This window comes from Streptococcus pneumoniae, assembly GCF_001457635.1.
Classification (GTDB): Bacteria; Bacillota; Bacilli; order Lactobacillales; family Streptococcaceae; genus Streptococcus; species Streptococcus pneumoniae.
Genome location: NZ_LN831051.1, coordinates 1,323,593 through 1,554,278, shown reverse-complemented (window position 1 = coordinate 1,554,278; position 230,686 = coordinate 1,323,593). Strand labels below are relative to the sequence as shown.

The 230,686-nt window shown below is 39.2% G+C and carries 193 protein-coding genes, 2 tRNA genes, 24 pseudogenes and 2 other annotated features (2 of these 221 cut by a window edge); of the genes and pseudogenes, 47 read left to right on the top strand and 172 right to left on the bottom strand.

Features of this window, described 5'->3' with window-relative positions:
* Together lpdA and AT689_RS08235 are read left to right on the top strand one after the other, a co-directional pair.
* Positions 1 to 1,291, top strand: partial view of a dihydrolipoyl dehydrogenase gene (gene lpdA, locus AT689_RS08240; protein ID WP_001162938.1) — the 3' portion only. It extends 413 nt beyond the left edge of the window; 1,291 of the gene's 1,704 nt are visible here — the last part of the coding sequence; the start codon falls outside the window, past its left edge; its stop codon occupies positions 1,289 to 1,291.
* Positions 1,292 to 1,354: 63 nt separating this feature from the next.
* On the top strand, positions 1,355 to 2,344 hold the full coding sequence (locus tag AT689_RS08235) for a lipoate--protein ligase (protein WP_000873993.1): 990 nt from the start codon (positions 1,355 to 1,357) through the stop codon (positions 2,342 to 2,344).
* A 72-nt stretch (positions 2,345 to 2,416) separates the two neighbouring features.
* Here the strand turns inward: AT689_RS08235 and xerS are convergent, their stop codons facing one another.
* Both xerS and AT689_RS08225 read right to left on the bottom strand, forming a co-directional pair.
* On the bottom strand, positions 2,417 to 3,487 hold the full coding sequence (xerS, locus tag AT689_RS08230; RefSeq protein ID WP_000817878.1) for a tyrosine recombinase XerS: 1,071 nt from the start codon (positions 3,485 to 3,487) through the stop codon (positions 2,417 to 2,419).
* A 462-nt stretch (positions 3,488 to 3,949) separates the two neighbouring features.
* Positions 3,950 to 4,768: a hypothetical protein gene (locus tag AT689_RS08225; RefSeq protein WP_000674054.1), complete on the bottom strand. Its 819-nt coding sequence runs from the start codon at positions 4,766 to 4,768 to the stop codon at positions 3,950 to 3,952.
* 141 nt (positions 4,769 to 4,909) lie between these two features.
* On the opposite strand from AT689_RS08225, the gene AT689_RS08220 reads away from it, so the two are divergent.
* Complete coding sequence (locus AT689_RS08220; RefSeq protein ID WP_000491151.1) at positions 4,910 to 5,599, top strand: XRE family transcriptional regulator; 690 nt, start codon at positions 4,910 to 4,912, stop codon at positions 5,597 to 5,599.
* 118 nt (positions 5,600 to 5,717) lie between these two features.
* Positions 5,718 to 7,034 carry a DNA cytosine methyltransferase gene (locus tag AT689_RS08215; protein WP_001145974.1) on the top strand — a complete coding sequence of 439 codons (1,317 nt, stop codon included), beginning with the start codon at positions 5,718 to 5,720 and terminating at the stop codon, positions 7,032 to 7,034.
* 74 nt (positions 7,035 to 7,108) lie between these two features.
* Here AT689_RS08215 and AT689_RS08210 read toward each other — a convergent pair whose 3' ends face one another.
* Entirely contained in the window at positions 7,109 to 7,465 is a 357-nt protein-coding gene (locus AT689_RS08210; RefSeq protein ID WP_000964255.1) for a hypothetical protein, read from the bottom strand.
* A 144-nt stretch (positions 7,466 to 7,609) separates the two neighbouring features.
* Between AT689_RS08210 and AT689_RS08205 the strand changes: the two genes are divergently transcribed.
* A complete protein-coding gene (locus AT689_RS08205; protein ID WP_000431196.1) occupies positions 7,610 to 8,506 on the top strand; it encodes a hypothetical protein in 897 nt (298 codons plus the stop codon).
* 708 nt (positions 8,507 to 9,214) lie between these two features.
* On the opposite strand, the gene AT689_RS08195 is transcribed toward AT689_RS08205, so the two are convergent.
* The 9 genes and pseudogenes from AT689_RS08195 to AT689_RS12585 all read right to left on the bottom strand — a co-directional run.
* Entirely contained in the window at positions 9,215 to 10,765 is a 1,551-nt protein-coding gene (locus tag AT689_RS08195) for a ClC family H(+)/Cl(-) exchange transporter (protein ID WP_000392561.1), read from the bottom strand.
* 15 nt (positions 10,766 to 10,780) lie between these two features.
* Positions 10,781 to 11,560, bottom strand: a complete 780-nt coding sequence (locus tag AT689_RS08190) for a ribonuclease HII (RefSeq protein ID WP_000201102.1) — start codon at positions 11,558 to 11,560, stop codon at positions 10,781 to 10,783.
* Entirely contained in the window at positions 11,547 to 12,398 is an 852-nt protein-coding gene (gene ylqF, locus AT689_RS08185) for a ribosome biogenesis GTPase YlqF (protein ID WP_000201306.1), read from the bottom strand. The genes AT689_RS08190 and ylqF overlap by 14 nt, the downstream gene beginning before the upstream one ends.
* Before the next feature lie 253 nt (positions 12,399 to 12,651).
* Complete coding sequence (zmpD, locus tag AT689_RS08180; RefSeq protein WP_000054799.1) at positions 12,652 to 18,069, bottom strand: zinc metalloprotease D; 5,418 nt, start codon at positions 18,067 to 18,069, stop codon at positions 12,652 to 12,654.
* Between the two features lie 43 nt (positions 18,070 to 18,112).
* Positions 18,113 to 24,592, bottom strand: a complete 6,480-nt coding sequence (gene zmpA / locus AT689_RS08175) for a zinc metalloprotease A (protein ID WP_000417162.1) — start codon at positions 24,590 to 24,592, stop codon at positions 18,113 to 18,115.
* A 208-nt stretch (positions 24,593 to 24,800) separates the two neighbouring features.
* Entirely contained in the window at positions 24,801 to 25,979 is a 1,179-nt protein-coding gene (locus AT689_RS08170; protein ID WP_000174775.1) for a hypothetical protein, read from the bottom strand.
* A gap of 169 nt (positions 25,980 to 26,148) precedes the next feature.
* Positions 26,149 to 29,799: a helicase-exonuclease AddAB subunit AddA gene (addA, locus tag AT689_RS08165; protein ID WP_000767230.1), complete on the bottom strand. Its 3,651-nt coding sequence runs from the start codon at positions 29,797 to 29,799 to the stop codon at positions 26,149 to 26,151.
* Positions 29,796 to 33,071, bottom strand: coding sequence for an ATP-dependent nuclease subunit B (gene rexB, locus AT689_RS08160; protein WP_000772340.1), 3,276 nt, complete (start codon positions 33,069 to 33,071; stop codon positions 29,796 to 29,798). The genes addA and rexB overlap by 4 nt, the downstream gene beginning before the upstream one ends.
* A 199-nt stretch (positions 33,072 to 33,270) precedes the next feature.
* A pseudogene (locus tag AT689_RS12585) lies at positions 33,271 to 33,426 on the bottom strand (diacylglycerol/lipid kinase family protein); the annotation flags it as partial.
* Positions 33,427 to 33,596: 170 nt separating this feature from the next.
* Between AT689_RS12585 and AT689_RS12575 the strand changes: the two are divergent.
* Both AT689_RS12575 and AT689_RS08150 read left to right on the top strand, forming a co-directional pair.
* A pseudogene (locus tag AT689_RS12575) lies at positions 33,597 to 34,430 on the top strand (IS630 transposase-related protein).
* Positions 34,330 to 34,776, top strand: a complete 447-nt coding sequence (locus AT689_RS08150; protein WP_044811956.1) for a tyrosine-type recombinase/integrase — start codon at positions 34,330 to 34,332, stop codon at positions 34,774 to 34,776. Before AT689_RS12575 ends, AT689_RS08150 begins: the two are co-directional and overlap by 101 nt.
* A gap of 137 nt (positions 34,777 to 34,913) precedes the next feature.
* Here AT689_RS08150 and eno read toward each other — a convergent pair whose 3' ends face one another.
* On the bottom strand, positions 34,914 to 36,218 hold the full coding sequence (eno, locus tag AT689_RS08145) for a surface-displayed alpha-enolase (protein ID WP_000022813.1): 1,305 nt from the start codon (positions 36,216 to 36,218) through the stop codon (positions 34,914 to 34,916).
* A 163-nt stretch (positions 36,219 to 36,381) separates the two neighbouring features.
* On the opposite strand from eno, the gene AT689_RS08140 reads away from it, so the two are divergent.
* Positions 36,382 to 36,828, top strand: coding sequence for a YueI family protein (locus AT689_RS08140; protein ID WP_000131079.1), 447 nt, complete (start codon positions 36,382 to 36,384; stop codon positions 36,826 to 36,828).
* On the opposite strand, the gene AT689_RS08135 is transcribed toward AT689_RS08140, so the two are convergent.
* From AT689_RS08135 to AT689_RS08055, 15 genes and pseudogenes are all read right to left on the bottom strand, one after another.
* Positions 36,825 to 37,940, bottom strand: a complete 1,116-nt coding sequence (locus tag AT689_RS08135; RefSeq protein WP_000706434.1) for a glycerate kinase — start codon at positions 37,938 to 37,940, stop codon at positions 36,825 to 36,827. The genes AT689_RS08140 and AT689_RS08135 overlap by 4 nt on opposite strands.
* A gap of 113 nt (positions 37,941 to 38,053) precedes the next feature.
* Positions 38,054 to 38,278: an HAD family hydrolase gene (locus AT689_RS12925; protein WP_001844778.1), complete on the bottom strand. Its 225-nt coding sequence runs from the start codon at positions 38,276 to 38,278 to the stop codon at positions 38,054 to 38,056.
* Positions 38,223 to 38,594, bottom strand: a complete 372-nt coding sequence (locus tag AT689_RS12920; protein WP_001809343.1) for an HAD-IB family phosphatase — start codon at positions 38,592 to 38,594, stop codon at positions 38,223 to 38,225. Before AT689_RS12920 ends, AT689_RS12925 begins: the two co-directional genes overlap by 56 nt.
* 58 nt (positions 38,595 to 38,652) lie before the next feature.
* Positions 38,653 to 40,086 (bottom strand): glycogen synthase GlgA, encoded by a 1,434-nt coding sequence (glgA, locus tag AT689_RS08120; RefSeq protein WP_000697313.1) that lies wholly within the window; start codon positions 40,084 to 40,086, stop codon positions 38,653 to 38,655.
* Positions 40,083 to 41,221, bottom strand: a pseudogene (gene glgD, locus AT689_RS08115) (glucose-1-phosphate adenylyltransferase subunit GlgD). Before glgD ends, glgA begins: the two are co-directional and overlap by 4 nt.
* Positions 41,211 to 42,353, bottom strand: a complete 1,143-nt coding sequence (locus AT689_RS08110) for a glucose-1-phosphate adenylyltransferase (protein ID WP_000787276.1) — start codon at positions 42,351 to 42,353, stop codon at positions 41,211 to 41,213. Before AT689_RS08110 ends, glgD begins: the two are co-directional and overlap by 11 nt.
* Positions 42,343 to 44,271, bottom strand: a complete 1,929-nt coding sequence (gene glgB / locus AT689_RS08105; protein ID WP_000370249.1) for a 1,4-alpha-glucan branching protein GlgB — start codon at positions 44,269 to 44,271, stop codon at positions 42,343 to 42,345. Before glgB ends, AT689_RS08110 begins: the two co-directional genes overlap by 11 nt.
* 482 nt (positions 44,272 to 44,753) lie before the next feature.
* The gene (locus tag AT689_RS08100; RefSeq protein WP_000199369.1) at positions 44,754 to 46,178 is read right to left on the bottom strand and encodes an NADP-dependent glyceraldehyde-3-phosphate dehydrogenase; all 1,425 of its coding nucleotides are present in this window, start codon (positions 46,176 to 46,178) and stop codon (positions 44,754 to 44,756) included.
* 543 nt (positions 46,179 to 46,721) lie between these two features.
* Positions 46,722 to 49,001 (bottom strand): type I pullulanase, encoded by a 2,280-nt coding sequence (gene pulA / locus AT689_RS08085; protein WP_000283061.1) that lies wholly within the window; start codon positions 48,999 to 49,001, stop codon positions 46,722 to 46,724.
* 111 nt (positions 49,002 to 49,112) lie between these two features.
* The gene (gene ligA, locus AT689_RS08080) at positions 49,113 to 51,071 is read right to left on the bottom strand and encodes an NAD-dependent DNA ligase LigA (RefSeq protein WP_001042590.1); all 1,959 of its coding nucleotides are present in this window, start codon (positions 51,069 to 51,071) and stop codon (positions 49,113 to 49,115) included.
* Positions 51,072 to 51,163: 92 nt separating this feature from the next.
* Positions 51,164 to 52,342: an MFS transporter gene (locus AT689_RS08075; protein WP_001083035.1), complete on the bottom strand. Its 1,179-nt coding sequence runs from the start codon at positions 52,340 to 52,342 to the stop codon at positions 51,164 to 51,166.
* Positions 52,343 to 52,421: 79 nt separating this feature from the next.
* Entirely contained in the window at positions 52,422 to 53,285 is an 864-nt protein-coding gene (locus AT689_RS08070; protein ID WP_000400554.1) for an Rgg family transcriptional regulator, read from the bottom strand.
* Positions 53,286 to 53,287: 2 nt separating this feature from the next.
* Positions 53,288 to 55,189 (bottom strand): ABC-F family ATP-binding cassette domain-containing protein, encoded by a 1,902-nt coding sequence (locus tag AT689_RS08065; RefSeq protein WP_000584891.1) that lies wholly within the window; start codon positions 55,187 to 55,189, stop codon positions 53,288 to 53,290.
* A 426-nt stretch (positions 55,190 to 55,615) separates the two neighbouring features.
* Positions 55,616 to 55,891 (bottom strand): HU family DNA-binding protein, encoded by a 276-nt coding sequence (locus AT689_RS08060; protein WP_001284639.1) that lies wholly within the window; start codon positions 55,889 to 55,891, stop codon positions 55,616 to 55,618.
* Between the two features lie 106 nt (positions 55,892 to 55,997).
* Positions 55,998 to 56,837 (bottom strand): DegV family protein, encoded by an 840-nt coding sequence (locus tag AT689_RS08055; protein WP_000161392.1) that lies wholly within the window; start codon positions 56,835 to 56,837, stop codon positions 55,998 to 56,000.
* A gap of 141 nt (positions 56,838 to 56,978) precedes the next feature.
* Between AT689_RS08055 and AT689_RS08050 the strand changes: the two genes are divergently transcribed.
* Complete coding sequence (locus tag AT689_RS08050; RefSeq protein ID WP_000592059.1) at positions 56,979 to 57,827, top strand: YitT family protein; 849 nt, start codon at positions 56,979 to 56,981, stop codon at positions 57,825 to 57,827.
* Positions 57,828 to 57,919: 92 nt separating this feature from the next.
* On the opposite strand, the gene AT689_RS08045 is transcribed toward AT689_RS08050, so the two are convergent.
* The gene (locus AT689_RS08045) at positions 57,920 to 58,837 is read right to left on the bottom strand and encodes a bifunctional riboflavin kinase/FAD synthetase (RefSeq protein ID WP_000587444.1); all 918 of its coding nucleotides are present in this window, start codon (positions 58,835 to 58,837) and stop codon (positions 57,920 to 57,922) included.
* A gap of 469 nt (positions 58,838 to 59,306) precedes the next feature.
* Here AT689_RS08045 and AT689_RS12565 point away from each other — a divergent pair.
* Positions 59,307 to 59,464 (top strand): annotated as a pseudogene (locus AT689_RS12565) (TIGR03943 family putative permease subunit); the annotation flags it as partial.
* Between the two features lie 325 nt (positions 59,465 to 59,789).
* Here the strand turns inward: AT689_RS12565 and rpmA are convergent.
* From rpmA to AT689_RS08020, 4 genes are all read right to left on the bottom strand, one after another.
* A complete protein-coding gene (rpmA, locus tag AT689_RS08035) occupies positions 59,790 to 60,083 on the bottom strand; it encodes a 50S ribosomal protein L27 (protein WP_000916509.1) in 294 nt (97 codons plus the stop codon).
* A gap of 16 nt (positions 60,084 to 60,099) precedes the next feature.
* On the bottom strand, positions 60,100 to 60,444 hold the full coding sequence (locus AT689_RS08030; RefSeq protein WP_000613691.1) for a ribosomal-processing cysteine protease Prp: 345 nt from the start codon (positions 60,442 to 60,444) through the stop codon (positions 60,100 to 60,102).
* 15 nt (positions 60,445 to 60,459) lie between these two features.
* Complete coding sequence (rplU, locus tag AT689_RS08025; protein ID WP_000109138.1) at positions 60,460 to 60,774, bottom strand: 50S ribosomal protein L21; 315 nt, start codon at positions 60,772 to 60,774, stop codon at positions 60,460 to 60,462.
* Positions 60,775 to 60,809: 35 nt separating this feature from the next.
* Positions 60,810 to 60,897: a sequence feature (ribosomal protein L21 leader region), on the bottom strand.
* 94 nt (positions 60,898 to 60,991) lie between these two features.
* Positions 60,992 to 61,591 carry a YoaK family protein gene (locus AT689_RS08020; protein WP_078065408.1) on the bottom strand — a complete coding sequence of 200 codons (600 nt, stop codon included), beginning with the start codon at positions 61,589 to 61,591 and terminating at the stop codon, positions 60,992 to 60,994.
* Positions 61,592 to 62,060: 469 nt separating this feature from the next.
* Between AT689_RS08020 and AT689_RS08015 the strand changes: the two genes are divergently transcribed.
* Together AT689_RS08015 and AT689_RS11905 are read left to right on the top strand one after the other, a co-directional pair.
* Complete coding sequence (locus tag AT689_RS08015) at positions 62,061 to 62,360, top strand: YbaB/EbfC family nucleoid-associated protein (protein ID WP_000981526.1); 300 nt, start codon at positions 62,061 to 62,063, stop codon at positions 62,358 to 62,360.
* Positions 62,361 to 62,578: 218 nt separating this feature from the next.
* Positions 62,579 to 63,656, top strand: a pseudogene (locus AT689_RS11905) (transposase).
* A 315-nt stretch (positions 63,657 to 63,971) separates the two neighbouring features.
* Here the strand turns inward: AT689_RS11905 and pta are convergent.
* From pta to AT689_RS07980, 4 genes are read right to left on the bottom strand one after another with little or no spacing between them, the layout of a single operon-like run.
* Positions 63,972 to 64,946 carry a phosphate acetyltransferase gene (pta, locus tag AT689_RS07995; RefSeq protein ID WP_000451584.1) on the bottom strand — a complete coding sequence of 325 codons (975 nt, stop codon included), beginning with the start codon at positions 64,944 to 64,946 and terminating at the stop codon, positions 63,972 to 63,974.
* 43 nt (positions 64,947 to 64,989) lie between these two features.
* Entirely contained in the window at positions 64,990 to 65,886 is an 897-nt protein-coding gene (locus tag AT689_RS07990; RefSeq protein ID WP_001210010.1) for an RluA family pseudouridine synthase, read from the bottom strand.
* On the bottom strand, positions 65,883 to 66,701 hold the full coding sequence (locus tag AT689_RS07985) for an NAD kinase (protein ID WP_000799053.1): 819 nt from the start codon (positions 66,699 to 66,701) through the stop codon (positions 65,883 to 65,885). The genes AT689_RS07990 and AT689_RS07985 overlap by 4 nt, the downstream gene beginning before the upstream one ends.
* Positions 66,685 to 67,356, bottom strand: a complete 672-nt coding sequence (locus AT689_RS07980; protein WP_000171676.1) for a GTP pyrophosphokinase — start codon at positions 67,354 to 67,356, stop codon at positions 66,685 to 66,687. The genes AT689_RS07985 and AT689_RS07980 overlap by 17 nt, the downstream gene beginning before the upstream one ends.
* A 127-nt stretch (positions 67,357 to 67,483) precedes the next feature.
* Here AT689_RS07980 and AT689_RS07975 point away from each other — a divergent pair, with 127 nt between their 5' ends.
* The 7 genes from AT689_RS07975 to AT689_RS07945 all read left to right on the top strand — a co-directional run bounded on the left by AT689_RS07975 (position 67,484) and on the right by AT689_RS07945 (position 72,256).
* Positions 67,484 to 68,053, top strand: a complete 570-nt coding sequence (locus AT689_RS07975) for a CYTH domain-containing protein (protein WP_000681286.1) — start codon at positions 67,484 to 67,486, stop codon at positions 68,051 to 68,053.
* A 112-nt stretch (positions 68,054 to 68,165) separates the two neighbouring features.
* Positions 68,166 to 69,125 (top strand): ribose-phosphate diphosphokinase, encoded by a 960-nt coding sequence (locus AT689_RS07970; RefSeq protein WP_001283813.1) that lies wholly within the window; start codon positions 68,166 to 68,168, stop codon positions 69,123 to 69,125.
* A gap of 9 nt (positions 69,126 to 69,134) precedes the next feature.
* Positions 69,135 to 70,250: a cysteine desulfurase family protein gene (locus AT689_RS07965; protein WP_000639668.1), complete on the top strand. Its 1,116-nt coding sequence runs from the start codon at positions 69,135 to 69,137 to the stop codon at positions 70,248 to 70,250.
* A 4-nt stretch (positions 70,251 to 70,254) separates the two neighbouring features.
* Positions 70,255 to 70,602, top strand: a complete 348-nt coding sequence (locus tag AT689_RS07960; RefSeq protein ID WP_000863512.1) for a DUF1831 domain-containing protein — start codon at positions 70,255 to 70,257, stop codon at positions 70,600 to 70,602.
* A gap of 7 nt (positions 70,603 to 70,609) precedes the next feature.
* A complete protein-coding gene (locus tag AT689_RS07955; protein ID WP_000462488.1) occupies positions 70,610 to 70,825 on the top strand; it encodes a DUF4649 family protein in 216 nt (71 codons plus the stop codon).
* Between the two features lie 82 nt (positions 70,826 to 70,907).
* Positions 70,908 to 71,549: a redox-sensing transcriptional repressor Rex gene (locus tag AT689_RS07950; RefSeq protein WP_000653403.1), complete on the top strand. Its 642-nt coding sequence runs from the start codon at positions 70,908 to 70,910 to the stop codon at positions 71,547 to 71,549.
* Between the two features lie 17 nt (positions 71,550 to 71,566).
* The gene (locus AT689_RS07945; RefSeq protein ID WP_000743330.1) at positions 71,567 to 72,256 is read left to right on the top strand and encodes a gamma-glutamyl-gamma-aminobutyrate hydrolase family protein; all 690 of its coding nucleotides are present in this window, start codon (positions 71,567 to 71,569) and stop codon (positions 72,254 to 72,256) included.
* On the opposite strand, the gene radC is transcribed toward AT689_RS07945, so the two are convergent.
* The 5 genes and pseudogenes from radC to AT689_RS07915 all read right to left on the bottom strand — a co-directional run bounded on the left by radC (position 72,253) and on the right by AT689_RS07915 (position 77,088).
* Positions 72,253 to 72,933 (bottom strand): RadC family protein, encoded by a 681-nt coding sequence (gene radC, locus AT689_RS07940; protein WP_000286922.1) that lies wholly within the window; start codon positions 72,931 to 72,933, stop codon positions 72,253 to 72,255. The genes AT689_RS07945 and radC overlap by 4 nt on opposite strands.
* 42 nt (positions 72,934 to 72,975) lie before the next feature.
* Positions 72,976 to 75,267 carry a DNA helicase PcrA gene (pcrA, locus tag AT689_RS07935; protein WP_000992877.1) on the bottom strand — a complete coding sequence of 764 codons (2,292 nt, stop codon included), beginning with the start codon at positions 75,265 to 75,267 and terminating at the stop codon, positions 72,976 to 72,978.
* Between the two features lie 191 nt (positions 75,268 to 75,458).
* Positions 75,459 to 76,264, bottom strand: a pseudogene (locus AT689_RS11900) (IS5 family transposase).
* 19 nt (positions 76,265 to 76,283) lie between these two features.
* The gene (locus tag AT689_RS07920) at positions 76,284 to 76,574 is read right to left on the bottom strand and encodes a PTS sugar transporter subunit IIB (RefSeq protein ID WP_000590558.1); all 291 of its coding nucleotides are present in this window, start codon (positions 76,572 to 76,574) and stop codon (positions 76,284 to 76,286) included.
* 37 nt (positions 76,575 to 76,611) lie between these two features.
* Positions 76,612 to 77,088, bottom strand: a pseudogene (locus tag AT689_RS07915) (PTS sugar transporter subunit IIA).
* A 178-nt stretch (positions 77,089 to 77,266) separates the two neighbouring features.
* Here AT689_RS07915 and AT689_RS13505 point away from each other — a divergent pair.
* Positions 77,267 to 77,419 carry a hypothetical protein gene (locus tag AT689_RS13505; protein WP_000693359.1) on the top strand — a complete coding sequence of 51 codons (153 nt, stop codon included), beginning with the start codon at positions 77,267 to 77,269 and terminating at the stop codon, positions 77,417 to 77,419.
* 80 nt (positions 77,420 to 77,499) lie between these two features.
* Here AT689_RS13505 and lepA read toward each other — a convergent pair whose 3' ends face one another.
* The 16 genes and pseudogenes from lepA to gyrA form a co-directional block, all read right to left on the bottom strand.
* Complete coding sequence (gene lepA / locus AT689_RS07905) at positions 77,500 to 79,323, bottom strand: translation elongation factor 4 (protein ID WP_001047204.1); 1,824 nt, start codon at positions 79,321 to 79,323, stop codon at positions 77,500 to 77,502.
* Positions 79,324 to 79,401: 78 nt separating this feature from the next.
* The gene (locus tag AT689_RS07900) at positions 79,402 to 80,130 is read right to left on the bottom strand and encodes a metallophosphoesterase family protein (RefSeq protein WP_000133339.1); all 729 of its coding nucleotides are present in this window, start codon (positions 80,128 to 80,130) and stop codon (positions 79,402 to 79,404) included.
* 1 nt (position 80,131) lies between these two features.
* On the bottom strand, positions 80,132 to 81,799 hold the full coding sequence (gene recN, locus AT689_RS07895) for a DNA repair protein RecN (protein ID WP_000923572.1): 1,668 nt from the start codon (positions 81,797 to 81,799) through the stop codon (positions 80,132 to 80,134).
* Positions 81,800 to 81,805: 6 nt separating this feature from the next.
* Positions 81,806 to 82,237 carry an arginine repressor gene (locus tag AT689_RS07890; RefSeq protein WP_001034417.1) on the bottom strand — a complete coding sequence of 144 codons (432 nt, stop codon included), beginning with the start codon at positions 82,235 to 82,237 and terminating at the stop codon, positions 81,806 to 81,808.
* The gene (locus AT689_RS07885; RefSeq protein ID WP_001041079.1) at positions 82,230 to 83,045 is read right to left on the bottom strand and encodes a TlyA family RNA methyltransferase; all 816 of its coding nucleotides are present in this window, start codon (positions 83,043 to 83,045) and stop codon (positions 82,230 to 82,232) included. The genes AT689_RS07890 and AT689_RS07885 overlap by 8 nt, the downstream gene beginning before the upstream one ends.
* Positions 83,038 to 83,913: a polyprenyl synthetase family protein gene (locus AT689_RS07880; RefSeq protein ID WP_000743809.1), complete on the bottom strand. Its 876-nt coding sequence runs from the start codon at positions 83,911 to 83,913 to the stop codon at positions 83,038 to 83,040. The genes AT689_RS07885 and AT689_RS07880 overlap by 8 nt, the downstream gene beginning before the upstream one ends.
* Positions 83,910 to 84,122: an exodeoxyribonuclease VII small subunit gene (locus tag AT689_RS07875; protein WP_000043230.1), complete on the bottom strand. Its 213-nt coding sequence runs from the start codon at positions 84,120 to 84,122 to the stop codon at positions 83,910 to 83,912. The genes AT689_RS07880 and AT689_RS07875 overlap by 4 nt, the downstream gene beginning before the upstream one ends.
* Complete coding sequence (gene xseA, locus AT689_RS07870) at positions 84,100 to 85,440, bottom strand: exodeoxyribonuclease VII large subunit (protein WP_000417464.1); 1,341 nt, start codon at positions 85,438 to 85,440, stop codon at positions 84,100 to 84,102. The genes AT689_RS07875 and xseA overlap by 23 nt, the downstream gene beginning before the upstream one ends.
* A 127-nt stretch (positions 85,441 to 85,567) precedes the next feature.
* Entirely contained in the window at positions 85,568 to 86,206 is a 639-nt protein-coding gene (gene udk, locus AT689_RS07865) for a uridine kinase (protein ID WP_001181378.1), read from the bottom strand.
* Positions 86,207 to 86,313: 107 nt separating this feature from the next.
* Complete coding sequence (locus AT689_RS07860) at positions 86,314 to 86,616, bottom strand: bacteriocin immunity protein (protein ID WP_000985093.1); 303 nt, start codon at positions 86,614 to 86,616, stop codon at positions 86,314 to 86,316.
* 240 nt (positions 86,617 to 86,856) lie between these two features.
* A complete protein-coding gene (gene truB, locus AT689_RS07850) occupies positions 86,857 to 87,735 on the bottom strand; it encodes a tRNA pseudouridine(55) synthase TruB (RefSeq protein WP_001013233.1) in 879 nt (292 codons plus the stop codon).
* Between the two features lie 9 nt (positions 87,736 to 87,744).
* On the bottom strand, positions 87,745 to 89,019 hold the full coding sequence (locus AT689_RS07845; RefSeq protein WP_001002635.1) for a DUF2130 domain-containing protein: 1,275 nt from the start codon (positions 89,017 to 89,019) through the stop codon (positions 87,745 to 87,747).
* Between the two features lie 95 nt (positions 89,020 to 89,114).
* A pseudogene (locus tag AT689_RS07840) lies at positions 89,115 to 90,374 on the bottom strand (O-acetylhomoserine aminocarboxypropyltransferase/cysteine synthase family protein).
* Positions 90,375 to 90,521: 147 nt separating this feature from the next.
* Complete coding sequence (locus AT689_RS07835; protein WP_000254796.1) at positions 90,522 to 91,319, bottom strand: formate/nitrite transporter family protein; 798 nt, start codon at positions 91,317 to 91,319, stop codon at positions 90,522 to 90,524.
* A gap of 243 nt (positions 91,320 to 91,562) precedes the next feature.
* Entirely contained in the window at positions 91,563 to 92,306 is a 744-nt protein-coding gene (gene srtA / locus AT689_RS07830) for a sortase SrtA (protein WP_000078846.1), read from the bottom strand.
* A complete protein-coding gene (gene gyrA, locus AT689_RS07825; RefSeq protein ID WP_001152988.1) occupies positions 92,306 to 94,774 on the bottom strand; it encodes a DNA gyrase subunit A in 2,469 nt (822 codons plus the stop codon). Before gyrA ends, srtA begins: the two co-directional genes overlap by 1 nt.
* 193 nt (positions 94,775 to 94,967) lie before the next feature.
* On the opposite strand from gyrA, the gene AT689_RS07820 reads away from it, so the two are divergent.
* Positions 94,968 to 95,954: an L-lactate dehydrogenase gene (locus tag AT689_RS07820; protein WP_000204727.1), complete on the top strand. Its 987-nt coding sequence runs from the start codon at positions 94,968 to 94,970 to the stop codon at positions 95,952 to 95,954.
* A gap of 289 nt (positions 95,955 to 96,243) precedes the next feature.
* Here AT689_RS07820 and AT689_RS07815 read toward each other — a convergent pair whose 3' ends face one another.
* The 7 genes from AT689_RS07815 to mutY form a co-directional block, all read right to left on the bottom strand.
* A complete protein-coding gene (locus AT689_RS07815; protein ID WP_000725952.1) occupies positions 96,244 to 96,987 on the bottom strand; it encodes a potassium channel family protein in 744 nt (247 codons plus the stop codon).
* A gap of 46 nt (positions 96,988 to 97,033) precedes the next feature.
* Positions 97,034 to 97,288 carry a type II toxin-antitoxin system RelE family toxin gene (locus AT689_RS07810; RefSeq protein WP_001823540.1) on the bottom strand — a complete coding sequence of 85 codons (255 nt, stop codon included), beginning with the start codon at positions 97,286 to 97,288 and terminating at the stop codon, positions 97,034 to 97,036.
* Position 97,289: 1 nt separating this feature from the next.
* Positions 97,290 to 97,532, bottom strand: coding sequence for a type II toxin-antitoxin system RelB family antitoxin (gene relB, locus AT689_RS07805; protein WP_012677101.1), 243 nt, complete (start codon positions 97,530 to 97,532; stop codon positions 97,290 to 97,292).
* A 90-nt stretch (positions 97,533 to 97,622) separates the two neighbouring features.
* Positions 97,623 to 98,432, bottom strand: a complete 810-nt coding sequence (locus AT689_RS07800) for an MBL fold metallo-hydrolase (protein ID WP_001289496.1) — start codon at positions 98,430 to 98,432, stop codon at positions 97,623 to 97,625.
* A gap of 1 nt (position 98,433) precedes the next feature.
* Positions 98,434 to 99,783 (bottom strand): cell wall metabolism sensor histidine kinase VicK, encoded by a 1,350-nt coding sequence (gene vicK / locus AT689_RS07795; protein WP_000886210.1) that lies wholly within the window; start codon positions 99,781 to 99,783, stop codon positions 98,434 to 98,436.
* Positions 99,776 to 100,480: a response regulator YycF gene (gene yycF / locus AT689_RS07790; protein ID WP_000722076.1), complete on the bottom strand. Its 705-nt coding sequence runs from the start codon at positions 100,478 to 100,480 to the stop codon at positions 99,776 to 99,778. Before yycF ends, vicK begins: the two co-directional genes overlap by 8 nt.
* A gap of 55 nt (positions 100,481 to 100,535) precedes the next feature.
* Entirely contained in the window at positions 100,536 to 101,711 is a 1,176-nt protein-coding gene (mutY, locus tag AT689_RS07785) for an A/G-specific adenine glycosylase (protein WP_000886147.1), read from the bottom strand.
* Positions 101,712 to 101,807: 96 nt separating this feature from the next.
* Between mutY and AT689_RS13500 the strand changes: the two genes are divergently transcribed.
* Positions 101,808 to 101,933: a hypothetical protein gene (locus AT689_RS13500; RefSeq protein WP_001818232.1), complete on the top strand. Its 126-nt coding sequence runs from the start codon at positions 101,808 to 101,810 to the stop codon at positions 101,931 to 101,933.
* A gap of 105 nt (positions 101,934 to 102,038) precedes the next feature.
* Here AT689_RS13500 and AT689_RS07780 read toward each other — a convergent pair whose 3' ends face one another.
* The gene (locus AT689_RS07780) at positions 102,039 to 103,709 is read right to left on the bottom strand and encodes a formate--tetrahydrofolate ligase (protein ID WP_000845290.1); all 1,671 of its coding nucleotides are present in this window, start codon (positions 103,707 to 103,709) and stop codon (positions 102,039 to 102,041) included.
* A 229-nt stretch (positions 103,710 to 103,938) separates the two neighbouring features.
* On the opposite strand from AT689_RS07780, the gene coaB reads away from it, so the two are divergent.
* From coaB to AT689_RS07755, 5 genes are all read left to right on the top strand, one after another.
* On the top strand, positions 103,939 to 104,628 hold the full coding sequence (coaB, locus tag AT689_RS07775; protein ID WP_000699503.1) for a phosphopantothenate--cysteine ligase: 690 nt from the start codon (positions 103,939 to 103,941) through the stop codon (positions 104,626 to 104,628).
* Positions 104,629 to 104,639: 11 nt separating this feature from the next.
* Positions 104,640 to 105,191, top strand: a complete 552-nt coding sequence (coaC, locus tag AT689_RS07770) for a phosphopantothenoylcysteine decarboxylase (protein ID WP_001284130.1) — start codon at positions 104,640 to 104,642, stop codon at positions 105,189 to 105,191.
* Positions 105,175 to 105,738, top strand: coding sequence for an ECF transporter S component (locus AT689_RS07765; RefSeq protein WP_000747408.1), 564 nt, complete (start codon positions 105,175 to 105,177; stop codon positions 105,736 to 105,738). Before coaC ends, AT689_RS07765 begins: the two co-directional genes overlap by 17 nt.
* Before the next feature lie 337 nt (positions 105,739 to 106,075).
* Positions 106,076 to 106,603: an ECF transporter S component gene (locus tag AT689_RS07760; RefSeq protein ID WP_001097402.1), complete on the top strand. Its 528-nt coding sequence runs from the start codon at positions 106,076 to 106,078 to the stop codon at positions 106,601 to 106,603.
* An 11-nt stretch (positions 106,604 to 106,614) separates the two neighbouring features.
* Entirely contained in the window at positions 106,615 to 107,130 is a 516-nt protein-coding gene (locus tag AT689_RS07755; RefSeq protein ID WP_000159176.1) for a transcription repressor NadR, read from the top strand.
* Here AT689_RS07755 and AT689_RS07750 read toward each other — a convergent pair.
* From AT689_RS07750 to AT689_RS07730, 5 genes and pseudogenes are all read right to left on the bottom strand, one after another.
* Complete coding sequence (locus AT689_RS07750) at positions 107,127 to 107,594, bottom strand: 8-oxo-dGTP diphosphatase (RefSeq protein ID WP_000091534.1); 468 nt, start codon at positions 107,592 to 107,594, stop codon at positions 107,127 to 107,129. The genes AT689_RS07755 and AT689_RS07750 overlap by 4 nt on opposite strands.
* 73 nt (positions 107,595 to 107,667) lie before the next feature.
* The gene (locus AT689_RS07745) at positions 107,668 to 108,156 is read right to left on the bottom strand and encodes a GNAT family N-acetyltransferase (RefSeq protein ID WP_000216018.1); all 489 of its coding nucleotides are present in this window, start codon (positions 108,154 to 108,156) and stop codon (positions 107,668 to 107,670) included.
* Positions 108,122 to 108,678: pseudogene (locus AT689_RS07740) on the bottom strand (GNAT family N-acetyltransferase). The gene AT689_RS07745 and the pseudogene AT689_RS07740 overlap by 35 nt, the downstream one beginning before the upstream one ends.
* A gap of 9 nt (positions 108,679 to 108,687) precedes the next feature.
* Positions 108,688 to 110,676 carry an excinuclease ABC subunit UvrB gene (gene uvrB, locus AT689_RS07735; protein WP_000607040.1) on the bottom strand — a complete coding sequence of 663 codons (1,989 nt, stop codon included), beginning with the start codon at positions 110,674 to 110,676 and terminating at the stop codon, positions 108,688 to 108,690.
* A gap of 76 nt (positions 110,677 to 110,752) precedes the next feature.
* Complete coding sequence (locus AT689_RS07730; protein WP_000792121.1) at positions 110,753 to 111,706, bottom strand: CPBP family intramembrane glutamic endopeptidase; 954 nt, start codon at positions 111,704 to 111,706, stop codon at positions 110,753 to 110,755.
* Between the two features lie 172 nt (positions 111,707 to 111,878).
* Here AT689_RS07730 and AT689_RS07725 point away from each other — a divergent pair, with 172 nt between their 5' ends.
* The 3 genes from AT689_RS07725 (at position 111,879) to zwf (ending at position 116,420) form a co-directional block, all read left to right on the top strand.
* Positions 111,879 to 114,044, top strand: a complete 2,166-nt coding sequence (locus AT689_RS07725) for an ABC transporter substrate-binding protein/permease (RefSeq protein WP_000726254.1) — start codon at positions 111,879 to 111,881, stop codon at positions 114,042 to 114,044.
* Complete coding sequence (locus tag AT689_RS07720) at positions 114,044 to 114,784, top strand: amino acid ABC transporter ATP-binding protein (RefSeq protein ID WP_001096313.1); 741 nt, start codon at positions 114,044 to 114,046, stop codon at positions 114,782 to 114,784. Before AT689_RS07725 ends, AT689_RS07720 begins: the two co-directional genes overlap by 1 nt.
* Positions 114,785 to 114,932: 148 nt before the next feature.
* On the top strand, positions 114,933 to 116,420 hold the full coding sequence (gene zwf / locus AT689_RS07715; RefSeq protein WP_000096142.1) for a glucose-6-phosphate dehydrogenase: 1,488 nt from the start codon (positions 114,933 to 114,935) through the stop codon (positions 116,418 to 116,420).
* A 45-nt stretch (positions 116,421 to 116,465) separates the two neighbouring features.
* Here zwf and ftsY read toward each other — a convergent pair whose 3' ends face one another.
* The 19 genes and pseudogenes from ftsY to AT689_RS07610 all read right to left on the bottom strand — a co-directional run bounded on the left by ftsY (position 116,466) and on the right by AT689_RS07610 (position 137,224).
* On the bottom strand, positions 116,466 to 117,743 hold the full coding sequence (gene ftsY / locus AT689_RS07710; RefSeq protein ID WP_000522328.1) for a signal recognition particle-docking protein FtsY: 1,278 nt from the start codon (positions 117,741 to 117,743) through the stop codon (positions 116,466 to 116,468).
* 3 nt (positions 117,744 to 117,746) lie between these two features.
* Positions 117,747 to 118,565: a Cof-type HAD-IIB family hydrolase gene (locus AT689_RS07705; protein WP_000763440.1), complete on the bottom strand. Its 819-nt coding sequence runs from the start codon at positions 118,563 to 118,565 to the stop codon at positions 117,747 to 117,749.
* Entirely contained in the window at positions 118,565 to 119,359 is a 795-nt protein-coding gene (locus AT689_RS07700; RefSeq protein WP_000153045.1) for a Cof-type HAD-IIB family hydrolase, read from the bottom strand. Before AT689_RS07700 ends, AT689_RS07705 begins: the two co-directional genes overlap by 1 nt.
* On the bottom strand, positions 119,356 to 122,895 hold the full coding sequence (smc, locus tag AT689_RS07695; RefSeq protein WP_000280937.1) for a chromosome segregation protein SMC: 3,540 nt from the start codon (positions 122,893 to 122,895) through the stop codon (positions 119,356 to 119,358). The genes AT689_RS07700 and smc overlap by 4 nt, the downstream gene beginning before the upstream one ends.
* Positions 122,886 to 123,584 (bottom strand): ribonuclease III, encoded by a 699-nt coding sequence (rnc, locus tag AT689_RS07690; protein WP_000661496.1) that lies wholly within the window; start codon positions 123,582 to 123,584, stop codon positions 122,886 to 122,888. The genes smc and rnc overlap by 10 nt, the downstream gene beginning before the upstream one ends.
* 182 nt (positions 123,585 to 123,766) lie before the next feature.
* Positions 123,767 to 123,838: transfer RNA gene (locus AT689_RS07685), tRNA-Arg, on the bottom strand.
* A 63-nt stretch (positions 123,839 to 123,901) separates the two neighbouring features.
* The gene (locus tag AT689_RS07680; protein WP_000931157.1) at positions 123,902 to 124,888 is read right to left on the bottom strand and encodes a GMP reductase; all 987 of its coding nucleotides are present in this window, start codon (positions 124,886 to 124,888) and stop codon (positions 123,902 to 123,904) included.
* 174 nt (positions 124,889 to 125,062) lie between these two features.
* Entirely contained in the window at positions 125,063 to 126,379 is a 1,317-nt protein-coding gene (locus AT689_RS07675; protein ID WP_001223064.1) for an McrC family protein, read from the bottom strand.
* Complete coding sequence (locus tag AT689_RS07670) at positions 126,366 to 128,297, bottom strand: McrB family protein (RefSeq protein WP_001042425.1); 1,932 nt, start codon at positions 128,295 to 128,297, stop codon at positions 126,366 to 126,368. The genes AT689_RS07675 and AT689_RS07670 overlap by 14 nt, the downstream gene beginning before the upstream one ends.
* Before the next feature lie 162 nt (positions 128,298 to 128,459).
* A pseudogene (locus tag AT689_RS13495) lies at positions 128,460 to 129,084 on the bottom strand (Sua5/YciO/YrdC/YwlC family protein).
* 161 nt (positions 129,085 to 129,245) lie between these two features.
* Positions 129,246 to 129,605, bottom strand: coding sequence for a 3-isopropylmalate dehydratase small subunit (gene leuD / locus AT689_RS07655; protein WP_000929146.1), 360 nt, complete (start codon positions 129,603 to 129,605; stop codon positions 129,246 to 129,248).
* Positions 129,606 to 129,608: 3 nt separating this feature from the next.
* Positions 129,609 to 129,878, bottom strand: a complete 270-nt coding sequence (locus AT689_RS07650) for a DUF1294 domain-containing protein (RefSeq protein ID WP_000762431.1) — start codon at positions 129,876 to 129,878, stop codon at positions 129,609 to 129,611.
* A complete protein-coding gene (gene leuB / locus AT689_RS07645) occupies positions 129,875 to 130,912 on the bottom strand; it encodes a 3-isopropylmalate dehydrogenase (protein ID WP_001074716.1) in 1,038 nt (345 codons plus the stop codon). Before leuB ends, AT689_RS07650 begins: the two co-directional genes overlap by 4 nt.
* 11 nt (positions 130,913 to 130,923) lie before the next feature.
* Positions 130,924 to 131,973 (bottom strand): annotated as a pseudogene (locus AT689_RS13710) (alpha-isopropylmalate synthase regulatory domain-containing protein); the annotation flags it as partial.
* Between the two features lie 63 nt (positions 131,974 to 132,036).
* Positions 132,037 to 132,693, bottom strand: a pseudogene (locus tag AT689_RS07630) (MmcQ/YjbR family DNA-binding protein).
* Positions 132,694 to 132,736: 43 nt separating this feature from the next.
* A complete protein-coding gene (locus AT689_RS07625; RefSeq protein ID WP_000638783.1) occupies positions 132,737 to 133,369 on the bottom strand; it encodes a copper homeostasis protein CutC in 633 nt (210 codons plus the stop codon).
* A gap of 92 nt (positions 133,370 to 133,461) precedes the next feature.
* Positions 133,462 to 133,821 carry a YbaN family protein gene (locus tag AT689_RS07620; RefSeq protein ID WP_001237223.1) on the bottom strand — a complete coding sequence of 120 codons (360 nt, stop codon included), beginning with the start codon at positions 133,819 to 133,821 and terminating at the stop codon, positions 133,462 to 133,464.
* 105 nt (positions 133,822 to 133,926) lie between these two features.
* Entirely contained in the window at positions 133,927 to 136,014 is a 2,088-nt protein-coding gene (gene topA, locus AT689_RS07615) for a type I DNA topoisomerase (RefSeq protein WP_000179632.1), read from the bottom strand.
* Positions 136,015 to 136,180: 166 nt separating this feature from the next.
* The gene (locus AT689_RS07610; protein ID WP_001812883.1) at positions 136,181 to 137,224 is read right to left on the bottom strand and encodes a TIGR00341 family protein; all 1,044 of its coding nucleotides are present in this window, start codon (positions 137,222 to 137,224) and stop codon (positions 136,181 to 136,183) included.
* A 576-nt stretch (positions 137,225 to 137,800) separates the two neighbouring features.
* Between AT689_RS07610 and AT689_RS13490 the strand changes: the two genes are divergently transcribed.
* Positions 137,801 to 137,923, top strand: a complete 123-nt coding sequence (locus AT689_RS13490) for a hypothetical protein (RefSeq protein ID WP_001814242.1) — start codon at positions 137,801 to 137,803, stop codon at positions 137,921 to 137,923.
* Between the two features lie 182 nt (positions 137,924 to 138,105).
* Here AT689_RS13490 and dprA read toward each other — a convergent pair whose 3' ends face one another.
* The 6 genes from dprA to AT689_RS07580 all read right to left on the bottom strand — a co-directional run bounded on the left by dprA (position 138,106) and on the right by AT689_RS07580 (position 143,229).
* On the bottom strand, positions 138,106 to 138,954 hold the full coding sequence (dprA, locus tag AT689_RS07605; protein WP_000705301.1) for a DNA-processing protein DprA: 849 nt from the start codon (positions 138,952 to 138,954) through the stop codon (positions 138,106 to 138,108).
* An 85-nt stretch (positions 138,955 to 139,039) separates the two neighbouring features.
* A complete protein-coding gene (locus tag AT689_RS07600; RefSeq protein WP_000643970.1) occupies positions 139,040 to 139,729 on the bottom strand; it encodes a sugar phosphate nucleotidyltransferase in 690 nt (229 codons plus the stop codon).
* An 11-nt stretch (positions 139,730 to 139,740) separates the two neighbouring features.
* On the bottom strand, positions 139,741 to 140,619 hold the full coding sequence (locus tag AT689_RS07595) for a DMT family transporter (protein ID WP_000837618.1): 879 nt from the start codon (positions 140,617 to 140,619) through the stop codon (positions 139,741 to 139,743).
* Entirely contained in the window at positions 140,609 to 141,478 is an 870-nt protein-coding gene (gene licA, locus AT689_RS07590; RefSeq protein ID WP_000411198.1) for a choline kinase LicA, read from the bottom strand. The genes AT689_RS07595 and licA overlap by 11 nt, the downstream gene beginning before the upstream one ends.
* Positions 141,479 to 141,494: 16 nt before the next feature.
* A complete protein-coding gene (locus AT689_RS07585) occupies positions 141,495 to 142,517 on the bottom strand; it encodes a ribitol-5-phosphate dehydrogenase (protein ID WP_000609887.1) in 1,023 nt (340 codons plus the stop codon).
* Positions 142,518 to 142,521: 4 nt separating this feature from the next.
* Positions 142,522 to 143,229 carry an IspD/TarI family cytidylyltransferase gene (locus AT689_RS07580; RefSeq protein ID WP_000638527.1) on the bottom strand — a complete coding sequence of 236 codons (708 nt, stop codon included), beginning with the start codon at positions 143,227 to 143,229 and terminating at the stop codon, positions 142,522 to 142,524.
* A gap of 335 nt (positions 143,230 to 143,564) precedes the next feature.
* On the opposite strand from AT689_RS07580, the gene tacF reads away from it, so the two are divergent.
* The 3 genes and pseudogenes from tacF to AT689_RS07565 all read left to right on the top strand — a co-directional run bounded on the left by tacF (position 143,565) and on the right by AT689_RS07565 (position 146,675).
* Positions 143,565 to 145,052 carry a type IV teichoic acid flippase TacF gene (tacF, locus tag AT689_RS07575; RefSeq protein ID WP_000835904.1) on the top strand — a complete coding sequence of 496 codons (1,488 nt, stop codon included), beginning with the start codon at positions 143,565 to 143,567 and terminating at the stop codon, positions 145,050 to 145,052.
* Between the two features lie 9 nt (positions 145,053 to 145,061).
* Entirely contained in the window at positions 145,062 to 145,865 is an 804-nt protein-coding gene (locus AT689_RS07570; RefSeq protein WP_000812003.1) for a LicD family protein, read from the top strand.
* A gap of 1 nt (position 145,866) precedes the next feature.
* Positions 145,867 to 146,675: pseudogene (locus AT689_RS07565) on the top strand (LicD family protein).
* Positions 146,676 to 146,949: 274 nt separating this feature from the next.
* On the opposite strand, the gene carB reads toward AT689_RS07565, so the two are convergent.
* The 6 genes from carB to AT689_RS07535 all read right to left on the bottom strand — a co-directional run bounded on the left by carB (position 146,950) and on the right by AT689_RS07535 (position 154,413).
* Positions 146,950 to 150,126 (bottom strand): carbamoyl-phosphate synthase large subunit, encoded by a 3,177-nt coding sequence (gene carB / locus AT689_RS07560; RefSeq protein WP_001844622.1) that lies wholly within the window; start codon positions 150,124 to 150,126, stop codon positions 146,950 to 146,952.
* A gap of 312 nt (positions 150,127 to 150,438) precedes the next feature.
* Complete coding sequence (locus tag AT689_RS07555; protein WP_000166701.1) at positions 150,439 to 151,518, bottom strand: carbamoyl phosphate synthase small subunit; 1,080 nt, start codon at positions 151,516 to 151,518, stop codon at positions 150,439 to 150,441.
* A gap of 49 nt (positions 151,519 to 151,567) precedes the next feature.
* Positions 151,568 to 152,491 (bottom strand): aspartate carbamoyltransferase catalytic subunit, encoded by a 924-nt coding sequence (locus tag AT689_RS07550; protein WP_001293845.1) that lies wholly within the window; start codon positions 152,489 to 152,491, stop codon positions 151,568 to 151,570.
* An 18-nt stretch (positions 152,492 to 152,509) separates the two neighbouring features.
* Positions 152,510 to 153,031, bottom strand: a complete 522-nt coding sequence (gene pyrR, locus AT689_RS07545) for a bifunctional pyr operon transcriptional regulator/uracil phosphoribosyltransferase PyrR (protein WP_000850024.1) — start codon at positions 153,029 to 153,031, stop codon at positions 152,510 to 152,512.
* 210 nt (positions 153,032 to 153,241) lie between these two features.
* Positions 153,242 to 153,871 carry an endonuclease III gene (nth, locus tag AT689_RS07540; RefSeq protein WP_000244451.1) on the bottom strand — a complete coding sequence of 210 codons (630 nt, stop codon included), beginning with the start codon at positions 153,869 to 153,871 and terminating at the stop codon, positions 153,242 to 153,244.
* Positions 153,871 to 154,413 (bottom strand): YceD family protein, encoded by a 543-nt coding sequence (locus tag AT689_RS07535; protein WP_000773235.1) that lies wholly within the window; start codon positions 154,411 to 154,413, stop codon positions 153,871 to 153,873. Before AT689_RS07535 ends, nth begins: the two co-directional genes overlap by 1 nt.
* A gap of 121 nt (positions 154,414 to 154,534) precedes the next feature.
* Here AT689_RS07535 and AT689_RS13705 point away from each other — a divergent pair.
* Positions 154,535 to 154,899: pseudogene (locus AT689_RS13705) on the top strand (helicase BlpT).
* 238 nt (positions 154,900 to 155,137) lie between these two features.
* On the top strand, positions 155,138 to 156,697 hold the full coding sequence (locus AT689_RS07530; RefSeq protein WP_029710210.1) for an ATP-binding cassette domain-containing protein: 1,560 nt from the start codon (positions 155,138 to 155,140) through the stop codon (positions 156,695 to 156,697).
* Between the two features lie 43 nt (positions 156,698 to 156,740).
* On the opposite strand, the gene htpX is transcribed toward AT689_RS07530, so the two are convergent.
* Positions 156,741 to 157,640, bottom strand: a complete 900-nt coding sequence (gene htpX / locus AT689_RS07525; protein ID WP_000895723.1) for a zinc metalloprotease HtpX — start codon at positions 157,638 to 157,640, stop codon at positions 156,741 to 156,743.
* Between the two features lies 1 nt (position 157,641).
* A complete protein-coding gene (locus AT689_RS07520; RefSeq protein ID WP_000219847.1) occupies positions 157,642 to 158,202 on the bottom strand; it encodes a LemA family protein in 561 nt (186 codons plus the stop codon).
* Positions 158,203 to 158,295: 93 nt separating this feature from the next.
* Here AT689_RS07520 and rsmG point away from each other — a divergent pair, with 93 nt between their 5' ends.
* Positions 158,296 to 159,009, top strand: coding sequence for a 16S rRNA (guanine(527)-N(7))-methyltransferase RsmG (rsmG, locus tag AT689_RS07515; RefSeq protein WP_000802934.1), 714 nt, complete (start codon positions 158,296 to 158,298; stop codon positions 159,007 to 159,009).
* Between the two features lie 302 nt (positions 159,010 to 159,311).
* Positions 159,312 to 160,595: a uracil-xanthine permease family protein gene (locus AT689_RS07510; RefSeq protein WP_000808288.1), complete on the top strand. Its 1,284-nt coding sequence runs from the start codon at positions 159,312 to 159,314 to the stop codon at positions 160,593 to 160,595.
* A gap of 194 nt (positions 160,596 to 160,789) precedes the next feature.
* On the opposite strand, the gene ffh is transcribed toward AT689_RS07510, so the two are convergent.
* The 3 genes from ffh to AT689_RS07495 all read right to left on the bottom strand — a co-directional run bounded on the left by ffh (position 160,790) and on the right by AT689_RS07495 (position 163,173).
* A complete protein-coding gene (ffh, locus tag AT689_RS07505) occupies positions 160,790 to 162,361 on the bottom strand; it encodes a signal recognition particle protein (RefSeq protein ID WP_000863631.1) in 1,572 nt (523 codons plus the stop codon).
* An 11-nt stretch (positions 162,362 to 162,372) separates the two neighbouring features.
* Positions 162,373 to 162,705 (bottom strand): putative DNA-binding protein, encoded by a 333-nt coding sequence (locus AT689_RS07500; protein WP_000402071.1) that lies wholly within the window; start codon positions 162,703 to 162,705, stop codon positions 162,373 to 162,375.
* Between the two features lie 90 nt (positions 162,706 to 162,795).
* Positions 162,796 to 163,173 carry a DUF1934 domain-containing protein gene (locus AT689_RS07495; RefSeq protein ID WP_001814693.1) on the bottom strand — a complete coding sequence of 126 codons (378 nt, stop codon included), beginning with the start codon at positions 163,171 to 163,173 and terminating at the stop codon, positions 162,796 to 162,798.
* Between the two features lie 71 nt (positions 163,174 to 163,244).
* Here AT689_RS07495 and AT689_RS07490 point away from each other — a divergent pair, with 71 nt between their 5' ends.
* From AT689_RS07490 to AT689_RS07480, 3 genes are read left to right on the top strand one after another with little or no spacing between them, the layout of a single operon-like run.
* The gene (locus tag AT689_RS07490; RefSeq protein ID WP_001003469.1) at positions 163,245 to 164,549 is read left to right on the top strand and encodes an HD domain-containing protein; all 1,305 of its coding nucleotides are present in this window, start codon (positions 163,245 to 163,247) and stop codon (positions 164,547 to 164,549) included.
* Between the two features lie 12 nt (positions 164,550 to 164,561).
* Entirely contained in the window at positions 164,562 to 165,368 is an 807-nt protein-coding gene (gene yidA, locus AT689_RS07485; RefSeq protein WP_000023524.1) for a sugar-phosphatase, read from the top strand.
* Between the two features lie 42 nt (positions 165,369 to 165,410).
* The gene (locus tag AT689_RS07480; RefSeq protein WP_001009007.1) at positions 165,411 to 166,409 is read left to right on the top strand and encodes an SAP domain-containing protein; all 999 of its coding nucleotides are present in this window, start codon (positions 165,411 to 165,413) and stop codon (positions 166,407 to 166,409) included.
* A gap of 165 nt (positions 166,410 to 166,574) precedes the next feature.
* Here AT689_RS07480 and AT689_RS07475 read toward each other — a convergent pair.
* From AT689_RS07475 to AT689_RS07450, 6 genes are all read right to left on the bottom strand, one after another.
* Positions 166,575 to 166,646, bottom strand: a tRNA-Arg gene (locus AT689_RS07475).
* A gap of 41 nt (positions 166,647 to 166,687) precedes the next feature.
* Positions 166,688 to 167,035, bottom strand: a complete 348-nt coding sequence (rplS, locus tag AT689_RS07470) for a 50S ribosomal protein L19 (protein WP_001068669.1) — start codon at positions 167,033 to 167,035, stop codon at positions 166,688 to 166,690.
* A gap of 118 nt (positions 167,036 to 167,153) precedes the next feature.
* Positions 167,154 to 167,483 (bottom strand): fluoride efflux transporter CrcB, encoded by a 330-nt coding sequence (gene crcB / locus AT689_RS07465; RefSeq protein WP_000237418.1) that lies wholly within the window; start codon positions 167,481 to 167,483, stop codon positions 167,154 to 167,156.
* Positions 167,477 to 167,851 carry a fluoride efflux transporter CrcB gene (gene crcB, locus AT689_RS07460; RefSeq protein ID WP_000712098.1) on the bottom strand — a complete coding sequence of 125 codons (375 nt, stop codon included), beginning with the start codon at positions 167,849 to 167,851 and terminating at the stop codon, positions 167,477 to 167,479. Before crcB (AT689_RS07460) ends, crcB (AT689_RS07465) begins: the two co-directional genes overlap by 7 nt.
* Positions 167,848 to 168,114, bottom strand: coding sequence for a chorismate mutase (locus tag AT689_RS07455; protein WP_000362438.1), 267 nt, complete (start codon positions 168,112 to 168,114; stop codon positions 167,848 to 167,850). Before AT689_RS07455 ends, crcB (AT689_RS07460) begins: the two co-directional genes overlap by 4 nt.
* A 115-nt stretch (positions 168,115 to 168,229) precedes the next feature.
* Positions 168,230 to 168,673 carry a flavodoxin gene (locus tag AT689_RS07450; protein WP_001162129.1) on the bottom strand — a complete coding sequence of 148 codons (444 nt, stop codon included), beginning with the start codon at positions 168,671 to 168,673 and terminating at the stop codon, positions 168,230 to 168,232.
* Positions 168,674 to 168,776: 103 nt separating this feature from the next.
* Here AT689_RS07450 and AT689_RS07445 point away from each other — a divergent pair, with 103 nt between their 5' ends.
* Together AT689_RS07445 and AT689_RS07440 are read left to right on the top strand one after the other, a co-directional pair.
* Positions 168,777 to 169,712 (top strand): DHH family phosphoesterase, encoded by a 936-nt coding sequence (locus AT689_RS07445; RefSeq protein WP_000401777.1) that lies wholly within the window; start codon positions 168,777 to 168,779, stop codon positions 169,710 to 169,712.
* Positions 169,713 to 169,807: 95 nt separating this feature from the next.
* Positions 169,808 to 170,050 (top strand): type B 50S ribosomal protein L31, encoded by a 243-nt coding sequence (locus AT689_RS07440; RefSeq protein ID WP_000710764.1) that lies wholly within the window; start codon positions 169,808 to 169,810, stop codon positions 170,048 to 170,050.
* A gap of 56 nt (positions 170,051 to 170,106) precedes the next feature.
* Here the strand turns inward: AT689_RS07440 and AT689_RS07435 are convergent, their stop codons facing one another.
* The 3 genes and pseudogenes from AT689_RS07435 to AT689_RS11875 form a co-directional block, all read right to left on the bottom strand.
* Positions 170,107 to 170,685, bottom strand: a complete 579-nt coding sequence (locus AT689_RS07435) for a hypothetical protein (protein WP_000252109.1) — start codon at positions 170,683 to 170,685, stop codon at positions 170,107 to 170,109.
* Positions 170,660 to 171,672: pseudogene (locus AT689_RS07430) on the bottom strand (Dyp-type peroxidase); the annotation flags it as partial. The gene AT689_RS07435 and the pseudogene AT689_RS07430, both read right to left, overlap by 26 nt.
* Positions 171,642 to 172,133: pseudogene (locus tag AT689_RS11875) on the bottom strand (winged helix-turn-helix domain-containing protein); the annotation flags it as partial. The pseudogenes AT689_RS11875 and AT689_RS07430, both read right to left, overlap by 31 nt.
* A gap of 529 nt (positions 172,134 to 172,662) precedes the next feature.
* Between AT689_RS11875 and gdhA the strand changes: the two are divergent.
* On the top strand, positions 172,663 to 174,009 hold the full coding sequence (gene gdhA / locus AT689_RS07420; protein ID WP_000199558.1) for an NADP-specific glutamate dehydrogenase: 1,347 nt from the start codon (positions 172,663 to 172,665) through the stop codon (positions 174,007 to 174,009).
* Positions 174,010 to 174,504: 495 nt separating this feature from the next.
* Here gdhA and AT689_RS07415 read toward each other — a convergent pair whose 3' ends face one another.
* From AT689_RS07415 to AT689_RS07405, 4 genes and pseudogenes are all read right to left on the bottom strand, one after another.
* Positions 174,505 to 174,675 (bottom strand): hypothetical protein, encoded by a 171-nt coding sequence (locus AT689_RS07415; protein ID WP_000711943.1) that lies wholly within the window; start codon positions 174,673 to 174,675, stop codon positions 174,505 to 174,507.
* Positions 174,676 to 174,687: 12 nt separating this feature from the next.
* Positions 174,688 to 175,329 carry an ATP-binding cassette domain-containing protein gene (locus tag AT689_RS07410; protein WP_000151483.1) on the bottom strand — a complete coding sequence of 214 codons (642 nt, stop codon included), beginning with the start codon at positions 175,327 to 175,329 and terminating at the stop codon, positions 174,688 to 174,690.
* 124 nt (positions 175,330 to 175,453) lie between these two features.
* Positions 175,454 to 175,641: pseudogene (locus tag AT689_RS13700) on the bottom strand (hypothetical protein).
* A 286-nt stretch (positions 175,642 to 175,927) separates the two neighbouring features.
* Positions 175,928 to 177,274 (bottom strand): IS1380-like element ISSpn5 family transposase, encoded by a 1,347-nt coding sequence (locus tag AT689_RS07405; protein ID WP_001847041.1) that lies wholly within the window; start codon positions 177,272 to 177,274, stop codon positions 175,928 to 175,930.
* A 164-nt stretch (positions 177,275 to 177,438) separates the two neighbouring features.
* Here AT689_RS07405 and AT689_RS07400 point away from each other — a divergent pair.
* A pseudogene (locus AT689_RS07400) lies at positions 177,439 to 177,906 on the top strand (transposase); the annotation flags it as partial.
* A 149-nt stretch (positions 177,907 to 178,055) separates the two neighbouring features.
* Here the strand turns inward: AT689_RS07400 and AT689_RS07395 are convergent.
* The 12 genes and pseudogenes from AT689_RS07395 to AT689_RS07340 all read right to left on the bottom strand — a co-directional run.
* Positions 178,056 to 178,250, bottom strand: a pseudogene (locus AT689_RS07395) (ROK family protein); the annotation flags it as partial.
* Positions 178,251 to 178,276: 26 nt separating this feature from the next.
* The gene (locus AT689_RS07390) at positions 178,277 to 179,194 is read right to left on the bottom strand and encodes a dihydrodipicolinate synthase family protein (protein ID WP_001281505.1); all 918 of its coding nucleotides are present in this window, start codon (positions 179,192 to 179,194) and stop codon (positions 178,277 to 178,279) included.
* Between the two features lie 31 nt (positions 179,195 to 179,225).
* Entirely contained in the window at positions 179,226 to 179,633 is a 408-nt protein-coding gene (locus AT689_RS07385) for a cytidine deaminase (RefSeq protein ID WP_000216069.1), read from the bottom strand.
* 287 nt (positions 179,634 to 179,920) lie between these two features.
* The gene (locus AT689_RS07380) at positions 179,921 to 180,409 is read right to left on the bottom strand and encodes a phosphatidylglycerophosphatase A family protein (protein ID WP_000872894.1); all 489 of its coding nucleotides are present in this window, start codon (positions 180,407 to 180,409) and stop codon (positions 179,921 to 179,923) included.
* A 4-nt stretch (positions 180,410 to 180,413) separates the two neighbouring features.
* Positions 180,414 to 181,823, bottom strand: a complete 1,410-nt coding sequence (locus AT689_RS07375) for a hypothetical protein (RefSeq protein WP_000773462.1) — start codon at positions 181,821 to 181,823, stop codon at positions 180,414 to 180,416.
* A 9-nt stretch (positions 181,824 to 181,832) separates the two neighbouring features.
* Positions 181,833 to 183,815 (bottom strand): dipeptide ABC transporter ATP-binding protein, encoded by a 1,983-nt coding sequence (locus AT689_RS11855; RefSeq protein WP_001077264.1) that lies wholly within the window; start codon positions 183,813 to 183,815, stop codon positions 181,833 to 181,835.
* 12 nt (positions 183,816 to 183,827) lie between these two features.
* Positions 183,828 to 184,679 (bottom strand): ABC transporter permease, encoded by an 852-nt coding sequence (locus tag AT689_RS07365; RefSeq protein ID WP_000803875.1) that lies wholly within the window; start codon positions 184,677 to 184,679, stop codon positions 183,828 to 183,830.
* A gap of 16 nt (positions 184,680 to 184,695) precedes the next feature.
* A complete protein-coding gene (locus tag AT689_RS07360; protein ID WP_000759971.1) occupies positions 184,696 to 185,646 on the bottom strand; it encodes an ABC transporter permease in 951 nt (316 codons plus the stop codon).
* A gap of 108 nt (positions 185,647 to 185,754) precedes the next feature.
* Positions 185,755 to 187,383 carry an ABC transporter substrate-binding protein gene (locus tag AT689_RS07355; RefSeq protein ID WP_000724918.1) on the bottom strand — a complete coding sequence of 543 codons (1,629 nt, stop codon included), beginning with the start codon at positions 187,381 to 187,383 and terminating at the stop codon, positions 185,755 to 185,757.
* 81 nt (positions 187,384 to 187,464) lie between these two features.
* On the bottom strand, positions 187,465 to 188,388 hold the full coding sequence (locus tag AT689_RS07350; protein WP_000687304.1) for a cyclically-permuted mutarotase family protein: 924 nt from the start codon (positions 188,386 to 188,388) through the stop codon (positions 187,465 to 187,467).
* A gap of 23 nt (positions 188,389 to 188,411) precedes the next feature.
* Entirely contained in the window at positions 188,412 to 189,110 is a 699-nt protein-coding gene (locus tag AT689_RS07345; protein ID WP_000078389.1) for an N-acetylmannosamine-6-phosphate 2-epimerase, read from the bottom strand.
* Between the two features lie 46 nt (positions 189,111 to 189,156).
* A pseudogene (locus tag AT689_RS07340) lies at positions 189,157 to 189,420 on the bottom strand (transposase family protein); the annotation flags it as partial.
* Here AT689_RS07340 and AT689_RS12550 point away from each other — a divergent pair.
* Positions 189,419 to 189,706 (top strand): annotated as a pseudogene (locus AT689_RS12550) (transposase); the annotation flags it as partial. The pseudogenes AT689_RS07340 and AT689_RS12550 sit on opposite strands and share 2 nt — an antisense overlap.
* 299 nt (positions 189,707 to 190,005) lie before the next feature.
* Here AT689_RS12550 and AT689_RS07335 read toward each other — a convergent pair.
* From AT689_RS07335 to AT689_RS07150, 39 genes and pseudogenes are all read right to left on the bottom strand, one after another.
* Positions 190,006 to 190,224, bottom strand: a pseudogene (locus AT689_RS07335) (hypothetical protein); the annotation flags it as partial.
* 282 nt (positions 190,225 to 190,506) lie between these two features.
* Positions 190,507 to 191,343: a nucleotidyl transferase AbiEii/AbiGii toxin family protein gene (locus tag AT689_RS07330; protein WP_000492398.1), complete on the bottom strand. Its 837-nt coding sequence runs from the start codon at positions 191,341 to 191,343 to the stop codon at positions 190,507 to 190,509.
* On the bottom strand, positions 191,343 to 191,933 hold the full coding sequence (locus tag AT689_RS07325; protein WP_000227921.1) for a type IV toxin-antitoxin system AbiEi family antitoxin domain-containing protein: 591 nt from the start codon (positions 191,931 to 191,933) through the stop codon (positions 191,343 to 191,345). The genes AT689_RS07330 and AT689_RS07325 overlap by 1 nt, the downstream gene beginning before the upstream one ends.
* Before the next feature lie 129 nt (positions 191,934 to 192,062).
* On the bottom strand, positions 192,063 to 192,650 hold the full coding sequence (locus AT689_RS07320; protein ID WP_000821304.1) for a CPBP family intramembrane glutamic endopeptidase: 588 nt from the start codon (positions 192,648 to 192,650) through the stop codon (positions 192,063 to 192,065).
* Between the two features lie 2 nt (positions 192,651 to 192,652).
* Positions 192,653 to 192,886: a hypothetical protein gene (locus AT689_RS07315; RefSeq protein WP_000840771.1), complete on the bottom strand. Its 234-nt coding sequence runs from the start codon at positions 192,884 to 192,886 to the stop codon at positions 192,653 to 192,655.
* 12 nt (positions 192,887 to 192,898) lie between these two features.
* Complete coding sequence (locus tag AT689_RS07310; RefSeq protein ID WP_000566535.1) at positions 192,899 to 193,279, bottom strand: thioredoxin domain-containing protein; 381 nt, start codon at positions 193,277 to 193,279, stop codon at positions 192,899 to 192,901.
* The gene (locus tag AT689_RS07305) at positions 193,272 to 193,721 is read right to left on the bottom strand and encodes a hypothetical protein (protein ID WP_000645890.1); all 450 of its coding nucleotides are present in this window, start codon (positions 193,719 to 193,721) and stop codon (positions 193,272 to 193,274) included. The genes AT689_RS07310 and AT689_RS07305 overlap by 8 nt, the downstream gene beginning before the upstream one ends.
* Positions 193,705 to 195,104: pseudogene (gene dcm, locus AT689_RS07295) on the bottom strand (DNA (cytosine-5-)-methyltransferase). Before dcm ends, AT689_RS07305 begins: the two are co-directional and overlap by 17 nt.
* 98 nt (positions 195,105 to 195,202) lie before the next feature.
* Positions 195,203 to 195,973 (bottom strand): annotated as a pseudogene (locus AT689_RS07290) (replication initiator protein A).
* Positions 195,970 to 196,143, bottom strand: a complete 174-nt coding sequence (locus AT689_RS12545) for a hypothetical protein (RefSeq protein WP_001169729.1) — start codon at positions 196,141 to 196,143, stop codon at positions 195,970 to 195,972. The pseudogene AT689_RS07290 and the gene AT689_RS12545 overlap by 4 nt, the downstream one beginning before the upstream one ends.
* Before the next feature lie 186 nt (positions 196,144 to 196,329).
* Complete coding sequence (rplL, locus tag AT689_RS07285) at positions 196,330 to 196,698, bottom strand: 50S ribosomal protein L7/L12 (RefSeq protein WP_001196960.1); 369 nt, start codon at positions 196,696 to 196,698, stop codon at positions 196,330 to 196,332.
* A gap of 75 nt (positions 196,699 to 196,773) precedes the next feature.
* On the bottom strand, positions 196,774 to 197,274 hold the full coding sequence (rplJ, locus tag AT689_RS07280; RefSeq protein ID WP_001287278.1) for a 50S ribosomal protein L10: 501 nt from the start codon (positions 197,272 to 197,274) through the stop codon (positions 196,774 to 196,776).
* Positions 197,275 to 197,312: 38 nt separating this feature from the next.
* Positions 197,313 to 197,448 (bottom strand) — a sequence feature (ribosomal protein L10 leader region).
* Positions 197,449 to 197,523: 75 nt separating this feature from the next.
* Positions 197,524 to 198,783 carry a TRZ/ATZ family protein gene (locus AT689_RS07275; RefSeq protein ID WP_000862488.1) on the bottom strand — a complete coding sequence of 420 codons (1,260 nt, stop codon included), beginning with the start codon at positions 198,781 to 198,783 and terminating at the stop codon, positions 197,524 to 197,526.
* Positions 198,784 to 199,039: 256 nt separating this feature from the next.
* Positions 199,040 to 200,788 carry an ABC transporter ATP-binding protein gene (locus AT689_RS07270; protein ID WP_000828850.1) on the bottom strand — a complete coding sequence of 583 codons (1,749 nt, stop codon included), beginning with the start codon at positions 200,786 to 200,788 and terminating at the stop codon, positions 199,040 to 199,042.
* A gap of 1 nt (position 200,789) precedes the next feature.
* Entirely contained in the window at positions 200,790 to 202,514 is a 1,725-nt protein-coding gene (locus AT689_RS07265; RefSeq protein ID WP_000681691.1) for an ABC transporter ATP-binding protein, read from the bottom strand.
* Between the two features lie 57 nt (positions 202,515 to 202,571).
* Positions 202,572 to 203,510, bottom strand: a complete 939-nt coding sequence (gene msrB, locus AT689_RS07260) for a peptide-methionine (R)-S-oxide reductase MsrB (RefSeq protein WP_000818207.1) — start codon at positions 203,508 to 203,510, stop codon at positions 202,572 to 202,574.
* Positions 203,511 to 203,538: 28 nt separating this feature from the next.
* Positions 203,539 to 203,910: a hypothetical protein gene (locus AT689_RS13485; protein WP_025173795.1), complete on the bottom strand. Its 372-nt coding sequence runs from the start codon at positions 203,908 to 203,910 to the stop codon at positions 203,539 to 203,541.
* A gap of 75 nt (positions 203,911 to 203,985) precedes the next feature.
* Positions 203,986 to 204,855 carry a homoserine kinase gene (gene thrB, locus AT689_RS07250; protein WP_000692438.1) on the bottom strand — a complete coding sequence of 290 codons (870 nt, stop codon included), beginning with the start codon at positions 204,853 to 204,855 and terminating at the stop codon, positions 203,986 to 203,988.
* Position 204,856: 1 nt separating this feature from the next.
* Positions 204,857 to 206,143 carry a homoserine dehydrogenase gene (locus tag AT689_RS07245; protein ID WP_000216382.1) on the bottom strand — a complete coding sequence of 429 codons (1,287 nt, stop codon included), beginning with the start codon at positions 206,141 to 206,143 and terminating at the stop codon, positions 204,857 to 204,859.
* A 150-nt stretch (positions 206,144 to 206,293) separates the two neighbouring features.
* A complete protein-coding gene (mecA, locus tag AT689_RS07240; RefSeq protein ID WP_000782676.1) occupies positions 206,294 to 207,031 on the bottom strand; it encodes an adaptor protein MecA in 738 nt (245 codons plus the stop codon).
* A 199-nt stretch (positions 207,032 to 207,230) separates the two neighbouring features.
* Entirely contained in the window at positions 207,231 to 208,265 is a 1,035-nt protein-coding gene (locus AT689_RS07235; RefSeq protein ID WP_000461502.1) for a hypothetical protein, read from the bottom strand.
* A gap of 28 nt (positions 208,266 to 208,293) precedes the next feature.
* A complete protein-coding gene (locus AT689_RS07230) occupies positions 208,294 to 209,727 on the bottom strand; it encodes an O-antigen polysaccharide polymerase Wzy family protein (RefSeq protein WP_001813454.1) in 1,434 nt (477 codons plus the stop codon).
* Positions 209,728 to 209,742: 15 nt separating this feature from the next.
* Complete coding sequence (locus AT689_RS07225) at positions 209,743 to 210,729, bottom strand: glycosyltransferase family 2 protein (RefSeq protein ID WP_000446977.1); 987 nt, start codon at positions 210,727 to 210,729, stop codon at positions 209,743 to 209,745.
* 1 nt (position 210,730) lies between these two features.
* Positions 210,731 to 211,834, bottom strand: a complete 1,104-nt coding sequence (locus AT689_RS07220) for a glycosyltransferase (protein WP_000225903.1) — start codon at positions 211,832 to 211,834, stop codon at positions 210,731 to 210,733.
* Positions 211,824 to 212,669, bottom strand: a complete 846-nt coding sequence (locus AT689_RS07215) for a LicD family protein (protein ID WP_001061975.1) — start codon at positions 212,667 to 212,669, stop codon at positions 211,824 to 211,826. Before AT689_RS07215 ends, AT689_RS07220 begins: the two co-directional genes overlap by 11 nt.
* Positions 212,670 to 212,947: 278 nt before the next feature.
* The gene (psr, locus tag AT689_RS07210) at positions 212,948 to 214,222 is read right to left on the bottom strand and encodes a polyisoprenyl-teichoic acid--peptidoglycan teichoic acid transferase Psr (protein WP_000032358.1); all 1,275 of its coding nucleotides are present in this window, start codon (positions 214,220 to 214,222) and stop codon (positions 212,948 to 212,950) included.
* On the bottom strand, positions 214,219 to 215,067 hold the full coding sequence (gene pheA, locus AT689_RS07205; protein ID WP_000686405.1) for a prephenate dehydratase: 849 nt from the start codon (positions 215,065 to 215,067) through the stop codon (positions 214,219 to 214,221). Before pheA ends, psr begins: the two co-directional genes overlap by 4 nt.
* Positions 215,064 to 215,540, bottom strand: coding sequence for a shikimate kinase (locus tag AT689_RS07200; protein WP_001151380.1), 477 nt, complete (start codon positions 215,538 to 215,540; stop codon positions 215,064 to 215,066). The genes pheA and AT689_RS07200 overlap by 4 nt, the downstream gene beginning before the upstream one ends.
* Positions 215,533 to 216,816 carry a 3-phosphoshikimate 1-carboxyvinyltransferase gene (gene aroA, locus AT689_RS07195; protein WP_001844515.1) on the bottom strand — a complete coding sequence of 428 codons (1,284 nt, stop codon included), beginning with the start codon at positions 216,814 to 216,816 and terminating at the stop codon, positions 215,533 to 215,535. Before aroA ends, AT689_RS07200 begins: the two co-directional genes overlap by 8 nt.
* A 91-nt stretch (positions 216,817 to 216,907) precedes the next feature.
* Complete coding sequence (locus AT689_RS07190) at positions 216,908 to 217,246, bottom strand: YlbF/YmcA family competence regulator (protein WP_000065990.1); 339 nt, start codon at positions 217,244 to 217,246, stop codon at positions 216,908 to 216,910.
* A gap of 10 nt (positions 217,247 to 217,256) precedes the next feature.
* Positions 217,257 to 218,360 carry a prephenate dehydrogenase gene (locus AT689_RS07185; protein WP_001140486.1) on the bottom strand — a complete coding sequence of 368 codons (1,104 nt, stop codon included), beginning with the start codon at positions 218,358 to 218,360 and terminating at the stop codon, positions 217,257 to 217,259.
* Positions 218,361 to 218,369: 9 nt separating this feature from the next.
* Positions 218,370 to 219,536 carry a chorismate synthase gene (aroC, locus tag AT689_RS07180; protein ID WP_001269872.1) on the bottom strand — a complete coding sequence of 389 codons (1,167 nt, stop codon included), beginning with the start codon at positions 219,534 to 219,536 and terminating at the stop codon, positions 218,370 to 218,372.
* Between the two features lie 9 nt (positions 219,537 to 219,545).
* On the bottom strand, positions 219,546 to 220,613 hold the full coding sequence (gene aroB, locus AT689_RS07175; RefSeq protein ID WP_000702169.1) for a 3-dehydroquinate synthase: 1,068 nt from the start codon (positions 220,611 to 220,613) through the stop codon (positions 219,546 to 219,548).
* 18 nt (positions 220,614 to 220,631) lie between these two features.
* A complete protein-coding gene (locus AT689_RS07170; RefSeq protein ID WP_000762500.1) occupies positions 220,632 to 221,486 on the bottom strand; it encodes a shikimate dehydrogenase in 855 nt (284 codons plus the stop codon).
* Positions 221,476 to 222,153: a type I 3-dehydroquinate dehydratase gene (gene aroD, locus AT689_RS07165; RefSeq protein WP_000767762.1), complete on the bottom strand. Its 678-nt coding sequence runs from the start codon at positions 222,151 to 222,153 to the stop codon at positions 221,476 to 221,478. The genes AT689_RS07170 and aroD overlap by 11 nt, the downstream gene beginning before the upstream one ends.
* Positions 222,150 to 223,313 (bottom strand): class I SAM-dependent rRNA methyltransferase, encoded by a 1,164-nt coding sequence (locus AT689_RS07160; protein WP_012677105.1) that lies wholly within the window; start codon positions 223,311 to 223,313, stop codon positions 222,150 to 222,152. The genes aroD and AT689_RS07160 overlap by 4 nt, the downstream gene beginning before the upstream one ends.
* Before the next feature lie 354 nt (positions 223,314 to 223,667).
* Positions 223,668 to 223,928, bottom strand: a complete 261-nt coding sequence (locus AT689_RS13695; RefSeq protein WP_000590369.1) for a hypothetical protein — start codon at positions 223,926 to 223,928, stop codon at positions 223,668 to 223,670.
* 71 nt (positions 223,929 to 223,999) lie between these two features.
* Positions 224,000 to 225,634: a hypothetical protein gene (locus AT689_RS07155; protein ID WP_001241495.1), complete on the bottom strand. Its 1,635-nt coding sequence runs from the start codon at positions 225,632 to 225,634 to the stop codon at positions 224,000 to 224,002.
* Positions 225,615 to 226,364 carry an ABC transporter ATP-binding protein gene (locus tag AT689_RS07150; RefSeq protein WP_000569193.1) on the bottom strand — a complete coding sequence of 250 codons (750 nt, stop codon included), beginning with the start codon at positions 226,362 to 226,364 and terminating at the stop codon, positions 225,615 to 225,617. The genes AT689_RS07155 and AT689_RS07150 overlap by 20 nt, the downstream gene beginning before the upstream one ends.
* A gap of 178 nt (positions 226,365 to 226,542) precedes the next feature.
* Between AT689_RS07150 and AT689_RS07145 the strand changes: the two genes are divergently transcribed.
* Positions 226,543 to 227,997, top strand: a complete 1,455-nt coding sequence (locus AT689_RS07145; protein ID WP_001181046.1) for an alpha-amylase — start codon at positions 226,543 to 226,545, stop codon at positions 227,995 to 227,997.
* A gap of 88 nt (positions 227,998 to 228,085) precedes the next feature.
* Here the strand turns inward: AT689_RS07145 and alaS are convergent, their stop codons facing one another.
* Positions 228,086 to 230,686 carry the 3' portion of an alanine--tRNA ligase gene (gene alaS, locus AT689_RS07140; RefSeq protein WP_000811753.1) on the bottom strand. Its footprint extends 18 nt past the window's final position, so 2,601 of the gene's 2,619 nt are visible here — the last part of the coding sequence; its start codon lies off the right edge, out of view; the stop codon is at positions 228,086 to 228,088.

Here is a 230,686-nt window from a genome sequence, read left to right as displayed (position 1 = left end):
CCTTGTTGAGAAATCTGAACTTGGTGGAACCTGCTTAAACCGTGGATGTATTCCAACCAAGACCTACCTTCATAACGCTGAAATTATTGAAAATATCGGTCATGCTGCAAATCGTGGTATCGTGATTGAAAATCCTAACTTCACTGTTGATATGGAAAAACTTTTAGAAACTAAATCTAAAGTTGTTAATACTCTTGTTGGTGGTGTTGCAGGACTTCTTCGTAGCTACGGAGTTACTGTTCATAAAGGAATTGGTACAATCACTAAAGACAAGAACGTCTTGGTAAATGGCTCTGAATTGCTTGAAACCAAGAAAATCATTCTTGCTGGTGGTTCAAAAGTCAGCAAGATCAACGTCCCTGGTATGGAATCTCCACTTGTCATGACTAGTGATGACATTCTTGAAATGAACGAAGTGCCAGAAAGCCTTGTTATCATCGGTGGTGGAGTTGTCGGTATCGAACTCGGTCAGGCCTTCATGACATTTGGTTCAAAAGTGACTGTTATCGAAATGATGGACTGTATAGTTCCAGCTATGGATGCGGAAGTTTCTAAGAACCTTCGCTTGATCCTTGAGCGTAAAGGAATGACCATCTTGACTGGTACTAAACTGCAAGAAATCATTGAGGAAAATGGTCAACTTCGTATCAAGGTTGAAGGAAAAGACGATATCATCGCAAGCAAAGCTCTTCTTTCAATTGGTCGTATGCCAGACCTTGAAGGTATTGGAGAGGTTGAGTTTGAATTGGATCGTGGTTGTATCAAGGTCAATGAATACATGGAAACTTCAGTTCCAGGCATTTATGCACCAGGTGACATCAACGGTACTAAGATGTTGGCTCACGCAGCTTTCCGCATGGGTGAAGTTTCCGCTGAAAATGCCCTTAAAGGAAATCATGCAGTTGCCAAATTGAATTTGACTCCTGCAGCCATCTACACTCTCCCTGAAGTAGCAGCAGTAGGTTTGACAGAAGAACAAGCCCGTGAGAAATACGATGTTGCCATCGGTAAGTTTAACTTTGCTGCTAACGGTCGTGCTATTGCATCTGACGCTGCTCAAGGTTTCGTAAAAGTTATCGTTGATAAGAAATACGGAGAAATCCTTGGTGTACACATTATTGGTCCTGCAGCCGCAGAATTAATAAACGAAGCATCAAGCATCATCGAAATGGAAATCACTGTTGAGGAAATGCTGAAGACCATCCACGGGCACCCAACTTACTCTGAAGTGATGTACGAAGCGTTTGCAGATGTTCTAGGAATGGCCATCCATTCACCTAAGAAAAAATAAAACGAAGATAGATTAGACTGGAAGGTTATTTCCAGTTTCTATCATATAAAGTAAAGGGATATCATGAAATACATTATCAATCATTCAAATGACACTGCTTTTAATATTGCCTTGGAAGAATACGCCTTTAAACACCTTTTGGATGAGGATCAAATCTTCCTACTTTGGATTAACAAGCCATCTATCATTGTTGGTCGTCACCAGAACACTATCGAAGAAATCAACCGTGATTATGTTCGCGAAAATGGTATTGAGGTAGTTCGCCGTATTAGTGGTGGTGGAGCTGTTTACCACGATTTAAATAACCTCAACTACACGATCATCTCCAAAGAAGATGAAAATAAGGCATTTGACTTCAAGAGCTTCTCAACTCCGGTTATCAATACCCTGGCTCAACTTGGGGTTAAAGCTGAGTTCACAGGTCGTAATGACCTTGAGATTGATGGTAAGAAGTTCTGTGGCAATGCCCAAGCCTATATCAACGGCCGTATCATGCACCACGGTTGCTTGCTCTTTGACGTTGATTTGTCAGTCCTCGCAAATGCCCTTAAGGTTTCAAAAGATAAATTTGAATCAAAAGGTGTGAAATCCGTCCGTGCCCGTGTAACCAATATTATCAATGAATTACCAAAAAAAATCACAGTCGAAAAATTCCGTGATTTACTCTTGGAATACATGAAAAAAGAGTACCCAGAGATGACTGAATACGTCTTTTCAGAAGAAGAATTGGCCGAAATCAATCGCATCAAGGATACTAAGTTTGGAACTTGGGACTGGAACTATGGTAAATCACCTGAATTTAACGTCCGTCGTGGAACCAAATTCACTAGTGGTAAGGTTGAAGTCTTTGCTAACGTTACTGAATCAAAAATCCAAGACATCAAGATTTATGGTGACTTCTTTGGTATTGAAGACGTTGCTGCAGTAGAAGATGTCCTTCGTGGGGTGAAATACGAACGCGAAGATGTTCTTAAGGCGCTAAAAACCATTGATATCACACGCTACTTCGCTGGTATTAGCCGTGAAGAAATCGCTGAAGCGGTAGTTGGATAAATCAAAAAGAAGTTGGCCAACTAACCAACTTCTTTTTTTGATATTTATTTACATAATTTAAAATACGTAAAATTATAAACTATCTAGAGCATTCTTTTGTTCATCATTAACAATATGGGTATAGAGGTCAGTGACTTGTGTGCTGGCATGTCCTAGTTGGTGACTGACTAAAACTTGTGATTTAGTCGCATCATAGAGCCTAGTTGCTAGCGTATGGCGCAGTTTATGGGGTGTTACACGCACTTTAAAATCCTCTGAGTATTTAGCAACCATTTTCTCAACGCTAGAAGCATCGATACGATTAGGAACACCTCTGTAGAGAGTTAAAAAAAGGGCTGTATCTGTTTTTTCCGTTTTATAGCGTTGATTCCGAATGGCCAGATAATTCTCTAAATAAGGTTTAGCAAAAGCAGCGACATTGACTGAGTCACGTTTGCCACCTTTTCGAGTAACATCAATAACCATCATTTTTAGATTGAGATCTCTTAGATCTAGATTAACAGCTTCAGATAAGCGAACACCAGATGCCAAGAGAAGGGCAATAATGGCTAAATCTCGTTCTTTATTTTTGTTGAATGATGAGAGAGCTCGATTTGAAAGCTGTTGTGGGTGCTCTTGATCGATATAAGTTAGAAAACCTGCTGTTTCATCACCTAGAAAGAGTTTTTGCTTGATATTTTCAGCTCTGGCAGCAAGGGTTTCTTTCTTTTTCTTGGTTGAAACTTTTTTCATTACATTACGATAGAAATAAGGTTCCCCCTGATCATTTTCAACCTCCTCGGTTAGATACTTGTAAAGACTAGAAAGTGCTGATAAGGTTCGATTGATAGTTGTCTGTGAAACACCTTGTTTTGTTGTATTAGCATTCAGCAAGGGACGTTCACGTAGATAAAGGATAAAGGATTCCATGTCTTTCTTAGACATATTTTCCAAAACTGATAAAGGAATATCGGATATTTTATCAGCGTTTGAAATACCAGACTCCAAAACCCAGCTGAAAAATCGGTCATATTCCTTAAGGTATTCGTACAGGGTTGTAAAACTGTAGGGCACAGCCAGTTTAGATTGGTAGTATTCCAGAACATACCAGGGCATGAGTTGTTTTAGTTTGTCGATTCGTTCCAGTAAAATCTCACGTTTCATGTATTTTCTCCATAATTAAGTATACTAGTAGTATAGCATAGACTTGTATATTTTTCAAGAAAATTATAGTTTTTCGGAAAGATGTTATAGAGCTTTTTAAAAAAGACTTAGACCTGAGTAATACGGATCTAAGTCAGCTAAATAACTAATACTCTTCGAAAATTAAATTCAAACCACGTCAATGTCGCCTTACTATACTCAAGTACAAAGTACAGCCTGCGGCTAGCTTCCTAGTTTGCTTTTTGATTTTTATTGAGTATAAAAAAATTTTTTCGTTCAAAATTGCCTAAAATGTACCTTATTAAAGTGAAAATTAAAAATTTTTCATACGAAATCGTTGATAGTATACATCGTATGATAATGCTTTTCCTCGTCTATTAAGATTTAATGGTCCATAGACCTTCTCATACTTCTTACCTTCCAGATAAGTCATATAGTCATTGTAGGTGTCTAAAAAGACCTCTAAGAAGATATAAGGTACTGCTTGAAGTCTTTCCTTTTCTTTTCAATTCGTCCAGTTGGCTTTAAATAGCTTCTAAGAGGTATTTCTTTTCGTAAGTCAATTTCAATTTTAAATACTTGGCCATCACTTTGGTGAAATAAAATACCTGGCCCTAGAGGACTATCTTCACGTCTTACGTTGCATGCTTCTGATGGTCTTAAACCAACAAAGGCTCCCAAGGCTACAACCATAAGTAGATCTTTATGATAGTGTGCAATGTGAGAAAACAACATCTCAAAGGCGCTATTTGGCATATCACGAAAAATAGCTTTCTCAGTGTTGCTATCATCCACGTAGATTTCAAAATTTGGTTCTTTACGCTTTACAACTCGTCCTCTACTATTCGTAAAAGTCGTCGTAGAATACAATTCTTCTACTTTTAACTTAGCCTTCTCCTTTCGCTCACTTAAATAAAGAGTTAAGAAGTCAAGAACTGCATTTACGCATTTTTCAACAGTGCTTTTCTTTCTTTTTCCTCTATCCCCTGGTAATTGAGATAATCCATAAAGCGTAAAAAACTCTCTAACCATTTCAAGTGTAAGTTGATCTACACTTTTAAGTCCAAGAGTACCAAATATAAAATTTAGAAACTTAACAACATAAGAAAAGCATTTATTCCCATCATCTGAGATCGACCTGATTTTTGAAGCAGATTTAACATAACGATGAAAATCAGTAAATTGTAGATTGCCGTCATCGTGCTTTAAAACGATAAATTGTTTTGTTACGATGTTGTTGTCACCTAAAACCAGCGAATGTTTATAAACTACAAATTTCATTTCTTCTCCATTTGTTAATTATATAATTAACTATTTGATTTTATTATAACTTTTTGATAGAATTCTTGTAAAGTGAAAACTTAACAAAAAGAGAAAAATAAAAAAAGTTAATTAACAAAAGTAAAGGAAAATAAGTCATACATGTTTTCAGGTCAACGTTTAAAATCTCTTCGAAAAGAGAAAAAAATGAGCCAAGAAAAACTCGGCTCTCTGTTAAATATTTCTAAAGTTGCAGTCTGTAACTGGGAGAACGCAAAATCTTTTCCAACCATGGATAATCTAAATGAACTTGCTAAGGTTCTTGAGGTTGAACCTCATTATTTCGAGGAGCATAGCGAAGTGATCAGCATCTATCGTCAATTAAATAAAGCTAACAAAAATAAAGTTGTCGTATATTCCTCAGAATTACTTGAGGAACAAGAAAAATTCGATAACAAGGTTGTTGATATATTCAGTTATAAAACCTATAAAGGTCTTTCTGCAGGAACAGGCTACTCCTACTTTGGAGATGGGAAATATACTCTTACTTATTCAACTGAGAATATTCCTCATGATTTTGCCTCATGGGTTGTAGGTGACTCAATGGAACCAGAACTTCCTGATGGTGATGTAGTTTTGATTAAACAATCCACAAACATCGAGGATGGCCAAATTTATGCGATTGAGTTTAATAACCAAACATATGTAAAAAAAGTATATCGTTACAAAACGTATCTACGACTTGTTTCAATAAATGAGAAGTATGATGATATATATGCTCCATATGAAGAAAACCCTCGAATTATTGGAAAGATTGTTGGTCATTTTACACCTATTGATGATGTGAAATAAGATTATATTAATGATAAAGAATTATATTTAAAAAGGTTTTAAGTGGAAAGATTCTTTTTCCTGGACTTTTTTAAAAAAATAAATTATAATAGAGAAAATACTTAGAAAGAGGTTCTTAATGCCGTACGCAATAGATTTATTTTGTGGTGCAGGGGGTTGTTCGGAAGGATTAATCCAGTCAGGTTTTCATATTTTATTTAGCTCAGATATCAGTGAGATGGTAGAAAAAACTTATGTAAATAGACACGAACAACTTGGATTGATACAAGGAAAAAATACTTGGTTTGAAAGACGTGACATTCGAGAGTTGACAGGATCAGATATAAAAAAACATATCTCTGAATTAGAAATTTTTAAAAACAAAGAAATACCTGAAATTGATTTAATCATGGGAGGTCCAAGCTGCCAAGGATTTTCAAGAGCTGGTAGAAGAGATAAATCCGATCCTCGCAATATGCTTTTTGGCGAATATGTGAGAGTTGTCAATGAAATTCATCCAAAATATATTATTTTAGAAAATGTTGAAGGATTTATGGATATGCAGTTCCTAGGGTATAAAGGGATTACAGGTATTGAATACCCTGATGGATCAGTTACACCTGATATATTAAAGTCTGAGTTAAATGAAATAGGATATGAAACTTTAGAACCTAGAATATTAAATGCTGCCGATTATGGGGTTCCTCAAAGACGGAATAGAGTTATTTTTATTGGGTATAAGAAAGGTCTTAAACAACCTCAATACCCTGCTCCTACTCACGGTCCAGAGAATTATATTTCACTTGAAGAAGCTATCGGAGATCTTATTATTGATAAAGAGATCAAAGAAATGGTTAACCCATCTCCTTCCACTTATCAAAATAAAAGCAAAGAAGGTAGGACACCAAGTCTAAATGGAGAACCAATCGCTTCTAAAAAGATATTGAATAATGAGGTATCGAAACAAACTGATATTGTAAAAGAACGCTTCTCGTTGTTTAAGCAAGGTGAAACTGGGACCGCTTTAAGAAAAAGAATTTTTGAAGAAGGCATTGATTTATCTGGGCACAAAGCGTTAATTCAGTTATGTTGTGAAAAATTAAACCTTTCTAAACAAGAGGTCGTTTCTAAATTTAAAGATAAAAATGTAAGTAAAGAATATTTAGATGTCCTTCTTACTAAGAAAAATATAAGACAACGTTGGGCACCAGATCAGCCATCGGCTACTATTGTAACGATTGCTGATGATTATATAAGCCCTTGGGAAAATCGAACTTTTACAGTTAGGGAAATGGCACGCTGTCAATCTTTTGATGATTCATTTGAATTTTTAGGAAAACGTACAACTGGTGGGCTCAAGAGACGGGTTGAAGTTCCTCAGTATACTCAAGTAGGTAACGCTGTACCACCACTCCTAGCAAAAGCATTAGCTGATGAAATACTGAAAGTTTTATAATTTAGCATCATAAAAACAAAAACTTATAATCAGAATTAAACTATTTCTGATTATAAGTTTTTTATGTTATAAATTTATAATTTAAAATAATTAAATGTTGAATTTAACTGAGGTATAGCCATACCAATTGTATTAATAACAAGGTTATTGTACCCAGTATGTAAGTTTCTATTAACTAATTCTTTAACTGAGCTAGCAACACCGCTTTTAGAAGGAAGACCCCAGTAATTTCCACCAGAAAGATTTAAAACACGTAAAACGGACGTAGAAGTAGTTTTAAATGTATCTTTACCATCTTTTTTAAGTTTGTTGGATGGTAATGTAACAAACGAATAGGTAAATCTCTTTACATAACGAATTGATTTGCCGTTTATTCCAACAGATATGCCATTTCTAAAGTTATCAGCTTGGTATACTGCGTCCCATAACATAGGAATTTGAGCATTATCATTCCAATTTGTTTTGCATTGAATGATGTGAACTTCTATATCATTAAAATCACGTTCGACGAGAGCGTTAATTATTTCTTTTTTATGATAAAATAGTGTTATTAATTTGAATTAGAGGTTATTGTGATGGAAAATCCTTGGATAGATACTACTTCGGAAATATATAATGGTGAGAAGATAATCGTTGCTACTGCGGACCTGAAATATATTAAAAAGCTATTAAATTCAAAAAAATATCCCCCAGTAGATAAAGTAGATGATGATGCTAATGAAAAAACAAAGAAAGCAGCCAAAGAAAAATATAAACTCCGACTAAATGTTTATCCTCAACATTTTGTTGGTGATATAGATAATGCAAAAATTATAATCTTAAGTTTAAACCCAGGCTATAGCACAGAATATTATGATGCTTATAAAAACAGCACTAATAAAGACGGCATTAAATACGAACAAACTATAAAAGAAAATCTAGAAATGGAACAGCCATTCTTCCACGCATTTGAATTAGCAAATGAAAGTGATCTAGGATATTGGGGAAATAAAATGAAATGCTGGGTTGAAGACCATGATGAAAAAGATAATGAAAAGGATAAAGAAAAATATAACAAAAAAATTATTAAATCTTTAAAAAAGATAACTAAAAATATTGCACTTGCTGAGTTCTTTCCCTACCATTCTATATCTTATAATGATATGTATGACAAATTAGCTAAAGGTACTTCCCCAAATAGTAACAGAAAGATAAAAGATTACCTTCCTACACAAAAATTCCTCTTCAGAAAAATTAAAAAAAGAATAGATGACAAAAATGATAAAGTGATAATAATTCTTACTCGTTCCTTTGCAAAATGGTACGAAGCGATCCCTGAATTGAAAAATTACGAAAATTGTTTTGAAGTAAACAACCCTAATAATCCTTCTCTAAAACCAAAAAATATCTTAAAAGTAACAAGAATATCAGTTGAATCAAAAATTAACAATTTATTAAATGACCTTAATAAAGAAGTTCAAACACAAGAATAGTAGCTATCAATGAAATAGCTACTTTATTTTTAAAAATGTACAATTGAACCACCACTTCTTCTGCTGTTACTTGAGTAAAAAATGTACAAATCAATTTCTTAGATTTGAGGATATTATGTACTATAAAACACACAAAATACCACTCCAGAATAATGTACAAAACAAAAATAAAGTACACTTTTCAAAGAATGTACTTTATGCTTCTAATTCAGTTGTATCAATGGTTTAGCTTTAGTTTAATCAATTGTACATAAACTTTTAGTTTTTGAGTAAAACAGATCTAAATCTTTGGAGTTTCATTGTGAATCATTATCTAATGCTTTTTCTAGTTTCCAAATACTAAACCAGAATGAAATAGTCAGCAGAATAAGGAAAATAAAAAAGAGATTATCAGTAACGATACTTCTGTTCATTCTACATAACTGAAGAGCTATATAAGGAGCTATGAGATACAAAATGCATTGTATAATTGCTATCGTTTTCTTTTTCATGATTTTAATCTTACTGTACAGATTTGATACAGTAAACTCCTTTCTAGCTTGATGCATTATCATTTCTAACTTGATTATAGTCTTATTTTTACCAAAGTTCAATTATTTGTATGAGAAATATCTTATCTGTAAAAAATAACCGATCTCATTGCTGAGAATCGGTTATTTAAATAAATTAAGTTGTTATTTACATAACATAAATTATGTAACAATTATACTACAACAACAAATCTTTGACTTTTCCAATTTCACTTTTTGGAATCACCAGGTGAATCATATCACCCAGATACATTCTGGTTGAGCCGTTAACTGTTTGGCTCTTGCCATTATGGACTTGGGTAGTGATGAGGACGTTGTGTGGTAAGTTGAGTTCATGAACTTGTTTCCCAGCAATTTTATCAGAAACTGGTATTTCGATAAGTGTAACTTCTCCTTCGCTGGATACTTCTTCTGGAAGCATTTTTTCCAGCATGGCTTCATAGACTGGTGCACCCTTGAGTAAATCCATGATAATATAAGAAACAAGAGTGACAAGACCAAGTGGCATGAGGTTGCGAATATCTCCTACCATCTCAGTTACGAGTATCATAGCAGTTAAGGGAGCCTTAGATATTGCTCCAAAATAACCACTCATTCCTAGAATGACAAATATAGGGAATTGCTCTTGACTGACAAGTCCAAGATTGACACAGATAACACCAACTAAGGCACCAAGCAAGGAACCGAGAGCCAAAATTGGTAGGAAAATTCCTCCTGGAAGACCACTTCCATAGCTAATCATGCTCCAGATAAAACGGATCAAAAAGTAAGCTAATAGAACTTGAAAACTAAAATCTTGCTCAGTTAAGGAAAGTACAAGCTGATTTCCACCACCAAGGATGTGGGGTAAAAAGATTCCGACTGGTATGATGAGAATGAAGGCCAGAATTGGATAATATGCTCTATCCAAATGGATTTTTTGACCAATCAAGTCATAAACTCTTCCGACGTTTAATACAGCTTTCTCATAGAGAAAACCTGAAAATCCAAGGAAAATTCCCATAACGAGATATATCCAATACTGATCTAGGGTCATTAGAGGGATATTATCAGGCATATCCAGTACGGGTGTTAGGCCAAATATGAGCAGAGAAACAAAGTTTGCTACGAGACTGGCTGCTAGTGTAGAAACCCAGAAAAAGCGTGAAAAGTGATGATAGACTTCTTCTACCACAAAGAGAAGTCCAGCAATCGGTGCATTAAAGGCAGCGGCTAGTCCTGCTGCAGCACCACTGGCAATCAAGGAACGTTCCTCCACTGGACTGGATTTGAGCCACTTGGCAATTCCTTTACCACCAACTGCTCCCAGTTGGATACTTGGCCCTTCACGCCCCAGCATGAGTCCGCTGGCAATAGCTAGAATTCCTAGAATATATTTTTTCCAGAGAATGCCCCACCAGTTGAGGGTCATGAGGCCTTTCAGTTCGGCTTCGACTTGCGGAATTCCTGAGCCTTTAATATCTTTTTCAGAGCGTGTCAGTTTGGCACTGAGCCAGCAGATGATTAGATAAAACAGGGCGATAATAAATAAATTAACAAATAGGTGCGCTTGATCTTGATAAAGTCCTTGTATCAGGTGGAAGCCCTTTTCAATTAAGAAACGAAAGGATCCGACGATAATTCCAACGACGAGGCCGACAATGATTCCTCGACCAACTTGGGATAGTATAGTGCTGGATGCAAAGGCGAATTCTTTCTTAGAACGGACTATTTCCGACTGTTCCTCCATGGTATCTCCTTTTAATTAACTTTCTTTTTTATCTAAAACCAGTGATTTAATTGGTTCAAAGCTGGTTCGGTGAATTGGGGTAACTCCTAATTTTTCGAGTCCTTCTAGGTGTTTAGCAGTTCCATATCCTGCATTTGCAGCGAAATCATAGCCAGGGAACTGCTGATCGTATTCCTTCATCAATTCATCACGTGTCACCTTGGCTACTATGGAAGCTGCTGCAATTGAAAGGGAATTGGCATCTCCTTTGATGATGGAAGTTTGTGAAATTGGTAAATCCAGTTTCATGGCATCTATCAAAAGGTACTCAGGTTGAGGACTGAGCTGGGAGATTGCTTCCTTCATAGCTAGTTTGGTCGCTTCATAGATATTGACTTGGTCGATGACTTGATTATTCATGATACCAATTCCGATTGACAGGGCTTGGTTTTGAACGGCTTTGAAAATCTCCAGATGTTTCTTTTTAGGAATTTTCTTGCTGTCGTTGAGACCTCTAATTTTACAATTTTTAGGTAAAATAACGGCTGCAGCGACTACAGGTCCAGCCAGAGGACCACGGCCAACCTCATCAACACCAGCAATTAAGGTCACTCCTTGCTTGTAAAGTTCTTTTTCGTAGGAAAGCATAGCTTCCAAACGAAGATCCTCATCCAATTCAGCTTGAATGGCTTTTTTACGCTTGCTGATTTCCTTTTGAACTCCAGAGCGATTGTCCTTTTCAAGATCTAAAAAAATAGGGTTATCAAGGTCCTTGACTGTAGCAAGTAGTTCTTTGATTTCTTTAATCGTCGCCATCTAGGTCTTCCAATGTATCTAAGGTATAGTTACCGAGTTTGCCATCACGGACTTCCTTCACGAAGAGACTGTAGAAACGGTCATAGTCGTCTCTGAAACCGAGGGCGCGGGTCATGTCCATAATAATAATCGGAGCTTCTTCTTCAATTTTCATTTGTTTGAAACGTTCAGCCAACTTTTCTGGATAATGTTCTTTGAAATAATTGAGGCCAAAAATAGTTACCTCATCCATAGGAAGCAACTGGTCTTTGATAGCTCCAGTCAAGGCCAGTTTCAGTGCAACAGTTTCATCTTCAAACTTAGGCCAAAGAATCCCCGGTGTGTCTAGGATTTCAAGGTCCTTATTAGTTTTGAGCCACTGTTGTCCCTTTGTAACCCCTGGTTTGTTGCCGACAACGGCAATTTTCTTGCCAGCCAAACGATTCATGAGAGTTGATTTGCCAGCGTTTGGAATCCCGATAATCATGGTACGCAAGGTTTCAATCTTAATCCCACGTTCTTTCTGGCGAGCAATCTTATCAGCCATGAGTTTTTTAGCAGCATCTGTTACAACTTTTACAGTCACTTGCTCCTTGGAGTTGATAGCCAGAGTTTGGATTCCTTGTGATTCAAAATACTGACGCCATTCCTTGGTCATTGCTGGATCAGCCAAATCCGCCTTATTTAAAATCAAGAGTTTTGGTTTATCACCAACAATCTTGGTCAACATAGGATTTTGACTAGATAGAGGTAAGCGTGCATCCACCAAAATCGTTACAAAATCAACAAATTTTAAATTTTCCTGCACCTGTCGACGCGCTTTAGACATGTGACCAGGAAACCATTGAATAGTAGCCATTGAGTTTTTTTCCTTTCGTAGCAAGGGTTTAGAGATCCTATTTTATTTTACTATCGTTTGAACATAAAGGGTTCTCAAATGAATGATGTTCAAACAGTTTTTTGTTTTATGACATAGAAATCTACCTTATATTATATCATGCCTTCTTTATTTTGTCCGATGATAGCCTTTCAAGTACCCTATATAGAAAAAAGCCATCAAATGATGACTTTTCAGAGGGAGCAAAAAACTGTTCCTTCTATATTCTAAACATTTAAATGTCTTCTTTAAACAGTTTATTAAAGAAACCGTCTGTGTTTTTAAGAAGGGCTTTGAAGACCTTAGATTTAAGAGCAACAGTGTGAGAGAAGTCATCTGGTTTCTTCAAATCTTCTTCAACTGCTTTATCAAATAAAGGCCTTAACTCATCATAGTTACTGATATGGACGCCATCAATATCGATAGCCTCAAAACCTTTCTTAGCTTTAGCAAGAACTTCCCCGTACCAATGTCTCTTCCACTCTTCAAGAGTATTAAAGTTTCCTTTCGATACTTTATTAATTATTAGCTTATCGCTTAGTAAACCGTGGTTGTTTTTATCTGCTTCTGCTTTGTATTTATTTGATACATAACTAATAAAGCCATTTTCATAACCATAATAGCCCCACATACGGAAAGCATTGTGCTTAAATGATAATGAACCAGGAGCACCTTGACTCGTATTCCCACCGTAAATTCCTGCCATCATATTGACATTTACGTAAGCTGAGTTTGGTGTAAAATCTTCTGGTCTATAACGTCCATTACCTGGATTTCCATGTTTTGTCATGAAGTTATTATCCACTAAATCATTGACGCTAGATAAAGTCATTACCTTTTCTTCATCTTTCAAATCACGGATACTATCCCATTGGTTTGGACCTAAAAGATCATTATACTGAATCTTAGAGCGCATTTCTTTGTCAATCTTCTTGAACCACTTACTATTGTCTCCTTTAATTTTAGGAAGTACAGCATCAGCTTCTACATGATCAAGCAACATCATAGCTTCATTGTAGTTTCTCATGTAGCGGTCAATGTCATCACGTGTCTTTAATTTGTCAGGATCTGGGTTGTACCATTGGTTACCATCATTTGGACGATGGTAAGCCATGTTAATTCCAAGTGCGCCGTATTCACCATTAGTCGTTGAGCTGTCAGGTGTTTGCAACATACCTTGAGCATAGGCTTCAACGTCTGTACCTTGACGATGCTTATGACCACCGAAGTAAAGCATTCTATCGTTTACGTGTGTTGTTTCGTGAGTAAAGGCTGAAATACCAAATGGGCTAATCATATCCGTCACCATAAACAAGACCTTGTCATCATTATTTGGATTAGGGAATATTGATGCCATAGCGCCCATACGCCAGTCTCTATCATGGTGTCGCCATGTTGGACCATATAATTCACGAATTGGAGCTATAGGGTTACCTTTACTGTCAAATCCTCGACGACCTACAGGAGAACCATTGTAGGTCTGGTTATCCCAAACTGGTGTCGGTACCATATTTTGACTCTTAAGAAGTCTATCACGAACATTAGGCAGAGCTAATCTGGACCAGAAATCTAAATAAGTTTGTTGAGCATGTGCAACTTCATCAATCTTAGTTTTGAACTCATTACGAGCTTCTTCTGTATGTTTTCCATATTTCTCAAATGAACTGTACGCCATCGTGTTATATGTTGAAATTAAGAACATATGGGCATCTTTAAGCGTTAGAAGTGGTAAAATCATACGACCATGAACACCGTTATCTAAACCATCGAACACACGATGACGTTTATCTTTCAACTCTGTATTTGTTGTCTTAGGTTCTGAAACATAAACATTCTTAGCTGAGTGGATAAACCAATCATTGATGTCTTTATCCTCTGTAAACAGACGCATGTTGTATTCTAAGAAGTTACGCAAATTACTTTTACCAGTATTACCTGCGATGATTTCACGGTAAGCATCCTGAGTCCGATCCCCTTTCAAGTTCTTTTCACTTGAACCGATGTTGATGAGTCTGTCAATAACACTTGGTGTTTTACCATAAAAATCAGGTTTGAACATCATGATGTTTTTTATACTTATGTCACCGTATTTGATATCATAGTAACGATTGAGATAAGTCAGAGCCATCATGATTTTAGCTTTATTGGTTTCCACTTTCTTGAGAAGTGATTTTATCGCAGCTTCATCACCATTCAATTGATGGTCTTCATTTTCGACCAAGGATTTGACTAACTTATCTAGATTTTGCTTCACTTCGGCAAAGCTTTCTTCTAAGTATAGATCTTTAATATAACCATTCTTACGTTCATCCGTATTCTCTGCAGGTTTATCACGTCTACTCATTAAATCTCTTACTTCTTGTGAAATCAATTCCACACTTGATAATTGAGATTTAACATCAGCAATCAATTTATCACGATTTTTAACAACCATATTCGGTGTATAAACAACATCACCAAGACCAGATACACTATATTCACGCACTTGTTGGACTTTAGAATCAGTATTCTTAGTAACATCCATTTCTTCCTTAGTACCATCAGCATAGTGAACCATAATCTTATCAATATCTGATAAATCGGTCACGAATTGACCATCCTTCATCCCCGTAACAGAAAGGACTTCTTTCTTAGCTAAGTTTGAATCTTCTGCAAGTTTGTTACCTTGGTTGACAATCCATTCTTTATTATAAAATGGTTGAAGTTTCTCAATATTACGATAAGCTAAATCACGTTCGGATTTGTAGTCTTGAGTTGACTTATATTCATCTTCTCTTCTGGTTAAACGATTTAAGCGATTGACCACAGGTTCGTTGATTTCGTATTTATCAGCAGTAAGTCCAAAATTTGCAATTCTCTTATTAGCTTCATCTTGACTAATTTCTTTAATTTTGTCACGAGAACGTTTGTATGAATGCTTACCTGAACTGACACCTTTGACAACAAAGTTACGCTCTAACCAGCCATTTGTGAAATAACCACCATCGTAGTCCAAATCGGAAGAACCAAAGAACTCTTCACCATTTTCAACTCTCATCATTGAAATATTATCTTCAAGTTTACCAAAAGGAAGATTGCTATTGATAAATCCACCTGTTTCAAACAAAACTTTAGTCTTAATGGTTCCTTTGGTGACTGATTTACGAATTGAACCGTATTTACCAATTCCCATAGAGTCGTTACCATTATCTGTTTTAGCAACTAAACCACCTATACGGGCTCTGTTAGCAACAATATCAGCCTCGACATATGCTTTTGCAAGATTACCTCTCCAAATCTCACCGGCAATGCCAGCCATATATTGACCTTTATCACCAACACCTGTAAGATTACCGATGAAGGCTACATTTGTCAACTGACCACCACTATCGATTTTATTGACGATACCCGCAATATTGTTATTAGCAACTACATTACCAGTTACCTTAACATCTTCAACAGTTGCATTTTTCACCATATTGGCAACAGGTGCTATTCCGTCAGCCCAAGGCATATTGATATCCACATTACCTAAATTAATATTTTTCACAGAACCATTTTCAACACGGTCAAATAAGGGACGGGCAATGTTATGAATTGTATATTGTTTACCATCAACACTTGATAGATGTCCCTTAAACGTACCTGGAACATATTGTTTGTTAGGTGTTGGTACATTCGTTGCATTCAAATCTGCTCCGATTTTAAATGTACCATTTTTATCAGCATTCATGGCATCTACTAACTCTTTAAAGTTATAATAAACGTCATCAACTTTTGGAACTGGTTTTTCAATATAATGAACATACTTGTTACGAACCTTCGTTGGGTCTGTATGTTGAATCAAATCTTGAGCTTCGGCAGTGATTTTATAAAGTTTCTTACCTTCTTCAGTCACTTCTTCAATTTTATCAACTGCTAAACGTGTTACTTTATTATCACGACTAGTAATTTTTAAGTACATTTTCTTCACATCTTCATCTGAAGGTTTTTCAGTCATAAAATCACTAGGTGTTTCAGTACCATCGTCATTTACCTTCACTAAATTAGTAGATGCGATATTTTTAATTTCAACTTTTTTCAAATCCAAGCGAAGTGGTTTCTCTTCTAATGTTGCAGTTTCTTCTCCCTTGCCACGGTCATAGGTCATAGTGGTCTCTATCTTATAGTCCTTGTAGAATTTTAAATCTTCTACCTGCTTATCTAATTGCTCTGAAGTCAAATCTACTGTTTTGACAATTTCATTTCCATCTTTAATTGTCGCAGTAATTTTATTGATTGTGACTCCATCTGTATTAACTAAATGATAAGAAAGAGTTGCGGATCGGTTTAATACATTTGTATTTGTTCTATCTAAGGTCAAAACAGGAGCCGTTTTTTCTTTAGGTTTTTCTTTGGTACCTTTTACAAGAATTTTAGGCTTCATTTCTTTCAAAATAGTTACTGTTTCAACTGGGTCACTGATTTTTTTGCCATGTAACTCTTCATAGCTAGTAACAATTTGACGTTCGCCATCCTCACCAACTTGTCTAACAGAATCATCGCCTATAAATTTGCTAGGATCAGATTCTTCTATAGTGGTTTTAGGAATAGTCTCTGTCCGAATATCGGTATGTAAAGAAGGCAACTCTTCTCTTTCTGATGCAACTTCTGAAACTGTAGATATTGGTTCAGTATACTCTGGAATGTCGCTAACAGGTGGCTCAATCAAGTTTCCATTTTCATCCACTCCTGTTGTACCTACTGGCTCAGTATATTCTGGGATGTCGTTAACAGGTGGTTCAATCAAGTTTCCATTTTCATCTACTCCTGTTGTCCCTACTGGTTCAGTGTATGCTAGTTTCTCATGAACTTCAGGCTCAACAAGGTTTGCACCTATTGGTTGCGTATAGTCAGGCTTCTCATGAACTTCCGGTTCGCCTTTGTCGGTTACAACAGCTTCGGGTAACACTGGTTGAACTTCTGGTTCCCCCTTTTCAGTGACTATTGCTTCTGGTAAGGATGGTTGAACTGCTGATTCTACCTTTTCTGAGACTACGGCTACTGGCAATTCTGCTTGAATCTCAGATTCCCCTTTGTCGGTTACAACAGCTTCGGGTAAAGCTGGTTGTACTTCCGGTTCGCCTTTCTCTGTTACAACTTTGGGTTGCTCAACTGGCGAAACAGTTGATGCTGGAGAAACCGACGAAACAGTTTTATCATCAAGCTCCAAGTAACCAACATATCTGTAACCAGAAATTTGCAACACACCATCACGTCCAGACTCATGGATGTTAGCATTCAAATTAAGTGCTGAAGCAGTTGATAGTGTAACTAAACCTGTCGCCCCTACAATCAAAAATGTAGCTATTTTTTTATTTCTATTATCTTTTGTGATAATCACAATAAGACTCCCGATAGCTAACAAACCCAATGCAGTCATAATAGATTGAGAACTTCCTGTGTTTGGTAGTGCGTCTTTTTCATAATCCAAAGCATATGACTCTTTGGATTCATCAGGTCTACCTTGTTTGAGTTGATCACGTTCAGTTTGTGTCAAACTACTATAATCTAAGTAATGATAAGTCGATGCACCAACAACTGACGGTGCAAATAAAAGACTCCCCAAGAATACCGAACCAACAATACCCTTTATTTTCCGAATGGAAAATTTATCTTTTTTTAATAATGACAATTCTAATCCTCCACCTTCACTTTTTATTTCCTAATAGTAAACACTATTTTTTATTCTCAAAAATTGAACTTCTAAAATCACCGGTTTGGTCAAGATAAGCTTTAAAGATTGCTTTTTTCAGTTTAAGAACTCTACTATTTGTCTCAGGATATAATTTGGCAACTTCATCCTCAGCATCAAATTTTACTGCATCTTCAATCATTTTTTCAAGTCTATTAATATTATCAATAGTCACTTTCTGTTGTCGAGCCCAAGAACCGTTTGGATCGATAAAACTAACTTTATTTAACTTTCCAAATTTATCTTCTCTTTCTTTATACATATCTTTCTTGAAATCTATCCAAGAATTATACTGGTTATTAAATACTTTTGAAAGAACAATTTCATCAGTAACTAAACCTATTTGTTTACCATATGATGTAATAACTTTTCCTTGAGCTTTCGCTTCTTTTTCATACTGATTAGAAATATATGGAACCATACCGTCTTTGTACCCCTTGGCTGCCAATAACTCAAATGCAATACGTCGTCCCATTAAATCTCCTGGTGTTCCTATTTTACTGCTCAATGCTGAATAAATTGGTGAGAATAGATTAATTGTATAGTAGCCATTCCGCTTATAAGTTGCTTCATCTACATAACCTCTTCTTGTTATAATATCATGTTCTATCAAACTGTTAAATGTAGTTAATTTAGTAAGTTCTTCTGGTTTTAATCTACGTACAACATTCGTTGCATAAACAGAATTTCCATCAGGATCAGGTTTATATTCATTTTCTATTTTTCTTAATAAATCATATTTTTGATTTGTATCTAATTTAGCTACAGCTTTACCTTCTAGTATTTCAAGCATGTATATTACATCAAACATATTATGCATATACTTATTTAGATCATCAACACTTCCAAATCGTTGAGTTGGATCTGCTACTTGAAGCCTTGTTGATTCTTCTGATTGATCATATTTTAATATGGAATTAATAGTGACTGTTGGATCATTAGGATGATCAGGAGCTTGTAGCAGTCCTTTAGCATAAAACTCTGGTCCAAGTCCATTTCGTCTTCCATAGCCTCCAAGATAAATTTCTCTATCTGAGTTATGTGTCATTTCGTGTGTATAAGTTACCGCACCATCTTTATCAAGCATGCGATATGCCATATAATAGAATGCATCCCCTGTAGCATATGCTCCATTAGAATTATGAACAACATTATTTCCCGCTGGACCGAAGAAATGTTTTATAGCTGGATGATTAGTTTCAAAAGTTGCTTGATATGTATCTTTATCTTCTTTTTCATCTGTACCAAATCTAAATGCATCATAGACTAGAACACTTCTATATAATTTTTCTTTATTTTTATCATCTAGTATTCTATACCAATAATCATAGTGATCTCTAAATCTAACAGCCGCTTCTTTAGCTTTTTTCTCAACATAGTCATTTAAATCAGTTCCTGCTGGATGTTCTTTACTTCTATATCTATCATAAGCACCGAAACCTATAGTCGAAATGTTGGCTATAATAAACACCGATTTTTCAGGTAATGTTAATAGCGGCAACACCATACTTGGATATTTCCAAGATGGGCTAGTTAATCTATCATATACTCCAATTGAATATGGACTACCAGCTATTGATTGCTTATCACTTACCTCTTTAATAGTAGATTTTTCTTCTACAATATATGCTTTAGTTTGTTCTTTAAACCACTCATTATTTGTTTTATCTGGTACAAATGCTTTTCTATATTTCTCTAATGCATCAAATAAATTATTAGTCTTATAATTTTTCGCTAATAAAACATTATAAGTTATAACATTATTTTTTGCTAGTAAGTTATTATATCCCGATTTACCTAGTTCGATAACATTATCTAACGCTGAACTATTTGATTTACCGAAGAAATCCAAGTGGTACATGACTAAATCTTTCGCTTTTGTATCACGATATTTGAAGTCGTACCAACGCTCTAAGTATGTTAATCCTAGAAGTAAAGCTTCTTTATTATTTTTAATTTTCTCGATTACATAATTATCTATTACCTTATTGTTATTTTCAGCTATTGCAGCATCTGCAGTAAGAAGTTTTGTCAAACTATCTTTCAAATTAGTTTTTGTGGTATTGAATTGTTCTTCTAAATATAACTCCGTTAAACTAACATCCTTAGAAACATCTAATACTTTTCTAATTGCCTCTGATTTATATTCTACACTATTTAATGCTGGTAATACTTCATCTAAAATATTTTGATAATTGCGAAGTAATGTATTCGGTGTATAAATTAAGTTTGTACCGCCTATTCTATACTCTGCTACATTTGAAAAATCAGTTTGATAATTTACATTAAGTGTCTCTGATGTATTATCCGCGTAATATAGTAATAGTTTATTTATACTTGATTTATTTTTGTTAATATCACTAATTACTTCTTTATCTTTCATAGGGACTACTGACAATAATTCTTTATTATAAAGATTACTACTTGTCTCTACTAAATTTCCGTACTTAACAATTGTTTCTCTATTATAAAACGGTAATAGTTTTTCAATATTTTTATATACTTTTTCTTTTGATGAATCAGCATTCTCAAGATTTTTATAGTCAGTTACATATCTAGAAGAGAAATTAAAATCTTCTGTTTTAATAGTATTTTTAGATACAAAAGTAGCTTTTTTCTCTTTTATTTGTGCATCTTCTAATACTTCTCCTCTTTGAACAGTAGAATCCTTAGTTAAGATTTCATCATCTTCTTGTACTACGTTCACAACCTTATTATTTTTATTACTGTATGTGCCATTTGCTTTTATACCATTAAAATTATAACCTGCAATAGCATTACCATTCGTTACATTAACATCGCTTAGTACATTAGAAAGTCGACCGGATTTTTCTAATCCTCCAACCGGATCCCAAAGATTACCAACTACTCCACCAACGTTTGCAAAACGTTGAACATTATTTAGATTTCCTTCAGCATAACTATTACTAATAAGCGCACTATTTTCTACTGCACCAACTATTCCACCAATAGACTGGTCTCCTTGTGTTGCATTTGAAGATAAATCGATTGATGCGAACGACTTATCTATTAATCCCCTCGGACCAGAAAGTTTGCCTACTAAACCTCCGATTTGATAACTAGCAACTGTTTTATATGTATTAGTTATTCTACCTGTATAGCTACTGTTAGAAATAGTAGAATTATTAACTTGTGATACTAATCCTCCTATGCTACGTTCCCCAGCTATCGCTCCATCAGCATGAACGTTATCAATATGAGTATTGTTATTTGCTTCTTTCGCAAGTGTTGCAGTATCGTCCTTTGCGGAAATATTAACATCTTTTAGTGAAAGTTTTTCTACTGTAGCACCATTTAATTCCCCAAATAATGGTTTTTTCAAATTATAAATAGCATAATATTTCTCATTATTTGTTCCTACTAATATTCCATGGAATACATTATTCACATAACTTTCTTGACCATCTGGAAGTTCAACTTCACGAGCATCCATAGTTGCTCCTAAACGGAATGTGCCATTAGGATTGCTATTCATTGCATCTACTAAATTTTTAAATGATGTATATACCCCAGTTTCACTTTGCTGAGTTTTTGGTAAATAGTATGTATAATTTTCTAGTACATTATTATTTTCATGTTGTATCAGACTATTTGCACTTGCTACTATCTTATAAACATCTCTATTATCTTTAGTATCATTAGTAATGCTTGTAACTGGTAGCATCACATCTTTAAAGTTCTCTGATTTAACTTTCATAAAGTAATTTTCTGCATTACTTGGTAAAGAAGCAAGTGAAGTTACATGTCGATACTTATTACCATCTTTTGAATATAGTTCTACAGAAGATATATTTCTAAGTTCTAATTTCTTAATAACTTCTTTTTCATCTTTAGCGTCATCTTTTTTCTCATCTTTATGACGATAAAGTTCATCGTATACTGGTGGAATTTCATTACCTGCTATAATACTCTTAATCCAAGCTAATTGTGTAGGAGATAAAATCAATCCGCCTGAGCGATTTTGTGCTCCATTTTGATGCACACCAATAACTTCACCATTAGCATTAAATATTCCTCCACCACTCATACCAGGATTTCCACCTTGATATTGAACACCGTAGGTGTTATTCGCATATTCTTGTTCCATTTCTACCGTAGCATCTTTTAAGTGCGTATATTTCCCAGCTGGATATCCATGAACATTTAGTTTGTCATTAAGATTTACTTTCGAATAATTTTTAACTAATTCTACATGTTCTCTGCCAGTTGTTTCAGGTAGCTTAATCACTGCTAAATCATAGATAAATCCTTTTGGATAATCTTTTTTATTATAAAAATGAATATTGTTAGCAGTAAATGTTCCTTTTTGTCCATCAGGAGTCACCCACTCATATACGTTTTTAGATTTATCACCTCTAAATTCGCCAGTAGTATTATCAGTAGAATTATTAATGAAATTATGTGCTACTGTTAAAAGTACATTTGGTGCAATAAAAGTAGCTGATCCTACTCCAGTAACCTTCGACGAATCTGTAATAAAGTTCATATTAATTAATGCACTAGATTTTTTCTGAATACTCATTTCTTCTGGTGTATTAGTATTTTCATTATTTGGTTTAGTATCTTCTGCACTAGGTTGTTCGATTTTACCAGTATATTCTTTCAGTGCTTCTACTTTCTCTGGCTCGACTATCGCTCCGGCTTGCACCCCTGTGTATTCTGGTAGTGGTGCTATCTGCTCTGGTTCAACAATAGCGCCAGCCTGCACCCCTGTGTATTCTTTTGATGGTTCTACTTTTTCTGGTTCTACTATTGCTCCGGCTTGCACTCCTGTGTATTCCTTCGGTGCTTCTACCTTCTCTGGTTCGACTATCGCTCCAGCCTGCACTCCTGTGTATTCCTTCGGTGCTTCTACTTTCTCTGGCTCGACTATCGCTCCGGCTTGCACCCCTGTGTATTCTGGTAGTGGTGCTACCTGCTCTGGTTCAACAATAGCGCCAGCTTGTACTCCAGCATATTCCGGTTCAACTTTTTCAGGTTCAACAATAGCTCCAGCTTGTACTCCTGTATATTCTGGTAGCGGTTCTACCTGCTCTGGATCACCCTTGTCAGTCATGACTGCCTCTGGTAACGCTGGTTGAACTTCTGGTACGCCTTTATCACTTACTACAGCTTCTGGCAACTCTGGTTGGACTGCTGACTCACCTTTGTCGGTTAATACAGCTGCTGGTAGTTCAGGCTGAATTGCGGGTTCAACAATAGCTCCAGACTGTACTTCCTTATGTTCTGCACCAGTCTCAGCTTGTTCCTTTATAACTTGAGCTTTTTTAGTACCTTTTTCGACTATTCTTGAAACAGGCGCAGTCGTTGAAGTTGAAATAATTTCTCGTGAAACTTCTTCATTGTTTACAGAAAATATTCTGACGATTTCAACTTTCTTACCTAATGCACCTTCTTGTTTTACTCTTACAGTTCCTTCTGCTAAATCAGGATTTTCTTGAATTTCTTCTTGAAAATCTATTTTTGTTTCTATAGTTTCGTCACGATATAAGAGTTCCGGTTTGTTCAACTGACCTGATAGCACTTCATCCTGTGGATTTAATGTATTTACCCCAGTCTTTTCCTTTGGAGAAATCTTCTCCTCTTTCTTCGTTTCTAGATTCTTATGTTCGGCTAATTGTTCTTGAGAATCTGAAGATTGTTTCTCTTCTTTTCTTGGATTGATTAATTCAGTAGAGAAAGGTTTTTCAACTACTTGAACTTCTGTCGGCTTAGTTGAAGAAACAGGTGTTTGTTCCTGAATAGCTTGTACTGTTGATGGATGGTCTACAAAATTTGGTGTAACATTATAATCCACCTTTTGTTGTTTTGTAGGAGTGGCTGCTGATTTTTCTTGATTACTTACTTCAAAATCAGAAGTCGTTTTTCCCTCTTTGATATATCCAATATAAGTGTAACCTGAAATCTCTTTAGGAAGAGGTAATTTTTCTCCAGAGGTCAATTCATAGTCCGTATTGTAATTTAGCAAAAGATGATTTTCTAAAGCATGGACTGAAACTAAGACACCATTTCCCATTCCCGCAACCAATACTAAATGTAATACCGTTTTATTCTTAACCTTTTTCTTGGAAACAGCAAAAATTAAAATTCCCAGAGCAGCTAAGCTAGCACCAGCAACTAGGGCTTGCCTCTCATTCTTGCTTCCAGTATTTGGTAATTCCGCCAGTTGATTTTGAGAATTTAACTTATAAACAAGATAATAAGTTTCATCATCATTCTCCACGTATGTCGGAATATCATAGACAAGCTGCTTCTTTTCTTCTGATGATAGCTCTGAATCTGCCACATATTTATAGTGAACTCCCGCAGTTTCTTGAGCATCCACAGATGAACTAGCTAATACAGACATAAAAAATAAACTTGAAATCGTTGCAGATACAAGTCCTACTGATAATTTTCTAAATGAAAAACGCTCTTGTTTTTCACCAAAATACTTTTCCATTATTCCTCCTTGAAATAAAATTTATATATGTTACAAAGACCTTTATTATATTAGTGTATTATCTATTATCTATAGAAAAGGCAGTATACCTTAATTATACTCTTAATTTACAAAAAAGTCTTAAAATTGAGATGCGCTTTCATACTTTGTTTTATATTATTTGGGGGTACAATAACACCTACCATGAAATTTACACGGTAGGTGTTACTCATATCACTAATCGTTCTAAAAATGGTTTGAGGCAGTTGAGGAGAATTCCTTCTATCCAGCTTCCTTGTGCTGATGAGCGATGGTCTTCCTGCAGGCTTTTTTTTAGAAAATCTCGGACTTGTTCTGGTGCGATTTCAAATTCAAAGGCTTTCATTTTATAGAAAAAGTCGATGAGATGATCGGACAGGTATTCAGTTGAAAAGGGTACTTCACCACTTTTTCGATATTCTAATAAGAGCCTAGAAAATCGAGCTTTTTCTTCAGGAAGCTCACGAAAATAGGAATTGAGGAGCCAAGTCTGCTTCTGTTTTCTTTCAATTGGATCCTGACTGGCAATTCGTTGGTCTTTTTCCAGCTCTTTTTGGTATTGTTTGGCCTTGATAGCCCGTTCTGCTCTATTTTTACCAAAAAGAATTTTTTCCCACTTGCGTTCTTCTTGAGTCAGGGTCTCTGTAAAGCCAAAGTAATCTTGATAAGCACGCTCTGCGGGTCCCATGGCTAGAACCAGATTGTCTGCATATTGCTTGGCGATTTTATCCCTCTTCTTGCGTTCTTTCTCTGCCTGGATACGGAGTTCTTGTTCGTAGTCAATTTTCTCCTTGCCTAGCTTGACAAGGTAGAGTTGGTCATCCGATTTCCCAAGTAAAAAGGGTTTGATACACTTTTCAAGGACTTCTTCCATCCGAGCCTTTTTCTTTGGTTCCGCCTTGGTCCAACTTCCTCCCTGAAAGACTTCTAGGAAAAGCTGGTAGTCTCTCTCAGGCGCAAATTGATTGCCACGATTGGGTTTGAAAACACCTTTTTCCCAGAGCCATTTTAGAAGTCGCTCGTCAAAGTCACTTTTATTGACCTTGATTTTTTCCTTTTTCTGAGCTTTTCTGGTTAGATTTTCAACCTTTCTGAGCAGTTTTTCTTCCTCTTCCAATTGCTGGTCAAGGGACAATCGATGAAAATGACGAACACAGTCGCTACCAATTGGAAAGAGGCGTTGGCCTGTGACACCGTTAAAGAGTTCATAAGCGTATTTGATGGCATTTCCACAGACACAATTGCTACGGCCGATACCGTTAAAAATCAAGGAAACTTCATTCCATTCCTTGGTAGCTTGTTCCCAAGTATCCGCTTTCGAAGCCTGTAAAACTGCATCGTGCAGGGATTTTCTAACTGGAAGTGTCATGAGGTCTCCTTTCTAATACTCAATAAAAATCAAAGAGCAAACTAGAAAGCTAGCCGCAATCAGCTCAAAACACTGTTTTGAGGTTGTGGATAGAACTGACGAAGTCAGTAACCATATATACAGCAAGGCGAAGCTGACGTGGTTTGAAGAGATTTTCAAAGAGTATAAGTTATACTTTTACAACTTGAACCTCGTCTTTACCGAGTAAAATCAAGTATTTTTCAATATTTTCAATCGAATAGGCTCGTGATAAAGCCTCTTCGTATAGAGCTAACTGACCACGATAGCGGTCTACGAGTTGACTTGGTTCATCATAGCGGTCTGTCTTGTAGTCGAACAGAACAATTTTGTTTTCGTAAAGCAGATAGCCATCAAGGATACCACGGACAACAAAGTCTTCCTGACTCTTTTGGTCTCGTTTGAGCATGGAGAAAGGTTGCTCGCGATAGAGATGGTCGGTATTAGCAAGAATTTCCTGACCGAGTACTGTGTCAAAGAAAGCAAGAATTTTATCAAGATTGATCTTGTCTCTGACAGCTTGGCTAGTTTGAACTTGTTTGAGTGTTTCTGTTAGGCTAGCAAGGGTTAGTTGCTGGCTGAGGTCAATTCTCTGCATGAGTTCGTGAGTAGCACTACCAATCTCAGCTCCAGTTACCTTTTCTTTGGTTGAAAAATCTGGCAAATCGAAGCTGATTTTCTTGCCTACTGACTGACCTTGACCAGCAATCTCGACACCTTCCATATCCATAACTGGTTCGTAGAATTTCTTGATTTGACTTGGGGTTTGAACACTAGGAAGTTCAATAGCTGCGCGGTGAAGAGTATTATAAACTTCCACCTCCTTCAGCATTTCCAGAGCTTCTTTGATGGTATCTGACTGACGATTGTCTGCTTGGGAGCTATCTTGGAGAGGACTCTTGGTTTCCAACTCTCCGATAGCTTCTCTGGTCAACTGATCTTCGCCAATAAAACGATAACTAAAGTTGAGCTTGTCCTTAGTAAACACTTTACTGATAGCCCAAAGCCAATCTTGGAAATTCCGTGCTTGCAGTCTAGTATTGCTATTTAGTTTCCCATTTTTGGCTGCTGGGTATTGCTTGACTTCCAGCTTTTCACGAGAACCCTTGCCGACAAGATAGAGCTTTTTCTCAGCCCGCGTCATAGCAACATACAGCAAACGCATCTGCTCAGAATAGCTTGCTAGCTGTAATTCCTCTTCGTTCTGCCTATAGGTCAGACTAGGAATGGAGAGTTTGATGGTTTTAGGATAGTGGTCTTCTACTGCCCCTGTCTCCATCTTGGCAATATATTTGACACCAAGACCATTCTGACGACTGAGAATGACTTCTGACATAGAGTCTTGCTTGTTGAAATCTTGATCCATATTGAGGATAAAGACGTAAGGAAACTCCAGCCCTTTACTCTTGTGGATGGTCATGAGCTCTACTGCATCTTTTGGCGGTGCGACGGCCACGCTTGCCAAATCGTGCTGGGCTTCTAAGACTTGGTCAATCATACGAATAAAACGCGACAAACCTTTGAAATTGCTCTTTTCAAATTGATCAGCACGCAGTGCTAGGGCATAGAGATTGGCCTGCCTAGCAGGACCATTCGGCAAAGCCCCAACATAGTCATAATAAAAACGGTCGTTGTAAATCTTCCAAATCAAGTCATAGAGAGAGTGGGTTTTGGCATACAAGCGCCAAGAAGCTAGGATATCCATGAATTGCTTTAGTTTTTCAGCTAGAGCTGTGTGAATCAAGCCTTTTTGACTACTTGCCATTTTTTGTGCATTGACCAGTTTCTCATAGAGATTTTCGTGGACTTTATCCTCTGCTTTCTGAAGGGACAAACGTGCTAGCTCATCCTCATCAAAACCAAACATTGGAGACTTCATAAGGGCAACCAAGGCATAGTCTTGCAGGGGATTGTGAATGACACGAAGAGTGTCTAGCATGACTTGCACTTCTAGGGATTGGAGATAATTGTTTTGCTCTCCGTCAGTTTTGACAGGAATCCCGTACTCAGACAGGGCGAGGAGAATCTGGTCATTACGACTGCGGCTGGAGGTCAGAAGGGCAATTTCCTTAAAGGCAACACCTTTTTCTTGATGAAGTTTCAGAATCTCCTTGATAACTAAGCGCATTTCGCCTGTTAGTTTCGTTTCTGTTTGACTCTCTTCTTCCTCACCTGTATCGTCCTTGTCGTAGAGGAGAAATTCTGCCTTGTTGTCTGGATTGGGAGTCAGTTTGGTATTGGCAAAAACAAGCTGGTGCTTGTTATCATAGTTGATTTCGCCGACCTCTTGGTCCATGAGACGTTCAAAGACATCATTGGTTGCTGACAGCACTTCTGAACTACTACGGAAATTTTCCTTGAGGAGAATGAGCTTGCCTTCTTGGGGATTTTGCGCATAGCGTTGGAATTTCTCATTGAAAATCTGCGGGTCTGCCTGACGGAAACGATAGATGGATTGCTTGATATCTCCCACCATAAAGCGATTGTGGCCATTAGACAACAATTCCAGCATCCGTTCTTGAATATGGTTGGTATCCTGATACTCATCGACCATGACTTCATGGAAGCGCTCCTGATAAGACTCACGAACTTGTGGGAAATTTTCTAAAATCTCAATGGTGTAATGGCTGATATCAGCGAATTCAAAGGCATTTTCCTGTCGTTTTCTCTGACGATAAGCCTCTACAAAATCGCTCATGAAAGATTGGAAGGTTTTAGCTAGTTTCCAAGTGTCTCCATGATAACGTTCTTGATAGTCGAGAATCGCTATCTGGTCTGATAATTGTCCTAGTTTAGTAAACTGGGTCTTTCTCTCTTCGTTGTAGGCATCAGCCAGGGGCTTCAAATCAGCCTTACGGCTGGCATTAGTCAGAGCACGACCGTTTTTCTCCTTAGAGATGGCGACAACACGCGCAAGTACTGCCTGATAAGCCTGACTATCGAACTCCTGATTTAGGGAGCCAATTTCATCCAGAATTAACTGAACATTTTCTAAATAGGCAGCCTTTGCAAACTCCTTGGCATCGTTATCCAGATGGTAACGGAAAAAGCTTTCCAAATCCCAGAGGGCTTGTTTGATTTGCTCAGTCAGTTTTTCTTTTTCACTGGTAAAATCAGCTTTCTCAAAGCCTTTGAGGAAAGATTCACTCAGCCACTTTTGAGGATTACTGGTGGATTGGAGGAAGTCATAGATTTTATAGACTTGCTGCCGCAGACCCCGTTCGTCCTTGCCACGCCCAGCAAAGTTTTTCAGCAAATGACTAAAGCTCTCTTTCTGTTTACCTTGGTAATGCGCTTCAAAGACCTCATGAAAGACTTCGTTTTCGAGAAGAAGTTGCTCGCTTTGGTTTTGTAAAATACGGAAATTAGGTGCAATATCAAGCAGATAACCATGTTTGCCAAGGAATTTTTGTGTGAAAGAGTCCATGGTTCCGATGGCAGCGTTGGGTAGGTCTGCCAACTGGCGACCCAAGTGTTGTTTGAGATCGACATCATCTGTTTCTTGGATTTTCTTGCTGATTTTTTTCTCTAAACGTTCTTTAAGTTCAGTTGCAGCCTTGACGGTAAAGGTTGAGATAAAGAGTTGAGAAATTTCGACACCACGCGCCAATTGGTCCAGAATGCGCTCTGCCATGACAAAGGTCTTTCCAGAACCAGCCGATGCTGAGACCAGGATATTCTGACCAGAAGTGTAGATAGCTTCGATTTGTTCGGCAGTTTTCTTCTGTTCCTTGCTCGAATTTGCTTCTGCTTCTTGCAGTTTTTGAATCTCCTCCTCACTTAAAAAGGGAATAAGCTTCATCGATTTAACTCCTCTCTTATTTTTTCAAACCAAGCTTGCTTGAGTTTTTCTCCGACCAGACGCTTGCCATCAGCTAGGTCCAATTTTTCTAGGAAACGGGCTTGGCCCAGATGGTAATTGGCTTCAAAGCCTGTAATAGCCTGATGTTGCTGGACGTATGGGGCAATGCTTCTGCCATTTTCAGTATAAGGATTGATGGCGAACCGGCCTGCTAAAATCTTCTCAGCAGCTTTCTTGTAAAGATAGGCATTGTAGTCCAGTAGGAGCTGAAATTCCTCATCTGTCAGTTGATTAGCCTTGTTTTTGTTATAAAATTCGCCTAAATAACTGCTTTCTTTTTCCAAGAAGAGCCCTTGGTATTTCATAGATTTGCTGGCTTCTACCACTGCTCCTGCCAGACTTTTTACCGCCATCAGAGATTGGACAGGTTCAGCCATTTCCAAGTACATGGCGCCGAAAAAGTTCTGCTTCCCTTCTCTTTTTAGGGCAGCAAGATAGGTTGGTAACTGAGAATTGAGCCCATTAAAGAAATGAGGAAACTGGAACTGAGTCAGACTGGATTTGTAGTCTACTACTCCTATCGCTCCATTAGCTTTCAAACGGTCAATCCGGTCCACCTTGCCTCGTACAAAGACACTGCGTCCATTGTCTAATTGAATAAAGGCTTGGTCTTTTCCACCAAAATTTGCTTCTTCTTTGATGGTTTCGATGGCTGGATTGTGTCGGAGAATATGTCCAGTCGTCCGTGCAACATCAAGCAAAACTTCCTTGGTAAACTGGGCTTCCAAACTTTCTTGATAAATAGCTTCAAATTCGCGTTCTTGACTGGTTTCTTGAATAGCTTGTTCTAGACGTTGGTCAAAGGAATCTTCATTAGGCAACTGTAAGGCGCGTTCAAAGATACGATGCAAGAAATTCCCGTGACTACGGGCATCAGGACGCAAACGTAATTCCTCCTGCAAGCCTAAAACGTAGCGTAGGAAATAACTGTATTCATTGCGATAAAACTCTGTCAAACCCGACGTAGACAGGTAAAACTCCTGTTTGGCAGGATAGAGAGCTTGCAAGGTGTCCTTGGCTAAGGTCTTGCTGCTTGGACTGGTTGGGATAGCTGGATTTTCCAGACCTTGCAGATCTAGTTTTTTACCTATGACACGCGACAGAACCTTGACAAAAGTCAAATCTTGCTCAGTATCGCTCATCTCACCCTGCTGGTGATAGGCAACCAGACTAGACAAAAGACTGTGATAGGACCCCATATCCTCCTTAGACAGTCCTTTGTGATTCATCCTCTTCTCTCTCCGCCTAAATCCAAAATGGATCAACTCTTGAAGATAGGCAGATTCCTTACTTTCACTTTCGTTAAAAAGGCTTGGAGCCGACAAGAACAACTGCTTACGAGCAGAATTGACCAAGGAAAGCATAGTGTAGCGATTTTTCTTGAGATTTTCACTGCTGGCAATCAGTAATTGAACGCCTTCTTCGGTCGCTTGGTTTAGGTTTTGCCTTTCTTCATCTGTCAGAAGACTGGTGTTTTGAGAAATTTTTGGTAAATTGTCCTGAGTTAGTCCAATAGCATAGACAAAGTCAGCAGTCAATGGTGCAATCAAATCGTAACTCTGCACCAGAACAGTGTCCACTGTTGCTGGAATGGTACGGTATTGGGACAAACTCATTCCAGAATGGAGCAAGGCTAGGAAGTCTTCCAGACTAACCTGTGAACCAGCAAAAACAGTCGCAAATTGTTCTAAAACATGGCAGAAAGCCTTCCAAACTTCGGCTTGTCTTTCCTGTTCTACAGCTTCCAAAGTGGTTGTCAAATCTTGTAACTGCTTGGTCACAGCTCCTTCTTTTAGAAAGACACTCCATTTTTGTAGGAGGTTTTCAGCATTTTGTTTTCGGCTGGCAAAGAGGGTTTCAAGAGGTGCTAAAATTCTCAGGCGGAGGACATTCAAACGCTCAAGATTAAATTTTCCATGGTGGGATTTGGTGAAGATTTGCTGAAAGGCTGGCAAGCCATTGATACCAAGATAGCGGATATATTGCTCAAAAGCATCAATATCAGACTGACTGAGGTCAGTATACAAATCAGTTCTAAGAAGATTAATCAAATCCTCCTGACGAAAACGGTAACGTTTTAAAGCTAAAATAGACTCGACAAACTGAGTCAAGGGATGATGAGCCATGGCTTCGCTTCTACCAAGATAAAAAGGAATCTGATACTGGTCAAAAATGGTTTTGAGAGATAACTGGTAAGAAGCTACATCCCCCAAGAGAATACGAAAATGCTTGTAGCTCAGGTCTGAGTTCTCATGTAATTTCTGACGAATACTACGGGCTACTAGCTCCAACTCCTCCTTTTGCGTCAAACAAGACCAGATTTGTAAATTTTCACGGTCTTTCTCATCGACATCCAAAGCGAGTTCTGAAAAGTCATAAGAAGACTCCAACAAACGAGAGGCCTTGTCAAAACTATCCATCTTCTCATGAGTTTGAGAACAGTCCTGAGCAGGCGTTTGGTATTTAGAAGCCAGATGATGGAGAAATTTTACGCTGGCTTGGTAGAGATTGCCCTCGCTAAAAGGACTGGTATAGGCTTTCTTACTAGCATAAGCCCCGATAACAATCTCAACACCTTTGCCGTGAAGTAAGTCCACAACCCGCTCTTCCTCAGCAGAAAAACGAGTAAAGCCGTCAATGACCAAGGTGATTTGATTAAAATCACTACTTACCTTGTCATTCTCAATAGCCTCAATCAAATGGGACAACTGACTTCCCTGGGCTAACTGACCTTGATTAAGATAGGCTGTTACTTTCTCAAAAATCAAGAGTAAATCCGCCCTCTTATCCTCATCTGTTAAATTCTCCAAGTCCAAAAAACTCATCTGGGATTTGGTCATCTCATGGTAAAGCTCAATTAACTGCTGGATCAATTGAGGATCCTGCTTAATAGCGCCATAAACACGCAAGTCCTTGGGATCGAGTTCGGCAAGGCATTTGTAAAAGGCCAACCCAAGACCGATATCATCAAGAGTAGTTTTAGCTGGTAAATCATTCAAGACCAGATAACGAGCCATTTGAGCAAAGCGCGTGACGGTAATCGAAAAAGAAGCCTGCTGGGACAAGCATTCCAGCACGGCGCGTTCCTTTTCAAAAGAAAGAGAGTTGGGGGCAATGTAGAAGACCCGCTTGCCAGCTGCAACTAGCTCTTCTGCCTCTCTTGTTAGAATTTCTGTCAAAGAAGTCCGAATATCAGTATAAAGTAATTTCATCTCAGCCTCGTTGGAATTTTTCATCACCCTATATTATACCATGATTAGCCTCGTAAATCTGTTAAAATATTTAGGCCATCCTTTCTTTTCTTCATCATCTGCTAAATCTTAAATACTTAGCTTTACTTGTATTAGATAGAATAAGTCTGGCTACTGAAAATCACATAATAAAAAAGCCTCGGTAACAAGGCTTTGAGTTTTATGATTGTTTCTTAGGTACGGAATACACTTCAATGTGTTGTCCCAGTATCTTAATGTCGACTGGTAGATTGTCTGATTTATCGCCATCAACATCGGACTCTAATTCGATATCAGAAGAAGTTTTAATATTACGTGCCTTTATATATTCAATATTCTTGATAGAATGATTGAACTATAGTAAATTGAAACTATAATAGTACACCGTGGATGCTAAAATATTTCTAGAAATTAATTTGATTTCCCTAATCAAGCTGTTCGTATCTTATTTCAATCTACTATAGTAAAATGAACCAAAAATAGTACACAATGTGGTATAATCTTCTTATGGCATATTCAATAGATTTTCGTAAAAAAGTTCTCTCTTATTGTGAGCGAACAGGTAGTATAACAGAAGCATCACACGTTTTCCAAATCTCACGTAATACCATTTATGGCTGGTTAAAGCTAAAAGAGAAAACAGGAGAGCTAAATCACCAAGTAAAAGGAACAAAACCAAGAAAAGTTGATAGAGATAGACTTAAAAACTATCTTACTGACAATCCAGACGCTTATTTGACTGAAATAGCTTCTGAATTTGGCTGTCATCCAACTACCATCCACTATGCGCTCAAAGCTATGGGCTACACTCGAAAAAAAAGAACCACACCTACTATGAACAAGACCCAGAAAAAGTAGCCTTATTTCTTAAGAATTTTAATAGTTTAAAGCACCTAGCACAGGTCTAACAAATGAATGGTGAGTTAATCGCTCCAATGACTTACGAAGAGACGATGACGAGCGACTTTTTTGAAGCTTGGTTTCAGAAATTTCTCTTACCAACATTAACCGCACCATTGGTTATTATATTAAAACGAAGTAAGAATAGGACAAATCGATCAGGACAGTAAAATCTAATTCTAACAATGTTTTAGAAGTAGAGGTGTACTATTCTAGTTTCAATCTACTATATTAATGGACAATGCAAGATTCCATAGAATGGGGAAGCTAGAACTCTTGTGTGAAGAGTTTGGGCATAAACTTTTACCTCTTCCTCCCTACTCGCCTGAGTACAATCTTATTGAGAAAACATGGGCTCATATCAAAAAGCACCTCAAAAGGGTATTACCAAGTTGCAATACCTTTTATGAGGCTCTTTTGTCTTGTTCTTGTTTCAATTGACTATATAAATTGTCTAAGCGAAACAACCGATAAGAATTGGCACAAAAGCGACCGTATTTTTGTTACCAATACAGGAAAACCAGTTCATAGTTCTATCTTGAGCAAGTCTCTCCAGCGAGCAAACGAACGCCTTAAAAAACCAATTCCCAAACATCTGTCCCCTCACATCTTCAGACACACCACTATTAGCATCTTATCAGAAAATAAAATTCCTTTAAAAACAATCACGGACAGGGTTGGTCATTCCGACTCTGAAGTCACTACTTCCATCTACACCCACGTCACAAAGAACATGAAAGATGAAGCAATCAATGTACTGGATAAAGTTATGAAAAAGATTTTTTAAAAAGTTTTGTCCCTTTTTTGTCCTCTAAATACAAAAATAGCCCTTCGGATAAAATCCGAGGGGCTAGAAACGTTGTTAAATCAACGGCCGAACTTTTGAATTTCATGGTTCGGGATAAAATAGTTCACTGAACTATTTTATTTTTTAAGGTTGTAGAATGATTTCAATCCACGATATTCAGCTACTTCACCAAGTTGGTCTTCGATACGAAGCAATTGGTTGTATTTAGCGATGCGGTCTGTACGTGAAAGTGAACCAGTCTTGATTTGTCCTGCGTTAGTTGCAACTGCAATATCAGCGATTGTTGAATCTTCAGTTTCACCTGAACGGTGTGATACAACAGCAGTGTAACCAGCTTCTTTAGCCATTTCGATAGCTTCAAAAGTTTCAGTAAGAGTACCGATTTGGTTAACTTTGATAAGGATTGAGTTAGCAGCACCTTCTTGGATACCACGTGCAAGGTAGTCAGTGTTTGTTACGAAGAAGTCGTCACCAACAAGTTGTACTTTCTTACCAAGACGTTCAGTAAGAGCTTTCCAACCATCCCAGTCGTTTTCATCCATACCATCTTCAATAGTGATGATTGGGTATTTGTTAACCAATTCTTCAAGGTAGTCGATTTGTTCTGCAGATGTACGAACAGCAGCACCTTCACCTTCAAATTTAGTGTAGTCGTAAACTTTACGTTCTTTATCGTAGAATTCTGATGAAGCACAGTCAAATCCGATAAATACGTCTTTACCTGGTACATATCCAGCAGCTTCAATCGCAGCAAGGATAGTTTCAACACCATCTTCAGTTCCTTCGAAACGAGGAGCGAATCCACCTTCGTCACCTACGGCAGTTTCCAAACCACGTGATTTAAGGATTTTCTTAAGAGCGTGGAAGATTTCAGCACCGTAACGAAGGGCTTCTTTAAATGTTGGCGCACCAACTGGCAAGATCATGAACTCTTGGAAAGCGATTGGAGCGTCAGAGTGAGAACCACCGTTGATGATGTTCATCATTGGAGTTGGAAGAACTTTAGTGTTGAATCCACCAAGGTAGCTGTAAAGTGGGATTTCAAGGTAGTCAGCAGCAGCACGAGCTACAGCGATAGACACACCGAGGATTGCATTCGCACCCAATTTACCTTTGTTAGGAGTACCGTCAAGTGCGATCATAGCACGGTCAATAGCTTGTTGATCACGTACATCGTAGCCAATGATAGCTTCAGCAATGATGTTGTTTACGTTGTCAACAGCTTTTTGTGTACCAAGACCACCGTAACGAGATTTGTCACCGTCGCGAAGTTCAACTGCTTCGTGTTCACCAGTAGAAGCTCCTGATGGAACCATACCACGTCCGAAAGCACCTGATTCAGTGTAAACTTCTACTTCAAGTGTTGGGTTACCGCGTGAGTCTAGGACTTCGCGAGCGTAAACATCAGTAATAATTGACATTTTTTACTCTCCTTATGAGTTAAATTTTTTACACCTCTATAATACCTTAAAACCCCTCCTTTTTCAAGAAAAAACGTTATCTTTGTGCAACTTTTCCTTAACTTTATAAAGTAATCGCTTTCTTTTGTCTGTTTTATTCTAACTTTTATGATATACTGTTTTCATGACAGATTTATCAAAACAATTACTTGAAAAAGCTCATGGTGGGTTAAAAATAAATCCGGATGAGCAAAGACGCTATCTTGGTACTTTTGAGGAAAGAGTTCTTGGATATGTAGATATTGACACAGCAAATAGCCCTCAGTTAGAAAAAGGCTTTTTATTTATTTTAGAAAACCTTCAGGAAAAAGCAGAGCCACTATTTGTGAAGATTTCACCAACTATCGAATTTGATAAGCAAGTTTTCTACTTAAAAGAAGCAAAAGAAACTGATAGTCAAGCCACCATAGTATCTGAAGAGCATATTACTTCTCCTTTGGGCCTGGTTATTCATAGCAATGCACCAGTTCAAGTAGAAGAAAAAGACCTTCGACTTGCTTTTCCAAAACTTTGGGAAGTTAAAAAGGAAGAACCAGCCAAAACATCCTTATGGAAGAAATGGTTTAGCTAAATCTTGCACATATTTAATAAGTGCCCAATATTGGCAGCCGTGCGCTCCAGATAGAGACTGGCATTTTTCAAACTATCTTCTAAAGGTTCACTTTTCTCCAAAATAGAAAAGACAGCTTGGATATTTTCAAATGGTAGGGGAGGTAAATCTTCAGCAAGACTACCGCAAATAGCAATAACAGGAACTCCAACAGGGGTTCTTTTTGCAACACCTATAGGCGCTTTCCCAGCAAAGCTTTGACTATCAAGTCTTCCTTCTCCAACAACAACCAAGTCAGCATCTGAAACTTTCTTATCAAAGTTGATTAAGTCCAAGCAGGTATCAATTCCAGACACGATACTTGCCTGAGCAAAGGCACACAAACCACCAGCAAGGCCTCCACCTGCTCCTGCTCCTTTAATTTCTAATGTTGCAGGTGAGAATTTTTCATAAAAATCTTGGATCGCCTGATCTACGACTGCAAACATAGTCGGATGTAGACCTTTTTGATTGCCAAAAGTGTAAGTCGCACCTTGATGACCACATAAGGGACTCACGACATCTGCTAGAATATGAATTTGAACACCTTCAGGAATTTTATAGCAATTTTCTGTTGAAACAGAAGCTAAGTTTAATAAGGATTGATCGGAAGCAGGCAAGACATTTCCATCCCTATCATAAAATTGATAACCTAAACCAGCAGCAATCCCCAGTCCTCCATCATTACTGGCCGTGCCACCAACACCGATATAAATATCTTTAATCCCTTTAGAAATGAGATGGAGAATCAACTCTCCAATACCACAAGTTTGGATTTGAAGTGGATTTCGTTTCTCTAGCGGAATTTTTCCAAGACCAACCAAGTCAGCTACTTCAAATAGTGCCAGTTCCCCTTTTTGAAAATAGCGCATGGCTTCTTTTTGTCCAGAAGGGTCTGTCACTTGGATCCATTTTTCTTTTAGGTCAAGAGAATGTCGGATAGCATCTACAGTACCTTCTCCCCCATCACCAACAGGGCAGAGGAGACATTCTACATCTGCTATCGATTGTTGGAAGCCTCTTTTTATTGCTTCAGCTACCTGTTGAGCTGTCAAGCTTTCCTTAAACGAATCCGGTGCAATTACAATCTTCATATTTTCCCTCATTCTAAACAGTCAATCAAAGGAAGAACTTCTAAAAAATCCCTCTTGTCAACATGATGTGGTATTTCTTTTTTGAGCATTTCTTTGGAACAAAAGGCGATTCCTCACTCCGCCGACTTCAACATTAATAGATTATTGACCCCATCACCGATTGCCACCGTTCTTTCTTTAGAAAGTTTTAGTTTCTTTCTCCATTTTTCCAGAGTTTCTTTTTTGACCTGGGGACTTATAATTTGTCCAACTAATTTTCCTGTTAAAAGACCTTCTTTGACTTCAAGCTGGTTGGCAGTGAAATAGGCAATACCAAGGGATTTTGCTAATCTCTCCAACTATTGGTGTAAATCCACCAGACACCAGACCAACTAGGATGCCATTCTTTTGGAGAATAGAGATGAACTCTGGGACATTTAGCGATAGATGAATTGAGTTGAAGACGTTATCAAAGACCAAAATAGGAAGACCTTCCAACAAGGACACTCTTTTTCTTAAACTGCTTTCAAAGACCAACTCTCCTCGCATTGCTCGACTTGTAATCTGCGAAATTTCCGCCTCATGACCTGCCTCTCTCCCTAAAAGATCAATCACTTCTTCTAGGATTAAGGTTCCATCTACATCCAAAACACACAAGCCTTTTACTTGAGACATCAGTTCTCCTCTCTAAACAGCCTAAAAATCGTATGAAGTCATCATACGATTTTATCTATTAATTAACTAAACTATGGTACAAGTCAAGGTATGACTTGCAGGCTGTATCCCATGAGAAGTCACTCTCCATAGCTTGTTTTTGTAGGTTTCTCCAAATGTCTGGATGGTTTCTATACAAGTCCAATGCTGTTTGGAAAGTCCAATTTAACCAATAAGGAGATAGATTGTCAAAGCTAAAGCCAGTACCGCTTCCTTCGATTGGATTGAAAGCGCGAACTGTATCTCGCAAGCCTCCAACTTCATGGACCAATGGCAAGGTTCCATAACGCATAGCCATCATTTGAGACAAGCCACACGGTTCAAAACGACTTGGCATGAGGAAGAGGTCACAAGCAGCGTAGATTTCCTGAGCAAGTTTGACATCAAAAGTGATATTTGTTGATAGCTTGTCTGGGTAAATCTGAGCAAACCATGAGAAAGCTCCTTCAAAGGCTGGATCGCCAGTTCCCAAAAGAACAATCTGAACATCTTCTTGCAAGATATGGTGAAGACTTTCGACCACCACATCAAAACCTTTTTGACGTGTCAAACGAGAAACAATTCCCACCAGTGGAACGTCTGCTCTAACAGGCAAGCCAACTCTTTCTTGCAATTTTGCCTTATTTTTGGCTTTCCCAGACAAATCTTCCTGATTGAAATGATAGTCTAAAAGAGCATCCGTCTGAGGATTATAAAGATCAGCATCAATCCCATTCACGATACCAGATACTTTACCAGACTCCATTTTAAGAATCTGATCCAAATTACATCCAAACTGACTAGTCATAATTTCATGAGCATAGCTAGGTGAAACAGTTGAAACACGGTTCGCATAGAGAATACCTGCCTTCATCCAGTTCAGACAGTTGTTCCATCGAAGGGTGCCATCAGCGTAACGTTCAAAGCCAACTCCAAACAAATCACCCAACATTCCTTCTGAAAATTGTCCTTGGAATTCTAAATTATGAATGGTTAAAACTGTTTCAATGTCCTCATAGGCTTGAATCCAACGGTATTTTTCCTTCAACAAGAAAGGAATCATAGCTGTATGGTAGTCATGAACATGGAGAAGATCAGGAATAAAGTCAATCCTTTCCATAGCCTCAATGGCAGCCAGTTGGAAAAAGGCAAAGCGTTCTCCGTCATCAAAATCACCGTAAACATGACCACGGAAGAAATAATATTGATTGTCAATAAAGTAGAAGGTTACACCATTTAATACTGTTTTCTTAATTCCACAATACTGTCTGCGCCAACCAACGCTCACCTCAAAATGAAGCACATCTTCAATCTGACTTCCAAATTTAGCCTCTACCATATCATAGTAGGGTAAAATCACTGCAACTTCGTGCCCAGCTTTTACCAGTGATTTTGGAAGAGCGCCAATGACGTCTCCCAAACCACCTGTTTTTGAAAAGGGTGCACCCTCTGCTGCTACAAATAAAATTTTCATGAATGAATATCCTCTGTTACTTTAGCACCTTTCTTAACCACAACTGGATGTTCTGCAGTTCCTCGAATCACAACACCAGGCTCAACTTCAACCCCTTTGTCCAAGATAGCATATTCGACCTGAGCCCCTTCTCCAATAACAACACGAGGGAATAGCAGGCTATCTTTAACCAAGCTATCCTTATGGACATGAATATTACGTGATAGAACAGAATTAGCTACTTGACCTTCAATAATACTACCAGAGGCAAACTGAGAAGTGCTTACCTTAGATGTATTAGCATAGTAAGTTGGCTCTTCGTTTTTGACCTTTGTATAAATCTTTTGGTTTGGTGAGAAAAGAGAATAGAATTTTTGTGATTCAAGCATATCGATATTCGCTTGATAATAAGATTTAACAGAGTGAATATTGGCTAGATAGCCCGTGTACTCGTAGGCGAAAGCTCCCTCTTTTACAGCCAAATCCCGTAAAACATAGCGCAATTTCTCTGGATGTTCTTTTTTAGCTTCTTCTTCCAAGTGTTCAATCAACCAAGGTGTATCAACGACAAAGATATCTGTAGACATATTGAACGTTTCAGCTGTTGACTTGCTATCAAAGAGTTTATGAGAAAGAACATGGTCTGTTTCATCTACATCCAAGATTGCATTACTTCTGAAATATCTTTCTTAGCTAGTTTTTTATAAACTACAGTGATAGGCTCTTTTGTTGTACTATGTAGGTGGAAAACTTGGTTCAAATCAATGTTAATAAGAACATCGCAGTTGAGGGCAACCGTTTGGTTTGAGCCAGAACGTTTCAAATAAGTAAGAAGCTGTTGGTAGTATTCTTTTCCAACTGTACTACTTTCTACACGGGTATTGTAAATTCCTAGATAGTAATGGCTAAGAAGGGTTGATAAGCCCCACTCGCGTCCTGAACGAATATGGTCAAATACTGAGCTGATATTATCCTGCTGGAAAATACCAAAGACACTACGAACACCTGCATTAGCAAGGCTTGAAAGTGGGAAGTCAATCAAACGATATTTCCCACCAAATGGCAAACTTGCTACTGGACGGTGGTCCGTCAATGTCGACATATTGTGAAAACCAACTGTATTTCCTAAAATGGCAGAATATTTATCAATCTTCATCTGTTGCTACCCCCACTACTTCATTATATCCTACAACTTGTACTTCATCTGTTCCATCAATTTCGACACCGTCAGAAATAATCGCACCTTCACCAATAATGGCACGTTTAATCTTAGCTCCTTGACCAATGATAGCTCCACTCATGATAACTGAATCAAGGACTTCCGCTCCTTCGCGAACTTGCGCGCCTGTTGAAAGGATAGAATGTTTAACAGTTCCATCAACGAAACATCCGTCTACAACTAATGAGTCTTCCACATGAGCATTTGCCCCGAGGAAGTTTGGTGGTGAAATCAAGTTTCTTGAGTAAATCTTCCATTGACGGTTACGACTATCCAAGGCATTTTCTGGAGAAATATACTCCATGTTCGCTTCCCAAAGTGACTCAATAGTACCAACATCTTTCCAATAACCACTAAATTCATAAGCATAAACACTTTCACCTGACTCAAGGTAATTTGGAATGACATTTTTACCAAAGTCTGACATGCCAACCTTGCTCTTTTCAGCAGCGACTAACATATTACGAAGGCGTTGCCAATCAAAAATGTAGATTCCCATAGAAGCTTTTGTAGATTTAGGTTGAGCTGGTTTTTCTTCAAATTCAACAATACGATTGTTAGCATCTGTGTTCATGATACCAAAACGGCTTGCTTCTTTAAGAGGGACGTCTAAAACTGCTACTGTCAAGCTGGCATTATTATCCTTATGAGACTGGAGCATATCATCATAGTCCATTTTGTAGATGTGGTCCCCAGACAAAATCAAGACATACTCAGGATTGACACTGTCGATATAGTCGATATTTTGGTAAATAGCGTGACTAGTCCCCTCAAACCAACGATTTCCTTCACTTGCAGAATAAGGTTGAAGAATAGAGACACCTGAATTAATACCGTCTAGTCCCCAGCTTGAACCATTCCCAATATGGTTGTTGAGAGCAAGTGGTTGATACTGTGTAACGACCCCAACATTATGAATCCCTGAGTTGGCACAGTTTGATAGGGCAAAGTCAATGATACGGTAGCGCCCACCAAATTGCACAGCTGGTTTTGCGATGCTTTGAGTGAGTTTACCGAGACGAGTTCCTTGCCCACCAGCAAGAATCAAAGCTAACATTTCATTTTTCATTTTCTACTCCTTTTTGGTTTTTATTTGTGACGGTTTTAGTAGATTTCAAGCGACGTTTGATTTTCCATACACTTGCTCCCATAGCCGGTAGAGTAAAGGTTAAGGTCTGCTCATAATCTTTCCATAGTCCTTCTTGCGTTTGAACAGTTTGATTATGTTCTTTCCAAACGCCTCCCCACTCTTCCAACTCAGTATTCCATACTTCTTCGTAAATTCCTGCAACGGGTAGTCCGATTGTAAAATCTTTCCGCTCAACAGGTACCATATTAAAGATACAGACTAACATTTCTCCCTTTTTACCCTTACGAATAAAGGAAAGAACACTCTGGTCTCGATTATCCGCATCAATGATTTCAATACCATCATAGCTGGTATCAATTTCCCACAGACAGCGATGATCTTTGTAAAACTGGTTTAGCTGAGAAGCGAAATACTTCATCTTAGCATTCATTGGGTCTTCTAGGTTAGACCATTCCAACTGTTCTTCAGATTTCCATTCTAGGAATTGACCGTATTCGCTACCCATGAAGAGCAATTTCTTACCAGGGTGACAAATTTGGTACGTATAGAGATTGCGCAAGCCTGCGAATTGATTGTAACGATCTCCCCACATCTTATGCATCATACTCTTCTTGCCATGAACCACTTCATCGTGCGAGAATGGCAAGAGATAATTCTCCTTGAAAACATACATAAAGCTGAAAGTCACCAGGTTAAAGTCATATTTACGATAAATCGGATCTTCTTCGTAGAAACGGAGGATATCATTCATCCAGCCCATGTTCCATTTGTAGTCAAATCCTAGACTACCAATCTCTTTCATTCCCGTAATCTTGGTCGCAGACGAACTTTCTTCTGCAATCATCATCACATCTGGATATTCTAACTTAATAACTTCATTCAAGCGTTGAAGAAAATAATAACCTTCATAGTTGAGATTTCCGCCATCTTTATTAGGTGTCCATGGAGCATTATCATAGTCCAAATAGAGCATGTTGCTAACAGCATCCACACGAATACCATCCAAATGATAGACATCAATCCAATGCTTAATGCAAGAAATTAAGAAGGACTGGACTTCATTTTTTCCAAGGTCAAAATTAAGGGCACCCCAACCATGGTTATGAGCCTTATTATGGTCTTGGTATTCAAAAGTCGGTGTCCCATCATAATAGGCTAAGGCATCATCGTTGATGGTAAAGTGACCTGGTACCCAGTCCACAATAACCCCAATATTATGGGTATGACACTCCTCGACAAAATCTTGAAACTCCTCTGGTCTGCCATAAGCATGCTCTAAAGCGAAGTAACCCATAAGCTGATACCCCCAACTCAAGCCCAAAGGATGGGACATCAAGGGCATAAACTCAATATGAGTATAGTTCATTTCAACGAGATAAGGAATGAGTTCATCCTTGAGCTGGGCAAAACTATAAGGACTGCCATCAGAATTTCTTTTCCATGATCCAGCGTGAACTTCATAAATATTGACAGGACGCTCTTCAAAGCCCCAACGTTTTCTTCGTGCCAGCCAAAGTCCATCCTTCCATTTCTTCTCAGGAAGCTCTGTTAAGATTGCCCCTGTTCCTGGACGAGCCTCATACCTGACAGCAAAAGGGTCAATCTTCATCAGTTGATGACCATTTTGACGTGTGACATGATATTTGTAAATATGCCCTTCTTGAGCCATATTGGTAAAGACTTCCCAGACCCCAAAATCATTTCTTACCATTGGAATCTGATTTTCAATCCAGTTGGTAAAATCACCAACCAAGTGAACAGCCTGAGCATTAGGTGCCCAAACACGGAAGGTATAGCCATGCTCTCCATTTAGTTCTTCCCTATGTGCTCCTAGATAATGTTGGAGATAAAAATTTTCACCCGTCATAAAGGTTTTTAATGCTTCTCTATTATCCATATACTCCCCTTCTCCTGTAAGCGTTTTCTATGTTTTTATTATACTACCTTTTTAGAGAAGATTCAAGTAAATTACTATACTTCTTTAATTATTTTGAAAATCTACAACAAGTTCACTTACTCGTTCAATTGTAAATCAATATTTTTTCAAAAAATTGCGAAAACGCCTTTCTTTTTCTACTATAGTGAAATGAAATAAAACATGCGCAAGTCGATTAAGGAATTTAATCTAATTTCTAACAATGTCTTAGAAATCAAAGTGTACTATTTTAACTTCAATGTACTATATATCGTAAAATGAAATAATAACAGGACAAATCGATCAGGACAGTCAAATCGATTTCTAACAATGTTTTAGAAGTAGAGCTGTACTATTCTAGTTTCAATATACTATAATACCAAAAAGTTCGTATTTTTTCTATAATTATTATTATTTTATAGCAAAAAAATAAAACCAGGAAAACAATTTCCTGATTTTACACGTTATTTCACATCAAAAACAATGGATTTGACATTTGTCATCGCTTCAATGCTATATTTAATCCCTTGCACTCCAGCTCCAGAACCTTTGACACCAAGGAACGGGAAATTATCTGGACCACGCTGGGTTTTATTATTAATGTGGACTGTACCTACTTCAAGTTTTTCAGCAATTTCAAAGGCTTTTTTGAAATCATTTGTAAAGACTGATGATTGAAGGCCGAATTCAGATTCGTTGGCAAAGGCAATAGCTTCCTCTACACTAGCCACACGAATGATTGGTAAAACAGGACCAAATGGCTCTTCCCATGCCACTTTCATATCTTTTGTAACTTGGTCAAAAAGCACTGGCCAGAGGAGATTGCCCTCACGTTTGATTGGTGTAAGAGCCTGAGCCTCTTTTTCTTGTGCATCCTCAATCAAGCCCCAAATGAAGTCGGCTGAAGCATTGTCAATAACAGGTGTAATATCAGCATTGTCAAATGGATCACCAACTGTTAATTTAGAAACTTCTTCCTGAAGCAAAGTAGCTAATTTATCTGCTACACTTTCGAGAACAATGACACGTTTAATGGCCGTGCAACGTTGTCCTGAGTAGCTAAAGGCTCCCGCAACAATTTGCTTGGCAGCATGTTCCAAATCTGCATCTTCTAGTACAAGAGCTGCATCTTTCCCACCAAGTTCCAACATGATAGGACGCATACCAGCTAAACGACCAATACGTTCTCCAATAGGAGTTGAACCTGTAAAGTTGATGAAGTTGACTTCTTTGTGCTCAATGATATAATCCCCAATTTCTGAACCACGACCTGTAATGGTGTTGAAAACACCTGCCGGAATCCCTGCTTCTTCAAATGCTTTAGCCAACAAGAGTCCAGAAATGGAACCTTGTGTTGGTGGCTTAAACATGACCACATTCCCTGCAATCAAGGCAGGTGCAATTTTAGAAGCAGATAAATTAACTGGATAATTAAAGGGAGCAATCGCTAGCACGATACCAACTGGTTCACGACGGACAACAGCCAGTTTGTTTTTACTTGCTGCCTCAAAACCACCACCTTCCATTGCTTGTCCAGTGATACGGAGACCTTCCTCAGCAGCATAACGAATCAAGTCTGCTGTACGCACTACTTCTCCAATTGCTGCTTTAATCCCTTTTGCTACTTCTTTGGCAAGGATAGTACCAATTTCTTCCTTATCGCGTTCTAAAATAGCTGCTGTTTTATGCAAATAAGCCGCACGTTCAATTGCTGATAAAGCTCGCCATGCTGGCAGGGCTGCACGCGCAGCTTGCATAGCCTCATCAGCTTCAGTCTGAGTCATGGCTGGAACTGTACCCAATTCTTCTTGATTGATTGGTGAATAAATCGTAATTTCTTGTTCAGATGATTTCCATTTTCCATTTACTAAATTCTGATATCTTGTCAAATTCTTGTCCTCCTGAAAATGATTAAGATATATTTTACCAAATTTTCAGAAAACCACAACCCTTTTTGCGAAATTTTTGAGATTATTTTCACAAGCTTGATTTTTCAAAGTATACTCAATAAAAATAAAAAAATCCACTACGTCAAGGCGAGGCTAATGTGGTTTGAAGAAATTTTCGAAGAGCGTGAATGAGTATCATCTATAGTAAAATAAAAAAACTGAACAATTTGGTTTGGGACAGTCAAACCAATTTCTCACAATGTTTTAGAAACACGGGTGTGCTATTCCAATTTCAGGCTACTATAACTGTCATAGATTGCTGAAACAAAGTCTAGGTAAAAGTCTTCATAATAAAAAGACCTCCTATCAAATGTTCAAAAACTTTGATAGGAGGTCTTGTTTCGTGAAAATATTTATCAAATTTTCTATACAAGTGAGCTGTTAGCCAGGTTCTTTCTATTCTTTCAATTTCAATGAATGGATTTTTTACCAATACTCATAACTGGGAATTTTTCTGTGTAAAAATAGCGAGATAGATGGTATTTATAAAACACTCAAGACAGCTAGACTAATATCATTTAAAACATTATCTTCTTTTGAGCGACTGTTGGTTACCAACATAGCTAAATTTCCTGCATTTTCAAATTGATAGGGTTCTGATTTAGCATTCACAACCACCAAGAGGTGTTCTTTGCCGTGAACTTCATAGATAAGGCAGCCGCTATGTTCAATCGCCGAATGCACAAAGACATGATGGTAAATTTCATCATAGCTAGAGTAAGAAAAGGCACCAGTTTTTGTCTTCAATCGGATGACTTGACGGATAAACTCAATACTGTCTTGACGCTCATTAATCAAGTTCCAGTTCACTTGGTTCACACTGTCAGGAGCATTATAGCTATTCATCGCACGCTCTCTATCATCATGGGTCAACTCACCATTTTCACCAGTCGCAACCAGTTTGGTACGACCAAATTCTTGACCGATTTCCATAAAGGCCATCCCCTGCATGAGCAGATTCATGGCTGTGGCAGTTTCGACCTTGCGCATGATTTGCTCTGAACTTTGGTCTGGATGAAGGGTTGCCAATAAATCGTGAAGATTGTAATTGTCATGGGCTTCTACATAGTTAAGCACCTGATTTGGATGTGTATAGCTTCCTAATTCACGACTTCCTAGGATTGCTTTAGCTAGAATTGGCTCTGTCGCAGCACCACTGACAAAACCTGACTTGATAGCACCATAAACTTCTCCCCCTTTGACAGCATCGCGCTGATTGTCATTAAAGAAACCAATATTTGGCATCTGGTAGGCATTGTCCTTCTTGGCCTTATCATAAGGGGCAAGACCTGTTCCCATATCCCATCCTTCTCCATAGAGGATAATGTTGGAGTCGATTTCATCCAAGCTTTGACGAATCATCTGCATGGTCTTGACATCATGAATCCCCATCAAGTCAAAACGGAAGCCGTCAATATTATATTCCTGCACCCAGTATAGAAGAGAATCAATCATATACTTGCGAAACATTTCGTGTTCACTGGCTGTTTCATTTCCAACACCCGTTCCATTCTGGAAGGTACCATCTGGATTCATACGATAATAGTAATCAGGGACTGTTGTTTGGAATGGTGCATCAACAACTGAGAAGGTATGGTTATAGACTACATCCATAATGACTCCAATACCCGCATCGTGATAAGCTTGAACCATCACCTTCAAATCACGAATGACCTGAGCTGGATCATCTGGATTAGTTGAAAAACTAGTTTCTGGCGCGTTATAGTTTTGTGGATCATAACCCCAGTTGTAGGTTACATTTCCATCCTCATCGTATTCTTTATGACGGTCTGCAATTGGTTGCAATTGAACATAATTGTAGCCCAGCTTCTTGATGTAATCAAAAGCAGTTGACTGGCCGTATTGGTTAACTGTTCCAGCCTGAGCAGCACCCAAGAAAGTTCCTCGAAGATGTTCATCTACACCCGATGTAGGTGATTTAGTCAAATCACGAATGTGCATTTCACAGATAACTGCCTTACATGGATTTTCCAAGCGCCAAGTAGCCTCCGAACCGTGCTTAACCTCGAAGTTTTCAACTTGCTTTTCTACATGGCTCAGAATAGCTGAACGTTTGCCATCAGGGCTGGTCGCGATTGTATAAGGATCACGTGTCAGTGTTTGGTGATGAGGGAATTGGACTTGATACTGATAAGCCTTACCTACCAAATCTTCCTCAACATCCAAACTCCAGACACCGATTGTATTGTCCTTATGATTATAAGAGTAGCTATTGCCTCTTTTCATCTCAAAAGTCTTCCAAACGGGTGCATCATTAGCAGCTGATTCATAAACGACAACTTGCACTTCTGTCGCTGTAGGTGACCAGAGGGAAAAATGAGCCTGATTGTCCTCTACACGGCAACCCAATTCTCCTTGGTAACCCCAATGATGGTCAAAACTAGCACTGTTAATGGCCTTATCAAAGGCAAAAGGATTTTGATTTTTATAGAAAGGACTGGCAATAGCAGGATTTTCAGAGTAATAAATCCTATCATCGCCTTCCAAAATCCAGACTTCTGTTAATAGGGGATAGTGATTAAAACGGATAGAATATTCTTTACTAGTTTGACCTGTATGAACCACAAAATTCAAGCTTTCTATAACATGTGAACTTGGGTGTTCAAAGCTAAATAAAGCTCCAAAATAATCTTCTTTGTAGGTTAGCAAATCAATTCGTTGATCCTGACTTTTTACAAAGGAGCAAGTGTCATATTCACCATTCTTGCGATGGTAATGAATGCGCATAGGGTAGTTATACATTTTTTATTTTTCCTTTTTACTTTGTTTCTATTTCACTAATAAATTTTTGTCAATCTCGTCTCAATTAACAGACATAGTCATATTCTCTAAACTCTGTTTTTAAACGATCCATTACAAACTTTCTAGCCATGCCTCATCTCTGACCTGGATACCAAGTTCTTGTGCTTTTTGCAGTTTACTTCCAGCGTCTGCACCTACCACGACGAGGTCGGTCTTTTTAGAAACACTACCTGTCACTTTGGCACCCAGACTTTCGAGTTTACTTTTAGCTTCTGAGCGCTTGAGTCGTTCCAATTTTCCTGTCAATACCACGGTCAAACCTGACAAGGCCGCATCCGCTACTACCGTCTGTCCTTTATAGTCCAGATTGACCCCAGTTTCTTTCAATTCTCTGAGCAGAATTTCAGAGCCTTCTGTCGCAAAATAAGTCTGAAGACTTTTGGCAATCACGCCACCTAGACTTTCAATACTAGCCACTTCCTCTGAATCTGCCTGATACAGATTTTCAATTGAATGGAAATATTGAAGTAAAAGCTGACTAGCCTTGCTTCCGACATGACGAATTCCCAAACCAAATAAGAGCTTCTCGGCAGAATTTTCCTTTGATGCTTGGATAGCCTGATACAGTTTAGCAGCGGACTTTTCCTTAACCCCCTCTAAAAGGAGGAAATCCTCTTCTTGCAAACGATAAATATCCGCCACATCCTTGACTAAATTAGCAGCAAAAAGCTTCTCAACAATAGATGGACCAAGGCCTGTAATATTCATAGCATCACGAGAAGCAAAGTGAATCAAGCCTTCCATGATTTGAGCAGGGCAACGCGGATTGATACAACGTAGGGCCACTTCATCTTCAAAGTGCAACAAGTCAGAGTTACAACTTGGACAGTTTGTAGGGATATCTAGTTTTTCTTCAGAAACCCGTTTGGACTCTACCACACGTAAAACGGCAGGGATGATGTCACCAGCCTTATATACAATGACCGTATCGTCTTTTCGGATATCTTTTTCAGCAATATAATCTACATTGTGCAGGGTCGCACGGCTAACAGTCGTACCGGCAAGTTGTACTGGTGTTAGATTAGCAGTTGGAGTTACAACACCGGTACGGCCAACTGTCCAGTCAACTGATAAGAGTTGAGCTTCTTTTTCTTCAGCAGGGAACTTGTAGGCTACTGCCCACTTTGGAGCCTTAACGGTAAAACCAAGTTCTTCTTGACTTGCTAGGTCGTTGACCTTGATTACCACTCCATCAATATCGTAAGGTAGATTTTCCCGTTCCTGTCCTACTTCTTGGATAAAATTCCAGATTTCATCTATGTTTTCAGCCAAGATTCGCTTAGGATTGACCACAAAACCTAGTTGTTCTAGGTACTTCAAACCCTTTTCTTGGCTATCACGAGTTGAAGGACTGGCTTCTTGATAGAGAAACGTTGCAAGATTACGCTTTGCAACTACTGCTGTATCCAACTGACGCAGAGTTCCTGCTGCCGCATTACGAGGATTAGCAAATTCAGGCTCTCCATTTTCTTGGCGCGCTTGGTTAACTTGGTCAAAGGAAGCGCGTGGCATGTAACATTCCCCACGAACTGTGATATCTAGTTCTTCTGGCAAAGTCAAAGGGATGTCCTTAACACGCTTGAGGTTTTCTGTGATATTTTCACCAATTGAACCATCTCCACGTGTTACCCCAGCAACCAAAATCCCCTTTTCATAAGTCAGCGAGATAGATAAGCCATCGATTTTCAGCTCACAAATATAGGTCGGATGAGCCACTTCCTTACGAACACGCGCATCAAAAGCATCTAGCTCCTCACGTGAAAAAGCATCCTGCAAACTATAAAGAGGATACTGATGACTGTATTTTTCAAAACCATCTAAAACCTTGCCACCAACACGATGAGTCGGACTGTCTGCTAGCACTTGCTCTGGATAAGCAGTTTCTAACTCGACCAACTCACGGTAAAGGCGGTCATACTCACTGTCTGAAACCGAGGGATTATCGCTGGTATAGTACTCAGTCGCATAGCGATTGAGCAAAGCGACTAACTCATTCATTCTTTTATTCATAAGACCATTTTACCATAAAACAAGCCCTCCTCACAAACGAGAAGGGCGGAAAAAACACTTAGTTTGAAATTATTTTTGAAACTCAAGCAACCTTATATCAATTTTTCAAAATGAGTTCGAACATAAATAAACGATATACAAGACAAGATGATAACACCACTTCCAATTATCAGGAAAGAAGAGAGATGTACACTTGGCAAGACTGTCATAAATCCTTTTGCAATAGGCATAAATAGAATAGCTAAGGTAAAAATTGTACTCAGTACTCTCCCAAGAAATTCGCTCTCAACCTTGGTTTGTACTTGAGTAAAAAAGTGAATATTAAAAATCGTCATAAACAATTCACAAACTAAATTTCCAGAAAAGGAAAGAAAAGTTGGAAGTGGTAATCCCATCATAAAAACTCCGACACCTGTCAAAGCCAGTAAAATCAAAAGATTATAAATATTAGCTTTAATTTTACTAGCTAGAAGAGCCCCAATGATGGAACCAATAGCCCCCATAGTTAAAATACTTGCATAGGCTCCTTCTGACCCGTAAAGCTGATTCGAAAAGGGAAGTAGAAATTCAAAAGCTGCAAAAAAGAAATTAACGCTGGAAGCTACCAGCAAAAGGAAGAAAATTTCTTGCTGATGCCAGATATAGTGTAACCCATCCTTGATATCTACAAAAATATCTCTCCCAGTAAAAGCCTTTTTCTCTTGAACTTTTGCTTCCTCTTTTGGAAGGAAAGCCACTAGAACAAAAGCAATGAAAAAAGTCAGCGAGTCTAGCAGTAGCGTCATATGGAGACTTGCAAACTGTAAAACAAGGAAGGAAAGAACAGGAGAGCTAACACCTACAACCTGCAAAACCAGCTCTAAGCGAGAATTATAGATCACAATCTCATCTTTCTCCACCACTTCAGTTATGATAGCTTTATTGGCTGTGCGAGAAAAGGCAAAAGCAATAGTCTGCACAATGTTAGCAACAATCAAAGCGCCAATCATCCAGCTATCATTCCTTATGAAAGAAATAGCCAGACAAAGAATCCCACAAACAAGATCTGCCGTCATTAAAATCTTACGACGAGAAAAACGGTCTGAAATAACTCCGCCAAAGGGATTGACGAGAATAGATGTGACGAGCTCAGAAATCTGATACATTCCTAAAACTGTCTGTCCTATAGTCCCCATAGAAGCCAACCAGACACTATTTCCATAATCATAGAGCATATTTCCCATTTTATTGATAGCCCCACGGCTAATCAACTGCACTGCATAGCGATTCATATTAAAGCTCCTCTCAAATTTTGAAACTATTGTATCAAAACCGAAAGGAGCTTTTTATTTTTTCCCTTATTTGGGAAAATTAACTTTTGACAAATTTTTCGTAGTGTTCCTGATAATAGGCTACTTGCTCTGGAAGACCTAACACATCAAAAATATGCATGGCCTCTTGCATCTGCTTACAGCCTTCTTTACACTGTCCTTTTTGATATAAGGCCAAACCTTTTAAATAATGGAAAACATTACGCTCATAAAGCTTAATACCTTTGTCAATAATCTTCTCTGTATAAGCCTCAAAATAGTTGGCATTATAAAAAGAAGAATGCTCTAAACAATGCTGGTAACAATTGAGGGCCAAAATTAACACTAATCTCTTATGGCGACTAATCTCTTGGTAAAATTCCTCCCTCTCCATAACTTCTCTACCAATCCGAGTGACATAGTCTACATCGTAGAAACTATAGAGGTTACCGAAAAGAATCAACTCATACATGGTCCATTCTTCTGTTTTGAAGAGATAATCTGCTACCTTATCCAAATCATCCTGCTTCATATCATAACTCGCATCTCTTTGACAAATCAGACCTTGTAGCAAAATCCAGTTCAGCTCAAAATAAAGGGGAGTCGTCGAACTCTTAGACTTTTCAAGTTGTTCTCTTTGAAGCTTTTGAAAACCTGCAATATCGTTTGAATAGTAAAGTGGGATAATCTGTGCCATCATAGACACATGTTCATGATTATGAAAATTCCTTGCCTTATCCATGAAATTTTCGATTGTTACATGAATGTTATCCAAAATCTCAAAGAAACGGGAGACTGCCAGGTCAGACTCCCCAAGCTCAAAGCGAGATAACTGAGAGGTAGAGCAGGATTCGCCTGCTGCTTCCTTTAAAGAATAATTTCCACTTGTTCGAAATTCACGAAATACTTTTCCAAGATGTTCCATCTTTACACCTGCTCTGATAATTCTTCCCACTCAAGCATAGCTTCTTCCTGACGATGGCTGATTTTGTCCAGCTCAGCCTGTAATTCCATGAGTTTGTCGGCATCGTTTGTTTCCAACATTTGTTCAGAAATGGCTTGGCTTTGACTTTCTAGCTCTTCAATTTCAGCTTCTAGACTTTCGATTTGTCGCATGAGTTTGCGAACTTCTTTTTGACTTTCTTTCTGGGCCTGATAGTCATTGACTGGACTTGCTTCCTTTGCTTGATTGCTAGTTGAAGCTTCCTCAGTCTGACTCATTTCTGCTGTTACTTTCTTCTCAACATAGTAGTCGTAATCTCCAAGGTAGAGAGTTGAACCATTCTCAGACAATTCCAAAACATGAGTTGCCACACGATTGATAAAGTAACGATCATGACTGACAAAAAGCAAGGTACCATCAAAGTCAATCAAGGCATTTTCTAGCACTTCCTTACTATCAATATCCAAGTGGTTGGTCGGCTCATCCAGAATCAAAAAGTTATTGTTTTCCATAGACAATTTGGCTAAAAGCAAACGAGCTTTTTCGCCACCAGATAGCATGCCGACTGATTTTTTAACATCATCTCCTGAGAAAAGGAAGGCTCCAAGACGGTTGCGGATTTCAACTTCTGGTGTCAGTTTGAAATCATTCCAGAGTTCATCCAGCACCGTATTACTTGGTGTCAGCTTGCTTTGGGTTTGGTCATAGTAACCAACCTCAACATTAGCGCCAAAGCGCTTTTCTCCCTTGATAAACGGAATTTGATCCACGATTGATTTGATAAAGGTTGATTTTCCGATACCATTGGGACCAACGATAGCGACAGCATTCATCTTACGAAGATCTAGGTTGATAGGTTGTGACAAGACTTCCCCGTCATAACCAATAGCAGTATTTTCAACAGTCAAAACAACATTGCCCGACGTTTGTTCAGACTGGAAGGTCATGTTGGCTGCTTTCTTGCCAGCTTCAGGCTTGTCCAAACGCTCCATTTTTTCTAGTTGTTTACGGCGAGATTGAGCACGTTTAGTCGTTGAAGCACGAACTAGATTGCGATTGACAAAGTCTTCCAGAGCAGCGATTTCCTTCTGTTGCTTTTCATAGTTTTTTGCCTCAGTAACTAGCTTTTGCTCCTTCAATTCGACAAAACGAGAGTAATTCCCCACATAGCGATCCAAGGAATGCTTGGTCAAATCTAGCGTAATTGTCGCAACCTTGTCCAAGAAATAACGGTCGTGGCTGACGATAATGAGGGCACCGCTATAGTTTACCAAGTAATTCTCTAGCCAGGCGATGGTTTCAATATCCAAGTGGTTAGTTGGCTCGTCCAAGACCAAGAGATTGGGCTTTTCAAGGAGCATTTTGGCAAGTGCCAAACGAGTATTTTGACCACCAGAAAGCTCAGCAATTTTCATCTGCCACATAGACTCGTCAAACTTGAATCCATTCAAAATCGTTCGAATATCAGCTTCATAGGTAAAGCCACCTGCTTGGCGAAAATTCTCAGATAAGCGGTCATAATCTGACATCAGTTTATCCAAATCCTCACCAGACTTTTCACCCATCTCCAGCTCCATCTGACGCAGTTGTCTCTCCGTCCGACGCAAATTATTAAAGACATGAAGCATTTCATCGTAGATGGTATTTTCAGACTCAAAACGGCTATCTTGGGCTAGGTAAGACAGAGAAATATCTTTTTTCTTATTGATTTCTCCGCTAGTTGGCTCCTCTTCTCCAACTAAAATCTTCAAAAGAGTAGACTTACCTGCACCATTTTTCCCAACAAGGGCAATCCGATCTCGTTCATCAACCTGCAGGTTGATATTATCGAAAAGAACCTCTCCTGCAAAAGAACGTTCAATTTTATTAGCTTGTAAAATAATCATAAGAGTAGTATAGCATGTTTCCCTAAGGCATTCAAGATAATCGTAAGTCTTTTAGTACAACTTTTATAACATAAAATAAACTAAATTATGTATATTTTATATTAGATTCTTCACTATCTTGTTGGATTTTCTAACCAGCTAATCTTGTTTCAAATAGTTATCGCACAAGCCTATTATTTAATTCTTTTCATTATTTACGTACGTATAGCAGATTGAAATAAGATGAGAACAAATCGATTGGGAAAGTAAAATTAATTTCTATAAATGTTTTAGCAATTGTTTCGTACTATTTTAGATTCAGTCTACTATATATACAATATTTTCGGAACATTCAACTTTTTAACTCTATTTATTACTAGATTTCATAATTAAAAAGCCTACTGACCAAGCTAGAAAGCTTGATACAATAGGCTTTTTAAAGACTGATTATTTAACAGCGTCTTTAAGAGCTTTACCAGCTTTGAATGCTGGTACTTTAGAAGCTGCAATTGTCATTTCTTTACCAGTTTGTGGGTTGCGACCTTTACGTTCTGCGCGCTCACGAACTTCAAAGTTACCAAAACCGATCAACTGAACTTTTTCACCAGCTGCAAGATAGTCAGCTACTGCTGCAAATACAGCTTCAACTGCTGCTGCTGAGTCTTTCTTAGTCAATTCTGTAGCTTCTGCTACTTTAGCGATCAAATCTTGTTTGTTTGCCATGTTAATGATTCCTCCAAATAATTTCTAATTAACAAATATAATCATATCCTAAAATCCCTTTTAGGTCAAGTTAAAAACGCTATTTCTTCCCATTTTATTTATTTTTTTAGGAGTGGTAACGTATCAAAATAGCCCAAGCGTTCTCACCCGTGTGAGTTTGAATAATGGAACCCGTTTCCAAAACAGAAATTGGCTTTTCAACATAAGCTTGTAAGCTTTCTTTCATCTCTTTTGCCCAATCATCACTACCAGAATATGAAATTCCAATCTCTGCTACAGCACGTTCAGAAAGCGATGTTATCAACTCATCTAACCATTTTTTAAATGTTTTAGTTCCACGACCTTTAACCATTGGCTGCAATTCATGGTCTTTCATTTGCATGACAACACGGATATTGAGAAGAGAGCTCAACAAGCCAGTTACACGGCTAATTCGTCCACCTTTGACAAGATTTTCCAAAGTTGAAACACCAATATAAAGCTCTGTATGGTTTTTAACCTCTTCTACATGACATAAAATTGCCTCCATATCTTTACCTTCTTGAGCTAACTTCGCAGCCTCAACAACTTGGAATTTCAGGGCTTGGTCAGTGAAGGAACTATCAACAACAGTCACATCTGCAGTAGATAGGCTAGCACCTTGGCGTGCTGCTTCTACCGTACCCGAAAGAGCATGGGACATATGAATAGCAAGAATCTGGCCACCATCTTTGCATAGGTCTTCAAAAATCTCAGCAAAGACACCTACAGGTGGCTGACTTGTTTTCGGAAGATTCTTACTTTCTTGCATCAACTGAAGAAATTTACCTTCTTCTTTCAAATCCGCATCAGAATAAACAACATTATCAATCATTACAGATAATGGAACAATTGTAATATCTAATTGCTTTACTAGTTCAGGTTCAATAGTAACAGATGAATCGGTTACAATCTTAATTTTTGTCATAGTATCAATCTTTCTATTTTAGGATTCAGATTGGTTTCCTTACTTCTAATTATATCAAAAAAAAGATTAAAAATCCTAATGGAGTCAATCAAATTTTCCGTAAAATTTGATATAATCAACTTATAAGAAAAGAGGTGTCCTATGATTAAAAAAATTTACCCCATTTTTACCATTTTACTAGGTGCTGCTATTTATGCTTTTGGACTGACTTATTTTGTAGTTCCCCATCATCTCTTTGAAGGAGGGGCGACAGGTATTACCCTCATCACATTTTATCTTTTTAAAATCCCTGTTTCCCTCATGAACCTGCTGATTAATATTCCCCTTTTCATCCTAGCTTGGAAAATCTTTGGAGCCAAATCCCTCTATTCTAGTTTACTAGGAACCTTAGCTTTGTCCGGCTGGTTAGCTTTTTTTGAGCATATTCCCCTTCATATTGATCTTCAAGGTGATTTACTAATCACAGCCCTTATAGCGGGAATCCTATTGGGAATTGGCCTTGGAATTATTTTTAATGCTGGAGGTACAACTGGTGGAACTGATATTCTAGCTCGTATTCTCAACAAATACACTCATATATCCATAGGAAAACTGCTCTTTATCTTAGATTTTTGTATTCTCATGTTGATTCTCCTAATCTTCAAGGATTTGAGATTGGTTTCCTACACGCTTTTGTTTGATTTTATTGTTTCTCGTGTTATTGATTTGATTGGTGAAGGAGGATATGCCGGCAAAGGCTTTATGATTATCACAAAACGTCCTGACCAACTTGCTAAGGCGATTAATGATGACCTCGGAAGAGGTGTTACTTTTATTTCTGGTCAAGGCTACTATAGTAAAGAAAATTTGAAAATCATCTACTGTATTGTCGGAAGAAATGAAATTGTGAAAACGAAGGAAATGATTCATCGAATCGATCCTCAAGCCTTTATAACTATTACAGAAGCCCATGAAATCCTAGGAGAAGGCTTCACCTTTGAAAAAGAATAAAAAGAGGTAATGTCGTGACCTCAAAAGTTAGACTAAATCATCTATCTTTTGGGTTACAGACAACCTCTTTTTTGTTTTATTTACTCAAGCTCTTAAGACCAATTCCGAGTTACTTCTTCATCAGCCTTTAACTGATCCACTAATTGGTCAACTGAGTCAAATTTGGTCATATCACGAATGCGATCAAGCCAATAAACCATGACGGTTTCCCCATAAATATCTTGATTAAAATCAAAAATATTGACTTCAAAACGTGCTTCTTCTCCATCAAAGGTCACATTTTTCCCGACACTAGCCATAGCACGATACTTCTGTCTTTGAATCTCAACATCAACGACATAAACGCCATCTGCTGGCATATAAGTACGGTCTAAAAGCACTAAATTCGCTGTCGGATAACCAATTGTACGACCACGAGCATTACCATGAACCACCATACCTCTTGATGGAAGCGGTGCCCCCAAAAGTTTTCCTGCTTCTTTCACATTTCCATCTAAAATAGCTTGACGGATACGAGTTGAACTAATCTTTCCTTTCTCATCTTCTACAGGTGGAACAATGATAACTTCTCCATCAAAGTAATCCTTTAAATCTTCTGCTGTTTTTTTGTCAGAACCAAATGTATAATCAAAACCTGCAACAATAATTTTGGCATTCATAGCCTTGATATAAGTTGCAAAGAATTCTTGTGCAGTGAGACTAGCGAATTGACTACTAAAATCAAGGAGATATAATTCTTCTACACCTTCGCGCTTTAATTTTCTTTCACGTTCAGCAGGGTTCAAAATATGCAAAAACAAATCCGGATGATAAGGCTCTAAAGCGATCTTTGGAGATTCATTAAAGGTCATAACGACGATAGGTAATAAATCCTTTCTCGCAGCCTTGTTGGCAACACGAAATAATTCTTGATGCCCCTTATGTATGCCATCAAAATAGCCGAGAACAACGACTGAATCAGATGGTGTGCCAATATCTTTTTGGTTTTTTATAGGAATAGTAATAATCATAAAATAATTATATCATAGCGATAGCTATTTCTGGAACAGAAAATCTGAAATGTTGTTTTTTTCACATGAAGTGTACCTGTTTTCAAAAAGCACTTTATTCTATCGTTGCTTAACTATGAACTTTGCAATATTCTTCTCAAAAACTTGTAGGACATCTTCAAAATTTTGCAAGGAGTGATTAGACTTGTTCGGTAACCATAAAGTGTCATACTATGTTATGTATGAAAAAGCAATGCAACTAACTCCTGAGAACTTTAAATTACTAATTGGTGCCGAAAAGGTAGAATTTAGAATCGAGGTACACCTATGGCTGTAAAATTTACAAAATGAGACAACTTGGGCAAGATGTTTGAAGAATTTCCTAAACTCCCTGATTTGAAGCAAGTCACTTTCCCTGATGACAAAGAAAAAAGCCAAAACAGCAAAGAAAAACTAGATGACTGCTTTCCAACAACTCCCATCTAGTGTGCTTCAGACTGGGCTATTTTTCTCTCCATCTGTTAGCTTGGATTCTCAGACCGTTTCAGCTAAAGAATATCTTTTCCCTTATCAGAAGGAACGGCTCAAACCATTCAGACAAGTGAAGGGACGACAAGCCAATATTTGAAACCAGATAGCAGTTCTTATAGTCAATTGAAATAAAATCTGAAGAAATCGAGTAGGAAACTCATATCAATTTTTAACAGTGTTCTATTCCAGATTCATACTCAATGAAAATTAAAGTGCAAACTAGGAAGTTAGCCGCAGGCTGTACTTGAGTACGGCAAGGTGAAACTGACGTGGTTTGAATTTGATTTTCGAAGAGTATCAATCCACTATACATATTAAAAAGTATGGATATCAAAACAAAAAAACAGGCTCTCCGAAAACTCGGAAAGCCTTATTTTAAGCTGTTTCTAGCTTCCTCACCTTTACATTTCAAGGTTCGGGATAAAAGGTTCAATGGACCTTTTTATTTAGCGATTGGGTAAACAGAAACTTGTTTTTTATCGCGTCCTTTACGTTCAAAGCGTACTACGCCTTCAACTTTAGCGAACAAAGTATCGTCTCCACCACGACCAACGTTTACACCTGGATAGATGTGTGTACCACGTTGACGGTAAAGGATTGATCCACCTGTTACAGTTTGTCCGTCAGCTGCTTTAGCTCCAAGACGTTTTGCTTGTGAATCACGTCCGTTTGATGTAGAACCTCCACCTTTTTTGTGGGCGAAAAGTTGCAAGTTGTTAAGAGTCATTTTTAACATAATGTTTTCCTCCGTGTTAGTTTTCTGTGATAACTCTGGTTTGGACGAACTCAGAATAGTTCTCCGATAAGTTTGCCATACCTAAGAAAAATGATTCAAAGAATAACTGGGTCATTTCTCTCTGGTGTGAAGGAAGATCTTTTGGTATTTCAACCATCAGATAGCCACCTTCATCTTCGTTTAATTCTAGGATTGGTTCATAGCCTGCAAATTTCTCAATAGAATTGATAAAGTTAATGGCAAGCGTAGAAACCGATGCACACACGACATCTAAGCCGTATTCGCCACTCTCGGCGTGTCCAGTAATTTCCGCACCCCTCAGCTCGCCATCTTCGGCTCTCTCAAAGACTGCTTGTATCATGTGTTCTCCTTAAAATTAAGCGTTAATTGCGTTGATGACAACTTTTGTATATGGTTGACGGTGACCTTGTTTACGGTGGCTACCTTTTTTAGGTTTGTACTTGTAAGTAACAACTTTCTTTTGTTTTCCTTGTTTTTCAACAGTTCCAACTACAGTAGCTCCAGCAACAAGTGGAGTTCCGACAACAGTGTTTTCACCACCAACAAGAACAACTTCGTTAAAAGTAACTTCTTGACCAGCTTCAACGTTCAATTTTTCAATGTAAACTGCTTGACCAACTTCAACTTTAACTTGTTTTCCGCCAGTTTTGATAATTGCGTATGTGCTCATTATGCACCTCCTATGATTTTTATGGGTTTCCCCGATTTTTTGTGAAGACTCGCCTAGCATCGTGGGACAAACCACTTAAACTTGAATAATCAAGCAACGATGTTCGTGCGGTTGCACAGGATCGTGCATAGTCAACTCTTCAAGTATAGCATATCTCCTATTTTCTTACAAGTAATAACACCTAAAATCAAGCTTTTTCTTTTACTTTTTTCTGCCACTAGGCAAAAAGCATACTGAGATAAAAAATGCTCATCATAATAGGAACACCAAGAATGGTCTTTTCATGATAGAAAATCGTCAAATAGGCTGAAAAGACAACGCCAAGGACAAAACTACTAAACAGGCTAACAAATATGAACCCTTCACGCAAAAAAGGAGTGTGCTTAGTTCGGAAATAATCTCCAAAAGCTAGCATTGTTCGTTTGATATTCCCTGTCATAAAGGCATTATTGTAGGCAATACCCGAAACCTCACCAAAAGCAGTTGTCACCAGTCCCATACAGAAGGCCAAGGGCTGCACTAGATAGATATTATCTACAGTTTGTGGCACAAAACCAATAATTATTGATAGGATTGCTAAAGGAATCAAGGACAGAATAGGTTTTTTCACAATTCTCAATTTTTCCTTATAAATCGTTAATAAAAAGACTCCCATTATAAACGTTATTAAGGTTAAAAGCTTATCCCTAACATCCGAAACATTATTTTGTATTAGCTCTACCGAAAGAAAGACAACATTTCCAGCTTGTCCAGCTACAAGGGTATTCCCTCGAACAATAAAAGTGTAAGCATCCACATATCCAGCACAAAATGTCAAAAAAGTGCTAACCTTTTAGACTGACGTGATATTTTTCTTATAGGTAATAACCTCATTTTCCCTCCCATTGTATTTTCTCTTAGAAATATTGTACCATTTCTTTCTAAAAAATCGTAGACTACCATTTAGATTTTACTATTAGCATAAAAATAATAATAGACAACTATTTATCCAAAAATAGATAGAGGTAACATGTTTGCAAACAAAGCATACGAACCTTTAGTAAAATCATTTCCATGAAACTAGAATAGAGCCCCTCTTAGCAAAAATCATTATTTTAATTTATTTCTAATCACTCCTTGACATAAATAACTCTCACCAATAAAAGACTATGTCTTAAAAAAATGGTATAATAAAATCAATACCTGGGCTTGATGGCTATGCTACTAATAACAATTAGGAGAGAAAATCAGGCACTTGTTAACAACAAGGATTATCCCCTTGAGATGAAAGGAACTTTAGAAATCTTATGATGAACATGCAAAACATGATGCGTCAAGCACAAAAACTTCAAAAACAAATGGAACAAAGCCAAGCTGAACTTGCTGCTATGCAATTTGTTGGCAAATCTGCTCAAGATCTTGTCCAAGCGACCTTAACTGGCGATAAGAAAGTTGTCAGCATTGATTTCAATCCAGCTGTCGTTGACCCAGAGGACCTTGAGACTCTTTCTGATATGACCGTTCAAGCCATCAACTCTGCTCTTGAACAAATCGATGAAACTACTAAGAAAAAACTGGGTGCTTTCGCTGGGAAATTGCCATTCTAAAAACAAGGAGCTAGAACAATACTTGTCGATAACAAAGGCTAAGAAAGGTGCAAAAATTATAAAAAACGCATAGTATCAAGCAACCTAAAACTTTGGGCTCTATAATATTTGTAGTGGGTAAATCCACTATAGATATTATGGAGCCTATTTTATTGTAGAAAAAAATCCCATAAGATCTATAATGAAAAGCGACCAAACAACTCATTAGAAAGATTCATATGGGACAATTACATTTTATCACAAAATTACTAGACATTAAAGACCCTAATATCCAGATTTTAGACATCATCAATAAGGATACACACAAGGAAATCATCGCCAAACTGGACTACGACGCCCCATCTTGCCCTGAGTGCGGAAGTCAAATGAAGAAATATGACTTTCAAAAACCGTCTAAGATTCCTTACCTTGAGACAACTGGTATGCCTACTAGAATCCTCCTTAGAAAGCGTCGATTCAAGTGCTATCACTGTTCAAAAATGATGGTCGCTGAAACTTCTATCGTCAAGAAGAATCACCAAATCCCTCGTATCATCAACCAAAAGATTGCTCAAAAGTTAATTGAAAAGATTTCTATGACTGATATTGCCCATCAGCTTTCCATCTCAACTTCAACTGTTATTCGTAAGCTCAATGATTTTCACTTTGAGCATGATTTTTCGCGTCTTCCTGAGATTATGTCTTGGGACGTTGAAACAGTCCGGGGAGTGACTGTTTCAATCGGGAGATGGAGATGAGCTTTATTGCTCAGGACTTTGATAAGCTCAATATCATAACTGTTCTTGAGAGCAGAACACAAGCCATCATCCGAAATCCCATGAATACAAGGCTATCAAGCGCTACTGGAAACTCATTCAACAGGATAGCCGTAAACTGAGTGATAAGCGATTTTATCGTCCTACTTTTCGTATGCATTTAACCAATAAAGAGATTTTAGACAAGCTTTTGAGCTATTCACAAGACTTGAAACATCACTATCAGCTCTATCAACTCTTGCTGTTTCACTTTCAGAATAAGGAACCGGAGAAATTTTTCGGACTCATTGAGGACAATCTAAAGCAGGTTCATCCTCTTTTTCAGACTGTCTTTAAAACCTTTCTAAAGGACAAAGAGAAAATCGTCAACGCCCTTCAACTACCCTATTCAAACGCCAAATTGGAAGCGACCAATAATCTCATCAAACTTATCAAGCGCAATGCCTTTGGTTTTCGGAACTTTGAAAACTTCAAAAAACGGATTTTTACCGCTCTGAATATCAAAAAAGAAAGGACAAAATTTGTCCTTTCTCGAGCTTAGCTTTTCTTCAACCCACTACAGTTGACAAAGAGCCAGAAAACGCATAATAGCAGGTGTCAAGACACTTAATATTATGCGTTTTCTCATGAAAAAATTCTCTTTTCATACTCATTTAAAATCAAAAAGGGAAATTATCGTTTTACGGACATACATATTACAGATTTCTATAGGTCGTGTATAGACAGGATATCATCGCTTGGAAGTTTTCCTTTTTGACACCAATCAGTAATTTAGTTCTCAGGAATTAATGGCAGTGCTTTTCGTACATAGTTTCATAACTACAGTATAGCATAGTATATCGCTTTATAGTTTTCACTATTGATGAACTGCTTGAGCTGCTGTGATGAGGGTCAACTTGTAAACATCATCTGCATTACATCCACGAGAAAGATCATTAACTGGCTTGTTTAAACCTTGCAAAACAGGTCCTACAGCCGCAAAGCCACCCAGGCGTTCAGCCATCTTGTAACCGATATTTCCGGCCTCGATACCTGGGAAGATGAAGACATTTGCTTGACCAGCTACCGTACTTCCAGGAGCTTTCAGAGCTGCAGTTTCAGGAACAAAGGCTGCATCAAATTGCAACTCACCATCGATTTCAAGGTCAGGACGCAAGTCGTGAGCAATTTTAGTTGCTTCAACGACCTTATCAACGCTTTCACCAAACCCTGAACCTTTAGTAGAATAGCTCAACATGGCAATTTTAGGTTCGATGCCAAACATCTTAGCTGTGATTGCTGAGTTGATGGCAATTTCAGCCAAGGCTTCTGCATCTGGATTGATGTTAATGGCACAGTCTCCAAATAGGTAACGTTCCGTACCACGAACCATGAGGAAGGCTCCTGAAGTACGAGTTACATTTGGACGAGTTTTGATGATTTGTAGAGCTGGACGAACTGTTGAAGCTGTTGAGTGAATCGCTCCTGACACCATTCCATCAACCAAGCCCAAGTAAACCAACATCACACCAAAGTAGTTGACATCTTCAACCAAAACCTTGCGTACATCTTCTTCAGTCATTTTGCCCTTGCGACGCTCCACCAAGGCAGAAACCATTTCTTCAAATTGAGGATAATGTTGAGGGTCGATGACCTCATAACCATCCATGATTCCTTCAATTTCAAGATAAATTTTAATTTTTTCAGGATTTCCAAGCAAAACAGGAATCACTTCTGTTTCTTTTACTAAGCGTTTTGTTGCTTGAAGAATACGAGGCTCTTCCCCTTCAGGGAGAACGATACGAGCATTTTTACCAACAAGGTTGGCTTTGAGACTTTCAAAAACTTCCATGAGTTTTCTCCTTTAAGATAATAATTATACTCTGAGACAGTTTTTATAGAGTATTAGTTGATAACTGGGTAATAAGGTTACTGAAATCATCCGGCAAGGGACTTTCTAACTGCAAGTCTTGCTCTAAAAATGGATGATAAAAGGATAGGTAATGGCAATGCAGAGCCTGACGTTGAATACCATCTTCCAGACTACCACCATACAAATCATCTCCCAGCAAAGGAAAACCGATATGAGAAAAATGGACTCGGATTTGATGGGTTCGACCAGTGTGCAGGTGAATATAGACCAAGTGAATATTTCCATAAGAAGCTACAATCTTGTATGAAGTATGGGCATACTTTCCGCCTTTAGCCACTCGTCTGGTAATAATGGAATCTTCATCACGCGCAATCGGAGCAATAATTTCCCCTTCTGGCTCCAAATGTCCATCTCCCTTAACCAAAGCAAAGTAGCGTTTCTCGATAGATTTCTTCTGCAACTGCTTGTCTAATCGTGCATGGGCATAACCGTGCTTGGCAAAGAGCATCAAGCCAGAAGTGTCCCTATCTAGTCTGGTAACAATGTGAACCTGCTGATTTTCATAATTTTGCTTGACATAGTAACCCTTGATAAAATTGGCAATGGTGTTAGAGTGATTGACACTAGGAATAGAAGCCACTCCATAGGGTTTATTCAAGACTAGAAAGTGGTCATCCTCATAGAGAATATCTAATGGATGCTCAATAGCCTCCAAGGTTTCAAAGCCTTCCTCAGCGGGAATGTAAATGGTAACGTAGTCTCCAACGTCCAATAGATACGTTGCATTTTGCGGTTGATTATTGACCAGAATAGCTCCACCTCGAAACTTAATCTTAGCCAGCAATCCCTTAGAAACCTCGTGCTTTTTTAAAAAGGTCTTAACCTTGACATGTTCATCTGCGATAAATTCAAACCTCATTCATCCACCTCACCGATAAAGGCATCCTTAACACGGTTCCAGAAACTGGTATGGCTAGGAGTCGCGACAAAGTGAATCTTATGATGGTCGATTTGATACTCAATACGCTCAATATTACGGAAAGAATAAACGCTATTGTCAACCGAAATAGTATGATAATCGTTTCTTGTTGGAATAAGTTCAATCTTATCCTTCTTAGGCACAATAATGGAAGAGCCCAGTGTTCGATAAACACGATTATTAAGGCTGGCAATTTCCGTTAATTGCAAAGCTTCAATGGTAGGGTGTAAAACAGCACCGCCAAGAGACTTGTTATAGGCAGTACTACCAGTCGGTGTCGAAACTGTTAGCCCGTCTCCACGAAAACGTTCAAAGGGAACACCATTTATTACAATATCTGCCACCATGGTTCGATCAGACCTGCGGATGCTGGCTTCGTTGAGTGCTCTGAAAATCTTAACTTCACCATTTTCAAGAAAGACCTTCACATTCAGAACAGGGTAAGAAACCCTTGCCCCAGTATCTAGCTGCAAATTAGTCACTAGCTTGTCCAACTCAAAATCACGATAATCTGTATAGAAGCCCAAATGTCCAGTATGAAGACCGATAAAGCGGACCTTGTCAAGCTGATTTTCGTACTTATGAAAGGCCGACAAGAGCATACCATCCCCGCCAATGGAAATGACAATATCCGGATTGGTATCATTGAGTATAAACTGATTTCTCTTCAAACGATCTCGCAATTCATACAAAACCCTTTGACTCTGCGGTTTTCTATTGGCTATCAGATCAATTCGTTTACCTGTATTCTTCATCTGTATCGTCACTGTTTCCTACACCGTCATTTAATTTTCTACTCAAAGGATCAAAAAGTGCCTGGGCTTCTTGGATATCATCACGAATTTCACCCATTTCTTCATCCAACTGATGGGCGATTCTAGCTGTAATTTCCAGTCGCTTCTTAATCTCATCTGGGAAATCCCCTTGGTACTTGTAGTTGAGAGAATGTTCTATCGTTGCCCAGAAATTCATGGCCAAAGTACGAATTTGAATTTCTGCCAAAATAGTCTTAGCTCCATTGATGGTATCAACCGTATATTCTACTACCACATGATAGGAACGATAGCCTGATGCTTTTCTATGAGTAATGTAATCTCGCTCCTGTATGATTCGCATATCCTGACGCTTGTGCAAAATATCCACTACTTCCTTGACGTCATCTACAAACTGAACCATCACACGTAAGCCAGCAATATCCTGCAAATCGTGTTCCAAGGTCGCATAAGTAATGCCACGACGAGCCATTTTTTCTTTGATGCTCTCAATTGGCTTGACTCGACCGGTCACAAACTCAATTGGAGAATGCTTATTTTGCTTACGATATTGCTTACGAATACCACGAAGTTTAATCTTTAACTCACCAACAGCTTGAATGTAAGGATCTAGAAATTCTTCCCATTCTAAGGTCATATATTCTCCCTTGTTCTCATATTATCCGTCAAAAATATCTTTGATTTTTTCTCCAGATTCATATACAATAAATACAATGCTTATTATACCATAAATCCGCTTTCAACGATAAAAAAAGGTAAGAAAAATGAAACATTTAGAAATTGAATTGAAAACACTATTGAAAAAAGATGAATACAATCGTCTAAAAGACCAGTTCACAGGTGTCACTCCTGTTCTTCAAACAAATTACTACATCGACACGCCTGATTTTGAACTGCGAGAAAAGAAAGTCGCTATGCGCATTCGAACCTTTGAAGACTGGGCTGAGTTGACACTCAAAGTCCCGCAGAGTGTTGGAAACATGGAATACAACCAAAAATTGCAACTAAAAGATGCTGAGGACTATCTGAGTAAGGAAGAACTTCCTCAAGGACTAGTACTGGATGAATTGGCGAAACATGGTATCCAAAGTAAGAACTGGCAGGTTCTTGGTTGTCTAACAACGCTTCGCTATGAAATGAAAACAGCTATTGGTCTCATGGCACTGGATCAGAGCCGATACTTTGATATAACAGATTACGAATTGGAGCTTGAAGTGGAAAATCATGAGCAAGGCAAACAGGATTTCCGACAATTTTTAGAGAAAAATCAGATTTCCTACCAAAAAGCTCCTTCAAAATTGGTTCGATTTGTCAAAAGTATGAAAAATAGCTGAAATAATCTCCATTTTTTGGTAAAATAGAAAAGATAAAAATACACAAACCCCAGTTCATATATGTAAGGTAAATATAACTAGGATTTATAAAGTTTACAGAGGACGGTCTATAATGTCAGATAGAAAAAACATGAAACTTTTCGCACTCAACTCTAACCAAGAGATTGCACAAAAAATTGCCCAAGCTGTTGGTGTCCCACTTGGAAAACTATCATCACGTCAATTTTCAGACGGAGAAATCCAAGTAAATATCGAAGAAAGTGTCCGTGGTTATGATGTTTACATCATCCAATCAACAAGTTTCCCTGTCAACAACCACCTAATGGAATTGTTAATCATGGTCGATGCTTGTGTGCGTGCAAGTGCCCACAGTATCAACGTTGTCCTTCCATATTTTGGCTATGCACGTCAAGACCGCATTGCTTGTCCTCGTGAGCCACTTACAGCAAAACTAGTTGCCAATATGCTGGTTAAGGCTGGAGTTGATCGTATCCTGACTCTTGATTTGCATGCCGTTCAGGTTCAAGGTTTCTTTGATATTCCAGTGGATAATCTTTTCACTGTTCCCCTATTCGCAAAACATTACTGCGATAAAGGATTGCTTGGTTCAGATGTTGTTGTCGTTAGCCCTAAAAATTCAGGTGTCAAACGTGCGCGTAGCCTGGCTGAATATCTTGATGCTCCTATCGCCATTATCGACTACCCTCAAGACGATGCAACTCGTAACGAAGGTTATATTATTGGTGATGTTGAAGGTAAGAAAGCTATCTTGATTGATGATATTTTAAATACAGGACGTACCTTCTCTGAAGCTTCTAAAATCGTTGAACGTGAAGGAGCTACAGAAATTTATGCTGTTTCTAGCCACGGTCTCTTCGTCGAGGGAGCTGCTGAGCTTCTTGACAATACTAATATTAAAGAAATTCTTGTGACTGATTCAGTAGCAACAAAAGAAAAAACTCCTAAAAATGTATGCTATATCACTGCTAGTGAGTTAATTGGTGATGCTATCGTACGTATTCACGAAAGAAAACCAGTCAGCCCACTCTTTGCCTACAATAAAAAGAAATAAGGTGATTCTTTGATTTATTTGGACAATGCTGCAACGACTCCTATGTCAGCAGTTGCTATTTCAGCTATGACCAAGGTTATGCAAGAAACCCACGGAAATCCTTCTAGTATTCATGGTCATGGTCGTCAAGCTGGCAAACTCTTGCGAGAAGCCCGTCAGGAACTAGCCCAGTTACTAAGGACAAAACCTCAACATATCTTTTTCACTTCTGGTGGGACTGAAGGCAATAATACTACCATCATTGGCTACTGTCTTCGTCACCAAGAACAAGGAAAACATATCATCACAACTGCCATCGAGCACCATGCTGTCCTTGAAACAATTGATTACTTGGTTCAACACTTTGGGTTTGAAGCAACCATTATCCAGCCAGAAAATCAAGAAATCACAGCCCAGCAAATTCAAAAGGCTTTACGTGACGATACGATTTTGGTTTCTACCATGTTTACCAATAATGAGACAGGAAACCTACTGCCCATCGCTGAAATTGGCCAAATACTCAAGCAACACCCTGCTGCCTATCATGTTGATGCAGTTCAGGCTATTGGTAAAATCCCAATTCATTCAGAAGAATTGGGCATTGATTTTCTCACTGCTTCTGCCCACAAATTCCATGGTCCTAAGGGAATCGGTTTTCTCTACGCATCTAGCATGGACTTTGATTCCTATCTACATGGCGGAGACCAGGAACAGAAAAAACGTGCAGGAACTGAAAATCTGCCTGCTATCGTAGGCATGGTTGCAGCCCTAAAAGAAGACCTAGAAAAACAAGAAGAACATTTTCAACATGTACAAAATCTAGAAACTGCCTTTCTGGCAGAGCTGGAGGGCATTCAGTATTACTTGAATAGAGGAAAACATCATCTCCCTTATGTTCTCAATATTGGATTTCCTGGTCAGAAAAATGACCTCTTACTCCTTCGGCTAGATTTAGCTGGAATTTCAATCTCTACTGGCTCAGCCTGTACTGCAGGCGTTGTCCAATCCAGCCATGTTCTTGAAGCCATGTATGGCGCAAATTCAGAACGCTTGAAGGAATCCCTTCGCATCAGTTTGTCGCCACAAAATACCGTTGAAGACCTACAAACCCTCGCAAAAACCTTAAAAGAAATTATCGGAGGTTAGCCATATGGCATTTGAAAAAATCATTCAGTTAAAAAATTGTCGTTACGATTACACTCTTAGCCCTTCTGTTAAAAAATTCACCCTCAAAGATAACACCTTTTTTGAAACTAAGGTTGGTAACTATGAACTGACTCGCCTTTTGGAAAAAGTGCCAAACAGCGGTGAAGGCTTCCAACTCAAAATCATCATTAACAAGGAAGTTACAGGGGCTAAAATCAATATCACTGATAAGTTTGGCCTTCGTCTAGTTGATATTTTCAAATCAGAAGACCACCATATTCATCAGGAAAAATTCTACTTCCTCATGGATAGCTTGGTAGAACGTGGTGTCTTTACAAAATCGGAAAGATAGAGCCAAAATGTTTGAACTGACCTATAAGGACTGCTATCATGTAGAGCGTACTCTCAAGTATGAGGATCATGAGGCTCTCATGTTGACTTTGTCAGGATGTGTAACCTTACCAGATACACTTTATGTGACTTCTCTGACTTTTAGGGGCCAAAAAGTTTATCAGGGTCTGGTCGGAGACCTCTACCGTTTTCTATCTCATGCAGATTTTTTACATCAAAACTAAGATTTTTCTTAGTTTTTTCTTATTTTTGTTGATTTTTTCACAATGTTTCTATAAAATAGAAGAATAGAAAGGTTGTGATTTTGTGAAAGATAAACAGTTTGCTATTCCAAAAGCTACAGCAAAAAGACTCTCTCTCTACTATCGAATTTTTAAGAGATTTCATGCAGAAAAGATTGAACGTGCCAACTCTAAGCAAATTGCAGAGGCTATCGGTATTGATTCAGCGACCGTACGTCGTGATTTTTCCTATTTTGGTGAACTTGGTCGTCGTGGTTTTGGATATGATGTCAAAAAACTAATGACATTTTTTGCCGATTTGCTCAATGACAACTCTATTACCAATGTCATGCTGGTTGGTATTGGAAATATGGGCCATGCCCTTCTCCACTACCGCTTCCACGAACGTAACAAGATGAAGATTATCATGGCCTTTGACCTAGATGACCATCCTGAAGTCGGTACCCAAACTCCTGACGGGATTCCCATTTACGGAATTTCTCAGATCAAGGATAAAATCAAGGATGCTGATGTGAAGACTGCTATCCTAACTGTTCCCAGCGTCAAGTCACAAGAGGTTGCTAATCTCTTGGTTGATGCTGGTGTGAAAGGAATTCTCAGTTTTTCACCAGTCCATCTGCATTTACCAAAAGACGTGGTCGTTCAGTATGTCGATTTGACAAGTGAACTCCAAACCCTCCTCTACTTCATGCGAAAAGAGGATTAGAAAGCGAAAATCATTTTATGAAAAAACCAGTTATTGGGATTACAGGAAACGAAAAAACTCATCCAGATGATGACATCATGATGAGCTACGCAGCAAAAGGCTTTGTTGAAGGCGTTAAAGATGCTGGAGGGATTCCCATCATCCTACCGATTGGTGATCAAGAAATGGCCTGCCACTATATCAGTTTGATTGACAAGCTCATCTTGACAGGTGGGCAAAATGTCGATCCAAAATTCTATGGCGAACCCAAAACCATTGATAGCGATGACTATCACCTTCAAAGAGATATCTTCGAACTGGCCCTCATCAAGGAAGCTATTAAACAGAAAAAGCCCATTTTCTCTGTCTGCCGTGGTACCCAACTCTTTAACGTTGCCATGGGTGGAACTTTGTACCAAGATATCGAAGACCATTGGCAGGATTCTTCTGTTGAGTACACAACTCAACGCTTGGTGACAGAACCAGATACCGTTCTCCAAGAAATCTATGGAGAAATCTCTCATATCAACTCCTTCCACCACCAGAGCATCAAGGACTTAGCACCAAATTTAAAAGTTGTGGCTCATGATCCTAAAGATGGTATCATTGAGGCTGTCATGAGTACGGATGATGTCGCCTTTCTCGGTGTCCAATGGCATCCAGAACTTCTTTTTGAAAATCGTCCCAAAGATAAAAAACTCTTTGACTATGTCGTTAATGAACTTTAGATTAAATCTGTCTTTTCACGATAACTAAAGTAATTAGAATGAGAGACAATCAAATGGTCCAAGAGAACAATCCCCATCAGTTCGCAGGCTTCTTTAACAAGTTTAGTGACATGATCATCATTTTGGCTAGGCGCTACCGCTCCTGAAGGATGATTGTGGACCAAGATAAGAGAAGTCGCCATATGCTTGATTGCATAGTGAAGAATCTCTCGCGGTTCAGCGATACTACGAGTTACAGAACCGATAAAAATGGTCTGCTGATGGATGATTTGATTTTGAGTATTGAGATAGAGTGCCACCAGGTGCTCTTGTTTTTTATCCCCTAATTCCTGCTGCATCTTCTTGGCCAACTTTTGACTGCTGAGAATACTTTCCATTTCAAGAGTCTCGTGTTTGTGAATACGATGCCCCAGTTCAATCATAGCTTGTAATTCTATGGCCTTAACACGCCCAATACCAGACAAACTCTGCAATTCCTGCAGGGTCATTTTTTTCAAATCCGTTAGGCTTGAAAGATTGTTCAAGACTTTTTGGGCAATTTCAAAAACGCTAGCTTGACGTGTTCCTGTCCTGAGTAAAATAGCTAGCAACTCTTGGTTACTAAGCGCTTCAACTCCTTCCTTGGCCAGCCTTTCTCTTGGTAATAGTGAATCTTCTTGGAATGAAATACTGTACATAAAAATCCTCCTCACTTTATTATTCGTGAGAAGGATGGAAAATTAGATTTTTTTCTCAATTGGAGCCACACTGGCTAAAAGTTTTTTCAAACCTACTTCTGGGAAATTGATTTTCAATTCCTGCCTAGCACCGCTACCTGAAACTTCCAGAACAGTTCCCTCTCCCCATTTCTTGTGGAGAGCAATGTCACCAATGGACCAATTTGCCTCGCTAGATGCTGGTTTTGCGCCAGCTGTAAATTGACCAAATGGAAGACCGCTTGACTGGATTGATTTTGGGGCAGCACCGCGTTTACGGTCTTGAAGAGCCTGAGCCAAACTCATACCTTGACCAAAGGAAATACTACCACTGCTATATGATGCCTTAAAGCTTGTATTTGCAGGACGAGTCAGACCTTGATACTCAAGCAAATCTGAACTGATTTCGTTAATAAAACGAGTCGGACGGTTATAATTGGTACGACCAAAAAGCAAGCGTGAGTTGGCATTGGTCAGATAGAGAATTTTCTCTGCACGCGTGATACCTACATAGGCTAGACGGCGCTCTTCTTCTAATTCATCTGGATCTTCAGTCGCACGACTAAGTGGAAAGACATTTTCTTCCATCCCAATCAAAAAGACAACTGGAAATTCGAGACCTTTGGCAGCATGCAGGGTCATCAAGGTCACTTCTGATGTCTCCTGACTACCTGAATCTGTGTCGGCAATCAAAGCCAAGTCATTTAAGAAACGACTCAGTTTGTCCAGACCAGTTTCCTCTTCTGTCACATCAGTGGTGTCATCAAAGTTCTTCGTAACAGAAAGAAACTCTTCGATATTTTCAACCCTTGCCTTGCTTTCTAGAGTCGCTTGGGCGTTAAGAATATCGACATAACCTGTTTTTTCTAGGACGGACTCAACCAACTCTGTAATGCTTAAGTGGTCTAGCTGCTCCCGCAAATCAAGCATCATATTGGCAAAATCCCAGATAGATTGGGCTGCCTTACCCTTGATACCAGACAACATAATATTAGCAGAAGCATCCAGCATAGACATATTTTGCAAATTTGCAAAATCACGGATTTTCTCAACTGTACCTAGACCAATTCCACGTTTAGGCTCGTTGATAATACGCTCAAAACTAATGTTGTCACTCAAATTAGCAATAAGGTTGAGATAAGCAATAATATCGCGAATTTCCTTACGGCTGTAGAATTTGGTTCCGCCAACCATGGTATAAGGAATGTTAGACTTGAGCAGGGCTTCCTCAATTGTACGGGACTGGGCATTAGTCCGATAGAGAACTGCAAAATCCTTATGAAGGAAGTTTTGACTGCGACTAAGTTCATCGATGGTTCTGGCTACAAATACAGCCTCATCCAGCTCATCATCAGCACGATAGTAAACGATTTGCTCCCCATCAGCGTTTTGAGTCCAGAGATTTTTAGGACGGCGATTTTTATTATTTTTAATAACCTCGTTGGCCGCTTGGAGAATGGTTTTGGTTGAGCGGTAATTTTCCTCCAACAAAACAACCTTAGCTTTGGGGTAATCCTTTTCAAAGTCCAAGATATTCTGCATATCAGCACCACGCCAACCGTAGATAGACTGGTCCGCATCCCCAACCACACAGATATTTTTAAAACGGGAAGCCAAGAGTTTGACCAATTGGTACTGAGCGTGGTTGGTATCTTGGTACTCATCAACGTGGATGTATTGGAATTTTTGCTGGTAGTAGGTCAAAACATCAGGATTTTGATCAAAGAGACGCAAGGTCAGCATAATCAAATCATCAAAGTCAACGGATTCAGACTGACGAAGTTCTTTTTGATAGGTTGTATAACACTGGGCCACAATTTGCGTATACATATCGCCAGCTTGGGCAGCATAAGCAACATCATCAATCAAATCATTCTTAGCATTGGAAATGGTCCCCAAAATAGTTCGTTCATTCCATTTTTTAGGATCCAAGTTCAACTGTTTGAGAATACGTTTCATGAGCGTTCGCTGTTCACCAGGATCCACAATTGTAAAATTACGATTGTAGCCAATATGGTCCGCATCGCGACGCAAAATACGCACACACATGGAGTGGAAGGTCGCAATCAGACAGTCCTGAGTAGCTGGATTGAGGCTATAAGCACGCTCTTTCATCTCACGCGCAGCCTTGTTGGTAAAGGTAATGGCCAAGATATTCCAAGGATTGACCAGCTTTTCATCAATCAAATAAGCGATACGGTGGGTTAAAACACGAGTCTTTCCAGAACCAGCTCCTGCCATGATTAGCAAGGGACCTTCTGTCGTTTGCACCGCCTCAGCCTGACGGTCATTCATTCCATTTAATAATGCGTTCATCTTCTCTTCCTTACTCTTGAAGTCAATATTTCTATTATATCAGAAATCAGGGAAAATAGAAACTTTACGGGGAGTAGCAAAATATAGTGGATTGAAACTAGAATACTACACTGTGGGTTTCTAAAACACTCGACTTTTTCACCCAATTTTTTCATAAACTAGCTCAATACCTCAATAGACTTCCTGCAAAACTAGAATCCTAGTTCATGATTGATAATGCCAGCAATCAAATTCATTCGTAATCCGAAGCGTTTACGATGATTTCGATAGGTTGTTGAAAACATTTTAAACGTTTTTACTTTGGCAAAGATGTTCTCAACCTTGCTTCTCTCCTTGGATAGCGCATGGTTATAGGCTTTATCTTCAGCTGTTAGCGGCTTGAGTTTGCTGGATTTACGTGGAGTTTGTGCTTGAGGATATATCTTCATGAGCCCTTGATAACCACTGTCAGCCAAGATTTTTCCAGCTTGTCCGATATTTCTGCGACTCATTTTGAACAACTTCATATCATGACAATAGTTCACAGCGATATCCAAAGAAACAATTCTCCCTTGACTTGTGACAATCGCTTGAGCCTTCATAGCGTGAAATTTCTTTTTACCAGAATGATTCGCTAATTGTTTTCTTAGGGCGATTGATTTGTACTTCCGTCGCATCAATCATTACCGTGTCCTCAGAACTGAGAGGAGTTCTTGAAATCGTAACACCACCTTTGAACAAGAGTTACTTCAACCCATTGGCTCCGACGGAGTAAGTTGCTTTCGTGGATACCAAAATCAGCCGCAATTTCTTCATAAGTTCGATATTCTCGCACATATTGAAGAGTGGCCATAAGAAGGTCTTCTAGGCTTAATTTAGGTTTTCGTCCACCTTTTGCGTGTTTAAGTTGATAAGCTGTTTTTAATACAGCTAACATCTCTTCAAAAGTGGTACGCTGAACACCAACAAGACGCTTAAATCGTGCATCAGTTAGTTGTTTACTTGCTTCATCATTCATAGAACTACTATACCATATTTTATTTCGCAGGAAGTCTAATATTGTCAAATACTGGAACGCTCATTGCTGGGATACAGAATAAGATTGGCCCAGCTTCGATAACTGGGATACCTGGTTCAAAACCAAGGTCTGTTGCAGCGATTGGTGTAAAGATATCGTAACCTTTCATAAGGTCTTCGTTTACATCTTTCACCATGACTGCATCACAGTGAACATCATAACCACGGTTTGAAAGTTCTTCTTCTAGAGCACTTTTAATTTGGTGACTTGAGTTAACACCTGCACCGCAGGCAGCAAGAATTTTAATCATATAGACTTCCTCCGATTTTATTTTTTAATAGACAAGATTAAGCGATTGCTCCATCTATATAAGCATAAAGTTTTTCTGGTTCGGAAATTTTTGATAGGTCTTCAAGATGTCCATTTCCTGTGAAAAAGTCCATCAACTGAGCCAGAATATTTGTTTGACTTGAACTTGAATTGTTAATGATAAAGAAGAGTAGGGATACTTCTACTTCCTTATCAGGAGCTATCATATTGTGAAAAGTTACTGGTTTTTCTAATCGAACAACCACCACTTTCTCAGCTAGATTATGAACAATATCTGTGTGAGGAATCGCTACATTTGGCAAGTTCTTTCCTAGAAATTCCATATCTAAACCAGTTGGAAATGACTTTTCACGCGTGATCAAGGCTTCACGATAAGTTGGAGTGACAATTTATCGTTCTTCCAACAAGCTTGCTACCTGATCAAAGAGTTGTTCTTGATTATCCGCTTCTAAGCAAAACACAAGGTTTTTGTCAAAGAAATAATCTAATACCATAAGGTTTTCCCTTCTTTCCATTAACTTTATGCCATAAGTATAACACTATATGAAATCGTTGTTAATTACTTTCTGTTCTTTTTTGTCTCTTTTTTATATTTTTGTTTTGTTTATAGTTTGTTATATAAAAATAAACACACAAACAGATACTCCAAGCATTTTTCTGTTCTAATACTCAATGAAAATCAAAGAGCAAACTAGGAAGCTAGCCGCAGGTTACTCAAAACACAGTTTTGAGGTTGTAGATGAAACTGACGAAGTCAGTAACCATACATACGGTAAGGCGACGCTGACGTGGTTTGAAGAGATTTTCGAAGAGTATAAAAACTAAAAAAGCAGACCATCTAAGCCTGCTTTACTATTGATTCTTATATAAATTTCCTGTGAACAAGGAAAGGCATTTCTGATAACTTATTCTTCATCCATACTCAAGACGCTGAGGAAGGCTTCTTGCGGAACTTCAACTGATCCGATGGATTTCATGCGTTTCTTACCAGCTTTTTGTTTTTCAAGGAGTTTACGCTTACGAGAAACGTCACCACCATAACATTTAGCAAGTACGTTCTTACGAAGGGCCTTGATATCAGTACGAGCGACAATCTTGTGTCCAATAGCCGCTTGGATTGGAACTTCAAATTGTTGGCGAGGGATGATTTTCTTGAGTTTATCAACGATGAGTTTCCCACGTTCGTAGGCAAAGTCCTTGTGAACGATAAAGCTGAGGGCATCCACCTTATCTCCATTGAGAAGGATATCCATTTTCACCAGCTTAGATGGGCGATATTCTGACAATTCGTAGTCAAAGCTTGCATAACCACGTGTCGAAGACTTAAGTTTATCAAAGAAGTCAAAGACAATTTCAGCAAGAGGAATTTGATAGATAACATTGACACGGTTATCATCAATATAGTCCATAGTCACAAAGTCCCCACGCTTACGCTGAGCTAGCTCCATTACTGCTCCGACGAACTCCTGTGGTACCATGATTTGCGCCTTGACATAAGGCTCTTCAATGGTCGCAATCTTAGTTGGGTCTGGAAACTCAGATGGGTTAGACACATCCATAGACTCACCGTCGGTCAAATTAACTTTGTAAATAACAGACGGAGCTGTCATGATGAGGTCAATATTGAACTCACGCTCTAAACGTTCCTGGATAACATCCATATGGAGAAGTCCAAGAAATCCACAACGGAAACCAAATCCAAGTGCCTGAGATGTTTCTGGTTCAAACTGAAGACTAGCATCATTCAGTTGCAATTTTTCAAGCGCTTCACGCAGGTCATTGTACTTGTTTGATTCGATTGGGTAGAGACCCGCAAAGACCATAGGATTCATCTGCTTATAACCATGTAATGGTTCTGCCGCAGGATTGGTTGCCAAGGTAACGGTATCACCCACACGAGTATCCTGAACCGTCTTGATAGACGCCGCAATGTAACCAACATCACCAGTCGCAAGGAAATCACGACCAACCGCTTTGGGTGTAAAAATACCGACTTCGGCCACATCAAAGGTCTTACTATTGCTCATGAGCTGAATCTTATCACCAGGTTTGACCACTCCGTCCATGACACGTACTTGGAGGATAACCCCACGGTAAGCATCGTAAACAGAGTCGAAAATCAAGGCCTTAAGTGGCGCCGTCACATCACCCGTTGGTGCTGGTACTTTTTCTACAATTTGCTCGAGGATTTCTTCAATCCCAATACCAGCCTTGGCAGAAGCCAAAACTGCTTCACTGGCATCCAAACCAATCACATCTTCAATCTCTGTACGCACGCGCTCCGGATCTGCAGCCGGCAGGTCAATTTTATTAATGATAGGCATGATTTCCAAATCATTATCCAAAGCCAGATAAACGTTGGCAAGAGTTTGAGCCTCAATTCCTTGAGCCGCATCGACCACCAAAATAGCACCCTCACAGGCAGCTAGCGAACGTGAAACTTCATAGGTAAAGTCAACGTGCCCTGGTGTGTCAATCAAGTGGAAAATATAAGTTTCCCCATCTTTTGCAGTGTAATTCAACTCGATGGCATTCAACTTAATAGTAATTCCACGTTCCCGCTCTAGATCCATGCTATCCAAAAGCTGGGCCTGCATTTCACGACTTGAAACCGTCTCTGTTTTTTCCAAAATGCGGTCTGCTAGAGTTGATTTTCCGTGGTCAATATGGGCGATAATAGAGAAGTTACGGATCTTCTCCTGTCGTTTTTTCAATTCTTCTAAGTTCATGATTCTCTTCCTTTCAGGGTATCTATTTATTATAAATTGTTTTTGATATTTTGACAAGACCATACCCTGCTAGGAGTACTAATCTTCAGCGACAAAGCCGTCATTTTCGATAAAGTGGTGTTCTGTCATTCCTTGGTCTGTAAAGACAATCCCGTGAAGGACACCACCATAAACAGCTCCTCCATCCATTCCAATCTTGCCATCTTCTGTAGTCCAAAGCTCAGATGTACCGCGTTCTTGCTGTAACAAACCATAGACCGGTGTATGACCGAAGACAATGGTTTTTCCAGTATGATTTTCAGCTCCGTGGAATGGTTTTCTAAGCCATACTTTTTTATAATCTGTTGTTTCATGCCAGTCGTCCAAGGTCAAATCAATACCTGCGTGAACAAAGATATACTTGTCTGTCTCTACTACAAATGGCATTTGACGAATGAATTCGACCAAGTCTGCCGCTTCAGCGGCAACCCGCTTGGCATCTTCTACTCCATCAACTGGTGCATCCAAGGGACGACCTAGGATAGAGTTAATGGTTGTATCTCCACCATTGCGACGATAATGGTCATAACTTTCTTCTGGGTCATCTAGCCAAGTCAAAAACATATACTCGTGGTTTCCAGACAAACAGATAGCCCCTTGATTGTCCACCAAGTCCTTGACCATTTCAAGAACACGGTGACTATCCTCACCTCTGTCAATCAAATCACCTAGAAAGAGCAACTGGGTCTGACCATCCCAGGTTTTAAGAAGGTCTTCCAGCATCCCAGCTTTTCCGTGAACATCTCCAATTACATAATAATCTGTCATCTTATTTCTCCCTGTTTCTCAACAATTCTCTGGCTTGCGTCAGGGCTGCTTCTGTCACATCATCACCTGCCAACATCTTGGCAACTTCCTCCACTCGCTCTTCGACTGTCAAGAGACGAACAGTCGAAACCGTTGAATGGTCATTACTAATCTTCTCAATAAAGAATTGATAATCTGCAATCGCAATTACTTGTGGCAAATGGGAGATAGCCAAAACCTGACCATACTGACCAATTTTATGAATTTTCTGAGCAATAGCTTGAGCAACACGACCTGAAACTCCCGTATCCACCTCATCAAAGACAATGCTAGTCTTGCCTTCTTTACGTGAAAAGGCAGACTTAATGGCTAACATGAGACGAGATAATTCCCCTCCAGAAGCAACCTTAACCAAGGGTTTAAAGTCTTCTCCAGGGTTGGTTGAAATATAAAACTCAACCATTTCATTTCCCTCACGACTGAATTTTCCCTTACTAAAACGAACCTGAAACTGGGCTTTTTCCATATAAAGATCTTGCAGTTCTTGTTTAATCTCAGCTTCGAGTTGCTGAGCCAAATTATGACGAGCAGAAGCAAGTTGACCTGCCAAATTGACAAGATTGACTTCCAACTTCTTAAGCTCTGCTTCCATGTCCTCAGACGAAAGATTATTGCCTGTCAAGAGATTGTATTCTTCCGTAATCTTGGCAAAATAAAGCAAAACATCATCAACAGTCCCACCATACTTACGAGTAATAGTATGAAGGAGGTCCAAACGATTCTCAACCTGCATGAGGCGATTGCCATCAAAATCAAGGTCCTCAATGATAGCTTCCAAACGTTTGCTAATGTCTTCTAAAACATAGTAGGTCTCAGACAGAGAGCTTGAAATTTCACGGTATTCAGGATCATACTCTTCGACACTTTCCATGTCATTCATAGCTGAACGAACATTGGCCAGACTTGAAAAATCTTCATTGTCCAACATACTGTAGGCATTGGTCAGTGTATCCGCAATATTTTTGTGGTTGAGGAGTTTATCTCGCTCTTGATTGAGAGCCAAGTCTTCTCCAGCCTGCAAGTTTGCTGCCTCAATCTCTGCCATTTGAAATTCCAACATTTCGATACGTGCCTTGTGTTCCTGTTGGTTTTTCTTGACTTCCAGAACCTGCTTGCGCATTTTCCGATAGGCATCAAAACTCGTTTGATAGGTTTCTTTCAAGTCCCAAAAAGCGGCATCACCAAATTCATCCAACATCTGGATATGCAGTTGGGGACGCATTAACTCCTCATGGTCATGCTGACCATGAATATCTACAAGATGTTGCCCAATAGCTCGCAAAACAGACAGATTAACCATCTGACCATTTACACGGCTGATACTACGACCATTTTGCAAGATTTCCCGACGGATGATAATTTCATCACCTAATTCTAAACCTTGCTCATCAAAAATTTCCTGTAAAAGACGACTATTCTCAACTGAGAAAAGCCCCTCAATCTCTGCCTTTGGTGCACCATGACGAATAACATCTGTCGTCGCACGAGCTCCCAACATCATATTCATGGCATCAATGATAATCGACTTCCCTGCACCCGTTTCACCAGTCAGGACAGTCATCCCCTTTTCAAAATTGAGGGAAATAGCCTCAATAATGGCAAAGTTTTTTATCGAAATTTCAAGTAACATATAGACCTACCAATTTTTTACTTGTTCAAAGATTTCCTCTGCTAGACTTCCACTTCTGGCAATGACTAAAATCGAGCTATCATCAGTCAAACAGCTAAAAATCTTGTCTGCAAAAGTCTCGATTAACTGAGCTTTTACAAAAGCCGTATTTCCTGGAATAACTTGGAGATTGATCATCTTATCCATCAATTCAGCCGATTCGATATTGTCTTCAGCCAGTTGCAGACTTTTTACGATTGATTTTGGCAATTCGTAGACATAGGTGTTGTCTCTCAAAGGAATTTTGACAATACCTAACTCTTTGATATTTCGGGATACCGTCGCCTGAGTGGCAGTGATACCTGCTTCTTTCAAATGTTCTACAATTTCTTCTTGCGTGCCGATTTGATAATCTGTCACCAATCTTCTAATTTTTTCAAGTCTCTCTTTTTTATTCATTTTTAAATTGACTATGCGCCCTCTCTACTGCTTCTTTAATCTCAGCAAGAATCTGATTGCTTGCTGACTTTTCTTTTTTCAAATACGCTAAAAATTCAATATTTCCATGTCCACCTTGGATGGGAGAAAAGTCCAAGCCAAGGACTGAAAAACCTACCTCTACTGCCATAGCTGTTACAGATTCAAGGACATTCTGATGAACCTTAGCATCTCGAATAATTCCATTTTTCCCAATCTGCTCACGTCCTGCCTCAAACTGAGGTTTGACAAGTGCTACCACCTGACCTTGATCAGCCAAGACACGGTGCAAGGCTGGCAAAATCAGACTAAGGGAAATGAAACTCACATCAATACTGGCAAAGCTCGGCTCCTGCTCGAAATCAGTCTTTTCAGCATAGCGGAAATTGAACTGCTCCATGCTGACAACTCGTGGGTCTTGGCGTAATTTCCAAGCCAACTGATTGGTACCAACATCGACTGCAAAGACCAACTTGGCACTATTCTGTAGCATGACATCGGTAAAACCTCCAGTAGAGGCCCCGATATCAATCGTAGTCGCGCCATCCACCGACAAATCAAAGACCTGCAAGGCCTTTTCCAGTTTCAAACCACCACGGCTGACATACTTGAGTTTCTCCCCCTTGAGTTTTAATTCGGTATCATCTGGAATTTTCTCTCCTGGCTTGTCAAACCGTTCTCCATTAAGGACTGCTACGACTAGGCCAGCCATCACACCTCGCTTGGCCTGCTCTCTCGTTTCAAACAACCCCTGTTTATAAGCTAGTACATCCACTCTTTCCTTAGCCATTGATTCTCAAACTTTCTACTACACTTACAATCGATTCTGTTTCAAAGGGAACCTGCTGGGCAATTTCTTCCAATTTTTCATTAGCTTGATCCAGGGTTTGGTTACAAAAGGCAATGGACTCTTCCAAGCCCAACAAGGCAGGATAGGTTGATTTTTCTGCCTGCAGATCCTTTTGAGGTGTCTTACCGATTTCCTCAAAACTAGCTGTCACATCCAGTACATCATCTCTGACTTGAAAAGCAAGTCCAATCAATTCACCCACAGTTTTCAGCTTCACCTGCATTTCAGGTGACAATTCAGCTATAATAGCTGCCGCTTGGAAGGGATAGGCTAGTAACTTCCCAGTCTTATTGGCATGAATAGTCTGAAGTTCTTCCAGAGACAAGTGCTGGTGTTCGCCCTCCATATCCAAAACTTGCCCTGCCACCATACCCAGACTACCTGAAGCAAGGGATAAGTTGGCAATCAAGTCCACCTTGATCTGACTTGGCAAATCTGCCTGCGCAATCAAGGCATATGGGTCTAAGAATAAGGCATCTCCAGCCAAAATGGCCATAGCTTCACCGAATTTCTTGTGATTGGTTAACCGCCCTCTTCGATAATCGTCATCATCCATAGCAGGAAGGTCATCGTGAATCAAGCTCCCTGTATGAATCATCTCCAAGGCAGTAGCTACCTGCGCGTGAGCAGGTTTGATGGCAACCTGCAAGGCTTCCAGAACTTCTAACAAGAGAAAAGGCCGAATACGCTTGCCACCAGCATGAATAGAATAGAGAACAGACTCCCGTAAACTAGAGGCAAACTGCTGGTCTCCATAAAAATCTTCCAAAGCCGACTCGACAAGAGCTAATTTTTCTTGCTTTTTCATTCAAAATCACTTTCTGTTCCGTCTTCTTGCATGACCTTGACCAAGGTCTTTTCAGCCTTGTCCAGCGTAGCTTGGAGCTCTTTTGACAAGACCATGCCCTTTTGAAAGGCAGTAATCGCATCTTCCAGAGCAATTTCACCATTTTCCAAACTTTGGACAATGGTTTCCAGTTCTGCTAGATTTTCCTCAAATTTCTTTTGTTTTGACATCTTTAACCTCTAATTCTACTTGACCATCTCGCATCAAAAGCGTTACTTGGTCTTTTTTCTTCAAACTCTCAACCGAATCTACAACGGACTCTTCTTTTTTGACAATAGCATAACCACGCGCCACGATTCGGCTAGTATCCAACATGAGCAAAGCTTCCGAAAGTCGCTTGGCCTCAGCAACCTTGGCGTCATAAACTAACGCCATTTGGCTACCTAAGAGCTTGTCCAACTGTCCTAAACGGTCTTGATAGCGTTGGATTTTGGTAACAGGTGATAATTGTACTAATTGATGAGTTCTTGCTTGAACTAATTGTTTGTTATCAGAAATCCGAGTTCGCAAACTTTGTTTCAAACGCAGTTGCAGTTGGTCCAAGCGTTGCAAATAACCGTCATACAAGCGCTCAGGTTGTCTAAAGATAACAGACTGACTGCATTTTTTCAAAGCCTCTTGTTTCTTAGATAGAACATTTCGGACTGCCGTTACCATCCGTTTTTCCTGATTTTGCAAATGAGCTAATACATCCAACTTGGTCACAGGTGTTGCCAGTTCAGCCGCCGCTGTTGGCGTTGCAGCGCGTCGATCTGCCACAAAATCTGCCAAGGTCACATCCGTTTCATGCCCCACACTAGAGATAACTGGCAAACGAGATTCAAAAATAGCTCGTACCACAATTTCTTCGTTAAAGGCCCAGAGATCCTCAATAGAACCACCTCCACGACCAATAATGAGCAAATCCAAATCGTCCCGTTGATTAGCACGCGCAATATTTCTAGCAATTTCCTCCGCAGCCCCTTCACCTTGAACCTTGGTCGGATAAAGAAGGATGTCAACACCTGGGAATCGCCTGCTGACGGTCGTGATAATATCTCGAATAACGGCTCCACTACGGCTGGTTACTACCCCAATTCTCTTAGAAAATTGGGGCAGAGCTTGCTTGAAGCGTTCTTGAAACAGGCCTTCTTCTGTCAATTTTTTCTTAAGTTGTTCAAACTGAATCGCAAGCGCCCCAACCCCATCAGGCTCAGCTTTTTCAATGATGATGGAGTAGCTACCACTTGGTTCATAAACCTGTACACGCCCAATCACATTGATCTTCATTCCTTCTTCCAGGTCAAACCCTAATTTCTGATAAATCCCAGACCAGATGGTCGCTTGAATAACTGCATGGTCATCCTTTAGGGAGAAATATTGGTGAGTAGGTCGTTTACGAAAGTTGGAAACTTGACCAGTTAAATAGACCCGTTCCAAGTATGGGTCTTTATCGAATTTCATTTTCAGATACTTGGTCAAAGTTGTTACCGATAAATACTTTTCCATCTCCACCTACTATTCATTTACTTGCTCTTTCATGGGTATTATTATACCAAAAATATGCCTAAAAATCTCCATTTATGTACCATTATGAGGGAAAAATAGAAAAAGGAGGCAAGGCCTCCACATGTGATTATTTGCTGTTTCGAGCTTCTTCCAAAATCTTTGCAATCTTGGTCGTCAACAGGTCGATAGCCACGGTATTGCTAACCCCTTCAGGAATGACGATATCAGCATAACGCTTAGTTGACTCGATAAACTGGTGGTACATTGGTTTGACCACACCTAAGTACTGGTTAATAACGCTATCAAGGCTACGGCCACGCTCCTCCATATCACGCTTGATACGACGAATAATGCGCACATCGTCATCCGTATCCACAAAAATCTTGATATCCATCAAATCGCGCAGACGCTTGTCCTCCAAGACCAAAATGCCCTCAACGATAAAGACATCTTGAGGCTCCTGACGATAGGTCTTGCTACTCCGTGTATGCTCTGTATAGTCGTAGGTCGGGATGTCCACCGGACGCCCTGCCAACAATTCCTTAATCTGCTCGATCATCAAGTCTGTATCAAAGGCAAAAGGATGGTCATAGTTGGTTTTGACACGCTCTTCAAAGGTCAAATGAGACTGATCCTTGTAGTATGAATCATGCTCAATCATGGAAATCTTTTCATCAGGAAAATGCGATAAAATGGCTCTTGAAACACTGGTTTTACCACCACCAGAACCACCTGTCACTCCAATAATGATTGGTCTATTTTGCATGCTATCCTCCGTTATTTTATCCGTCGTCTATTCTATCACATTTTTTACAAAATTTATAGTCTCATCAGCAAAAAACACCAGAGTCTTCCCTCTGATGTTCGACAGTTTTAACGAAAGCCCTGTAGGGTTTGAGCAAGCATCTGCAAGAAAGCCAGTCTCCCTCTTTCCTGGCTAGGAGCTTTGGCAATCCATAAACCAAAATCAATGACAGACTTAGGTGCCTGGTAATGATGCGTCATGAGGTAAAGTGACAACCCTTGACTCAAATTGGCCATGACCGTTTGGTATTTTTCATTTCTGTCTAAATTTTGTATAGCAAGACGAAACAGGTGACTCAACTCACTATTTTCATTTATTTCTTTTTGTTGAAGAAGTTGCTCCACCCTTTCTCGAAACTCATTTCGCATCATGGAATTATCACACCAAATTCTGGGCCTAAGTTCCCACCAGAACCTGTAATGGACTCTAAATATTTATCTGAAAGAATTTTAAATTGCTTCATTTCACACCTCTAAATTTCTATATAGATTATTTGAGTACCTACAACTCGCAACAATTGGAATATTATAATTCCCAAAACCATTCTACTATTAGTATGGGGTTTTAGCAAGCAATTGTTATCTATCACCCGATTTTTATTCCTAAACGATCTAGCTAAAAACCTTCCTTGGCTTATAGAGATTGCCCCGTTTTTCTAGAATGGCTAACAATTTATCATCTTCAAAGGCAGCCAGTTCTTTGTCCGTTTGGTCTAGCTCAATAAAACGACCAAAGCGAACTTCTGTAGCCTCTTCTGGAGTTAGGAAAACTTTGACAAGGTCACCTGTCCCAATCTCTAAAGGATGGAGAAAATCTAATTGCCCAGCCTCTACTTTTTCAGCAATTTCCTCCAAGGCAAGAGCGTCTTCTAATTGTAAGCCAGCAGCACTAGTACGAGTCAAATGGGACATATGAGCCGCATAACCAAGCTTTTCACCCAAATCAACTGACAAAGTACGGATGTAAGTCCCTTTACTGCATTTTACACGAAAAGTGAATCGGGCAAGTTGGCCATCATAAGAAATCGGACTTGTTCGCTCAAATTGATAAATGGTCACCTGACGTTCTGGACGCTCCACTTCCTGACCAGCACGCGCATACTCATAGAGCTTGCGACCATTAACCTTAACTGCCGAATACATAGGGGGAATCTGGGTAATAGGCCCAGTCAAGCTAGCAATCGCTTCATCAACAAGCTTTTCATCCAAGGGAGACAAAACAGGGGTTTCTGCGATCACTTCCCCACTAGCATCCTCAGTCGTCGTGGAATAACCCAGAGTAATTTCCCCCTCATAGATCTTACCCTCGTCCTGCATAAACTCGGCCATGCGTGTCGCCTTGCCAACCGCAATCGGCAAAACACCCACCACATCCGGATCCAAGGTTCCACCATGACCAATTTTCTTGGTTCCCAAAATCTTACGCAGTTTAAAAACCGCATCATGCGAGGTCATTCCTGCTTCTTTTTTTAAGTTGATAATACCGTTCATTTTTGCTTTCTACTCCCCCTTCAGTGCTTCGAACTTCGCTTTCATTGTTGGATTTTTCCGGGTCAATTTTTTAACAGAGACATCTTCCAATTTGTTGTTAGCTAGACGGAGTTGGTTTTCAGATGTAGTCAGGAATTTCTTAACCTCTTCCATGCGTTTGATGGCCTTGTCGATTTCATCAATAGCTTTTCCAAAGTTAGTCGAAGCTGAATTATAGTTCTTAGCAAAAGCTAGCTTAAAGGCATCCAAATCTTCCTCAAAATGCGTAATGTCAATATTTTGCTCGCGAACCAAGGCCAACTCCTGCTTGTATTTTAGGGAATTTAGCGCCGCATTACGTAAGAGACCAATCAATTGGATAAAGAATTGAGGACGAACAACATACATTTTTTCATACTCGTGACTGACGTCAACAATCCCTGTGTTAAAGTAGTCATTATCAGCCTCAAGCATGGTCACCAAAACGGCATACTCACAGTTCTTCTCCCGACGGTCCTTGTCCAATTCCTTGTAAAAATCTGCATTCTTGTGCTTCTTCTCTGTTCCGTCCGCTTCATTTTTCATCTCAAACATGATAGAAATGATTTCAACTCCATTTTCATCACACTCACGGAAGATAAAGTCCCCTTTAGACCCACGCGAAGAGACCTTGTTATCCTTCTCAAAGTAAGCATTTGGAAAGGCGAAACTACGAACCTTGTTAAACTCACTCTCTGCATACTGTTCTAGGCTTTCCCCAATCGCTTTTGTAGATTGTTGAGCCTTAAAATTCTTATAAAACTCGACTTGTTCACTGGCTGCTTTGAGCTGGGCTTCGTAGTTTTGCTTAACAGAAGCCAAAGACAACTCATTTTCCTTTTCTTGCAGTAGGAGCTGATTTTTGACCTGATTGCGTTCTTTTTCTAGGTCAGAAAGGGTCTTTTGCAATTGATTTTCATGCTCCAAACGCAAGGTCGCCAACTGGTTTTCCAAGGCCTGTACTTCCTTGTCCTTAGCCAATAAGGCCTGATGGCTTGTCTGTTCAACTTCTTTCTTGGCCAATTCTTTTTCTGTATCAAAGTTTTGGATTTGACTCTGCAATTGCGCAATTTCTTGATCCTTCTGAGCCAGTTTAGTCTGTTGCTCATTCATAGCCTTTTGCTCAGCCAAGGCCAGTTCCTGCCTCATCCTATCGTGTAGTTCCTTATCAAACTCTGCCGTTCTCACTTGGGACAAAAGTTCAGCATACTGGCTTTCATTTACTGTAAAGACTTCCCCACAGTTGGGACATTTGATTTCGTTCATTACATTCCTCTTTCTAGACTTCTGTAACCATTATATCATGCCTGAGGGAAAATCAAAAACAGTGAGTCAAAACCCACTGTTTATCTTCTTTTACTTTAAATTTTTTCCAAGGCTAAGCGTAAGTCTTCAATCAAATCTTCTACATTTTCAAGACCGATAGACAAGTGGATTTGATTTGGTGTGACACCTGCTGCTTCTAGGTCTTTTTCTGACAATTGACCGTGAGTGATTGTTGCTGGATGGACAACAAGCGATTTAGCATCTGCCGCGTTTGCAAGGTCAGAAAAGATTTCTAAATTATCAATGGCCTTGCGTGCTTCTTCCTCGTCACCTTTGACGTGGAAGGTAAAGATTGAACCGACACCTTTTGGCAAGTATTTCTCAGCCAATGCATGATAAGGACTATCTGCAAGTTTTGGATAATTTACCTTTTCTACCTTAGGATGGTTGACAAGAAAATCAACAATTGTCTCAGCATTTTGTACATGGCGTTCCACACGAAGTGAAAGGGTTTCAAGTCTTTGTAGCAAGAGGAAAGCATTGAATGGTGACAAGGCTGCACCTGTATCACAAAGCAATTGAACTCGAACAGCTATAATAAAGGCTACTGCACCCACATCACGAGTATAGCTCAAATTGTGGCAGCTTGAACCCTCGTCAACAAATTGAGGGAATTTCCCTGAAGCCATCCAGTCAAAACGACCACTATCGACAATTATTCCTCCAATAGTTGTACCATGCCCACCGATAAACTTAGTCGCAGAGTGAATGGCAATGTCAACGCCATGAGAGAAGACGTTAATCAAATAAGGTATTGCAAAAGTATTGTCTGACACAAGTGGGATTTGATGTTTATGAGCAATCTCTGCCAGTTTTTCCAGGTCTGGAATATTAATCAAGGAGTTACCCAAGGTTTCAATCAAGACAAGCTTGGTATTGTCTTTGATAACTGCTTCTACTTCCTCCAAATTATCAACATCGACAAAGGTTGTTGTGATACCATAACGAGGAAGGGGTTCTTTCAAAAGATTGAAGGTTCCACCGTAAATAGTCGAAGCAGCCACTACATGGTCACCAGCATGGGCAAGCGCCAAAATCGTATAAGTCACTGCAGTCATACCTGATGCTGTTGCTAGCGCTTCAACACCACCTTCAAGGGCAGCTGTTGTAGGATTGGTGATACGAGTATAAATGTTCCCTGGTTTCCTCAAGGCAAACAGATCGGCACCTTCCTACGTGTCATCAAAAACAAAAAATGTTGTTTGATAAATCGGCACTGCACGAGACTTAGTAGCTGGAGCCACAACTTGACCAGCATGTAGTTGTAGAGTTTCAGATTTAAAATCACAAGTCATAAGGTGACCTCCATATCATTTTATTAAGGATATTGTAGCACCTTGAGTTATAGTTTACAAATATCAGTTTTCTATATTTTGATATAAGAAATAGCTATTACCTTATTTTGAAAATGAAAAAAGCACGACTCAATCGTGCTCATTTTCTTAATCTACATAAGTATCTTCGTTTTTATTGAGGAAGGCATATGGAAGACCCATCAAGAAGCCTCCTCCGATAAAGTTTCCGATGAAAGTCACACCCCAGTGGCGAAGCATATTTCCAACACCGAAGTTGGCAATTGAATCCGCAGCAACACTGAATTTCACAATCGCGAAAGAAGCAAAGTTCGCCGCAATGTGCTCGTTTGTTAAGAATACAAACATGTAAATAGCTGACAACACAAGCCAAAGTTTGGCACCACCATCTTTGACCAAAATAAATGACAGAATCGCAATATTTACGAAAATATTTGCCAAAATCGCCTCAAGCAAGACCAATTCATTTGAGCGGCCTAACTTCATCTCAACAACACCTGAGATGAAACTATCGTGTGTCAGATTCGCATAGGCTGCCGAATGAGCAAAGCCCCACCCTGCTATCAAGGCTCCGATAAGGTTGAACAAGGTACAGTATAGTAAAATCTCAGCTGTTTTTCTCCAAGAGATTTTTTTTAAGAAACTACCAGCAGTCAAGAACATCATGTTTGAAGTGACCAACTCGGCATTCAAAAAAACAATGTAGGCCAAGCCCCAAGCAAAAACGAATGGAAAGAGGAAGCGTCCACTACCTGGTGCAATTTTATTAATCAAGTCAGCCCCAACTGCACCTGCAGCAGTACTGAAGGTTAAAAATGCACCTGCGAACATCGAACGAATCGCATACTTAAATTTGCTTTGACTATAAAGACTTTCTTTCTTATTGCAAGCAAATTCAATCTTTGAGATAAATTCTGAAGAAACCATAATAAACTCCTAAATCTTTTTTCTTGATAATTATATCACAAACTTTAGGTTTTAGGAAGCGTTTTCTGTATTTCATAAAAGTTTATAGTAGATTGAAACTAGAATAGTACACCTCTACTTCTAAAACATTGTTAGAAATCGATTTGACTGTCCTGAACGATTCGTCCTATTCTTATTTCATTTTACTATATTTTTATGAAAATCTTAAAAAATCAGTGAAATCCATGATTTCACTGATTTGTATTAATAAAATTGTTTATATGGTTGATTGAAAGCTGTTAGAATTTCATCAGATGTTTGTGAATAATCTTTTGTTTCTTTCAAATCACCTTTGACAATAATACGTTCTGTAGCAGCAAGGTCTTCACAGGTTACTAATGTGATTTCATTGACCCCATCTCTATCATCAACTTCATCAACACGATCCGGTGTCACACGTTTGACTTCACGTATTTCATAAGTATAAACTTTATTTTTATCGGTTAGATAAATCTTCATGCCATTTTTAGCATTATCTAAAGGAGAAAATAACATTTTATTAGCATTATCAACACCAAAGATATGGTGACTAGCTAGACTATAATTTCCTTCTCCCATTACTTGCTCGCGTTTCATTGTACCAGCTCCGTAGAAGAGATTAACATTATCAAGTCCTTTAAAAATCGGCAAATTCATTTCCAATTCAGGAATTGCAATTCCCCCAATAACTGGTAATTTTTGAGCATCCCATTGAGAAGTTAGAACAGCTTCCGAAGAGATAGCTTTGACAGAATCAAAGTCAAAATTGCCTTCTGTATCCTGATTTTCTTCTAATTTTTCTTTTGATACCTGGCTAACTTGATACTTATTGGTATTCCAGACTATGAAAATATTTCGAATTTGAGTATTAAAAATCAAAGCCAGTGACAGTAATATCAGAAATCCTGCTAGGATATTTGTCAGCAGATTTTTTCGCTTGTTTTTCTTTTTATTATTTTTTTGAGACATTATTCTTCACCTTCTGTTTCGTTTTCTGTCCCAACTTCTTCTTTTTCTGCCACCGCAACCGTTGTGAAAGTCACTATCTGAGCATCTTGATCCAGGCGCATTACTTTAACTCCCATAGTTGCACGTCCTGTTTGTGAAATATTGGCAAGATTGGTTCGAATCATGACACCTGTATCAGTGATAATCATCAAATCCTCATCCCCTTGAACAGTCATAAGACCGGCCAGCAAGCCATTTTTTTCGGTAATTTTAGCTGTCTGCATTCCCTTACCACCACGACCTTTTGTTGGGTATTCAGTAGCGACTGTACGCTTACCATATCCTTTTTCTGTGATAATAAGAACCTCATCTTGATCAGTAATCAAGCTGGCACCAACAACTGTGTCTCCTTCACGAAGGTTAACACCTTTTACACCAGTGGCGATACGACTCATACCACGAACGGCTGATTGATTAAAGCGAACTGCATAACCAAACTTGGTACCAATGATAATATCCATATCTCCTTCTGCCAACAAGACATTGATTAACTCATCTTCATCCTTTAAATTCAGCGCTTTGAGACCATTTTGACGAATATTGGCAAACTCCTTAACACTGGTTCTCTTCACAATACCGTGACGGGTTGTAAAGAAGAGATAAGCATCATCACTGCGATCAGACTCAACATTGATAACCGTCTGAATACTTTCGTCTTCATCCAATTTCAAGAGATTGACTACTGGTAGCCCTTTGGCAGTCCGACCATACTCAGGAATTTCATAACCTTTAAGACGATAGACACGTCCCTTGTTTGTGAAGAAGAGCAGATGATCATGGGTGCTAGTTGACACTAACTCACGAACAAAGTCATCATCTTTCACTCCCGTTCCTTGGACACCACGACCCCCACGTTTTTGAGCAGTGAACTCGTCCTGATCCAAACGCTTAATGTAGCCTCTGTTAGAAAGGGTAATCAAGACATCCGATTCTTCAATCAAGTCCTCATCCTCGAGACTCAAGACCTGTCCAATCATCAACTCTGTACGGCGCTTATCAGAAAATTTACGTTTAACTTCATCCAATTCGTCTTTGATAATTTGAGAAACACGTTCAGGCTTAGCAAGAATATCTGCTAAATCCGCAATCAGAGCCAAGAGGTCATCATACTCAGATTGAATCTTATCGCGTTCCAAACCTGTCAAACGACGAAGACGCATATCAAGGATAGCTTGACTTTGACGTTCAGAAAGCTTAAACTTGCTCATCAACTCAGCTTGAGCTTCCGCATCCGTTTCACTAGCACGGATGATACGAATCACTTCGTCGATATGGTCTAGCGCAATCAAGAGACCTTCTAAGATATGAGCGCGCGCTTCCGCTTTTTCCTTATCAAAACGTGTACGACGAACAACCACTTCTTTTTGGTGCTCGATATAAGCATCCAAAATCTGACGAAGAGACAAAATTTTCGGTATACCATTTTGGATAGCGAGCATATTGAAACCAAAATTGGTTTGCATTTGGGTCATTTTGAAGAGGTTATTGAGAATAACATTGGCTGAGGCGTCGCGCTTGACTTCAATAACAAATCGAACACCTTCACGGTTTGACTCATCACGTACTGCTGTGATACCCTCAATGCGTTTTTCCTGAACCAAGCGAACAATATGCTCATGCACCTTGGTTTTATTGACCATGTAAGGAAATTCTGTTACAACGATGCGCTCACGACCAGTCTTAGTCGTTTCAATCTCTGTACGAGAACGTAGGGCAATCGAACCTTTACCTGTTTCATAAGCCTTATGGATACCTGATTTCCCCATGACAAGAGCACCAGTTGGAAAATCTGGTCCAGGCAAGACTTCCATCAAGTCCTTGGTAGTCACTTCAGGATTATCCATGACCAACTTCACTGCATCAATGGTTTCACCCAGATTATGAGGTGGAATATTGGTTGCCATCCCAACCGCGATACCAGTTGCTCCATTAACCAAAAGGTTTGGAAAACGCGCTGGCAAGACCAAGGGTTCCCGTTCATTGGCATCATAGTTATCAACGAAATCAACTGTATTTTTGTTGATATCACGAAGCATTTCCAGAGCAATCTTGCTCATACGTGCCTCGGTATAACGTTGAGCGGCAGCACTATCTCCATCCATGGAACCAAAATTCCCGTGACCATCTACAAGCATGTAACGGTAGCTCCACCATTGAGCCATACGGACCATGGCTTCATAAATAGAGGAATCCCCGTGTGGGTGATATTTACCCATGACATCCCCTGTAATACGAGCAGATTTTTTATGGGGTTTGTCTGGGGTCACACCCAATTCATTCATTCCGTAGAGAATGCGACGGTGAACAGGTTTTAAGCCATCTCGAACATCAGGAAGAGCTCGCGCTACGATAACACTCATGGCGTAGTCGATAAAACTTGCCTTCATCTCCTTTGTCAGATTGACATTCACTAAATTTTTATCCTGCATTAATAAATGCCTCATTTCACAATTAGTAAGTAACAACATTATACCATAAATTCCCATCTATTTCAGCCTCTAAACCACTAAAACGTTTACATCGAGAACTATAAGGCATATTCGTGACAAAGTTTTTTAAAAGTGATAGAATGAAGTTGTCTAGGGAAAATCCCCTAATAAAATTAAGGAGATGTTTAAAACAATGACTTCAACTAAACAACACAAAAAAGTTATCCTTGTCGGTGATGGTGCTGTAGGTTCATCTTACGCTTTTGCACTTGTTAACCAAGGAATTGCACAAGAGCTTGGAATTATCGAAATTCCACAATTGCATGAAAAAGCTGTTGGTGATGCGCTTGACCTTAGTCACGCCCTTGCCTTCACTTCACCTAAAAAAATCTATGCAGCTCAATACTCTGACTGTGCAGACGCTGACCTTGTTGTGATCACTGCAGGTGCACCTCAAAAACCAGGTGAAACTCGTCTTGACCTTGTAGGTAAAAACCTTGCTATCAACAAATCAATCGTAACTCAAGTTGTTGAATCTGGTTTCAAAGGTATCTTCCTTGTTGCTGCTAACCCAGTTGACGTTTTGACTTACTCAACTTGGAAATTCTCTGGTTTCCCTAAAGAACGCGTTATCGGTTCAGGTACTTCACTTGACTCAGCTCGTTTCCGTCAAGCACTTGCTGAAAAATTGGATGTGGATGCTCGTTCAGTGCACGCCTACATCATGGGTGAACACGGTGACTCTGAGTTCGCTGTTTGGTCACACGCTAACATCGCTGGTGTAAACCTTGAAGAATTCCTTAAAGACACTCAAAATGTTCAAGAAGCTGAATTGATTGAATTGTTCGAAGGTGTTCGTGATGCAGCCTACACAATCATCAACAAAAAAGGTGCAACATACTACGGTATCGCAGTAGCCCTTGCTCGTATCACTAAAGCAATCCTTGACGATGAAAACGCAGTACTTCCACTTTCAGTATTCCAAGAAGGTCAATACGGAGTTGAGAATGTCTTTATCGGTCAACCAGCTGTTGTTGGTGCACATGGTATCGTTCGTCCAGTAAACATTCCATTGAACGATGCAGAAACTCAAAAAATGCAAGCATCTGCTAAAGAATTGCAAGCTATTATTGACGAAGCATGGAAAAATCCAGAATTCCAAGAAGCTTCTAAAAACTAATTTAACTATAGACAACTCCTTGAATCATCAGGGAGTTGTTTTTTTTCTGTATTATAGTAGGTTGAAGTTGAAATAGCACCCTATCACTCTAAAACGTTGTTATAAAATGCTTTAAATTCCTAATTGATTTGTTCAGATTTTATTTTATTTCTCTATAAAACGCATAGTATCAAGTTTTTATACCTGATAATATGCGTTCTATTGTGTCAAGACTTACTTGATTTCTCCTCGAATCAAGTTTTGTTTTGTCTCACCTTTATGATATTTTTTCAACTAAGTCTTTTATCATTCAATGTAGTTCTTCGATTTTTTCAGATTGTTTCTCTATTAATATTCTTTGGCTCGATAATTCGTCTTTGAGTTTATCAAGTTTTATCTGTTCATCTGGATTATCCTTTACAAAAAAGTTCGTCAAGGTACTCGTTAACATTCCTATTGTCCCAATACCGACAAGCATTAATAAGACAGCTAACCATTTACCAAAAATTGAAGTAGGAACAACATCACCATAACCAACAGTAGTTACCGTCACAAGAGCCCACCAGAGACTATCTGAGAAGGATTTTTCTTCAACAACGGATAAAATCGAACTCCCTACTAGAACAATAAAGATATTAACATATAAGATATAAATCAGGCCATTTGTCCGTAAGAATCTACTAATTTTTCTTTCTAATTTACCTATAAGTCCAATTATTCTAAGTAAACGAGTCAGTTTCAGTAATTTTGTTAGTTTAACTAAACGAAAGATACGCCCTAATCGAAAAACTGTGAAAATAGCATTTAAAGGGAGAATAGCCAATAAATCAAAAATATTTTCAAGAATAAAGCGCCATTTTCTTTTAGTAATAAAAAAGCGCCAACTATAATCAATTACAAAAACACCCCAGATTACTAAATCAATAATACTATAAGGCGGATTGTCCAAATCAATCATCTCAGCAAATCCAAGTAATACCAGAATAACAGAGATTAAAGCAAGTAAAATAATTGTTGTATCATAATAATCTGCAAAAAAGCATTTTTTCTTCAAATTTTTACTCTCCTTACTTTCTATATTGTTATTACTCAGCTTTAATTCAATAAATATCTCTCCGATGACCAACTTCTAGAGTAGCAACGACTAATTCATCATCTACAATTTGTACGATAACTCGATAATTACCAATTCTATAGCGCCATTGACCAACGCGATTACCAACCAAAGCCTTTCCGTGTCGTCTTGGGCCTTCCAAAACATTGGTTTGTAAATAGTTTGTAATTAGCTTCTGCGTATAACGGTCCAATTTTTTCAATTGCTTGATAAAACGTCTTGTTGGAACTAATTTATACAAATTATTCATCCTTCAAGCCTAAATCATGCATCATTTCTTCCCAAGTAATGGGTTCAACTCCTTTTTCCAAGTCTTCTAAATACTCTTGATAGGCTAAATTTGCCACACGAGCATCGTATTCATCTTCTAGGGCTTCAAGAGTTTTGGTGCGAATAAGTTCCGAAAGGGAAACTCCTTCAAACTTAGCCATTGCTTTCATAAATGTTTTATCAGCTTCAGAAACTTTTAATGTAATAGTAGTCATCTTTTGTGCTCCCTTTTTTAATGGTAACACCATTGTATTACTTTTTAGGTGTTCAGTCAATATAAAAAGAACACCTTCTCAGCGTTCTTTTTATATCTCTGTCAATGGTGTTGCGGTATCTGGTGAGGTATCATAAACCTTAAAGTCTACTCCGACTCCCAGATCAGCTTGAGCCAGCTGATTGACCATGGTCATATGAGCCAGTTCCTTGATATTATTTTCCTTAGATAAATGCCCAAGGTAAATCTTCTTAGTACGATTTCCTAGCGTCCGAATCATAGCTTCAGCACCGTCCTCGTTAGAAAGGTGACCAAGGTCAGATAGGATTCGTTGTTTGAGTCGCCAAGCGTAAGAACCTGATCGCAAAATCTCTACATCATGGTTGGCCTCGATAAGATAGCCATCCGCATTTTCGACAATGCCCGCCATACGGTCACTGACATAACCTGTATCTGTCAAAAGGACAAAACTCTTATCATCCTTCATAAAGCGATAGAACTGCGGTGCGACTGCATCATGGCTTACACCAAAACTCTCGATGTCGATATCTCCAAAGGTTTTGGTTTTACCCATTTCAAAAATATGCTTTTGCGAAGAATCCACCTTGCCAAGATATTTACTATTTTCCATAGCTTGCCAGGTCTTTTCATTGGCATAAAGATCCATACCATACTTGCGAGCCAAAACGCCTACTCCATGGATATGATCTGAATGCTCATGGGTAATCAAGATGGCATCCAGGTCTTCTGGCTTACGGTTAATTTCAGCTAGCAGACTGGTAATTTTCTTGCCAGACAAGCCTGCATCTACTAAAAGCTTATTTTTTGAGGTTTCCAGATAAAAAGAATTTCCACTGGAACCCGACGCTAAAATACTGTATTTAAAGCCTATTTCACTCATTCTAGTCTTCTACTTCATCCTCCCATACTTCTTCTTTCACTGCATCCTTATCATAAGGGAGCACAATGGTAAAGGTTGAACCCTTGCCGTATTCACTCTTGGCCCAAATAAAGCCCTTATGTTGTTTGATAATTTCTTTAGCGATAGACAGTCCTAGACCTGTACCACCTTGTGCACGACTTCTAGCACGATCCACACGATAGAAACGGTCAAAGATACGTGGTAAATCCTGCTTAGGAATCCCCAAACCGTGGTCAGAAATGGATAAAATCATCTGGTCTTCAGTTGTCTTCATTCTGACAGTGATTTTACCCCCATCTGGCGAATATTTAATAGCATTATTTAAAATATTGTCGACAACCTGCGTCATCTTATCTGTATCAATTTCCATCCAGATAGAATTGATGGGATAATCTCTCACCAACTCATATTTTTTCTCCTTTTCCTGTCCTTTCATCTTGTCAAAACGATTGAGGATAAAGGTAATAAAAGCAGTGAAGTTAATCAGTTCCACATCTAGGTGACTGGTAGCATTATCAATACGTGAAAGATGGAGGAGATCCGTCACCATGCGCATCATACGGTTGGTCTCATCAAGAGAAACCTTGATAAAGTCTGGTGCTACAGTTTCACACAAAGCCCCCTCATCCAAGGCTTCAAGATAGGATTTTACGCTAGTCAGAGGAGTCCGTAACTCATGGCTAACATTGGAAACAAAGAGTCTTCGTTCGCGTTCTTCCTTCTCCTGCTCCGTCGTATCATGCAAAACAGCCACCAAACCTGAAATAAAGCCAGACTCTCGACGTATCAAGGCAAAGCGAACTCGAAGGTTCAAATATTCACCATTGATATCTTGGGAATCTAGCAACAATTCTGGACTTTGGGTAATCAAATCACGCAATTCATAGTTTTCTTCTATCTTGAGCAATTCCAAAATGCTTCTATTCAGAACATCTTCCTTAACCAACCCCAGTTGCTTCTTGGCTGTATCGTTAATCATGATAATCTGACCCCGACGGTTGGTCGCAAGAACCCCATCTGTCATATAAAACAGAATACTATTTAGCCTCTTACTCTCTTGTTCTAGATTTTCCTGAGTGAGACGAATAACCTCCGACAAGTCATTCAAATTATTGGTAATATTGGTGATTTCAGACCCACCTTGCATATCAAGAACCTTGGAATAATCTCCTGCAATCAAATCTTTAACCTTTTGATTGATTTGCTTCAACTGAATATTATCACGTCTATTTTCCAGTAATAAGAGGGTCACAACAAGGATGAAACCTAACAAAATCAGGATAAAGATAAAATCTCTGGTAAAAATGGTTTGTTTCAGTAAATCAAGCATTATTTCTCATGTAATACCCTACACCACGGCGTGTCAAGATATACTCTGGTCGGCTGGGCGTATCTTCAATCTTCTCACGCAGACGTCGTACAGTCACATCAACTGTACGGACATCACCAAAATAGTCATAACCCCAGACAGTCTCAAGCAAGTGTTCGCGCGTGATGACTTGACCTGTATGCGATGCTAAATGATACAAAAGCTCAAATTCACGATGGGTTAAGTCTAGTTCTTCGCCATATTTTTTAGCCACGTAGGCGTCTGGAACAATTTCTAAATCCCCAATTTGGATAGGTTGAGGTTTACTATCTGCTTCCTGACCATCTACTGGCATAGGTTGAGAACGACGCAGAAGAGCTTTAACACGCGCCTGCAACTCACGATTGGAGAAGGGTTTCGTTACATAGTCATCTGCCCCAAGTTCCAAACCGATAACCTTATCAAATTCACTATCTTTGGCTGAAAGCATAAGAATGGGCACACTGCTTGTCTTACGAATGGTCTTAGCAACTTCTAAACCATCAATTTCTGGAAGCATCAAATCCAGAATAATAATATCTGGTTGCTCTGCTTCAAATTGCTCTAGCGCTTCACGACCATTAAAAGCAGTTACAACTTCGTAACCTTCCTTGGTCATATTAAACTTGATAATATCCGAGATTGGTTTCTCATCATCTACAATTAGTATTTTTTTCATATGTTCACCTTTTTCTCTACTATTATACCAAAAAAATAGTCAGAAGACACAATAGCTAGTCTTGGCTACTGTCTAAGTTGGCTTGTGCATAAGCCTGCCAGATTTTTTGTTGGGGTTTGGCAAGTGGGTAATTCTTGAATTCTTCTGGTGAAAGCCAACGAACTTCCCTATCTGAAAAATCATGGAAGTCACTCACCTGACCTGCTACAATCTGTACATGCCATTTTCGATGACTAAAAACATGCTGGACTGTATCAAAACAAACATCAAGCCAATCAACATCTAGGTCATAGTCCTGCTGGAAACTCTCTTCTGGACTGGGGCCAGAGTTCACACTTTCTTCCGCAACCTGATGAAAGAGGTCAAACTGCTCTTCTTGCGAAAAGTTATCAACTTCTATAAAGGGGAAATGCCAAAAACCTGCCAAGAGCTTTTCGCTTTCATTTTTTTCAAGTAAAAATTGTCCTTGAGAATTTTTCACAACTAAGGCTTTAAGATAAATAGGAACCGGCTTTTTCTTAGGAGATTTAATTGGATAACGGTCCATGGTTCCATTCTGATATGCCGCACTAAAGTCCTTGACTGGGCTTTCTTCAGGTCTGGGATTTACAGGAGACTCAATATCAGACCCTAAGTCCATCAAGGCTTGATTAAAATCACCCGGACGATCTGGATTAATCAAGATCTCCATCATTGCCTGAAAAATTTTTCGATTACTTGGAATCCCAATATCGTGGTTGACTTCAAACAGACGCGCCAAGACCCGCATGACATTACCATCTACAGCTGGCTCAGGCAAGTTAAAAGCAATACTGGAAATGGCTCCTGCTGTGTAAGGTCCAATCCCTTTCAAGCTGGAAATTCCTTCATAGGTATTTGGAAATTGGCCACCAAAGTCAGTCATAATCTGCTGGGCTGCAGCCTGCATATTGCGAACTCGAGAATAATAGCCCAAGCCCTCCCAAGCTTTCAGTAAACTCTCCTCAGGCGCAGTTGCCAGACTTTCGACAGTTGGAAACCAGTCCAAAAATCTTTCGTAGTAAGGGATAACTGTATCCACCCTGGTCTGCTGAAGCATGATTTCAGATACCCAGATGTGATAAGGATTTTTACTTCTCCTCCAAGGCAAATCTCTTTTGTTTTCATCATACCAAGCGAGAAGTTTCTCACGGAAAGAAATGACTTTCTCCTCCGGCCACATGACGATACCGTATTCTTTCAAATCTAACATATCTCTAGTATAACACAGAAGGTTTCACCTGTCTTTGTATCTGATTTATAATATTTTCAATAGATAGTATATAACTTTTCTATCTACTTATACTCAATGAAAATCAAAGAGCAAACTAGGAAGCTAGCCGCAGGTTGCTCAAAACACTGTTTTGAGGTTGTGGATAGAACTGACAGAGTCAGTATCATATACCTACGGCAAGGTGAAGCTGACGTAGTTTGAAAAGATTTTCGAAGAGTATAAATCTTATTGATGAACTGCTTGCAGTCTGAGAAAAAATGAGCTTGGATATTATTTCCAAACTCACTTAAAGTCAATTTCAATCCACTAGAACAAGCCTAGCACAGTTCCATCGCTTTCAACATCCATGTTGAGAGCTGCTGGACGTTTTGGAAGACCTGGCATGGTCATAACATCACCAGTTAAGGCAACGATGAAGCCTGCACCTAATTTTGGTACCAATTCACGAATGGTAATTTCAAAGTTTTCTGGTGCTCCAAGCGCATTTGGATTGTCTGAGAAACTGTATTGAGTTTTAGCCATACAAATTGGCAATTTGTCCCAACCGTTTTGAACGATTTGAGCAATTTGTGTTTGAGCTTTCTTCTCAAAGTTCACTTTGCTACCACGATAGATTTCAGTGACAATTTTTTCAATCTTTTCTTGGACAGAAAGGTCATTATCGTACAAACGTTTATAGTTAGCTGGATTTTCAGCAATTGTCTTAACAACTGTTTCGGCAAGTGCTACTCCACCTTCTGCTCCATCAGCCCAGACACTAGCCAATTCAACTGGTACATCGATTGAGGCACAGAGTTCTTTTAAGACTGCAATTTCAGCTTCTGTATCAGATACAAATTCGTTAATAGCTACAACTGCTGGAATACCGAACTTACGGATATTTTCAACGTGGCGTTTCAAGTTAGCAAAACCTGCACGAACTGCCTCTACATTTTCTTCAGTCAGAGCGTCTTTAGCCACACCACCATTCATCTTAAGGGCACGAAGGGTTGCGACAATAACAACTGCATCTGGAGATGTTGGCAAGTTTGGTGTCTTGATATCAAGGAATTTCTCAGCACCAAGATCCGCACCAAAACCAGCTTCAGTAACAGTGTAATCAGCCAAGTGAAGGGCTGTTGTCGTCGCCAAAACAGAGTTACAGCCATGAGCGATATTGGCAAATGGACCACCGTGTACAAAGGCAGGTGTACCGTAAATTGTCTGAACCAAGTTTGGCTTAATAGCATCCTTCAAAATCAAAGCCAAGGCACCCTCAACCTGCAAATCACCTACAGAAACAGGCGTACGGTCATAGCGATAACCAATAACGATATTCGCCAAACGACGTTTCAAGTCCTCGATGTCCGTTGCCAAGCAAAGAATTGCCATGATTTCTGAAGCAACTGTAATATCAAAACCGTCCTCACGTGGAATACCGTTTAGAGGACCACCAAGACCAACAGTCACATGGCGGAGCGCACGGTCGTTCAAGTCCACAACGCGTTTCCAGAGGATACGACGTTGATCAATTCCCAGCTCATTCCCTTGGTGCAAGTGGTTGTCAATCAAGGCAGAAAGGGCATTGTTGGCAGTTGTAATAGCATGCATATCTCCAGTAAAGTGGAGGTTGATGTCTTCCATTGGCAGAACTTGTGCATACCCACCACCAGCAGCACCACCCTTGATCCCCATGACTGGACCAAGAGACGGTTCGCGGATAGCAATCATGGTTTTCTTGCCAATCTTGTTCAAGGCATCCGCAAGACCAATGGTAAGCGTCGACTTTCCTTCACCTGCAGGTGTTGGGTTGATGGCAGTAACCAAGATCAATTTACCGACTGGATTGCTCTCAACTGCACGAATTTTATCAAAGCTGAGTTTAGCCTTGTACTTTCCGTACAACTCCAAATCGTCATAAGAAATACCAAGTTTCTCTACAACATCAACAATTGGCTTCAACTCAATACTCTGTGCGATTTCAATATCTGTTTTCATTCAAAATTCCTCTAACCTCTTATATGATAATTCATTATATCACAAAACAAGATTTTTAACATCCTAAAACTCTCTAAACGTTCGTAAATATCTCTGTTTTTAAGACTTTTAGAGTCCTTTCTTAAATTTTATATGGCTTTATAGTTTGAAACTATAATAAATCTTCGTTTTTACCAAAAATTTATCACTTTCATTTTACTTACCGCTTATTTTTGTGTACAATAGTGCTATGAAAATTTTAGTTACATCGGGCGGTACCAGTGAAGCTATCGATAGCGTCCGCTCTATCACTAACCATTCTACAGGTCACTTGGGGAAAATTATCACAGAGACTTTGCTTTCTGCAGGGTATGAAGTTTGTTTAATTACGACAAAACGAGCTCTGAAGCCAGAGCCTCATCCTAACCTAAGTATTCGAGAAATTACCAATACCAAGGACCTTCTAATAGAAATGCAAGAACGTGTTCAGGATTATCAGGTCTTGATCCACTCAATGGCTGTTTCTGACTACACTCCTGTTTATATGACAGGGCTTGAGGAAGTTCAGGCTAGCTCCAATCTAAAAGAATTTTTAAGCAAGCAAAATCATCAGGCCAAGATTTCTTCAACTGATGAGGTTCAGGTTTTGTTCCTTAAAAAGACACCCAAAATCATATCCCTAGTCAAGGAATGGAATCCTACTATTCATCTGATTGGTTTCAAACTGCTGGTTGATGTTACCGAAGATCATCTGGTTGACATTGCACGAAAAAGTCTTATCAAGAATCAAGCAGATTTAATCATCGCGAATGACCTGACTCAAATTTCAACAGATCAGCACCGAGCTATATTTGTTGAGAAAAATCAGCTTCAAACAGTCCAGACTAAAGAAGAAATTGCAGAACTCCTCCTTGAAAAAATTCAAGCCTATCATTCTTAGAAAGGAAAACTATGGCAAACATTCTCTTGGCTGTAACGGGTTCAATCGCCTCTTATAAGTCGGCAGATTTAGTCAGTTCTCTAAAAAAACAAGGCCATCAAGTCACTGTCTTAATGACTCAGGCTGCTACAGAGTTTATCCAACCTTTGACACTACAGGTACTCTCACAGAATCCTGTCCACTTGGATGTCATGAAGGAACCCTATCCTGATCAGGTCAATCATATCGAACTTGGAAAAAAAGCAGATTTATTTATCGTGGTACCTGCAACTGCTAACACTATTGCAAAACTAGCTCACGGATTTGCGGACAACATGGTAACCAGTACAGCTCTAGCCCTACCAAGTCATATTCCCAAACTAATAACTCCTGCTATGAATACAAAAATGTATGACCATCCAGTAACTCAGAATAATCTGAAAACATTAGAAACCTACGGCTATCAGCTGATTGCTCCTAAGGAATCCCTACTAGCTTGTGGAGACCACGGACGAGGAGCTTTAGCTGACCTCACAATTATTTTAGAAAGAATAAAGGAAACTATCGATGAAAAAACGCTCTAATATTGCACCCATTGCTATCTTTTTTGCTACCATGCTCGTGATACACTTTCTGAGCTCACTTATCTTTAACCTTTTTCCATTTCCAATCAAACCGACCATTGTTCATATTCCTGTCATTATTGCCAGCATTATTTATGGTCCACGAGTTGGGGTTACACTTGGATTTTTGATGGGATTACTTAGCTTGACGGTTAACACGATTACGATTCTACCGACAAGCTACCTCTTCTCTCCCTTCGTACCAAACGGAAACATCTACTCAGCTATCATTGCCATTGTCCCACGTATTTTGATTGGTTTAACTCCTTACTTAGTCTATAAACTGATGAAAAACAAGACTGGTCTGATTTTAGCTGGGGCCCTTGGTTCCTTGACAAATACTATCTTTGTCCTTGGAGGAATCTTCTTCCTATTTGGAAATGTTTATAATGGAAATATCCAACTTCTTCTGGCAACCGTTATCTCAACAAATTCAATTGCTGAATTGGTCATTTCTGCAATTCTAACCCTAGCCATTGTTCCACGACTACAAACCTTGAAAAAATAAAAACAATCTCCGCTTTCAAACCTGAAGGTGGAGATTTTGCTCTATACAGTTTCTTTTTAATGAAATCTTTACTATAGTAAAACGAAATAAGAACAGGACAAATCGAACAGGACAAATCGAACAGGACAAATCGAACAGGACAAATCGAACAGGACAAATCGATCAGGACAGCCAAATCGATTTCTAACAATGTTTTAGAATTAGAGGTGGACTATTCTAGTTTCAATCTACTATAACTTTTAACTAAAAAATGATCTATAAACCCAAGTAAATTCTTGCTTTATTGTCTGGTTTATTGTACCATACTAGTGTATATGCAGTTAAAAAGGAGATTCTTGTGAATACACGGAAAAAGACACAATTTATGACAATGACAGCCCTTTTAACGGCTATTGCGATTTTGATTCCAATTGTTATGCCTTTCAAGATTGTCATTCCACCTGCTTCCTATACTTTGGGGAGCCACATCGCTATTTTTATAGCCATGTTCTTGTCGCCCTTGATGGCAGTTTTTGTCATCCTAGCCTCTAGTTTTGGATTTTTGATGGCTGGCTATCCCATGGTTATCGTTTTTCGGGCTTTTTCCCATATATCTTTTGGTGCTTTAGGAGCTCTTTACCTACAAAAATTCCCCGATACCCTAGATAAACCAAAATCTTCCTGGGTTTTCAATTTTGTTTTGGCTGTTGTTCATGCCCTTGCTGAAGTATTAGCCTGTGTCCTTTTTTACGCAACTTCGGGTACCAATGTAGAAAACATGTTCTATGTTCTATTTGTACTAGTTGGATTTGGCACAATTATCCATAGTATGGTAGACTATACATTAGCACTAGCTGTCTATAAAGTGCTTCGAAAACGCCGTTAAAAGGAAAAGCTATGACAAAAGATCGCAAACAAGCCCTGCTCCAACTCTTGAAAGAAGCTCCTAAAGCCCTTAATGGCCAAAGTTTGGCGGAACATTTTCATGTCACACGTCAGGTCATTGTGCAGGACATTGCAATTTTGAGAGCCGATGGCGCTCCTATCCTATCCACCAATCGTGGCTACATCTATAAGCAAATTGATACCAATCCTTATGTTCACAAACTTTTCAAAGTGAAACATGAAGTTGAAGAAATCGGTCAGGAACTCCTTGCTATTGTCGATAATGGTGGGCATGTCCAGAATACCTTGATTGACCATCCCGTTTATGGAGAAATTGAAACCTTGCTTAAACTGTCTTGTCGCAGAGATGTGCAACATTTTCTAGAACAAGTCGAGCATTCTGACTTTAGACCTCTATCTGAATTGACAGATGGCATCCATTACCACCTAGTCGAAGCCGAAACACAACAAGACCTCCACTATATCGAGGAGGCCTTGGATCAGCTAGGTTATTTAGTAAAAGACTAGAAGATTTTCTTTTCCCAATCGTCTTCTGTACGGCGAGGATAGAAAAACTCTGACTTGTCGGGAGCTTCCATCATTTCCATCAATGGTAGCATATCATAGGCCAGATTTAAGTTTGGAATCTGGTCTTTTTGCACCCAAGAAACTTCTCCCTCTTCTGAAGATTGAAGGGTACCAGAGAACTCAGTCGCCTTATAACAAATGACAATATAGCGCCCACCTGTATCTAGTGGCCAATTTTTAATGCCGACAAGTTGAGGATTTTGGATAGTCAACCCTGTTTCTTCGTAGATTTCACGAATGACAGACTCCGCAAAAGCCTCATCATTTTCTACATGACCTCCAGGAAAGGCATAACCAGACCAGCGATTGTTTTCAGGGGCGCGATACTGCATCACCACGCGCTGAGTTTCGAGGTCTTCAATCAGACAGATATTTGTTAAAATTGTTAATTGGGAACGGGACATAAATTTACTCGCTTTCTAATTTATTAAATTTTCAGACTTACTACCAGAGATATTATCTTTTACTTTTTTAAAATTATTTAGAATAGAACACCATTCGTTTTTCCTTTATAGGCTTTCCAAGTTCAAGTATTTTTTCTTGTCCATCAAAAGTAAAACCCATTTTTTGATAGAAAGCAATGGCGCGCTTGTTATCTTTCAATACCCATAAGAAAATTTCAGAAAAATGATTAAGAGCAGTCAAAGCTGCTTTCATTAACTTTTGTGCGATACCTTTTCCATAATAGTCTTTTAAAACATATAAAGCAATAATTTCACCAGCTTGAATAGTCTCATCACGAAAATTGCCATAACTGATAAAACCAACCACCTTCACGCCATCCATCGCAATCAATGTATTTTCTGGATACTTTTGACTAAAGAATCGACATCTTTCTAATGTCATTGTATCCTGAAATTCCGCAGGCAAAAGGTCATCATAAGACTCTCTCCACGTTTGCCAGTGAACGAGGGATTTGCCTTCTATCTCTTCAGGAGTTTCCATTGATTTGATAATAACCGTCATTTATTTTCTCCCAGTCTTCTCTCAAAATACCATATTTAATACTATCAAAATATTTACCTTGATAATAACGAACTTTTGGAATATGAGCTTCTTTTTTCATTCTTAATTTTTCAGCAAGTTTCATCATACCAAGATTTCCTGACCAAGTTGTCAAAACCAGATGCTCCAACTCCAAGTAATCCTGAAACGTCCTATCTATCCACTGCAACATAGCAACTTTCCCAATACCAGTGTTCCAGAATTTTTTATCATAAATACCAATTCCATCCATCTTGTTTGTTTACATACCCAATAACGCGAAACAGTCCCAACTAGTTTATCATCAACAAAAATACCAAGGCGATTTGAGTTGCTTAAAATGGATTCTGATTTTTGTAGTTCGAATTCTTTAAAATTTGAAAAATACTGATAATCATCATAATAGGGAGCATCATACTGTTTCCAAACTGGATTAAGTTGTGAATAAGCCATTTCCCATAAAGACATCAAATCTTCTCTCTTTAACTTTCTTAAATAAATCATACTATTCCCCTAATCCAAGGCCTTGACTTCCAACATCATATCACGGATCTGAGCCGCCAGTTCAAAGTCAAGCACTTCGACGGCTTCTTGCATTTGTTTTTCTAGTTTCTTGACGAGTTCTTTGCGCTCTTGTTTGTTGAGGCTATTGATGTCGACTTCCTTGTCCTCTTCCTTAGCAACTGCCTTGGTCACGGCAATCAGGTCACGGATTTCTTTCTTGATTGTCTGTGGTACGATACCATGCTCTTCATTATAGGCCATCTGAATTTTCCGACGGCGGGCAGTTTCATCGATAGCACGTTGCATAGACTGGGTAACCGTGTCTGCATACATGATGACATGGCCTTCACTGTTACGAGCAGCACGTCCAATAGTCTGGATGAGTCCACGTTCGTTGCGAAGGAAACCTTCCTTGTCAGCATCGAGAATAGCTACGAGGCTCACTTCAGGAACGTCAATTCCTTCACGGAGCAGGTTAATTCCGACCAAGACATCAAAGACACCCAAGCGCAGGTCACGGATAATCTCCGTCCGTTCCAAAGTCTTGATATCCGAGTGCATGTACTTGACCTTGATACCCATTTCCTTGAAGTAGTCGGTCAAATCCTCTGCCATTTTCTTGGTCAAAGTTGTGATAAAGGTACGCTCATTTTTTTCAACGCGGGCATTGATTTCACCCAAGAGGTCATCAATCTGTCCCATAGTCGGACGGACTTCCACCTCTGGATCCAAGAGTCCCGTTGGACGAATGATTTGCTCAATCACTGTCTCGGTCTGTTCATTTTCATAGTCACCAGGTGTCGCTGAAACGTAAACAATCTGATGAACGTGACTCTCAAACTCCTCCCGACGGAGAGGACGATTGTCCAAAGCAGACGGCAAACGGAAACCATAATTAACCAGCATTTCTTTACGCGAACGGTCTCCATTGTACATGCCCTTGATTTGCCCTATGGTCATATGACTCTCGTCAATCATAATCAAGAAATCATCTGGGAAGAAGTCGAGAAGCGTATAAGGAGGCTCTCCTTCGCTCCGTCCATCCATGTGGCGAGAATAATTTTCAACCCCATTGGTATAGCCCATCTCACGCAACATTTCGATATCATACTCTGTCCGCTGTTTCAAACGCTGGGCTTCAAGCAGTTTACCTTCCTTTTCAAAGACAGCTAATTGTTCTTCCAACTCGGCCTGAATCTTTGCAATGGCAACTTCCATGTGGTCGTCATTGGTCACAAAGTGTGTCGCTGGGAAAATCGCTAAATGATCCACTTCTCCCAACACCTGACCTGTCAGAGCCTCAACTTCACGAATACGGTCAATTTCGTCTCCAAAAAATTCTACTCGAAAGGCATGTTCATCTCGGGAAGCTGGGAAAATCTCTACCACATCCCCACGAACGCGAAATCTTCCGCGTTGGAAATCAATATCATTGCGTTCAAACTGAATATCGACCAAGTTATTCAAGAGTTTATCACGAGAAATCTCTAGACCAGGACGGAGACTAACGACACTATCAGCGTATTCCTTGGGCGAACCCAAACCATAGATACAAGAGACTGAGGCCACGACAATAACATCATTACGCTCCAAAAGGGCTGAGGTAGCTGAGTGGCGAAGCTTGTCAATCTCGTCATTGACAGAACTATCCTTCTCAATATAGGTATCGCTAGAAGGGACATAGGCCTCTGGCTGGTAATAATCATAGTAGGATACGAAATACTCAACTGCATTTTCAGGGAAAAATTCCTTAAACTCCCCATAGAGCTGACCAGCCAGAGTTTTATTGTGGGCAATAACCAGAGTTGGTTTATTGACTTTAGAAATGACCTGACTCATAGTATACGTCTTCCCTGTTCCAGTCGCCCCCATCAGAATCTGAGCTTTTTCTCCCCCCTCAATGTTATCCACCAACTGCTCGATAGCTTGGGGTTGATCTCCTGATGGTTGATATTTTGATACTAGTTTAAATTGATTATCTGTAATGTGATTGATCATAAGAATCCTCTCTCCATGTGCTATTCCTATTTTAGCATACTTATAGTATTTTCACGAAGAAAAGGATGGACCGAAGTCACATCCTTTCATTTTCTTTCTTTAATTTATTAGCAAGATAGACAATCAGCAGTAGTAATACCAGACTTGTCATAATGGAACCTTCTATGCCAAAAGAACCACCTGATAGCCAATCTTGATTGCCTTGTGGTAAAAAGGTCATCAGAGACGTTCCTGACGGTTGACCACTAACTAAAATCCCAAAGAGATTACCCTGAGCAAAATTCCAAGCACCATGAATACCTGCAACACCCCAAACTGTATCAGTTTTGAGAAGGTAAAGAGCCATGGCAACTCCGAATAAAAAGAGATTTACTAGAGATAGAGGGGTGAGGCCAGAATTGCCCATATGAAGCAGGGTAAAGAACAGGCTAGATATAAGAATAGCTAGTTTTAGATTGGTTCTTGAGGCCAATTGAGGAAGTAGCCAAGCACGGGCCACCACTTCTTCTGCTGTCCCCTGTAAAATCCAAAATGGGATAGTAAAGACGACAAAGGCAAGAGAATAAGGATTCAAGTGAATGGATTCCAAACGATATTGACCTAAGACCACTAAACCTAACAAGGTCAGAAGAAAAAGTGCCAAGCCTAGACTAAATCCTTTCAGAAGATTGCTGAGGAAATTCTCTCTATAAAATCCCAAGGTTCGAATAGGTCTTTTCTCAACTTTTCTTGTCCATCTGAACACAGTGTTAAGAATAAAACCAAAGGCCAGTAATCCTAAAATTAAACGAAAGTCACTTGTTTTATCCGTCAAGCTCTGATGCAAGGTCTGCAAGTAGGTTGCAAGATTTTGACCAGCCTCTCCAAAATTTCTAGCAAGTCCGATGAGAGCTAACAAGCCAATACCATACAAAGTAAAAGCCACAAACTCTCCTATGAAGACAAAAACAAAGGCTAACAAGGGGCTTGTGTAAATGTTTAAACTCATTTTTGAAGCTTGGAAGTCTTTAAATATTCTTTTGTTCTTCATATCCCCGTCCTCTTTTCTTCTATATATACTATTATTATAGCACTTTTTAATAGCAATTCAAGAAAGAAAAGGAAAAATCAATGTTATATTTTCTGACACGAAAAATATAACAATTTGCCTTTTTTTACTTTTTCTGATATAATGAGAGAATATTCGGAAAAGGAGACTAAAAATGAAGAAAAAATTTCTAGCATTTTTGCTAATTTTATTCCCAATTTTCTCATTAGGTATTGCCAAAGCAGAAACGATTAAGATTGTTTCTGATACCGCCTATGCACCTTTTGAGTTTAAAGATTCAGATCAAACTTATAAAGGAATTGATGTTGACATTATTAACAAAGTCGCTGAGATTAAAGGCTGGAACATTCAGATGTCCTATCCTGGATTTGACGCAGCAGTCAATGCGGTTCAAGCTGGGCAAGCCGACGCTATCATGGCAGGGATGACAAAGACTAAAGAACGTGAAAAAGTCTTCACCATGTCTGATACTTACTATGATACAAAAGTTGTCATTGCTACTACAAAGTCACACAAAATTAGCAAGTACGACCAATTAACTGGCAAAACCGTTGGTGTTAAAAACGGAACCGCCGCTCAACGTTTCCTTGAAACAATCAAAGATAAATACGGCTTTACTATTAAAACATTTGACACTGGTGATTTAATGAACAACAGCTTGAGTGCTGGTGCCATCGATGCCATGATGGATGACAAACCTGTTATCGAATATGCCATTAACCAAGGTCAAGACCTCCATATTGAAATGGATGGTGAAGCTGTAGGAAGTTTTGCTTTCGGTGTGAAAAAAGGAAGTAAATACGAGCACCTGGTTACTGAATTTAACCAAGCCTTGGCTGAAATGAAAAAAGATGGTAGTCTTGATAAAATTATCAAGAAATGGACTGCTTCATCATCTTCAGCAGTGCCAACTACAACCACTCTCGCAGGATTAAAAGCTATTCCTGTTAAGGCTAAATATATCATTGCCAGCGATTCTTCTTTTGCACCTTTTGTTTTCCAAAATTCAAGCAACCAATACACTGGTATTGATATGGAATTGATTAAGGCAATCGCTAAAGACCAAGGTTTTGAAATTGAAATCACCAACCCTGGTTTTGATGCTGCTATCAGTGCTGTCCCAGCTGGTCAAGCCGATGGTATCATTGCTGGTATGTCTGTCACAGATGCTCGTAAGGCAACTTTTGACTTCTCAGAATCATACTACACTGCTAATACCATTCTTGGTGTCAAAGAATCAAGCAATATTGCTTCTTATGAAGATCTAAAAGGAAAGACAGTCGGTGTTAAAAACGGAACTGCTTCTCAAACCTTCCTAACAGAAAATCAAAGCAAATACGGTTACAAAATCAAAACCTTTGCTGATGGTTCTTCAATGTATGACAGTTTAAACACTGGTGCCATTGATGCCGTTATGGATGATGAACCTGTTCTCAAATATTCTATCAGCCAAGGTCAAAAATTGAAAACTCCAATCTCTGGAACTCCAATCGGTGAAACAGCCTTTGCCGTTAAAAAAGGAGCAAATCCAGAACTGATTGAAATGTTCAACAACGGACTTGCAAACCTTAAAGCAAACGGTGAATTCCAAAAGATTCTTGACAAATACCTAGCTAGCGAATCTTCAACTGCTTCAACAAGTACTGTTGACGAAACAACGCTCTGGGGCTTGCTTCAAAACAACTACAAACAACTCCTTAGCGGTCTTGGTATCACTCTTGCTCTAGCTCTTATCTCATTTGCTATTGCCATTGTCATCGGAATTATCTTCGGTATGTTTAGCGTTAGCCCATACAAATCTCTTCGCGTCATCTCTGAGATTTTCGTTGACGTTATTCGTGGTATTCCATTGATGATTCTTGCAGCCTTCATCTTCTGGGGAATTCCAAACTTCATCGAGTCTATCACAGGCCAACAAAGCCCAATTAACGACTTTGTAGCTGGAACAATTGCCCTCTCACTCAATGCGGCTGCTTATATCGCTGAAATCGTTCGTGGTGGTATTCAGGCCGTTCCAGTTGGCCAAATGGAAGCCAGCCGAAGCTTGGGTATCTCTTATGGAAAAACCATGCGTAAGATTATCTTGCCACAAGCAACTAAATTGATGTTGCCAAACTTTGTCAACCAATTCGTTATCGCTCTTAAAGATACAACTATCGTATCTGCAATCGGTTTGGTTGAACTCTTCCAAACTGGTAAGATTATCATTGCTCGTAACTACCAAAGTTTCAAGATGTATGCAATCCTTGCTATCTTCTATCTTGTAATTATCACACTTTTGACTAGACTAGCGAAACGCTTAGAAAAGAGGATTCGTTAATGGCAAAATTAAAAATTGATGTAAATGATTTACACAAGCACTATGGAAAAAATGAAGTCCTAAAAGGAATTACGACTAAGTTCTATGAAGGAGATGTTGTTTGTATCATCGGTCCTTCAGGTTCTGGTAAGTCAACTTTCCTCCGTAGCCTCAATCTTTTAGAAGAAGTCACTAGCGGTCACATCACTGTGAACGGCTATGATTTAACTGAAAAAACAACCAATGTTGACCACGTCCGTGAAAATATCGGCATGGTATTCCAACACTTCAACCTCTTCCCTCATATGTCTGTATTGGACAACATCACCTTTGCTCCTATTGAGCACAAGTTGATGACTAAGGAAGAAGCTGAGGAATTGGGAATGGAGTTGCTTGAAAAGGTTGGACTAGCAGATAAAGCTAATGCCAATCCAGATAGCCTATCAGGTGGTCAAAAACAACGTGTGGCCATCGCTCGTGGCCTAGCAATGAATCCAGACATCATGCTCTTCGATGAACCAACTTCTGCCCTTGACCCTGAGATGGTTGGAGACGTACTTAACGTTATGAAGGAATTGGCTGAGCAAGGCATGACCATGATTATCGTAACCCATGAGATGGGATTTGCTCGTCAGGTTGCCAACCGCGTTATCTTTACTGCAGATGGCGAGTTCCTTGAAGACGGAACACCTGACCAAATCTTTGATAACCCACAACACCCTCGTCTGAAAGAGTTCTTAGATAAGGTCTTAAACGTCTAAACTCAAACTGTAAGGATTTCCTTGCAGTTTTTCTACCTCGTATTGGAATTTTTGATTTTTCGGAAAATTATGTTAGAATTAAGTTTATGAAATGAGGTTTCCTCATACCTAGCAAGACTAGGAATAAAAATAGAAATTAGGTAGCTAGATGTCATCTAAGGTTATTGTTACAATTTTCGGTGCGAGTGGAGACCTGGCTAAACGCAAGCTCTACCCTTCCCTTTTTAGACTATATAAATCCGGCAATCTTTCCAAGCACTTTGCCGTTATTGGAACTGCCCGTAGACCTTGGAGTAAGGAATATTTTGAATCTGTAGTTGTCGAGTCCATCCTTGATTTGGCAGATAGTACCGAGCAAGCCCAAGAATTTGCTAGCCACTTCTACTATCAAAGCCATGATGTCAATGATTCGGAACATTATATTGCTTTGCGTCAATTACAAGCTGAGCTTAATGAAAAATACCAAGCTGAACACAATAAGCTCTTCTTCTTGTCTATGGCACCTCAGTTCTTTGGAACCATTGCCAAACACCTCAAATCTGAAAACATTGTCGATGGCAAAGGTTTTGAGCGCTTGATCGTTGAAAAACCATTTGGTACAGATTACGCAACTGCAAGCAAGTTGAATGACGAACTCCTAGCAACATTTGACGAAGAACAAATTTTCCGTATCGACCATTATCTTGGTAAGGAAATGATCCAAAGCATCTTTGCAGTTCGCTTTGCAAACTTGATTTTTGAAAACGTTTGGAACAAGGATTTTATCGACAATGTTCAAATTACCTTTGCGGAGCGCTTGGGTGTAGAAGAACGTGGTGGCTACTATGACCAATCCGGTGCCCTCCGTGACATGGTCCAAAACCACACTCTACAACTTCTTTCGCTCCTCGCCATGGACAAACCAGCAAGCTTCACAAAAGACGAGATTCGTGCTGAAAAGATTAAGGTCTTTAAAAACCTCTATCATCCAACTGATGAAGAACTCAAAGAACACTTTATCCGTGGGCAATACCGCTCTGGTAAGATTGATGGCATGAAATACATCTCTTATCGTAGCGAACCAAATGTGAATCCAGAATCAACAACTGAAACCTTTACATCTGGTGCCTTCTTTGTAGACAGCGATCGATTCCGTGGTGTTCCTTTCTTTTTCCGTACAGGTAAACGACTGACTGAAAAAGGAACTCATGTCAACATCGTCTTTAAACAAATGTATTCTATCTTTGGAGAACCACTTGCTCCAAATATTTTGACCATCTATATTCAACCAACAGAAGGCTTCTCTCTTAGCCTAAATGGGAAGCAAGTAGGAGAAGAATTTAACTTGGCTCCTAACTCACTTGATTATCGTACAGACGCGACTGCAACTGGTGCTTCTCCAGAACCATACGAGAAATTGATTTATGATGTCCTAAATAACAACTCAACCAACTTTAGCCACTGGGATGAAGTTGGTGCGTCATGGAAGTTGATTGATCGTATTGAAAAGCTCTGGGCTGAAAATGGTGCCCCACTTCATGACTATAAAGCTGGAAGCATGGGACCTCAAGCCAGCTTTGACCTACTTGAAAAATTCGGTGCCAAATGGACTTGGCAACCAGATATCGCCTATCGTCAAGATGGTCGCTTAGAATAAAAAAATTTCCTGCAAGTTTATGCCTTGCAGGATTTTTGCTTCTGATTAGATTAAACCTTCCAAGAGACCTTTCATAAAGTTTTCTGAGTTAAACTCTCCAATATCATAGATTTTTTCACCAAAACCAATCAATTTTACAGGAATATTGAGTTCTTCACGAATGGCTAGAACCACACCTCCTCGAGCAGTTCCATCAATCTTAGTCAAAACAATTCCCGTTAAAGGTGTGATTTTCGAAAATTCTTTGGCCTGTACTAGGGCATTTTGACCTGTTGATGCATCAAGTGCCAAGAAGGTTTCATGTGGTGCTTCTGGCACAACACGTTTGATAATACGACCAATCTTTTCCAACTCAGCCATAAGGTTATCCTTATTTTGCAGACGACCAGCAGTATCAATCATGAGAATATCGATACCTTCAGCCACGGCACGTTCCATACCATCAAAGACCACGCTGGCTGGATCAGCTTTTTCAGGTCCAGTTACTACTGGAACATCTACTCGTCGGCCCCATTCAGCTAGCTGAGCTACTGCACCCGCACGGAAGGTATCTGCTGCAACCAGCATGACCTTCTTACCAGTTTGTTTGTAGCGGTGGGCTAGTTTTCCGATAGAAGTTGTTTTCCCAACACCATTCACACCAACAAAGAGCATAACTGTCAAGTTATCTTGGAAGTGGATGCTTTCATCGTAGCTACCATCCTTTTCATAAAGCTCAACCAATTTCTCAATGATGACACGACGAAGTGCATCAGGTTTCTTGGCATTTTCAAGCTTGGCTTCGTAACGTAGTTCCTCCGTTAAGTTAGAAGCGACTTGGACACCAACATCACTCATAATCAGCAGTTCTTCCAGTTCCTCGAAAAATTCTTCGTCAACAGAGCGGAAGTTAGCAAAGAAGGCATTCAAGCGGGCACCGAAACCTGTGCGAGTTTTCTTAAGACTGCGGTCATATTTTTCCTGAACAGTTTCTTCTGTTTGAGGCCTTTCTGCTTCAAGAATTTCAGAATTATTTTCTTCTACAGTCTCTAGAAACTCAGTATTCCCTTCTTCTGAGTGTGGAAATTCTTCGACTTCTTTTTGAGAAACTTCTACAACTGGCTCTAAATCCAGACTTTCTTCAACTGTGTCTTGGATTTCCTCTTCTTGGAACACAGCTTGTTCAACAATTTCAACCTCTGCTTCTTCCTGAGAAACTTCCTCAACTTCTGTGAAGGTAGGATCAACATCTTCAGACAAATCAAGATTTTCCAGAGCTTCTTTTACAACTTCTTCGATTTTAGGTTCTTCTTTTTTTCCGAATAGACGGTCAAACAATCCCATATCTTAGTTCTCCTTTAGCACATATTCTTCGATAGCCCAGGCGACAGCTTCCTCATCGTTGGTCATCGGCGTCACTACATTTGCGGCTGCCTTTACTTCAGGAACAGCGTTTTGCATAGCAACACCAAGACCTGCCCATTCAATCATAGAGAGGTCATTGGCCTCGTCACCACAAGCCATCACTTGGCTTTGGTCGATTCCAAGATGGCTGATTAGTTTTGCCAAACCTGTTGCTTTATGAACATTCTTTGGTGACCATTCTAGCAACATTTCACGTGATTTAAAGATTTCATATTGGTCAAACAATTCTGGAGAAATCTTCTGAATGGCTGCATCCAAGGATTCTTGAGCAAAGGCGGTCACGCATTTGTTGTAGGTCATTTGACTAGATAAGTCTTCAAAGTCCACTGGAACAAAGGTCAAGGCTGGATTAAATTTGGCATAAAGACTTTCTTGGTCCGATTGGATTTGATAAACTGTTCCTTCTGAGATGGCATCAAGAGGCAGTGATAATTTCTCTGTTTCTTCATACAAGCGTGCTACATCATCATATGAAAAGACTGTCTTATCAAGGATTTCACCTGTATTTTTCTGAACCAAACCACCATTAAAAGTAATGGTATACTCATCTTCGTGGCCGTCAGTCCCTAGCTCATGGAGAAAGAAATCCATGGCTTTTAGGGGACGACCAGTTGTCAATACGACCTTGATACCACGATCACGCGCAGCTTTCAAGGTTGCCTTGGTGCGATCCGTCAGCCTTTTATCAGTAGTCAGCAAGGTCCCGTCCAAGTCCAATGCAATCAATTTTATATCTGCCATTATAAGCCCTCCATATAAGCTATAACCGACTGGTCCTTATGGTGACCAATCACTGTCTCTGCTAATTCTAAAATTTCAGATCGTGCATTTTCAGGAGCCACAGGATGCCCCACAACCTGCATCATATGCAAGTCATTTAGATTGTCTCCAAAAGCCATAACCTGATCCATTGTGATACCAAGTTTTTTAGCTAATTCAACAATGGCCACTCCCTTATCGACATAGTCCAGAACAATATCAATGGACTCAAAGCCAGTTGTCATGGCCTTAACACCAGGGACATGTTCATTAACCCAAGCTTCCCCAGCTTCCAGCGTTTCTTCTGTGAAGTTGGTTGTAAATTTGAAAATGTCATCTGTAATATCTTCCAGACTCGCTACTTTTTGGATATTTTCATTATAGTGCTGACTCACTTTCAAATAGGTCTCATCAACCGTATCTAGCACATAAGATCCTTTTTTCCCCGTCAAGAGCAGTTTATTGATATCTACATAAGGTGAAGTTTGTAACTTTTCAAAAGTTGCTAGATAAAAGTCACGAGACATGGTCGCTTCATACAAGTCCTGACCTTGATATTCGACCAAACTGCCATTTTCCGCAATGAAAATAATATCATTACGAACATCAGCAAATAATTTTTCTAGAGACAGAAATCCGCGCCCCGAAGCCACCGCAAAGTAAATCCCTTTTTCCTTGTAGGAAGTCAAAAGAGACTTGAGGCGCTCCATATCAAAGCGCCCATTCCCATCTAGGAAGGTTCCGTCCATATCCGTTGCTACTAATTTAATTGTCATCCTTCAATACTTTCTAAATCTTTTAACTTAACTGAAACAATCTTTGAAACACCCGATTCTTGCATGGTCACTCCATAGATGGAATCAGCCGCTGCCATGGTTCCCTTACGGTGGGTTACGACGATAAACTGGCTGTCCTTGTCAAAGCGGTTGAGGTAATCCCCAAAACGTTTAACATTGGCTTCATCCAGCGCAGCTTCCACCTCATCCAAGATAACAAATGGAATAGTCTTGACACGAATAATGGAGAAGAGCAAGGCAAGAGCCGATAGAGCTTTTTCACCACCACTCATGAGATTAAGGGACTGGATTTTCTTACCTGGAGGTTGAACAGAAATCTCCACACCAGCTGTCAGCAAGTCTCCCTCAGTCAAAATCAGGTCCGCTTGACCTCCGCCAAACATCTGCTTGAAGGTCACTTTAAAGGACTCACGGATAGCTTCAAAGGTTGATTTAAAGCGTTCCTTGACCTCATCATTCATCTCTGTAATAGTCTCAAGAAGCAGATTTTTCGCTGACAAAATGTCATCTCGCTGGCTATTGAGGAAATCCAGACGGCTGTGAACTTCTTCGTACTGGTCAATAGCATCCAAGTTGACAGGACCCAGTGAGCGAATAGCCTTCTCTAAATCCTGCACCTCTTGCTCTGCCAGATTGAGATTGTCCAACTCATGCGCTTTTTCTAGTGCTTCAGTATAGCTAATCTGGTACTGGTCTGTTAATTGACTTTGTAGATGGCGCAAGCGCTCGCTGACCTTTTCTTTCTTGGCTTCAGCACGTGTTTGCTTGCGAATCCACTCCTCATTCTGCTGGCGAGCCTGATCCAAATGACTAGCAATATCATCCAGCTGACCTTCTATATCATCCAACTCAAACTGTTTGCGAATCAAACCTTGTTGGAGGTTCGTTTTCTGAGTTTTGGATTCTTCCGCCTGTTGACTGAGCAATTCTGTATCAACCTTCTCAAGATTGTCAACCTTTTCTTGAAGAAGGCGCTGAATTTCTTCTTGCTCAATATCAAGATTATCTAGTTCCTTACCTAAGCGTTCAATATCAGTCACTTCATAACGTTTTTGCCCTTGCAGTTCTGTCTTAAGTAGACGAGCTTGAGCTAGCTCTTCCTGCAAGTTTTGATAACGTTCTTGGATGGCGTTTTTATTAGACTTAATCTCTTCAATCTCAGCTTCCAGATTATTCTTTTCACTAGTGATTGTAGTAAGGCGCTCTTGGCATTTTTCCTTATCCGCTTGCCATTCTCCCTCAGAAAGACGATTTAATTCCTCTTCTTGGAGTTTCCAAAGAGTTTCTAGCTCTTCAACTTGCTGACTGGTCTGCTGATAGGCGAGGGACAAGCCTTGCTCCTGAATACGAGCCTGCTCTCCCTGAGATTTGATGGCTTCTAATCTTTCTGTCAATCTAGCTAGCTCATCTTGCAAGTTCTTCAAACTCACTTCATCTGAACGCAAACTTGCTTCTTCTTCAGCAATTTCTTTTTGTAATTGCTCCAGTTCTGGCTTGATGAAAATACTGTTATTCTGACGATTGGCTCCACCTGCGTAAGAACCACCTGTGCGCAACTCTGTACCGTCCAAAGTCACCATACGAACCTGATAACGAACTTTGCGCGCTGCTGCACGCGCATGCTCAACGGTATCAAAAATCGCTGTCGTAGCTAGCAAGTTCTTGAAAATAGCTTCCAGTCTCGTATCGAATGTCACCAACTCATCTGCCATGCCTAGAAATCCCGCACTTGCAGCGATAACATCTTGGTTCTGACTAGAAATCGTACGCGCCTTGATAGTCGTCAACGGAAGGAAGGTTGCACGACCAGCTCTATTTCGTTTGAGGAAATCAATCGCCTTGGTTGCCGACTCTTCATCTTCTACGATGATATGCTGACTGCTGGCTCCAAGTGCAATCTCTAAGGCAGTTTGATAATGCACATCAAAGGTCAAATGCTCACTAACAGCACCAATAATCCCACCAAGGCGGTCTTTTTCTTGGAGAACACTCTTTACACCTGCATAAAAGTTACTGTGATTTCTAAGGATGTTTTCCAAACTTTGAGCTCTAGCCTGCTTGTTTTTAAGACTATCCAGACGGTCAAAGAGTTGACTTTGTTGAGCTTGATAGGAAGTTTTTTGCTCCTCTTGCTCCTTGGCAATAGCTTGATAGTCAGCCAATAATTTCTGAACCTGCACCTTGGCAGTTTCAAGCTCGTCTTTTTGCTGACTAGCCTTCTCTTTAGCTGTAGCTAATTGCTCTTTCAGCTTTTCTAGTTGATCTGCTTGTTTTTGAGAAAGCTGACGACTATTTTCCAACTCATTCTCGATGCGGGTCAGTTGGTTTGAGACATCCGCTTCTTCTTGTAAAAGCGCCACAAAGCGTTCACGCAAAAGCTCAATCATCTGATCAGGATCATCTGAAAAAGCTAGCAATTCAGCTTCTAAACGATTGAGTTTTTGATTATTTTGGACTAGATTTTCCTCTAAAAGTACTAAAGAGCTTTCTTTATCAGATTTTTCTTGGCTGAGTGAATTTCTCTTGTCCTCCAAAACAGCCAAACGAGCTTGTGCTTCCTGTTGATTCAGGGCTACTTGCTCAGATTCTAATTTCGATAGGGCTAATTTTCTCTCTAAATCACTAATCAGACTGGTCAAATCCATCAAACTGCCTTGGTCTTTGGCCATTTCAGCCTGTAAATCTTGGCGTTGCTTTTTAAGAGTTTGATTTTCTTCTTCTAATTTTTCACGCTTTTGGTAATAACTCATCAAGAGTTCTTGAACCTGAGCCAACTCTTCTTCTGTCGACTCTAGTTCAGCCTTATTTTCCTTGATTTGAGCAACCAGAACATCTAAATAAATAGCCTTACGTTGTCCTTCCAAGTCTAAAAACTTACGGGCATTCTCAGCTTGCTTTTCAAGAGGCTTGATTTGATTATCCAACTCGTAGATAATGTCCTCTAAGCGGTCCAGATTATCCTGAGTTTGCTGCAGTTTACTCTCGGTTTCTTTTCTGCGAGTCTTGTATTTTAAAACTCCAGCAGCTTCTTCAAAAATAGCTCGTCGTTCCTCAGGCTTGGAATTAAAAATCTCCTCAACCTTCCCTTGGGAAATAATAGAGAAGGAATCTCGTCCCAATCCAGTATCCAAGAAGAGGTCATGAATATCACGCAGACGGACTTTCTTGCCGTCAATCTTGTATTCGCTATCTCCACTACGATAGATATGGCGTTCCACCCTGATTTCTTGACCTGCATCCTTGATAAATCCGTCATGATTATCCAGAGTCACAACTACAGAAGCATAATTGAGCGGTTTGCGACTTTCGGTTCCAGCAAAGATGACATCCGGCATCTTGCCCCCACGGAGACTCTTGACACTAGACTCCCCCAAAGCCCAACGCAGACTTTCTGTAATATTGGACTTTCCAGATCCATTGGGTCCAACAACTGCCGTCACACCTTGGTCAAAAACGACCTTGGTCTTATCAGCAAAAGACTTGAACCCCTGAATTTCGATTTCCTTTAAATACATGAATCCAGCCCCTTCTCAACGGCATTTTTGGCAGCTTCCTGCTCTGCTAATTTCTTAGAACGACCTTGGCCTTGACCGATGCTCTTACCTTCAACAAGAACTTCTACATCAAAGACCTTATCATGAGCAGGCCCTGTTTCAGAAATCACCTGATAACGAATAGCCACATCACCATTGACCTGAAGCAACTCTTGGAGATGGGTTTTATAGTCTGTAATCATCTCAAACTCGCCTGCTTCAACCTTAGGAATGATGACTTGATAGATAAATTCCTTGACCTTGGCCACATCCTTATCCAAAAGAAGGGCACCAAGAAAGGCTTCAAAGGCATCACCAAGAATGGTGTCACGATTGCGACCACCTGATTTTTCTTCCCCTTTACCCAACTTGATAAACTGGTTAAACTGGCAATCACGCGCAAAACCAGCTAAACTCTCCTCACGGACAATCATAGCACGGAGTTTTGATAGGTCACCTTCAGGCTTTTTAGGATATTTTTTATATAGATATTCTGAAATCAATAACTGTAGAACAGCGTCTCCTAAAAATTCCAAGCGTTCATTGTGTGAAATTTTTAAGAGGCGGTGCTCATTGGCATAACTCGTATGAGTAAAGGCAGTTTCCAGTAAATTTTTGTCTGCAAATTCGATTGCAAAATGATTCTTTAGTACAGTTTGTAATTCTTTCATACCAACCTCTTTCTAACTGATAATAGTCCTTTTTATTATATCAAAAAAAGCCCCCTGAGTCACTCTAAAACGGGACTGGAAAGCATTTGGGAATTCTTTAGACAGAGATTCTCAGTTTTAGCGGCAAATTTGGGTCAGGATAAAGAAAAAAGCCCTATTAAAGGCTTTTTAGGATGTTTACATCCACCCTGAGGGAATCGAACCCCCATCTCAAGAACCGGAATCTTACGTGATATCCATTACACTAAGGGTGGAAACTTGTTTTATTATAACAGAAATTTGCTCTAATAACAAGTTTTTTGGTCAAAGACCCCGTCTTAGTGGGAAGCATCCCCATTCCAGATGGAGTTTTTCACGATCACATAATCAACGTGTTTAAGGTCAGCAACCTGACGTCCACCTGCATAAGAAATAGCACTTTGAAGGTCTTGTTCCATCTCAGTTAAAGTGTCTTGCAGATGACCTTTAGCAGGAAGCAAGATACGTTTGCCTTCCACATTTTTGTAAGCACCTTTTTGATATTGTGAGGCTGAACCATAATATTCTTTGAACTGTTCACCATCGACTTCAATCGTTTTCCCTGGACTTTCAATGTGTCCTGCAAAGAGGGAACCAATCATGATCATGCTAGCACCGAAGCGGATAGACTTAGCAATATCACCGTGAGTACGAATTCCTCCATCAGCGATAATCGGTTTACGCGCAGCCTTGGCACACCAGCGTAGAGCAGCCAACTGCCAACCACCTGTACCAAAACCAGTCTTAACCTTGGTGATACAAACCTTACCAGGACCGATTCCGACCTTAGTAGCATCCGCACCAGCATTTTCCAATTCACGCACAGCTTCTGGTGTTCCCACATTTCCAGCAATGACAAAGGTATCTGGCAATTCTTTCTTGATGTGTTGAATCATAGAAATCACGCTATCCGCATGACCATGAGCAATATCAATAGTGATATACTCAGGAGCATCAGCCTTGAGCTGTCTAACGAAATCATACTCATAATCCTTAACACCGACAGAGATAGAAGCAATGAGCCCTTGATCGTGCATTCGTTTAATAAAAGGAATGCGTCCTGCCTCATCAAAACGGTGCATAATGTAGAAGTAACCACCTTTAGCCAGTTGCTCTGCTACATTTTCATCCAAAATCGTCTGCATATTCGCTGGCACAACAGGTAGTTTAAAGGTGTGATTTCCTAAAGTGACACTTGTATCCGCTTCTGCACGGCTTTTAATGACACATTTATTTGGAATCAATTGAATATCTTCGTAATCAAAAATTGGAAATTCATTTAACATATCGATGTCTCGTTTCTTTTGTAATGACCTACCTATGCTCTTGCATCACTACGCCTTTTCCGACGTTTCCTTAATTTATTATAAACCAAAGTACAGTTTTTGTCAAATTATTTTATGAATTAAAATATATCGTTCGGGTTTTACTTGTGTTAAAAATAAAAGAAAGAGGGGAAATTATTTTCTCCCCACTTCTTCATCAATAATCGCTTTAAAATTTTCTTCTGAATTTTCCATCATTTTACAAAATGTACTATAGAATGAGGCATTCTGAGGGATTCGAATAGACCACTTCTTCAATTGAGCTCCATAGCCAGCTACTTTTCCTATTTCACTATTTACTGACTGCTCCATACTAGGAAAAATCAGTCCAGCCTTCTCAGCTTTTAAAATATAAGAATAGGAAATCAGCTGGAATAAGTCCTCACGGTTGATTCCTTTTTCAGTCAATTCCAGTTTTTTATATTTTGCATCTAGAACAATCTTTCGTTCTCTGTCATAAAAATCTGGATATACTTTTCGTTTCCCAACAGAAAATACTGAAATTCCATCCGTCTTATCCTTATTTCTGGGATGTACAAAACCTTTTGGCAACAAGGTGTAAACATACTCTTCCCAAAGCCAGGCAACATCAAAGAGAATACCATAGATTTTTTGATCTTGATACCCTAAACCGTGCTTTTCTTGGTTTAGGATCATCAGACAAAGTTCTTGTAAGTTTCTGTACTCGTGAAAGTATGCATGACGTATAGGTTTAGATTGATTTCCCCGAATAATCTTAGCACGATCAGCTAGTTTATAAGAGGGCGTTACACGCACGATTTCAGATACGTTTTCACGACTAGTTGAGAGATTATCTAGTACCCCTTGACCAATGCTTTTCTGATTCTTAATGTATTCAATAGTGTGACGGACCAACTGCATGAGGGGATTATCATAGGTGAACTCTCTCGTTGCGTAGGCAATATTTCCCGTGAAAGGAAGATTTTTCTTGAGATGGCTTCTTACATCAATCACTCCCTTAACATTACTGTCGTTATGAGAAAATCGATGATATTCCTTATAAAGACCTTTTCGAATAGCAGCTTGTAGATACTTGGGAAAGAGATACACCAAAAGTTGATAAAGCCTCTCTTCACGAGACAAAGCAACATCTAAACTAGTGAGATTGATATGAAGAACCTTGTTTAAGAGATAATGCAAAAAATGGTCATTACTCTCATCAGAAAATCGTGAGGAAATCGTTAATCTTTCCTGACCATATCCAAGAAAACCAATCACGTTCCCTGTCTTGATTTTCTGATTGACTGTTTCAAAAATCTTTTGGTCCTTATCCAAATCAGGAGTATGAGTCAAATCATTTGGAAAAATGAAAATACGTTCATCTTGGGATAGACTTTCCAAGGTTCTGTCTAAAAGAAGATTGCTTAGTTTAGGATATTCTTCAACAAATTTTTCTTTAATAATCTTGTGTTGATTATCAGTAATCCGCATCATCGTTTTCATCACCTTCATTGTCATCAGCTACTGCCTGATCTTTTTGCTCATTATTTGTCAGTTCAAATGCTTTTTTCAAAGTTTCCAAAGTTTCAACCTCATCATAAGAACCTCGCAAGTAGTCTTCTAGGAGAGGCTTAATATAATCAGACCAGAGTAATTCATAGTCAAAATCTACATCCTTCAACTTAAGAAAATAACTTGGTCCAATATGATAATGACTGTTTAATTCCTGAACATTTTCGATAGCAGCGTTCAAGTTTCTTAGACGAATTTTTGCTTCTTCTGCATGGATATTCAGCTCTTTATCCAACATGCCAACTTGACCCTCGGCAGTAACTTCAACAAAACGAAAACGACGACGCATAGCAAAATCAAAGGTATCCACTGAACGATCAATATCATTCATAGTTCCGATGATGTAAACATTTTCGGGGATATAGAACTTTTCATCAGTTTCGTGTAGATTTGCATATTGGGTAGAAACACTTCCTTTTTCACCACGATAGCCAGGGTCGATAGAGAAAAAGAGTTCGCCAAAAATCTTAGAAATCTCCCCACGATTGATTTCATCGATGATGAAGACGAATTTCTTATCAGTATCAATTTCTGTTGGGGAAACATAGTCTTTCAAACCAAATCTCTTTCTCAATGTTTCTAGGACAGTTTTTCCACCACTTTTGTAGTATTCTTGCTTATTATAATTTTTATCTTTATACAACTCGTAAACATATTTGCTAGGTAGTGACCATCCTGGAACACCACTATCATAATTTACTGACAAATTTTGTCTACTATTAACAGATAAGTAAGATGTTTTTGTTATATATTCTTTTTCTTCAGCAACATTTATATATTCTAAGTAAGAATCCCAAGCCTCATCAAAATTATCTTGTCCTCCAATCAATTGGGTTTCTTTTGCTTTCTGACAAAAATCTTTAAAAATACCGTCCTGTAGCCTAAACTCAATAGCTCCATCCCCATTTGATACTGGTCTTAAACCTTCTACAAAATCCGTATAATCATAGGATGGGTGAAATTGTACAAATCCGATTTGGTCTTCGTTGCCATCCGTTAATTCTTTGGCAATTTCTTTAGCAAGATAAGTCTTTCCTGTGCCAGGAGCACCACGAAGGATAAGGTTTGGAGACTTTAATAGAGATTGAGTTAATTGATGACGAAAATTGTTTGATGAATCCATTGTACTATTGTCTTCCTTATTTTCCATAAAAAGCTTAGAATACTCAAAAAGCATAGTTCCTAATTTCGATGGCTCCAACTCAGGATAAGTTTTGGACACCAGTTCAATTATTTTATGATTTTGCAGATAAGGTCCACCTTGATTTGTCTGAGAAACAAAGTGGTTCCAAAATTCTTTCTGACTATTAATATTTACACCAAAGAAAGGATCTCCCCCAGAATAGATACAAAGTAATTTTGTCACCATAGCAGAACGACCAATAAATTCATTTGTTGATCTTTTCATATCAAAAATAGGATTTTCAAAGTTAAAACGAATACCTTCTTTGATAATTTCATACAAATCTGATTTTAATTTTGAAAATCGCTGATCCAACTCTGAAATCTCATTATTAGCTTGATCTTTATATTTGTTTGTTTTTTTATTCCAATAAATACCAAATTTTGAAGCTGAGCCACCAGAAATTCCAAGAAATAGATTTTTGTATTTTCCCTTCTCAAGAGCGTAGCATAAAGACTTATTTTGCTGTCCCTTTCCTATTACATATTCATCGATTGACATTGTTAAAATCCTATCCAAAGGCCATTCCTGGAGAAACTCTTCTTTTAATTTATCATTAAACTTTTCACCAACAGTTGCCTTATTTAATAACTTTTCTTTATTTAGACTATACCATTTATAAAAATCTTCTAAACTAACTTTTCTTTTATTCATCAATCTAACTCCTTTTACTAATGATGTTTAAATATTGGCATTACTTATTAACATATATTTTCTACATAGAATACCATATCCTATAGAAAAAGAAAAGAATTTCTATAAAAAAGCCTAGTATTATGAGCTGTAATGTCCTTAACACTAGACTTCTTCTCTATCCTAATAATACTCAACCTGACGGTAGTCCCATGAGTTAAAAGTATCTGACAGGTGCATCATGATTTTATCAATGTCAAGCCCTTTACGGATCACAACTGGAGCTGGTGAAGTTGAACGTGCTCCTCCTTGTTCTGGGATGAGTTTGCCGTTCTTATCGACCATAGACACCATTACACCTTGCTCTCATAGCGAGTTTCAATCGTTTTATCATTGAAGTAGATGAGGCGTAGACCATTTTACCTTCTTCCCAAAGCTTGGCAGCCAATTGTTCATCTGCTTTTCCAAACTTGATAACAAAACAGCTAGTACCACGTACATCAGTCATAAGTTCTTCACGGCCATCCCCGTATGCTTTGAATTTTTCAAAGGCTTCTGGTTTCCAAGGAAGGATACAACCAAGAAGAATATCTTCATCCCAATGTTTTTAGTAGAATGCTTCAATTTCTGGGTTGAGTTGCGCTAAAGCGCAAAGTTCATCCATGCTACCGCAGAGAACAACACCTGGTTTGTTACGCTTACGTTCTTTGGCTGCAAACTTACGCTCAAGTCCTGCCTTATCGCTGGTCATGATAATGTAACCAACTTTAGTAGGGCAAACGATACATCCGCCCTCACCTTTTAAAATGTCGTAGCCTTCTTGTGAATGTGTTTTGTCATAATTTTATAATGTGTTGAATCCAGAATAGTCCACTGTAGTTTCTAAAAAATTGCTGGAAATGGATGTTAAGCTCCAATTCATTTGTTTACATCTTATTTCAGTTTACTATATTTCCTTTTCTATTTTTTCTAATCCTGCCAGTAGGCTGGTCGTTGTTTTTCATAAGCAGCAATCAACTCTTCATACTGCAAGGTAATACCGATATCATCCAAACTATTTAGGAGTTTATGTTTCCACTCGCTATCTATCTCGAAGGTGAATTCTTCAACTGGTGAGATAATTTTCTGTTGTTCCAAGTCTACAGTTACCTGGTCGGTCGGTTTGAGTTGGGCTAGCTTTTCTCTAACCTCCCTAGGCTGAACGATTGGCAACAGGCCATTATTGAGTTCATTATTGTAATGAATGTCACCGAAAGATCCTGCAATCACGACCTTAAAGCCATAGTCCGCTAGAGCCCAAGCAGCGTGTTCCCTCGAAGACCCTGCCATCCATTACCTCCAAATAAAATATAAAGCTACTAGTGTGGTTACCATCCCAAGAAACCAAACTGTTTTAAAGTACCATTTTCGAGTCTTGTGGTGAAAAGTGATTCCAGCTAACCAGGCCCCAAAACCACCACAAGTAAGGGCTAAAATGAGTAAGATTTTCTCTGGGATGCGCCAAGTTCTTCTTCTTGCCTTGAATTTGTCAATGCCATAAATCAAGAAAATGATGACATTCCAAATCAAAAGGACTAGAGTAATTTTTTCGTCTAACTTCATAACCTTGCAATAATAGCTTCCGTCATTTCCTTTGTTGAAGCCTGACCTCCTATATCTCTCGTTAAAATTCCTGCCGCCAGACTTGTCTCAACAGCACGTTTGATACGCTCTGCATCCTCATAACCTCCGAAACTATCTCTTAACATCATGGCAACTGATAAAATCATGGAAATAGGATTGGCAATTCCTTGACCTGCAATATCAGGTACTGAACCGTGAATAGGTTCATAGAGACTTGGTCCATTTTCAGAATGACTGGCTGATGGCATAACCCCAAGTGTACCAGATAAGACGCTTGATTCATCAGATAAAATATCTCCAAAAAGATTCTCCGTTACAATAACATCAAACTTAGCAGGATTGGTAATCATAAGCATAGCAGCTGAGTCTACCAGCTGGTGTTCCAAGGTTACATCTGAGAAATCCTGTGCGACTTCCTCAGCTACTTTCCGCCAGAGTTTTGAGGTCGCTAGAACATTTTGCTTATCGATACTAGTAAGGATTTTTCTGCGATTTCTTGCAATTTCAAAGGCTTTGCGAATAATCCGCTCCACTTCCTCATAGCTATAGTCGTTGATATCACGCGCATTGCGCTCTTCAAGAATATGATCTCCAAAGTAAATCCCGCCTGTCAATTCACGCACCACGACAAAGTCTACACCAGCAATTCGTTCCAGTTTGAGTGGTGACAAATGCTTGAGACTGTCAAAGATTTTTACAGGACGAATATTAGCGTAAAGATTGAGTTCCTTACGGAGAGCCATCAGGCCTTGTTCAGGGCGAACCACTGCTCCATCATACTGAGGACTACCGATAATTGCTAGTAGGATAGCATCTGCTTCCCTACTTGCCTTAAGGGTTTCATCAGGTAAGGGAGGCCATGCTGCATCAATATCTGCACCTCCGAACGGTCGTCTGTCAATCTCATAGTCAAAACCTGTTTTTTCAGCTAGAGCCTCCAGAACTTCTAAACCAACCTCCATGATTTCTGGGCCAATTCCGTCTCCTGCTAGAGCTACTATTTTCTTTGCCATAGCCTTCTCCTTTACACACTAGGCATATCGTGGTAAGAAACACTGCGTCCCATCTCACCTGCATTCTCTTTTTGAACAAAGGTATTAGCGTTTATATAGACAATAGCAGAAGCCTTCAACACATCAAAATCAAGCCCTGCTGCATTAAAGATGGTTTCTGTATCTCTGTTTTCAACAGTGACCAAAACCCGATCCTGGGGATCGATTCCATCTGTTACCGCATCGATAGTGTAGGACACCAAACGAACAGATTGGTTAAAGAACTTATCGATAGCGTTAAAGATTGCTTCAACGGAACCTTGCCCTGTCGCATTAAATTCGACTTTCTCACCATCCATATTGGCTAGGCTAACGAGCGCTTCAATGTCATTATCTGCATGAGTTTGAAGTTGTAAATCATCAAAGTGGAAGCCTTCTGGATTTTCAACCATGGTTCCAGCTACCAAAGCTCGAGGATCTGCATCTGTGATTTCTTACTTCTTATCGGCCAGTGCCTTGAACTTAGCAAAGAGTGGTTTGATATCCTCTTCTGTAAAATCTAGGGCCAATTCTCTCAGTTTCTCAACAAAAGCATGGCGACCAGATAATTTTCCAAGCGGAATCTTAACACCAACCAATTCAGGTGTGATGATCTCATAAGTGAGAGGATTTTTAAGGACTCCATCTTGGTGAATACCAGATTCGTGGGAGAAGGTATTGCCACCAACGACGGCTTTGTTTTTAGGAACTGGAATACCAGAGAAGCGAGAAACCATTTCTGACGTATTGATGGTCTCATTTAGGACAATACTGGTTTCTACTTGGTAGTAATCTTGGCGAATATTGAGAGCCACTGCAATTTCTTCCAAAGCAGCATTTCCAGCTCGCTCCCTAATACCATTGATAGTCCCTTCAACACGTCCTGCACTATTCTTGACAGCAGCAAGGCTATTTGCCACTGCCATTCCGAGGTCATCATGACAGTGAGGCGAATAAATGATCTGACGCTCCGTCTTGACATTCTCAATCAGGTATTTGAAGATGGCACCATATTCCTCTAGTGTGGTAAATCCTATATTTTCTGAAAATTTCTTCAGTAAAGAATATTTAGCTAATTGAAAGTTCATGAAAATTATTAAAATATTTCATTTTTTAGAGGTTAAGTTCCAACTTTTTTCTATCAATTCCAGTACTTCTTCATCTGATAAAGTATCATCAAGGGACACACTAATCCAGTAGCGCTTGCTCATATGGAAGGCTGGATAAATCCCCTTTTGTGAAAGCAAATTAGCTACTTGGTCATGCTTGAGGTTGACTGCTTCCACTTGTCCTTCTCTGCCCTTTTCCAGCTTATTACAAGAGATTTTCATCAAGACGGCATACCACTTTTGATTGCCTTCATGGCGCAATACAGCTGTATCAGGCGATTTTTCCCACAGATACTCCAACTGGTTTCCATACTTTTCCTGAACTTGAGTCATGATACGCTTAGTCTGATGACAGATAAAATCTTGCACATCAAAACAAGCCTTCCGAATCTGGTAAAGAATCTCCAGACAAGCCTCACGGACATTTCCGACAAAACTTCCCCTCATGCTTTCCATATGAACGTGAGGATAGAGGTCACCAGTCTCTTAGTCAAAGACTTGAAAGTTCACATTATCAGCAGTGATGGACACAGTCATGACAAAGTCACCTTGCAAAATCTGGCAACTATATGTCCAGACTTCGCTATTTTCTATAAAACCATAATCATGAACCTTTTCTTGATTAAATTGATAGGATTTAAAAATTTCAAACATAAGTGAAAACTGCTACCCAAAGCTAGCAGTTCCTTTCTATTTTTTAAAAAACAACCTTAGTACCATGCAATTGTGTTACCCCCAACTGGTCGATAAAGGTTTGACGGTTGTCAAGGTCAATCCCCCCACCTGGTAGAATTTCAATTTTACCTTTAGCGTACTCCAAAATTCTGTGATAGTGAACAAAACGTTTTTCTAAGGAGTCGCCAGACACACCAGCACGAGTTAGGATACGAGTGACACCGGCTTGACTGAGCCAGTCAATAGCTTCCGGTTGATCTTCATCACTTAGTTCATCAAAGGCCATGTGAAAGACAATTTCCATTCCTTTTGATGCAGCAATTAACTTTTCCAGATTAGGCTTATCCAACTTTTTATCAGCAGTTAAAGCTCCAAATACACCCCCTTGACTTCCAGCCTGAGCAGTCAAACGAATGTCTTCTAGCATGATAGCAATTTCTAGGTCATTATAGACAAAGTCACCACCACGTGGCCGAATCATGGTCATGATGGTTGTATCGTAGTTAGCTGCCAGTTCAACCGCTGCCTTAGTCACTCCATAGCTGGGTGTTGTCCCACCAACTGCTAGATTATCACAGAGTTCAATCCGACGAGCTCCAGCCTGCATCGCTTTTTCAAGTAAAGTCACATTTTCAGCACAAAATTCGTAAATCATTTGATTCTCCTTGAATATTACTTCAAATTTATTATATCATATTGTTATGAATATGCTTTCAATTTTATCAAGGCAAATAACTACTGTTTTAACTATTCTTTGTCTGGAATGACCTTGAAAAGATAATAAGTGATAAAGATGGTCAAAGCACCCAGACCGATTTTGACTGGTAAAAGAGGTGCAAAATAAATAGAAATTCCCATCAAGACGTAGATAGAGACGATGATTTTTTTCTTTCGTTCACGCGTAATAGACTTAGTCTCGCGAAAATCAGCTACATATGTTTGATAGAGCTTGGTATGATAAAGCCAGTCTTCGAAACGCTTGGAACTTCTGGAGAAACAAGCAATAGACAACAAAAGGAAAGGCGTTGTCGGCAACAAGGGTAAAACAACCCCAACAATAGCCAAGGTCAGTGATAAAAAACCAATTATCAGATAGATAAGACGCATAACTTCTCCTAGTTAAAATAATCTTCTTCTAGTTTCGCATAAAATGATGTATTTTGTCAAGTTCTAACCAAAAGGAGCCTGAAATTTACTTTCGGGCCCCTCCTCTTATTTAATCTTTTCTTCCTCGTAGTCGCCTTTGCTACAAACAACCTGCTTGCCACCACCACGGACTTTTTTCTCCATGAGGAAGTTGCCACATTTTGGACAGTCACGACCAACAGGCTTGTCCCAAGAGGTAAATTCACATTCTGGATAGCGATTGCAACCATAGAAGAGGCGATTACGCTTGGTTTTTCGCTCAATAATTTGTCCCTGATGACAGCTTGGACACTCAACACCAATCTCTTTCACGATTGCTTGGGTATGACGGCAATCTGGGAAATTGCTACAAGCGTAGAATTTACCAAAACGACCAAGTTTAATGACCATTGGACTGCCACACACTTCACAGTCAAATCCAGCTGGTTCATCCTTAATCTGGATTTTTTCCATTTCTTCTTCAGCCTTGGCAACTTCTTTAGAGAATGGTTTGTAAAAGGCATCAATGACCCGTCGCCACTGCTCTTTTCCAACTTCGACATCATCCAGTTTACCTTCCATTTCAGCTGTGAAGGTCACGTTTACGATATCTGGGAAATATTCAACGATGAGCTTATTGACAATTTCTCCCAACTCTGTCGGTTCAAAACGTTTGGCTGCCAGGCGAACATAATAACGTTTCTGAATGGTTTCAATGGTTGGCGCGTAGGTTGATGGACGTCCAACCCCATTTTCCTCTAAGGTTTTAATCAGTGTTGCTTCAGAATAACGGGCAGGCGGTTGGGTGAAATGTTGCTCTGGTTTGCTATTGACCTGTTTGACCACATCTCCAACAACCATGTCCGGTAACATCTTATTCTTGTCAGAATCATTATAAATGGCAAGATAACCATCAAACTTAACCTGACTACCATTGGCAGCAAATTGAACCCCTTTTTGAGACAATTTAACAGCCATGGTATCAAAAACGGCCGCTGTCATCTGGCTAGCCACAAAACGATTCCAGATAAGGGTATATAGCTTGAGCTGATCCTTGTCCAGATACTTAGCGATGCTTTCTGGTGTATTAAAGACACTTGACGGACGAATAGCCTCATGGGCATCCTGAGCACCTGATGCGTTTTTGACCTTGCTACCGTGCTTAGAATACTTACTACCAAAACGATCCGTAATGAAGCTTGCCACCTCATTTTGCGCTACAGGACTGATACGAGTCGAATCGGTACGCATATAGGTAATCAAACCTTGAACACCAGAACCGATATTAATTCCTTCATAGAGCTGTTGGGCAACCATCATGGTTTTTCGAGTACGGAAATTGATTTTATTGGCAGCATCGATCTGCATAGATGAAGTGGTATAGGGTAAAGGAGCATTGCGCTTGCGCTCTTTCTTATCCACCTGATCTACTGAAAAGTCTTTACTCGTCAGACGAGACAAGACTTCCTTGACTTCGTCATTGCTGGTCAGTTTCATCTTTTTACCATCTACTCCATAGAAGGAAGCATGAAATTGTTTGGTTCCCTTTTTAAAGACAGCATCAACTGTCCAGTATTCTTCTGGCTGGAAGGCATTGATTTCATTTTCACGGTCAATGATGAGTTTAAGGGCAATGGACTGAACGCGACCTGCTGACAAGCCCTTCTTGACCTTCTTCCACAAAATAGGCGAAATCGAATACCCTACCAAGCGGTCCAAGATCCGACGAGCTTGTTGGGCATCGACCAAGTCCATATCGATCTTACGAGGTTCTTTAAAAGCATTTTTGACTGCATCCTTGGTGATTTCATTGAAGACCACACGGTTGGCATCATTTTCATCCAAGTTGAGAATATGGGCCAAATGCCAAGAAATCGCTTCTCCTTCACGGTCCGGGTCACTCGCGAGAAAAACTTTATTAGCTTTTTTAGCTTCTTTTTTCAAGTCATTGATAAGAGGGCCTTTTCCTCGGATATTAATATATTGCGGTTCATAATTATTTTCAATATCGACGGACATACTGGATTTCTTCAAATCACGGATATGCCCGACACTGGCTAAAACCTTGTAGTTTCTGCCTAGATATTTTTCAATCGTCTTGGCCTTAGCAGGCGACTCCACGATGACTAGATTTTTTTTAACTGTTGATTTTTTCTTTTTTGTTGCCGTAGCCACAGTATCACACCTTTTCAAAGTAATAAACTTTATAAAGTGTAAACCATTTTTTGAACCCTGTCAAGACTTAGCTACTATAATAGAAGAAAAGTTTTATACTTAAAACCTCAGTCTTCCTTTGATATACATAGAAGACTCACGAGAAAAACCAGCTATTCTCAAGAAATTATTGCTCCTCAGACTCTGTATAAAACTTATTAGCTTTTTCCTTTTCTTTTGCTTCCTTATCCTTGATATACTGGAAGAAATACTCCACCAGTTCTTCCTTACTAAGTTGTTCTGAATCAGACAATTGTGAAACTTGAACAGAAACATCACTTAAACCATAGTCACCTCTCTTACTTGAAATCATATCGAGTTCTTCTTCTGTCAAATAATTTCCTGAAATGGTTAGCTTTAGGGTATGAGTCTTTTTAGAATAGGTTTTTTTCAAAATATTATGCCCCTGAAACTGCTCTGATATAAATTTCTTAAGGGACTCTTTTTTCAACGTTTCTCTCACTAAAGTCGTTGCAGAGATGAAACTCGGAATCATCAGCAAAACAGCAACTAGAAGCAAAATCCTACGCATTTTAGAGTCTTCTTCATTATCTTTAAAATAATGTTTCTTAACCATCATCAACCTAACACCTATATAAGTCGCAATGACAATAAAGCTACAATTGATGAGGAATAGGTAAGAGGAGCCTATGATAAATTTTAGATTAGCAGAAGCAATAGCATAACCTACTGTACAAAGAGGAGGCATCAAGGCGGTTGCAATAGCAACACCAGGAACAATATTATTGGTCTCTTTTTTCCTAGCACCAATAATACCTGCTATCCCTCCTACAAAAGCAATGAGAACATCCCAAATAGTCGGAGAGGTTCTAGCAACAATTTCCGAACTAGCATACGAAATGGGAGAAAGATAAAAATAAAGTGTTGAAGCTATTAAACTGGCAAGAATTTGAATAGCTAATATTTTAAAAGATTTTCTTAACAATTTAAAATCAAATATAGCTAGAGAGAGCCCCACTCCCAGAATAGGTGTCATCAAAGGAGAGATTAACATGGCTCCAATAATCACGGGAGTCGAATCCATATTTAATCCGATAGAGGCGATAAGCATGGCACATAGTAAAATCGCTAAATCACTTCTGGAAAGTTCTAATTCTTCATATATTTTATTTCTAAATTCTATCAACGAATACAGTTTATTATTTGTCACAATATCTTCCTTTCCCAGCTAACTAGTCGCTAAAATCCTAACAAACTCAATACTTTAGTAGTCTGATATGCCAATCTCACGAGCTCTTTTTATCATTTTCCATAATATCCTGACTCAAATGTCTACTGATATCTCTCATCAGTTTCATTTCTAGTAAATGAAAATCAAACTCGGAAGCTAACCGTAGCTTGCTCAAAACACAGCAAGGCAAAGCTGAGCTGACGTAAAAAGATTTTCGAAAAGTATCATCATCTATTTTAGACCATTTCTTATAATAACCATTTTATTTTTATTTGTCAAGGTCTTTGAATTCTTTCTTAAACAAGCCTTGTAATCTCTACTTTTGAAGAATTTATTTTTCCTTACTGACAAGATTTGAGACGGTAGGAATCATTGAACATAACCTAGCCAACATCAATCACAATCATTTCTCCTTTCTCAATTACACTAAATTATAGTGTATTGAATCTATAACAGTGCACCTTGGCTGCTAAAATATTTCTATAAATTAATTTGACTTTCCTGATAGAGTTGTTCACATCTTATTTCAATTCACTATACTTTCCCTTATACTCAATGAAAATCAAAGCGCAAACTAGGAAGCTAGCCACAGGTTGCTCAAAGCACTGCTTTGAGGTTGTAGATAAGACTGACGAAGTCAGCTCAAAATACTGTTTTGAGGTTGCAGATGGAAGCTGACGTAGTTTGAAGAGATTTTCGAAGAGTATTATATGAAAAAATCCTCTACTCTACTAATCCACTTAGAAAAAACGCATATTATCAAGTGTTAAAAACTTGCTAATATGCGTTTTATTATGGAAATGTTGGGTTCATTTTCTCTTAAAATTGATTTTTTCTTAGAATTCTAGCTTAGGTCATTTTTAAAATTCAAATTCCGCAAGAACATCTTGCCCACTGGTGACCAATTTTGCTCCTTCTTGAATCAAATGATGGCAACCGTCTGATAGTCCATCTAAAATGCTACCAGGAATAGCAAAGACATCGCGTCCTTCTTCCATTGCTCGCTCACAGGTAATGAGACTACCTGAACGCATCTTAGCCTCTGCTACAATCACACCACGACAAAGTCCAGCAATGATGCGATTACGGGCAGGAAAATGAAATTTCAGAGGTTGTTCGCCAGGTCCATATTCACTTAGAGCCAGATGGTCATTGCCGATGTAGTCTTGCAAGCGTTTGTTGGCTTTAGGATAAAACACATCCAGTCCTGTTCCAATCACTGCAATGGTTTTTCCGCCATTCTGAAGAGCTGCCATATGAGCTGCTGTGTCAATGCCCTTGGCCAGACCACTGACAATAACCAGTTCATTTTCCAAGCCTTGAATGACTTTTTCAACTGACTTAGCTCCCTGTTTGCTACAAGCACGACTGCCCACGACCGCTACCTTCGGGAATTTCAGGAGGTCAAGATTTCCCTTGTAAAATAAAAGTACAGGCGCATCATATATTTCACTCAAATCCCAAGGATAACAGTCATCTAAAATAGAGAAAGATGGAAATTTTTGAAACTCTTTCGACAAATGCGCATCGTCTATCTGAAAATAACGTTCCATAAAAACGGCTGGATTACGGCAACCTGAGATATCTGCAATATCACCCAACAAAAGCTCCTGATCAACATTTTCACCGTATTCTAGCACTTTCAAAATCTGTTGATTGGTCAAACCTGATTTTTTTAACTTATAGATTTCATAGTTTGTGATTTTCATAAATAACTCCATTTCTTTTTCTACTCATCTATCTATTCGTAAAAAATCAAAAAACATCCGACTATTTTGTCAGATGTTGGAATCTTTAATTTTCGTTTTTAAGAATTTCTTCTAATTTACGATAGTCTTGGACACTATCGATCTCATAAATGCTATTGCCTTCTAATTCTTCAACATAGACATCTAGCTCTTTGATATTATCCTTAACCATATTGTCCCAGTAGAGATCAACAAATTCACCACTTGCATAAGCCTTGTCGATAAAGCTGACAATCTTTTCTGCAGTTGGAGCATCCCAGAAGGATACACCACTAAGGATGCGACCTGCCTTGCTATCAACAATAATGTCTTGAACCTTGTAGTCATCTCCATAGACCAAGAACCATTCGTTGGTACAATCTTCACGATAAACACTAAAATAAGTCGAACGTGTCAAATCATTGCGGAACATATTTTTAAAGAGATAATTGTCAGCATCAATAACATAGCTGTTGGCCAATTCTTCTTTTACAAGATAGAGAGAGTAAAAGTTATTGTAGTCAGCGTATTTATCATTGAAAACGAGGCGAACACCGTATTTTTCTTTTAAATAATCGAATTGTTCTTTAAGATAACCAACGATGATGATGATGTCATTGATTCCTTTTTCTTTGAGAAACTCAATTTGGTATTCAATCAAAGGTTTTTGATTAACCTGAACCAAGGCTTTAGGGGTATTTTCAGTCATAGGACGCAAGCGAGTTCCCAATCCCGCTGCTAAGATAATGGCTTTCACACGAATCTCCTTTATTCTTTAATAATAATATAAACTCCAGCAATGACGACAAGTGACGTCATAATGGTCAGCATATCTAATGATGTTCCCAAGAAAAGAGCTGCGAACAAGACAGTCCATACTACATAGCTCACGTTCAAGCCTGTAGCCTTGGCTGGTTGCAAGCGATTGATAGCGATATAATAAGCCAAATAGGAAATCATATCAAAGGCTACAAAGACAATCATGAGACCTAGCAATTGTCCATTGGCTACTGCAACAAATGACTGATGAGAGAAGAGCACAATCACAAGATAGGACAAGAACGAAGTTACTTGACGGATTAAGAGGGCTTCGATTTCACTCAATTCACTTTCCATGGCAAAAGAGCTAAGAACACTCTCACTTCCCCATGCAATAGCACAAACCAAAGCACAAAGAATCCCAATGTAGAAAGAATTAACCTGTTCAACCTTATAGGTCTGGGCAATAATCCCTCCAATAATCAAGACAATCCCAAATACAGTATTTTTCGAAATCTTGTGCTTCAAAAAGAAGAAAGCCAATAGAACTGAAATCGCAGGGTAAATAGCCGATACAGATGAAGCTAAAGAACTTCCGATATACTTAACTGCATAAAGATTGGCCTGCATACCGATAGGGCCTGCTAGCAAGGCTCCTATGATAACACTGACATTGCGAATATTTAAGAAAATTGAGAGGCGAACTTTCCCTTCTTTTACCAAGAGAAAAGCTAGTAAGATAAAGATGCTCAAAAAATCATGAGTTGCAGCCACCACAAAGGGTGACAAATCTGTAAAAATCGAAAAGATATAAGCACTAACCGTTAGACCCAAGCCCCAGAAAATACCTGAGAGAAGGCCAAAAGGAACTCCGTTTTTACTTTTCATCTGAACCTCCATAAGAAGCCAAACCTTTAATAGCTCTTTGGTAACGATTCACACCATAGTCACCAAAATCTTCACCTTGCTCTTCCTTATAGACAGTCCATAGACTCCAAATAGTATCTTGTAAAATTTTATAAATAGCAATCTTTTCATGAGAAACCGGTGTTTGGTCACTCTCATAGTGAGATAAGAAAGTTTCTTCCTCTTGGGAAGTGAATTCAGACTCTAAAAAGAGGGCAGCCAAATCCCACATTGGATCATTCATTGATGAATATTCCCAGTCAATCAAATAAAGTCGTCCTTGAGGTGATTCGATAAAGTTTTCAGGCACCAAATCGATATGACAAGATTTTCTGTCAACACCTAAGTCAGCCAGTCTTTTCTCTAAGGAGAAGACTGCATTTCTAACAGATTCATAGTTGGCATAAGGAATTTGTTCTTCAATCAAGGATTCGTATTTTTTGATTTCTTCAAAAGGAGCAAATTCTCCTCTTAATTCCTTAGCAGACGTATGAATAGTTTGTAATATTGGAGTAATTTTGTCGAACTTGGTCTTGATTGACGTTGAATCAAGCGTAATCGCAGATTCGATATACTCATTTACTTTGATACCAGCTTCAATATCAAAAAGATAATTTTTTACATCTAAGCCTAAATCCTTTAGTAGTTCAAGATTGTACTTTTCATCTTGTCGATTGATAAGCTTTTCTGTCCCTTTACCAAAGAATTTAACAATGTATTGCTTATTTGTTGTTTTGGCCAAATAGTTTTGATTGGTCATTCCACCCAGTTGTTCAACATTGAGGACTTCCTCTTCTTGACTAAGTAAGGAAGAAATTTTTTCTTTAATGATTTTCTCCACAATTAACCTCCAGTACTTATACTTCCCACTTAAACACTGTTTTAAAGGCTGTGTTTAAATCGGTTGCAAAGACACGATGAATATCTTTAATTTCTCTTACAGGTTCTTCTAGATAAAGGATATTTTTAAGACGATTGGCAAATTTCTTGACTTCCATCATTTGGATAGCATTTTTAAAATCAATGCGACCAGAACGAGATGACCCAACCAAAATCAAGCCCTTTTCTAAGGCATCGCGAGTATTGAGATTGACTTTATATTCGCTAACTCCCATCATGAGAATCGTTCCCTGAGGACGAATGTAGCGAATCAAGTCATTAATAGCTGGTCCAGTACCATCACCACCACAACATTCAAAAGCATGGTCAAAGGCCAACTCTTCAGGAATATTATCCGTAATATAGCATTCTTTGGCAAATGAGAAGAGTTCCAACTTTTCCCAATGACGACCAATAACCACAATCTCTGCTTCTGGCAAAGTATAGTTGATAATATTGGCAACCACAAAAGCTAAACTTCCATCTCCAATAACGGCGATCCGCTCCCGCTTGCTATGAGCAAGAGTCAATAGACGATTCATAGCGTGCATGCCCACACTGACAAACTCTGTAATGGCTGCAACCGTATCTTCAATAGCATCATAAGCCACCACACGATCTTTAGGGAGAGAAACAAACTCTCTCATAAAGCCATCAAATCCACTAGACAAGAAATGGGTCCCTGTCATGTAGTTTTCATAGAATTCTTCATCACTCTGCATAGGAGACTGATTGGGAATCATGACAACTTTTTGACCAACCTCGTAGGTTCCGGTCGGGTCAGAAATGACGGTTCCACATGACTCGTGAATCATTGCCATTGGAAGCTTTTTATTCAAAATCTTGGGATCACGTTTTCCCTGATAGTAACGCTGATCCGCATGACAGACAGCCATGTAGTTGGGACGGATAAGGATATGATTCTCTTGGTCAATAGCCTCTTCCTGATATTTGACATTGATAAACTTAGGCTTAGTTAGTTGATAAATTTGATTAATCATTTTACTAGTCTTTCTCAATCATACTTTTTGCAATCTTCAAATCTGTTACGGTTGTAATCTTCAGATTTGAGTATTCACCTTTGGCCAAGGCCACATCTTTTCCTTTGATCACAAAGATTTTACATGCATCTGTCAAGATTTCCTTCTCTTCATCAGAAAGAGATCCATAAAGGTCCATGAAGTCCTTGCAACGGAATGTTTGAGGTGTTTGTCCTTGATAAAGGTGAGCACGATTTGGAATATCTGTAATAAATTGACCATTGGTACTTTCAACGATAGTATCAACCGCTTCTACCACTGTGTCCACTGCGTCATGATTTTGGGCAAGTTGGATATTGTCCTGAATCATGCGAAGTGTAATAAATGGACGAACAGAATCGTGGGTAACAACGATATCCTCTGGAGTAAGCGGACGATAAGCATCAATGGCTTCAATGATTTTCTTAATACTTGTATTGCGGTCAGCACCACCCTTTGTAATTATGATACGTTCCTTATAAAGAGGAAGATATTTATCTACAAGATCTTCTGCATGAGAAACCCAGTCTCCATGAACACCAACTACAATTTTTTCAATACTTGGCTCCAAGACAAATTTTTCAATTGTATGAATCAAAATAGGTCGATTACCTAGCTCTAAAAATTGTTTTGGCAAGTTACTGATCCCCATGCGTGTGCCAGTTCCACCGGCAAGAATTCCTGCATAAATCATCTATTTTCTCCTTTGTCTTACTAAAAAAACTTATTCTCTCTATTATACCACAATCTAGTCCTATCATAAAAGAAATACTGGTCCTCCCCTTCTAGAATAGGAGAATTATGCAGTTCTATTATTCAAAGAAACTAGTCCATTTCTAGTAATGACTAGGAATTCTGTAGCAATTACTAATAAATGGCTGCGAAATTTTAGAGTCCTTCAGAATAATATACTTTCCTTAAAGAAAACTTAAAACTTAAGATTTGAAACTTCAAAGTGATTACTTGACTTACTGCCCTTCATTTCTTATTAGCTAACTTTATGATATAATGAAAAACGAGGTAAATTGAATGAAAAGTATAAAATTAAATGCTCTATCTTACATGGGAATTCGTGTCTTGAATATTATTTTTCCCATCCTAACTGGAACCTATGTCGCGCGTGTCTTGGACCGAACTGACTATGGTTACTTCAACTCAGTCGACACTATTTTGTCATTTTTCTTGCCCTTTGCAACTTATGGTGTCTATAACTACGGTTTAAGGGCTATCAGTAATGTCAAGGATAACAAAAAAGATCTTAACAGAACCTTTTCTAGTCTTTTTTATTTGTGCATCGCTTGTACGATTTTGACCACTGCTGTCTATATCCTAGCCTATCCTCTCTTCTTTACTGATAATCCAATCATCAAAAAGGTCTACCTTGTTATGGGGATTCAACTCATTGCCCAGATTTTTTCAATCGAATGGGTCAATGAAGCTCTGGAAAATTACAGTTTTCTCTTTTACAAAACTGCCTTCATCCGTATCCTGATGCTGGTCTCTATTTTCTTATTTGTTAAAAATGAACACGATATTGTTGTCTATACACTTGTGATGAGTTTATCGACGCTGATTAACTACCTGATTAGTTATTTTTGGATTAAAAGAGACATCAAACTTGTTAAGATTCACCTAAGTGATTTTAAACCACTCTTTCTCCCTCTGACAGCCATGTTAGTCTTTGCCAATGCCAATATGCTCTTCACTTTTTTAGATCGCCTCTTCCTCGTTAAAACAGGGATTGATGTCAACGTTAGTTACTATACCATAGCTCAGCGAATCGTGACCGTTATAGCTGGGGTTGTAACAGGTGCAATTGGAGTGAGTGTGCCTCGTCTCAGTTACTATCTGGGGAAAGGAGACAAAGAAGCCTATGTTTCTCTGGTTAATAGAGGTAGTCGAATCTTTAACTTCTTTATCATTCCACTGAGTTTTGGACTCATGGTTTTAGGACCAAATGCCATCCTACTTTACGGTAGTGAAAAATATATCGGAGGCGGCATCTTGACCTCTCTCTTCGCTTTTCGTACGATTATCCTGGCTTTAGATACCATTCTTGGTTCCCAAATTCTCTTTACCAATGGCTATGAAAAACGTATCACAGTCTATACAGTCTTTGCTGGGCTACTCAATTTGGGCTTGAATAGTCTCCTCTTTTTCAACCATATCGTGGCTCCCGAATACTACTTACTGACAACTATGTTATCAGAGGCTTCTCTACTTGTTTTCTATATCATTTTCATCCATAGAAAACAACTCATCCACTTGGGACATATCTTTAGCTATACTGTTCGATACTCTCTCTTTTCACTTTCCTTTGTAGCAATTTATTTCCTGATTAATTTCGTGTATCCTGTGGATATGGTCATTAATTTGCCATTTTTGATTAATACTGGTTTGATTGTCTTGTTATCAGCTATCTCTTATATTAGTCTACTTGTCTTCACAAAAGATAGCATTTTCTATGAATTTTTAAACCATGTCCTAGCCTTAAAAAATAAATTCAAAAAATCATAGGAGTTTAAAATGAAACAACTAACCGTTGAAAATGCCAAACAAATTGAATTAGAAATTTTGGATTATATTGATACTCTCTGTAAAAAGCACAATATCAACTATATTATTAACTACGGTACTCTGATTGGGGCGGTTCGACATGAGGGCTTTATCCCTTGGGACGACGATATTGATTTATCCATGCCTAGAGAAGACTACCAACGATTTATTAACATTTTTCAAAAGGAAAAAAGCAAGTATAAGCTCATATCCTTAGAAACTGATAAAAACTACTTTAACAACTTTATCAAGATAACCGACAGTACGACTAAAATTATTGATACTCGAAATACAAAAACCTATGAGTCTGGTATCTTTATCGATATTTTCCCTATAGATCGCTTTGATGATCCTAAGGTCATTGATACTTGTTATAAACTGGAAAGCTTCAAACTGCTGTCTTTCAGTAAACATAAAAATATTGTCTATAAGGATAGCCTTTTAAAAGATTGGATACGAACAGCCTTTTGGTTGCTCCTTCGACCGGTTTCTCCTCGTTATTTTGCAAATAAAATCGAGAAAGAAATTCAAAAATATAGTCGTGAAAATGGGCAGTATATGGCTTTTATCCCTTCAAAATTTAAGGAAAAGGAAGTCTTCCCAAGTGGTACCTTTGATAAAACAATCGATTTACCCTTTGAGAATTTAAGCCTTCCTGCACCTGAAAAATTTGATACTATTTTGACACAATTTTATGGAGATTATATGACCCTACCACCAGAAGAAAAACGCTTCTACAGTCATGAATTTCACGCTTATAAATTGGAGGATTAGGATGCAATATTTAGAAAAAAAAGAAATTAAAGAAATTCAACTAGCCCTGCTGGACTATATTGATGAGACTTGTAAGAAACATGATATTCCTTATTTTCTCAGTTATGGAACCATGCTTGGAGCCATCCGCCACAAAGGTATGATTCCTTGGGTGATGATATTGATATTTCCCTTTATCGTGAGGATTATGAGCGTTTACTGAAGATTATTGAAGAAGAAAATCACCCTCGCTACAAGGTTCTTTCCTACGATACATCTTCTTGGTACTTCCATAATTTCGCATCGATTTTGGACACTTCTACTGTTATAGAAGACCATGTTAAGTACAAGCGTCATGATACCAGCCTTTTCATCGATGTCTTCCCAATTGATCGATTTACAGACTTGAGCATTGTCGACAAGAGCTATAAGTATGTGGCCCTTCGTCAACTAGCTTATATCAAAAAATCACGAGCAGTTCACGGTGATAGCAAACTAAAAGATTTTCTTAGATTATGTAGCTGGTACGCTCTCCGATTTGTCAATCCTCGCTACTTTTACAAGAAAATTGATCAACTAGTCAAAAATGCTGTAACCAACACTCCTCAATATGAAGGAGGAGTTGGGATCGGTAAGGAAGGGATGAAAGAAATCTTCCCAGTTGATACCTTTAAAGAACTGATTTTAACTGAGTTTGAGGGCCGTATGTTGCCTGTTCCCAAAAAATATGACCAATTTTTAACCCAGATGTATGGCGATTATATGACACCACCATCAAAAGAAATGCAAGAGTGGTATAGTCATAGCATTAAAGCTTATCGCAAAAACTGATTGAGGGGTATTATACAAACTACTAAGATAGAGGTTATTCAAAAACATAATTTTAGTAGAAAATGAAATACATATTCCCACAATAAAACGCATCATATCAAGGTTTTTGAAAAACCTTGATATGATGCGTTTTATAATTTTAAAGACTTTTTTCTATAGTAGATTGAAATAAGATGCGAACGAATCAATTAGAAAATTCAAATTAATTTCTAGAAATATTTTAGTATCCCTGTGTACTGTTCTAAATTCAGTCTGCTATATCTTATTTTTCTATTTAAATCGCTTCTGTAACAAAGCTACGACTTTCAAGTACCTTAAGCATGGCATTAGCTGTATCTAGCGCTGTGAAGAGGGGCACCCCGTGTTCAATGGCTGAACGACGAATTTGCTCACCATCTTCGTCAGCAGTTCGTTTTGTTCCTACTGTGTTAATGATAGCTTGAATTCTTCCTTTGCGTACAAAACTTGGGATATCCTTATCGTCATCACCAATCTTACCAACAGGTTGGGCTTGCAAGCCATGACTAGCAAAGAAGGCTGCTGTCCCTTCTGTCGCAAGGATTCCATAACCAATGTTTTGGAAACGACGAGCCAAGTTCAAGGCTTCTTCTTTGGCATCATCAGCGATGGTAAAGACGACATTACCAAAAGTTGGCAAGTGTAGATAAGAAGCTTCAAAGGCTTTATAGAGAGCTTTTTCCAAAGTAGCATCAGAACCCATAACTTCACCTGTTGACTTCATTTCAGGACCGAGCAAGCTGTCTACCTTAGCTAGTTTGGTAAAGGAGAAGACAGGTGCCTTGATATGAACACGGGTGCTTTCAGGGTAAAGTCCATTTTGGTAGCCAAGTTCTGATAAACTTTGACCAAGAATGAGCTTGGTCGCTACTTGAGCCATAGGAATATTGGTTACCTTAGATAGGAATGGAACGGTACGGCTGGCACGTGGATTGACCTCAATAACGTAGACTTTTTCATCCTTGATAACAAACTGGATGTTCATCATTCCAAGGCAGTGAAGACCGATTGCTAAGCGTTTGGTGTAGTCTGCGATGGTCTCCTGAACCTTTTGCGACAAGGTTTGTGGTGGGTAAACAGCCATTGAGTCACCTGAGTGGACACCAGCACGTTCGATATGCTCCATGATACCAGGAATGAGTACATTTTTACCATCTGAAATGGCATCAACTTCGCACTCTTGCCCAACGATATAAGAGTCGACAAGAACTGGATGGTCTGGACTAGCCTTAACAGCAGTTCGCATGTAAGAACGAAGGTCTTCTTCGTTTTCAACGATTTCCATGGCACGTCCACCAAGTACATAAGATGGGCGGACAAGAACTGGGAAGCCAATCTTACGAGCTGCAAGAACTGCTTCTTCTTCATTGGTAGCCGTTTGTCCTGGTGGCTGTGGAATATCCAATTCTTTGAGAGCTTGCTCGAAGAGGTCACGGTCTTCGGCACGGTCTAGGTCAGCAACCTGTGTACCAAGGATGGTCACACCTGCTTTTGCCAATGGCTCCGCAAGGTTGATGGCTGTTTGACCACCGAACTGAACGATAACTCCCTTTGGTTGTTCCAAGTCAATGACGTTCATAACATCTTCGAATGTCAATGGCTCAAAGTAAAGCTTATCTGATACAGAGAAGTCTGTTGAAACGGTCTCTGGGTTTGAGTTCATGATGATAGCTTCATAACCAGCTGCCTGGATAGCCTTAACAGAGTGAACGGTTGCGTAGTCAAACTCAACCCCTTGACCGATACGGATTGGACCTGAACCTAGGACAAGTACAGATTCTTTATCAGATCTGATAGATTCATTTTCCCAACCATAGGTTGAATAGAAATATGGCGTTTCGGAGTCGAACTCTGCCGCACAAGTGTCTACCATCTTATAAACTGGAACAATCTTGTTTTCCAAGCGAAGTTGGCGAACTTTATCATCAGTCGTTCCCCAGAGTTCAGCAATCTTACGGTCTGAAAAACCATTAAGTTTGGCTGTTTTCAAAACTTCTAGATCTTGTGGATGAGCACCCAATTCTTGCTCAATTTCAAAGATATGCAAGAGTTTATCAAGATAGAAGATATCAATTTTTGTAAGCTCTGCAATTTCTTCAGGTGTGTAGCCACGACGAATTGCTTCTGATACGTAGAAGAGACGGTCATCTTGGGCTTTGACAACCTTTTCAATCAAGGCATCATCAGAAACTGCTGCAAGTTCAGGTATTTCATTGTGGTGCACCCCAATTTCAAGGGAGCGGCAGGCCTTGAGAAGAGATTCCTCGATGTTACGACCGATTGCCATGACTTCTCCAGTCGCCTTCATTTGTGTACCGAGACGGCGTTCACCCTTTTCAAACTTGTCAAATGGGAAACGTGGAATCTTAGCAACTACGTAGTCAAGGGCTGGTTCAAACATGGCATAGGTTGAACCTGTAACTGGGTTTATAACCTCATCCAAGGTCAAACCTACTGCAATCTTGGCAGCCAACTTAGCAATCGGATATCCTGTCGCTTTAGAAGCAAGGGCTGACGAACGTGATACACGAGGGTTTACTTCGATAACATAATACTTGAAGCTGTTAGGATCAAGAGCTAGCTGAACATTACATCCACCTTCAATCTTGAGGGCACGAATAATGCTCAAGCTCGCATCACGAAGCATTTGGTTTTCATAGTCTGACATGGTTTGCGCAGGGGCAAATACAATGGAATCCCCCGTGTGAATCCCAACTGGGTCAAAGTTTTCCATGTTACAAACAACCAAGGCATTGTCAGCTGAGTCACGCATCACTTCGTATTCAATTTCCTTGAAACCAGCAATCGAACGCTCAATCAAACATTGGGTAACAGGTGACAATTTCAAACCATTTTCAGTGATTTCACGCAATTCTTTCTCGTTGGCACACATACCACCACCAGTACCACCAAGGGTAAAGGCTGGACGAACGATGACTGGGTAGCCAATTGTCGCTGCAAAGGCAACTGCTTCTTCTACTGTGTTAACAATTTCAGATTCTGGAATGGGTTGCTCAAGCTCTTCCATCAATTGTTTAAAGAGGTCACGGTCCTCCGCTTGGTCAATGGCAGACAATTTAGTACCCAGAAGTTCAACGCTAAGCTCATCTAAGATACCATTTTTAGACAATTCCATGGCCATGTTGAGACCTGTCTGACCACCGAGTGTTGGTAGCAAGGCATCTGGACGTTCCTTACGAAGAATACGTGTCACAAACTCAAGTGTAATCGGTTCAATGTAAACCTTGTCAGCAATTTCCTTGTCCGTCATGATGGTTGCAGGATTTGAGTTAACCAAAACAACCTCATAACCTTCCTCTTTCAACGACAAGCAAGCCTGGGTCCCAGCATAGTCAAACTCAGCAGCCTGACCAATAATAATCGGACCAGAACCAATCACCATAATTTTTTGAATATCAGTACGTTTAGGCATATATAAGATATTAAGGGCGTCAAGCGGACAAAGCTAAAATAGGAGTTATGACGAAGAACTGTCAGTTCTAGGAATAACTATCTTTTTAGCACCGTCCGTAGCCCGTATTCAGTTCAGCAAATACGGAGCACCCTTCTCCTTTCTATTCGTCGCCTCTCAGGGCGACATTAAATAAGATACAAAGGACGAATAGAAAGCGATTGAATTTTAAGAAATCAAGGAAGGATTGACAATCCAAGTTGGTTTCTCTAAATTCTGAGCTTTCCGTCCGTGTTCAGTTACATAAATTCTCCGACGAGCTTTTACTCGTTCTTAGTTTGATTGTTTAAAAACTTCCATCATCTCGATAAACTCGTCAAATAGGTAGCTAGCGTCGTGTGGCCCAGGAGCTGCATCTGGGTGGTATTGAACAGAGAAAGCAGGTTGGTATCTGTGGCGCACACCTTCCACTGACTTGTCATTGATTTCTTCGTGGGTAATAATCAAGTGCTCTGGCAAATCCTCGCGGCTGACTGCATAACCATGGTTCTGGCTGGTGAAGTCTACTCGTCCTGTTGCGATTTCACGTACCGCATGGTTGAATCCACGGTGGCCAAACTTCATCTTATAGGTCTTAGCCCCGTTTGCCATAGCAAAGAGTTGATGTCCCATACAGATACCAAAGATTGGAATTTTTCCTTGTACACCGCGAATCATATCCAGTGCCTGTGGAACATCTTCTGGGTTACCTGGACCGTTTGACAACATCACTCCGTCAGGATTGAGATGGAGAATTTCTTCAGCCGTTGTCGAATAAGGAACAACCGTCACATTACAGTTGCGCTTAGAAAGTTCACGTAGGATTGAGTGCTTGAGACCAAAGTCTACTAACACCACGCTCAAACCAACTCCTGGAGCTGGATAGGAAGTTTTAGTAGAAACCTGCTTAATATTATCTGTCGGCAATACTGTTGCTTGGAGCTGGTCAGTCACATGGTCCATACTATCTCCAACATGAGTCAAGGTTGCTCGCATAGTACCATGCTTACGAATAATCTTGGTAAGTGCACGCGTATCAATCCCTGAAATACCAGGAATTTTCTTGGCTTTCAAAAATTCATCCAAGGTCATTTGGTTGCGCCAGTTGCTTGCTCTACGCGCTTCTTCGAAAACAACAACTCCCTTACAAGTTGGAATAATAGATTCGTAATCATCACGGTTAATTCCATAGTTTCCGACCAAAGGATAAGTAAAGGTCAAGATTTGTCCATTATAAGACTGGTCTGTAATGGATTCTTGGTAGCCGGTCATCCCTGTATTAAAGACGATTTCGCCTGTTACATCAATATCTGCTCCGAAGGCCTTGCCTTCAAAAACTGTGCCATCTTCTAATACTAGAATTCTTTTTGTCATATTTTCACCTCTCGTGGACGCTCACTGGCGTCTTTTAACGTCTTGTGTTTTAGTTGGCGTTTCTACTCGCTAGTACGGATTCTAAGATTGCCATTCGAACAAAGACACCATTGGTCATTTGTTGGACAATCCGTGATTTTGGTGCTTCAACCAAGTGGTCTGCTATTTCTACATCACGATTGATTGGAGCTGGGTGCATGAGGATTGCTGTTTCTTTCAAACGATCGTAACGTTCTTGAGTCAAGCCATGTTGGGCATGGTAGTCTTCTTTTGAAAATACAGCTCCACTATCATGGCGTTCGTGTTGCACACGGAGAAACATCATGACATCAACCTGATCAATGATTTCATCAATGGTTACAAACTGTCCATAGTCTGCAAACTCTTGACTTCTCCATTCCTCAGGTCCAGCGAAAAAGAGTTCAGATCCCAAGCGTTTCAAAATCTGCATATTGGATTTGGCAACGCGTGAGTGGTCCAAGTCACCTGCAATAGCAACTTTAAGACCCTCAAAGTGGCCAAATTCCTCATAAATGGTCATCAAATCAAGCAAGCTCTGGCTAGGGTGTTGGCCCGAACCATCTCCACCATTGATGATGGAAGTCGTAATCGTTGGACTAGCAATCAATTCTCTATAGTAGTCGACCTCTGGATGGCGAATCACACAGACATCCACTCCTAAAGCAGACAGAGTCAAAATGGTGTCATAAAGTGTCTCACCCTTATTAACCGAACTAGTCTTCACATCAAAGTCAAGTCGTTCCAATCCAAGTTTAATCTCTGCGACTTCAAAGGACTTATGTGTCCGTGTAGAATCCTCAAAGAAGAGATTGGAAACAATCGGATGGTCTTCATAGGGAAGCTGGGCTCCATTTTTAAACTCAATTCCTCGCTTGATCAATTTCATTACTTGATCGACAGTGAGGTCTTCCATGGACACCACATGGTTCAATGCTTGTTGATTTTCTGACATGGCTACTCCTTTAACTTTCTAAGCTTCTTCAGTAATCAGAACTCTGTCTTGGTCATCAAGTTCTGTCATCTCTACGATGATTTCTTCAGAACGACTGGTTGGGATATTTTTTCCAACGTAATCTGGACGGATTGGCAATTCTCTATGTCCACGATCGACTAGAACTGCTAAACTCACACGCGCAGGACGACCATGACCGACAATATTATCAATAGCAGCACGGATGGTACGACCTGTATAGAGCACATCATCCACCAAGATAACTTCGCGGTCTGTCACATCGACAGAAACCAAAGAAGTATCTTCTCCACTTTTAACATCATCACGGAAAGGTTTAGTATCCAATTCCACAACAGGAACTGAAAGATTTTCTAACTGCTTCAAACGTTCTTGGATTCGGTGGGCAATAAAGACACCACGAGTTTTAATACCAGCCAAGACAATCTTATTCAAATCTTTGTTGCGTTCGATAATCTCATAAGTAATACGCGTAATCGCTCGTTTGACGGTCAATTCGTCTACAACTTCTTTTGTTTTCATGACAAACCTCCAAAAAGAAAAGTCTCCTTAAACAAGGAGACTTGAAATTTATAGCCAAGCGAGCCCTACTGCACACAGTATAGACTTCACCCTTCTACTTTATCGCGCTCCTTGCCTGCCTCACGGGACAGGTTTAAAGGAATATTTAGTTATCATTTACTATAGCACAAAGCATGCTTAAAATCAAGCAAAAAGTTTCAATGTAGCATCTTACAAATTGCTAAAATCATATAATTGTGGGTACTGGTCACACTCTGGATTTTTTGGATGGCAAATGGCTCTTCCAAAATAAATCATGGCCTGATGGGCAGCTAACCACTGCTCAGGCGGCAAGATATCCATGACCCGCTTTTCCACCTCAAGTGGCGTCGCTGATTTTTTGACAATATCGTGGTGTTTGCAAATACGCTCCACATGAGTATCCACTGCAAAGGCTGGAATCCCAAATCCTACACTCATGACAACATTGGCTGTCTTGCGACCAACACCTGCCAAACTCTCCAATTCTTCACGTGTCTGAGGGACTTGACCATCAAAATCGTCTAGTAACTGTTGGGCACATTTTTTAAGGAATTTAGCTTTATTCCGATACAATCCCAAGCGAGAAATATGTGAAGCAATCTCACTCTCTGTCGCTACAGACATAGCTTGGGGTGTTGGAAAGGCAACAAAGAGACCTGGTGTGGCCTTATTTACCGCTGCATCTGTCGTCTGGGCTGATAACATGACCGCAACCAGGAGTTCAAAATGATTGGTAAAATCAAGACTAGGCTTGGCATCTGGGAAGAGGGCAATGATTTCTTCTAGCACCTTTCGTGCTCGTTTTTTTGACAAGACCATTATTCATCTCCGTCAAATAGTCCTTGTAAGCCAGCAAAAGGACTGTTTTCTTCTTTCTTTACTGCTTGTTGAGCTTGGTATTCTTCCTCTGTCATGATTTGCCAGTCATTTCCTGAGACAAATCCTTGACCAGCTTCTTCTTCAGCCGTCAAGACCTTGATAGGAATGTTTAGCAGGATATTGTCTGATACACTCTCAGCAAGGTCAAGCTCCCCATTTTCGATGGGCAAGACCAAGTCATCATCTAAAACTTCTTGATCTAGCTGGTTAGTTGCGCCTTCCATGAAAACTTCCGTGACTGGATAAGATTCAACTAACTCAACTGGCTCCATACTGCGACTCGAAGCAAGAACAATGGTATAAGATAGTTGATAATCTAAGAAATACATACGGTCTTCATATTGTACTTTCCCAACTGCAAGGATATCTTTTACATCTAAAATTTCTTGATTACGTGCACGCAGGTCATCAACTAAATCTAACGTTTGTTCAAAGTTCAAACCTTCAGACTGCTTACGAATTTCTTGAATATTTAATTTCATACTTCCTCCATAAAGATTTACTCTCTTGATTATACCATGAAAAGGCTACAAATCAGCACACCAAACTTTGTAATTAAAATTCGAAATTTTAACATATTCACTATGACAGTTTTATTTTTTAGTGCTATACTATAGGGAAAGAGTACATCAGATCAAGGAGGATGCTCACACGGAAGACAAGAAACTCATTCAACTCCTATCCAAGTTAAATAAAAGCTACCAAAACTGTAAACAGGGTACGGCAGATGATATTCGACTACAAGAGCTGCTAAACACTACTATGCAAGAACTCAAAAAACGGAAAAGTTGAACAACAGTATCTTAATTGATCTTGAGAAATTTTACCAACCCACCAGTCCTATGATTGGACTGGGTAGCCTAAAACTAAACAATCAAGAACGCACTGCTTGGCGAAACTATGATAAAATCCATTACGAGCATGTCAAACACGTACTAAGTCTCTATAGACCTGTTTTTGGATTTTAGAGCATAGAATTTCCAGTTTTCTGTTGACAAAATTTCCTTAAAAGTATAGTATAAAGATACTAATACTAGGAGGTAAGGGAGACATGAACAACTAAGTCTATCAAATAAAGAACCTTTATTTAGTAGATCTTGTTTTTGTCTCTTTTTGTGTGCTCTTTTATGCCCTTTTTCTGGCATGTTAATAGAGTTTTTTTGACATAGACTTTGGGCTCTACTAGGTAAAGTAGAGCTTTTTGTTATGCACTATGAACATTCTAGAAAGGGCAATAGTATGATAAAAATCAATCACCTGACCATCACACAAAACAAAGATTTACGAGACCTTGTCTCTGACCTAAGCATGACCATACAAGACGGGGAAAAGGTAGCTATTATTGGCGAAGAAGGAAATGGTAAATCAACCTTACTTAAAACTTTAATGGGGGAAGCTTTGTCTGATTTCACTATCAAGGGAAACATCCAATCTGACTATCAGTCACTGGCCTACATTCCTCAAAAACTTCCCGAGGAGCTGAAAAAGAAAACTTTACACGACTACTTCTTTTTAGATTCTATTGATTTAGACTACAGTATCCTCTATCGTTTGGCGGAGGAATTGCATTTTGATAGCAATCGTTTCGCAAGTGACCAAGAGATTGGCAATCTATCAGGGGGAGAAGCTTTGAAAATTCAGCTTATCCATGAGTTAGCCAAACCCTTTGAGATTCTATTTTTAGATGAACCTTCAAATGACCTAGACCTTGAGACAGTTGATTGGCTAAAAGGCCAGATTCAAAAGACCAGGCAAACCGTTATTTTCATTTCCCATGATGAAGACTTTCTTTCTGAAACGGCAGACACTATTGTTCACTTGCGACTGGTCAAACACCGTAAAGAAGCGGAAACGCTAGTAGAGCATTTAGACTATGATAGCTATAGTGAGCAGAGAAAGGCTAATTTTGCCAAACAAAGTCAGCAAGCTGCTAACAACCAAAGAGCCTACGATAAAACCATGGAAAAACATCGGAGAGTTAAGCAAAATGTAGAAACTGCGCTTCGAGCTACCAAAGATAGTACTGCCGGTCGCCTATTGGCTAAAAAGATGAAAACTGTCCTCTCACAAGAAAAACGCTACGAAAAGGCAGCTCAGTCCATGACTCAAAAGCCACTTGAAGAGGAACAAATCCAACTTTTCTTTTCAGACATCCAACCATTACCAGCTTCTAAAGTCTTAGTCCAACTGGAAAAAGAAAATTTGTCCATTGACGACCGTGTTTTGGCTCAGGAACTGCAACTAACTGTCCGTGGGCAAGAAAAAATCGGTATTATCGGACCAAATGGTGTTGGGAAATCAACTCTGTTAGCCAAATTAAAGCAATTTCTGAATGATAAAAGAGAGATTTCCCTTGGTTTTATGCCACAAGATTACCACAAAAAACTGCAATTGGATTTATCACCAATAGCCTACCTCAGCAAAACTGGGGAAAAAGAGGAACTACAGAAAATCCAATCTCACCTAGCTAGTCTCAATTTCAGTTATCCAGAAATGCAGCATCAAATTCGCTCCTTATCTGGCGGACAACAGGGAAAACTCCTGCTTTTGGATTTAGTCCTGCGCAAACCAAACTTTCTCCTGCTGGATGAACCCACACGAAACTTTTCTCCCACTTCTCAACCCCAAATCAGAAAACTCTTTGCAACCTATCCAGGCGGTCTCATCACTGTTTCGCATGACCGTCGTTTCTTAAAAGAGGTCTGTTCAAGCATCTACCGCTTGACAGAACACGGTTTGGAGTTAGTTAATTTAGAAGATGTATAAATTTGCAACATAGCAAAAATCCAGAGACGACCTCTGGATTCTTTTACATCTGTTTTAAACGTTCAATCCGTTCTGAGATAGGTGGGTGGGTATAAAAGAGTTTTTGGAACCCCCCACCTTTCTTGGGATCATTGATATAAAGAGCACTGCTAGCATCATCGACGTGGCGACTCATAGGTTTGCTATTGTCCAACTTATCTAGGGCATTAATCATTCCCTGGGGATTGCGAGTCAGCTCGACACTAGATGCATCTGCCAGAAATTCCCTCTGACGAGAAATAGCGAGCTGAACCAAGGTTGCAGCGAGAGGTGCCAGTACAATAGCTAGTAGGGAAACCACTAGCATAATGATTTCAAGACCATTTCCATCTCGGTCATCATCACTTCGTCTGCGACCTGCTCCACCCCACCACATCATACGACCTGCCATACTAGAAAGCATGGTGATAGCACTAGCAAGGGCAACTGCAATAGTCGAAATACGGATATCATAATTACGAATATGACTGACTTCATGTCCCATAACAGCTTCTAGTTCTTCACGATTCATGATAGCTAGTAGACCTGAAGTCGCAGCAACAGCCGCATTTTGAGGATTAGAACCTGTCGCAAAGGCATTTAAGGCTGGATCATCAATAATGAAAATACGGGGCATAGGAATCTGAGCGACCAGAGCCATATCTTCCAGTACATGGTAGAGGTCTGGTGCCGTTTGCTCATCCACCTCACGCGCTCCATTCATGGACATGACAATCTCTGTCGATTGAAAAATCATAGACAAAGCGTAGATAAAGCCGATAATCAGTGCGATAACCAAACCACCAAGTCCAGATCTTATAAAGAGATAACCAACCGCATAACCAACAAGAGCTAAGAGTAGGAAAAATACCAGCAACAAAATCCAGGTTTTTCGTTTATTGCTTGCAATTTGATCAAACAACATCTTAGTCACCTAAACCGCTAAAATCAACTTTAGGAACCGACTTTTCCTCTTCAGGTGTTTGAAGGAAATCTGCCGCTTTAAATCCAAACATTCCAGCGATAATATTGCTCGGGAAAGTTTCTAATTTTACATTGTAGTTGCTGACAACACTGTTATAGAGTTGACGAGAGTAAGAAATTTTATTTTCTGTGTTTGTCAACTCCTCTTGCAATTTAACAAAGTTAGCACTAGCTTTCAAATCTGGATAGCTTTCTGCAACTGCAAAAATACCTGAAACCTGACGAGTGAGGGCATCACTGGCTTTCATAGCTTCTGCTGGTGAAGTCGCTGCCGCCACTTGGTTACGTAGTTCTGCCACCTTTTCAAGGGTAGAACCTTCATATTTGGCATAACCTTTTACAGTCTCAATCAAGTTTGGCAAGAGATCATTGCGACGTTTCAACTGAACATCAATCTGACTCCAAGCCTCCTTGGTTTGCATACGATTTTTAACCAAACCGTTATAGCTAACAATCACAAAAATAACAACAAGAGCTAAAACTCCAAGAATAATCCAAGTCATAATATAAGTCCTTTCTGCTTTTAGATTAGTACCAGTATATCAAATTTTCTATGATTGTGGTAAAATAAGATGATACTAAAGAAGGAAATAACTATGAAACCAAAAACATTTTACAACTTGCTTGCCGAGCAGAATCTTCCACTTTCGGACCAGCAAAAAGAACAATTTGAACGTTATTTTGAGCTCTTGGTCGAGTGGAATGAGAAGATTAATTTGACGGCGATTACGGACAAGGAAGAAGTTTATCTCAAACATTTTTACGATTCGATTGCACCCATTCTTCAAGGTTTGATTCCCAATGAAACTATCAAACTTCTTGATATCGGGGCTGGGGCAGGATTTCCTAGTCTACCAATGAAAATTCTCTATCCGGAGTTAGATGTGACCATTATTGATTCACTCAATAAGCGCATCAACTTCCTACAACTCTTGGCTCAAGAACTGGATTTGAACGGAGTTCATTTCTACCACGGACGTGCCGAAGATTTTGCCCAAGACAAGAACTTCCGTGCTCAATATGATTTTGTAACAGCTCGTGCGGTTGCCCGTATGCAGGTCCTATCTGAATTGACTATTCCCTACCTTAAGGTTGGTGGAAAACTATTGGCACTCAAGGCCAGCAATGCGCCTGAGGAGTTGTTAGAAGCTAAGAATGCCCTCAATCTCCTTTTTAGTAAAGTCGAAGACAATCTCAGCTACGCCCTACCAAATAGAGATCCGCGTTACATCACAGTGGTAGAAAAGAAAAAAGAAACACCAAATAAATATCCACGTAAGGCTGGTATGCCAAATAAACGCCCGCTTTAAATTTTTAAGTAAAAAAATATTTACAAAATCAACCTCGCTCTCTTATTTTTAGGCTCGGGAAAAAATGATTTACAAAATCAGCCTCGCTCTTTTATTTCTAGGCTCGGGAAAAAATGATTTACAAAATCATTTTTTTCTGCTATACTATCCTAAGCAAAGGTTTTTAATGTCATCCCGTGAGGTGACGAAGACGCAGAAATATTTGAAACTCTTTAAAGTCTAGATTTTAGAGAAGTCTTACTCTGAGGGCCTATTGCTGTAAAATAATGGGCTCTTTTCTGATGCCCAAAAGTGAGGTTTATATGAAACAAGAATCAACTGTTGATTTGTTACTAGACGTTGACCAACGTCCTTCGGATGGAAAAGGAATTCTCCTTAGTTTCCAACACGTTTTCGCCATGTTTGGTGCGACCATCTTGGTACCATTGATTTTGGGAATGCCTGTATCTGTTGCCCTTTTTGCTTCAGGTGTTGGAACACTCATCTACATGATTGCTACTGGTTTTAAAGTTCCAGTTTATCTAGGTTCTTCATTTGCCTTTATCACAGCTATGTCACTGGCTATGAAAGAAATGGGGGGGGATGTATCTGCTGCCCAAACAGGGGTTATCTTGACTGGTTTGGTCTATGTCCTTGTTGCTACCAGCATCCGATTTGTAGGAACAAAATGGATTGATAAACTCTTGCCACCAATCATTATCGGTCCTATGATCATCGTTATCGGTCTTGGACTTGCAGGTTCAGCTGTTACCAATGCAGGTCTTGTAGCAGACGGAAATTGGAAAAATGCTCTGGTAGCCGTTGTTACTTTCCTAATTGCTGCCTTTATCAATACAAAAGGAAAAGGCTTCCTACGAATCATTCCATTCCTCTTTGCCATTATCGGTGGTTACCTTTTCGCACTAACTCTTGGCTTGGTTGACTTTACACCAGTTCTTAAAGCCAACTGGTTCGAAATTCCTGGTTTCTACTTGCCATTTAGCACAGGTGGTGCCTTTAAAGAGTACAATCTTTACTTTGGTCCAGAAGCCATCGCTATCTTGCCAATCGCTATCGTAACAATTTCTGAACATATCGGAGACCATACTGTTTTGGGTCAAATCTGTGGTCGTCAATTCTTAAAAGAACCAGGTCTTCACCGTACTCTTCTTGGTGACGGTATCGCAACTTCTGTTTCTGCCTTCCTTGGTGGACCAGCCAATACAACTTACGGAGAAAATACAGGGGTTATCGGTATGACTCGTATCGCTTCTGTCTCAGTTATCCGTAACGCTGCCTTCATCGCGATTGCCCTCAGCTTCCTTGGTAAATTCACTGCCTTGATTTCAACTATTCCAAACGCTGTACTTGGTGGTATGTCAATCCTTCTCTATGGGGTTATCGCCAGCAATGGTTTGAAAGTCTTGATTAAAGAACGTGTTGATTTCGCTCAAATGCGAAACCTCATCATCGCAAGTGCTATGTTGGTTCTTGGACTTGGAGGAGCTATCCTTAAACTTGGTCCAGTTACACTTTCAGGTACTGCCCTTTCAGCCATGACAGGAATCATCTTGAACTTGATCTTGCCATACGAAAATAAAGACTAAGAGTCTAAATACACCTAATCCACTCAGACAGCTGAGTGGATTTTTCGCATACCATAATAAAAGTGTCTTAACAAAATTATTAAAATCAAAAAACGTATAATATCAGATATTCTAAAACCTTGATACTATACGTTTTATCATAGAAATTTTTACTTTATTTTCTCATCAAATGAGATTTGCATCAATCTCTTGTCTTACTTGCGTTTCTTCTTCGCTTTCTTCATTTTGTTAGCCATACGTTTCATGGACTGTTTCATGGCAAATTCACCAATTTTACCTTTCAAACCGCCACCAAACATCTGGCTCATATCTGGCATTCCTGCTCCTCCGAGAGCTGATAAGTCAGGCATACCGCCTTGTCCCATCATTCCTTCAAGGGCAGACATATCCATTCCTCCCATATTTGGCATATTTTTAGGAAGGTTATTTGGATTAATCCCCATTTGCTTCATCATTTTATTCATATCCCCAGACATAACACCCTGCATGAGCTGTTTAGCCTGGTTAAAGTCCTTGATGAATTTATTGACTTCGACGAATGTATTTCCAGAACCAGCAGCAATACGACGGCGACGGCTTGGATTTAACAAATTTGGGTTTTCACGCTCTTCAGGTGTCATCGAAGACACAATGGCACGTTTACGAGCAATCTGGCGTTCATCCACCTTCATGTTTTGAAGGGCTGGATTGTTGGCCATACCTGGAATCATCTTGAGCAAGTCTTCCATCGGCCCCATATTTTGCACCTGATCTAATTGATCGATGAAATCATTAAAATCAAAGGTGTTTTCGCGCATCTTCTCAGCCATTTCAAGGGCTTTTTGTTCATCGTATTCCTGAGAAGCTTTCTCAATCAAAGTGAGCATATCCCCCATACCAAGGATACGGCTAGACATGCGGTCTGGGTGGAAGGTTTCAATGTCCGTAATCTTTTCACCTGTACCAGTGAACTTGATTGGTTTTCCAGTAATGTGACGAACAGACAGAGCAGCACCACCACGAGTATCGCCATCAATCTTGGTAAGGATGACCCCAGTCACTTCCAACTGAGCATTAAACTCACGCGCAACATTGGCTGCTTCCTGACCAATCATAGCATCAACGACAAGCAAGATTTCATTTGGTTGAGCCAATGCTTTCACATCACGAAGCTCATTCATGAGGAGCTCATCAATCTGCAAACGACCCGCAGTATCAATCAAGACATAGTCGTTATGATTAGTTTGGGCTTGCTCCAAACCTTGACGTACAATCTCAACAGCTGGTACTTCTGTTCCAAGTGCAAAGACAGGCACATCAATCTGTTGTCCCAAGGTCTTAAGCTGGTCAATGGCAGCTGGACGATAAATATCCGCCGCAATCATCAAAGGACGAGCATTTTCTTCTTTCTTGAGTTTGTTGGCCAATTTACCAGCAAAGGTTGTTTTACCAGCCCCTTGTAAACCAACCATCATGATGATGGTTGGAATCTTAGGTGACTTGATAATTTCTGCCGTATCAGAACCTAAAACGGCTGTCAGTTCCTCATCAACGATTTTAATAATCTGTTGCGCAGGATTAAGTGTATCAATGACCTCATGCCCGACTGCACGCTCACGAACTTTCTTGATAAAGTCCTTTACAACAGGCAAGGCAACGTCGGCCTCGAGCAAGGCCAAGCGAATTTCTTTGGTTGCCTCTTGGACATCAGATTCAGAGATTTTTCCTTTTTTACGTAGATTTTTAAAGACGTTCTGCAAACGTTCTGTTAAACTTTCAAATGCCATTTTTCTTCCTCTTATTCTCTATTATCAATGCTTGTTAAAATTTCTATCTGCTCCTGCAGAAAGTTATCCTTGGGATAGCGCTCCAAAATCTGATCAAAAATCTGACTGCGGACAATATAGTCCGAGTACATGTGCAATTTCATCTCATAATCTTCCAGAATCTTTTCTGTTCGCTTGATATTGTCATAGACAGCCTGACGACTGACACCGAACTCCTCGGCAATTTCAGCAAGGCTGTAATCATCAGCGTAGTAGAGCTCGATATAATTCATTTGCTTATCTGTCAAAAGCGCCGCATAAAATTCAAAGAGCGCATTCATACGATTGGTTTTTTCGATTTCCATAACTTTTATTATACCAAAAATTAGCCTAATCTACCACACTAGGAAACCGATCCAAGAAGATAGATAGCTAAATTTGAAAAAGACATGAGCCTAGCCCCAAGTAATTTCCAATTGATAGCTGGCAAAAGGATGTCCCTCTTGATTTTGTAGTTGATAATCTAGTTCAATCTTTTGCCTATCAACTTGATAATGGCTCGTTTGGATGATAAACTCCTGCATGCCCATAGGTGTAGGAATATAGGCTAAACTATCGCTATTCTTTAGAAAGCGCATAATGGTCTTGGGATTAGAAAATCGGCTCATCACAAGTTCTTGACCATGAAATTTAATCACTACTTTTTCCTTTTCCTCATTATAGAAAAGCAGGTAGCTATAATCTCCTTTTTCATGCACTTCCACATCATAAAGCTGGTCAATCACTTCCAACTGCTCATCAAACTGAATTGTATTTCGCATCCGAATCTTCACATCAGGCCCTCTTTCTTGTCTCTTGTCCTACTATTTTACCAAAAAGAGCAGGATTTTGCTATAATGGTCATATGAACGAAAAAGTATTCCGTGACCCAGTTCACAACTACATCCATGTCATTAATCAAATCATCTATGACTTGATTAATACAAAAGAATTTCAGCGTTTGCGCCGGATCAAACAACTGGGAACTTCCAGTTATACCTTCCACGGTGGAGAACACAGTCGCTTCTCTCACTGTCTAGGAGTCTATGAAATTGCACGACGCATCACAGAGATTTTCGAAGAAAAATATCCTGAGGAATGGAATCCTGCCGAGTCTCTCTTGACCATGATCGCTGCTCTCCTACATGACCTTGGGCATGGCGCCTACTCCCATACTTTTGAACATCTCTTTGATACAGACCATGAAGCTATTACTCAGGAGATTATTCAAAGTCCTGAGACAGAGATTCACCAAGTCTTGCTACAAGTAGCGCCCGATTTTCCAGAGAAAGTTGCCAGTGTCATAGACCATACCTATCCTAACAAGCAGGTCGTACAACTCATTTCTAGTCAGATTGACGCAGATCGCATGGACTATCTCTTGCGTGACTCCTATTTTACAGGAGCATCCTATGGGGAATTTGACCTGACTCGAATCCTCCGAGTCATTCGTCCTATCGAAAATGGTATCGCCTTTCAGCGCAATGGCATGCACGCCATCGAAGACTATGTCCTCAGTCGCTACCAGATGTATATGCAGGTCTATTTCCACCCAGCAACACGCGCTATGGAAGTTCTCCTACAGAATCTTCTCAAGCGCGCTAAGGAACTCTACCCTAAGGACAAAGACTTCTTTGCACGAACTTCCCCACACCTCCTGCCTTTCTTTGAAAAAAATGTGACCTTGTCTGACTATCTGGCTCTAGATGATGGTGTGATGAATACCTACTTCCAGCTCTGGATGACCAGTCCTGACAAAATTCTCGCAGATTTATCGCAACGCTTTGTCAACCGCAAGGTCTTTAAATCCATTACCTTTTCACAAGAAGATCAAGACCAACTCGCTAGCATGAGAAAATTGGTTGAGGACATTGGCTTTGATCCCGACTACTATACTGCCATTCATAAGAACTTTGACCTCCCTTATGATATCTATCGTCCCGAATCTGAAAATCCACGGACACAGATTGAGATTTTACAAAAGAATGGAGAACTGGCCGAACTCTCTAGCCTGTCTCCTATCGTCCAATCCCTTGCTGGTAGTCGTCACGGAGATAATCGTTTCTATTTTCCGAAAGAAATGTTAGATCAAAACAGTATCTTTGCTAGCATTACCCAGCAATTTTTATACTTGATTGAGAACGATCATTTTACCCCAAATAAAAACTAGAAGAGGAAATTTATGAGTATTAAACTAATTGCCGTTGATATCGACGGAACCCTTGTCAACAGCCAAAAGGAAATCACTCCTGAAGTCTTTTCTGCCATCCAAGATGCCAAAGAAGCTGGTGTCAAAGTCGTGATTGCAACTGGCCGCCCCATCGCAGGTGTTGCCAAACTTCTAGACGACTTGCAGTTGAGAGACCAAGGTGACTATGTGGTGACCTTCAATGGTGCCCTTGTCCAAGAAACTGCTACTGGCCATGAGATTATCAGCGAATCCTTGACCTATGAGGATTATCTGGATATGGAATTCCTCAGTCGCAAGCTCGGTGTCCACATGCATGCCATTACCAAGGACGGTATCTATACTGCAAATCGCAATATCGGAACATACACTGTACACGAATCAACCCTCGTCAGCATGCCTATCTTCTACCGTACCCCTGAAGAAATGGCTGGCAAAGAAATTGTTAAATGTATGTTTATCGATGAACCAGAAATTCTCGATGCTGCGATTGAAAAAATACCAGCCGAATTTTACGAGCACTACTCTATCAACAAATCTGCTCCTTTCTACCTCGAACTCCTTAAAAAGAATGTAGACAAGGGTTCAGCTATTACTCACTTAGCTGAAAAACTAGGATTAACCAAAGATGAAACCATGGCTATCGGAGACGAAGAAAATGACCGTGCCATGCTGGAAGTCGTTGGCAACCCTGTTGTCATGGAAAATGGAAATCCAGAAATCAAAAAAATCGCCAAATACATCACTAAATCTAATGATGAATCTGGCGTTGCCCATGCCATCCGTACATGGGTACTGTAAAAGTATCATTTTTCAATAAGAATTGATTAGCAATAAAATCCAATGAATTTTTTTAGCAAACTATTTAATTTAAAACAAAATAATCATAATAGAGACACAAATTCTGATTGTAACAATTTTTACCTAAACAAATTAGAGTGCGGCCTTACTCCTGGGCAACTCATACTCATAGATTGGACTCAAAAAACAGGGAGAAATTATAATTTCCCAAGATATTTTAAATACTCTCTTCAAATTGACCCTGAATCTACACACAATCAATTATACAAATTAGGATACTTCACTAAAAATAAGACTTTATCATATCTTAAAGTAGTAGAATTAAAAACTATATTATCTAAACATAATTTAGCTACTTCTGGAAAAAAAGCAGAATTAATTACAAGAATAATTAATAATATCAACGTTGACAAATTAGATATTCCGTTCGAATTTAAACTAACAAAAGAAGCACAAAATCTTATTATCGAACATAGTGACTATATCAAAGCATACTATGATAAAGACATAAGTATGGAAGATTATTGTAAAGAAAAAAACAATATCTCTTTTAAAGCAACTTTTGGTGATATAAAATGGAGTCTCTTAAATAAACAAGCTCATAGGAATACTGTATCAGGAGATTTTGGATGCTTATCTAACACACGAAAGGCTCAGGGAAGACATTTGGAACAAGAAGGTAATATTAAACATGCTTTAATATATTACATAGAATCTTTGATAATTACTATTTCAGGATTAGAAAACAATTTTTCAGCCACTGATTATCCAGTATATTATCCCGATTCGATACCTGACTACTCACTAAAACATATTCAAACATTAATGGAATCATTATCTGATGACGATTATGATTTTGCTTTTGATGAAGCATTATTTCGCTTCTCAATTTTGAATGCAAATCATTTTTTATCTAAGGAAGATATTGACTATTTAAGAGTTAATTTACCTCGTTCCACTGCTGAAGAAATAAACAATTACTTAAAGAAATATGAATGTTATAGTCCTTTAAATAATTTAGAACTTGACGATTTTGAATAAATTGACTATACAAACATTTATATACTCGATATAGTCTCAATTTTATCTGATGATTGCCCAAATTTTTCAATAATAAAACGCATAATATTATGGAGACAATCCCCTATATTATGCGTTCTTTTAATATCAAAGACTTTTTGACAAACTTCTTTGATATCTAATTACTGCCCCCTGCAGGAATCGAACCTGCAACTACTCCTTAGGAGGGAGTTGTTATATCCATTGAACTAAGGGAGCTAGATAAAAACTCTGCTGAAAAGCAGAGTTTTTTAGTCGAATTAACGACGGATTTCTTTGATACGAGCTGCTTTACCTTGAAGAGCACGCAAGTAGTACAATTTCGCACGACGTACTTTACCGTAACGAACAACTTCGATTTTTTCAACACGTGGAGTGTGGATTGGGAAGATACGCTCAACACCTACACCGTTAGAGATTTTACGAACTGTGTAGTTTTCTGAGATTCCAGCACCTTTACGTGCGATAACAACACCTTCAAAAATCTGGATACGTTCGCGGTTACCTTCGACAACTTTCGCGTGTACACGAACAGTATCACCAGGACGGAATGATGGGATATCTGTACGAAGTTGACCTTCAGTCAAGCTTTGGATTAATGGATTCATTTTATTCTCCTATCTTTGTCAATCTTGAGGAATCTTCCTCAGCGGATAAACTGTATTTTTGTGCGTCCATTACACACAAGATACAGTTTACCAAATTTCTAAAAAAAAGTAAAGAAATTTATAGCAAAATTCCTAAAAAAATCGCAACCAAACCACCTATGTAAGTCAAAGTCAGGTAAGAATAAAAGACCTTCTTATCACTTAGCAGTCTTTGAAGTTCGTCATTCAAGGTCGAAAAAGTTGTTAAACCGCCACAAAATCCTGTTGCTAGAATAGCATATACTTCCTTAGACTCTACATGATTGTAGAATACTCCAATTAAAAAACAACCTAAAAGATTAGCTATGAGCGTTCCGAGTGGCAATTTAGAAACTTGATTATAGCGAGAAAAGAAATACCGTACGAGTGCTCCCAAGCCACAGGCGATTGCAAGATAGACGATTACCATTTCTTCCTCCCCAAATAGTAAGCTAAAAGCAGGCCTCCACCGATACTCAAAAGCAAATACAGTATCAAACTAAGATAACGCCCTGTATCAAGCAGCTTCACAGTATCAAGCATTAGGCTGGAAAAAGTTGTTAAACCTCCGCAAAAACCCGTCCCCAGTGCTAAAATCAAGCCCTTACTAGTCCCCTTATAGACCAGATAGCCCTTGACAAGATAAATCAAGCAGAAAATTCCCAGATAGTTGACAAAGAGAGTGCCCCAAGGAAAGTCTGGACTGGCTGGTAACCAGGTGGAAACTAGATATCGGACAAGTCCGCCCAACATAGCAGCTAGAAAAATTCCTAGCGGATAAAATTGTTCTTTTTTCATTTGATATTTTGATCCTGATAATCACGCGAACGTTTGAGTATGTCCGAAAAAGTCGCTACAATAGTCTCCTGATAGCGCTTGTCCTCTACACGACTCCCAACCTTTTCAAAAATAACTTCTTCTCTCTTAGTATCTAAAATCGGTTTACCTGAAGCTTTCTTATAAGCAACCACCCCCTCAACTAAATGCATTCGTTCTTCTAACAGTTTGACAATTTGGTCGTCGATTTGATCGATTTCTTGACGAATAATATCTAAATCCATACAGTCTCCTCCTTTATTTGAATTATTGTATCAAAAAGCCATCAATTAGGCTAGTAAAATCCCAACTCTCGATAAGAAAAATGCACTGATTGATTACATCAGCGCACTTTTATGCTTATCCTACTTTAGCAACCAATTCTTCTGCGAATTGTTCCAAGCGTTCAATATCTTCTTCCTCGGCAGAAAGATCAACTTTAACACACTCTGAACCTTTTTCTGCTCCTGTTGACACAAAGACACGGTCAAAGTCATCAACAGCCTTACAGAATTCATCGTAGAAGGTATCTCCTGAGCCGACCACTCCGTAGATTTTGCCATTCAAGTTGAGATCTGCTAGGTCTTCGTAGAAGTCCATCATCTCATCTGGCAATTCACCATCACCATAAGTATAGGTCGCAACGATAGCGATGTCTGCTTCCAAGAAGTCTGAAGCGTCAACAGTTGTACATTCATCAACATCAACATCCAAGCCCAAGTCACGTAATTTGTCTGCTACAATATCTGCAATTTCTTCGGTATTACCGGTCATACTGGCAAATACAATTTTTGCTAATGCCATATCGTCCTCCTCAATTTATCTTTCTCCATTATATCACATCTTTTTCATTTTAAAAATAAAAATTCTTGTGCTACAATGAAATGAGAAAGAATTGAGGTTATTTATGGAGATTTGCCAACAAATTTTAGAAAAAATTAAAGAATACGACACCATTATCATTCATCGTCATATGAAACCAGACCCTGATGCCTTGGGAAGTCAGGTGGGATTGAAAGCCTTGCTGGAACATCATTTCCCAGAAAAAACCATCAAAGCCGTCGGTTTTGATGAACCAACTCTTACTTGGATGGCTGAGATGGATCTTGTTGAAGATAGGGCCTACCAAGGCGCACTTGTCATCGTCTGTGATACAGCTAATACTGCTCGTATCGATGATAAACGCTATAGTCAAGGTGATTTTCTCATTAAGATTGACCACCATCCAAATGATGATGTATACGGTGACCTGTCTTGGGTCGATACTAGTTCAAGTAGCGCTAGCGAGATGATTACCCTATTTGCCCAAACAACCCAACTAGCCTTGGCAGATCGCGATGCTGAGTTGCTCTTTGCAGGAATTGTCGGTGATACAGGTCGCTTCCTCTACCCTTCTACCACTGCACGGACTCTTCGCCTGGCTGCTTATTTGAGAGAACATAACTTTGACTTTGCGGCTCTCACTCGCAAAATGGACACTATGAGCTACAAAATTGCTAAACTGCAAGGCTACATCTACGACCATCTGGAAGTGGATGAAAATGGTGCTGCTCGCGTTATCCTGAGTCAAGAAGTCTTGAAACAATACAATGTAACCGATGCTGAAACTGCAGCCATTGTAAGTGCACCTGGGCGTATTGATAGTGTTAGTCTCTGGGGAATTTTTGTGGAACAGGCTGATGGCCACTACCGCGTTCGCTTACGCAGTAAAATCCATCCTATCAATGAAATTGCCAAGGAACATGATGGTGGAGGCCACCCTCTAGCAAGTGGTGCTAATTCCTATAGCCTAGAGGAAAACGAAATCATCTACCAAAAGTTAAAAAACTTGCTTAAAAACTGATAAAATACTTGCCAAACTTTTCAGAATCTGATAGACTAGTATGGTAACAATCTATGGCTCGCAAAGAGACCATGGCAGAAAGGAAATATTGCAAAATGAAAAAAGATATCCATCCAGAATATCGCCCAGTTGTCTTCATGGACACAACTACTGGTTACCAATTCCTTAGCGGTTCAACAAAACGCTCTAACGAAACAGTTGAGTTCGAAGGCGAGACTTACCCATTGATCCGTGTGGAAATTTCATCAGACTCACACCCATTCTACACTGGACGTCAAAAGTTCACTCAAGCAGATGGACGCGTGGATCGTTTCAACAAAAAATACGGTCTCAAATAATGATAAGAGAACAGTTTCGGCTGTTCCTTTTTGTTTCTTGAAATCAACTGCTGTTTTCATGTTCCAGACTCATCTGTAGGTTCGGTTTCCATGCTACTAGGCAGGAAGGAAATAGCTGTTTCAACACGTCCATAATGAGCTATACTATTGTCACGAACCACACTTTCATTGATGGTCCAAGTGGAATTCATTTTCTTAAAAGCTTCTCGGACTTTTTCCAAATCTTTGGAGGCAATGGCCTGCTCTAAGGTTTCAAAACGAGGACTTAGACGGTTTACCAATTTTTCCTTTTCCGCATCTAGGTCAACAGGATTTTGTTCTTTTTCAAAAGCTAATAGAGCTGAGGAAATTTCGGTGAGTTTGGCTTCAGTAATATCTCCAGATAGAGCTAACTTTTCCTTAACAATCTTACCAACCTCAGAATCCTTATTTTCTACTCTTTCGAAGTCTGATGCCATCTCTTGAACAAGTTTCTGGGCCTCAGACTGATTGCCATTTTTGACCGCTTTAGAAGTATCTGTGATTTTTACGAAATAAGAACTCAAACTTTCTTGGGCACCTACTGGGGAAAGAATTAAAAATGACAAAGCTAAAACAAGCAACCAGCTCCTAGCTTTCCAATAATTTCTGACCAATGTAGTCTCCTTTCTCCACACCACCAAAGCAAGTAAAAAGTCCACTACCTATGTGAGTGATGTATTCATTCATCTTATCAGTAGCACCTAGATTAGTTTGAACCTTAACAAAGTTATCAGGATCCTTCTGGAAAGAAATGAAGAGCAAACCCGTATCAAACTGACCAGTCTTTTCATCAATGCCATCTGAGTAAGAGTAAGAACAACGCAAAAGTGGCTTGTCCACTTACTTAGCCAAACGAACATGCGAATCATCTAGCAAAAAACTCAAATTCACTTCATCAAACTCATTTTTTTACCGAAAGGGGCACTACTTTCCTTGTAACGACCAAAGGTATTTTCTTGTTCTTAGAGACCAGTGCGGTCCCAGGTCTCTAAAAACATCTGAATCCGACGAACTGCCATATAAGAACCATTTTCCATCCAGTCCTTACTATCAGCCCAGATAACGCGGTCAAAGTCTTGCTCCTTGGTTGGATTTGCTGTTCCATCCTTAAAACCAAAGAGGTTCCGCGGAGTCTCCATTCGGTCCCCGATAGCTGCAAATCCAGACTGACTCCAACGAAGGGGCACCGCATTTCTCCCCTTACGTATGAGATTGCGAATAGCGTGAAAGGCAATTTGCTCATCATCTGCACAAGCATGAATCACAATATCTCCACCAGTATATTTTTCACGTAATTGCTCCTTAGGAAATAGAGGTAAATCCCTGAACAGTCGAGGGCGCTTGTTTTCCAAGTTCATCTTTTTCAAGAAACTTGCAGATACACCAAAAGTCAGCGTCAAACGATGAGGATTGAGCCCAACTGTCTCACCAGTATCGCTCGGAGGAAAGAGAGCATTCTGTCCATCTTTTTTAACCAATTCCCCCTCGACCAACTTGGCACTATAATCCGTCCAATCCTTGAATAGCTGGATAATTTTATCTCTATCCGTCGTATGCAGGTCCAAGACAACAAAATAGATATTCTTTTGCATGGGCGTACTATTTGGTACATCAAGCGAACCTTACGAAAACGTCTACTATATTTAAAGCGCTTTCTTGTCTTCTTGAATTAAGATTTTATTTTTAGACGCGACAATGGTTTGAGCGTCTGCTTTCCTAGGATGTTCTGGACGTGGCATAATATTTCGCCAACCATGGTGCTTCAACAGTTGATAGAAGGCATCACGTGTGTAGGAACGACCTAACTCCTTTTTATAAGCCTGATATAAGGCATCAATTGTAACAAATTCTCCTGCCTCTGCAGCCTTCAAATGGCGAGCAAGAAAGGCTTTCTCTTGCTCAACCGTCATATATGCATGGTTACGACCACCACGTGTTTCTTGAAAGAGAGAGTCGAGTCCGAACTCCTCATATTTTTTTACATTTCGCCAAATCGTTGTTTGATTACAGTCTAAAAGCTCTATAATCTCTTTATAAGATTTGCCCATCAGACGAAATATAGTAGATTGAAACTAGAATAGTACACCTCTACTTCTAAAACATTGTTAGAAATCGATTTGACTGTCCTGATCGATTTGCCCTGTTCTTGTTTCGTTTTACTATAGAACGATTTGAAGGCGTTTATGATATTTAGCTGTACGAGAGTCTTTTAAAAGTGTTTTGATGGTTTGGATTTCTTCTTTAGTTGATTTCATATCACTATTATATAATACTTTTTTATTTTAGTCTAGTCTAAATATTGCTTTTCTCCAAAATGGTCATAGTTTTACTGGCAAATCTAACATATCACGGATAAATTAACAAGTGATTTCTGAATTGCTAAACATTTTCTTTTCTTATAGCATACTTTAAGATTTTGTCTTTGAGAAAGATATTTCCAAGAAAAACGTTCGTTTTTTTATCTATTTTCAAAAAAACCAAAAAACTGAATTGAAAGAATTTTTAGAAAATTTCTGTTTTTTCTTTACAGTGAAAAAAAATTCTGCTATAATGTCTTATGTAATAAAATATGACAATAAAAGGAGAACGATATGACATCTGCTAAAGAATATATCCAAAGCGTGTTTGAAACTGTGAAAGCTCGTAACGGGCACGAGGCTGAATTCCTCCAAGCTGTTGAAGAATTTTTCAACACTTTAGAACCTGTATTTGAAAAACACCCTGAGTATATCGAAGAAAATATCTTGGCACGTATTACTGAGCCTGAGCGCGTGGTTTCTTTCCGTGTTCCTTGGGTTGACCGTGATGGAAAAATTCAAGTAAACCGTGGTTACCGTGTTCAATTCAACTCAGCTGTTGGACCATACAAAGGTGGACTTCGTTTCCACCCAACTGTAAACCAAGGGATCTTGAAATTCCTCGGATTTGAACAAATCTTTAAAAATGTCTTGACTGGACTTCCTATCGGTGGAGGTAAAGGTGGATCAGACTTCGATCCTAAAGGTAAAACAGATGCTGAAGTGATGCGCTTCTGCCAAAGCTTCATGACTGAATTGCAAAAACACATCGGACCATCACTTGACGTACCTGCTGGTGATATCGGTGTTGGTGGACGTGAAATTGGTTACCTTTACGGTCAATACAAACGTCTTAACCAATTTGATGCTGGTGTCTTGACTGGTAAACCTCTTGGATTTGGTGGTAGCTTGATTCGTCCAGAAGCAACTGGTTACGGTTTGGTTTACTATACTGAAGAAATGCTCAAAGCTAACGGTAACAGCTTTGCTGGTAAGAAAGTCGTTATTTCAGGTTCTGGTAACGTTGCTCAATATGCTCTTCAAAAAGCAACTGAACTCGGTGCAACTGTTATTTCTGTTTCTGACTCAAATGGTTATGTCATCGATGAAAATGGTATCGACTTCGATCTTTTGGTTGATGTTAAAGAAAAACGTCGTGCTCGTTTGACTGAGTATGCAGCTGAAAAAGCAACTGCAACCTACCACGAAGGTACTGTATGGACTTACGCTGGAAACTATGACATTGCTCTTCCATGTGCCACTCAAAACGAAATCAACGGTGAAGCAGCTAAACGTTTGGTTGCTCAAGGCATTATCTGTGTATCTGAAGGTGCCAACATGCCGAGCGACCTTGATGCCATCAAAGTTTACAAAGAAAATGGTATCTTATACGGACCTGCAAAAGCTGCCAACGCTGGTGGTGTAGCCGTTTCAGCTCTTGAAATGAGCCAAAACAGTCTTCGCCTCTCATGGACTCGTGAAGAAGTTGATGACCGTCTCAAAGACATCATGACAAACATCTTCAACACAGCTAAAACGACTTCAGAAACATACGGTCTTGATAAAGACTACCTTGCAGGAGCTAACATTGCTGCCTTTGAAAATGTAGCAAACGCTATGATTGCCCAAGGTATTGTTTAAGATTTATTTGCTTAATCCTCAATCACTACGATTGGGGATTTTTAGTTGAGTTAGACAGTTGGGAAATTCTAATTAAATGAAATAAAAACTGAACAAATTGATTGCGGAATTCAAACCAATTTCTAACATATTTCTAGAAATTAATTTGACTTTTCTAATCGATTTGTTCATATCTTATTTCAATTTACTATACTTACTTAACCCTTTTTATACTCAATGAAAATCAAAGAGCAAACTAGGAAGCGAGTCGCAGGCTGTACTTGAGTACGGCAAGGCAAAGCTGACGTGGTTTGAAGAGATTTTCAAAGAGTATTAAACAAAAAGAAAAAACGCTACTCCTAAGAATAGCGATTTAATCATGTTTTTAAGCTACTACTGTAGTTGCTCTATTATTTAAGTGTTATGAATAACTTCAATATCTTTAAAGCTTTTTGTTAGATTTATAATTTCAACTATAGCCATCTCTACTCCTTAGTTTACAGCAAAAAATTATGCTTAATTCTTATTGTTTTTGTAAACAATCAGCGAACCCAATACTATTCCATTCAACAATCCTAAAGAAATACCATATTCAACTGGAAAATCTAAAAAAATTGCAAACACTATTCCAATCATCACCCCTAGTGAGGCTGTTGTTAAAATTACATATTCATTTTCTTTCTTCATTTTCTTTACACCTCATTTCCTTTTTGTATATAAGCTGTAGTACTCTCCACCAAGATCCATTAAGTACTTATGATTTCCTGACTCAACAATCTTACCACCTTTCATTACAACAATAATATCCGCATCCTTAATCGTTGACAATCTATGAGCTACAATTATTTGAGTACAGCCCTGACTTTTTATATACTTTGTTATTCTTTCCTCATTAATAGTGTCTAAAGCACTAGTTGCTTCATCTAAAATTACAATACTAGGATTATTTATTAATGCACGTGCCAGTGCTATCCGTTGTCTTTGACCACCTGAAATATTTGAACCCATCTCTGAGATGATAGTATTAAATTTCATCGGCATAGCCATGATTTCATCATAGATTTGAACTGCTTTACAAACTTCCTCTATCTTTTGTGAAGTAACTTCGTGCTTTAAAGTTATGTTATCAAGAATACTTCTGTTCAATAAAAACGAATCCTGTGGAACTACTCCTAAATTTTGACTTAATATTTTTTTATCTATTTGATTAATATTTACACCATCAAATAAAACTTTTCCTGTATCAATCTTATATAATCCTGATGGTATTTTTGATAATGTACTTTTTCCTGACCCCGGTTGACCGACTAGTGCAATTCTCTGTCCTGACTCAATAGTCAAATTTAAATTTTCTATTACAGGAGCTGAGTCTTTGGAATAAGAGAAAGATAGGTCCTTAATATCTATTCTACTTCAAACGTTTCTAAACTATACTCCGGAAAATAATTTAACCAATAACTATCTTTCATCGTATCCTCCAACCAGTACTAAGAGTCTGGGACAATAGTCTCTTATCTCCAAAAAAGAAGCGGATTTGCCGTTGCTTTTTTGCATGGTTGCGATAGTCTTGGTAAAATAGAATTGCCCAATAAACCATTTAGAAGGGCTATCCCATGCATATTCACTATAACACAAATCAAACAACTTTACCACTAGAAATCAGTTCTTTCTTGCCGCAAGACCATCTCGTCTTTACTATTGAAAAAGTGGTGAATACCGATGAAAAGGAGGTAAACCATCTGATTAAACCCAAATCATTCATACCTCTCTCAACTAGATGTAACTTACAAAACCCCTGACCTCATGAGCCACTTTCTTCCTCCTCATGAGGTCAGTTTTACTTTCTGCTGTTCCAGTATCGTTTTTCCTCGCTAGATTTCCTCAAAAGGGCAGACTCCTCCCTTGGTGCGTCACACGATTTTTTCATCTCGACTGTTCTTTAATGCATCATTAACGACGCTTTTCTTCTAGGTGGTTCATAAGGAACAGGAAGATTCAGGTTGACTTTTCTAATCCTAGAATAAAGTGCTGAAAACAATTCGGAATAGGCATAGAGACTAGACAATTTGAGGAGCTGCTTGCGTCCTGTTCGAACACATTTTCCCACCACGTGAAGAAAAAGATGGCGGAAGCGTTTGATTGTTAAAGTTTGGAAGTCACCTCCAGCTAGATGTTTGAGAAAAAGATAGAGATTGTAGGCGATACAGCTCATCATCATACGAACTTCGTTTTTGATTAAGCTTGAACTATCCGTTTTATCGCCAAAAAATCCCTCCTTCATCTCCTTGATGAAATTCTCGGCTTGACCACGTCCACGATAAAGCTGAAACTGGTCTTGGCTTGTTCCACTCGTCATATTTGTAACGAGAGAAATAACATCGTAGAACAAGTTTCCTTCTTTTCGTTCAGAGAACTGGCAGACACGACGCTTGTGCGACCAAGATCCTGCTTGATAGAGAGTTTCTGAGTAGGCGGAGTGGGGCAAGATGGTTAAGTCCTCATCCTGTGGGCAAGGGAGGGAAAGGTCTCCAAGACGGCTCAGAACAGTATTTTTCTTGAGTTTTATGAGGTAGTATTGCCCTGTTTTTTCAATTAAATCGTATAATTTTGGGGTCGCAAAGCCACTATCCATTCGAAAGAGAAGTTGATTAAACCGTTCTAAAACAGGTGTGATAAAGCTGTCTGCCTCTTCAGAACAATAACGATTACCAGGACGAAGCTGGGCATTGAAACAATAACCTGTCTTCCCCTCGAAAGCATAAAGAGGATGATAGCCATGAGCACGATAGTGGGCGTTATAAGCAACACCTTCTTGCTTGCCATAAGTTGTGAAATGGGTAGAATCGATATCTACAATGAGTTGGTTTAGCTGGTGAAACTGTAAAAAGAATTCGACCAATTCAAGGTTGAGGCATCGCAAACTATGGACTGTTTCCTCGTCAGTTCTGGAAAGAAAACGGGATAAGGTTGGCTGTGAAGCAAGCTCCCCTCCTTCCAACAATTTTGGAAAGTAGGCATCAGCTGACAATTCTTTACAAGCATAGTCCGTTCCATAGCCTGTTAACAGTTGAAAGAGGAACTGGACAAGGATATCTGAATCCGAATAACGACAGTAGCGGCGTTGGTCATTCGTTACTAAATACTTAGAAATCCGCTCTTTTAGTTTCAACTGGGAAAAAAGTTCCTGAAAAAAGATAAGACCACCATACTGGGTTAAATGACCTCCATCGAAAGATAGTTGGTAAAAAGACTTGTTTTGGAAGTGATGATTTGGTAAACTGTTCATGTGAGTTTCCTTTCTTTTTGTGTTTTTTTCTACACTTATACCATAAAGGGGAAACTCTTTTTTGTCTAGTAAAAAACACCCATTGGGTGAAAAAAGAAACCATCCAGGATCTAAGCTAAGGCAAGGATTCTGGATGGTTTTTAGATTAGGGGTGAATAATTGGGGTTGAATATGCCATGTTTGATAAGGAACAAAAGAGAGGCTATAAACAGTCAGCTAGAAACTTAGCGAATTGGCACTATAATGACAAGGAGGATAGCTATACACATCCTGATGGCTGGTATTATCGTTTTCACCATACCAAATATCAGAAAACACAGACAGACTTTCAACAAAAAATCAAGGTTTACTACGCCGACGAACCTGAATCAGCCCCTCAAAAGGGACTGTATATGAACGAACGCTATCAAAACTTGAAAGCTAAAGAATGTCAGGCGCTTTTATCTCCCCAAGGTAGACAGATTTTCGCTCAACGCAAGATTGATGTGGAACCTGTCTTTGGGCAGATAAAGGCTTGTTTGGGTTACAAGAGATGTAATCTGAGAGGGAAGCGTCAAGTGAGAATTGACATGAGATTGGTACTTATGGCCAATAACCTCCTAAAATACAATAAGAGAACGACTCAAAATTAAAAAGCTAGAGTTCCACAATTGGAAATCTTTAGCTTTTTTGTGATTGAGAACTATTTTATCCTAGACTCTTTTGATTTTTAAAGAGAACTTAAATCATTCTCTAATTAAAGTAGGAAGAATACACTAATTTAGTAAAGTAAATATTAAATTTATTTTATTTTAAAATGATAGTAGGCTCCAAGCATATCAGCAGTGTTTTGATGATGAGCAAATTCTAATCTTGTGTTCTCAGCCAAACTTGGAACCAAGGCTTCTTTCAAGGCTGCACGAATCTTTGGTTTGAGGATAGCTTCTTGTCCCATGATGCCACCCCCGAGAATGACCACCTCTGGATTGGCAACGTAGTGCGTCATAAATACCTCCTTATGGATTAGAGGAAGCGCTCCTTGGTTTCACGAATCAAGGCAGCAGCTTCTTCTACAACTGGACGATCTTCTTCAGTCACTGGTGTCAATGGTGAACGAACAGATCCAATATTCAAGTCTTCATTGATCTTCAAAACTTCTTTGATGACACCGTACATATTTCCATGAGCAGAAGTGAGTTTACCAATGATTGCGTTGATAGCATACTGCAATTCACGCGCTGTTTCTAGGTCCTTATCCGCAATCAACTGATTGAGTTTCAAGAAGAGTTCTGGCATAGCACCATAAGTACCACCGATACCAGCCCTAGCCCCCATGAGGCGTCCTCCTAGGAACTGCTCATCAGGACCATTAAAGACGATATGGTCTTCTCCACCAAGGCTGACAAAGGTTTGGATATCTTGAACTGGCATAGAAGAGTTCTTCACACCGATAACACGAGGATTTTTCAACATTTCTGTGTAAAGGCTTGGAGTCAAAGCAACCCCTGCCAATTGAGGAATGTTGTAAATAACGTAGTCTGTGTTTGGAGCTGCAGAACTGATATCGTTCCAGTATTTGGCAACTGAGTATTCTGGCAAGCGGAAATAAATTGGTGGAATCGTTGCAATAGCATCTACTCCCAAGCTTTCAGCATGGCGAGCAAGTTCCATACTGTCTTTAGTATTATTGCAAGCAACATGGGCAATAATGGTCAATTTACCTTTGGCTACCGCCATGACTTCTTCCAAAATCAACTTGCGATCTTCAACGCTTTGGTAGATACATTCACCAGAAGAACCATTGACATAAAGACCTTGAACACCTTTATCAATGAAGTATTGAACCAAGGCACGCGTACGTTCTGGGCTTACTTCTCCTTGATCATCATAACATGCGTAGAAGGCTGGAATGACACCTTCGTATTTTTTCAAATCTGACATTGTTTTTTTCTCCTTATTTCATACTACGTAATTACATTTCTAGACTTGAGAACGAATATGGGACTAATTCCTCTAATCGCAATTCAAGTATGTTTCCCTTACCATTTAATAGAAAGACTAAGGTATCAGGCTCACAAAATTCTACCATAACTTGACGACAAATGTTGCATGGTGGTAAGTAGTCTTCAGTTTCACCTGCAACAGCAATCGCAAGAATATCTCCTTTTCTATATCCTTGAGAAGTCCCATAAAAAATAGCACTACGTTCTGCACAGTTAGTTACACCAAACGATACATTTTCTATATTTGCTCCTGTAATTACTTTACCATCTTTAAATAAAATTGCTGCACCTACAGGAAATTTGGAATACGGAAAGTAAGCATTTTTTAAAACTTTTTTTGCTTGCTCCATTAAAACAAATTTATTAATTACTGTCATTGTTTTAACTCCTTTATTATTATATTTTACTCACACTAAATTATAGTAAAATGAAATAAGAACAGTACAAATCAATCAGGACAGTCAAATCGATTTCTAACAATGTTTTAGAAGTAGAGATGCACTATTCTAGTTTTAATCCACTATACAATTGTAAAAAAGTGAGATATATAATCCCTCATTTTATGCGGAAAATATATTTGGTTTCTAGATTTATCATTATCCAATTTGAATGACAATAATCTAGAAACCAAACGCTTTATTATTTACGATACTAAATTCAATAGTTATATTTCATCACTAGCATGATTGTGTGCAATTTTACTACATGCTGCTGCGGCTATTGCACCAACAATATCATCTAGAAATACATTACAAACACCTTCGTGATTCTCATTCAATCTTTCTAAAATCAGTGGTTTTAATTTATCTAAATAGCCATAATTTGTAAAGGCAATAGAACCATATAAATTCAATATCGATAAGACGATTACTTCATCAATCCCATACAATGGATTATCTTTCTCCATAATCTTTTGAAATTCTGGAGATAGTTTTTGTGCTTCAGCTAACTTATCTAACTCAATTCCTGTCATAATTACATTCTGAACTTCACGTTTTTTTAGTACACGTTGAATTGCATATGAAGCGTCGTCAAGAGTTAATTCAGGGTAATATTTTTGTTGTGAAAATATTACTAACGCTGCCATATCTTCAATTGTAACTTCGCGTTCTTTTAGAAGTTCAATACAATTATCATATAAATCATATTTCATAATCTTACCCCCTCAATAGAGCATTGTCTGATTCAATTCTGAAAATATCTAAATTTCCTTCGATTGCGTAGATTTTAGCATTTTTAAAGCTAATTTTCAGTCGAGTTTGAGTTCGAGGTAAAGGTTCGCTGAATAACACTTGATAGCGACCATCTTCTATTTTTTCAAGGGAAGCTGTAATTTCCATTGGAGTGTGATTATTCTCGAACAATTCAATTGTTACAAAGCCTCCAGCTGCAATATCTGCATCAAGGTAAACTTGATCATTGAGGAAAATAAATCCATTGGTATACAAAACACCTGGATATTCTGGACGTTTAATATCCCAATATGCAAAGTGATCTTTCTCAATATAAGCACGAGACAAGCTTGTTTCACGGAAGTTTGTATGTTGTCCATTTCCTCCCATGTAGTAGAAATAAGTACGGTCACCGATAGTAACTGGTGCAGAAGAATAGATACATCCACAGTCAAATTCTCCATCACCATATTGACCTTTACCACGAGGAATAAGTGGAGTAGCAGTGTTTAGATAATGCCAACCAACATGACGATAACTATAAGTCAATTGAAGGTCCACTGTATCGTAATTCTTGTTCAGTTGATCTCCTTCATGGAAAACTGAAGCTAAACCTAGTATATAATCGCCACGTTTAAAAATAGGCATAGAATAAATTTGATTTTCATAATCACAGACATTCAAAATTTCTTGAATTGGAGTCCAGTTAATGAAATCAGCACTCGTAGATACACACGGCAAGCGCAATGAATCTCTCCAAGTACGAGTAATTAGCACATAGCGATTTAATGCTTCATCATATATGATATGGTTATGAGTGTCTGCACGTGGATTGAAGTTTGGTACTTTAATGTATTCATCAAAGTGTAGACCATCTTTTGAAAATGCTACAGCAATAAAATGAACACCGTTACCGTAATCAATCTTTGTAAACATTTTATAACGACGATTTTCATCTGCGTCATGTTTATCTAGAAAAACAGATGTACCATGTAAAAAATGTCCGATAATATTATTTTCAGTTGATCCTCGAAATTCTGTAATACCTAGATTTGGTTTCACCCAGTTAACACCATCTTTACTTTCAGCATAACAAAGTGAAACAATACGCTTCGCACGAGGTAGATATTGACGTTCCTTACGCTCCTCTAAAGAGTATTTTTCAGACTCCTCATCATCAGTAAATGTAGAATAGTAGCAACGATAAACACCTGCTAAATCATCAAAGAAAACATTTGGATAACTGTTATCAAAACGAATTTCCCATGGTTTTTCCTCAGTGAAGAAAATTTCTTTATCCTTTACTGCCTGATTAACTTTTAATTTTACATTACTCATTCGATAAGGATTAAAAATTCCTTTATCAAAGAAATATATTTTTTTATTTAATTTCATATTTACCACCTATTCTGGTTTTAACGCTACAAAATGTGTTGGTGAAACCTGCTTAAGATCATAAGCACGGCCATCTTCATCATAAAATTCATGGTACTGTGCTTTAAATTCAACTTCATTTTCTTTACGTTTTGTTGCCAATGCCTCTTTGAAGTGATAATCAACTTCTGGAATAGCAGCTAATAGTTTTTTAGTGTAAATATGCATTGGGTTATTGTAGATATCTTCTCGAGAACCAGCTTCTACAATACGTCCTTTATGAATAACATATAGATAGTCACACATGTATTTCACAACACCTAGGTCATGAGAAATAAATACATAAGTCAAATCTTCTTTATTTTGGATTTCAACAAGATAATTCAAAACTTGCGCTTGTACAGATAGATCTAATGCTGAAACAGGTTCATCTAAAATTAAAATTTCTGGTTTCATACAAAGGGCACGAGCAATACATAAACGTTGACGTTGTCCGCCTGAAAATTCATGAGGATAACGCTCCAAGTACTCAACTGGCACGTTTACCATCTTCAAGGATTCTTTCATACGTTCAAAGCGTTCCTCTTTGTTTCCAATATTATGGACAATCATCGGTTCATCAAATGAATTATAAATTTTCTTAGTTGGGTTCAATGATGCATAAGGATCTTGGAATACCATTTGAACTTTCTTACGGAAATCCAAATCTTCCTTACGTTTAATTCCATAAATATTTTGAGTTTTCCCATTCAAATCAATATTGATTTCACCATCTGTAATCTCATGGAGTTTCATTAATGATTTCGCAATCGTACTCTTACCGCTTCCAGACTCTCCTACGATACCAATAGTAGTTCCTTTTCTTAACTCTAGAGATACGTCATCAAGTGCTTTCAACGGAGAACCTAGTGGCTTGAATAGTTGTTTCTTAGGATAGTAGTACTTTTTAATATTTTTTACTTCTAAAACAACATTACCTACATGTTTTTCCGCTAATGTTTCTTCTTCCTTATCTTCGAAAAAGAAATGTTTATAGCAAGAACACCTTACAAAATGTCCGTCACCTAAATCATGCAATTGAGGTTCTTCTTCATGATGTTCTTTTTCTAACCATGGAATACGATTTGCGAATCTGCATCCTTTTTCAGATATTTCAGAAATTGAAGGTACGCTCCCCTGGATAACATGTAGCTTTTTATCCATATTTTCAGGATTAGGAATAGATCTTAATAGAGAACGAGTATACGGGTGTTTAGGTTGATCAAAGATCTGAGCTACAGTTCCAACTTCAACGACTTCACCAGCATACATCACTGCAACTTCATCCGCAATTTGAGCAATAACGCCTAAATCGTGAGTAATTAAGATAATAGAAGTTCCATGCTCTTTACGTAAATCATCAAGTAAATCAAGTATTTGTGCTTGGATTGTTACATCAAGGGCAGTTGTTGGTTCATCTGCAATTAGAATATCTGGATTACATACCATTGCAATCGCTATGACTATTCTTTGACGCTGCCCTCCACTAAATTGGTGTGGATAGTCATTCATGCGTTCTGCAGCATTATGAATTCCAAGTTTTTCTAACATTTCTATAGCACGTTTATTTGCCTCCTCTTTAGAAATGTCATAATGTTCATGAAGGACTTCAGTAATTTGATTACCAATTGTATATACTGGATTCAATGCAGACATTGGATCTTGGAAAATCATTGATATGTTTTCACCACGTAACTTTCGAAATTCTTTACCATATTGCTTTAATTTTTGAAGCTCTATCGGCTTATCTTCATCGAAATATGTGATTTCACCTTCAGCAATGCGTCCATTTTTAGGTAATAAGTTTAACACTGTATTCACTGTTACACTCTTACCGCATCCAGATTCACCAACAATCCCTAAAACTTTCCCTCTTTCCAAAGTGAAGTTTACATCTTTAATAATCGGAAATGCTTTTTTATCAGTGATGAATTCAGTTTTTAAGTTTTTTACATCTAAAACTGTTTGATTCATTTTGTCAACCTCCTACTGTTGTTTCGGATCCATTATATCTCGTAATCCATCACCAATAAAGTTGATAGAAAGAACGAAAAGAGTAATGATTGACCCTGGAACTAACCACAGCCACCAACTATTTTTAATAACATCGGCTGTTTTGGCAGCATTTATGATATTTCCCCAAGTAGGAATATCAGAAGGAACACCTACTCCTAAGAAACTAAGACCTGCCTCACTGAGAATGAAACCAGCAACGTTTAAAGACAACGATACAATTACTGGTGAGATAGCATTTCTTAAAATATTATTAAAGATAATTCGACTGTCAGAAAAACCAAAAGCTCTACATACATCCACATATGTTTCTTGTTTCAAAGACATGAACTCATTACGAACCATTCGGAACGTTGTCATCCAACCCATTACTGAGAATACGAAGATAAGATTGAATACACCTTGTCCAAAAATACTTGAAAGCAAGAGAATGACAATCATATTCGGGAATGTTAAGAATAATTCTGCTAGACGAACTAGAAGAGCATCAATTTTCCCACCAAAATATCCAGCAATACCACCAAGTACAGTACCAATAACCGCTCCACAAATCGCTCCATACATCCCTACTTGAATTGAAACTCGACCACCATATAGGATTCGAGCAAATACGTCACGACCTAGTTTATCTGTTCCCAGAATGTGTTTTGCTGAAGGAGGACGGTTCATAGATCCTAAATCAACAACATCTGGAGAATAGGTTGTCAATAAAGGTGCTAGAATACATGCTAATAGAATTAGCATGAAGCATATAAAGCCGATAAAGGCCAATTTGTTATTATAGAATTTTTTCAAATTTCTTTTCCATAAAGGCATAGGTTTCATAACATTGACCTCCTTCCTAATAACGAATACGTGGGTCTAATATTGCAGCCATAATATCTACAAGTAGACTAGCAAATAACACTACGACAGAAATCATTAATGTGGTAATCATAATTACAGGATAGTCACCTGCTGTTACACTAGATAGGATGATAGAACCAATTCCAGGCCAAGAAAAGACACTCTCGATAATTACTGATCCACCAATTAACATTGGTAGACGGAAAATCAATAACACTAAAATTGGTCGCATAGCATTTCTAAATATGTGTTTAAAATAAACTTTCCATTCAGGAACACCTTTTGCACGAGCTGTTTTAACATAATCTGCATTAAAAACATCCAACATAGAATTACGTGTGTATCTCATTAAAGCGGCTACCAATGCAATTGACATAGCCATTACTGGTAGAATTAAGTGTTCAACTCTATTAATAAATGTAAAATCTCCACTGGTAAATCTACCACCAATAGGTAAAATTCTTAACTGAATTGCAAAGAAGTTTAAAATTAAAATACCAAAGAAAAATTGTGGAATCGCAGTTCCGATAACAGCTAGAAAACGAGCAACATTATCGATAATACCATTTTGTTTAACGGCTGATATAACCCCAATTACAATACCAACAATTGTTGAAATAATTAATGACACAAAAGCTAATTCAAAAGTTGCAGGCAATGCTTGTCCTACAATTTTGGAAATTGGGTTACCATTTACAATACTGTATCCAAAATCACCATGGAGTAATTGCCAAAGCCATCTTCCATAGCGAACTAATACTGGATCATTTAAACCTAATTGCTGTCTTAGCTTTTCGATTTGTTCTGCACTACTAGCCATATCTGGAGATACCATATATGTCAATGGATCTGCTGGTGTTAAATCTAGTGCAATGAATACTAAAAAGCTAATAATCAACAACATAGGAATCATGAATAATACTTTTTTTAGAATATATTTTTTCATTTTAATTTCTCCTGAAAAAACAAGAGTGAGAGATACATGATTCAATAAACAGCATCTCTACACTCCTAAAAGATTATCAAACTTAATCACTGATAATTTTAAACGATTTTATTTAGCATCCCATTTTTCGAATTTGTAATCAAATTTATAGAATGGATTACCAAATTGAACATCGTCAGGAATTAAAACTTTTTCAGTATTTAAATACAAGAAGTTTTTAAATGTGAATAAGTTTAACTTCAATAGTTTTTCTTGTTCTAATTTTTGTAGACTTGCTAAAATTTTGTTTCTTTCTTTTACATCAGAAGTTTCAGACAATTTTTTGCTCAACTCATCAAAACTTGTTTCGCCATTTGTAATATTTTTAAAGTTAGTATTTGTTGAACTATATTCACCATACCAAGTTTCATAACCAAATGATGATAATCCTTTATAAGCTAGGTCATATTTACGTGTTTTGAACAATCCTGTTGTTGCATCAGAAGTAATTTGGACAACTTCGTTCTTGATTCCAACCTCATTCAATTGATAACTTACTGCTTGCATGAAATCTTGAGAGGCTTGATCTTTATAGTAATAAGCTAAAATTAGATTTCTGCTATTATCGTATTTAGCTTCTTTAAGAAGTTGTTTTGCTTTTTCTGGATTATATTCAAATTTATTTGCTGATTTCAGATGAGCTTCTAAGCTTGAAGGAACACCAGTATTATTAACATCTGCAATTCCACTAAATACAGATTTAGCTAATTCATCACGATTAATTGCATATAGAATAGCTTCTCTAACTTTAGGATTAGCAATCAAGGAATCTCCATTACCTTCAACACCTGCTAAGTTAGCGATAAAGTAGCGATAGAATAGTATATCAATTGGTTTTTTAGTTAAAGTAGATACAGCATCCAACTGACTAATTTCTTGAGGTTTGTTTGTTGAATAGAAGTATGATTTACCATCTTGCAATGCTAAAACTGGATCTGAAATATAGTTGAATACTACTTTATCAAATTTTGGTTTTTCATTTTCATAGTTTTCATTTTTGTCATACTCTAAGAAATTACCTGCACTAATTTCTTTTACTTTGTACATACCGCTTGTAACAGGAGCTGTCCAAAATGAGCTATTATTTAATTCAAGAGGATTTTCAGACTCTAATTTATGTTTTGGAAGAATAAAGAATTGAGTCATCATTTGCTCAAAGTTACCAACTGGAGCAGTAAGTTTAAATGTTACTTTATTTCCATCAACTGTAAGACCAGAAATTTTATCTGCTTTATCGTCTTTGAAATCTTTAGCTCCTTCAATTTTTGTGAATGTTGAAGGGAAAATTCCATTAATTACTGAAGCTTTCAATGCTAATTTAACACTGAATTCCACATCGGAAGCTGTCAAAGCTTCTCCATCAGACCATTTCAACCCATCTTTAAGTGTAAATTCATAAGTTTTTTCATCATCAGATTTTTTCCAATCTTTAGCTAAATCTGGAGTTGATTTTTCATATTTTGAATCTGCCATTAACAGTGTACGGTATAACAAATATGGAACTAAACCATCACCATTTTGCCAAACGTAAGGGATACGATCTCCAGTTCCTTGAAGCAAACCTGATAAATAGAATACTTTTTCTTTTCCAGACTCTGAAGAATCAGATTTTTTGCTTCCCGAACTACAAGCAACCAATCCTACTACAGCTATTAAAACTGCTGCAGCTGTTAAAGCTAATTTAACAATTTTTTTCATTTTAATACTCCTTTATTTGTATTAAGTAATTATTTATGTGATTAAGTAAGTATTGCAGTAATTAAAAATTTAAACTCTTCGTTACATTTCCTCCTCTAACAAAAGTATGTCAGAAGTACGTCTTCCTGGGCTACATTCCCCACTAACAACGTAATATCCATTATCAGTTTTTAAAAATCCTGCCCCACAAAGAGCAAAACGCTCATCGTTTGCAATAATATCGACCTTACCTGTCTCTAAATCTAGTATTCGCAAGCTACGATTCCAATTAAAGAAATCTCTTCCCTTAGAAAAGTATTCTTCCCTATAGCCAGGGGTTGCTAAATCAATAACTGCTTTATTATAAGCAATTTCATTAAAGCCACCAAGGATTAATAAATCACTTTCATTTATTTGTATACTTGACGCTCCTAAAACTGAACTTGGTAATTCAAACTCAAGTTTTTCCCACTTATCTTTTTCAAAAATATATTTGTATCCATCTAAATAAGCTTCATTGTTCGCTCCACCTAAATAATACAATTCATTTTGATATTTGACTGATAAACCTTGTCCTCTACCAGAAACTGGGAAGTCAGATTTTTTAAAAAGTTCTTTAGTCTCAATATTGAACAGATAACTTTCCTGAAATCCAAAGAATAAGTGGCCATTATAATAACAACCATAACCACTCTCTAGTTGGAAATCAAAATCCCCGATACAGATTTCTTCTACACTTTCATCAATCGTAATACGATAAATGCTCGAGCCTAGAATGTAATAGATTTCATTTTCAACTTCAATCGTTATTCCTTTATCTGGAGAAATCTGTCCATCTTGTTCAAATAGAAGATTAAATTTCCCGTCATAAACTCTAATTTTATTTGATTGAACTTTTGAACTTTTTAAAGGATCGTTATTTGGGAAATAACTACCTCCATAAACTAAAATTCTATTATTAATCCGTCTACAAATCATCCCAGCTAATCCTGGTGAGTCTAAATGATTTATAACATCAATTTTCATATTACACCTCTTACTCTGGCATGCTATTTTAATCCCGCTACAAAACGTTCTGTAATCTCTTTTGGTCTAGTAATAGCGCCACCAACAACGATTCCTCGCACTCCATATTCAAGGATTTGTTTGGCTTGTTCTGGTGTATAAATTTTTCCTTCTGCAATGACATCTACACCGGCATCACAGAGTTTCTTAATCAATTCAAAATCTGGACCGTCTACTTTTGGACTGTAGGATGTGTAGCCTGATAAGGTTGTTCCGACAAAGTCAATTCCTGCTTCTACAGCTGCTAGCCCTTCTTCGAAGATACTAGTATCAGCCATCAAAAGCTGATTAGGATATTTCTCCTTAACCTGACGAATGAACTCTTGAATTTCCAAACCATCGTAGCGTTCACGCTTGGTACAATCCAGAGCAATCACCTCGATGTCCAGTTCTGCCAATTCATCAACTTCTTTCATAGTAGCCGTGATGAAGGGTTCCTGAGGTGGATAATCACGTTTGATAATCCCAATGATTGGAAGTTTAGTGACTTCCTTAATTTCCTTGATATCGCGAACACTGTTTGCTCGGATACCGACTGCTCCACCTTGCTCAGCCGCTTTGACCAGCAAGGGAATCACCCCTCCCGCTTCTGTATAAAGCGGTTCATGAGGAAGAGCCTGACAAGAAACGATGATTCCATCTTTGATTTGCTCAATCAAGGCTTCTTTGCTAATCTGTGACATCCTTTTTCCTCCTTTTTCTTATACATTTATTAGACTTCCTGCAAAACTAGAATCCTAGTTCATGATTGATAATATCAGCAATCAAATTCATTCGTAATCCGAAGCGTTTACGATGATTTCGATAGGTTGTTGAAAACATTTTAAACGTTTTTACTTTGGCAAAAATATTCTCAACCTTGCTTCTCTCCTTAGATAGCGCATGGTTATAGGCTTTATCTTCAGCTGTTAGCGGCTTGAGTTTGCTGGATTTACGTGGAGTTTGTGCTTGAAGATATATCTTCATGAGCCCTTGATAACCACTGTCAGCCAAGCTTTCACAAGCTTATCCAGATGATTATCTTTTATTCGTTATGGACAATGCTATATGGCATAAATCAAGTGCCTTAAAGATTCCGACTAATATTGGCTTTGCATTTATTCCTCCATACACACCAGAAATGAACCCCATTGAATAAGTGTGGAAAGAGATTCGTAAACGTGGATTTAAGAATAAAGCCTTTCGAACTTTGGAAGATGTCATACAAGGACTGGAGAAGGAGATGATAAAGTCCATCGTTAATCGGAGATGGACTAGAATGCTTTGTGAAGACAGATGAGTATAAGGTTGCTTTATAATTCATAGGTTTATTGTAGCATATTTTGTTTCGCTGGAAGTCTATTATACACCATTTGTTAAGCGTTTTCTACAATTCGCTATTTTTTGAATCAATTTTCAAAAATCATTATATTTCTCTCCTAACCTAAAAGTACTTTCAGAACATTACCCATAGATTTTTATTATTTCCTCAATGTTTTATTACATAAGTTTATATCTAATAATTTTTCATTTAATATATTTATTATAAAATTTAATAAGATTCCACGTTTCTAATAATTATACTCGTGGTGTCAGTTACTTTATTGACTTGACAACCTGCAGTAGATCTCTCGAATAAGGTTCTCGAAGAGTAACTTCTACTGCTTTCCCATCAAAGATACCAACACGTTTAAATTCAATGTAGTCTTTTTTGAGATGTCCTAAGCCCATACCAAAAGGAAAGTGATGAATCAATTGGATGGTACAACCACCTTTATTTCCCATTTGTTTCAAATCATACAAGTTTACTACCTTCATGATTAACTCCTTTATCTAGTTTGTCGCATCGTTTGAGTCTGGAAACGATAAACTCCGTGTCTGTTAGAAAATTCTCACACACGTCTTGTGCCAGTTGCCCTTCACAGGGAAATACTCTCATTCCCTACTTACACAGGCACGCTAATCAAGACGGAGTGGATTCAATTTTCAAAGAACAGGTAGCTTTATTATAGATAAGAGTAGTTGAAATTTTTATCACATGTTTGAGGTTGTTGGAATAAAAAAAGCAACTCACTGCTTTACGAATGAGTTACTTTTGTACTAAAATATTTGTTGCATAATTTCCCTAATAACCTGAACAGAGTTATCAAATGAGATATCTTTAGCATACTTAAATTGGCGTTGATAACGAATCCATAGCTCTTTCTGATAATCAGAAATTTCAATTCCTCTCACTTGTTCTTCCCAATTATAAATAGTATCTTTACTTTTACGTTTTTTTGCTGTATTTTCAAGTGCATTTTTTAATACTTCAAGATTAATCTCTTCTTTTCTAAGTTTATACAAGGTGAAAAGATCATATCGATCACGTGGGCGTGTTGAAGCTAATCCCCTACTAATGATTGTTTCTAACTTTTCAGCAAGTACAGTTTCTAGATTATATGTCCATATCTTGATGCTTTCATTAGTAAAGATAGAAGTCATTGAATAAGTAATTTCTCTTGGTGTGATCTTATCACCAGTAGTAATATCAATAAAAACAACCTCCTTTAATGTATCAAAAGTTGCATTTAATTTTAATGAAAATCCTCCATATTCATCATCTTGGCGAATAGGTTCTAGCTTATCTACTGAAAATGAAAAACCATCAGTTTTAGAACAAAGAATCTCTTCAAAGATATCAATCAAATTTTCTCTGCTCATTTCGGTTCCCTTCAGAGTGACATCTAAATCCATTGTGGTTCGCTTATCTAGTCCAATCATTTGACCTATTAGATACCCTCCTTTTACAATGAAGGAATCTCTATAAGAACTAGTAGAAATCAGCTTTAACACTTGCTCAATTAAATAATGTTGTTGTACTTGTTGAGCTGGAATTCCCTTATCTTTTGAAATATTTTTGATTTTTGCTTTAAAGCTATTCGCATTTGAAAACATTAAGATAGCACCTCCGTATAAGATTGTAACTTATCAGTTACTTTAAATAGTTGGGCATAATAAAATAATTTGTGTAAATGAATTTGATTCTGTTGAAAATATTTCTTAAACGCTGGTGCAATAATTTGAAGATCCACCTGATGAACTGGTCTTAGACATTCAACCAAAACTCGTTCAATTTCATAAACTTTAATAAATTGACCAGGAAGACGCTCTATTTCAATAATTCCTTCACTATAGTGAGAGCGTAAGATAATAGGACATATATCTGCTTCCTTAATGTTTTTGGTATTCGTACCATAAGGAAAACTCATTGTCATGTTAAAAGGGATAGTCAAAGATAAACCATGTAACCAAAGTGCTGTCTCCAAAGAAAAGATTCCTTTTGGAAATCGATACTGAATGACAAACCACTCATCTAAATAAATATCAGGTAAGCGATATAACCCTTTTTCTTCAGCATCGATTTTTCCTTCTGTAACCATTTTTAATAAGGTTTTGTAGTGTAAATTTTCATCTATTACTTGTTTAAAAGTTAAAAAACCATACTGATTGAAAGAGTTCATCAGTTTCTCTCTTTTATCAACCATACCATTCTCCTTTCTTAGAAATAAAATGCTAACATCTTCTATATATGTTAGCATTTTATTTCTTTAAAATCAATTCATTTAGTTTTTTTATTTCAAAATTAATCCATACGTAAGACAGACCAGCTATTATTAAAGAAAAAATAAGACATAGACTGATAGGTTCCACACCAAATGTAGACCCATACTTCCCCATAAGTCCGATTTATAGCGCACCATCCCTAAAAAGATCCCAAGTGAAACATATAAACACCAAGCTAGAATGGTTCCTGGATGATGTACTAAGGCAAATAAAACACTTGTCAAAGCAACTCGAATATCTAATTTTCTGACCAAGTTCCATAAAATTTCTCGATACAGAAATTCTTCAACCATACTCGCATTGATTAAGAACAATAAAAATGAAAACCAAGGAACCTGATGTTGAAGGCCAATTAAGTTTGCTTGATTCGTGGTTCCTTGAGCATGAATCAGACTAAAACATAGGCTTATAATCAGTAGGCTAACGAATCCAATACCAAGCCATTTCATCCTAGTTTTCATATTGACCTTGACCACTTGTTTTCGTTGACCATACATCCATAAAAAAGAAATGAGCGACGCACAATAGAGAATCTGTAGTATGGTTAACTCACCAATACAAAGCAATTTCAGTAAGTATAGGGATACCAATAAGACATTTACTTGTTGGAATATATAAACTGGAATTATTCTTTTCATAGTTACCTCCGAAATAAATCTTCATAATCTAAATCTAATACCTGCACAATCCTTTCTACCCATGGACTTTGAGGCATTCGTTGTTCCATCTTGTAGTGGTGTATCTTTTGATACAAACGATTCAATTCACTTGGATAGTGAAACTCTCCCGCAAACATTTTTCTGGTTAACTCAATCCAGCTAATATTTCTTTCAGCCAAAATAATGGACAAGTTCTCCCAAAATCGTTCAGCCATATTGCTTCTCCTTTAACTAGATAAATAATGTGTTTGTGCCATGTAAATCAATTGTTTCGTATCTCTTGGCAATAGAGCTCTAGCCTCTTCCAAATTCAGATTTGGATAAACTCTCTTATTTGAAACCGCAAGAGGAAGCCTGATGCATAGTTCAGGATTTTTTAATATCATTTCAATGAAATCCGTTAATCTTAGATTGTCACGGTTCTTAAATCGTAATAAATTGGGAGATAGAAACTCAAAACAATCTGAAGAATAGCTCATCATTTCAATTAATTTGTCCTTTGTCATTTCAGAAATAGAATGAGGAGTGACCTCTATGCCATACTTTTGAAAGAAATCCAAAAGAAGTTGATTTCTTTGGCTATTTTTACTTAGATAGAGATCAATCATGGGAGACCTTCCAAAGATTCGGTTCCATTTGATATTCTGAGACGATTAAGGAATCTAATAAATTTGCGAAGTTAATCGGTTTCTTGTCTTCATCATAAGCTTTTACAGTTACTTGAGTTGTAAGTATTCCCTCTTTTCCCTCTGCTCGATAGCCTTGTCCATATAAAACAAAAACGAGATTTTGATGATCATCTACAAAGGCATCAACCCCATTCTTTATGTCTTGACTTTCAAGGAATTCCATAACGTTTTGAAGATAGGACTCGTAAAATAGTGGGTAGTTGTGTTTTTTATGGTAATCATCTAAAAATGTTACTTCAAACTCACATGGATAATTGGGCATCAAAAATAATTGTTCATCCAGCTGTTTGATTTCTGCATCATGTAATTCTGTTTCTAATTCATCACAATCTAGTATTGATTCTTTATTTAATGCTTTCATCTTTTTCCTCTATTTCTTTTAATTTCTTTGCGATTGCGGCAATCACAGGAACGGTTACACTATTACCAGCTTGTTTATAGAGCTGACTATTACTAGAGACTTTTCTAGCAGCTTCAAAAGCCCAATCAGGAAAGCCATGCAATCGAAAACACTCTTTAGGAGTGATTCGTCGTATTCTCAAACGGTAAAATTGTCCATCTATTAAAACACCAGCTACTTGGTAAACTTGTTTATCTTCTCCTTCATAGCTAGCCACTACTACTCCCATTTGACCACTAGTTGTTAACGTATTAGCTATACCTTTGCCAACTCTACCACAGTTGTTAACGTATTAGCTATACCTTTGCCAACTCTACCACGACGATACTGAGAACTTGGTCTTTCCAAATTGATTGAATCCCCAATCTCTGCTTGAGCATATCCTTTTTTCGTTGCTTCCCGTACTTTTAGAAATTGGATTGGTTCTGGAATTAGTATTTTGGGGATTTTATCTCCTCCTTGCATCGTAGTCAGTGTTGGAGATAAGCCCTCACTTCCATAGACACGACCTGTCTCCTTAAAACTAGTCGGTAAATCTCCAACAACGACAATGCCATGACGATCCTGAGTATTTAAAGTAAACATCGGCTCTTGGTTTTCCTTAAAGCGTCTACCATTTTGTCTTTTGTCTAATCTATCTGGTGTCATACAAGGAATAGCAACCTTAAATCCTTCTCCTTTTCCACGAACTAAAGTTGGCGCAAGACCTTCTGAATAATACACTTTACCGCTCACGCCACTTTTTGATGGATTCAAATTTCCTAGTGCTTTCAAAGTCTCAGAGTTAGTTGCTTGACCTTCTCGTCTGAAAGGAAATAAGAGTCTGGTACCTTTCTTTCTAGAATGTCCGATAATAAACACCCTCTCTCTGTTTTGGGGAACGCCAAAATCCTTACTGTTAAGCACCTGCCACTCAACATCAAACCCCAACTCATCAAATGTGGTAAGGATTGTGGTGAACGTCCGTCCCTTATCGTGATTGAGTAGGCCTTTAACATTTTCAAGAAAAAGAAAACGTGGTTGGATTTGTTTGGCCGCCCGAGCAATTTCAAAGAACAAAGTTCCTCTAGTATCTTCAAATCCCAATCGTCTTCCTGCAAGTGAAAAAGCTTGGCAAGGAAATCCCCCGCAGATGATGTCCACTTGCCCTCTAAATTGTCTAAAGTCATGATCTGTTACCTCTTTAATGTCATGATATTCTATTTCTCCTTCCGTTTGAAAAATGGACTTATAAGATTCTCTAGCAAATTTATCAATCTCACAAAATCCAATACACTCGTGTCCGACACTTTCCATTCCAAGTCGAAAACCACCGATACCTGAAAATAAATCAATAAATCTCATTTCTTGATTACCCCTTTCTGATCAACTATCAATGTCCAAAGTGTCACACCACTTGAAATTAAAATGAGCATAACTAATATCCACTCGATTGGCGACATTTAACCACCTCCTTTTCTAACACGGTTATTCCAAACAGAATATAGGCCGTTAAACACAAATTCAGCAAGTACTTCCGCTCGTCTAACAAAGCGAACATTGTCAAGAGCATACTGATAGATTCTCTCAAAATCAGTCATAGCAATTTCACTGGCTGTTTCAGAAAACCCCTCTCGTCAAAATTGATCTTGTACCAATCCCCAAATATAATCTCGATCATATTTTGTGACCTTTTCTACTTTTCTTTTCAAGATAGGTTGAGTATCCCTCTCCTCCTCATCCTCAATAAATAAAGAATCAGTCTCACTTTCTTCAGTCTCACTAGGGGCTGAATTTAAAACCGGCCCCGTCTGTTTTTGAGACTGCCCTAATCTGTTTTTAACACTAGCCCCGTCTGAATGTAAGACTAGGGGTATCTCATGTTCTAATTCCCCTAAGTAAATTTTATTAGCCATACGACCTTTTTCACTGGAAGACTGTTGGACTTCATCAATTAGGCCATACTCACGTAAAGTTTTCTTGATGGAGAGTAATTTTGACTTTGAACAGCCTAAAAGCTTCATCAGTTTAGAGTTAGAAAATACTAAATAGACCGCCCCTTCTTCATCTATCCAACCACTATTGAGAGATAATTCTAAACGATCTTTTAAAATAGAATAAGCCACCTTTACTTCTAGTTTCATATTCTTATACCGTTCACTCTCAAATAAAAGTTTGGGGAGCTTATAATAACGCTCTGATGTCTGATATTGACTAGCGGTAATACGCTTCATGATTGTCCCTCCAAGACTAAAATTTCAACATTTCCAAATTCATCAAATCGGATTAAACCTACTTGTTCCATTTCATCAACTAACTGAGTTGCTTTTACAATATCAACTCCCATGATAGTCATGAGATGACTCTTCACGAATTGACGTGATGACTGTCCTTTCTTTTGCATAATTACCTCCGAAACACAAAAAAAGGGGTAGACAATCTAGTGTCTACCCCCGAAAGTTTATTAAAACAAAAATCCTGCCAAAGAATTTTTGGCAGGAAACCAAATCAATTTATCAGTTTCTATCAATCGCTTATCGCTCTCAAAGACTGGTAAATAGGGATTCCGCAATTAAATTGCGATACTCTATTATTTAAGAGTAACTGAAGCTCCAGCTTCTTCCAATTTAGCTTTGATTTCTTCAGCTTCTGCAGTTGCAACGCCTTCTTTAACAAGTGCTGGTGCACCGTCAACAAGTTCTTTAGCTTCTTTAAGACCAAGACCAGTAATTTCACGTACAACTTTGATAACGCCAACTTTTTTGTCGCCTGCAGATGTCAATTCAACGTCGAATGAATCTTTAGCAGCACCAGCATCAGCTGCATCAGCTGCAGCAACAGCTACAGGAGCAGCTGCAGTTACACCAAATTCTTCTTCGATAGCTTTTACAAGGTCGTTCAATTCAAGGATTGAAGCTTCTTTAATTTCAGCAATAATGTTTTCAATGTTCAATGCCATTGTTATTTCCTCCAAATAAGTTTTAAATTTTATAATAGTTTTTTTCGTAGCTAGGCTACGCTGTGTAGCTTAAGATTAAGCCGCGTCTTCTTTGCTTTCTGCAACCGCTTTGACTGCAAGAGCAACGTTGCGCACTGGCGCTTGAAGTACAGAAAGGAGCATAGAAAGAAGTCCTTCGCGGTTTGGAAGAGTTGCAAGTGCAAGAATCTCTTCTTTAGATGCGACAGCGCCTTCGATTGCACCACCTTTAATTTCAAGTGCTTCAGCGTTTTTAGAAAAGTCGTTCAAGATTTTCGCTGGTGCGATAACATCTTCATTAGAAAATGCTACTGCAGATGGTCCAACAAATACAGATGCAAGATCTTCAAGACCAGCTTTTTCAGCTGCACGACGCAAGATTGAGTTTTTAATAACTTTATACTCAACTTCGCTTCCACGAAGCTCACGACGAAGAACTGTATCTTGCTCAACTGTCAAACCACGAGCGTCTACAACGACGATAGATGCAGCAGCTTTCATTTTTTCAGCTACTACGTCAACTAGTTCCGCTTTTTTAGCAATAATTGCTTCACTCATTAGTGTGTTCACCTCCGTAATTATTTTGCTTGGGGAATTTTTCAAAAAGAAAAACGCGCCCAAACCTAGACACGAAAGTACAATACGCTTCTTTTTACATGATACGTTTTGTCCTCGGTAGGATATTTATGAGTCGAGCTCCCCTACTGTCTTAGGCAGTTTTTTTAAACCGTATATAAGTATAGCATAGTCAAAAAAAGAATGCAAGATTTTTGCAAACTTTTTTTAAAATTTTTCGTGATTTTTCTTTTAAAGTTCTACTGTCAGGACTTGACCTTGCTTAACAACCTGTTCTCCGGCGATATAAACATCATCTACATCACTAGATTTAACTGCATAAACCAGGTGAGACAGCATATTTTCCTGAGGTTGGAGATGAATTTTCCCTTGTGGTTGAATGACCAGAAAATCTGCTTGCTTGCCGACTTCCAGACTTCCTATCTGATTTTCCATTCCAAGGACCTTAGCCCCTTCGATTGTCAGTACCTTGAGAGCTGTTTCGATTGGAAACTGGCTGGCATCCCCACTTTTCATCTTCTGAAGAAGAGCTGCAGTCCTTCCTTCCTCAAACATATCTAGATTGTTATTGGAAGCAACCGAGTCAGTCGCAATTCCGACTGCTACTCCCGCTTTTTGGAGCTGGATAATTGGAGCAATTCCTGATGCCAGTTTGAGGTTACTGATAGGATTGTGGGCGATAGCCACTTGAGAAGATGCCAAGCGTTCAATTTCTCTCTCGTTTAATTCGACCCCGTGAGCAAATACGGACGGATGATCTAAATAACCCAGTTCTTCAAGAAAAGCAAGGGGGCGTTTGCCGTATCGTTTGAGGATAATTCCTGACTCCTCCTTGGTCTCCGCCACATGGACATGGAGCGGAATATTTAGCTCTTTTGCCATTTCCAAACTCGCTTCCAGCAAGTCTCTACTGCAGCTATACGGAGAATGAGGTGCTACCATAACCTTGAAATTTGGATTTTTATATTTTAAGATTTCATCTATGATGGATCGAGTTCTGCTTATAGTCTCAGCAGTTGTTTCTGTCTCTGAAGAAAAGAGAGTCGGAGAAAAATAACAACGCATCTTGGAAGTTTTCACCACCTGATAAATTTGCTGGATATCCACACCATTGGGATTATACATATCGTTAAAGGTTGTTGTTCCTGACTGGAGCATCTCTGTTAGGGCTTCTTTGACCGCATTGGTAGTCATGTCGGGAGTAAACTCAGATTCTGCTGGCCAGATATAGTCATTGAGCCATTCATGGAGATTGCTGTCATCTCGGATCCCTCTCAGACCTGTCATTGCAGAATGGGTGTGACAATTGACCAAACCAGGCATAATCCAAGCTCCCTGATAGTCTATAATCTGCTCAGCTTGCTCTAAAAACGCTGGCTTATCTTGACCGACATAGACGATTTGAGAATCCTTGACTGCTAAGATTCCATCAAGATAAACATGGAAATCTTGATCACAAGTCACGATATTTACATGCTGAAAGACTTTCATTATAGGCTCCTTTTCTAAAAGACAAGTTGTACTCTCTTCAAACCACTTCAGATTCACTTTGCCGTAGGTGTGGTTACTGACTTCGTCAGTTCTATCTGCAACCTCAAAACAGTGTTTTGAGCAACCTACGGCTAGCTTCCTAGTTTGCTCTTTAATTTTCATTGAGTATTACAGTGAACAATTTTTCTAGCTATTGTAACAAAAAAGTCACTCGAAGGCAACTTTTTTCGTCCATAAACTTTCAAAAGAGAATGGCTTATTCAGAACTAAAAGCCGCAGCTTTTTGCATTTGGTAATACTTACCCTTTCTATCCATGAGTTCTTGATGGTTACCATATTCAACAATATCACCATCTACTAAGACAAGAATTAAATCCGCATCCTGAATGGTTGACAAACGGTGAGCAATGATGAAGCTTGTGCGGCCCTTCATGAGTTTTGCAAAGGCATCCTGTACCAGCACTTCTGTCCGTGTATCAATGGAAGAAGTTGCCTCGTCTAAGATAAGAATCTTTGGAATAGCCAGAAAGACTCGGGCTATGGTCAAGAGCTGAGCTTGGCCGACAGAGAGAGATTCTCCAGCATTTTCCAACTTGGTATCGTATCCCTGTGGCAACTGTTGGATGAAAAAGTCTGCATTAGCTGCTTTGGCAGCAGCAATTACTTGCTCTCGACTGGCTTCAGGATTGCCAAAGGCAATATTATCATGAATGGTCCCTTGTGTGAGCCAGGTTTCTTGAAGCACCATACCAAACTGCTGTCTCAATGATACTCGTGTATAATCATAAATGGATTGCCCATCCAGCAAGATATCTCCCGAGCTAATGGGATAAAAACGCATAAGGAGATTGATAAGAGTTGATTTTCCAGCACCTGTCGGACCAACGATGGCTACCTTACTACCAGCTGGAATATCGATAGACAACTCCTTAATCAAAATTTTTTCAGGATGGTAGCCAAAAGAGACATGTTTAAAGGAAATAGCTCCCTTAACTTGGTCACTGGTCAAGACTTCCTTACCTGTTTCAGCCACTTCAGGGCTATCTAAGACCCCATAGATACGCTCTACGCAAGCCAGAGCACTTTGCAACTCAGCTAGCACTGAAGAAATATCGTTAAAGGGCTTGGTGTATTGCTGAACATAGTTCAAAAAAGTCACTAAACGACCGACGGTCAAGGTTGAACCCATCATGATACGATAAGCTCCTACTCCAGCTAAAAGGGCATAAATGAGTGCATTTACAAAGCGAGTCGAAGGATTGACCGTTGAAGAATAAAAGATGGCTGACTGAGAATAGCCTGAGTAGTTGTCATGAGCCTCACGCAATCTTTGGATAAATTCTGTTTGAGCATTGAAGGACTGGATTATAGTCTGCTGGCTAAGCGATTCTTCAATCAACTGAGTCTGAATTCCCCTCGTCTCTGTTTGCTTCTGGAAGAGATGATAGGATCTCTTGGCAATAAAGCGTGAAATCACCATGGACAGTGGCGTCAACAGCAAGACTAAGAGAGTCATGAGGAGATGAATTTGGAGCATGGCTAGAATACTAACCAAAATCATCAAAACACCAATGAAAAATTGGTTAAAAATCATGGTCAAGCCAGCTGCCAACTGTTCGATATCCGTGGTTACACGACTGACCATCTCTCCATTGCCTTGCCGATCCGCAAAAGCAATCGGTAACCGATGGAGTTTATGGATGATTCGCTCTCGTAAATCTCTGGTATAAGAGAAGATTAGACGATTATAGAGGAGAGGATTGGCCCATTGTACCAGAGTATTTCCTATTACCACCAAGAGCATCTGGAGAAAAATCTGCCAAAAAACTGGTGATGAACCAGCCACTAGGACTTGGTCAATGACCTGCCCAATCAGAATAGGTAGGTAAATTGATAAGCCAACTTGGGCAATAGTTCCTAGAAAGGCTAGGAAAAGGAGGAAGGGATGGTTTGCTAAATCTACGACTAAACGTTTGAGCGTCTGGTTTACAGTTTGTCGTTTCATTCTAGTCCTCCTTTCCATGTTGGGATGCATTGATTTCACGATAGACTTGACTGGATTTCATCAAGTCATCGTGCTTGCCAACAGCTAGCAACTCACCTTTTTCCAAGAGGAGAATCTGGTCCGCCATCTGTAAAGTCGAGGTTCGTTGAGAGATCAAAATTAAGCTCATGTTTGGAAAATTTTCTCTAATAGCTTTCAAGAGCTTGGACTCTGTAATGGTGTCCAGTGCTGAGGTCGCATCATCTAGGATGAGAAACGGAGCCTGGCGCAAGACTGCTCGTGCGATAGACAGCCTTTGTTTTTGTCCACCTGAGAAATTTCGCCCTCCTGCTTCAACTAGAGCATCCAAGAGTCCTTCCTTATCACTGACAAAATCCTTAGCTTGCGCAATCTCCAAGGCTTGCCAGAGTTCTTGATCAGTCACTTCTTGATTTAAACCTAAAGTCAAGTTGGAACGAATAGTTCCCTTAAAGAGTTCGACCTTTTGAGGTACATAGGCAATCCAAGACCGCCACTGCTCCAAATTAAGAGGACTACGTCCATTTTGATAAAGGTCAATGTTCCCCTTGTCTACTGGATAAAGTCCAAGTAAGAGTTGCACCAAGCTTGATTTACCAGAACCAGTCCCCCCAATGATACCAAGGATTTGTCCTTGAGTCATATCAAAGGAAATGTCTCTCAGAGAAGGCTGGGCCGCATCAGGATAGGTAAAAGTCAATTCTTGGACTTGTAAAACCCGACCACTGGTAACTTGCTTTTGTTCTAATTCTGAATGGATGTTTTCGGGAGATTCCGCAAAGACCTCCTCGATTCTCTTGGCTGAGATATAGGACTGGTTGAGGGAATTGATCAGCATGGCTAGCTTGACCAATTCCACCAAAATCTGTAAGAGGTAATTGATAAGAGCAATGAGAGCACCTTGACTGAGTACTCCTCCTTGAATTGAAATATAGCCTTGCCAGATAATAACGAGAAGAGTTCCATTGACAATCAGATAGGTCAGAGGTGTTAATAAACTAGACAAGAAACCTGTCTTTTCTTGTAATCTAGCATAAACTTGGTTAAGGGTTTGAAAAATCTGTAACTCTCGTTTTTCTTGACCAAAAGCACGAATAACCCGCATCCCTTGCAATTGCTGGCGCGTTTCCTGAACCAGTTGGTCCGTTTTCTTTCTGAGACTACTGTAGAGAGGATTGACCAATCGAGATAACCCTACAATGACAATGGTCAAAATGGCAACCATGACTAAGAACCAGAAAGTCAACTCAGCTGAGATTCGATAAGCCATAAAAATGGCACCAAAAACGATAATGGGCGCTCGTAAAAAGAGACGCAGGAATTGATTGATACCAGTCTGAATCTGGTAGGTATCCGAAGTCAAGCGAGTAACCAAACTAGAAGTTGTCAGACGGTCTCTGCTGTCCTTTGGCAAGGAAAGAATATGACGATAAAGATCGTTTGTCAATTCCTTAGCAAAACCTACTGCTGCCTTTGCTGAGTAAAATTGAGCTATCAAGGCCACTAAAACGCCAATTACTGCAAAGATAAGGAGCAGGCCAATCTGCATCCAGAGATGACCTTGATCTCCCTGAGGTAAAGATTGGTCAACAATCCCAGCAATCACCATGGGAACCAAGAGCTCAAAAACAGCTTCTAACAGCTTGAACAAGGGGGCTAAAATTGATTCCTTGATGTAGGGTTTGAAGTAAGATAATAGGTGTTTCATAAATCCCTTCTATTCATATTCTAGAAATGAAGAAAGTGGGAAGCCCCACTCTCTGTTTTATTTGTTTAAGTAAGGCAATAGATAGCCATATCCTGCTTTTTCCATCTCATCCTTGGCCACAAAGCGTAAAGAAGCAGAATTGATACAGTAACGGAGGCCGCCTAACTCCCGCGGTCCATCTGTGAAAACATGACCCAAGTGAGCACTGCCTGAACGAGAACGAACTTCAATTCGCTCCATTCCATGGCTCAGATCCTTGTAATAATGAATCAACTCTTTGGAAATCGGACGGCTAAAACTTGGCCAACCACAACCTGAAGCAAACTTATCCTTGGCAAAAAAGAGTGGCTCACCTGTCGTAATATCTACATAAATCCCCTCTTCAAAGGTTTGGTCATAGGCATTGGTAAATGGAGCCTCTGTAGCAGCTTCTTGTGTGACACGATAAGACTCTTCAGATAGACTGGCCTTCAACACCTCTTGACTAGGCTTTTCATAGTTTGCTGCATCAATCAATGGCTTATCAGCATCGGTCACATCGATATGACAGTAACCTGAAGGATTCTTCCTGAGATAGTCTTGGTGGTAGTCTTCAGCCAGAATGTAGTGGCGTAATTGCTCCACTTCTACTGCAATCTTTCGACCCAGCATGCGTTCCTGCTCCTGCACCACTGTGTAGATAGCTGGCAAATCTGCTTCATCCTGATAATAAATCCCAGTTCGATATTGGCGACCACGGTCATTCCCTTGTTGATTGATAGATAGAGGATCGATAACTCGGAAATAATAAAGTAAAATCTCTCTGAGTGACACTTCCTTCTCATCGTAAATCACTTGGACCGTTTCTGCATGGTCTGTTTCCTTGAGCAACTGGTAATTGGTCGTTTCGACTTGACCATTAGCGTAGCCAACACTGGTTTCTAGCACTCCAGAAATGCGTGAAAAATATTCCTCTAGGCCCCAAAAACAACCACCTGCTAGATAAATTTCTGCCATTTTTATTTCTCCTTTATCACGTTTTTAACTAATACTCTTCGAAAATCTCTTCAAACCACGTCAGCGTCACCTTACCGTAGGTATGGTTACTGACTTCGTCAGTTCTATCTGCAACCTCAAAACAGTGTCTTGAGCTGACTTCGTCAGTTCTATCTGCAACCTCAAAACAGTGTCTTGAGCTGACTTCGTCAGTTCTATCTGCAACCTCAAAACAGTGTCTTGAGCTGACTTCGTCAGTTCTATCTGCAACCTCAAAACAGTGTCTTGAGCTGACTTCGTCAGTTCTATCTGCAACCTCAAAACAGTGTCTTGAGCTGACTTCGTCAGTTCTATCCACAACCTCAAAACACTGTTTTGAGCAGCCTGCGGCTAGCTTCCTAGTTTGCTCTTTGATTTTCATTGAGTATAAACTTCTTTTCACAAAAAGGATATGAAACCCTCTGGTCAAGAGTTTCCCCATCCTATCTTCTATTCTTTATTTTGCTTCTACACGGACACCTTGGGTATCAACTCTCAAGTCATGCAGTTTTCCTTTGAAAGGTTGCTTTTCCAATTCTGCCTTAATTGTTGGCATCTTGTCATGAGAAGCCAGAACCATAACTGTCGGCCCAGCACCAGAAAGGTAGGTTGCATAGGCCCCATTTTCTTTGGTCACTTGCTTAATCATCGCAAATTCTCTTACCAAGTCCTGACGATAGCGCTCATGGAAGAGGTCTCCCTCGATTGCTTGCCCAGCGGTCACCATGTCTCCTGCCAACAAGGCAGCAACCGCTACATTGGCGATAGAACTTGCAGCAACAGCTTCCTTATAAGACAATTTTTTAGGCAAGACACTACGGCTGTCGCGAGTACGTAATTCATAGTTTGGAATGTAAGCTAGAAAATCACACTCTGGAAAGTCTGCTACGATAGCAGAGACTTGCCCTTCAACAGAACTTGCAATAACGAGATTACCATAAATGGCTGGAGCCACATTGTCAGGATGCCCTTCAATCTTGGTCGCTAACTGCAATTTTTCATGGTCTGATAAGTTGAGTTGACCCAGTTGGTTGGCTAGTTCAATCCCAGCAACGATAACCGAGCTGGAAGAACCCAAACCGCGCGCCAAAGGGACATCACTGGTCATTTTCAAGCGTCTTGGTTGCAAGTCTGGTACAATTTGCAAAGCGATTTTGAGCAAGAGATTACGCTCATCATGTGGAATCCATTTGCCAATCTGGTGTTCAATCAGCCACTCATCTCGTTCTTCGCAGACCTCAATTTGAAGATACTTGGTTACAGCTACACCGACCGAGTCAAAACCTGGCCCGATATTGGCACTGGTTGCAGGTACAATAATCTTCATCTTATTCTCCTAGCACCTTGAAGGTATTCAAGAGGTCGAATTCTGAAACCTTCTTCAATTCAGCTGAGACATTTTCAAGCTGGGCTTTATTAATCTTGTGTGTGATGATAACGACACGCGCCTTGTCACCCTCTTTGCCATCTTGAAGGATTTGCTTAAAGGAAATATCTTGAGCATTGAAGATTTCAGCCAACTTCAAGACCTGACCTTTTGAGTCTAGAGCCAAGATTGAGAAATAGTAGTTTGCTTTGACATCTTCAGGATTTGCCAAGACCAAGTCACGGCTATATTCGTTGAAGTCTTTGCCAATAGTACCATCATTCAAACGACGAACGATACGGACAATATCAGCTACAACACTTGTTGCAGTTGGTTTTTGACCAGCACCTGGTCCGTAGTACATAGACTCACCAATACCGATAGATTCTACAAAGACAGCGTTCATTACGCCATTCACACTAGCAAGTGGGTGCGCTTTAGGTAGGAAGGTTGGAGTCACTTCTGCAGCAATACCTGAAGAAGTTTCCTCAATAGAACCAACCAATTTCACTACGTAACCAAGCTCTTGAGCTACAGCTACGTCTTCTGGTGTGATATTGCGGATTCCCTTGTGGGCTACATCATCAAAGGCAATCTTCATGCCAAAGGCAAATTGGCTCAAAATAACCATCTTGTAGGCTGCATCAATCCCATCTACGTCATTCGTCGGATCGCTTTCTGCAAATCCTAGACGTTGTGCTTCCGCAAGAGCATCATCGTAAGACCAGCCTTCTTCCACCATCTTGGTCACCATGAAGTTGGAAGTTCCGTTGACTACTCCAAGCACGCGCGTAATTTTATCAGAAGCCAAGGAATTTGCTAAAGTACGAAGAATTGGAATCCCACCAGCAACTGCTGCTTCGTAGTAAAGTGCTACCTTGTTAGCTTGAGCGATTTCTAGCAATTCTGCGCCATGGACAGCTAAAAGGTCCTTGTTAGCAGTAACAACGTGTTTTCCAGCTTCCAAGGCACGAGTGATAAAGGTTTTAGCAGGCTCAATACGCCCCATCAATTCCACTACGATAGTAATATCCTGGTCTGATAAAATATCATCCACATTGGTTACAAAGTTAAAGTCATTCCCTGCTGCAAGCAAGCGATTTTTTTCATCTTCATCCTTGACCAATACCTTAGCAACTTTGATATCTGAATGTGCTGATTGATTAATTTTTCCTCCATTTTCCTTTAGGAGGAAAGGCACACCACTTGCAACGGTACCAAATCCTAGTAAAGCAATTTTAACTGTCATCTTTATCTCCTCGAAATTTTCTAATATAGCCATTATAACAGAATTTTGTGAAAATTCCTATTATAGTAAATCACTATTTCAGTATAAAAAGAAAAAACGAATCAGACGATTCGCTCTTCTTAAAATCTGAAAATAGCTTTCCAGAAAGGATTAGCCGATTTTTTGCAGATTGAGCACTGCATCGTGACTCATCAAGACTTGACCATACTCTTGTAAGACTGAGCGACTGATATCACTATCGTCTGCAAACTCGCGCATACGGGCCAACAGCCAAGCTGGATATGGGCTTGGATGATTTTCAATATCCACTAAAATGGTCAAATAATAGCGCTCGTTCATTTTGTAGAGTTCAGAAGTTTCCATTTCAAAAGTCACTGTCTTGGCAAAAGCTACCAAGTCAGCCAACTTAGCAAAAGAAAGGATGTAGTAGATGTAAGGTTCTTTCTTACTCTCAGCTTCTTGTTCAGCCTGCTCTTGCTCTTCTTCCTTGGCTTCAACTTGCTCAAGAGATTGAATGGCTTCGATATCATCCTTGGTTTTGTCTGCTATGCTTTTTTCCAGGGTTTTGATAAATTCATCTGGAGACATTTGAGCCAATTCTTCCATATCTGGCAAATCCGATAAGTCTTCAAAATCTAGATTTTGGTCAATCTTTGACTTGGTCACAAAGACATCTACCTTATCAGGTTTTGGAGTCACACGGAAGCTCAACATGCCTGTATCCAGAAAGCTATCAGGCATCTCTAGCTCATCCAAGATAGCATAAAAGAACTCTTCTGTTTTTTCTTGAGGAACGAGAAAGTCAGCAATCTCCATTCCACGATCCATCAAATCCTCTAAAGACATCGTGATTTTTAAAGTTGTATCACTAATTTGTTTCATTTTCATTGCTAGTAACCTCATACTTTCAGTTCTATCTATTATACTAGATTTTTACGATTTTATCAAAAGAAGGCTCCTCTATACGGATAGATTTTCCCTAGGGTCTTTCTATAGGAGACTCCAAAAGAAAATTTCTGCAGACAGATAGAAAAAGCCTTCAAAATCGGCTCTTAGCCGATTTTGAAGACCTTATACATCAGAATACTTATAATTTAAAGGTTGCTACACCGAGGATAGAACGATTTAAGTTTCTGAGAATTTGAAGACTTTGCTCAAATTTCTTATAACGAGTCACTCCGTACTCTTCAACAAGAAGGACTGTATCTCTTTCCAAAAGAGATGATACATCCTGTAAATCTACAAAATGCATTCCTTTTAAAGCTTCTTGACTCTGTTTCAATTTATCTAGGATAGCTTTATTTGAGCTAACGATGGTCAATTCCTGTCCAGTATTTTTGTATGACAAAACATCTGCTAGGTTAGCAATTGTTGTAATCTCTGTTACAAAATCAATTTGATACTGAGAAAAATCACCTACTCTATTGATTGTTGGATTAAAGAGATAAACTAACACATTTCCCATCACAACCAAAATCACACAAACCACTCCAATAACAACTAAACGAAGAATCAGATTTTTCACATTTAAGCCAAGCGCTGTTTCACCATTTGCGTTCAATTCTTTAGAGTTGATGGTTTCCAGTTTTTCAATTTTCACATTTGCATAGGCATGTTTAAATTTCTCAATCAACCCATCAATTTTTTTCTCTAACAAGTCATTGGCATCTTTACTTGATGTCAAAATTTTCACACCAACCCCTGCATCGTCAATCATATAGTAGACGGTCAATTTTTTCCACCAATAGTCATTCGTTGAATTTTTCAAGGTTGTTTCTGTCGTGTCTAATTCACTGGCAATTTTTTTCAACTCACTGGGTTCTACATCATTGAAAAGATAAGCTCCATTCAAATTACCATCAATCAATTTCCCATAAAAATCACTATAACCACCAATTTGATGATTCAAAATCGTTTTGGCCGACTCTTTTGGAGGAGTGATTTTATAGATAAGATAAGTTGAATAACTTGTTGTATCTTTGACAGTGTTTTTATTCCTAACTGCTTTAATTGTAAATGGTACAGCAATGAGAGCAAATAAAGCGATGAGAGCTAAAATATTTGCTTTTCGCTTTTTATAAAGATTTGCAAACAAATCAGCTACTGAATAATGTTCAAACATGATTTTTTTCTCCTTTGTTTAGTAGATACTAGTTTTCCTTTGTAAGCATTTTTGCTACAAATATAATCACAAGAACAATTCCCCAGAATTGCATTGTAAATAAATTGAAGAAACTTTCTGAAAAGCTGCTTCTTGGCATAAAGAATAGATTATTCAAGATGAGTAGGGATAAAGCAAATAGGATTGTCCTTGAGCGATAGGCTACTTGCAGCATGGCTATAAATAATACGCCGAGTAAGAAACTAAGCAGAAAGACTCCAATCATACCATAGTCGGTATACAACTCCATGATATAACTACTTCCGATACCATGCCCTTTCAAGTATTCCTTGTTCAAGACAAGATAGGATAGATTGTGGGCATAACTATTACTATCAATAGCTAGTTCCACACTATTGGTTGTATGTTCAAAGGCTTTTCCTCCGAAAATGGCTCCCAAACTCCCCCTTGCAAAATAATCAAGAACAGGACCAAAAGTAAAATTACGGAAATCTCGGTAAGGGAGGCTACTGTTAAATAGAAAACCTCGAGCCAGAACACCAAAACTAGTTCCTTGTTTATAGATAAAGTCAAGTAAGATATCCCAGAAACCTGTATGGGAAACTTGGACATTATCCCGTACATAATTAAGTACTCCCATCGCTAACATGAGAATAGGAGAACCTACAAAAATCGCTAACTTTTCTTTAAACCCAATCCATTTTCCTTTTTCAGTTTGCTCCCGCATAAAGTAATAAACAAAAGCAAATAAAATACTTAAAATAAAGGGATTTCGTGTCCCAATTGCCAAATGAATAGTATTAGCTGCAATAAAGGAGACAAGCACTGCTGTGGCCTGCAATTTCTTTGGCTTGGTTGCCAGATACATACACATTGCATAGACCGTAAAGGTAGACAAAATGTAGGTAAAATAAGGCAGTTTACTTTCAAAATTTGCATAGTAGGCATAGTAGGAAGTCTGCAAACGATACAAGAGCCGTTCAAATAACCGAATGAAATAGAAAGGATAGGTTAGAAGAAAAACTCCTAGTGATACAAAGCGTAACCGCTTGATATAAACCTCTTTTAGAGAATTTCCTATATTTGCTACTTTTATTTTCTTCCTAGCTATGAAGTAACGAGCCAGGACGCCTCCTGTGGTCAAGCCCAGAATCGAAACCATGACAACTATAAAGGCAAAACGATAGGCTATTGGATGATAGGTATCCAAAGCACCATCCCTAAAATAATCAATGGTCGGTCTTGATACCAGAAATACAAAAATGGTTAAATAGAAAATAAAATGGATTAAGTAATACTTGATATCATTCCAACAAGCAATTAAGCTACTAACCAACAAGAACAATAAAGTAGAAAGTAAGCTAACATTATTATTATTAAACAGATACACAATTCCACTTACTAGCGTCAAGGTATAACTGACTATGGTCAAACTAAATAATAATCGTTTCCCATCAATCACTTGGTCACCCCCGTTCTAATGTAATTTTTTAGATTTTTCAATATTTTTCAGTAATAAGAATCGGTATAAGGAAATATTTATGAATAGGGCCAAAGCACTAATTCTTCTCCCCTTACGGAAAATTGGATTCCTAGAAATAGCAAAAGCATAGCCTTTTAAAAAACGATGAATCTGAGAATAGGCTTCAAACTGTTTATACTGATCATCTAGCAACATCTTATCCAGAATAAAGAAGTGAGCATAGGCCAATCTGAAAAAAGCGACCTCTTTCAAGTCAGGATAGTTTTTCACAACTTCATTATAAAACTTTTGGTAGATATCAATATAGGCTAAATCCTTCTTTGCATAGGGTTTGGTCGTAATACTATCCCCTCTATGGAAATAGTAATAATAGGGTTTAGTATTAACCACATACTTCTTGGCCAACTTGATTAAATCAAAATGGTAATAGGCATCTTCGTAAATCAACCCCTTAGGAAAGGATAGGGCAGTTGCAATTTGTCTCTTGATTAGCTTATTGCAAATCGTCCCAGGTATTTTTTCACCTATGAGGTATTCCTTTAGAAATGTTTGAGAATCACAGACAAAATAGTCATCCTGATTGGCTGACTGTGGGCTTTCATCATTAGCATAGACATTCATGACACCACAGCTTGAAACATCCGCATCTTCTTGAACTAATTGCTCATATAAGCTCTGAATCATTTCTGGATGGATATAATCATCTGAGTCAATAAAAATCAGATAATCCCCGTGAGCCTGCTTCATCCCATCATTTCGTGCTTGCGACAATCCTTCGTTCTTTTTATGAAGCACTGACACCCTGTCATCTTGTTCAGCGATTGAATCACACAAGCGACCACTTTCATCTGTTGCACCATCATCAACAAGAATAATTTCCAGATTTTGATAGGTCTGCTTCTGAATGGAAGCTATCGATTTTTCTAGGTACTGCGCCACATTATAGACTGGCACAATCACACTAATTAATGCAGTTTCCATGCTACTCCTCTAATAGTTTTTCTACTTGTTCGATTTGTTTTGTAATTGTAAATTGTTGAATGAATTGGCTAGCCTCATCGACATTAAAGTTTGAGGCAGAAGTCATGTAATTAGTAATCGCCTGAGCTGCCTCTTGATTGCTCTCAATGATTTGTCCAAATCGTCCTTCTTGGGATAATTCCTCAGCCCCTCCAACGTCCGTAGAGATAAAAGGGAGTCCCAGACTCAAGGCCTCCACATACACTCCAGGAAAGCCTTCTTGTTTAGACATAGACAAGAGAACTTTCGTCTGAGATAAATACTGATAAGGATTTTTTTGATAACCAAGGAAATGTACATAGTCCTCAATCTCATACTCTTTGACTCGTTTTTTCAGTTCCTCTTCCATATCACCAGCCCCGATAAAATAGAGATGATAGTTTTTTCCCTCTTGGTGTAATAATCGTATCACTTCCACTACACGGTCAGAACCCTTATTTTCCTCAATCCGTCCGATAGTACAGATACTTTGAGGAGCAATCTCGATATCGATCTTCTCTTGAGATTTTTCTAGAATAGTCTGAAAATCATATCCATTGTAGATTGTCTGTAATTTAGAAGCATAATCTGGATAAACTTCCTTGATAGAATTGCTGGTCTTTTTTGAAATCCCTACAATTGTATTCGCAGCATCCAACTGGCTTCTATGTGATTCTCTTTTAGAGCTATCCTTAAGAAGTTCTTCAATACTTCCATGAATCCAAGATATCTTCTTGACTTCTCTTCTTTTAGAGAACAACAGTGGTGGATTCATAATGGTAAAAGAAACTTCAACATCATAATCATCTTTTACAAGCAAACGACGAGTCAGTCTTGGAAAATAAATTCTCATTCTCCACAAAAAAGCTCGTAACCATCTGGTTTGGCGATAATCTTGAAGGGATTTTAAAATGCGTACATGCTTTGGAACAGATTCATATCCCTTGTCAAAGTGCTCCATTTCAAGAATATCAATATCATACTTTTCTGGATCCAGATTTGAAACAATGGTTGATAGAATCTTCTCTGCACCACCTCCAAGAGAAAAAGACCACATAAAAAATAAGATTTTTTTCTTAGCCACCATATTCTCCCTTGTATTCTGTATAAGACTTATCCATATCAGCGATGACAGCATCATGATGCGGTACCTTCTTGTCTGCTGGTGGAGGCGTCATATAATCCCCAAAAGCAGTTCTGAGATAGACATCATAGCCGATTGGAATAGGCATCTCTGTTCCTTCAAATGGCAAGAAAAGATTGTCTTCAAAAGACGTGATTGGGTACTTGTTTCTCATGTAGCCAGGACCTGAGCATAATTCTGTAATGCCATCACAATCAGCCAAATCATACTTAGTCATTTCTTTCTCAGCTTTTTTCCAGATGCGATAACGGAGAGATTTTGGAGTCAAACCCAGTAAAATGCGACTTCCCCATTTCATGAGAGCACCATGCTTTTCTGGAATAGTTTGCGCACAAAAGAGTGAATAAATCAAGGCCCAACGAACCTGTTTTTTCCGCTCAGCTGGATTTTTCGGATAATAATCCAAAGGCAAAACATCCAAGGCCAGACCATGTGGCAAATCCAAATCCTGCTGATAAGGCTTGATACAGGTGGTTTCCTTGTCACGAATGGTAATAAAAAGATTACGATCAACAAAATCCTTGTGACTCTTTGACAAGAAATAACGTTCATCTGCATAACGAGGCCATAATTCTGCTAATTTCTCATAATCTTTACGAGGCATAAAAAAGTCTAGGTCGTCGTCCCAAGGAATAAATCCCTTGTTTCGAAGGGCACCAATAGCGCCTCCGCCACAGAGATAACAGAGCAAATCATGTTCTTTACAAAAGGCCACAAAATATTCAGCCATCTCCAGACTACGAGCCTGAATTGCTTTTAAATCAGTCATATTGTTCATTATTCTTTCTATCGTATCGTTTCATTATACCACAAACAAGGAGTGAAAATCTATTGCAGACTGTAAAAAATCAAAGCCTGACTGCTATCCAAATAGCTATCAAACTTTGATTTTTCTGTCTTATACTCTTCGAAAATCTCTTCAAACCACGTCAGCTTCACCTTGCCGTAGGTATAGGTAACTGACTTCGTCAGTCTTATCTACAACCTCAAAACTGTGTTTTTAGCAGCCTGCGGCTAGCTTCCTAGTTTGCACTTTAATTTTCATTGAGTATTATCTTATCTCAAGCCCATTTGAGCGAGCTTGGTTTGATATTTGTTTTGATCAACCAGCAAGCCCAAGCCTCCATAAACATCATAGGCATCTACCCAGTCACCCAGTTCTGGAATCGTCAATTTTTCAATACCATTTTTTGCTCCATCCAAAACAGATAAACCGTTTGTTAGGAGGAAAGTATAGGGTACGTTGGTTGAGGTCATAGCAAAAACCTTTCCAAGAGCTTCAGAACCAGTGAAAAGTTTAGTGGGATCTTTAATTTGCTCTAAAATTGCTGTTAAAACTTGTTGCTGTCTTTTTGTACGGCCGTAATCCGCCTCATCATCATCACGGAAACGAGCATAATTGAGCAGGGTCGAGCCATTCATCTGCTGTTTTCCGACTTTAATGGTTTGGGTTGGAGACTCAGTCTCGGTAGCGTATAAATCATCTCCGACTGTAGCTTCTGTTAGGGGACGCCCATTCAATGTTGAAAATTGAGCATCAATCGTCACCCCATCAGGGAAAAGCGTGTCAATCGCTGTGGCAAAGGCCTGGAAATCAACCAAGGCGTAGTACTTAATGTCCAAGTCAAAATTATCTTTCAAGACTTGGCGAACCATTTCTGCCCCTTTTTGCCCCTCTTGTTCTCCTAACTCGTAGGCTACGTTTAACTTGTTATCTGTCTGTTTTCTACCGTTAATCACTTGACTATAACCATCTATATAGACCAAATTATCACGCATGAAACTGACTAGCTTCATTTTCTTATCTGAGCCCCCGACATTTAATACCATAATAGAGTCAGTTCGTGTCTCAACACTGTTCTGGCCGATTCGACCATCAGTACCCATGATTAAAATATTAACTCCATCTCTAGTGTCCTGACCATTAAAGACTTCTACTTGAGCTGCCCGGGCATCAGCAGTTTTCTTTGCGCTAGCATCTTGGTAACCACGCAAAAACATGAATACCATGGCCAAAGCCACACAGACCAAAAGTGAAAAAATCACCATAAAAATTCGTTTAAGACGGAGCTTCCGTCTTTTCTTTTTTGGAGGGAAAGAGAGTGCTTGTGATTTGGATTGTGAGCGACTCCGGTTCGCATAGCTTGGTAAGTCAACCTGCTCTTCTCTTTCTTGTTCCAAGCTAGAGCTACTATTTCCCCTAGCAAGAGTTAGCTTTTCTTGCAAATAGACAAACTCATTTTTTTCTCTCTCATTGAGATAGTGAATATTTTTTAGCAAATAATCATAACGCAACTGCTCATGATGACTTAAGGGATTTTCTTTACTCATCTTCTCTCCTTTCCATGGTCTGATATTGGATAAATAGGATAGGCACCCAGAATTTTATACTGGATTCCAATCGCTTCTAATTCTTTTTGGGCAAAGTGGACCAAGTCCTTATCGGTATAATCCACATCGATAATGAAAAAGTATTCACCCAGTGCTGTCTTGAGTGGACGACTTTCAATTTTTGTCAAGTCAATTCCTCGCCAAGCAAAGGTCGACAGGGCCTTATAAAGTGCACCTGGAAGGTTGTCAGGTAATGTCAAGGCCAAACTCATCTTTTCAGTTTGTGCTTGCAAGGGAATACTAGGCTTTTCAGCTCCTAGAACCCAGAAACGTGTGAAATTGGCTTCCATTTCCTGAATATCCTCGGCAATCAGTTCCAATCCATATTCTTCAGCAGAACTTCTAGGTGCAACTGCTGCAAAGGGCTGGTCTGGATGTTCGGAAATAAAACGGGCCGCATAAGCTGTACTAGCTGTTACCTCGATTTGAGCCTCTGGATATTGTTCATCGATGAATTTCTTTCCTTGAGCCAAGGCCTGTGGATGTGAAAAAATCTTTTCAATCTTAGTATGGCCTGGAACCACCATCAACTGCTGATGAATAGGCTGAACGATTTCTGCTACTGCTTGGATGTGAGCCTGATGAAAAAGATAGTCCAAGGTTTCATGAACACTACCCTCAATAGAATTTTCAACTGGCACCACAGAATAGTCCACTAATCCTTGCTCATAAGCCTTGATGACATCTGTAATGTTGGCAAAAGCCTGCAATTCCTCATGAGGAAAAGCTGTCTGCACAACGTGGTGTGAAAATGATCCTTTGGGACCTAGATAAGCAATTTTCATCTTAGTTCCTCTATAATTTCCTCTGGGCTTAGCTTGGTCACATCCAAAACCCGACTAGCCACTTCCTCATACCAAGCCTGTCTTTCTTGAAAAATAGCTACTAGTTCTTCCTTGCTATTATTTAGAAAAAGCGGTCGCTGATTGTCCTTATCAGCTGCGATACGTTGGTAGAGGGTTTCAAAATCTGCTTTCAGGTAGATGTTATCTGTATTAGTCTTGAGTAAGTCACGATTTCTCTGAGAAATAACCACTCCTCCTCCAGTTGACACGACTTGGTCTGTTTGTAGTAAATCAGCTAGGACTTCTGATTCTACCTGACGAAAGGCTGCTTCTCCCTTTTCAGCGAAAAAATTCGCAATGGACATACCTAGGCGCTTCTCAATCAGAGCATCCATATCAAGGTAATTAGGGTCCAAGCCTCTTGCAATAGTCGATTTTCCAGCCCCCATAAACCCTAATAACACCTTAGCCATGAATCAAGCTCTCCAAATCATCAAAGAAACTAGGATAGCTGGTATTGATGGCTTCTGCACGGTCAAGCTCCACCTCTCCATCTGCAACCAATAGGGCTGCGATAGCTGTCATCATGCCGATACGGTGGTCACCAAACGTATTGACTCTAGCACCGTGAAGAGCTGATTTTCCTTTGATAATCATCCCATCTGCCGTAGGAGTAATATCTGCTCCCATACTATTTAAGGCGTCTGCCACAACCTGAATACGGTCTGTTTCCTTGACCTTGAGCTCCTCAGCATCCTTGATAACTGTTACACCTTGGGCTTGGGTCGCAAGTAGGGCAATAATAGGCAATTCATCAATCAAACGTGGAATCAAAGCGCCACCAATCTCTATTCCTTTCAAGTCAGAAGACTCAACAGTCAAGGTAGCAGATTTAGCGACTGGATCGATTTCAGTTATTTCCAATTTTCCACCCATGGCACGAATGACATCAATAATACCGGTGCGAGTTTCGTTGATCCCCACATTCTGCAGCACTAGACGAGAATTTGGAACAATCAAACCTGCGACTAACCAAAAGGCTGCACTGGAAATATCTCCTGGTACGACCACCTTCTGTCCTGTCAATTTTTGTGGCCCTTGGACTGTGATTTTCTTACCGTCCACACTTAAATGACCACCAAATTGTTTCAACATATCTTCAGTATGATTACGGGTGCACTCTTTTTCGATAATAACTGACTCCCCCTTAACTTGTAAGGCTGCAAACATCAAGGCTGACTTGACTTGGGCAGAGGCAATTGGCAACTCATAATGAATAGGTCTTAGGTTTTTCGTCCCTTTTAAGCGAAGGGGAGGCAAGTCTCGTTCAGTTTGCCCTGAAATGCTGACGCCCATTTTTTTCAGTGGAAGGGTCACACGGTCCATAGGACGTTTGGAAAGACTATCATCTCCAAACATCTCTACTTCGAAATCTGCACCAGCAAGGACACCTGAAATCAGGCGAATCGAGGTGCCAGAATTTCCCATATTAAGGGCATTTTGTGGCGCTTTTAAGCCAGCCATGCCTACACCTTGAATGGTAATAACCCCATCTTTATCCTCAATTTCAACACCAAGGTCACGAAAAACCTGCATGGTCGAAAGAACGTCTTCACCTCGCAGAATATCATAAACCTTGGTCTCACCCTCAGCCAAACTTCCAAAGATAATGGAACGGTGGCTGATAGACTTGTCACCTGGGACGCGGATACTACCATGTAAATGGCGAATGTTTGTTTTTAGTTTCATACTGGACCTCATACTTGCAATACTTTTACCTATTTTATCATAAAAAGCCAGAAATTCCTTAAAAATTCCTGACTTTAGGATCGTTCTTTTCTTATTTCAGCAATTCTGAAACTGGTTCAAAAACAATTTTTTCAATGTCAGAAAGGTAAATGGCCAATTGTTGTTGCTTGGTAAAGAATTCTGACAAGAGGCTATTTCCTTGAATCTGTTTACCAAAGCCTTCCATCTTAGCTTGGAAGGACGCATCTGGCATTTGACCTGTCTGTGCTAGTTTTTGAATTTCCTCTTGAAAGGCAAGATATTCTGTAAAGATTTTGCTTGCCTCAGCATCTGCTGCAATCGCATCTTTAGCTGCTTTAACAGCCTTGTATTCTGGTAATCCGCGTAGACCGCGACTGAGTTCGTTTGCACTATCGTAAATATTTGACATGTTCTTCTCCTTATTTGATGACGACTGTATAGTCGGTATTTTCTGTTATGAGATGCTCAGCTCTTTCCAAGTCTTGAGCATTTTTAAATGAAATTTGTAGGATTCCGTGAATATCCTCACGATTTTCCTCGTTGATGTGGATGTTAACCAAGGAAGTTCCACGTAGCAGTTCCAAAATCCGCAGGATGACATCTTCTTCATCAGGAACGTCAACATAGAGGTCGTAAGAGCTATCCACACCACCACGCTTATGGATTTCCATTGTCTGGCGTTGTTCACGCGCTTGGTTAAAAAAGTTCCAAATTTGCTCTTCATCTCCCTTACTAATGGCCTGACCAATCACTTCCAAACGTTCCTTGAAATCCTCAATTCTATCCAGAATGGTCTCGCTATTGGACAAGAGAATGGAGGTCCACATTCCTGGCTCGCTTTCCGCAATTCGGGTCATATCTCGAAAACCACCTGCCGCAAAGCGCCTTGCCATCTCATGCTCTTGAGCATAGACCGCAGTCTGCTCCATGAGACTAGAAGCCAAAATATGAGGAAAATGGCTAATCTGAGAAGTGACACGATCATGCTCCTTGGCATCAATCTCGATAAAACGAGCATGAAGACCTGAAAGCAGATCCTTCATTTCCTTAAGCGTGTCCTGACTTGTCAGGCTTGAAGGTGTAAAGATATAATAGGCATTTTCAAAAAGATTGACATCTGCCGAAGCAGCCCCTGTCTTGTGACTACCAGCCATGGGATGGGCCCCGACAAAGCGAACAGACTTGCCAGCCAAATACTGCTCCGCCGCATCCACAATAGTTGACTTGGTCGAACCAGCATCTGAAATAATAACGCCTTCTCGCAAATCCAAATTGGCCAACTCCTTAATGAAAGCAATAGTTTGTTTGATTGGCAAGCTGAGGATAATGACATCTGCCAAAGGAGCAAAACTAGCAAAATCATCCGTTGCACGGTCAATCATGCCTTCTTTCAAGGCGATATCTCTCGAAGCTTGACTACGATTATAACCTAAAATTTCATAATCTGGATGATCGCGTTTGATACCAAGTGCCATAGAGGCTCCAATCAACCCAAGACCTGCGATATAGATTGTTTTTGCCATAGGAACTCCTTAATAGTTCTTTGTATAGTCTCGGTGTTTGGCTACCGCTTCTTTTAGTTCCTCAAGATTATCTGATGAGAATTTTTCGAGGATTTCTTGCGCCAGAACCGTTGCTACAACTGCTTCCATGACCATTCCTGCAGCTGGAAGAGCAGTCGGATCACTTCTCTCCACGGTTGCCTTGTAAGGTTCGTGGGTTTCGATATCCACACTCATAAGAGGTTTATAAAGAGTAGGAATGGGTTTCATGACCCCACGAACAACGATGGGTTGCCCATTAGTCATACCACCTTCAAAACCACCTAGATTATTGGTACGGCGAGTATAACCGTCTTCTTTAGACCAGAGAATTTCATCCATAACTTGGCTGCCTTTACGATAACCAGCCTCAAAGCCAAGACCAAATTCCACCCCTTTAAAGGCATTGATAGAGACAACAGCTTGAGCCAATCTTGCATCCAATTTTCTATCCCATTGGACATAGGAACCAAGACCAACTGGAACGCCTCCGACGACTGTCTCCACAACCCCACCGATGGTATCACCATCACGTTTGATTTGGTCAATATAGTCCTTGATTTCCTGTTCTCGTTCTTGGTTGACAATAGAAACTTCAGACTGGGCAGCTCTTTGCTTAATTTCAGCGACTGTCAGATTTTCAGGAACATCGATTTCCTTGCCACCAAAGACCACGACATGGTTGGCAATCTCCACATCCAGCTCAACCAAGAGGCGTTTGGCTACTGCACCAACTGCCACCCGCATGGTGGTTTCACGAGCTGATGAACGCTCCAAAGAATTTCGCAAATCATCAAAACGGTACTTAATCCCCCCAACCAAATCGGCATGACCTGGGCGAGGATGAGTAATTTTCCGCTTGCTTTTAAGGCGGTCTTCAATGTCCTCCGCAGACATGATGTCCAGCCATTTCTGGTGGTCCTTATTGATGACATCCATAGTAATAGGCGCCCCTGTCGTCTTCCCGTGGCGAACGCCCGAAGTAAAGACAACCTGGTCACTCTCAATCTTCATACGACCACCACGACCGTAGCCACCCTGACGGCGTCTAAGGTCCTCATTGATATCCTCAGCTGTCAATGGAAGTCCAGCTGGAATTCCCTCAATAATAGCTGTTAGACGGGGGCCGTGTGATTCTCCTGCAGTTAAATATCTCATACACTCTCCTTATTTTACCAAGTAGTCTTTCATCTCTTCCAGAGAAACTGGGTGAATGATCGCTGAACCAAGCTCTGGCACCAAGACCAATTTCAAGGTGTTACCACGCGCTTTCTTGTCATGAGTAAGAGCCTGATAAAGCTTGTCAACTTCCCAATTTTCATAGTCAACAGGCAAGCCGAATTTCTGACACATCTCTGTGATAGATTGGGTAATGCCAGCTGGCATGAGGCCTTTTTCCTCAGCAACCTTGGAAATCTGTACCATTCCCATGGCAACAGCCTCTCCATGCATGACCTTGCCATAACCGGCAGTCGCTTCGATGGCATGGCCAATAGTGTGGCCAAAATTGAGGTAAAGACGAATACCATTGTCCAACTCATCTTCAACCACCATCTTGCGCTTCACCTGACAAGAATGTTCAATCAAGGTCTCTGCATGTTCCAAAATACTCTCAACAGAACCATTCAGTCCCGTCAAGAGAGCCCACAGTTCTGGATCCTCAATCAAGCCATACTTGATAACTTCACCCATCCCTTCAATCAACTCTCTTTTTCCGAGGGTTTCAAGAACAAGTGGATCAATCAGAACCCCATCTGGTTGGGCAAAGGTCCCCACCATATTTTTAGCAAATGGTGTGTTAACGCCTGTCTTTCCACCGATAGAAGAATCAACCTGAGCTGTCAAACTAGTCGGAATCTGAACAAAGTGAATACCCCGCATATAGGTAGAGGCTACAAATCCAGCCAGGTCCCCAACAACGCCACCACCAAGAGCAACGATTCCATCGCTACGAGTCAGACCTTGCTTGACTAGAAATTCATAGACTTTCTGAACAGTAGTTAAATTCTTTCTTTCTTCACCTTCTAAGAAATCAAAAACAGCTACCTGAAAACCAGCATCTTCTAGGCTGAGCTTGACCTTCTCTGCATAGAGAGAGGCTACATGGTTATCTGTCACAATGACTACCTTTTGCGGTTGCCAGAGTTCTCGCAACCACTGACCAGCCTGGGCCATACAACCTTTTTCAATCTGAATATCATAAGGATGATGAGGAATATCGATTCTGATTTTCATAGGAGAGTTTCCCTTTCTTTATTGGTATTTTTCTGTTAAAGACTGCCAAATCTCTTCTGTCGGCATTTCCTTGCCTGTCCACAGTTGAAAAGCTTCTGCAGCTTGATAGAGTAACATTCCCAGACCATTGACTGCTGGATTGCCCTGACTTCTAGCCCATTTCAAAAACGGTGTTTCAAAGGGTTGGTATATGATATCTGCAACTAAAAGAGTTTCTGGTAAGACTATGTTTTCAGGAACAGGAGAGGATTGGCCATCCATGCCCACACTGGTGGCATTAACTAGCAAATCCGACTCGGCAATCCTTGCTTGCAGTTCAGAAACATATTCTAAAGCACACAAATCCACTTTAAAACCTGTCTGCTCCTGTAACTTGTCTAGGTAAGGTCTTGTTTTTTCCATAGAAACGGAACGAACAAAGACCGAAATCTGACTGACGCCATCCAAAATAGCCTGTGCCAAGATTGATTTAGCCGCACCACCTGCACCCAGCAGGGTCATCTTTTTACCTGAAATTGTAAAAGAAGGCAAGCACTTAAAAAATCCCTTGCCATCTGTATTATATCCAATTAAATTGCCATTCTCATTGACAACCGTATTAACCGCACCAATCAAGCGCGCTTCATCGCTCAGCTTATCCAAATAAGGAATCACCTGCTCCTTATAGGGCATGGACAGATTGATGCCAAACATCTGGTAGCGACGAATATTGGCCACTGTTTCTACCAAGTCACTCGCTTCAATCTCCCAAGCCACATAAGCACCGTTGGTATCTGTCGCCTCAAAGGCTCTATTGTGGATGAAGGGAGAAATAGAATGCTTAATAGGATTGGCAACAACTGCAGCTAAACGTGTATAGCCATCAAGCTTCATCCAAAATCTCCCTGATTTTTTTCATGCTAGCTAGAGAAATCTGCCCAGGGGCACTAACCTCATCCAGACTGGCAAAAGACCAACTCGAACCAGTCACATCCGCAGTGATACGAGAGACCTTGCCCACCTTACCCATAGAAATGGTCACATATTCCTGTTCAGGATTGAGGGTTTTAAAGCCTCGTGTATAGTTCATCAAGTCTAAGACATCCTGCTCCGTGTGAGCCATCACCGCAACCTTAACAAGTTTTGGATTTAGGATCGTCAACTCTGACAAGATTTCCATCATGTTCTCAGGTGTTTCTTGGAAATTATGGTAACTCAAAACAAGATTTGGGAAGTCCAGCATTTCCTCAAAAACATCCTTGTAGCTATAGTACTCAAAATCAATATAGTCTGGTTGATAGAGTTGCGCAACTTCCTTGATTAGATGGATATACTCTTCTGGAGAAAGGTCGATTTCTCCACCTTCGGAGCGAGTTCGTAGCGTGAAAACCAACTCACGGCCTGCGAATTTTTCAAAAATGGCTGGAGCTACCTGCAAAATCGCTTCTTTAGGCAGATAGTCGGCACGCCATTCAATGATGTCGGCATCCAGGTACCTCGTGGCATCCAGAGCCTGAGCCTCCTCTAAACTTCTTGGCATTACTGAAACGATTAATTTCATTTACTAACCTTCATACTAATCACCTTGAGGTAATTACTACTTTCATCTTTTTTATTATAGGCAAAATCTGCTGGAAGACCATATTTGTTTAAAATCTGGTAACTTCTTCCTGCAAAACCTTTATCAATTTGTTCTGTAAATTTCTGACGGGAAACATTGGCAGCATTGGTACTGGCAATGATAATCCCTCCCGGATTTAAAATCTCAAGACTCTGGGAAATCAACTTGTGATAATCCTTGGCCACAGAGAAAGTTTGTTTTTTATTCCGAGCAAAGCTAGGCGGATCTAGGACAATCACATCGTAGGTCAAGTCTTTGCGTTTGGCATATTTGAAATACTCAAAGACATCCATGACTATAAAATGATGCTCGTCTGTGCTGAGCCCATTTGCCTGAAAATGCGCTTGAGACAATTCTCGTGAACGTTTGGCTAGATCAACAGAAGTTGTCTGGCTAGCTCCTCCCATGGCCGCAGCTACTGAAAAAGCCGCTGTGTAGGAAAACATATTGAGCAAGGATTTACCCATAGCCAAGCCGTCAACTAAACTACCGCGAACCTCATGCTGGTCTAGGAAAATGCCTGTCATCAAGCCATCATTCATAAAGACTTGATACAGGACACCATTTTCTAAAACAGTGAAAAAGTCAGGTGCTTCTTGACCATAAACATGGGCAGATTCATAGTCCAAACCCTTAAAGCGGATTTTCTCATAAGCTCCTAAAACCTCAGGGAAAACCTGTCTAAAGGCTTCTGATATAGTCTGACGAATCTGATAAACATAAGAGTTATACCAAGAAAAGACGGCGTAGTCGCCATAAAGGTCCACTGTCAGACCTCCAAAGCCATCTCCCTCTTGATTAAAGAGACGAAAGGCAGTTGTCAAATCATCTTGATAGTAGGCGTTTCTCTTTTCTTTGGCTTTTCTAAACAACGTTTCAAAGAAAGTTTGATTGAAGGCCACCTTGTCTTTGCTGACAAACCAGCCCAAGCCCTTGTTTTGCTGAGAAAGGTAGGCAGTCCCAAGAAAGTTTCCTTCCTGACCCTGCACCTCTACTTCCTGATCCTTAAGATTGACATTCTCAAGATCACTGGCTTCTAGTAAAACTAGCCCCTTAGCAAGCTTCTTTTCAACCCTTTTGCTGACTCTTATTCTATTCATAACTACCATTATATCAAACTTTTAGACAATTCTCAAAAAAGAAACTACCCTTGCTTTTTTACTCTTCTTTTAAAAAATGGTATACTAGACTTCCTGCAAAACTAGGAAGTAAATGTGTAAGAATCACAATAAAAAATGCTCTTCCGTCTTGGAGGAGCATTTCTTTTTATCAACGAAAATCAAATAGCAAACTATGAAACTAGCCTCAGGTTAACTGTGAGATTATAGGTAGAGAGGTTGAATCAGCAATATGTGTCTGTCAAATTTAGTGACAAAGGTAGTAGAAGAAAGATGAAGAAATAAATCTGCTTCAATAGGTATCTGGAAAATTTGATTTTATAGAGAAGCCTTTTGTTACAAACTCAATATACTATCAATAAATAATATTATAGAAGCAACAATAATTATAATTTCACCTATCTGCATCATTCTATTTCGAACTCTAAATATATGTTCTATCAAAAATACTTGGATCACACACATTATAGGAATTAACGTTTTTGAAATTGAAAAATATCCCAATAAATAAACTATAAACAACAAAAATAGAACTATGTTATATTTCTTATTCAAAACATTCCTCCCTATATATTTTTGATTACCAATCTTAATCATTTACAACTACATTCTAACAAACTATAAAAGCGTTTGTCGAACTGAATTTATCAAGCAAGCGACCAACCAGCTCATCTTTTTTCTATTTCTGCCAATATGCGTGACAGGTAATAATGATAGCCAAAAATAGCAAGAGCAAGCAGGAGGATAAGAGCTCCTACTCCCAAGCTGATGGCAAGGATAGGGGAGAGAGACTGAACCAAGAATATACTCCCAATTACAAGGGCCATCAGGATTGCACTATAAATAAACAATAAAACTATGGCGACTATGCCATTTGAACGATTCACCAGGTCCGTAATGCTACTCCAATTGGTTGACAGATTTTTCACATCCTTAAAATAATGGTGACAAGAAAGGATGACACTGGCAAGGATCCATGCCACAATAAGGTAAATCATCGAAATGATGGGCAAGCCTAGATATAGAGAAAGACCAAGTAAAGTCAGAATTGGTAAAAAGGACTGAACAGCAAAGATAATCCAAAATTTCACTTTCACATAACGAGCAAAGTCAAAGGGTAAACTCTTCAGAAAATCAACATTTTCCCTCTCCAAGGACAAGGCAATTGAAGGCAGGCTGGTGATATTGTTATTGACAACTGCTATAAAGAGAGCTATAAAAAACAAGGGTAACCAGTATGGAGGATGAATGTCTGGAACTATCTGAGAATCTCGGATTTTGGAAATCAGACCGATCATCATGAGATAAGGAAGGAAAGCACTTGTAAAAAGCACTGTAACCACGCCAGTCCCCTGTCCCAAGAGGGTGAGGTGGTAGCGTAAAACCATGCGGAAAAATCCCTTTTTAGTGGTTGAAATTCTCTCCTTGCTGCGACGTTCTTTTTTGACCTTCTCCTCACTATTAAGCAGGATCACGTCATAAAAACGAGGAAGGACCTTCTTTTTGGTCAGATAAAGCAGGAAGAGAGTTAGTCCTATCCAAGCGAGCAGACCCAATATGGCTTCTATTGAAAAAGGCTCCACTGCTATTTTGTAAAAGATATGAAGAGGATAAAGGAGAAATGGAATGTCTCTAACTTTGTCAACAATACTTCCAAAAGTCGACTGAAGAAAGAAGATAAATATTAAAGGTATGAGAACTCCTATCCCAATCATCACATTCGAAAAAATAGACTGATACTTTCTGAAGACCCTAGTCTGAGCCAAGAAATGTACTGCCACTACCGTCACTAAAGTAACAGAGACAAATAATAAGGTCAAGGACAGTAGCATCAAAGGCAAACCCAGCCAAAGAGAAGGAGCTAGACTAATATAGAGGGCTAGAAAATAAGCTAGGATTGGTACAATTCCAGTTAGAGCTGGCAAGAGGACAGACAGTCCTTTAGCAATTATAATCTCTGATTCTTTAAAAGCATAGGGACTATAGGAGGCCAAATCCTTACTCTCATAAAAGACATTGTAAAATGCAGTTAAAGAAGTTGAAAAGGCAATCACTAGTAAAATAGCAACCATGAAACTAAAATAAACAGGCATTTCCTCAAAAGGAAAATGAATGGCTATAGTACTAAAAAAGATGAGCATCAAGAGACTGGAAAAAATGTAAGAACTTAGGACTCTAGCGGAAACATTTACTTTTTTTCCAGTATTTTTAGCTTGCTTCTTTCGTGGGTTAGCCAGATTAGCGTCTTGAGATGAATAGAGGATATTGATATCAACTAATTTTTTAATGACCGTGAGACGCATCTGAAACCTCCTCTTTTCTACCAGCAAGGCTAAGGTAGATACTTTCCAAAGACTGGTCTGGGTTGTCTTTTCTCAAGTCCTCTACCTTACCACAATAAATCAAATGCCCCTTTTTCAAAATAGCAATCCGATCACAGACTTGCTCAGCTACCTCTAGCACATGAGTTGAAAACAAAACTGTCTTACCTTTTTGCGCATGCTCCTTCATCATTTGCTTCAAATCAAAGGCGGCCTGGGGATCCAAACCAGTCAAGGGTTCGTCCAAAACCCAAATATCAGGATCAGACAAGAGTGCCCCGATGACAAAGACTTTCTGACGCATTCCGTGAGAAAGAGTTTCAATAACCTGATAGCGATTTTCAGCAAAATCAAAAACGTTCAATAGCCTAGCTAGACTAGCCTCCAAGTCAGATCTACTCAGATCATAGGATGAGGCGATCAATTCCCAAAATTCATTGGCCGTTAAGCGTAAAAATAAGTCAGGCGAGTCTGCTACGTAGCCAATCTTTCGTTTAATAGCCAAGCGATTTTCCGATAACTCCTGACCGTCTACCAAAATACGACCACTGCTGGGTGAAATGATACTGACTAGGGATTTTATAGTGGTCGATTTTCCAGCCCCATTATGACCAATCAAGCCCATAATCTCTCCATTTTCAATCTGCAAATTGAGATTACTCAAGGCCTCTTTATCACCATACAACTTACTAACATTTTGAAATTCAATCATGGGACAACTCCTATCTTTATCTGTATTATATATCGCTATACTAGCACTTTGATACAAAAAATCAATACTTTATTTTAAGTAGTTAAAACAGTTTCCTTCTATTCTTACGCAAACGTTTGCGCTAACCAATACTTTATGATAGAATAAAGAACAAGATTGACAAGTAAGAGGAAAAATCATGCAAAATCAAACGCTCATGCAATACTTTGAATGGTATCTGCCCCACGACGGTCAGCACTGGACGCGTCTGGCTGAAGATGCTCCACACCTAGCTCATCTGGGGATTAGCCACGTCTGGATGCCACCAGCTTTTAAGGCAACCAATGAAAAAGATGTCGGCTATGGTGTCTATGACTTATTTGACCTAGGAGAGTTTAACCAAAAAGGGACTGTCCGCACTAAGTATGGTTTCAAAGAAGACTATCTTCAAGCCATTCAAGCCCTAAAAGCACAGGGAATTCAACCTATGGCCGATGTGGTTCTCAATCACAAGGCTGCAGCCGATCACATGGAAGCCTTTCAGGTTATCGAAGTGGATCCTGTAGACCGTACGGTTGAACTTGGAGAACCCTTCACCATCAATGGCTGGACTAGCTTTACCTTCTATGGTCGCCAAGATACCTACAATGACTTCCACTGGCATTGGTACCACTTCACCGGTACAGACTACGATGCAAAACGCCGTAAGTCTGGGATTTATCTCATCCAAGGGGACAACAAGGGCTGGGCTAACGAGGAATTGGTCGATAACGAAAACGGAAACTACGACTACCTCATGTATGCCGACCTAGACTTTAAACATCCTGAAGTCATCCAAAACATCTATGACTGGGCTGATTGGTTCATGGAAACGACTGGTGTAGCTGGTTTCCGTTTGGATGCCGTTAAGCATATTGACTCTTTCTTTATGCGCAACTTCATCCGCGATATGAAGGAAAAATACGGTGACGATTTCTATGTTTTTGGTGAATTTTGGAACCCAGACAAGGAAGCCAATCTGGACTATCTCGAAAAAACGGAAGAACACTTTGACCTTGTCGATGTTCGTCTCCACCAGAATCTCTTTGAAGCCAGTCAAGCTGGCGCAAACTATGACCTTCGTGGCATTTTCACAGATAGCCTGGTTGAACTCAAGCCTGACAAGTCTGTGACTTTTGTCGACAACCACGATACCCAACGAGGACAAGCCCTTGAGTCTACCGTTGAAGAATGGTTCAAGCCAGCAGCCTATGCCCTCATTTTGTTACGCCAAGACGGCCTTCCATGTGTCTTTTACGGAGACTACTATGGGATTTCAGGCCAGTATGCTCAACAAGATTTCAAAGAAATCCTTGACCGCCTCCTAGCCATCCGAAAAGATTTGGCCTATGGAGAACAAAATGACTACTTTGACCATGCTAACTGTATCGGTTGGGTACGTTCAGGTGCTGAAAATCAATCCCCAATCGCAGTCTTGATTTCAAATGACCAAGAAAACAGCAAGTCAATGTTTGTCGGTCAAGAATGGACTAATCAAACCTTTGTAGATTTACTTGGTAACCACCAAGGTCAAGTTACAATTGATGAGGAAGGTTATGGACAATTCCCTGTCTCAGCTAGATCCGTAAGTGTCTGGGCAGTCAATACCATCTAATAGCTCATAATAACCAAGCTAGGTCCAAGCGGATTTGGCTTTTTTGTAGTCAAAAAAGACCTACCCAAATGGATAGATCTTTACTTGATTACAATTTACCTGCTACTACATCCAATAATTCTTGGATCTTAGCTTGGTTGCTTCCTCCTGCCATGGCCATGTCTGGTTTACCACCACCACGTCCATCGATGATTGGTGCTAATTCTTTGACAAGGTTTCCTGCATGAAGGTCTTTTGTCTTGCTTGCTACAAGGACATTGACTTTGTCACCGATAGCGGCAACTAGGACAAGAAGATCAGAGTAGTCTTTTTGTTTCCAGTTATCTGCAAAAGTACGAAGGGCACCGGCATCGGATACAGACACTTGACTAGCAATGTAACGATGACCGTTGACTTCCTTAGCATCTTTGAAGATATCGCCTGCGGCTGCAGCTGCGGCTTTTTCTTTCAACTCAGCATTTTCTTTTTGAAGTTGACGAAGTTGTTCTTGAAGTCCTTCTACCTTGTGAGGTACTTCCTTGACTTGAGGTGCTTTCAAGGTTGCTGCGACAGCTTTAAGAGCATCCTCTTGTTCACGATAGGCTTCAAAGGCTTCCTTACCAGTCACTGCCAAGATACGGCGAGTTCCTGAACCGATTCCTTCTTCTTTGACAATTTTGAAGAGACCAATCTCAGAAGTGTTGCCAACATGAGTACCACCACAAAGTTCAATAGAGTAGTCACCGATAGTCACGACACGAACTTCCTTGCCGTATTTCTCACCAAAGAGGGCCATAGCTCCCATTTCTTTAGCAGTGTCAATATCCGTTTCAACTGTCTTCACTTCAAGTGCTTCCCAAATTTTCTCGTTAACTTGCTGTTCAATCGCACGAAGTTCCTCAGCAGTTACTGCTTGGAAGTGGGTAAAGTCAAAGCGAAGGAATTCAACTTCGTTAAGAGATCCTGCCTGTGTTGCGTGGTTTCCAAGGATATTGTGAAGGGCAGCGTGAAGCAAATGAGTCGCAGTGTGGTTTTTCATGACACGGTGACGGCGATTGCTATCAATTACCAAGGTATATTCTTGGTTCAAGGCAAGCGGTGCAAGGACTTCAACTGTATGAAGGGCTTGACCATTTGGGGCTTTCTGAACATTGGTCACAGTAGCCACAACCTTACCTGACTCATCCAAGATTTGTCCGTAGTCAGCTACCTGTCCACCCATTTCAGCATAAAATGACGTTTCCGCAAAGATAAGAGAGGCAGTTCCTTCTGAAACAGCTCCTACTTCTGCATTGTCAGCAACGATAGCTACCAATTTAGAAGACAATTGGCTAGCATTGTAGTTGAAGACACTTTCTACAGTGATGTTTTGAAGAGTTTCATTTTGCATACCCATTGAGCCACCCTTGACAGCTGACGCACGCGCGCGTTCTTGCTGTTCTTTCATGGCTGCTTCAAAACCTTCACGGTCTACAGTCATACCAGCTTCTTCAGCAATTTCTTCAGTCAATTCAACTGGGAATCCGTATGTATCATAGAGTTTAAAGACATCTTGACCAGCAATGACAGATTGACCTTTTTCTTTCAAGTCTGCCACAATGCCTTGGGCAAAGTGTTGACCTGAGTGAAGGGTACGGGCAAATGATTCTTCTTCGCTCTTAACGATTTTCTCAATAAAGTCACGTTTCTCAAGCACTTCTGGGTAGTAGCTTTCCATGATTTTTCCAACAGTTGGAACAAGTTTGTAAAGGAAAGGCTCGTTGATACCCAATTTTTGACCATGCATAGAAGCACGACGGAGAAGACGACGAAGAACATAACCACGACCTTCATTTCCTGGAAGGGCACCATCACCGATAGCAAATGAAAGAGAACGAATGTGGTCTGCGATAACCTTGAAGCTCATGTTGTCGCCATCTTGGTCATAAACCTTACCAGACAATTTCTCGACTTCACGGATAATCGGCATGAAGAGGTCCGTTTCAAAGTTGGTCTTAGCCCCTTGGATAACAGCCACCAAACGCTCCAAACCAGCGCCCGTATCAATGTTCTTATGTGGCAATTCCTTGTATTCGCTACGAGGAACAGCAGGGTCTGCGTTAAATTGTGACAAAACGATGTTCCAGATTTCAATATAACGGTCGTTTTCAATATCTTCTGCAAGCAGGCGAAGACCGATATTTTCTGGGTCAAAGGCTTCCCCACGGTCAAAGAAGATTTCTGTATCTGGTCCAGAAGGTCCCGCACCGATTTCCCAGAAGTTGTCCTCAATTGGAATCAAGTGACTTGGATCCACTCCCACTTCAATCCAGCGGTTGTAAGAATCTTTATCGTCTGGATAGTAGGTCATGTAAAGTTTTTCAGCAGGGAAATCAAACCATTCAGGGCTTGTCAAAAGCTCATAAGCCCAAGTGATAGCTTCGTCACGGAAGTAATCCCCGATAGAGAAGTTCCCCAACATTTCAAACATGGTATGGTGACGCGCAGTCTTCCCTACGTTTTCGATGTCGTTGGTACGGATAGCCTTTTGGGCATTGGTAATACGTGGATTTTCAGGGATAATGGTCCCGTCAAAGTATTTCTTAAGGGTTGCTACCCCAGAGTTGATCCACAAAAGAGTTGGGTCATTTACAGGAACCAAACTTACTGATGGTTCTACTGAGTGACCTTTGGTCGCCCAGAAATCAAGCCACATTTGGCGTACTTGTGC

What these genes read in the sequence shown, in the direction of transcription:
- leuD (WP_000929146.1), bottom strand. Translation starts at nt 129,605, where the DNA reads ATGGCAGGGTCTTCGAGGGAACACGCTGCTTGGGCTCTAGCGGACTAT.
- AT689_RS07325 (WP_000227921.1), bottom strand. Translation starts at nt 191,933, where the DNA reads ATGGTTGATAAAAGAGAGAAACTGATGAACTCTTTCAATCAGTATGGT.
- pheA (WP_000686405.1), bottom strand. Translation starts at nt 215,067, where the DNA reads ATGAAAATTGCTTATCTAGGTCCCAAAGGATCATTTTCACACCACGTT.
- AT689_RS08015 (WP_000981526.1), top strand. Translation starts at nt 62,061, where the DNA reads ATGATGAACATGCAAAACATGATGCGTCAAGCACAAAAACTTCAAAAA.
- AT689_RS07380 (WP_000872894.1), bottom strand. Translation starts at nt 180,409, where the DNA reads ATGAAATATGATTTATATGATAATTGTATTGAACTTCTAAAAGAACGC.
- AT689_RS08030 (WP_000613691.1), bottom strand. Translation starts at nt 60,444, where the DNA reads ATGATACAAGCAGTCTTTGAGAGAGCCGAAGATGGCGAGCTGAGGGGT.
- yidA (WP_000023524.1), top strand. Translation starts at nt 164,562, where the DNA reads ATGAGTATTAAACTAATTGCCGTTGATATCGACGGAACCCTTGTCAAC.
- AT689_RS07595 (WP_000837618.1), bottom strand. Translation starts at nt 140,619, where the DNA reads ATGAAAAGTAAAAACGGAGTTCCTTTTGGCCTTCTCTCAGGTATTTTC.
- AT689_RS07375 (WP_000773462.1), bottom strand. Translation starts at nt 181,823, where the DNA reads ATGAAATTAAATAAAAAAATATATTTCTTTGATAAAGGAATTTTTAAT.
- coaC (WP_001284130.1), top strand. Translation starts at nt 104,640, where the DNA reads ATGGCAAACATTCTCTTGGCTGTAACGGGTTCAATCGCCTCTTATAAG.
- coaB (WP_000699503.1), top strand. Translation starts at nt 103,939, where the DNA reads ATGAAAATTTTAGTTACATCGGGCGGTACCAGTGAAGCTATCGATAGC.
- pcrA (WP_000992877.1), bottom strand. Translation starts at nt 75,267, where the DNA reads ATGAACGCATTATTAAATGGAATGAATGACCGTCAGGCTGAGGCGGTG.
- AT689_RS08070 (WP_000400554.1), bottom strand. Translation starts at nt 53,285, where the DNA reads ATGGAACATCTTGGAAAAGTATTTCGTGAATTTCGAACAAGTGGAAAT.
- AT689_RS08075 (WP_001083035.1), bottom strand. Translation starts at nt 52,342, where the DNA reads ATGAATCGCTATGCAGTGCAGTTGATTAGCCGTGGGGCTATCAATAAA.
- rplJ (WP_001287278.1), bottom strand. Translation starts at nt 197,274, where the DNA reads ATGAGTGAAGCAATTATTGCTAAAAAAGCGGAACTAGTTGACGTAGTA.
- ligA (WP_001042590.1), bottom strand. Translation starts at nt 51,071, where the DNA reads ATGAATAAAAGAATGAATGAGTTAGTCGCTTTGCTCAATCGCTATGCG.
- AT689_RS07155 (WP_001241495.1), bottom strand. Translation starts at nt 225,634, where the DNA reads ATGCGTCTCACGGTCATTAAAAAATTAGTTGATATCAATATCCTCTAT.
- AT689_RS07780 (WP_000845290.1), bottom strand. Translation starts at nt 103,709, where the DNA reads ATGAAAACAGATATTGAAATCGCACAGAGTATTGAGTTGAAGCCAATT.
- AT689_RS07185 (WP_001140486.1), bottom strand. Translation starts at nt 218,360, where the DNA reads ATGGCAAAAACAATCTATATCGCAGGTCTTGGGTTGATTGGAGCCTCT.
- AT689_RS07555 (WP_000166701.1), bottom strand. Translation starts at nt 151,518, where the DNA reads ATGACAAAAAGAATTCTAGTATTAGAAGATGGCACAGTTTTTGAAGGC.
- gyrA (WP_001152988.1), bottom strand. Translation starts at nt 94,774, where the DNA reads ATGCAGGATAAAAATTTAGTGAATGTCAATCTGACAAAGGAGATGAAG.
- AT689_RS07820 (WP_000204727.1), top strand. Translation starts at nt 94,968, where the DNA reads ATGACTTCAACTAAACAACACAAAAAAGTTATCCTTGTCGGTGATGGT.
- AT689_RS07270 (WP_000828850.1), bottom strand. Translation starts at nt 200,788, where the DNA reads ATGAAACGACAAACTGTAAACCAGACGCTCAAACGTTTAGTCGTAGAT.
- AT689_RS07160 (WP_012677105.1), bottom strand. Translation starts at nt 223,313, where the DNA reads ATGAATAGAATAAGAGTCAGCAAAAGGGTTGAAAAGAAGCTTGCTAAG.
- AT689_RS07150 (WP_000569193.1), bottom strand. Translation starts at nt 226,364, where the DNA reads ATGATTGAATTTCAAAATGTTAGTAAGTTGTATGGTGATAAAGAGGCC.
- crcB (WP_000712098.1), bottom strand. Translation starts at nt 167,851, where the DNA reads ATGAAAAAAGAACAATTTTATCCGCTAGGAATTTTTCTAGCTGCTATG.
- AT689_RS07890 (WP_001034417.1), bottom strand. Translation starts at nt 82,237, where the DNA reads ATGAATAAAAAAGAGAGACTTGAAAAAATTAGAAGATTGGTGACAGAT.
- AT689_RS07550 (WP_001293845.1), bottom strand. Translation starts at nt 152,491, where the DNA reads ATGTCAGAAAATCAACAAGCATTGAACCATGTGGTGTCCATGGAAGAC.
- AT689_RS07755 (WP_000159176.1), top strand. Translation starts at nt 106,615, where the DNA reads ATGACAAAAGATCGCAAACAAGCCCTGCTCCAACTCTTGAAAGAAGCT.
- AT689_RS08060 (WP_001284639.1), bottom strand. Translation starts at nt 55,891, where the DNA reads ATGGCAAACAAACAAGATTTGATCGCTAAAGTAGCAGAAGCTACAGAA.
- ylqF (WP_000201306.1), bottom strand. Translation starts at nt 12,398, where the DNA reads ATGGCTACTATTCAATGGTTTCCTGGTCACATGTCTAAAGCGCGTCGA.
- AT689_RS13505 (WP_000693359.1), top strand. Translation starts at nt 77,267, where the DNA reads ATGAAAATCAAAGAGCAAACTAGGAAGCTAGCCGCAGGTTACTCAAAA.
- AT689_RS07535 (WP_000773235.1), bottom strand. Translation starts at nt 154,413, where the DNA reads ATGAAATTAAATATTCAAGAAATTCGTAAGCAGTCTGAAGGTTTGAAC.
- AT689_RS08205 (WP_000431196.1), top strand. Translation starts at nt 7,610, where the DNA reads ATGGAAAATCCTTGGATAGATACTACTTCGGAAATATATAATGGTGAG.
- xerS (WP_000817878.1), bottom strand. Translation starts at nt 3,487, where the DNA reads ATGAAACGTGAGATTTTACTGGAACGAATCGACAAACTAAAACAACTC.
- AT689_RS08050 (WP_000592059.1), top strand. Translation starts at nt 56,979, where the DNA reads ATGATTAAAAAAATTTACCCCATTTTTACCATTTTACTAGGTGCTGCT.
- AT689_RS07320 (WP_000821304.1), bottom strand. Translation starts at nt 192,650, where the DNA reads ATGAAAAGAATAATTCCAGTTTATATATTCCAACAAGTAAATGTCTTA.
- AT689_RS07390 (WP_001281505.1), bottom strand. Translation starts at nt 179,194, where the DNA reads ATGTCAGATTTGAAAAAATACGAAGGTGTCATTCCAGCCTTCTACGCA.
- AT689_RS07310 (WP_000566535.1), bottom strand. Translation starts at nt 193,279, where the DNA reads ATGATTGATCTCTATCTAAGTAAAAATAGCCAAAGAAATCAACTTCTT.
- AT689_RS07585 (WP_000609887.1), bottom strand. Translation starts at nt 142,517, where the DNA reads ATGATTAATCAAATTTATCAACTAACTAAGCCTAAGTTTATCAATGTC.
- AT689_RS07415 (WP_000711943.1), bottom strand. Translation starts at nt 174,675, where the DNA reads ATGAAGAAAGAAAATGAATATGTAATTTTAACAACAGCCTCACTAGGG.
- relB (WP_012677101.1), bottom strand. Translation starts at nt 97,532, where the DNA reads ATGACTACTATTACATTAAAAGTTTCTGAAGCTGATAAAACATTTATG.
- AT689_RS07345 (WP_000078389.1), bottom strand. Translation starts at nt 189,110, where the DNA reads ATGTCACAGATTAGCAAAGAAGCCTTGATTGAGCAAATCAAAGATGGA.
- AT689_RS08055 (WP_000161392.1), bottom strand. Translation starts at nt 56,837, where the DNA reads ATGACAAAAATTAAGATTGTAACCGATTCATCTGTTACTATTGAACCT.
- rexB (WP_000772340.1), bottom strand. Translation starts at nt 33,071, where the DNA reads ATGAAATTACTTTATACTGATATTCGGACTTCTTTGACAGAAATTCTA.
- glgA (WP_000697313.1), bottom strand. Translation starts at nt 40,086, where the DNA reads ATGAAAATTTTATTTGTAGCAGCAGAGGGTGCACCCTTTTCAAAAACA.
- mutY (WP_000886147.1), bottom strand. Translation starts at nt 101,711, where the DNA reads ATGTTAGATTTGAAAGAATACGGTATCGTCATGTGGCCGGAGGAGAAA.
- recN (WP_000923572.1), bottom strand. Translation starts at nt 81,799, where the DNA reads ATGTTACTTGAAATTTCGATAAAAAACTTTGCCATTATTGAGGCTATT.
- AT689_RS08220 (WP_000491151.1), top strand. Translation starts at nt 4,910, where the DNA reads ATGTTTTCAGGTCAACGTTTAAAATCTCTTCGAAAAGAGAAAAAAATG.
- zmpA (WP_000417162.1), bottom strand. Translation starts at nt 24,592, where the DNA reads ATGGAAAAGTATTTTGGTGAAAAACAAGAGCGTTTTTCATTTAGAAAA.
- AT689_RS08065 (WP_000584891.1), bottom strand. Translation starts at nt 55,189, where the DNA reads ATGATTATTTTACAAGCTAATAAAATTGAACGTTCTTTTGCAGGAGAG.
- AT689_RS07355 (WP_000724918.1), bottom strand. Translation starts at nt 187,383, where the DNA reads ATGAAAAAAATTGTTAAATTAGCTTTAACAGCTGCAGCAGTTTTAATA.
- AT689_RS07650 (WP_000762431.1), bottom strand. Translation starts at nt 129,878, where the DNA reads ATGAAGTTAGACGAAAAAATTACTCTAGTCCTTTTGATTTGGAATGTC.
- mecA (WP_000782676.1), bottom strand. Translation starts at nt 207,031, where the DNA reads ATGAAAATGAAACAAATTAGTGATACAACTTTAAAAATCACGATGTCT.
- AT689_RS07960 (WP_000863512.1), top strand. Translation starts at nt 70,255, where the DNA reads ATGGCATTTGAAAAAATCATTCAGTTAAAAAATTGTCGTTACGATTAC.
- AT689_RS07445 (WP_000401777.1), top strand. Translation starts at nt 168,777, where the DNA reads ATGGAGATTTGCCAACAAATTTTAGAAAAAATTAAAGAATACGACACC.
- AT689_RS08110 (WP_000787276.1), bottom strand. Translation starts at nt 42,353, where the DNA reads ATGAAAAATGAAATGTTAGCTTTGATTCTTGCTGGTGGGCAAGGAACT.
- AT689_RS07500 (WP_000402071.1), bottom strand. Translation starts at nt 162,705, where the DNA reads ATGGAAATCGAAAAAACCAATCGTATGAATGCGCTCTTTGAATTTTAT.
- AT689_RS07520 (WP_000219847.1), bottom strand. Translation starts at nt 158,202, where the DNA reads ATGACTTGGATTATTCTTGGAGTTTTAGCTCTTGTTGTTATTTTTGTG.
- udk (WP_001181378.1), bottom strand. Translation starts at nt 86,206, where the DNA reads ATGCAAAATAGACCAATCATTATTGGAGTGACAGGTGGTTCTGGTGGT.
- AT689_RS07405 (WP_001847041.1), bottom strand. Translation starts at nt 177,274, where the DNA reads ATGAACAGTTTACCAAATCATCACTTCCAAAACAAGTCTTTTTACCAA.
- AT689_RS07700 (WP_000153045.1), bottom strand. Translation starts at nt 119,359, where the DNA reads ATGACAATTAAATTAGTAGCAACGGATATGGACGGAACCTTCCTAGAT.
- AT689_RS08140 (WP_000131079.1), top strand. Translation starts at nt 36,382, where the DNA reads ATGACAGATTTATCAAAACAATTACTTGAAAAAGCTCATGGTGGGTTA.
- AT689_RS07860 (WP_000985093.1), bottom strand. Translation starts at nt 86,616, where the DNA reads ATGATGCGAAATGAGTTTCGAGAAAGGGTGGAGCAACTTCTTCAACAA.
- AT689_RS07670 (WP_001042425.1), bottom strand. Translation starts at nt 128,297, where the DNA reads ATGAATAAAAGAAAAGTTAGTTTAGAAGATTTTTATAAATGGTATAGT.
- rpmA (WP_000916509.1), bottom strand. Translation starts at nt 60,083, where the DNA reads ATGTTAAAAATGACTCTTAACAACTTGCAACTTTTCGCCCACAAAAAA.
- eno (WP_000022813.1), bottom strand. Translation starts at nt 36,218, where the DNA reads ATGTCAATTATTACTGATGTTTACGCTCGCGAAGTCCTAGACTCACGC.
- AT689_RS07975 (WP_000681286.1), top strand. Translation starts at nt 67,484, where the DNA reads ATGAAACATTTAGAAATTGAATTGAAAACACTATTGAAAAAAGATGAA.
- vicK (WP_000886210.1), bottom strand. Translation starts at nt 99,783, where the DNA reads ATGCTTGATTTACTGAAACAAACCATTTTTACCAGAGATTTTATCTTT.
- AT689_RS07385 (WP_000216069.1), bottom strand. Translation starts at nt 179,633, where the DNA reads ATGACAGTAATTAATAAATTTGTTTTAATGGAGCAAGCAAAAAAAGTT.
- AT689_RS07365 (WP_000803875.1), bottom strand. Translation starts at nt 184,679, where the DNA reads ATGAAACCTATGCCTTTATGGAAAAGAAATTTGAAAAAATTCTATAAT.
- AT689_RS13485 (WP_025173795.1), bottom strand. Translation starts at nt 203,910, where the DNA reads ATGAAAATCAAAGAGCAAACTAGGAAGCTAGCCGCAGGCTGCTCAAAA.
- AT689_RS07220 (WP_000225903.1), bottom strand. Translation starts at nt 211,834, where the DNA reads ATGGTGGCTAAGAAAAAAATCTTATTTTTTATGTGGTCTTTTTCTCTT.
- AT689_RS08045 (WP_000587444.1), bottom strand. Translation starts at nt 58,837, where the DNA reads ATGATTATTACTATTCCTATAAAAAACCAAAAAGATATTGGCACACCA.
- aroC (WP_001269872.1), bottom strand. Translation starts at nt 219,536, where the DNA reads ATGAGATATTTAACTGCAGGAGAATCACACGGCCCCCGTCTAACAGCT.
- AT689_RS07970 (WP_001283813.1), top strand. Translation starts at nt 68,166, where the DNA reads ATGTCAGATAGAAAAAACATGAAACTTTTCGCACTCAACTCTAACCAA.
- AT689_RS07945 (WP_000743330.1), top strand. Translation starts at nt 71,567, where the DNA reads ATGAAAAAACCAGTTATTGGGATTACAGGAAACGAAAAAACTCATCCA.
- aroA (WP_001844515.1), bottom strand. Translation starts at nt 216,816, where the DNA reads ATGAAACTAAAAACAAACATTCGCCATTTACATGGTAGTATCCGCGTC.
- dprA (WP_000705301.1), bottom strand. Translation starts at nt 138,954, where the DNA reads ATGAAAATCACAAACTATGAAATCTATAAGTTAAAAAAATCAGGTTTG.
- lepA (WP_001047204.1), bottom strand. Translation starts at nt 79,323, where the DNA reads ATGAACTTAGAAGAATTGAAAAAACGACAGGAGAAGATCCGTAACTTC.
- AT689_RS07265 (WP_000681691.1), bottom strand. Translation starts at nt 202,514, where the DNA reads ATGAAACACCTATTATCTTACTTCAAACCCTACATCAAGGAATCAATT.
- carB (WP_001844622.1), bottom strand. Translation starts at nt 150,126, where the DNA reads ATGCCTAAACGTACTGATATTCAAAAAATTATGGTGATTGGTTCTGGT.
- AT689_RS07880 (WP_000743809.1), bottom strand. Translation starts at nt 83,913, where the DNA reads ATGAAAAAGCAAGAAAAATTAGCTCTTGTCGAGTCGGCTTTGGAAGAT.
- tacF (WP_000835904.1), top strand. Translation starts at nt 143,565, where the DNA reads ATGAAAAGTATAAAATTAAATGCTCTATCTTACATGGGAATTCGTGTC.
- AT689_RS07730 (WP_000792121.1), bottom strand. Translation starts at nt 111,706, where the DNA reads ATGAAGAACAAAAGAATATTTAAAGACTTCCAAGCTTCAAAAATGAGT.
- uvrB (WP_000607040.1), bottom strand. Translation starts at nt 110,676, where the DNA reads ATGATCAATCACATTACAGATAATCAATTTAAACTAGTATCAAAATAT.
- truB (WP_001013233.1), bottom strand. Translation starts at nt 87,735, where the DNA reads ATGAACGGTATTATCAACTTAAAAAAAGAAGCAGGAATGACCTCGCAT.
- AT689_RS07200 (WP_001151380.1), bottom strand. Translation starts at nt 215,540, where the DNA reads ATGGCTAAGGTGTTATTAGGGTTTATGGGGGCTGGAAAATCGACTATT.
- radC (WP_000286922.1), bottom strand. Translation starts at nt 72,933, where the DNA reads ATGTACAGTATTTCATTCCAAGAAGATTCACTATTACCAAGAGAAAGG.
- htpX (WP_000895723.1), bottom strand. Translation starts at nt 157,640, where the DNA reads ATGTTGTTTGATCAAATTGCAAGCAATAAACGAAAAACCTGGATTTTG.
- rsmG (WP_000802934.1), top strand. Translation starts at nt 158,296, where the DNA reads ATGAAACCAAAAACATTTTACAACTTGCTTGCCGAGCAGAATCTTCCA.
- AT689_RS07745 (WP_000216018.1), bottom strand. Translation starts at nt 108,156, where the DNA reads ATGACGGTTATTATCAAATCAATGGAAACTCCTGAAGAGATAGAAGGC.
- AT689_RS08195 (WP_000392561.1), bottom strand. Translation starts at nt 10,765, where the DNA reads ATGGAGGAACAGTCGGAAATAGTCCGTTCTAAGAAAGAATTCGCCTTT.
- rplS (WP_001068669.1), bottom strand. Translation starts at nt 167,035, where the DNA reads ATGAATCCATTAATCCAAAGCTTGACTGAAGGTCAACTTCGTACAGAT.
- AT689_RS07570 (WP_000812003.1), top strand. Translation starts at nt 145,062, where the DNA reads ATGAAACAACTAACCGTTGAAAATGCCAAACAAATTGAATTAGAAATT.
- addA (WP_000767230.1), bottom strand. Translation starts at nt 29,799, where the DNA reads ATGAAGCTTATTCCCTTTTTAAGTGAGGAGGAGATTCAAAAACTGCAA.
- AT689_RS13695 (WP_000590369.1), bottom strand. Translation starts at nt 223,928, where the DNA reads ATGATTAAGATTGGTAATCAAAAATATATAGGGAGGAATGTTTTGAAT.
- AT689_RS07225 (WP_000446977.1), bottom strand. Translation starts at nt 210,729, where the DNA reads ATGGAAACTGCATTAATTAGTGTGATTGTGCCAGTCTATAATGTGGCG.
- smc (WP_000280937.1), bottom strand. Translation starts at nt 122,895, where the DNA reads ATGTATTTAAAGGAAATCGAAATTCAGGGGTTCAAGTCTTTTGCTGAT.
- AT689_RS07720 (WP_001096313.1), top strand. Translation starts at nt 114,044, where the DNA reads ATGGCAAAATTAAAAATTGATGTAAATGATTTACACAAGCACTATGGA.
- AT689_RS07955 (WP_000462488.1), top strand. Translation starts at nt 70,610, where the DNA reads ATGTTTGAACTGACCTATAAGGACTGCTATCATGTAGAGCGTACTCTC.
- zwf (WP_000096142.1), top strand. Translation starts at nt 114,933, where the DNA reads ATGTCATCTAAGGTTATTGTTACAATTTTCGGTGCGAGTGGAGACCTG.
- AT689_RS08215 (WP_001145974.1), top strand. Translation starts at nt 5,718, where the DNA reads ATGCCGTACGCAATAGATTTATTTTGTGGTGCAGGGGGTTGTTCGGAA.
- AT689_RS07440 (WP_000710764.1), top strand. Translation starts at nt 169,808, where the DNA reads ATGAAAAAAGATATCCATCCAGAATATCGCCCAGTTGTCTTCATGGAC.
- AT689_RS07835 (WP_000254796.1), bottom strand. Translation starts at nt 91,319, where the DNA reads ATGGTTTCTTCAGAATTTATCTCAAAGATTGAATTTGCTTGCAATAAG.
- AT689_RS07875 (WP_000043230.1), bottom strand. Translation starts at nt 84,122, where the DNA reads ATGTCAAAACAAAAGAAATTTGAGGAAAATCTAGCAGAACTGGAAACC.
- AT689_RS07360 (WP_000759971.1), bottom strand. Translation starts at nt 185,646, where the DNA reads ATGAAAAAATATATTCTAAAAAAAGTATTATTCATGATTCCTATGTTG.
- xseA (WP_000417464.1), bottom strand. Translation starts at nt 85,440, where the DNA reads ATGGAAAAGTATTTATCGGTAACAACTTTGACCAAGTATCTGAAAATG.
- aroB (WP_000702169.1), bottom strand. Translation starts at nt 220,613, where the DNA reads ATGAAAATCAGAATCGATATTCCTCATCATCCTTATGATATTCAGATT.
- rnc (WP_000661496.1), bottom strand. Translation starts at nt 123,584, where the DNA reads ATGAAAGAATTACAAACTGTACTAAAGAATCATTTTGCAATCGAATTT.
- AT689_RS07480 (WP_001009007.1), top strand. Translation starts at nt 165,411, where the DNA reads ATGAATTTTTTTAGCAAACTATTTAATTTAAAACAAAATAATCATAAT.
- AT689_RS07245 (WP_000216382.1), bottom strand. Translation starts at nt 206,143, where the DNA reads ATGACAGTTAAAATTGCTTTACTAGGATTTGGTACCGTTGCAAGTGGT.
- AT689_RS07885 (WP_001041079.1), bottom strand. Translation starts at nt 83,045, where the DNA reads ATGGCTAAGGAAAGAGTGGATGTACTAGCTTATAAACAGGGGTTGTTT.
- AT689_RS07920 (WP_000590558.1), bottom strand. Translation starts at nt 76,574, where the DNA reads ATGATTAAAATTCTTGCTGCCTGCGGTGCAGGTGTTAACTCAAGTCAC.
- AT689_RS07235 (WP_000461502.1), bottom strand. Translation starts at nt 208,265, where the DNA reads ATGTTTGAACATTATTCAGTAGCTGATTTGTTTGCAAATCTTTATAAA.
- AT689_RS07530 (WP_029710210.1), top strand. Translation starts at nt 155,138, where the DNA reads ATGCACTATGAACATTCTAGAAAGGGCAATAGTATGATAAAAATCAAT.
- AT689_RS13500 (WP_001818232.1), top strand. Translation starts at nt 101,808, where the DNA reads ATGAAAATCAAAGAGCAAACTAGGAAGCTAGCCGCAGGTTGCTCAAAA.
- pta (WP_000451584.1), bottom strand. Translation starts at nt 64,946, where the DNA reads ATGGAAGTTTTTGAAAGTCTCAAAGCCAACCTTGTTGGTAAAAATGCT.
- thrB (WP_000692438.1), bottom strand. Translation starts at nt 204,855, where the DNA reads ATGAAGATTATTGTACCTGCAACCAGTGCCAATATCGGGCCAGGTTTT.
- AT689_RS07315 (WP_000840771.1), bottom strand. Translation starts at nt 192,886, where the DNA reads ATGGCTGAACGATTTTGGGAGAACTTGTCCATTATTTTGGCTGAAAGA.
- AT689_RS07305 (WP_000645890.1), bottom strand. Translation starts at nt 193,721, where the DNA reads ATGAAAGCATTAAATAAAGAATCAATACTAGATTGTGATGAATTAGAA.
- AT689_RS07800 (WP_001289496.1), bottom strand. Translation starts at nt 98,432, where the DNA reads ATGAGTGAAATAGGCTTTAAATACAGTATTTTAGCGTCGGGTTCCAGT.
- AT689_RS07350 (WP_000687304.1), bottom strand. Translation starts at nt 188,388, where the DNA reads ATGAAAATTGATGTTATAAATCATTTAGACTCACCAGGATTAGCTGGG.
- AT689_RS07170 (WP_000762500.1), bottom strand. Translation starts at nt 221,486, where the DNA reads ATGAAGCTTGATGGCTATACACGTTTAGCTGCAGTTGTTGCCAATCCT.
- AT689_RS08210 (WP_000964255.1), bottom strand. Translation starts at nt 7,465, where the DNA reads ATGTTATGGGACGCAGTATACCAAGCTGATAACTTTAGAAATGGCATA.
- AT689_RS07580 (WP_000638527.1), bottom strand. Translation starts at nt 143,229, where the DNA reads ATGATTTATGCAGGAATTCTTGCCGGTGGAACTGGCACACGCATGGGG.
- AT689_RS07625 (WP_000638783.1), bottom strand. Translation starts at nt 133,369, where the DNA reads ATGATTTACGAATTTTGTGCTGAAAATGTGACTTTACTTGAAAAAGCG.
- AT689_RS07765 (WP_000747408.1), top strand. Translation starts at nt 105,175, where the DNA reads ATGAAAAAACGCTCTAATATTGCACCCATTGCTATCTTTTTTGCTACC.
- AT689_RS07750 (WP_000091534.1), bottom strand. Translation starts at nt 107,594, where the DNA reads ATGTCCCGTTCCCAATTAACAATTTTAACAAATATCTGTCTGATTGAA.
- AT689_RS07725 (WP_000726254.1), top strand. Translation starts at nt 111,879, where the DNA reads ATGAAGAAAAAATTTCTAGCATTTTTGCTAATTTTATTCCCAATTTTC.
- AT689_RS07680 (WP_000931157.1), bottom strand. Translation starts at nt 124,888, where the DNA reads ATGTTAAATGAATTTCCAATTTTTGATTACGAAGATATTCAATTGATT.
- yycF (WP_000722076.1), bottom strand. Translation starts at nt 100,480, where the DNA reads ATGAAAAAAATACTAATTGTAGATGATGAGAAACCAATCTCGGATATT.
- AT689_RS08190 (WP_000201102.1), bottom strand. Translation starts at nt 11,560, where the DNA reads ATGGCGACGATTAAAGAAATCAAAGAACTACTTGCTACAGTCAAGGAC.
- AT689_RS13490 (WP_001814242.1), top strand. Translation starts at nt 137,801, where the DNA reads ATGAAAATCAAAGCGCAAACTAGGAAGCTAGCCACAGGTTGCTCAAAG.
- nth (WP_000244451.1), bottom strand. Translation starts at nt 153,871, where the DNA reads ATGGTCTTGTCAAAAAAACGAGCACGAAAGGTGCTAGAAGAAATCATT.
- AT689_RS08225 (WP_000674054.1), bottom strand. Translation starts at nt 4,768, where the DNA reads ATGAAATTTGTAGTTTATAAACATTCGCTGGTTTTAGGTGACAACAAC.
- rplU (WP_000109138.1), bottom strand. Translation starts at nt 60,774, where the DNA reads ATGAGCACATACGCAATTATCAAAACTGGCGGAAAACAAGTTAAAGTT.
- AT689_RS07980 (WP_000171676.1), bottom strand. Translation starts at nt 67,356, where the DNA reads ATGACCTTAGAATGGGAAGAATTTCTAGATCCTTACATTCAAGCTGTT.
- ffh (WP_000863631.1), bottom strand. Translation starts at nt 162,361, where the DNA reads ATGGCATTTGAAAGTTTAACAGAACGTTTGCAGAACGTCTTTAAAAAT.
- AT689_RS07215 (WP_001061975.1), bottom strand. Translation starts at nt 212,669, where the DNA reads ATGAACAATATGACTGATTTAAAAGCAATTCAGGCTCGTAGTCTGGAG.
- leuB (WP_001074716.1), bottom strand. Translation starts at nt 130,912, where the DNA reads ATGGCAAAGAAAATAGTAGCTCTAGCAGGAGACGGAATTGGCCCAGAA.
- AT689_RS07675 (WP_001223064.1), bottom strand. Translation starts at nt 126,379, where the DNA reads ATGCGGATTACTGATAATCAACACAAGATTATTAAAGAAAAATTTGTT.
- srtA (WP_000078846.1), bottom strand. Translation starts at nt 92,306, where the DNA reads ATGTCTCAAAAAAATAATAAAAAGAAAAACAAGCGAAAAAATCTGCTG.
- AT689_RS07275 (WP_000862488.1), bottom strand. Translation starts at nt 198,783, where the DNA reads ATGAAAGTCTTTCAGCATGTAAATATCGTGACTTGTGATCAAGATTTC.
- AT689_RS08235 (WP_000873993.1), top strand. Translation starts at nt 1,355, where the DNA reads ATGAAATACATTATCAATCATTCAAATGACACTGCTTTTAATATTGCC.
- AT689_RS07330 (WP_000492398.1), bottom strand. Translation starts at nt 191,343, where the DNA reads ATGTTTTCAAATGCGAATAGCTTTAAAGCAAAAATCAAAAATATTTCA.
- AT689_RS07490 (WP_001003469.1), top strand. Translation starts at nt 163,245, where the DNA reads ATGAACGAAAAAGTATTCCGTGACCCAGTTCACAACTACATCCATGTC.
- AT689_RS07985 (WP_000799053.1), bottom strand. Translation starts at nt 66,701, where the DNA reads ATGAAGAATACAGGTAAACGAATTGATCTGATAGCCAATAGAAAACCG.
- AT689_RS07900 (WP_000133339.1), bottom strand. Translation starts at nt 80,130, where the DNA reads ATGACAGATTATTATGTAATTGGAGATGTTCACGGAAAAGCTGGGATG.
- AT689_RS07845 (WP_001002635.1), bottom strand. Translation starts at nt 89,019, where the DNA reads ATGAACGAAATCAAATGTCCCAACTGTGGGGAAGTCTTTACAGTAAAT.
- AT689_RS07145 (WP_001181046.1), top strand. Translation starts at nt 226,543, where the DNA reads ATGCAAAATCAAACGCTCATGCAATACTTTGAATGGTATCTGCCCCAC.
- AT689_RS07450 (WP_001162129.1), bottom strand. Translation starts at nt 168,673, where the DNA reads ATGGCATTAGCAAAAATTGTATTTGCCAGTATGACCGGTAATACCGAA.
- AT689_RS12920 (WP_001809343.1), bottom strand. Translation starts at nt 38,594, where the DNA reads ATGTCTCAAGTAAAAGGCTTGTGTGTTTTGGATGTAGATGGAACCTTA.
- msrB (WP_000818207.1), bottom strand. Translation starts at nt 203,510, where the DNA reads ATGGCAGAAATTTATCTAGCAGGTGGTTGTTTTTGGGGCCTAGAGGAA.
- AT689_RS12545 (WP_001169729.1), bottom strand. Translation starts at nt 196,143, where the DNA reads ATGCAAAAGAAAGGACAGTCATCACGTCAATTCGTGAAGAGTCATCTC.
- AT689_RS07190 (WP_000065990.1), bottom strand. Translation starts at nt 217,246, where the DNA reads ATGTCAAATATTTACGATAGTGCAAACGAACTCAGTCGCGGTCTACGC.
- ftsY (WP_000522328.1), bottom strand. Translation starts at nt 117,743, where the DNA reads ATGGGATTGTTTGACCGTCTATTCGGAAAAAAAGAAGAACCTAAAATC.
- aroD (WP_000767762.1), bottom strand. Translation starts at nt 222,153, where the DNA reads ATGAAATTAATCGTTTCAGTAATGCCAAGAAGTTTAGAGGAGGCTCAG.
- AT689_RS07620 (WP_001237223.1), bottom strand. Translation starts at nt 133,821, where the DNA reads ATGCGTCTTATCTATCTGATAATTGGTTTTTTATCACTGACCTTGGCT.
- pulA (WP_000283061.1), bottom strand. Translation starts at nt 49,001, where the DNA reads ATGTATAACTACCCTATGCGCATTCATTACCATCGCAAGAATGGTGAA.
- glgB (WP_000370249.1), bottom strand. Translation starts at nt 44,271, where the DNA reads ATGGATAATAGAGAAGCATTAAAAACCTTTATGACGGGTGAAAATTTT.
- AT689_RS07705 (WP_000763440.1), bottom strand. Translation starts at nt 118,565, where the DNA reads ATGGCAGATATAAAATTGATTGCATTGGACTTGGACGGGACCTTGCTG.
- pyrR (WP_000850024.1), bottom strand. Translation starts at nt 153,031, where the DNA reads ATGAAAACAAAAGAAGTTGTAGACGAATTGACCGTCAAACGAGCGATT.
- AT689_RS08170 (WP_000174775.1), bottom strand. Translation starts at nt 25,979, where the DNA reads ATGACACTTCCAGTTAGAAAATCCCTGCACGATGCAGTTTTACAGGCT.
- rplL (WP_001196960.1), bottom strand. Translation starts at nt 196,698, where the DNA reads ATGGCATTGAACATTGAAAACATTATTGCTGAAATTAAAGAAGCTTCA.
- psr (WP_000032358.1), bottom strand. Translation starts at nt 214,222, where the DNA reads ATGAGTAAAGAAAATCCCTTAAGTCATCATGAGCAGTTGCGTTATGAT.
- AT689_RS08135 (WP_000706434.1), bottom strand. Translation starts at nt 37,940, where the DNA reads ATGAAGATTGTAATTGCACCGGATTCGTTTAAGGAAAGCTTGACAGCT.
- AT689_RS07510 (WP_000808288.1), top strand. Translation starts at nt 159,312, where the DNA reads ATGAAACAAGAATCAACTGTTGATTTGTTACTAGACGTTGACCAACGT.
- crcB (WP_000237418.1), bottom strand. Translation starts at nt 167,483, where the DNA reads ATGGTAATCGTCTATCTTGCAATCGCCTGTGGCTTGGGAGCACTCGTA.
- gdhA (WP_000199558.1), top strand. Translation starts at nt 172,663, where the DNA reads ATGACATCTGCTAAAGAATATATCCAAAGCGTGTTTGAAACTGTGAAA.
- AT689_RS07990 (WP_001210010.1), bottom strand. Translation starts at nt 65,886, where the DNA reads ATGAGGTTTGAATTTATCGCAGATGAACATGTCAAGGTTAAGACCTTT.
- AT689_RS07455 (WP_000362438.1), bottom strand. Translation starts at nt 168,114, where the DNA reads ATGGATTTAGATATTATTCGTCAAGAAATCGATCAAATCGACGACCAA.
- AT689_RS11855 (WP_001077264.1), bottom strand. Translation starts at nt 183,815, where the DNA reads ATGAATCAAACAGTTTTAGATGTAAAAAACTTAAAAACTGAATTCATC.